198 protein-coding genes, 3 tRNA genes and 1 pseudogene (2 of these 202 running past the window's edge) are annotated in these 224785 nt (G+C 69.0%); 92 read left to right on the forward strand and 110 right to left on the reverse strand.

Going from position 1 to position 224785, the window contains the following annotated elements; translation table 11 throughout:
* The 3 genes in view from tolB to ybgF are tightly spaced (at most 18 nt apart) and all read left to right on the forward strand, a layout consistent with a single transcriptional unit that may run on beyond the window.
* On the forward strand, positions 1–891 hold the 3' portion of the coding sequence (gene tolB, locus KF708C_RS06550) for a Tol-Pal system beta propeller repeat protein TolB (protein WP_052166008.1). Its footprint begins 405 nt before the window's first position; the window shows 891 of its 1296 coding nt (coding positions 406–1296); the start codon falls outside the window, past its left edge; the stop codon is at positions 889–891.
* 16 nt (positions 892–907) lie between these two features.
* A complete protein-coding gene (gene pal / locus KF708C_RS06555; RefSeq protein ID WP_029044163.1) occupies positions 908–1420 on the forward strand; it encodes a peptidoglycan-associated lipoprotein Pal in 513 nt (170 codons plus the stop codon).
* 18 nt (positions 1421–1438) lie between these two features.
* Complete coding sequence (gene ybgF / locus KF708C_RS06560) at positions 1439–2197, forward strand: tol-pal system protein YbgF (RefSeq protein WP_029044162.1); 759 nt, start codon at positions 1439–1441, stop codon at positions 2195–2197.
* Positions 2198–2288: 91 nt separating this feature from the next.
* Here the strand turns inward: ybgF and KF708C_RS06565 are convergent, their stop codons facing one another.
* From KF708C_RS06565 to leuC, 3 genes are all read right to left on the reverse strand, one after another.
* The gene (locus tag KF708C_RS06565) at positions 2289–3635 is read right to left on the reverse strand and encodes an MFS transporter (protein WP_020205611.1); all 1347 of its coding nucleotides are present in this window, start codon (positions 3633–3635) and stop codon (positions 2289–2291) included.
* Between the two features lie 64 nt (positions 3636–3699).
* Entirely contained in the window at positions 3700–4356 is a 657-nt protein-coding gene (gene leuD / locus KF708C_RS06570; RefSeq protein ID WP_059411254.1) for a 3-isopropylmalate dehydratase small subunit, read from the reverse strand.
* Positions 4357–4369: 13 nt separating this feature from the next.
* Positions 4370–5782 carry a 3-isopropylmalate dehydratase large subunit gene (gene leuC / locus KF708C_RS06575; RefSeq protein ID WP_059411255.1) on the reverse strand — a complete coding sequence of 471 codons (1413 nt, stop codon included), beginning with the start codon at positions 5780–5782 and terminating at the stop codon, positions 4370–4372.
* A 221-nt stretch (positions 5783–6003) separates the two neighbouring features.
* On the opposite strand from leuC, the gene KF708C_RS06580 reads away from it, so the two are divergent.
* From KF708C_RS06580 to mgtA, 5 genes and pseudogenes are all read left to right on the forward strand, one after another.
* On the forward strand, positions 6004–6882 hold the full coding sequence (locus KF708C_RS06580; protein WP_059411256.1) for a LysR family transcriptional regulator: 879 nt from the start codon (positions 6004–6006) through the stop codon (positions 6880–6882).
* A gap of 109 nt (positions 6883–6991) precedes the next feature.
* Positions 6992–7675: a 7-cyano-7-deazaguanine synthase QueC gene (gene queC / locus KF708C_RS06585; RefSeq protein ID WP_020205607.1), complete on the forward strand. Its 684-nt coding sequence runs from the start codon at positions 6992–6994 to the stop codon at positions 7673–7675.
* A 143-nt stretch (positions 7676–7818) separates the two neighbouring features.
* The gene (locus KF708C_RS06590) at positions 7819–8934 is read left to right on the forward strand and encodes a YeeE/YedE family protein (protein WP_020205606.1); all 1116 of its coding nucleotides are present in this window, start codon (positions 7819–7821) and stop codon (positions 8932–8934) included.
* A gap of 71 nt (positions 8935–9005) precedes the next feature.
* Positions 9006–9081 (forward strand) — tRNA-Lys (locus KF708C_RS06595).
* A 425-nt stretch (positions 9082–9506) separates the two neighbouring features.
* A pseudogene (gene mgtA / locus KF708C_RS06600) lies at positions 9507–12014 on the forward strand (magnesium-translocating P-type ATPase); the annotation flags it as partial.
* On the opposite strand, the gene KF708C_RS06605 reads toward mgtA, so the two are convergent.
* The 5 genes from KF708C_RS06605 to KF708C_RS06625 all read right to left on the reverse strand — a co-directional run bounded on the left by KF708C_RS06605 (position 11967) and on the right by KF708C_RS06625 (position 16041).
* On the reverse strand, positions 11967–13334 hold the full coding sequence (locus tag KF708C_RS06605) for an MFS transporter (protein WP_231586394.1): 1368 nt from the start codon (positions 13332–13334) through the stop codon (positions 11967–11969). The pseudogene mgtA and the gene KF708C_RS06605 overlap by 48 nt on opposite strands.
* Before the next feature lie 138 nt (positions 13335–13472).
* On the reverse strand, positions 13473–14549 hold the full coding sequence (gene arsB / locus KF708C_RS06610; RefSeq protein WP_059411258.1) for an ACR3 family arsenite efflux transporter: 1077 nt from the start codon (positions 14547–14549) through the stop codon (positions 13473–13475).
* Positions 14550–14552: 3 nt separating this feature from the next.
* Positions 14553–15047, reverse strand: a complete 495-nt coding sequence (locus tag KF708C_RS06615; RefSeq protein WP_059411259.1) for an arsenate reductase ArsC — start codon at positions 15045–15047, stop codon at positions 14553–14555.
* A 164-nt stretch (positions 15048–15211) separates the two neighbouring features.
* Entirely contained in the window at positions 15212–15709 is a 498-nt protein-coding gene (locus KF708C_RS06620) for an ArsI/CadI family heavy metal resistance metalloenzyme (RefSeq protein WP_059411260.1), read from the reverse strand.
* Positions 15706–16041, reverse strand: a complete 336-nt coding sequence (locus tag KF708C_RS06625) for an ArsR/SmtB family transcription factor (RefSeq protein ID WP_059411261.1) — start codon at positions 16039–16041, stop codon at positions 15706–15708. The genes KF708C_RS06620 and KF708C_RS06625 overlap by 4 nt, the downstream gene beginning before the upstream one ends.
* A gap of 145 nt (positions 16042–16186) precedes the next feature.
* Between KF708C_RS06625 and KF708C_RS06630 the strand changes: the two genes are divergently transcribed.
* Positions 16187–16552: an ArsR/SmtB family transcription factor gene (locus KF708C_RS06630; RefSeq protein WP_020206785.1), complete on the forward strand. Its 366-nt coding sequence runs from the start codon at positions 16187–16189 to the stop codon at positions 16550–16552.
* A gap of 86 nt (positions 16553–16638) precedes the next feature.
* On the opposite strand, the gene KF708C_RS06635 is transcribed toward KF708C_RS06630, so the two are convergent.
* From KF708C_RS06635 to KF708C_RS06655, 5 genes are all read right to left on the reverse strand, one after another.
* On the reverse strand, positions 16639–17004 hold the full coding sequence (locus tag KF708C_RS06635) for a copper-binding protein (RefSeq protein WP_059411262.1): 366 nt from the start codon (positions 17002–17004) through the stop codon (positions 16639–16641).
* The gene (locus KF708C_RS06640) at positions 17001–20204 is read right to left on the reverse strand and encodes an efflux RND transporter permease subunit (protein WP_059411263.1); all 3204 of its coding nucleotides are present in this window, start codon (positions 20202–20204) and stop codon (positions 17001–17003) included. Before KF708C_RS06640 ends, KF708C_RS06635 begins: the two co-directional genes overlap by 4 nt.
* A complete protein-coding gene (locus tag KF708C_RS06645) occupies positions 20201–21748 on the reverse strand; it encodes an efflux RND transporter periplasmic adaptor subunit (RefSeq protein ID WP_059411264.1) in 1548 nt (515 codons plus the stop codon). The genes KF708C_RS06640 and KF708C_RS06645 overlap by 4 nt, the downstream gene beginning before the upstream one ends.
* Complete coding sequence (locus tag KF708C_RS06650) at positions 21745–23043, reverse strand: TolC family protein (RefSeq protein WP_059411265.1); 1299 nt, start codon at positions 23041–23043, stop codon at positions 21745–21747. Before KF708C_RS06650 ends, KF708C_RS06645 begins: the two co-directional genes overlap by 4 nt.
* A gap of 69 nt (positions 23044–23112) precedes the next feature.
* Positions 23113–23547 carry a hypothetical protein gene (locus KF708C_RS06655; protein ID WP_059411266.1) on the reverse strand — a complete coding sequence of 145 codons (435 nt, stop codon included), beginning with the start codon at positions 23545–23547 and terminating at the stop codon, positions 23113–23115.
* 361 nt (positions 23548–23908) lie between these two features.
* Here KF708C_RS06655 and KF708C_RS06660 point away from each other — a divergent pair, with 361 nt between their 5' ends.
* Positions 23909–25930, forward strand: a complete 2022-nt coding sequence (locus KF708C_RS06660; RefSeq protein WP_156173752.1) for a lactonase family protein — start codon at positions 23909–23911, stop codon at positions 25928–25930.
* A 17-nt stretch (positions 25931–25947) separates the two neighbouring features.
* Here KF708C_RS06660 and KF708C_RS06665 read toward each other — a convergent pair whose 3' ends face one another.
* The 4 genes from KF708C_RS06665 to KF708C_RS06680 are packed head-to-tail and all read right to left on the reverse strand — an operon-like array spanning position 25948 to position 30835.
* On the reverse strand, positions 25948–27534 hold the full coding sequence (locus KF708C_RS06665) for a TolC family protein (RefSeq protein WP_059411268.1): 1587 nt from the start codon (positions 27532–27534) through the stop codon (positions 25948–25950).
* Positions 27521–29548 carry an FUSC family protein gene (locus KF708C_RS06670; RefSeq protein ID WP_059411269.1) on the reverse strand — a complete coding sequence of 676 codons (2028 nt, stop codon included), beginning with the start codon at positions 29546–29548 and terminating at the stop codon, positions 27521–27523. Before KF708C_RS06670 ends, KF708C_RS06665 begins: the two co-directional genes overlap by 14 nt.
* Positions 29529–30578, reverse strand: a complete 1050-nt coding sequence (mdtN, locus tag KF708C_RS06675) for a multidrug transporter subunit MdtN (protein WP_059411270.1) — start codon at positions 30576–30578, stop codon at positions 29529–29531. Before mdtN ends, KF708C_RS06670 begins: the two co-directional genes overlap by 20 nt.
* A complete protein-coding gene (locus tag KF708C_RS06680; protein WP_059411271.1) occupies positions 30575–30835 on the reverse strand; it encodes a YtcA family lipoprotein in 261 nt (86 codons plus the stop codon). Before KF708C_RS06680 ends, mdtN begins: the two co-directional genes overlap by 4 nt.
* Before the next feature lie 499 nt (positions 30836–31334).
* Between KF708C_RS06680 and KF708C_RS06685 the strand changes: the two genes are divergently transcribed.
* Together KF708C_RS06685 and KF708C_RS06690 are read left to right on the forward strand one after the other, a co-directional pair.
* Entirely contained in the window at positions 31335–32018 is a 684-nt protein-coding gene (locus KF708C_RS06685) for a MarC family NAAT transporter (RefSeq protein WP_082079459.1), read from the forward strand.
* Positions 32019–32028: 10 nt separating this feature from the next.
* Entirely contained in the window at positions 32029–33126 is a 1098-nt protein-coding gene (locus KF708C_RS06690; protein ID WP_059411272.1) for a linear amide C-N hydrolase, read from the forward strand.
* 66 nt (positions 33127–33192) lie between these two features.
* Here the strand turns inward: KF708C_RS06690 and KF708C_RS06695 are convergent, their stop codons facing one another.
* The 5 genes from KF708C_RS06695 to KF708C_RS06715 form a co-directional block, all read right to left on the reverse strand.
* On the reverse strand, positions 33193–35064 hold the full coding sequence (locus tag KF708C_RS06695; protein WP_059411376.1) for a S9 family peptidase: 1872 nt from the start codon (positions 35062–35064) through the stop codon (positions 33193–33195).
* A 40-nt stretch (positions 35065–35104) separates the two neighbouring features.
* Positions 35105–36280, reverse strand: a complete 1176-nt coding sequence (locus KF708C_RS06700) for an AI-2E family transporter (protein WP_059411273.1) — start codon at positions 36278–36280, stop codon at positions 35105–35107.
* Positions 36281–36459: 179 nt separating this feature from the next.
* Positions 36460–36999 carry a DUF3318 domain-containing protein gene (locus KF708C_RS06705; protein ID WP_059411274.1) on the reverse strand — a complete coding sequence of 180 codons (540 nt, stop codon included), beginning with the start codon at positions 36997–36999 and terminating at the stop codon, positions 36460–36462.
* Positions 36996–37376 carry a phage holin family protein gene (locus KF708C_RS06710; RefSeq protein WP_020204615.1) on the reverse strand — a complete coding sequence of 127 codons (381 nt, stop codon included), beginning with the start codon at positions 37374–37376 and terminating at the stop codon, positions 36996–36998. Before KF708C_RS06710 ends, KF708C_RS06705 begins: the two co-directional genes overlap by 4 nt.
* 195 nt (positions 37377–37571) lie before the next feature.
* The gene (locus tag KF708C_RS06715; protein WP_369796917.1) at positions 37572–37889 is read right to left on the reverse strand and encodes a DUF883 family protein; all 318 of its coding nucleotides are present in this window, start codon (positions 37887–37889) and stop codon (positions 37572–37574) included.
* Positions 37890–38119: 230 nt separating this feature from the next.
* Here KF708C_RS06715 and KF708C_RS06720 point away from each other — a divergent pair, with 230 nt between their 5' ends.
* A complete protein-coding gene (locus KF708C_RS06720; protein ID WP_020204613.1) occupies positions 38120–38758 on the forward strand; it encodes a peroxiredoxin in 639 nt (212 codons plus the stop codon).
* Between the two features lie 169 nt (positions 38759–38927).
* Here the strand turns inward: KF708C_RS06720 and KF708C_RS06725 are convergent, their stop codons facing one another.
* Positions 38928–40121: an acyl-CoA dehydrogenase gene (locus tag KF708C_RS06725; RefSeq protein ID WP_020204612.1), complete on the reverse strand. Its 1194-nt coding sequence runs from the start codon at positions 40119–40121 to the stop codon at positions 38928–38930.
* Positions 40122–40470: 349 nt separating this feature from the next.
* On the opposite strand from KF708C_RS06725, the gene KF708C_RS06730 reads away from it, so the two are divergent.
* Positions 40471–41274 (forward strand): IclR family transcriptional regulator, encoded by an 804-nt coding sequence (locus tag KF708C_RS06730; RefSeq protein ID WP_059411377.1) that lies wholly within the window; start codon positions 40471–40473, stop codon positions 41272–41274.
* A 7-nt stretch (positions 41275–41281) separates the two neighbouring features.
* On the opposite strand, the gene kynA is transcribed toward KF708C_RS06730, so the two are convergent.
* From kynA to kynB, 3 genes are read right to left on the reverse strand one after another with little or no spacing between them, the layout of a single operon-like run.
* Complete coding sequence (gene kynA / locus KF708C_RS06735; RefSeq protein ID WP_059411275.1) at positions 41282–42199, reverse strand: tryptophan 2,3-dioxygenase; 918 nt, start codon at positions 42197–42199, stop codon at positions 41282–41284.
* A gap of 13 nt (positions 42200–42212) precedes the next feature.
* A complete protein-coding gene (gene kynU / locus KF708C_RS06740) occupies positions 42213–43469 on the reverse strand; it encodes a kynureninase (RefSeq protein ID WP_059411276.1) in 1257 nt (418 codons plus the stop codon).
* Between the two features lie 42 nt (positions 43470–43511).
* Positions 43512–44174 (reverse strand): arylformamidase, encoded by a 663-nt coding sequence (gene kynB / locus KF708C_RS06745; RefSeq protein ID WP_059411277.1) that lies wholly within the window; start codon positions 44172–44174, stop codon positions 43512–43514.
* A gap of 171 nt (positions 44175–44345) precedes the next feature.
* Between kynB and KF708C_RS06750 the strand changes: the two genes are divergently transcribed.
* Entirely contained in the window at positions 44346–44828 is a 483-nt protein-coding gene (locus KF708C_RS06750) for an Lrp/AsnC family transcriptional regulator (RefSeq protein ID WP_020204607.1), read from the forward strand.
* Here KF708C_RS06750 and KF708C_RS06755 read toward each other — a convergent pair.
* Together KF708C_RS06755 and KF708C_RS06760 are read right to left on the reverse strand one after the other, a co-directional pair.
* Complete coding sequence (locus KF708C_RS06755; protein WP_059411278.1) at positions 44806–45345, reverse strand: MarR family winged helix-turn-helix transcriptional regulator; 540 nt, start codon at positions 45343–45345, stop codon at positions 44806–44808. The two genes, KF708C_RS06750 and KF708C_RS06755, sit on opposite strands and share 23 nt — an antisense overlap.
* Before the next feature lie 17 nt (positions 45346–45362).
* A complete protein-coding gene (locus tag KF708C_RS06760) occupies positions 45363–45917 on the reverse strand; it encodes a flavin reductase family protein (RefSeq protein WP_020204605.1) in 555 nt (184 codons plus the stop codon).
* Positions 45918–46315: 398 nt separating this feature from the next.
* On the opposite strand from KF708C_RS06760, the gene msrA reads away from it, so the two are divergent.
* Complete coding sequence (gene msrA / locus KF708C_RS06765; protein WP_020204604.1) at positions 46316–46870, forward strand: peptide-methionine (S)-S-oxide reductase MsrA; 555 nt, start codon at positions 46316–46318, stop codon at positions 46868–46870.
* A gap of 13 nt (positions 46871–46883) precedes the next feature.
* On the opposite strand, the gene KF708C_RS06770 is transcribed toward msrA, so the two are convergent.
* From KF708C_RS06770 to KF708C_RS06790, 5 genes are all read right to left on the reverse strand, one after another.
* On the reverse strand, positions 46884–47927 hold the full coding sequence (locus KF708C_RS06770) for a DUF72 domain-containing protein (protein ID WP_059411279.1): 1044 nt from the start codon (positions 47925–47927) through the stop codon (positions 46884–46886).
* A gap of 8 nt (positions 47928–47935) precedes the next feature.
* Positions 47936–49168 (reverse strand): SAM-dependent methyltransferase, encoded by a 1233-nt coding sequence (locus KF708C_RS06775; RefSeq protein WP_020204602.1) that lies wholly within the window; start codon positions 49166–49168, stop codon positions 47936–47938.
* Positions 49169–49382: 214 nt separating this feature from the next.
* A complete protein-coding gene (gene pdxH, locus KF708C_RS06780) occupies positions 49383–50021 on the reverse strand; it encodes a pyridoxamine 5'-phosphate oxidase (RefSeq protein ID WP_020204601.1) in 639 nt (212 codons plus the stop codon).
* A gap of 131 nt (positions 50022–50152) precedes the next feature.
* Entirely contained in the window at positions 50153–51346 is a 1194-nt protein-coding gene (locus tag KF708C_RS06785) for an MFS transporter (RefSeq protein WP_059411280.1), read from the reverse strand.
* A gap of 270 nt (positions 51347–51616) precedes the next feature.
* Complete coding sequence (locus KF708C_RS06790; RefSeq protein WP_059411281.1) at positions 51617–53812, reverse strand: AsmA family protein; 2196 nt, start codon at positions 53810–53812, stop codon at positions 51617–51619.
* A 215-nt stretch (positions 53813–54027) separates the two neighbouring features.
* Between KF708C_RS06790 and tcdA the strand changes: the two genes are divergently transcribed.
* Positions 54028–54936 (forward strand): tRNA cyclic N6-threonylcarbamoyladenosine(37) synthase TcdA, encoded by a 909-nt coding sequence (gene tcdA / locus KF708C_RS06795; RefSeq protein ID WP_082079460.1) that lies wholly within the window; start codon positions 54028–54030, stop codon positions 54934–54936.
* A gap of 14 nt (positions 54937–54950) precedes the next feature.
* On the opposite strand, the gene KF708C_RS06800 is transcribed toward tcdA, so the two are convergent.
* Positions 54951–55529, reverse strand: a complete 579-nt coding sequence (locus tag KF708C_RS06800; RefSeq protein WP_059411282.1) for an AAA family ATPase — start codon at positions 55527–55529, stop codon at positions 54951–54953.
* 180 nt (positions 55530–55709) lie between these two features.
* Here KF708C_RS06800 and KF708C_RS06805 point away from each other — a divergent pair, with 180 nt between their 5' ends.
* On the forward strand, positions 55710–56162 hold the full coding sequence (locus KF708C_RS06805) for a bacteriohemerythrin (RefSeq protein ID WP_059411283.1): 453 nt from the start codon (positions 55710–55712) through the stop codon (positions 56160–56162).
* Between the two features lie 21 nt (positions 56163–56183).
* Here the strand turns inward: KF708C_RS06805 and KF708C_RS06810 are convergent, their stop codons facing one another.
* Both KF708C_RS06810 and trxA read right to left on the reverse strand, forming a co-directional pair.
* Positions 56184–56570 carry a cupin domain-containing protein gene (locus tag KF708C_RS06810; RefSeq protein ID WP_020204595.1) on the reverse strand — a complete coding sequence of 129 codons (387 nt, stop codon included), beginning with the start codon at positions 56568–56570 and terminating at the stop codon, positions 56184–56186.
* Between the two features lie 34 nt (positions 56571–56604).
* A complete protein-coding gene (trxA, locus tag KF708C_RS06815; RefSeq protein WP_059411284.1) occupies positions 56605–57453 on the reverse strand; it encodes a thioredoxin in 849 nt (282 codons plus the stop codon).
* A gap of 219 nt (positions 57454–57672) precedes the next feature.
* Here trxA and KF708C_RS06820 point away from each other — a divergent pair, with 219 nt between their 5' ends.
* Positions 57673–59388, forward strand: coding sequence for a long-chain fatty acid--CoA ligase (locus tag KF708C_RS06820; RefSeq protein ID WP_020204593.1), 1716 nt, complete (start codon positions 57673–57675; stop codon positions 59386–59388).
* A gap of 38 nt (positions 59389–59426) precedes the next feature.
* Here the strand turns inward: KF708C_RS06820 and KF708C_RS06825 are convergent, their stop codons facing one another.
* Together KF708C_RS06825 and KF708C_RS06830 are read right to left on the reverse strand one after the other, a co-directional pair.
* A complete protein-coding gene (locus KF708C_RS06825) occupies positions 59427–60227 on the reverse strand; it encodes an ankyrin repeat domain-containing protein (RefSeq protein ID WP_082079461.1) in 801 nt (266 codons plus the stop codon).
* A gap of 26 nt (positions 60228–60253) precedes the next feature.
* Complete coding sequence (locus KF708C_RS06830) at positions 60254–60958, reverse strand: gamma-glutamylcyclotransferase (RefSeq protein WP_059411285.1); 705 nt, start codon at positions 60956–60958, stop codon at positions 60254–60256.
* Positions 60959–61166: 208 nt separating this feature from the next.
* On the opposite strand from KF708C_RS06830, the gene KF708C_RS06835 reads away from it, so the two are divergent.
* Positions 61167–61487: a hypothetical protein gene (locus KF708C_RS06835; RefSeq protein ID WP_059411286.1), complete on the forward strand. Its 321-nt coding sequence runs from the start codon at positions 61167–61169 to the stop codon at positions 61485–61487.
* 74 nt (positions 61488–61561) lie between these two features.
* On the opposite strand, the gene KF708C_RS06840 is transcribed toward KF708C_RS06835, so the two are convergent.
* From KF708C_RS06840 to KF708C_RS06870, 7 genes are all read right to left on the reverse strand, one after another.
* A complete protein-coding gene (locus tag KF708C_RS06840; protein WP_020204589.1) occupies positions 61562–61909 on the reverse strand; it encodes an FKBP-type peptidyl-prolyl cis-trans isomerase in 348 nt (115 codons plus the stop codon).
* Between the two features lie 144 nt (positions 61910–62053).
* A complete protein-coding gene (locus KF708C_RS06845; RefSeq protein WP_020204588.1) occupies positions 62054–62602 on the reverse strand; it encodes a YaeQ family protein in 549 nt (182 codons plus the stop codon).
* A gap of 233 nt (positions 62603–62835) precedes the next feature.
* Complete coding sequence (locus tag KF708C_RS06850; protein WP_020204586.1) at positions 62836–63147, reverse strand: hypothetical protein; 312 nt, start codon at positions 63145–63147, stop codon at positions 62836–62838.
* Positions 63148–63336: 189 nt separating this feature from the next.
* Positions 63337–63933 carry a YceI family protein gene (locus KF708C_RS06855; RefSeq protein ID WP_020204585.1) on the reverse strand — a complete coding sequence of 199 codons (597 nt, stop codon included), beginning with the start codon at positions 63931–63933 and terminating at the stop codon, positions 63337–63339.
* A 45-nt stretch (positions 63934–63978) separates the two neighbouring features.
* Positions 63979–64362, reverse strand: a complete 384-nt coding sequence (locus KF708C_RS06860) for an MAPEG family protein (protein WP_059411287.1) — start codon at positions 64360–64362, stop codon at positions 63979–63981.
* Between the two features lie 64 nt (positions 64363–64426).
* Positions 64427–64645, reverse strand: a complete 219-nt coding sequence (locus KF708C_RS06865) for an RNA-binding S4 domain-containing protein (RefSeq protein ID WP_006159028.1) — start codon at positions 64643–64645, stop codon at positions 64427–64429.
* 4 nt (positions 64646–64649) lie between these two features.
* On the reverse strand, positions 64650–66425 hold the full coding sequence (locus KF708C_RS06870) for a glutamine--tRNA ligase/YqeY domain fusion protein (protein ID WP_020204583.1): 1776 nt from the start codon (positions 66423–66425) through the stop codon (positions 64650–64652).
* Between the two features lie 319 nt (positions 66426–66744).
* Between KF708C_RS06870 and KF708C_RS06875 the strand changes: the two genes are divergently transcribed.
* Entirely contained in the window at positions 66745–68184 is a 1440-nt protein-coding gene (locus KF708C_RS06875) for a CoA transferase (RefSeq protein ID WP_059411288.1), read from the forward strand.
* Here the strand turns inward: KF708C_RS06875 and KF708C_RS06880 are convergent.
* The 5 genes from KF708C_RS06880 to KF708C_RS06900 form a co-directional block, all read right to left on the reverse strand.
* Complete coding sequence (locus KF708C_RS06880; RefSeq protein WP_020206902.1) at positions 68181–68804, reverse strand: FMN-binding negative transcriptional regulator; 624 nt, start codon at positions 68802–68804, stop codon at positions 68181–68183. The genes KF708C_RS06875 and KF708C_RS06880 overlap by 4 nt on opposite strands.
* A 25-nt stretch (positions 68805–68829) precedes the next feature.
* The gene (locus KF708C_RS06885; protein WP_020206903.1) at positions 68830–69447 is read right to left on the reverse strand and encodes a pyridoxamine 5'-phosphate oxidase family protein; all 618 of its coding nucleotides are present in this window, start codon (positions 69445–69447) and stop codon (positions 68830–68832) included.
* 123 nt (positions 69448–69570) lie between these two features.
* Positions 69571–70431: a PhzF family phenazine biosynthesis protein gene (locus tag KF708C_RS06890; protein WP_059411289.1), complete on the reverse strand. Its 861-nt coding sequence runs from the start codon at positions 70429–70431 to the stop codon at positions 69571–69573.
* A gap of 276 nt (positions 70432–70707) precedes the next feature.
* Positions 70708–72333: a gamma-glutamyltransferase gene (gene ggt / locus KF708C_RS06895; RefSeq protein ID WP_020206905.1), complete on the reverse strand. Its 1626-nt coding sequence runs from the start codon at positions 72331–72333 to the stop codon at positions 70708–70710.
* Between the two features lie 61 nt (positions 72334–72394).
* A complete protein-coding gene (locus KF708C_RS06900) occupies positions 72395–73372 on the reverse strand; it encodes a Bug family tripartite tricarboxylate transporter substrate binding protein (protein WP_020206906.1) in 978 nt (325 codons plus the stop codon).
* 197 nt (positions 73373–73569) lie between these two features.
* On the opposite strand from KF708C_RS06900, the gene KF708C_RS06905 reads away from it, so the two are divergent.
* Positions 73570–74472: a LysR family transcriptional regulator gene (locus tag KF708C_RS06905; protein WP_059411290.1), complete on the forward strand. Its 903-nt coding sequence runs from the start codon at positions 73570–73572 to the stop codon at positions 74470–74472.
* 69 nt (positions 74473–74541) lie between these two features.
* Here the strand turns inward: KF708C_RS06905 and KF708C_RS06910 are convergent, their stop codons facing one another.
* Entirely contained in the window at positions 74542–76044 is a 1503-nt protein-coding gene (locus KF708C_RS06910; protein ID WP_059411291.1) for a tripartite tricarboxylate transporter permease, read from the reverse strand.
* Positions 76045–76056: 12 nt separating this feature from the next.
* The gene (locus KF708C_RS06915) at positions 76057–76518 is read right to left on the reverse strand and encodes a tripartite tricarboxylate transporter TctB family protein (RefSeq protein WP_029044352.1); all 462 of its coding nucleotides are present in this window, start codon (positions 76516–76518) and stop codon (positions 76057–76059) included.
* A gap of 338 nt (positions 76519–76856) precedes the next feature.
* On the opposite strand from KF708C_RS06915, the gene KF708C_RS06920 reads away from it, so the two are divergent.
* Positions 76857–78599 (forward strand): potassium/proton antiporter, encoded by a 1743-nt coding sequence (locus tag KF708C_RS06920; RefSeq protein WP_059411292.1) that lies wholly within the window; start codon positions 76857–76859, stop codon positions 78597–78599.
* A 41-nt stretch (positions 78600–78640) separates the two neighbouring features.
* Here KF708C_RS06920 and KF708C_RS06925 read toward each other — a convergent pair whose 3' ends face one another.
* From KF708C_RS06925 to KF708C_RS06935, 3 genes are all read right to left on the reverse strand, one after another.
* Entirely contained in the window at positions 78641–79660 is a 1020-nt protein-coding gene (locus KF708C_RS06925; protein WP_370552790.1) for a tripartite tricarboxylate transporter substrate binding protein, read from the reverse strand.
* A 28-nt stretch (positions 79661–79688) separates the two neighbouring features.
* Entirely contained in the window at positions 79689–80144 is a 456-nt protein-coding gene (locus KF708C_RS06930) for a DUF2214 family protein (RefSeq protein ID WP_020206515.1), read from the reverse strand.
* A gap of 90 nt (positions 80145–80234) precedes the next feature.
* Complete coding sequence (locus tag KF708C_RS06935; RefSeq protein WP_020206516.1) at positions 80235–81455, reverse strand: CaiB/BaiF CoA transferase family protein; 1221 nt, start codon at positions 81453–81455, stop codon at positions 80235–80237.
* Between the two features lie 340 nt (positions 81456–81795).
* On the opposite strand from KF708C_RS06935, the gene alaS reads away from it, so the two are divergent.
* A complete protein-coding gene (gene alaS / locus KF708C_RS06940) occupies positions 81796–84420 on the forward strand; it encodes an alanine--tRNA ligase (protein WP_059411293.1) in 2625 nt (874 codons plus the stop codon).
* A 177-nt stretch (positions 84421–84597) separates the two neighbouring features.
* Here alaS and KF708C_RS06945 read toward each other — a convergent pair whose 3' ends face one another.
* The 3 genes from KF708C_RS06945 to KF708C_RS06955 form a co-directional block, all read right to left on the reverse strand.
* On the reverse strand, positions 84598–85356 hold the full coding sequence (locus tag KF708C_RS06945) for a slipin family protein (protein WP_029044354.1): 759 nt from the start codon (positions 85354–85356) through the stop codon (positions 84598–84600).
* 2 nt (positions 85357–85358) lie between these two features.
* Entirely contained in the window at positions 85359–86840 is a 1482-nt protein-coding gene (locus KF708C_RS06950) for an NfeD family protein (protein ID WP_059411294.1), read from the reverse strand.
* Between the two features lie 133 nt (positions 86841–86973).
* Positions 86974–87837, reverse strand: a complete 864-nt coding sequence (locus tag KF708C_RS06955) for a LysR substrate-binding domain-containing protein (RefSeq protein WP_020206520.1) — start codon at positions 87835–87837, stop codon at positions 86974–86976.
* A gap of 229 nt (positions 87838–88066) precedes the next feature.
* Between KF708C_RS06955 and KF708C_RS06960 the strand changes: the two genes are divergently transcribed.
* The 6 genes from KF708C_RS06960 to KF708C_RS06985 all read left to right on the forward strand — a co-directional run bounded on the left by KF708C_RS06960 (position 88067) and on the right by KF708C_RS06985 (position 92496).
* A complete protein-coding gene (locus KF708C_RS06960) occupies positions 88067–89281 on the forward strand; it encodes a YbfB/YjiJ family MFS transporter (RefSeq protein WP_059411295.1) in 1215 nt (404 codons plus the stop codon).
* A gap of 116 nt (positions 89282–89397) precedes the next feature.
* The gene (locus KF708C_RS06965; RefSeq protein ID WP_059411381.1) at positions 89398–90171 is read left to right on the forward strand and encodes a class II aldolase/adducin family protein; all 774 of its coding nucleotides are present in this window, start codon (positions 89398–89400) and stop codon (positions 90169–90171) included.
* 60 nt (positions 90172–90231) lie between these two features.
* Positions 90232–90420, forward strand: a complete 189-nt coding sequence (locus KF708C_RS06970; RefSeq protein WP_020206523.1) for a 4-oxalocrotonate tautomerase — start codon at positions 90232–90234, stop codon at positions 90418–90420.
* A 72-nt stretch (positions 90421–90492) separates the two neighbouring features.
* Positions 90493–91524, forward strand: coding sequence for a threonine aldolase family protein (locus KF708C_RS06975; RefSeq protein ID WP_020206524.1), 1032 nt, complete (start codon positions 90493–90495; stop codon positions 91522–91524).
* A 131-nt stretch (positions 91525–91655) separates the two neighbouring features.
* The gene (locus KF708C_RS06980) at positions 91656–92243 is read left to right on the forward strand and encodes an NUDIX hydrolase (RefSeq protein WP_020206525.1); all 588 of its coding nucleotides are present in this window, start codon (positions 91656–91658) and stop codon (positions 92241–92243) included.
* Between the two features lie 25 nt (positions 92244–92268).
* Entirely contained in the window at positions 92269–92496 is a 228-nt protein-coding gene (locus tag KF708C_RS06985) for a sulfurtransferase TusA family protein (protein ID WP_011297045.1), read from the forward strand.
* A gap of 960 nt (positions 92497–93456) precedes the next feature.
* On the opposite strand, the gene galU is transcribed toward KF708C_RS06985, so the two are convergent.
* Both galU and KF708C_RS06995 read right to left on the reverse strand, forming a co-directional pair.
* Positions 93457–94326, reverse strand: a complete 870-nt coding sequence (gene galU / locus KF708C_RS06990) for a UTP--glucose-1-phosphate uridylyltransferase GalU (RefSeq protein ID WP_059411296.1) — start codon at positions 94324–94326, stop codon at positions 93457–93459.
* Between the two features lie 53 nt (positions 94327–94379).
* Positions 94380–97247, reverse strand: coding sequence for a valine--tRNA ligase (locus KF708C_RS06995; protein WP_059411297.1), 2868 nt, complete (start codon positions 97245–97247; stop codon positions 94380–94382).
* Positions 97248–97637: 390 nt separating this feature from the next.
* On the opposite strand from KF708C_RS06995, the gene KF708C_RS07000 reads away from it, so the two are divergent.
* Positions 97638–99992, forward strand: coding sequence for a UvrD-helicase domain-containing protein (locus KF708C_RS07000; protein ID WP_020200897.1), 2355 nt, complete (start codon positions 97638–97640; stop codon positions 99990–99992).
* A gap of 10 nt (positions 99993–100002) precedes the next feature.
* On the opposite strand, the gene KF708C_RS07005 is transcribed toward KF708C_RS07000, so the two are convergent.
* The 4 genes from KF708C_RS07005 to KF708C_RS07020 form a co-directional block, all read right to left on the reverse strand.
* Positions 100003–100803, reverse strand: coding sequence for a BPSS1780 family membrane protein (locus KF708C_RS07005; RefSeq protein ID WP_020200896.1), 801 nt, complete (start codon positions 100801–100803; stop codon positions 100003–100005).
* Between the two features lie 5 nt (positions 100804–100808).
* Positions 100809–101792: a homoserine kinase gene (locus KF708C_RS07010; RefSeq protein ID WP_020200895.1), complete on the reverse strand. Its 984-nt coding sequence runs from the start codon at positions 101790–101792 to the stop codon at positions 100809–100811.
* 237 nt (positions 101793–102029) lie between these two features.
* A complete protein-coding gene (locus KF708C_RS07015; protein ID WP_029043170.1) occupies positions 102030–102458 on the reverse strand; it encodes a DUF2782 domain-containing protein in 429 nt (142 codons plus the stop codon).
* A 200-nt stretch (positions 102459–102658) separates the two neighbouring features.
* Positions 102659–103597, reverse strand: a complete 939-nt coding sequence (locus KF708C_RS07020) for a TIGR00730 family Rossman fold protein (protein ID WP_081651299.1) — start codon at positions 103595–103597, stop codon at positions 102659–102661.
* Between the two features lie 4 nt (positions 103598–103601).
* Here KF708C_RS07020 and polA point away from each other — a divergent pair, with 4 nt between their 5' ends.
* From polA to KF708C_RS07040, 4 genes are all read left to right on the forward strand, one after another.
* Positions 103602–106415, forward strand: coding sequence for a DNA polymerase I (polA, locus tag KF708C_RS07025; protein WP_059411298.1), 2814 nt, complete (start codon positions 103602–103604; stop codon positions 106413–106415).
* Between the two features lie 177 nt (positions 106416–106592).
* Positions 106593–107921 (forward strand): NAD(P)/FAD-dependent oxidoreductase, encoded by a 1329-nt coding sequence (locus KF708C_RS07030; RefSeq protein ID WP_029043167.1) that lies wholly within the window; start codon positions 106593–106595, stop codon positions 107919–107921.
* A gap of 100 nt (positions 107922–108021) precedes the next feature.
* Complete coding sequence (locus KF708C_RS07035) at positions 108022–108894, forward strand: dienelactone hydrolase family protein (protein ID WP_020200890.1); 873 nt, start codon at positions 108022–108024, stop codon at positions 108892–108894.
* A 205-nt stretch (positions 108895–109099) separates the two neighbouring features.
* Positions 109100–109882, forward strand: coding sequence for a ZIP family metal transporter (locus KF708C_RS07040; RefSeq protein WP_369796860.1), 783 nt, complete (start codon positions 109100–109102; stop codon positions 109880–109882).
* A gap of 24 nt (positions 109883–109906) precedes the next feature.
* Here KF708C_RS07040 and KF708C_RS07045 read toward each other — a convergent pair whose 3' ends face one another.
* The 3 genes from KF708C_RS07045 to KF708C_RS07055 all read right to left on the reverse strand — a co-directional run bounded on the left by KF708C_RS07045 (position 109907) and on the right by KF708C_RS07055 (position 113131).
* Entirely contained in the window at positions 109907–110764 is an 858-nt protein-coding gene (locus KF708C_RS07045) for a sulfurtransferase (protein WP_059411299.1), read from the reverse strand.
* 69 nt (positions 110765–110833) lie between these two features.
* On the reverse strand, positions 110834–111763 hold the full coding sequence (locus KF708C_RS07050) for a DMT family transporter (protein WP_059411300.1): 930 nt from the start codon (positions 111761–111763) through the stop codon (positions 110834–110836).
* A gap of 264 nt (positions 111764–112027) precedes the next feature.
* Positions 112028–113131: an aromatic ring-hydroxylating oxygenase subunit alpha gene (locus tag KF708C_RS07055; RefSeq protein ID WP_020200886.1), complete on the reverse strand. Its 1104-nt coding sequence runs from the start codon at positions 113129–113131 to the stop codon at positions 112028–112030.
* A 354-nt stretch (positions 113132–113485) separates the two neighbouring features.
* Between KF708C_RS07055 and KF708C_RS07060 the strand changes: the two genes are divergently transcribed.
* The 4 genes from KF708C_RS07060 to folE2 all read left to right on the forward strand — a co-directional run bounded on the left by KF708C_RS07060 (position 113486) and on the right by folE2 (position 117762).
* Positions 113486–113788 carry an exodeoxyribonuclease VII small subunit gene (locus KF708C_RS07060; RefSeq protein ID WP_020423639.1) on the forward strand — a complete coding sequence of 101 codons (303 nt, stop codon included), beginning with the start codon at positions 113486–113488 and terminating at the stop codon, positions 113786–113788.
* Complete coding sequence (locus KF708C_RS07065) at positions 113785–114705, forward strand: polyprenyl synthetase family protein (protein ID WP_059411301.1); 921 nt, start codon at positions 113785–113787, stop codon at positions 114703–114705. Before KF708C_RS07060 ends, KF708C_RS07065 begins: the two co-directional genes overlap by 4 nt.
* Positions 114706–114762: 57 nt before the next feature.
* Positions 114763–116673 carry a 1-deoxy-D-xylulose-5-phosphate synthase gene (gene dxs / locus KF708C_RS07070; RefSeq protein ID WP_020200883.1) on the forward strand — a complete coding sequence of 637 codons (1911 nt, stop codon included), beginning with the start codon at positions 114763–114765 and terminating at the stop codon, positions 116671–116673.
* 285 nt (positions 116674–116958) lie between these two features.
* The gene (gene folE2 / locus KF708C_RS07075) at positions 116959–117762 is read left to right on the forward strand and encodes a GTP cyclohydrolase FolE2 (RefSeq protein WP_020200882.1); all 804 of its coding nucleotides are present in this window, start codon (positions 116959–116961) and stop codon (positions 117760–117762) included.
* Positions 117763–117814: 52 nt separating this feature from the next.
* Here the strand turns inward: folE2 and tsaD are convergent, their stop codons facing one another.
* Positions 117815–118843, reverse strand: coding sequence for a tRNA (adenosine(37)-N6)-threonylcarbamoyltransferase complex transferase subunit TsaD (gene tsaD / locus KF708C_RS07080; protein ID WP_059411302.1), 1029 nt, complete (start codon positions 118841–118843; stop codon positions 117815–117817).
* A 185-nt stretch (positions 118844–119028) separates the two neighbouring features.
* On the opposite strand from tsaD, the gene KF708C_RS07085 reads away from it, so the two are divergent.
* The 4 genes from KF708C_RS07085 to dnaG all read left to right on the forward strand — a co-directional run bounded on the left by KF708C_RS07085 (position 119029) and on the right by dnaG (position 123295).
* Positions 119029–120303 carry an NAD(P)/FAD-dependent oxidoreductase gene (locus KF708C_RS07085; protein ID WP_059411303.1) on the forward strand — a complete coding sequence of 425 codons (1275 nt, stop codon included), beginning with the start codon at positions 119029–119031 and terminating at the stop codon, positions 120301–120303.
* Positions 120304–120436: 133 nt separating this feature from the next.
* Complete coding sequence (gene rpsU, locus KF708C_RS07090) at positions 120437–120649, forward strand: 30S ribosomal protein S21 (protein ID WP_017226050.1); 213 nt, start codon at positions 120437–120439, stop codon at positions 120647–120649.
* 106 nt (positions 120650–120755) lie between these two features.
* Positions 120756–121205, forward strand: a complete 450-nt coding sequence (locus KF708C_RS07095; RefSeq protein WP_020200878.1) for a GatB/YqeY domain-containing protein — start codon at positions 120756–120758, stop codon at positions 121203–121205.
* A gap of 275 nt (positions 121206–121480) precedes the next feature.
* Positions 121481–123295, forward strand: a complete 1815-nt coding sequence (dnaG, locus tag KF708C_RS07100) for a DNA primase (RefSeq protein WP_059411304.1) — start codon at positions 121481–121483, stop codon at positions 123293–123295.
* Positions 123296–123404: 109 nt separating this feature from the next.
* Here dnaG and KF708C_RS36635 read toward each other — a convergent pair whose 3' ends face one another.
* Entirely contained in the window at positions 123405–123770 is a 366-nt protein-coding gene (locus tag KF708C_RS36635; protein WP_029043164.1) for a hypothetical protein, read from the reverse strand.
* Between KF708C_RS36635 and rpoD the strand changes: the two genes are divergently transcribed.
* Together rpoD and KF708C_RS07115 are read left to right on the forward strand one after the other, a co-directional pair.
* On the forward strand, positions 123769–126072 hold the full coding sequence (rpoD, locus tag KF708C_RS07110; protein WP_231401529.1) for an RNA polymerase sigma factor RpoD: 2304 nt from the start codon (positions 123769–123771) through the stop codon (positions 126070–126072). The genes KF708C_RS36635 and rpoD overlap by 2 nt on opposite strands.
* A gap of 35 nt (positions 126073–126107) precedes the next feature.
* Positions 126108–126186, forward strand: a tRNA-Ile gene (locus tag KF708C_RS07115).
* Between the two features lie 284 nt (positions 126187–126470).
* On the opposite strand, the gene KF708C_RS07120 is transcribed toward KF708C_RS07115, so the two are convergent.
* The gene (locus KF708C_RS07120; RefSeq protein ID WP_059411305.1) at positions 126471–126938 is read right to left on the reverse strand and encodes a hypothetical protein; all 468 of its coding nucleotides are present in this window, start codon (positions 126936–126938) and stop codon (positions 126471–126473) included.
* 78 nt (positions 126939–127016) lie between these two features.
* On the reverse strand, positions 127017–127925 hold the full coding sequence (locus tag KF708C_RS07125; protein ID WP_059411306.1) for a LysR family transcriptional regulator: 909 nt from the start codon (positions 127923–127925) through the stop codon (positions 127017–127019).
* Positions 127926–128034: 109 nt separating this feature from the next.
* Between KF708C_RS07125 and KF708C_RS07130 the strand changes: the two genes are divergently transcribed.
* Positions 128035–128901 (forward strand): NmrA family NAD(P)-binding protein, encoded by an 867-nt coding sequence (locus KF708C_RS07130; RefSeq protein ID WP_059411307.1) that lies wholly within the window; start codon positions 128035–128037, stop codon positions 128899–128901.
* A gap of 439 nt (positions 128902–129340) precedes the next feature.
* A complete protein-coding gene (locus KF708C_RS07135; RefSeq protein WP_020200850.1) occupies positions 129341–130912 on the forward strand; it encodes a DEAD/DEAH box helicase in 1572 nt (523 codons plus the stop codon).
* A 126-nt stretch (positions 130913–131038) separates the two neighbouring features.
* On the opposite strand, the gene gluQRS is transcribed toward KF708C_RS07135, so the two are convergent.
* Complete coding sequence (gluQRS, locus tag KF708C_RS07140; protein ID WP_059411308.1) at positions 131039–131950, reverse strand: tRNA glutamyl-Q(34) synthetase GluQRS; 912 nt, start codon at positions 131948–131950, stop codon at positions 131039–131041.
* A gap of 28 nt (positions 131951–131978) precedes the next feature.
* On the reverse strand, positions 131979–132902 hold the full coding sequence (locus KF708C_RS07145) for a LysR family transcriptional regulator (RefSeq protein ID WP_020200848.1): 924 nt from the start codon (positions 132900–132902) through the stop codon (positions 131979–131981).
* A gap of 150 nt (positions 132903–133052) precedes the next feature.
* Between KF708C_RS07145 and KF708C_RS07150 the strand changes: the two genes are divergently transcribed.
* Both KF708C_RS07150 and KF708C_RS07155 read left to right on the forward strand, forming a co-directional pair.
* Positions 133053–133751 (forward strand): pirin family protein, encoded by a 699-nt coding sequence (locus tag KF708C_RS07150; RefSeq protein WP_020200847.1) that lies wholly within the window; start codon positions 133053–133055, stop codon positions 133749–133751.
* Between the two features lie 202 nt (positions 133752–133953).
* Positions 133954–134946, forward strand: coding sequence for a CobD/CbiB family protein (locus tag KF708C_RS07155; protein ID WP_020200846.1), 993 nt, complete (start codon positions 133954–133956; stop codon positions 134944–134946).
* Between the two features lie 27 nt (positions 134947–134973).
* On the opposite strand, the gene KF708C_RS07160 is transcribed toward KF708C_RS07155, so the two are convergent.
* From KF708C_RS07160 to KF708C_RS07170, 3 genes are read right to left on the reverse strand one after another with little or no spacing between them, the layout of a single operon-like run.
* On the reverse strand, positions 134974–135282 hold the full coding sequence (locus KF708C_RS07160; protein WP_059411309.1) for a putative signal transducing protein: 309 nt from the start codon (positions 135280–135282) through the stop codon (positions 134974–134976).
* A 46-nt stretch (positions 135283–135328) separates the two neighbouring features.
* The gene (gene rsgA, locus KF708C_RS07165) at positions 135329–136321 is read right to left on the reverse strand and encodes a ribosome small subunit-dependent GTPase A (RefSeq protein ID WP_020200844.1); all 993 of its coding nucleotides are present in this window, start codon (positions 136319–136321) and stop codon (positions 135329–135331) included.
* Positions 136318–137565, reverse strand: coding sequence for a M48 family metallopeptidase (locus tag KF708C_RS07170; RefSeq protein ID WP_059411310.1), 1248 nt, complete (start codon positions 137563–137565; stop codon positions 136318–136320). The genes rsgA and KF708C_RS07170 overlap by 4 nt, the downstream gene beginning before the upstream one ends.
* A 158-nt stretch (positions 137566–137723) precedes the next feature.
* Between KF708C_RS07170 and orn the strand changes: the two genes are divergently transcribed.
* Positions 137724–138377 (forward strand): oligoribonuclease, encoded by a 654-nt coding sequence (gene orn / locus KF708C_RS07175; protein ID WP_059411311.1) that lies wholly within the window; start codon positions 137724–137726, stop codon positions 138375–138377.
* Positions 138378–138482: 105 nt separating this feature from the next.
* The gene (locus tag KF708C_RS07180) at positions 138483–139364 is read left to right on the forward strand and encodes an AEC family transporter (protein ID WP_020200841.1); all 882 of its coding nucleotides are present in this window, start codon (positions 138483–138485) and stop codon (positions 139362–139364) included.
* A 60-nt stretch (positions 139365–139424) separates the two neighbouring features.
* On the opposite strand, the gene mog is transcribed toward KF708C_RS07180, so the two are convergent.
* Both mog and yjgA read right to left on the reverse strand, forming a co-directional pair.
* Positions 139425–140069, reverse strand: a complete 645-nt coding sequence (gene mog, locus KF708C_RS07185; RefSeq protein ID WP_059411312.1) for a molybdopterin adenylyltransferase — start codon at positions 140067–140069, stop codon at positions 139425–139427.
* A 28-nt stretch (positions 140070–140097) separates the two neighbouring features.
* Positions 140098–140733 carry a ribosome biogenesis factor YjgA gene (gene yjgA / locus KF708C_RS07190; RefSeq protein ID WP_020200839.1) on the reverse strand — a complete coding sequence of 212 codons (636 nt, stop codon included), beginning with the start codon at positions 140731–140733 and terminating at the stop codon, positions 140098–140100.
* 57 nt (positions 140734–140790) lie between these two features.
* On the opposite strand from yjgA, the gene pmbA reads away from it, so the two are divergent.
* On the forward strand, positions 140791–142158 hold the full coding sequence (pmbA, locus tag KF708C_RS07195) for a metalloprotease PmbA (RefSeq protein ID WP_020200838.1): 1368 nt from the start codon (positions 140791–140793) through the stop codon (positions 142156–142158).
* A 91-nt stretch (positions 142159–142249) separates the two neighbouring features.
* Here pmbA and KF708C_RS07200 read toward each other — a convergent pair whose 3' ends face one another.
* The 3 genes from KF708C_RS07200 to KF708C_RS07210 all read right to left on the reverse strand — a co-directional run bounded on the left by KF708C_RS07200 (position 142250) and on the right by KF708C_RS07210 (position 144437).
* On the reverse strand, positions 142250–142750 hold the full coding sequence (locus KF708C_RS07200; protein WP_059411314.1) for a dihydrofolate reductase: 501 nt from the start codon (positions 142748–142750) through the stop codon (positions 142250–142252).
* Complete coding sequence (locus KF708C_RS07205; protein WP_059411315.1) at positions 142747–143541, reverse strand: thymidylate synthase; 795 nt, start codon at positions 143539–143541, stop codon at positions 142747–142749. The genes KF708C_RS07200 and KF708C_RS07205 overlap by 4 nt, the downstream gene beginning before the upstream one ends.
* Positions 143542–143738: 197 nt before the next feature.
* Positions 143739–144437, reverse strand: coding sequence for a TerC family protein (locus tag KF708C_RS07210; RefSeq protein ID WP_059411316.1), 699 nt, complete (start codon positions 144435–144437; stop codon positions 143739–143741).
* A gap of 540 nt (positions 144438–144977) precedes the next feature.
* On the opposite strand from KF708C_RS07210, the gene egtD reads away from it, so the two are divergent.
* Positions 144978–146057 carry an L-histidine N(alpha)-methyltransferase gene (gene egtD, locus KF708C_RS07215; protein WP_059411317.1) on the forward strand — a complete coding sequence of 360 codons (1080 nt, stop codon included), beginning with the start codon at positions 144978–144980 and terminating at the stop codon, positions 146055–146057.
* Positions 146058–146197: 140 nt separating this feature from the next.
* Positions 146198–147457 (forward strand): SUMF1/EgtB/PvdO family nonheme iron enzyme, encoded by a 1260-nt coding sequence (locus KF708C_RS07220; RefSeq protein ID WP_059411318.1) that lies wholly within the window; start codon positions 146198–146200, stop codon positions 147455–147457.
* Between the two features lie 123 nt (positions 147458–147580).
* Here KF708C_RS07220 and KF708C_RS07225 read toward each other — a convergent pair whose 3' ends face one another.
* The gene (locus tag KF708C_RS07225) at positions 147581–149533 is read right to left on the reverse strand and encodes a DEAD/DEAH box helicase (RefSeq protein WP_059411319.1); all 1953 of its coding nucleotides are present in this window, start codon (positions 149531–149533) and stop codon (positions 147581–147583) included.
* Positions 149534–150471: 938 nt separating this feature from the next.
* Here KF708C_RS07225 and KF708C_RS07230 point away from each other — a divergent pair.
* Positions 150472–150546, forward strand: a tRNA-Arg gene (locus KF708C_RS07230).
* A 59-nt stretch (positions 150547–150605) separates the two neighbouring features.
* On the opposite strand, the gene KF708C_RS07235 is transcribed toward KF708C_RS07230, so the two are convergent.
* Positions 150606–150938, reverse strand: a complete 333-nt coding sequence (locus KF708C_RS07235) for a DMT family transporter (RefSeq protein ID WP_059411320.1) — start codon at positions 150936–150938, stop codon at positions 150606–150608.
* 267 nt (positions 150939–151205) lie between these two features.
* Here KF708C_RS07235 and KF708C_RS07240 point away from each other — a divergent pair, with 267 nt between their 5' ends.
* The gene (locus KF708C_RS07240; protein WP_059411321.1) at positions 151206–151700 is read left to right on the forward strand and encodes a hypothetical protein; all 495 of its coding nucleotides are present in this window, start codon (positions 151206–151208) and stop codon (positions 151698–151700) included.
* Between the two features lie 4 nt (positions 151701–151704).
* Here KF708C_RS07240 and KF708C_RS07245 read toward each other — a convergent pair whose 3' ends face one another.
* A complete protein-coding gene (locus KF708C_RS07245; RefSeq protein ID WP_059411322.1) occupies positions 151705–152898 on the reverse strand; it encodes a benzoate/H(+) symporter BenE family transporter in 1194 nt (397 codons plus the stop codon).
* Positions 152899–153129: 231 nt separating this feature from the next.
* Positions 153130–154029 carry an amino acid ABC transporter substrate-binding protein gene (locus KF708C_RS07250; protein WP_059411382.1) on the reverse strand — a complete coding sequence of 300 codons (900 nt, stop codon included), beginning with the start codon at positions 154027–154029 and terminating at the stop codon, positions 153130–153132.
* Positions 154030–154781: 752 nt separating this feature from the next.
* Between KF708C_RS07250 and KF708C_RS07255 the strand changes: the two genes are divergently transcribed.
* Positions 154782–156698, forward strand: a complete 1917-nt coding sequence (locus tag KF708C_RS07255; RefSeq protein ID WP_059411383.1) for an ATP-binding cassette domain-containing protein — start codon at positions 154782–154784, stop codon at positions 156696–156698.
* Between the two features lie 16 nt (positions 156699–156714).
* On the opposite strand, the gene KF708C_RS36875 is transcribed toward KF708C_RS07255, so the two are convergent.
* Together KF708C_RS36875 and KF708C_RS07260 are read right to left on the reverse strand one after the other, a co-directional pair.
* Complete coding sequence (locus tag KF708C_RS36875) at positions 156715–156849, reverse strand: hypothetical protein (protein WP_020200824.1); 135 nt, start codon at positions 156847–156849, stop codon at positions 156715–156717.
* Positions 156849–158084, reverse strand: a complete 1236-nt coding sequence (locus KF708C_RS07260) for an MFS transporter (protein WP_059411323.1) — start codon at positions 158082–158084, stop codon at positions 156849–156851. Before KF708C_RS07260 ends, KF708C_RS36875 begins: the two co-directional genes overlap by 1 nt.
* 315 nt (positions 158085–158399) lie before the next feature.
* Between KF708C_RS07260 and KF708C_RS07265 the strand changes: the two genes are divergently transcribed.
* From KF708C_RS07265 to KF708C_RS07285, 5 genes are all read left to right on the forward strand, one after another.
* Positions 158400–160391 (forward strand): DNA topoisomerase IV subunit B, encoded by a 1992-nt coding sequence (locus tag KF708C_RS07265; protein ID WP_020200822.1) that lies wholly within the window; start codon positions 158400–158402, stop codon positions 160389–160391.
* A gap of 39 nt (positions 160392–160430) precedes the next feature.
* Positions 160431–161231 carry a lytic transglycosylase domain-containing protein gene (locus tag KF708C_RS07270; protein WP_059411324.1) on the forward strand — a complete coding sequence of 267 codons (801 nt, stop codon included), beginning with the start codon at positions 160431–160433 and terminating at the stop codon, positions 161229–161231.
* A gap of 87 nt (positions 161232–161318) precedes the next feature.
* Positions 161319–163667 carry a DNA topoisomerase IV subunit A gene (parC, locus tag KF708C_RS07275; RefSeq protein WP_059411325.1) on the forward strand — a complete coding sequence of 783 codons (2349 nt, stop codon included), beginning with the start codon at positions 161319–161321 and terminating at the stop codon, positions 163665–163667.
* Between the two features lie 225 nt (positions 163668–163892).
* On the forward strand, positions 163893–164558 hold the full coding sequence (locus KF708C_RS07280) for a chromate transporter (protein ID WP_059411326.1): 666 nt from the start codon (positions 163893–163895) through the stop codon (positions 164556–164558).
* Positions 164555–165088 (forward strand): chromate transporter, encoded by a 534-nt coding sequence (locus tag KF708C_RS07285; RefSeq protein ID WP_020200818.1) that lies wholly within the window; start codon positions 164555–164557, stop codon positions 165086–165088. The genes KF708C_RS07280 and KF708C_RS07285 overlap by 4 nt, the downstream gene beginning before the upstream one ends.
* A gap of 43 nt (positions 165089–165131) precedes the next feature.
* Here the strand turns inward: KF708C_RS07285 and KF708C_RS07290 are convergent, their stop codons facing one another.
* On the reverse strand, positions 165132–166964 hold the full coding sequence (locus KF708C_RS07290; protein WP_020200817.1) for an ABC transporter ATP-binding protein: 1833 nt from the start codon (positions 166962–166964) through the stop codon (positions 165132–165134).
* 364 nt (positions 166965–167328) lie between these two features.
* Between KF708C_RS07290 and hutU the strand changes: the two genes are divergently transcribed.
* The 5 genes from hutU to hutG all read left to right on the forward strand — a co-directional run bounded on the left by hutU (position 167329) and on the right by hutG (position 174415).
* Positions 167329–169014 carry a urocanate hydratase gene (gene hutU, locus KF708C_RS07295; protein WP_020200816.1) on the forward strand — a complete coding sequence of 562 codons (1686 nt, stop codon included), beginning with the start codon at positions 167329–167331 and terminating at the stop codon, positions 169012–169014.
* A gap of 2 nt (positions 169015–169016) precedes the next feature.
* Positions 169017–170555 carry a histidine ammonia-lyase gene (gene hutH, locus KF708C_RS07300; protein WP_059411327.1) on the forward strand — a complete coding sequence of 513 codons (1539 nt, stop codon included), beginning with the start codon at positions 169017–169019 and terminating at the stop codon, positions 170553–170555.
* A 119-nt stretch (positions 170556–170674) separates the two neighbouring features.
* Positions 170675–172072, forward strand: coding sequence for an amino acid permease (locus KF708C_RS07305; RefSeq protein WP_059411384.1), 1398 nt, complete (start codon positions 170675–170677; stop codon positions 172070–172072).
* Between the two features lie 76 nt (positions 172073–172148).
* Entirely contained in the window at positions 172149–173456 is a 1308-nt protein-coding gene (locus tag KF708C_RS07310; protein WP_020200813.1) for an MFS transporter, read from the forward strand.
* On the forward strand, positions 173453–174415 hold the full coding sequence (hutG, locus tag KF708C_RS07315; protein WP_059411328.1) for a formimidoylglutamase: 963 nt from the start codon (positions 173453–173455) through the stop codon (positions 174413–174415). Before KF708C_RS07310 ends, hutG begins: the two co-directional genes overlap by 4 nt.
* Before the next feature lie 69 nt (positions 174416–174484).
* Here the strand turns inward: hutG and KF708C_RS07320 are convergent, their stop codons facing one another.
* Positions 174485–176161, reverse strand: a complete 1677-nt coding sequence (locus tag KF708C_RS07320; protein ID WP_029043147.1) for an L-lactate permease — start codon at positions 176159–176161, stop codon at positions 174485–174487.
* A gap of 475 nt (positions 176162–176636) precedes the next feature.
* Here KF708C_RS07320 and KF708C_RS07325 point away from each other — a divergent pair, with 475 nt between their 5' ends.
* Positions 176637–177308 carry a LysE family translocator gene (locus tag KF708C_RS07325; RefSeq protein ID WP_059411329.1) on the forward strand — a complete coding sequence of 224 codons (672 nt, stop codon included), beginning with the start codon at positions 176637–176639 and terminating at the stop codon, positions 177306–177308.
* A 27-nt stretch (positions 177309–177335) separates the two neighbouring features.
* On the opposite strand, the gene KF708C_RS07330 is transcribed toward KF708C_RS07325, so the two are convergent.
* The 8 genes from KF708C_RS07330 to KF708C_RS07365 all read right to left on the reverse strand — a co-directional run bounded on the left by KF708C_RS07330 (position 177336) and on the right by KF708C_RS07365 (position 183344).
* Positions 177336–177980, reverse strand: a complete 645-nt coding sequence (locus KF708C_RS07330) for a glutathione S-transferase family protein (RefSeq protein ID WP_029043146.1) — start codon at positions 177978–177980, stop codon at positions 177336–177338.
* Between the two features lie 116 nt (positions 177981–178096).
* A complete protein-coding gene (locus KF708C_RS07335; RefSeq protein ID WP_020200808.1) occupies positions 178097–179284 on the reverse strand; it encodes an aminotransferase-like domain-containing protein in 1188 nt (395 codons plus the stop codon).
* 42 nt (positions 179285–179326) lie between these two features.
* The gene (locus tag KF708C_RS07340) at positions 179327–179656 is read right to left on the reverse strand and encodes a DHCW motif cupin fold protein (RefSeq protein ID WP_020200807.1); all 330 of its coding nucleotides are present in this window, start codon (positions 179654–179656) and stop codon (positions 179327–179329) included.
* Positions 179657–179734: 78 nt separating this feature from the next.
* Entirely contained in the window at positions 179735–180190 is a 456-nt protein-coding gene (locus KF708C_RS07345) for a RidA family protein (RefSeq protein ID WP_020200806.1), read from the reverse strand.
* A gap of 11 nt (positions 180191–180201) precedes the next feature.
* Positions 180202–181206 carry a DMT family transporter gene (locus KF708C_RS07350; protein WP_059411330.1) on the reverse strand — a complete coding sequence of 335 codons (1005 nt, stop codon included), beginning with the start codon at positions 181204–181206 and terminating at the stop codon, positions 180202–180204.
* Positions 181207–181215: 9 nt separating this feature from the next.
* Positions 181216–181869 carry a LysE family translocator gene (locus tag KF708C_RS07355; RefSeq protein ID WP_020200804.1) on the reverse strand — a complete coding sequence of 218 codons (654 nt, stop codon included), beginning with the start codon at positions 181867–181869 and terminating at the stop codon, positions 181216–181218.
* Positions 181866–182585: an alanyl-tRNA editing protein gene (locus KF708C_RS07360; protein ID WP_059411331.1), complete on the reverse strand. Its 720-nt coding sequence runs from the start codon at positions 182583–182585 to the stop codon at positions 181866–181868. Before KF708C_RS07360 ends, KF708C_RS07355 begins: the two co-directional genes overlap by 4 nt.
* Positions 182586–182660: 75 nt before the next feature.
* Positions 182661–183344: a VOC family protein gene (locus KF708C_RS07365; RefSeq protein WP_029043145.1), complete on the reverse strand. Its 684-nt coding sequence runs from the start codon at positions 183342–183344 to the stop codon at positions 182661–182663.
* 201 nt (positions 183345–183545) lie between these two features.
* Here KF708C_RS07365 and KF708C_RS07370 point away from each other — a divergent pair, with 201 nt between their 5' ends.
* The 11 genes from KF708C_RS07370 to KF708C_RS34410 all read left to right on the forward strand — a co-directional run bounded on the left by KF708C_RS07370 (position 183546) and on the right by KF708C_RS34410 (position 195167).
* The gene (locus KF708C_RS07370; RefSeq protein ID WP_370552796.1) at positions 183546–184946 is read left to right on the forward strand and encodes an aminotransferase-like domain-containing protein; all 1401 of its coding nucleotides are present in this window, start codon (positions 183546–183548) and stop codon (positions 184944–184946) included.
* 125 nt (positions 184947–185071) lie between these two features.
* A complete protein-coding gene (htpG, locus tag KF708C_RS07375) occupies positions 185072–186985 on the forward strand; it encodes a molecular chaperone HtpG (RefSeq protein WP_059411332.1) in 1914 nt (637 codons plus the stop codon).
* Positions 186986–187043: 58 nt separating this feature from the next.
* Positions 187044–187571 (forward strand): DNA-deoxyinosine glycosylase, encoded by a 528-nt coding sequence (locus tag KF708C_RS34395; RefSeq protein ID WP_082079462.1) that lies wholly within the window; start codon positions 187044–187046, stop codon positions 187569–187571.
* 240 nt (positions 187572–187811) lie between these two features.
* Positions 187812–188474 (forward strand): hypothetical protein, encoded by a 663-nt coding sequence (locus KF708C_RS35515; RefSeq protein WP_156173755.1) that lies wholly within the window; start codon positions 187812–187814, stop codon positions 188472–188474.
* A 592-nt stretch (positions 188475–189066) separates the two neighbouring features.
* A complete protein-coding gene (locus tag KF708C_RS35520) occupies positions 189067–190059 on the forward strand; it encodes a hypothetical protein (protein ID WP_156173756.1) in 993 nt (330 codons plus the stop codon).
* A gap of 77 nt (positions 190060–190136) precedes the next feature.
* On the forward strand, positions 190137–190643 hold the full coding sequence (locus KF708C_RS34405; protein WP_197090322.1) for a tyrosine-type recombinase/integrase: 507 nt from the start codon (positions 190137–190139) through the stop codon (positions 190641–190643).
* A 100-nt stretch (positions 190644–190743) separates the two neighbouring features.
* Positions 190744–191949: a hypothetical protein gene (locus KF708C_RS35525; protein ID WP_156173757.1), complete on the forward strand. Its 1206-nt coding sequence runs from the start codon at positions 190744–190746 to the stop codon at positions 191947–191949.
* 109 nt (positions 191950–192058) lie between these two features.
* Positions 192059–192691, forward strand: coding sequence for a hypothetical protein (locus KF708C_RS35530; protein WP_156173758.1), 633 nt, complete (start codon positions 192059–192061; stop codon positions 192689–192691).
* Positions 192692–193514: 823 nt separating this feature from the next.
* Entirely contained in the window at positions 193515–194387 is an 873-nt protein-coding gene (locus tag KF708C_RS35535; protein WP_156173759.1) for a hypothetical protein, read from the forward strand.
* Between the two features lie 188 nt (positions 194388–194575).
* The gene (locus KF708C_RS07390; protein WP_197090323.1) at positions 194576–194719 is read left to right on the forward strand and encodes a hypothetical protein; all 144 of its coding nucleotides are present in this window, start codon (positions 194576–194578) and stop codon (positions 194717–194719) included.
* Positions 194720–194723: 4 nt separating this feature from the next.
* Positions 194724–195167 (forward strand): DNA-deoxyinosine glycosylase, encoded by a 444-nt coding sequence (locus KF708C_RS34410; protein WP_082079464.1) that lies wholly within the window; start codon positions 194724–194726, stop codon positions 195165–195167.
* A gap of 126 nt (positions 195168–195293) precedes the next feature.
* On the opposite strand, the gene KF708C_RS34415 is transcribed toward KF708C_RS34410, so the two are convergent.
* The 3 genes from KF708C_RS34415 to KF708C_RS07395 all read right to left on the reverse strand — a co-directional run bounded on the left by KF708C_RS34415 (position 195294) and on the right by KF708C_RS07395 (position 196660).
* The gene (locus KF708C_RS34415; protein ID WP_082079465.1) at positions 195294–195665 is read right to left on the reverse strand and encodes a type II toxin-antitoxin system VapC family toxin; all 372 of its coding nucleotides are present in this window, start codon (positions 195663–195665) and stop codon (positions 195294–195296) included.
* On the reverse strand, positions 195662–195859 hold the full coding sequence (locus KF708C_RS34420; protein ID WP_081651297.1) for a type II toxin-antitoxin system VapB family antitoxin: 198 nt from the start codon (positions 195857–195859) through the stop codon (positions 195662–195664). The genes KF708C_RS34415 and KF708C_RS34420 overlap by 4 nt, the downstream gene beginning before the upstream one ends.
* A gap of 126 nt (positions 195860–195985) precedes the next feature.
* Positions 195986–196660 (reverse strand): TetR/AcrR family transcriptional regulator, encoded by a 675-nt coding sequence (locus KF708C_RS07395; protein ID WP_231586397.1) that lies wholly within the window; start codon positions 196658–196660, stop codon positions 195986–195988.
* Positions 196661–196733: 73 nt separating this feature from the next.
* Between KF708C_RS07395 and KF708C_RS07400 the strand changes: the two genes are divergently transcribed.
* Positions 196734–198869, forward strand: a complete 2136-nt coding sequence (locus tag KF708C_RS07400) for an alpha/beta hydrolase fold domain-containing protein (protein ID WP_059411337.1) — start codon at positions 196734–196736, stop codon at positions 198867–198869.
* A 271-nt stretch (positions 198870–199140) separates the two neighbouring features.
* Here the strand turns inward: KF708C_RS07400 and KF708C_RS07405 are convergent, their stop codons facing one another.
* On the reverse strand, positions 199141–200262 hold the full coding sequence (locus KF708C_RS07405; RefSeq protein ID WP_197090325.1) for a lactonase family protein: 1122 nt from the start codon (positions 200260–200262) through the stop codon (positions 199141–199143).
* Positions 200263–200462: 200 nt separating this feature from the next.
* On the opposite strand from KF708C_RS07405, the gene KF708C_RS07410 reads away from it, so the two are divergent.
* From KF708C_RS07410 to KF708C_RS07425, 4 genes are all read left to right on the forward strand, one after another.
* Positions 200463–201743, forward strand: a complete 1281-nt coding sequence (locus tag KF708C_RS07410) for an MFS transporter (protein ID WP_043365159.1) — start codon at positions 200463–200465, stop codon at positions 201741–201743.
* An 89-nt stretch (positions 201744–201832) separates the two neighbouring features.
* Positions 201833–202747: a GntR family transcriptional regulator gene (locus KF708C_RS07415; RefSeq protein WP_059411338.1), complete on the forward strand. Its 915-nt coding sequence runs from the start codon at positions 201833–201835 to the stop codon at positions 202745–202747.
* Between the two features lie 110 nt (positions 202748–202857).
* The gene (locus KF708C_RS07420) at positions 202858–203922 is read left to right on the forward strand and encodes an Ldh family oxidoreductase (RefSeq protein WP_059411339.1); all 1065 of its coding nucleotides are present in this window, start codon (positions 202858–202860) and stop codon (positions 203920–203922) included.
* A gap of 251 nt (positions 203923–204173) precedes the next feature.
* Positions 204174–205745 (forward strand): lyase family protein, encoded by a 1572-nt coding sequence (locus KF708C_RS07425; RefSeq protein ID WP_082079466.1) that lies wholly within the window; start codon positions 204174–204176, stop codon positions 205743–205745.
* Between the two features lie 49 nt (positions 205746–205794).
* On the opposite strand, the gene KF708C_RS07430 is transcribed toward KF708C_RS07425, so the two are convergent.
* Complete coding sequence (locus KF708C_RS07430) at positions 205795–206490, reverse strand: mobilization protein (protein ID WP_020200791.1); 696 nt, start codon at positions 206488–206490, stop codon at positions 205795–205797.
* A gap of 360 nt (positions 206491–206850) precedes the next feature.
* Here KF708C_RS07430 and KF708C_RS07435 point away from each other — a divergent pair, with 360 nt between their 5' ends.
* The 3 genes from KF708C_RS07435 to KF708C_RS07445 all read left to right on the forward strand — a co-directional run bounded on the left by KF708C_RS07435 (position 206851) and on the right by KF708C_RS07445 (position 210310).
* Positions 206851–208395 carry a methyl-accepting chemotaxis protein gene (locus KF708C_RS07435; protein ID WP_020200790.1) on the forward strand — a complete coding sequence of 515 codons (1545 nt, stop codon included), beginning with the start codon at positions 206851–206853 and terminating at the stop codon, positions 208393–208395.
* A gap of 128 nt (positions 208396–208523) precedes the next feature.
* Positions 208524–209279, forward strand: coding sequence for a tetratricopeptide repeat protein (locus KF708C_RS07440; protein ID WP_059411340.1), 756 nt, complete (start codon positions 208524–208526; stop codon positions 209277–209279).
* A gap of 128 nt (positions 209280–209407) precedes the next feature.
* Complete coding sequence (locus KF708C_RS07445; RefSeq protein WP_059411341.1) at positions 209408–210310, forward strand: spermidine synthase; 903 nt, start codon at positions 209408–209410, stop codon at positions 210308–210310.
* Positions 210311–210347: 37 nt separating this feature from the next.
* Here the strand turns inward: KF708C_RS07445 and KF708C_RS07450 are convergent, their stop codons facing one another.
* Complete coding sequence (locus KF708C_RS07450) at positions 210348–211985, reverse strand: ABC transporter substrate-binding protein (protein WP_059411342.1); 1638 nt, start codon at positions 211983–211985, stop codon at positions 210348–210350.
* A gap of 259 nt (positions 211986–212244) precedes the next feature.
* Between KF708C_RS07450 and trmB the strand changes: the two genes are divergently transcribed.
* Positions 212245–212916: a tRNA (guanine(46)-N(7))-methyltransferase TrmB gene (gene trmB / locus KF708C_RS07455; protein ID WP_197090326.1), complete on the forward strand. Its 672-nt coding sequence runs from the start codon at positions 212245–212247 to the stop codon at positions 212914–212916.
* Positions 212917–212985: 69 nt separating this feature from the next.
* On the opposite strand, the gene KF708C_RS07460 is transcribed toward trmB, so the two are convergent.
* From KF708C_RS07460 to KF708C_RS07485, 7 genes are all read right to left on the reverse strand, one after another.
* A complete protein-coding gene (locus KF708C_RS07460) occupies positions 212986–214188 on the reverse strand; it encodes a DUF2863 family protein (protein ID WP_029043139.1) in 1203 nt (400 codons plus the stop codon).
* Positions 214189–214356: 168 nt separating this feature from the next.
* Entirely contained in the window at positions 214357–214506 is a 150-nt protein-coding gene (locus tag KF708C_RS36365; RefSeq protein WP_020200784.1) for a hypothetical protein, read from the reverse strand.
* Positions 214507–214749: 243 nt separating this feature from the next.
* On the reverse strand, positions 214750–217455 hold the full coding sequence (gene acnA / locus KF708C_RS07465) for an aconitate hydratase AcnA (protein ID WP_059411343.1): 2706 nt from the start codon (positions 217453–217455) through the stop codon (positions 214750–214752).
* A 266-nt stretch (positions 217456–217721) separates the two neighbouring features.
* Positions 217722–219173, reverse strand: a complete 1452-nt coding sequence (locus tag KF708C_RS07470) for a bifunctional 2-methylcitrate dehydratase/aconitate hydratase (RefSeq protein WP_059411344.1) — start codon at positions 219171–219173, stop codon at positions 217722–217724.
* A gap of 113 nt (positions 219174–219286) precedes the next feature.
* Positions 219287–219841: a hypothetical protein gene (locus KF708C_RS07475; RefSeq protein ID WP_020200781.1), complete on the reverse strand. Its 555-nt coding sequence runs from the start codon at positions 219839–219841 to the stop codon at positions 219287–219289.
* Positions 219842–220143: 302 nt separating this feature from the next.
* Positions 220144–221124: an HpcH/HpaI aldolase/citrate lyase family protein gene (locus KF708C_RS07480; protein ID WP_059411345.1), complete on the reverse strand. Its 981-nt coding sequence runs from the start codon at positions 221122–221124 to the stop codon at positions 220144–220146.
* Between the two features lie 134 nt (positions 221125–221258).
* Positions 221259–222242, reverse strand: a complete 984-nt coding sequence (locus tag KF708C_RS07485) for a malate dehydrogenase (protein WP_059411346.1) — start codon at positions 222240–222242, stop codon at positions 221259–221261.
* Positions 222243–222582: 340 nt separating this feature from the next.
* On the opposite strand from KF708C_RS07485, the gene KF708C_RS07490 reads away from it, so the two are divergent.
* From KF708C_RS07490 to sdhA, 4 genes are all read left to right on the forward strand, one after another.
* Entirely contained in the window at positions 222583–223404 is an 822-nt protein-coding gene (locus tag KF708C_RS07490; protein ID WP_029043136.1) for a GntR family transcriptional regulator, read from the forward strand.
* 262 nt (positions 223405–223666) lie between these two features.
* Positions 223667–224077, forward strand: coding sequence for a succinate dehydrogenase, cytochrome b556 subunit (gene sdhC / locus KF708C_RS07495; protein WP_029043135.1), 411 nt, complete (start codon positions 223667–223669; stop codon positions 224075–224077).
* Positions 224078–224088: 11 nt separating this feature from the next.
* Positions 224089–224454 carry a succinate dehydrogenase, hydrophobic membrane anchor protein gene (gene sdhD, locus KF708C_RS07500; RefSeq protein WP_020200776.1) on the forward strand — a complete coding sequence of 122 codons (366 nt, stop codon included), beginning with the start codon at positions 224089–224091 and terminating at the stop codon, positions 224452–224454.
* 3 nt (positions 224455–224457) lie between these two features.
* Positions 224458–224785 carry the 5' portion of a succinate dehydrogenase flavoprotein subunit gene (sdhA, locus tag KF708C_RS07505; RefSeq protein ID WP_029043134.1) on the forward strand. It continues 1451 nt past the right edge of the window, so only the first 328 of its 1779 coding nucleotides appear in the window; the start codon lies at positions 224458–224460; its stop codon lies off the right edge, out of view.

Here is a 224785-nt window from a genome sequence, read left to right on the forward strand (position 1 = left end):
ACGGTCAGCGCCGGCCAGCTGCGCGTCACCGCCCACAAGATCGCCGACTACATCTACGAGAAGCTGCTCGGCGAGCGCGGCGTGTTCGCCACGCGCCTGTCCTACGTGGCGCGCGTGGGCGGGCGCTACCAGCTGCTGATCTCGGATTCGGACGGCCAGAACTCGCAGGTCGCGCTGACCAGCAACGAGCCGATCATCTCGCCGTCGTGGTCGCCGGACGGCACCAAGGTCGCCTACGTCTCGTTCGAGGCCAGGAAGCCGGTGGTCTACGTGCATGACCTGGCCTCCGGGCGCCGCACGCTGGTGTCCAACCAGAAGGGCAACAACAGCGCGCCGTCGTGGTCGCCCGACGGCCAGCGCCTGGCGGTGGCGCTGTCGCGCGACGGCAATACCCAGATCTACCAGGTCAACGCCGACGGCTCCGGCCTCAAGCGCCTGACCCGCAGCAGCGCCATCGACACCGAGCCGCAGTACGCGCCGGACGGCCGCGGCATCTATTTCACCAGCGACCGCGGCGGCGCGCCGCAGATCTACCGCATGCCCGCGGGCGGCGAGGACGCCGGCGCGGCCCAGCGCGTGACCTTCAAGGGCAGCTACAACGTCAGCCCGCGCATCTCGCCGGACGGCAAGCAGCTGGCCTACATCACGCGCAGCGGCGGCTTCAAGCTGCAACTGATGGATCTGGGCAGCGGCGATGTCACCGCGCTGACCGACACCGCCAACGACGAGGCCCCCAGCTTCGCCGCCAACGGCAAGTACATTCTTTACGCCACCCGGGTGGGAGGTCGCTCGGTGCTGGCGGCGGTATCCACTGACGGGCGCACCCGGCAGGTTCTGTCCCTCCAGTCCGGCGAGGTTCGCGAGCCGTCCTGGGGTCCATTCATGCAATAACGAGGAGTATCAAGCCATGACCCAAATGATGACCAAGACCCTTGCCGTCGCCGCCCTGCTGGCGCTCGGCGCCTGCAGCTCCGGCGTCAAGCTGGACGACACCGCCAACGCCGGCGCCGGCAAGGGCGGCACGGCGACGGACGCCCGCGCCGTGGCGCCGGTGGACGTCTCGCGCGATCCGCTCAACGACCCGAACAGCCCGCTGGCCAAGCGCAGCGTGTACTTCGACTTCGACAGCTACAGCGTCAAGTCGGACTACCAGGGCCTGCTGTCGGAGCACGCCAAGTACCTGGCCAGCAACAAGGGCCGCCGCATCCTGATCCAGGGCAACACCGACGAACGCGGCACCAGCGAGTACAACCTGGCGCTGGGCCAGAAGCGCGCCGAGGCCGTGCGCCGCTCGCTGTCCTCGCTGGGCGTGCCCGACACCCAGATGGAAGCCGTCAGCCTGGGCAAGGAAAAGCCCAAGGCCACCGGCCATGACGAAGCCGCCTGGGCGGAGAACCGCCGCGCGGACATCACGTACTAATCTGCGCACAGGCACCTCATGAACGCACGCGTCTCCAAACTGGTATTGCTCACTGCGATGTCCTGCGCCGGCCTGCTGCCGGTCGCGCAGGCACGGGCCGGCGTATTCGACGATGACGAGGCGCGCCGCGCCATCGTCACCATGCGCGATCAGTTCAACGGCTTCCAGGCAACCGCATCGCAGCGCATCGACCAGAACAGCCGCGCCCAGCTGGACATGCAGAACCAGCTCGAAGGCCTGCGCCAGGAAGTGGCGCGGCTGCGCGGCCAGAACGAGATGCTGCAGAACGAGGTGGCCACGCTGCAGAAGCAGCAGAAGGACTACTACGCGGACCTCGATGCGCGCCTGAAGAAATTCGAGCCGCAGCAGGTCACCGTGGACGGCCGCGAGGGCTTGTCGCAGCCTGGCGAGAAGACCGAGTACGACGCCGCGCTCAAGCAGTTCCAGACCGGCGACTTCAAGGGCGCCGGCGGCGTCTTCTCGGGCTTCATCAAGAAGTACCCGCAGAGCCCGTACGTGCCGCTGGCGCAGTTCTGGCTCGGCAACTCGCTGTACGCGCAGCGCGACTACCGTGGCTCCACCACGGTGCTGCAGAACATGGTGCAGGCGTACCCGGACCACCCCAAGGTGCCCGATGCGCTGATCGCCATCGCCAACAACCAGCTCGAGTCCGGCCAGAAGGCCGCGGCCCGCAAGACCCTGGAGCAGGTGGTGTCGAAATACCCCGGCACCGAGGGCGCGCAGGCGGCCAGCAACCGGCTCAAGACGCTGAAGTAAGCGGGCGCGAAACGACGAAAGGCCGCCAGTGGCGACACTGGCGGCCTTTTTCTTTTGCCCGCGGCACGCCTTGCGCGCGCGGGCGCCGCGCTTATTCCGGCAGGTCCTGGCCCTTGGTTTCCGGCAGGAACCAGGGCAGCACCATGCCCAGCACGTAGACCGAGCCGAAGATCAGCGCGGCCTGCGCCACGCCGCCGAACGACTTAATCAGCGTGCCCGACAGGATCGGGAAGAACCACGCGATCAGGCGCGCCGAGTTGAACACGAAGCTGACCGAGGTGGAGCGCACCGAGGCGGTGAACAGCTCGGCCGGGTAGATCGCCAGCCAGGCGAACGCGCAGCCCAGCGTGAAGAAGCCGTTGATGGGCGCGACGATCTGCATCTGCTGCACGGTGCCGACCCAGGCGTAGGCCATGACCGTGGTCAGCAGCGAGCCGGCGAACGTGAGGAACAGGAACCAGCGCCGGCCCATCGCGTCGATGAGGAAGCCCGAGGCCACGTAGGCCACGATCGCGCCGATGGTGTAGGTGATGTTGACCGAGGAGATCCAGCGCTGCGGGTTCTCGACGTGGGCGGCGGCGGCCAGCGCCCCGGTGTAGACCGGCAGCCAGCTCGAGACGGCCCACCAGCCGACGATGGTGACGATCGACAGCGCCGTGGTCAGCGCGATGCGGCGCGCGGCTTCGGGCTCGCGGAAGATCTGGGTCAGCGTGAAGGGGCGCTTGCCCGCGTCGCCGGCCTGCGCGGCGCTGCCCTCGGTGGCGCCCCAGCGCTTGTTGCGCACGGCCTCGATCCACTTCTCCGACTCGTCCACGCCGCGGCGCATGTAGAGCACGAAGAACGCCGGCAGCGCGCCGACCACGAACATCACGCGCCAGTTGTCGGCGCCGAACGGGTTGAACTCGCCCAGGAAGTACCAGATCACCGCGGCGATCAGCGTGCCCCAGCCGAAGCCCGACTGCAGGAAGCCCGCGCCCTTGGAGCGCGCCTCGCGCGGCCAGGTCTCGGCCACCAGCGCGATGCCGGTGCTCCATTCGCTGCCCATCGCCAGGCCCGTCACGAAGCGCAACGCGCTCAACTGCCAGACGTCCTGGACCAGCGCGGTGAAGCCGGTCAGCACCGCGTACAGGAAGACCGACCACATCATCATGCGCTTGCGGCCGACGTAGTCCGCCATGGTGCCGCCGATCAGCCCGCCGATGCCCCAGCCCAGCAGCGTGATGCCGATGACCACGCCGCTGTAGATGGAGCGCGAGCCCAGTTGCTCGGGCGTGAGCACCGACTGCATCAGCGAGGGCAGGATCACGATCAGCGCCAGCGCCTCGTAGCCGTCGAAGATCCAGCCCATGAAGGCGCCGTTGAGCGTGCGCCAGTGCTTGGCCGTGAGGTTGGCGCGCCACGAGACGCGCGGCGCGGTGAGGGTGGTGTCGGTCTGCATGGGGATCTCCTGCAATCGTTGTAGTTTGGATGTCGAAGTGGGATGTCTCGGGGGACGGGATGCTTCAGGGCGGCGCGCCGGCGCCGCCCGCGAGCCACGGCTCCAGCGCCAGCCGCTCGCGCTCGAAGGTCCCGATCGCGGCGGCGTGGCGCAGGGTGTCGCCGATCTCGTCCAGGCCGTCGAGCAGCATGGCCTTGTTGAACGGGTTGATGTCGAACGCATGGGCGGTGCCGTCCGGCTCGCGCACGGCCTGCGACGGCAGGTCGATGGCGAGGCGGTAGCCGGGGCGCGCCTGCACGGCGGCGAACAGCGCGTCCACCGCCGCCTCGGGCAGCACGATCGGCAACAGCCCGTTCTTGAGGCAGTTGCCGCGGAAGATCTCGGCGAAGCTCGGCGCCACCAGCGCGCGGATGCCCCATTCGGCCAGCGCCCACACCGCGTGCTCGCGGCTGGACCCGCAGCCGAAGTTGGCGCGCCCCAGCAGGATGCCGGCGCCCTGGTAGCGTGGCTGGTTCAGCGCGAAGCCGGGCACCGGGCGGCGCCGCGCGCAGTCGTCGCCGGGCTCGGCCGCGTCGAGGTAGCGCCATTCGTCGAACAGGTACGGCCCGAAGCCGGTGCGCCCGATCATTTTCATGTACTGCTTGGGCAGGATCGCGTCGGTGTCGACGCTGGGGCGGTCCACGGGGACGACGAGCGCGTCGAGGAAGGTGAAGGGCTGCATGGGTGCGGCGGGCCTAGCGGAAAGTGGAAACGTCGACGAAATGGCCGGCGATGGCGGCGGCCGCGGCCATCGCCGGGCTGACCAGATGGGTGCGGCCGCCGCGTCCCTGGCGGCCTTCGAAATTGCGGTTCGAGGTCGAGGCGCAGCGCTCGCCGGGGCTGAGGCGGTCTGCGTTCATGCCCAGGCACATCGAGCAGCCCGGCTCGCGCCATTCGAAGCCGGCGGCGCGGAACACCGCGTCGAGTCCCTCCTGCTCGGCCTGGCGCTTGACCAGCCCCGAGCCCGGCACCACCAGCGCCTGCACGATGCGCCCGGCCACCCTGCGGCCGCGCACCACCTGGGCCGCGGCGCGCAGGTCCTCGATGCGCGCGTTGGTGCACGAGCCGATGAACACCTTGTCCAGCGCGATGTCGCGGATCGCCGTGCCGGGCGCCAGGTCCATGTAGGCCAGCGCGTTGCGCAGGCCGGCGCGCCGCACCGGATCGGCCTCGCGCTCGGGGTCGGGCACCGCGCCGTCGACCGCGCAGGTCATGCCGGGCGTGGTGCCCCACGTGACCTGGGGCCGGATCCCGGCCGCGTCGAGCGTCACCTCGCGGTCGAAGGCCGCGCAGGGGTCGCTGGCGAGCGTGCGCCAGTAGGCCTCGGCCGCGTCCCACTGCGCGCCCCTGGGCGCGTGCGGGCGCCCGCGCAGGTATTGCAGCGTGGTGTCGTCGACGGCCACCATGCCGCAGCGCGCGCCGGCCTCGATGGTCAGGTTGCACAGCGTCATGCGGGCTTCCATGCTCATCGCCCGCACCGCGCTGCCGCAGAATTCCAGCGCGTAGCCGGTGCCGAAGTCGGTGCCGAAGCGGCCGATGAAGGCCAGCGCCGCATCCTTGGCGGTGACGCCGGCGCCGAGCTCGCCCTCGATCGCCACGCGCATGGTTTTCATGCGCGGCAGGCGCAGGCACTGCGTGGCCAGCACGTGCTCGATGTCGGAGGTGCCGACGCCGAAGGCCAGCACCGCGAAGGCGCCGTGCGTGCTGGTGTGCGAATCGCCGCAGATCAGCGTGGTGCCGGGCAGCGTCATGCCCTGCTCGGGCGCGACCACGTGCAGGATGCCCTGGCGGGCGTCGTTGAGCGGGTATTCGGTCAGGCCGAACGCGCGGCAATTGGCCTGCAGCGCCTGCACCTGCGCGCGCGCCACGGGGTCGGCGATGGCGGCGATGCCCTGGCTGCGGTCCGTGGTCGGCACGTTGTGGTCCGACATGGCCAGCACCGACGCGGGGCGGCGCGGCGCGCGCCCGGCCAGGCGCAGCCCGTCGAAGGCCTGCGGGCTGGTGACTTCGTTGACGAGATGGCGGTCGATGTAGAGCAGCGTGGTGCCGTCGTCGTTTTCGCGGACGGCATGGCGGCGCCAGAGTTTTTCGAACAAGGTCTGAGGCATCGCGGATCGGCAAGTGAGCATTGGGCGGACGCAGCCCCGCAGGCCTGTGCTAGGATCTGCGGCCAGGTCGCCCGACATGACACGGGCCCAGCGCAGGCAGGCTTCGTGCGGCGGTCGAGGAGGGCATGCTAGCGTCCGCGCCGGCGCGCCGCTATTTCTTTTTCGACAATTCAGCCATCGCGGCATGAGATGGCTGGCCCGCATCCGCCACGGAGGATCCCATGCGCTTCGACGTCGAATCCCTGCGGGTCTTCGCCGCGGTGGTGGAGCAGGGCAGCATCGCGGCCGCGGCTCAGGCCACCCACATCGTCGCCTCGGCGGTCAGCCGCCGCATCTCCGACCTGGAAAGCGACGCCGGCACGCCGCTGTTCGAGCGCCACAGCCGCGGCGTGCGGCCCACGCCGGCCGGCCAGACGCTGTACCGCCACGCGCGGCGCATCTTCGAGCAGTTCCAGCAGGCCGAGGGCGAGCTCGACGAATACACCAAGGGCGTGCGCGGCCACGTGCGCATGTCGGTCAATTTCACGGCGATGGTGCACCACCTGCCGCAGGCGCTGCACCGCTTCCTGTCGGCCAACAGCGCCATCAAGATCGACCTGATCGAGAAGACCAGCGACGTGATCGTGCGCATGGTGGAAAGCGGCACGGTGGACTTCGGCATCTGCGCGCTGACCACGCCGCCGGAGCGCCTGTCGACGCTGCCGTACCGCGTCGACCGGCTGTTCTTCATCGTGCCCGAGCACCACCGCTACGCCGGCCGCGCGAGCCTGCGCTTCGAGGAAGTGCTGGACGAGGACTTCGTCGGCATGCAGGACGGCGCGTCGATCCACACGCTGTGCCAGCGCGCCGCCTCCGCCTGCGGCCGGCGCCTGAAGCTGCGCATCCAGGTGACCAATTTCGAGGCGGTGCGCAACATGGTGGCGGTCGGCCTGGGCATCGGGCTGCTGCCCGAGGTCGGCATCCCGGAGCGCATGCCGGGGCTGGTGAAGGTCGCGCTGGACGAGCCCTGGGCCGAGCGCGAGCTGAAGATCGTGTTCCGCGACTTCGACGAACTGCCGGCGGCGGCCAGGCTGCTGATCGGGCAGCTGGCCTCGCCCTGACGCGCGCCGCCTGCCCGCATCGGCGGTCTTCCGCCATGCTCGCGCTAAAATGCGGGATTCGCCCCGATTTTCCGCGCGCCGCCGCCAGGCGCCGCGCCCCCCCGCCATCATGAAAAAACGCGCTATCGTCCTGCTCTCCGGCGGCCTGGACTCCGCCACCGTCCTGGCCATGGCCAACGCACAGGGCTTCGAGACCTATGCCCTGTCGATGCGCTACGGCCAGCGCCACTCCTCCGAGCTGGACGCGGCCAGGCGCGTGGCCGCCGCGCTCGGCGCCGCGCGCCACGAGATCATCGACCTGGACCTGCGCCGCTTCGGCGGCTCGGCGCTGACCGACGACAGCCTCGACGTGCCCACCGACGGCGCCGTGGGCGGCATCCCTGTCACCTACGTGCCGGCGCGCAACACCATCATGCTGTCGCTCGCGCTGGGCTGGGCCGAGGCCGTGGGCGGGCGCGACCTGTTCTTCGGCGCCAACGCGGTCGACTACTCCGGCTACCCGGACTGCCGCCCCGAGTACGTCTCGGCCTACGAGACGCTGGCCAACCTCGCCACCAAGGCCGGCGTGGAAGGCGAGCGCATCCGCGTGCACGCGCCCATCATCGACATGACCAAGGGCGAGATCATCCGCGCCGGCGTCCGGCTCGGCGTGGACTACGGCATGACCGTGTCGTGCTACCAGGCCGACGACGACGGCCGCGCCTGCGGCGTGTGCGATTCCTGCCGCATCCGCCGCGCCGGCTTCGAGGCCGCCGGCGTGCCCGATCCGACCCGCTACCAGGGCGCGGCCTGAAGGCGACCTGAAGGCGGCCTGAAGGCAACCCGAAGGCGGCCGGCAGCGCCGCGCCGCCGCGCGCGGCGCCCGCCGGCACCGCTTTGCTTTCCTTACCCGATCCGACCCGTTTCCACCGTTGCGCTTCCCCCCGCCGGACATCCATGCCCGAAATCGACCTCGCCGCGCTCAGCCGCATCGTGCTGGCCAGCACCTTCCTCCTGACCTTCCTGTTCGGCGCGGTACTGCAGCGCACGCACTTCTGCACGATGGGCGCGGTGTCCGACGTCGTCAACATGGGCGACTGGAACCGCATGCGCATGTGGGGGCTGGCCATCGGCGTGGCCATGATCGGCACCGCCGCGCTGGCCGCCGCCGGCCTCATCGATCCCACCAAGACCATCTACGCCGCCAGCAAGCTGGGCTGGCTCTCCGCGCTGGTCGGCGGGCTGATGTTCGGCTTCGGCATGGTGCTGGCCTCGGGCTGCGGCAGCAAGACACTGGTGCGCATCGGCGCGGGCAACCTGAAATCGCTGGTGGTGTTCGTGTTCCTCGGCCTGTCGGCCTACATGACGCTGCGCGGCCTGTTCGGCGTGATCCGCGTCAACACCGTCGACACGGTAGCGCTCACGCTGCCCACCACGCAGGACCTGCCGTCCGTGCTCGCGCATGCCAGCGGCATCGCGCGGCCCGCGCTGCAGCTCGGCCTGGCGCTGGTGCTGGGCGGCGCGCTGGTGGCCTGGGCGCTGGCCGGGCGCGGCTTTCGCACCTTCGACAACCTGCTCGGCGGCTTCGCCGTGGGCCTCGTCATCGTGGCGATGTGGTACGTGTCGGGCCACCTCGGCTACGTCGCCGAAGACCCCAACACGCTCGAAGAACTGTTCGTCGGCACCAACAGCGGCCGCATGGAAAGCCTGAGCTTCGTCGCGCCGTATGCCTACACGCTCGACTGGCTGATGATGTTCAGCGACAAGAGCAAGGTGCTGACCATCGGCATCGTCAGCGTGTTCGGCGTGGTGGCCGGGGCCGCCGCCTGCGCGCTGGCCACGCGCACGTTCCGCTGGGAAGGCTTCGGCAATGCCGAGGACGTCGGCAACCACATGGTGGGCGGCATCCTGATGGGCGCCGGCGGCGTGACCGCGCTGGGCTGCACCATCGGGCAGGGTCTGTCGGGCGTGTCGACGCTGGCGATCGGCTCGTTCATCGCGCTGGCCGGCATCCTGGCCGGCGCCGTGCTGGGTTTCCGCTACCAGATATGGCGCCTTGAGCGCATGGCCTAGCACAGCCGCCGGGCGCCCGAAGGTTGACATTGAAGCCATGATCTCCCTATAATCGCGGCTTCTGTTTTTCCGGGTCGTTAGCTCAGTCGGTAGAGCAGCGGACTTTTAATCCGTTGGTCGCGTGTTCGAGTCACGCACGACCCACCAGCGATTCAGGCACCTAGCCCACTCCACGGAGTGGGCTTTTTGCTATCTGCGGTTCGTGCAGGCGTCATCAAGGTTGTCATGGGATGATCTTGTTGCCCGTGCATAGTGGCGAAACGGCTATTGGCTGGTAAGGACTGCGGGCTGGTTCTTGCATGGCCACGTCGCTTGGCGAGACGCCGGCATGCGTGGCGCCCAGGCATCGCAGGCGCCGGCCCGGAATGCGCTTGCCGGATGCGCCACGCGGGCAATACCTGTGCGCTCAGGCGTGAGCGGCAGCGGGAACGGTGAAAGGGGTCATGAGCATGATGGCGCGGACAATCGAACGTCTTGGCCGGCGGCTTCGCCTGCTGCCCCGCAAGCCGGGCGCGCACGAGCCGCGCGGCGCGAGGCCGCCGGGCCCGCCGGGGGCGGCCACCTCCGGCGGCATGCACGAGGCGCTGCTGCGCGCGGCCCGCACGCCGCTTGCCGAGCTGCTGCGGCAACTGGCCGCCAGCCCGGACGGGCTGAGCGAGGCCGAGGCCGCGCAGCGCCTGCAGCGCTGCGGCCCCAACCAGGCCGAGCGCGAGCGCTCCCGCCCGGCGGCGGTCGATCTTCTGCTCAAGTTGTTCAATCCGCTCAACGTGCTGCTGCTGACGCTGGCGGTGGTATCGGCCAGCATCCGCAACTACGACGCCTCGGCGGTGATTGCCGTGATGGTGCTGCTGAGCGTGGGCCTGGCCACCGTCCAGGAGCGCCGTTCCGGGCGCGCCGCGGCGGCGCTGCGCGCGATGGTGCATACCACTGCGGCGACGCAGCGCCGGGCAACCCCGGCCGATCCTCCCGCCACGCGCGAATTGCCGATCGGCGAGCTGGTGCCGGGCGACATCGTCCACCTGGCCGCGGGCGACCTCGTGCCCGCGGATGCCAGGGTGCTGGCATCGAAGGACCTCTTCGTCAACCAGGCGCCCCTGACCGGGGAGTCGCTGCCGGTGGAGAAATTCGCCCGCGACGGCGCCAGCGGCACCGACCCGTGCGCGCTGGAGAACATCGTGCTGATGGGCACGGCGGTGGTCAGCGGCAGCGCGAGCGTGGTGGTGGTGTTCACGGGGCCGCGTGCCATGTTCGGCGGCATCGCCCGCTCGCTTGCCGAGGAGGCGCCGGCCACGGTGTTCGAGCAGGGCCTGCAGCGCTTTGCGCGGATGATGATCGTTCTCATCGCGATACTGGCGCCGCTGGTGTTCCTGATCAACGGGCTGACCAAGGGCGACTGGCTGGAGGCGCTGCTGTTCGCGGTGGCGGTGGCCGTGGGGCTGACCCCGGAGATGCTGCCGATGCTGGTGACCGTCAACCTGGCCAAGGGCGCGCTGGTCATGTCCGGGCGCAAGGTGATCGTGAAACACTTGAGCGCGATCCAGAACCTGGGCGCGATGGACGTGCTGTGCACCGACAAGACCGGCACCTTGACGCAGGACCGCATCATCCTGAAGAAGCACGTGGACCTGGCCGGGCAGGAAACCGCGCGCGTGCTCGAGTTCGCCTACCTGAACAGCTTCCACCAGTCCGGCCTGCACAACCTGCTGGACAAGGCGGTCCTGCTCCATGAGGAAGTGGGGGAGGCGCTGCGCAAGGCCGGCGAGTACCGCAAGATCGACGAGGTGCCGTTCGATTTCGAGCGGCGCCGCATGTCGGTCGTGGTGGAGGGGCCGCAGGGCAGGCTGCTGGTGTGCAAGGGCGCGGTGGAGGAGGTCTACGCCGCCTGCGCCAGCGCCGAGCTCGCGGGCGAGGCGGTGGCGCTGGACGACTCGCACCGCCACGCGCTGATGGCGGTGTGCAACGCGCTCAATGCCGACGGCTTCCGCGTCATCGCGATCGCCTACAAGGCCTTGCCGCCGGCGCCGGACACGCATCCGTACTCGGTGGCGGACGAAGCCGGGCTGATCCTGCTCGGCTACATCGCGTTCATCGATCCGCCGAAGGAAAGCGCGGCGCCCGCGCTGGAAGCGCTGCGTCGTGGCGGCGTCGAGGTCAAGGTCCTGACCGGCGACAGTCCGGTGATCGCGTGCAAGATCTGCCGCGAGGTGGGCCTCGACGTCGGGCGGCCGGTGCTCGGCGCCGAACTCGACGGCATGTCGCCGCAGGCGCTCGGCGAGCTGGCCGAGCGCACGGTGCTGTTCGCCAAGCTGACGCCGGCCCACAAGGCGGCCGTCGTCAAGGCCCTGCGGGCGCGCGGCCGGGTGGTCGGCGTGCTTGGCGACGGCATCAACGACGCCCCGGCGCTGAAGGCCGCGGACGTCGGCATCTCGGTGGACACCGGCGCGGACATCGCCAAGGAGTCGGCCAGCATCATCCTGCTGGAAAAGAGCCTGATGGTGCTGCACGACGGCGTCATCGAGGGCCGCAAGGTCTTCGTCAACCTGCTCAAGTACCTGCGCATGGGCGCGAGCTCCAACTTCGGCAACATGTTCAGCGTGCTCGGCGCGAGCGCGTGGCTGCCATTCCTGCCGATGGCGCCGATCCAGGTCCTGACCAACAACCTGCTCTACGACTTCTCGCAGACCGCGCTGCCCACCGACAACGTCGACGAGGCCGCCATCAGCCGTCCGCGCCGCTGGGAGATCGGCAAGCTGGGCCGCTATATCCTCTGCATCGGCCCGATCAGCTCGCTGTTCGACTACATCACCTTCGCCGCGCTCTACTGGGTGCTGGGAGCCAGCACGCCCGCGCAGCAGAACCTGTTCCAGACCGGCTGGTTCCTCGAGTCGCTGCTGTCCCAGACCCTGATCGTCCACGTCATCCGCACGCGGCGGATTCCCTTCCTGCAAAGCCGGGGCAGCCCCGCGCTGATCGCCACTACGCTCGCCATCTGCGTGGCCGGCGTCTGGCTGCCCTATTCGCCGCTGGCGCCGTCACTGGGACTGGTGCCGCCGCCGGGCGTGTTCTGGGGGCTGCTGGTACCGATCCTCTGCGGCTACTGCTTCCTCACCTATGCCCTGCGCGGCTGGCTGGTCCAGCGGCTTTCCATCGACTGATCCCGGCCGGCCTGGACGATGCCGGCGGGCGTGCGCGGACGACAGCGGCACCGCGTCGGCGGCGGGCACTTCGACCTGCCGGATGGCCATCAGCATGGCGATCGCCGCGACGCCGAGGCCCGACGTCAGCCACAGCGCATTGACGCCGAAAGCATCCAGGCACATGCCGAACAGCCACGGCGCGAGCGCCTGCGCGACGCGGGCCGGCACCATCAGGACGCCTTGCCTGTATCCATACCCGCCGGGGCCGAAGATCACCAGCGGCAGCGTGCCCTTGGCGATCGTCAGGATGCCGTTGCCCGCGCCATGCAGTACGCCGAACAGCGCCGCCGCCGGGGCGCCGATCACGCCGAACGCGAGCGCGCCGACGGGGTGGAGCGCGGCGGCGATGCGCGCGGAGAGCAGCGGATGGACCTTGCGCAGCAGGCCGAACTCCAGCAGCCGCGCCGCCACCTGCGCCGGGCCGATCAGCGCGCCGACCATGACGGCGGTGGCCAGCGTCGCGCCGCCGGCCTGCAGCACGCGCGGCAGGTGGGCCGCCATCGCCGTGCTGGTGAACCACGTCGCGGCGAACACGAAGGCCAGCGACATGGAGGCCAGCCGCTGCGCGGGCGTCTCGCGGGGCGCCGGGGGTGCGCTGGCGCCGGCATTGCCCGGCGCCGTAGCGGCGGCGCCGGCGGCCATGCCGCGCGGCAGGCTCAGGTTCAGGGCCAGCCCCAGCGTCAGGTGAAGGGCCGCCCAGGCGAAGCAGGCGCCGCGCCAGCCGATATGCGACTCCATGAACGTCGACAGCGGCCAGCCGACCGTGCTGGCGAACCCGGCGATCAGCGTCACGCCGGTGATGGCATTGCGCGAGCGATTGCCGTAGACGGCGACCAGCGTGGCGAATGCCGCCTCGTACAGGCCGGCGCCCATGCCGATGCCGAGCACCAGCCACGCCGCGAACAGCCCGGTTGCCCCGTGGGTGAGGCCCAGTCCGGCCAGCCCGATGGCGAACACGATGCTGGTGGCCGCCAGCACCGGCCGGCCGCCCGCGCGGTCGATCATCCTGCCGGCGGACGGCCCGAGCAGCGCCGAGACAATGAGCGCCGCGCTGAACGCGGCGAAGATCGTCGGCGTCGACACGCCGAGATCGTGCGCCATCGGCGTGGCGAGCATGGCCGGCAGATAGTACGTCGACCCCCACGCCAGCGTCTGTGCAATTCCCAGCCTGGCGATCATGCCGCCACCCGGCTCCCTGGCCATACCGTTCCTTGGATGATGATTCGACTTCGCCGCGGTCGGTGTCGCCGACGCGGGCGTCCTGCTCATGGCTCATGGCGCATGGCCGCCGCGGCGAGTGCCGGCGCCGCTTCGGCAGACCGTGACGGACATGATGTTCTCTCAGTTGGCCCTGGCCTCGTACCATGCCTGCGAGCGGTTGACGATGCCGACGACGAGCAGCATCACGGGCACCTCGATCAGCACGCCGACCACGGTCGCCAGCGCGGCGCCCGACTGGAAGCCGAAGAGGCTGATCGCGGTGGCCACGGCGAGCTCGAAGAAGTTGCTCGCGCCGATCAGGCTGGACGGGCCCGCCACGCAATGCGCGACGCCGAGCCTGCGGTTCAGCAGGTAGGCCAGCCCCGAGTTGAAGAAGACCTGGATGAGGATGGGTACCGCCAGCAGCGCGATCACGAGCGGCTGCTCGATGATTGCCCGGCCCTGGAACGCGAACAGCAGCACCAGCGTCAGCAGCAGCGCGGCAATGGAGTAGGGCCCCAGGCGCTGCGCGACCCGCTGGAAATGCGCCGCGCCGCGGGTCAGCAGCAGCTTGCGCAGCAGTTGTGAGATGACGACCGGCACGACGATGTACAGCCCGACCGAGGTCAGCAGCGTGTCCCACGGCACCGTGATCGACGACAGGCCGAGCAGCAGCGCGACCACCGGGGCGAATGCGACGACCATGATGGCATCGTTCAACGCCACCTGCGACAGCGTGAAATAGGGGTCGCCCTTGCACAACTGGCTCCAGACGAAGACCATCGCCGTGCAAGGCGCGGCCGCCAGCAGAATGAGGCCGGCCACGTAGCTGTCGAGCTGGTCCGCCGGAAGCAGCGGCGCGAACAGGTGGCGGACGAAGATCCAGCCCAGCAGGGCCATCGAGAACGGCTTGACCGCCCAGTTGATGAACAAGGTCACGCCGATGCCCCGCCAGTGCGACCTGACCTGGCCGAGCGCGCCGAAATCGATCTTCAGCAGCATGGGAACGATCATGACCCAGATCAGGAATCCCACGGGAAGGTTGACCTGGGCGTACTCCATGCGCCCGATGGCATGGAAGACCTCCGGCAGGGCCTGCCCCAGCGCGATGCCGACGACGATGCAAAGCGCAACCCAGACGGTCAGGTAGCGCTCGAAGAAGCCGATGGCCGGTTTGGCCGAAACCGGCCCGGTGGCGGCGACGTGCGGACTGCTCATGGTTCAGCTCCCCGCGAGACGCTGCAGGGTCTCCTGCAGTTCGGCATCGCTCATCTCGTCGATCGGCAGCAGCAGCAACTGCAGCATCCGGTAGGCGATGGCCTGCCGGGTCAGCTCGAAGGCGAGCCGCTTCTTGTCGTCTCCGCCTTCGGTGTTCGACGGATCGGGGTAGCCCCAGTGCACCTTGACCGGGCCGCCCGGCCAGTACGGGCACGCCTCCTCGGCCGCACTGTCGCAGACCGTAATGACGATGCGCATCCGGGGCGCGTCTGCCGCGACGAACTCGTCCCAGTTCTTGCTGCGGAAGTTGCCCGTGTCGACGCCGGCATTGCGCAGCACCTCGATCGCGAACGGGTTGATGCGGCCGCTGGGCGAGCTGCCGGCGCTGTAGGCATGCACGTCCCGGCCGAACTGCCTTGCCAGGTGATTGAGCATGCCTTCGCTCAGAACGCTGCGGGCGGAGTTGTGGGTACAGAGAATCAGGACGTTTGTGGTCATGGCAGGGGCGAGAGTGAGCGCGGTGCGGCCGGCGGCGGTCAGCTTTTGCCGATGTCGCGTGCGGCCTTCCGCGGCGCGCCCGCAGCGAGCTGCGGAATCGGAGGGGACAGGAACAGTTCGATGCGGCGCTTGGGCGCGATGGCCGCATCGTTGATGGCAGGCCCCTAACAGCAGGACCGATTGCCGGCGGCGACGGCAATGCCGACAGGCTTGCCTCCGGGCGCGCGCGGCGCGCAGCACGACGAATTTTCCTGGCCCTGTTCCCGGCCCTGTTCCTTCGGGCGGGACTCGCCGTAGACCGGCACGTCGCCGAGCGTGTGGAAGTGCTCCCAGGCGATGCCTTGCGGGTCCGTGACCCAGTACTTCTCGCTGCGCGCGTAGCAGCAGGTGGTCTCGCCTTCGTCGAGCAGCGCCATGTCGGCGGCCTCGGCCTGCTTCTTCAGTGCCGCCAGTTCGCCCGCGTCGTCGGTCTGGAAGCCGAGATGGTCCAGCCCGGGCTTGGCGCCCCGCGCCGAGATCGCGAAGTTCACGCGCGGGTCCTCGAGCATCCATTTCGCGTAGTCGTCCTTCACCACGCTGGGTTCCGCCGCGAACAGCGCCGAGTAGTAGCGGATGCTGGCGGGCAGGTCTGCCACGCTGACGTGGACGTGAAAGCGCTTCATAATTGCAACTCCGGGGCAACGGCACAGTTGGACAGGGGGGAGCACGGATTGCCGCCGCAGCAGTTTTCCGTGAGGTAGCCAAGCAAGGCGTTCATGGTCTCGAAGCGAGCCATGTAGATGATGGAGCGTCCGTCCTGCCGGCTGGACAGGAGGCCTGCCCGGTGCAGTTCCTTGAGATGAAAGGACAGCGAGGAGGCGGGTATCTCCATCAGTTCGGCAATGCGGCCCGCCGCGAGCCCTTCGTGCCCCGCCTGGACCAGCAGGCGGAACACGGACAGGCGGATTGCGTGGGCGAGCGCGCCAAGCGCTTCGAGGGCATGAGTCGATTCCATGTTTCGAATATATTCGAAACATGGAAATTTAGCAACGGACATCGCGAAGATGTGCGGCAAGGCACGGGACGGGCGCGAAATGCGCTTATCGGTATGATGCGACCGGTACCTCCTTGTATCCAAAGCCTCCACGGTTCCAGGAATGATGAAGATAGAAACCGCCGTAGCCGCGCTGGCCGCGCTGGCCCAGGATTCCCGCCTCAAGATCTTCCGCCTGCTCGTGCAGGCCGGCCACGACGGCGTCAATGCCGGCCGGATCGGCCAGGAACTGGGCGTGCCGCCGGCGACGTTGTCCTTCCACCTGAAGGAACTGGTCCATGCCGGACTGATCAAGAGCACCCAGGACGGCCGGTTCGTCATCTACCGCGCGCAATTCGACCAGATGAACGAGCTGATCGGTTTCCTGGTCGAGCACTGCTGCGAGGGGCATCCGGAGGATTGCGGGTTCACGGCCGCGGGGTGCGGTCCCGCCCGCGCGAAGTCCGCGCAGAAGAAGACGTCCCCTGCCTAGCCGGGGCCGCTGCCGGCGCGATGATGAGCAGCGTCACTTTCGCCGGCATACGCATGCCGCCCCGGGCGGCATGCGATCCGGCGCGCCTACTTCCGCTGCATGTCCACGACGGTCGGCCTGCCGTCGACCTTGTCGAAGACGACCGCGACCGCATCGCCCTCCTTGAAGTCTTTCAGCGCGGCGCGGTCCCTGGCCGGGAATGCCATCGTCATGGCGGGCATGCCGAGGTTCTCGATGGGGCCGTGCTTGAGCGTGACCTTGCCTGACTGCAGGTCGATCTTCCTGATTTCCGCCGCCACCGGGCGCGGCGCCTGCCGCGCTCCGGCAGCCGCCGCAGCGGGGGAAGAAGGGGAAGATGGCTTCATGGCCATGCCATCCATCGATGCCGCGGCGAACGCGGCGGGCGCGGTGGCGAGCGCAACAACGAGCGGGACAATCCTGACGTGCTTCATGACGTTTCCTCTTGAGGTGAAGGGTGGGTGGGGCGTGGCGCGGACGATACGGACGATACGGACGATGTGGGCGCAGCCGCTGCCTGGCGCCTGCGGATCAGCAGGTACAAGGCCGGCACGACGAACAGGGAGAGCAGCGGGGCGGTGACCATGCCGCCGACCATCGGCGCGGCGATGCGCTGCATGACTTCCGATCCGGTGCCGTGCGACCACATGATCGGAATCAGGCCGGCGAGGATGACCGCGACGGTCATCGCCTTGGGGCGGACCCGCAGCACGGCGCCTTCCTGGATGGCATCGAGCAGCGCGGGCAGGCTTGCCTCGCCCTGGTCCACGCGCCCGGCCCAGGCCTGCTTCAGGTAGAGCAGCATGATGACGCCGAACTCGGCCGCGACGCCGGCCAGCGCGATGAAGCCGACGACCCCGGCCACCGACAGGTTGTAGCCCAGCAGGTAGAGCAGCCAGAAGCCGCCGATGAGCGCCAGCGGCAGCGTGCCCATGATGAGCAGGGCCTCGTCCAGCCGGCCGAACACCAGGTAGAGCAGCACGAAGATGATGAGCAGCGTGAAGGGCACCACCACCTTCAGCTTCGCGGTGGCGCGCTCCAGGTACTCGAACTGTCCCGACCAGCTGACGGAATAGCCCGCCGGCATCGGCACCGCCTTGGCCACCGCCGCCTGCATGTCGCGCACGGCCGAGCGCAGGTCGCGCCCGCGGATGTCCACGTACACCCAGCCGGACAGGCGGGCATTCTCGCTGCGCAGCATGGGCGGCCCCTGCACGACCTGGATGCGCGCCACGTCGGACAGCGTGATCTGCTGGCCCCGGTCGGTGACGATGGGCAGGCCGCGCAGCTGTTCCACCGAGTCGCGGTAGTCCCGCGGGTAGCGCACGCTGATGGGAAAGCGCGCCAGCCCGTCGACCACTTCGCCCACGTTGTCGCCGCCGACCCCCGACGACACGATGCTCTGCACATCCTCGATGTTGAGCCCGTAGCGCGCCGCGGCCACGCGGTCGATATCCACGTCGACGTAGCGGCCGCCGGCGAGCCGTTCGGCCAGCGCGGAAGTGACGCCCGGCACCGTCTTGACGGCCGCTTCGATCCGCGAGGCGAGCCGGTCGATTTCCTTCAGGTCGGTGCCCGCCACCTTGATGCCGACCGGACTCTTGATGCCCGTGGCGAGCATGTCGATCCGGTTGCGGATCGGCGGCACCCAGATGTTGGACAGGCCCGGCACTTTGACGATGCGGTCGAGTTCCTCCACGATCTTGTCGGTGGTCATGCCGGGGCGCCACTGGTCGCGGGGCCGGAACCGGATGGTGGTCTCGAACATCTCGATCGGCGCCGGGTCGGTCGCCGTATCGGCGCGCCCGGCCTTGCCGAACACGGTGGCCACTTCCGGCACGGTCTTGATGAGCCGGTCGGTCTGTTGCAGCAGCTGCGCCGCCTTGCCGGCGGACAGCCCGGGCAGGGCCGAGGGCATGTACAGCAGGTCGCCTTCGTCGAGCGGCGGCATGAATTCGCCGCCGATGCGCATGACCGGCCAGGCGGTGGCGGCCAGCAGCAGCGCGGCGATCGCCACGGTGGTCCCGGGACGGGCCAGCACCCTCGCCAGCACGGGCCGGTACGCGCGGATCAGCCACCGGCTCAGCGGGTTGGCCTGTTCCGACGGAATCCTGCCGCGGATCAGGTAGCCCATCAGGACCGGCACCAGCGTCACGGACAGCCCCGCCGCCGCGGCCATTGCGTAGGTCTTGGTGAAGGCCAGCGGCGAGAACAGCCGGCCCTCCTGCGCCTCCAGCGTGAAGACCGGAATGAACGACAGCGTGATGATGAGCAGCGAGAAGAACAGTGCCGGCCCGACCTCGGCGGCCGACTCGCCGATCACGTTCCAGCGTTCCTGCCCGGCCAGGCTGCCCCCGGGATGCTTCGCGTGCCAGTGCTCCAGATGCTTGTGCGCGTTCTCGATCATGACGACGGCGGCATCGATCATGGCGCCCACCGCGATGGCGATGCCGCCCAGGGACATGATGTTGGCGTTGACCCCCTGGTAGCGCATCACCAGGAATGCGGCCAGCACGCCCAGCGGCAGCGACACGATGGCCACCAGCGCGGAGCGCAGGTGGAACAGGAAGGCCAGGCAGACGATGGCGACGACGATGAACTCCTCGATCAGCTTGTGCGTCAGGTTCTCCACCGCGCGGTTGATGAGGGCCGAGCGGTCGTAGGTGGGCACGATCTCGACGCCCGCCGGCAGGCTCTTTTGCAGCGTGGCGAGCTTCGCCTTTACCGCCTCGATGGTTTCCAGCGCGTTCTTGCCCGAGCGCATCACGATCACGCCGCCGGCCACCTCGCCCTGGCCGTCCAGTTCGGCGATGCCGCGCCGCATCTCGGGGCCGAGCTGGACGGTGGCGACATCTCCCAGCCGCACCGGGATGCCGGCGGCGCTCGTCGCAAGCGGTATCTGCCGGAAATCGTCGAGCGTCTTCAGGTAGCCGGTGGCCCGCACCATGTATTCCGCCTCGCCCAGTTCCAGCACCGAGCCCCCGCTCTCCTGGTTGGCGCCCTTGAGCGCCGCCAGCACCCTGGACAGCGGCAGGTTGTAGGCGCGCAGGCGGTCCGGCATCGGCACGACCTGGAACTGCCTGACCATCCCGCCGAGGGAGGCGACCTCGGCGACATTCGGCAGCGATTTCAGCTCGAAGCGCAGGAACCAGTCCTGCAGCGCGCGCAGCTGGCCCAGGTCGTGCCGGCCGGTCTTGTCCACCAGCGCGTACTCGTAGATCCAGCCGACGCCGGTGGCGTCCGGGCCCAGCGCCGGCCTGGCCGCGGCCGGCAGGCGCGCCTGCACCTGGTTCAGGTATTCCAGCACGCGGGACCGCGCCCAGTACAGGTCGGTGCCGTCCTCGAACAGCACGTAGACGAAGGAGTCGCCGAAGAACGAGTAGCCGCGCACGGTCTTGGCGCCCGGCACCGACAGCATGGTGGTGGTCAGCGCGTAGGTGACCTGGTTCTCCACGATCTGCGGCGCCTGCCCGGGAAACGGTGTGCGGATGATGACCTGCACGTCCGACAGGTCCGGCAAGGCGTCGAGCGGCGTGCTGCGCACCGCCCACAGCCCCCATGCGCTCAGCATGGCCGTCGCCAGCAGGACCAGGAAGCGGTTGCGGATGGATGCCAGGATGAGGCGGGCGATCATGGCTTGGCTCCCCGCGCGGCGGCGGCCGGCTCGACCGACGACAGGACCGCCTCGCCGTCGTCATTCAGGTGGAAGCGGAAGCGCACGCGATCGCCCGGCTTGAGCCCCTTGGGCAGGCCGGCGGGCGGCGCGGCAAAATCCATCGTCATGGCGCCCCACTGCGCCGATGGAATGGCGCCGTGCGAGATGGTCAGGCTGTCGCCGCCGTTCACGGCCTCGATGCGTCCCGCTCCCTCGTGCTCGGCCGCCGGCGCGGCCGGGGCAGTGGCCGGAGTCGGGGCCGGGGCCGCGCTCATGCGCCCGGTGGTGCCGCGCAGGCTGGCCTCCGAATCGATGAGGAACTGCCCGGACGTGACGATTTTCTGGCCGGCTTTGAGACCGTCCAGCACCTCCACCATGCCCGCGGACTCGCGTCCGGTCCTGATGTCGGCAGCCACGAAACCGCCGCTGCCGGCATCCACCATGACGATGGCGCGCTGGCCGGTGCGGATGACGGATTCGGCGGGGATCAGCAGCGCGTCCTGGTCCTGGCCGCCGTCGAAGCGGACGTTCGCGAACATGCCCGGCAGCAGGCGCCGGCCCTTGTTGGGCAGGATGATGCGGACCTTGATGGTCCGTGTTGCCTGATCGACGTCGGGCAGCATGGCATCGACCTTGCCGGCGAGCGGCCCGGCCTCCCCGGCGGCGTGCACCTGGACGGCCTGCCCCGCGGCAATGCTGCGCGCTTGCGCTTCCGGCACCTCGGCGATCACCCAGACCTGGCCAAGGTCGGCCAGGCGGAACAGCGTCATGCCGGGCGCGACGGTCATGCCGTCGCGGACGGCGACCTCGGTCACGAGGCCATCGACCGGACTGGCGATGCCGAGGTCGGGCTGGACCTTGCCGGACGCTTCGACGGCGGCGATCTGGCTCGCCGTCATGCCGGCCTGGCGCATGCGCGCCCTGGCCGCGCCGCGCAGGTCGGGCTGGCCGGCCGCCGCCGCGCGGGACACCGCGAGAAACTCTTCCTGGGCGGCCACCCAGTCCGGCGAGTACAGCGTGACCAGCGCCTGGCCCCGCCGGACGGGATCGAATGCCGCGCGCACCGCGACATGCTGGACAAAGGCGGCCGTGCGCGCCTGGACCACCTGGATGCTGCGCTCGTCGACGGCGATGTTGCCGGGCGCCTCGAGCACCGCGCCCAGGCGGCCGGCCCTGACCTCGGCCGTGCGGATGCCCAGGTTCTGGGCGACCCGGCCATCCACCGTCACGCCGCTGCCGCCGTCACCGTCACCGCCGCCATTTCCGTCGGCGTAGACGGGGACCAGCGGCATGTCCATGAAGGGCGACTTGCCCGGCTTGTCGAAACGCTGGCCTGGCACCATCGGATCGTGCCAGTACAGGACCTGCTTGCCGGTCTTCGGGTCGGTGCCGCCCGCCGCGCCGGCCGGGGCGGACGCCTGCGCCAGTTGCGCGCCCCGCGTGACGCCGAAGCGATAGGCGCCATAGACCGCGGTGCCGGCGAGAACCAGGCAGGCCGCTGCTGCAATACGCTTGCTGTTCATTTGACGTCCTTCGTGGCGGGTTCGGTTTGCGCGGTGGGCAGGGGAACGAGGAAGGCCAGGTCGGCCCACAGCTTCGCCGTCCTGGCTTCGAGCGCCAGCCGCTCCAGCGTCGCGTCGATGGCGCGGTGGTTCGCCTCGGCCACCGCCAGCAGCGTTCCGGTGCCGGCCCGGTAGGCGGTCAGGGCCGCGTCCGCCTGGGCTTGCGCCAGCGGCAGCAGGCTCTCGTCGTAGCGCTCGAGCCGGCCGAGATTGCGCTGCAACTCGGCGAGCCTGGCGCCGACCAGCGCCTGGAGATTGCGCCGGACGACTTCCGACCTGGCGCGCGCGTCCGTCGCCTGCGCCAGCCGGGCGGCGATTTCGCGGTCCTGGCGGTTGCCCTGGTCCCACGGCATCGGGAAGCTGACGTTGAGCGAGGCCATGTTGGAAAAGGCGGAGCCGCGCTGGCTGTAGGTCAGCTCGACGGTGATGTCGGGCTTGCTGGCTTGCGTGGCGGTCCGGATCTCGGTCTCCGCCAGGGCAATGTCGCGCCGGGCGGCCTCCACCTCCGGCACGGCGTCGAACTCGCCTTGCGCGAGCTGCCGCACCGGCTGCGGCACGTCCAGGCGCGGCCGCCCGGCGAGCGGCCGGCTGGCCTGCGGCCCGATCCAGCGCTCCAGGGCCTGCGTGCTGGTGGCCACGGCAGCCTGGTTTTCGTCCAGCCGGTCCTGCAGTTTCTGGATCTCCAGCTCCGCCGTCAGCACGTCCGCGCGCGTGCCGCGTCCGCTGCGATAGGCCGCGGCGGCGGCCTCGCGCGCCAGTCCGAGCGGATGGCCGTGATGGCCGAGCAGCACGCCGGTCTGCTCGGCGTACCAGCGGTCCAGCCACGCGGACACCGCATTGCGCTGCACGTTGGCGAGGCTGACCGCGCGCTGCGCCTCGGCGGAGGACGCCTCCGCCTCGAAGCGCGCGGCCCTGGCGCGGCGCTTGTCCGCGCGCGTGAATTCCTGCGCCACGCCGATGGACCGCTGGGTCATGAAGTCCCGGCTCAGCGAGAACTTGTCGGGGCCGCTGACGGGAACGTTGTCGAGCCCGAGCTTGAGCACCGGGTCGGGCAGCTGGCCGGCGGCGACCGCCATCTGAATGGCCGCCTCGACGGCGCCGCGCGAGGATTCGGCATCGCCGGCGCGCGCGGTGGCGAGCGCGACGGCTTCCGCCAGGGACAGCGGGGGAGGGGATTGCGGAGCCGCGGCATGCGACACCGCCATGAACGCGGACGCGCAGAGCAGCGCCAGCGTCTGACGACGAGGAAAAAGCATATAGCCTCCGGAAGCGACGACAGCTACCCCTGCAAAGGGGATAGCAACGAATCGGCGTCGTTCAGGAGGCTAGGTTTGAGAGCTGCAGTGGAGAATGTTGAGCGCGGGCGGCGGGGCGCGCGCCGCCGCGTCGGCATGAAGCACGACGCGGGAGTCCGCCACCATCACGGGTGTCGGCACGATGACGTTGAGCAGAACCGGCAGGAAGACCGGAAGCTGGGGCGACACGTGGTCGGCGGATTTGGAATCGGCCTGGCAGTGCGCCAGACAGAGCGCGCTCTGATCGCCTGCCTGCTCGCCGTCGGCGCTGGCGGACATCCGGGCCATCTGGTCCATCCCGGCCATCTCGGCGCAGGATTCCGTCAGGGCCGCCTCGGCGTTGCCGCCCGTCACCTGATAGCGGCTGCCGGCACAGGCGTAAGCCGCCGCCGCCAGTTGAACTGTCAGGAAGACGACGAGCAGGAAGCCGGCGAAGAGTGGATGCCGGCGGGCCGAGGAATGCAAAAGGCGCTTTTCAGGTGAATGGCAATCGCAAGAATACTGCTTTCTGCCTGAAATGCAATCGAGCGGCTTGGCCTGGGTCAAAAGGCCGCGGCTTCGCCGGCCATCGATCGCGGATGGGCATGGACGATGCCGGCGGGCGTGGCGCTTTACCGCATATTCACCGCACATTCACCACATATCGCGTGCCCAGACCGGACATCGCGGAACTTGATAGCTCCGAAGGGGTATTGAGCAGGGCGGGAGCCCGCTGCTACAGTCGCCCGCGCATACCCTTCGCGCCCGGGCCGCATCCGCAGTCCGAACCAGACCCTGGCACGCCGGCGGCGTGCGCTTGCCAACAAATAAAAACGGGTCAGGTCACATGTTCCACGGTCTTCATGCCGGCGCGCGGTCTCGCGTGGCCGGCCTGCTCTCGCTTGTCTTCGCCGCGGGTTTGCTGTCCGCGTGCGGCAGCGACGATGCGCCATCTTCTCCCCCCGCCGCGCAGGCGCCCGCCAGCCGCCTCATCGTCGACACCGGCACGGCCGCGCCCGCGCAGGGCGGCACGCTGACCCTGAAGGCCACGCTGCTCGGCGCCGACGGGCTCGAGGTCAAGGGCGCCAGGTTCGCGTGGTCGTCTTCCAGCGAAGCGGTCGCGGTGGTCGTCTCGGCCTCCGATCAGGCGCCGGCGGCGGCCAGCATGATGCAGCCGGTCGGCGCCTATGCGTCGGTGCGCATGCTGGCGCCGGGCGAGGTCGACATCCTCGCCACGGCGACGCTGCCCGACGGCAGCCAGGCCACCAGCACCACGCACCTCACGGTGCAGCCGCCTGCGGCGAAGTCCTACACGCTGACGCTGTCGCCGGCGTTGCTGACCGTGACGGCGGGCGGCGCCGCGCAGCCGGTGGCTGTCGCCGTGCGGCGCTCCGATGGCGTCGACGGCGCGGCGGACCTGGCCAACTGGTCGTGGACCAGCGACGACGCGACCTTCGTCGTGACGGCGGCCGCGGACGGGCATGCCGCCCAGGTGGCCAGCCCCGCATCGGCCGTCGCCGCCGGCGCGGCCACGCTGACGGCTTGCGCGGACGCGCCGGCCGGCGCCCGGCTGTGCGCGAATGCGGCGCTGGCGCGCGCCGCCGCGCCGCCGCCGCCGACCTATACCCTGGGCGGCACGCTTGCCGGGCTGGCTGCGGGCAAGAGCCTGCAACTGGCCGACAGCAACGGCGATACGCTGGTCGTCAATGCCAACGGTTCGTTCTCGCTGCCGACGCCGCGGACGGCGGCATCGGCCTACGCGGTGACCGTGTCCGGCCAGCCGGCCGGCCAGACCTGCACGGTATCGAACGGGTCCGGCACGATGGCGGGCGCCAACGTGACCAGCATCGCGATCGCCTGCGTGCAGGCCCAGTTCGTGGTGGTCGCCAACCGCGATGACAGCGCGCTGTCGGTCTACCGGACCGAGCCGGCGAGCGGGGCGCTCACGGCGGTGCCCGGCAGTCCCTTTGCCGCGGCCGGGCAGGTCCGCGACATCGCGTTCCTGCCTTCCGGGCTGGTCGGATACACCATCGCCACCGATACCGCGTCCGTCGTCGGCTTTCGGCTGGACCCGGCGAGCGGCGCCCTTTCCGTTATCCCGGGCGCGACGGCAACGGTGCCCTTCGGTGCGCCGGGGACGATTGCCGTCCATCCGAGCGGGAAGTGGGTTCATGTCGGCGGGCCGGGCGTGGTAAGCAGTTTCGCGATCGACGCCGCGACGTTCGTCCCTTCGATGATCAGTGCCATCCCGGCACCGACTTCCCCAGGCGCGACGACCGGATTCGCGATCTCCCAGGATGGCATATCCCTGTACGCAATCAATGCCGTGCAGGACAGCGTGTGGCAGATCGGCGTCAATGCGGGTACCGGCTCGCTTGAAAGTCTTTCGATAGCGGCACCGGCCGGCTCGCAGCCCAATGGCGCCGTGCTGTCCGGCAACGGCGCATTTCTGTACATGCCCTACACCTTGAGCAACCTGGTCGGCGTCGCGAGCATTTCGTCAGGCACGGGCGCGCCGCTGTTCACGAGCATATTTACGACGGAGGCATCGCCAACCGACATCGCGCTCACGCCTTCGGGGGAATTCACCTACGTCCTCGGCAGCGCCAGCAACAGCATCGCGGCCTATCGCCTCGACGGCGTGACCGGCCTGCCTGTCGCGGCCCTGGGGACCACGCCGGTCGGCAGCAACGGGCAGCGGCTGCGCATCGATCCGAACGGACGATTTCTCTATACGCCGGCATTCAACGGTGCCGTCTATGGTTTCCGGATCGATGCGCTCACCGGCGCGCTGACCGCGGTGCCGGGCAGCCCGTTTGCGGCCGGCAACGGCAACACCGCCATCGCCATCGTGCAACCCTTGCCATAAGCGCGGCAGGCGCGGCCTCAGCCGTGCCGTCCGCGCGAGGGCGGGAACACGAGGCGGCCGTCCGCGCCGGACTCGTCGCGCAGGGTGCCGATGGCGCCCGTGGCCAGCGCCAGCGTGGCCGCCGCGGACAAGGCGCCGCTGTAGCTGTCGACGGCGGCATTGCGGGCCAGCAGCAACTGGTTCTGCGCCAGCGTGGCGTCGGTGATCGTGCCCACGCCCTTGCGGTAGGCGGCGAAAGCCGCGTCGTAGGTGGTCTGCGCGGCCGCGGCCAGCGCGCTGGCCGCTTCGTGCGCGGCGAGGCTGGTCTCCAGCGCGTTCTGGCTCATGACGATCTGCCGGACCGCGTCTTCCTTCGCGCGTGTCAGCCTGGTCGAGGCGTTCTCGGCGTTGTTGCGCGCCTGCGCCAGCACGGCGGAGCGCAGCCCGCCGTCGTAGAGCGGGATGGTGATGCCGAGGAAGACGCTGCCGCCGTAGCGGCTGCCGTTGAGGTTCACGGTCGGCGCCTGCTGGCCGACCGCGGGCAGGGCGCTGATCGCGGTCCCACCGGACGCGTAGGAGGTGACGGCGGAGACGAAGACCTTGGGCAGGAACTCCGCCTCGGCCGCGCGGACCTTGGCCTGGTTGGCCTTTTCCGCGGCGTAGGCGCCGAGGATGTCGGGCCGGCTGGCGATGGCGGTGTCGACGATCTCCTCGATCGAGCGGCGCAGCGCGGGCGACAGCGGCCGCACCGGCAGCTCGGCGATCCGCGGCCTGGCCAGCGGCGAGATGCCGATGGCCGAGACCAGGCCCAGGTAGGCGTTGCTTTGCGCGCCCTGCGCCTGCACCAGGGCCAGCCTGGCCTGGGCGCGGTTCTGGGTGGCCTGGGCCACTTCGACCACGGTGCCGATGCCCTGCTGGCGGCGTGCCTGCGCGGCCGCGAGGACGGCGTCCGCGTTGTCCTGCGCCTGCTGCGCCGTGCCGGCGCGCGAGCGGGCGGCCTGGTACAGGTAGAAGGCCACGCTGACGTCGTGGATCACCTGCTGGTGGACCGCGGAGAAGGCGATGTTCGCCGCCACCGAGGTCTGCTCCACCGCTTCGACCAGGCTGGCGCGCTCGCCGAAATCGAACAGCAGCCATTGCAGCGACAGCGCCGAGATCGTGCCGTGCGCCGAGGCGTCGGCCGAGGCCTGCCCGAGCAGCGTCGAGGTGGAGCCGTGGCCGCTCTGGTAGCCGCCCATCGCGGTGGCGGAAATCTGCGGGAGATAGGCGCTCCTGGCGATGCCGGTCGCCAGCGCCGCGTTGCGCGCGTCGTTCCAGGCGATGCGGGTGAGCGGGTTGGCGGATTCCGCCATGTCGATCAGCTCGGCGAGCGTGTAGGCGTGCGCGGCATCGAGGTCCGGCGGCAGCGGCAGCGCCGCCAGCGCGCTGTTGGCGGGCAGGACATAGACGGGCGGCGCGGCGGCCTGCCGCGGCGGGGCCGGCACGATTTCCCCGCTGGCGGTGGTTTCCGGTTGCCACGGGCGGTCCGGCCGCGCGGGCGCCAGCTCCAGGGACGAGGTGGCGCAGCCGGCCGCGAGCGCGGCGGCCAGCATGGAAAGGGCCGCCCGCGGGCTAGGTGGGTGCATGGCGTGGGGATTCCTTGGCGGCGCTGCGCGGCGCGGCGCGGCCGCTTTCGGCCAGCCGCCTGTCGATGAGCGTGAGCAGGGCCGCGCGCGCGTCGGGCACATCGGGTGCGTCGGGCGCGTCCGGCGCCGCGGTGGCGTCACCGGCCGCGGCGCCGCTCGCGCGGCGCAGCCGGCGCGCGATCTCCGGATCGCCCGGCGACGTCTCCGCCAGCACGAACAGCGGGCCGGCCATCGCGCCGAACCTGTCGAGGACCTGGTGCCGCTGCTCGAGCCACGCCGGCGCCGGGCCGATCGACGCGGGCTCGTAGCGGGCCAGGGAAAGGTCTTCGTGGATGGTGCCTTGCAGCGCCAGCGCGGCCGCGGCCTGCTGGCGCCGCGTGTCGGCATGCCGGGTCGCGGCCAGCTGTTCCCACAGCGCGGCGAGGTCCGCCAGCGCGGCGTCGATGCGGCCGGCGATGCTGATCGGCCAGACCCGCGTGAAGACGAGGTAGACCACGAGGTTGCCCAGCATCACGCCGATGATGCGGTCGCGCGCGATGGTCAGGTCGAAGCCCGGCGCGGCGCCCTGCAGCACGCACAGGAAGAACGCGAAGGCGACCTGGAAGCCGGCGTAGGCGATGCGCGGCGAGCCTTGCCCGATCCACGCCGACACCAGCGTGCCGGCGAACACCAGCGCCATCAGCGCGCCGACCGAGGTGAGCGCGGGGACCGCGAACACCAGCGCGGCGGTGCCGAGCAGCGCGCCGGCCGCGCAGCCGGCCAGCCGCAGCGTGAGTTTCTCCACGGTCTCGGCGGCGGTGCCCAGCGATACCAGGTAGCAGGTGATGAAGCAGGTGTGGATGCCGGGCCAGTCGAGCTGCATGTAGAGCAGATAGCAGAACGTGGCGGCGGCCGTGGTCTTCAGTGCGTAGCGGACGTGGTCGGGATTCGAGAAGGCGTCGGGCAGGAAGAAGGCGGACGCATGCGTCTGGTCTGCTGCCTTGTTCGTGGCCTTGCCCGCCGCATTGCCCGCCGCATTGCCCGCCGCGTCGCTGTCCGGCGCCGGGGTTTCGGCGTAGCCATTGATGGCCGCCACCAGGTTCGCCGCCGCCGTTTCCGCCGCGGCCGGGAGCCTTTCCGCCGGCGGTGGCGCCAGTGCGATGTCGACCGGATAGCCGCCCTGCCCGAGCAGGCGCGCCATCTCGTCCAGGGTGTCGGCAATCGGCGCCGCGAACGATGCCGGCAGGTGCTCGCACGGTTCGCGGGTGACGGCATCGGTCGCCAGCAGGATCGCGGTGGTGGAGGCCGCGGCGTGGCGCAGCGCGGCCAGCTCGGCGGGCGGCAACGTGCCTTCCAGCCTGGCCAGCGAGAGCCAGCCGGCCACCGGCTGCACCGCTTCGCGCAGGCAGGCGTCGAGCGCGTCGCGGCCGGCCCGCGGCGCGCGCAGGCTGCCCGCGGCCACGCGCAGGCACTGCGCCAGCCGGCCGCAGGCCAGGCGCCGCGGCGAGCGGCCCAGCACCAGGTTGACCGCCACGTTGACGCCGATGGGAATCGCCACCATCAGCCAGGCGTAGAGCAGGCCGCGCGTGGCCGCCTCGCCGGTGGGCACGATGCCGAGCTCGTCGAGCGCGAAGCCGACGATCATGGCCACGATGGCGCCGATCGGGCGCAGCTTGCTGGCCGAGGTCAGGAACAGCAGGCCGGCCGACAGCAGCACGATGCAGGCCACCCGCAGCCCCGGGCTGTCGACGCTGAAGACCGCGACCAGCATCACCAGCCCGATCACGAAGCTGAGCAGCACCAGCGCGGCGACGCTCATCAGGATGCTGCTGGCGCGGTCGGGCCGGGTGATGAAGAACACCACATAGGCCGAGATCGCGGCCTCCGGCGTGCGGTAGATGCACGTCACCAGCACCACCAGCGTGCAGGTCAGCGCGATGCGCGCGGCCGCCTGCGCGCGTCCCGGCGCGGGCGCGAGCAGCCGGGCGAGGTCGCCCGGGCGCAGCCGCGCGCCGTCAGCGGCAGGCCGCGCCATGCCGGATCTCGACGGTGGCGCTCGCGCCGACCCGGGCGAGCGCCTCGGGCGCTTCTTCCAGGCGGATGCGCACCGGGAAGCGCTGCGCCACGCGCACCCAGTTCACCGAGGCCTGCACGTAGGGCAGCGAGCGCGGCAGGTTGACGCGGTCGGTGTCGACGACGCCGGCGCCGATGCCCGTCACGGTGCCGCGGATGGCGCGGTTGCGGTCGATCATCGAGTAGACCGTGGCGCAATCGCCGGCCTTGATCCCGGCCAGCACGGTTTCGCGGAAGTTGGCCACCGCGAACCATTCGCCGGTATGGATCAGCACGAAGAGGGACTGGTTGGGCACCACCACTTCGCCGGACAGGACCGTCAGCCCGGTGACGCGGCCGTCGTGCGGGGCGCGCACCAGCGTGTCGTCGAGCGCGCGCCGCGCGATGGCCAGCGCGGCCTGGCGCGCGTGCATGGCCGCCACCGCGCCCGCTTCGTCGCCCACCGCCTGGGCCGTGGCGGAGCGCTGCACCTTGGCCTGCTTGAGCGAGATCGCCGCGTCGCGCTGCGTGACCTGGGCCTGGTCCAGCTGCTGGGCCGGCACGTAGCCGTCCGCTTCGAGCGGGCGCAGGCGCTCCACCGTGCGCGCGGTCAGGGCGTAGTTCTGCGCGGCGCGCGCGGCCTGCTCGGCGGCGATCGACGCCGCCGCCTGCTCGCTGGCGATGCTCCTGCGCCGGGTGCCGAGCGCGGCCTGCGCCAGCTCCAGGTCCGCCTGCGCCTGGGCGACGGCCAGCCGGTAGGGCTCGGGGTCGATCTGGAACAGCGGCGCGCCCTTGGCGACCTGCTGGTTCTCCGTGACCCACAGCCGGGCGATCCTGCCGCCGACCGGCGAGGCCACGTGGACCACGTCGGCGTCGAGCGTGGCGTCGTCGGAGGACGGGAAGCGCGCGATGCGGTGATAGGCGTAGAAGGCCATGCCGATGCCCAGCACGACGATGGCCGCGGCGATCAGGCGGCCGCGGATGGCGGGTTGGCGCGCGCCGGCCAGCTTCATGGAAATTGTCCCGTTCCGAGCAACCAGGCGAGCACGGCGACCGTCACGCCGATTGCGGTGTTGACCAGCAGTTGGCAAGGCACGATCTGCGCCCATCCGGTGGCGACGAACACCCGGTGCGCAATCACCGCGCCGAGCGCGCCGATCAGCGCGCTCAGCAGCCAGAGCGGGAAGTAGGCGCCGAACAGGTCGAACGCGGGCGCGCCGCCGAACGCGCAGCCCTGCAGCGAGGCGCACGGCGCGGCCAGCGCCGGCATGCGGCGGCGGCCGCGAGTCCATTGCCCGAAGGGCGTGAGTGCGCTGCTTTCTGTCTGAAACATCGTCAGTTCAATGATCGGTTTCAAGGATCGGCCAGCTCGCTTCCATGCCGCTGCGTCGGAAACAATGCAGGCAATATAGCAGCACGGAATGCGCCTTGTCCAAGAGTTGCGGCGGCGGTGCCGCGCGGGGAAATCCGCGGCGCTGCCGGCGGGGTGCTGGCGGGTGTCGGCGGGGTGCTGGCCGCAGCGGCTGGCGGCCGGCGCGGGCCGGCCGGCCCGCTGGCGACGGCCGCGATTCGTACTATGCGCATGCGCATTGGATTTAACCGGATGATTCAGATCGGATAGCCATAAAGTCCGATAAGCCATCGCGTAAAAGTTTTTTCGATAATTCCGTAATTTCAATTTTTTACGCGATAAAGAATTGAACTGGACTATCATGAACCAATTCGTTCTGGCGAACGATCCGCATCGCTGACTTCGGGAGTGGCTCCCTATGAGCGCAGAGATTCTCCAGTTGTTCAGGCTGGTGGGCATCGGCTTGACGCTGATGCTTCCGCTGGCCAATCCGCTGGCATCCATGTCGCTGCTGCTGGCGCTGGGCGCGCATATGCCGGACGCCAGGCGCAAGCGCCAGATCCGGCTCGGCGCCTGCTACGTGACGTCGATCATGCTGGTGGCCTATTACTCCGGCACGTGGATCATGCGCACGTTCGACATATCGATTCCAGGCATGCGCATCGCCGGCGGCCTGATCGTTTCCTTTCTCGGCTTCAAGATGCTTTTTCCATCGGTCCCGGTAACGGAAATTCCGGAAACCGGCAAGAAAAAGGTCGAGCAAAGCCTGGAGAATTCCGCCGATATCGCCTTCGTGCCGCTGGCGTTTCCGGGGACCGCCGGGCCCGGTTCCATCGCGATCGTTATCAGCCTCGCCTCCAAGCTCAGCGGCAAGCAGGACGCATATGCCGATTGGGTCCTGGCGGCGGCGCCGGTGATCGTCGCGGTGCTGCTGGGCCTGCTGTTCTGGATCTGCCTGCGCTCGTCCACGCAGCTCGTGCGCTTTCTCGGCAATGGCAGCGTCGAGGCCATCTCGCGCGTGATGGGGTTCCTGCTGGTCTGCATGGGCGTGCAGTTCGTGATCGACGGCACGCTGGAAGTCATCGCCGCTTCGGCGCATTGAGGAGAACGTCATGTTGCGGCATTTTCGGAAGTTCCGGCTCGCGGCACTGGGCGCGATCGCCATCGCGCTGACCGCATTGGGCGTCTCGCTCGCCTACGGCTGCACGCGCGTGCTGTATGTCGGCGCGGAGGGCCAGGTGATCACCGGACGCTCGATGGACTGGTCCGAGGACATGGGCTCCAATCTCTGGGTGTTTCCCGCCGGCATCGGGCGCGACGGCGCCGCCGGGCCGCGCTCGCCGCGCTGGACGTCGAAATACGGCAGCGTGGTCGTGTCGGGTTATGAGATCGGCAGCGTCGACGGCATGAACGAGCGCGGGCTGGTCGCCAATGCGCTGTATCTCGCCGAGACCGACTACGGCAGGCCCGACGCGCGCCGCGCGGGAATCGCCATCAGCCTGTGGGCGCAGTATGCGCTCGACAATTTCGCCACCGTCGCCGAAGCGGTCGGCGTGCTTGGCCAGAATCCCTTCCAGGTCATCGCGCCGCCGCTGCCCAACGGCAAGCCGCTGACGATCCATCTTTCACTGTCGGACGCGCAGGGCGATTCGGCCATTCTCGAGTATCTCGGCGGCAAGCTCGTCATCCACCACGGCAAGGCGTTCAAGGTCATGACGAACTCGCCGGCCTACAGCGAGCAGCTTGCGCTCGACACTTACTGGAAGGGCGTCGGCGGCCTGACGTTCCTGCCCGGCACCAATCGCGCCGCGGACCGCTTCGTGCGCGCGTCGTTCCTGCTCGACGCGATTCCGAAGCAGCTCGATCCGAACTACATCGCCGGCGTGCCGAACCGATCGTACGCGTTCCAGGCCGTGGCCGGCGTGATGAGCGTGATGCGTTCGGTGAGCGTGCCGCTCGGCATCAGCACGCCGGACCAGCCCAACCTGTCCTCGACCATCTGGCGCACCGTGTCGGACCAGAAGAACCTGGTCTACTACTTCGACTCGGCCACGCGCCCGGACACGTTCTGGGTGTCGCTGGACAAGCTGAACCTGAAAGCCGGCGCGCCGGTGCTGAAGCTGGCGATGGACAGGGGGCAGGTCTATGCGGGAGAGGTGTCGGCGTCGTTCGTGCCGGCGCCGCCGTTCACGTTCATGCCGGCGCCCTGACGCGCGGCGGATGAAAAAAGGCGTGGCGGTCGCCCGCCACGCCTTCCTGCGCGCCCGCGCGCCAGATCAGGCCCGGACGTCGGCCCCGGCGAGGTGCCTGGCCAGGAACGCTTCCATCGCCTCGTAGAAGTCGAAGCGGTTTTCCTCGTTGTGGAAGCCGTGCCCTTCGTTTTCCTTGAGCAGGTAGGCCACGTCCACGCCGCGCTTGCGCAGCGCCTCCACGATCTGGTCGCTCTCGGCCTGCTTGACGCGCGGGTCGTTGGCGCCCTGGGCCACCAGCAGCGGCGTGCGGATGCGGTCGGCGAAGAACACCGGCGAGGCATCGTGCATGGCCTTGCGGTCGTTCTCGTCGTTGGGGTTGCCGATCATCTCGTAGAGCATGTCGAGCATCGGCTTCCAGTAGGCGGGAATGGTCTCGAGCAGCGTGAACAGGTTCGACACGCCCACGTAGTCGATGGCCGCGGCGTAGCGCTCGGGCGTGAAGGCCACGCCCGCGAGCACCGCATAGCCGCCATAGCTGCCGCCGTAGATGGCCACGCGGCGCGGATCGGCGATGCCCTGCGCGACGAGCCAGTCGACGCCGTCGTCGATGTCGTTCTGCATGGTCCGGCCCCATTGCTTGAAGCTGGCTTCCCAGAACTTGCGCCCGTAGCCGGTGGAGCCGCGGAAGTTGACCTGCAGCACGGCATAGCCGCGGTTGGCCAGCAACTGCACTTCGGGGTTGAAGCCCCATACGTCGCGCGTCCACGGGCCGCCGTGCGGGTTGACCACCAGCGGCAGGTTCCGCGCCTCGGCGCCCGGCGGCAGCGTCAGGTAGCCGTGCAGTTGCAGGCCGTCGCGCGAGGTGAAGCCGACCGGCTGCATCGGCGCCATGTCGGCCTCGTCGAGCCACGGCAGGATCTGGCCCAGCGACACCAGCTTGCCGGTGTTGCTGTCGTACAGGTAGCGCGTGCCGGTGGTGCGGTCGCTCGACGCGGACACGATCATGCGGGTCTCGTCGCGCGTGATGCTGGTGACGTGGTGCTCGTAGCCGGGCAGCTGGCGCTCGAGGTCGGCGTGGATCCGCTCGCTGCGCGCGTCGAAGAAATGGCGGCGCGTCTTCCAGTCGGTGTACCAGGCGGCGGTGAGCACGCGGCGGTGGCGCGAGTAGCCGAGGCCGCCGACGTCGACCTCGCCGTGCTCGAACACCAGCTTGCCTTCCTGCGCGGTGTGCGGGTCGAACTCGAAGATGGCGAGCTTGTCGCGGCCGCGGTTCGACTGCACGTAGAGCTGCGCGTCGTCGAAGGTGAAGAACAGCGGCGCGACCGTCTCGCGGAAATCCGTGGTGAGGATGGGGCGGAACGGCTCGTCCTCGGTGTCGCGGTAGAGCAGGGTGGTGTTGACGCCGTCGCTGGCGGTGGCCACGCGCAGGCGCCCGGCGTGGTCGGTGCCCCAGCTCATCACGTTGCCGGGATTCTCGGCGATCTGCACGGACTCGCCGGTCGCGACGTCCACGCGCAGCACGTCGAAGACCTGCGGGTCGCGCTTGTTGTGGGACAGCAGGATGTGGCGGTCGTCGTCCTCGAGGTCGTCCACGATCTCCGCGCGCACGCCGGGATACGGCGTCAGGTCGACCGGCTCGCCGCCGTCGACCGGCACCGACAGCACGTGGAAGTTCTCGTCGCCGCCGAAGTCCTTGATGTAGAGGATGTGGGCGTTGCCCTTCCAGGTGTGGAGGGGCAGGTCGCGCTCGGTCTCGGCGGTCAGCGGGCGCGCTTCGCCGAGCAGGTTGCCGTCGGCGTCGATGGCCTGCACGAAGACGTTCTGGCGGCCCTGGTGGCGCGCCAGGAAGGAAAGATGGCGCCCGTCCGGCGAGATCGAGAACTGGGAGCGGTCCGGCTTGCGGAACAGCTCGCGCACCGTGTAGTGCCTGGGTGTCTTTGCGTTGCTCTGGTTCAAGGCTGGCTCCTGGATGGGTTCGGGGTGGCCCGCGGCGCGCTCACTCGGCGCGTTGCGCCGCGGGCACGCGGTCGCGCGGGGCGGCCGGGGCGGATGGCGCTGATGGCGCGGCGGCCGCATCGGGCGCGGGCGGCGGTGGCTGGTCCTGGTCTTCCTGGTCCTGCGTGGCCTCGCGGCGTTCGATTTCCTCGCGCGTGGAGGTGGACAGGTCCCAGCTGGCGATGAACAGCGCGGCGATCAGCGGGCCGATGACGAAGCCGTTCAGGCCGAACAGCGCCATGCCGCCCAGCGTGGAGATCAGCACCACCCAGTCGGGCATGCGGGTGTCCTTGCCGACCAGGATCGGGCGCAGCACATTGTCCACCGTGCCGATCACCAGCACGCAGAAGCCGATCAGGACCGCGCCCTTGCCGACCTCGCCGGTGAGCAGGAAGTAGATCGCCACCGGCCCCCAGATCAGCGCCGCGCCGACCGCCGGCAGCAGCGAGAGGAAGGCCATCAGCACGCCCCACAGCAGCGAGCCCTGGATGCCGAGGAACCAGAAGATCAGCCCGCCGAGCGCGCCCTGCACGGCGGCCACCACGATGTTGCCCTTGACGGTGGCGCGCGCCACCGTGGTGAACTTGCGCAGCAGGTGCTGCTTGTGCGGCTCGCTCAGCGGAATGGCCTGCACGATGCGGCGCGAGATCTCCGCGCCGTCGCGCAGCAGGAAGAACAGCAGGTACAGCATCACGCCGAAGCTGACCACGAACTGGAACGTGTTCTGGCCGATGCTCAGCGCCTGCGTGGCGATCAGCTGGCTGCCCTGCGCGGCGCCGGCGGTGAGCTTGGCCTGCACGCCGGCGATGTCGGCCATGCCGAAGCGGTCCAGCACCCGGTTCACGGACGGCGGCAGCGCGTGCACGGCCTGCTGGAAGTAGGCGCCGAAGTTGAGCTGCCCGGTCTTGATCTGCTGGTAGACCGTGCTGACCTCCTGGGCCAGCGCGCCGGTCACGAAGATCAGCGGCAGCACCACGATCAGCAGGCACAGCGTCAGCGTGGCCAGCGCGGCGAGGTTGCGGCGCCCGCCCATGCGGCGCGTGAGCCAGTTGTTGGGCGGCGTGAAGATGATGGCGAGGATGGCGCCCCAGAACACGGCGCCGAAGAACGGCCACAGCACGAAGCAGAATGCGATCGAGACTGCGGCCAGCAGCAGGTAGAACGCCTTCTGCTGCATGTCTGCTGGTTGGGTCATGGCGCTGTCACCTTGCGTGGAAAATCCCCCGGGGGGCACGGGATTATCCCGTCCCGGCATGACAACTCGCCGGGGACGCCGGTCCGGGCGCGCCGACCGGCAGGCCGGTGGTGGCCGGGGCCGGGGCGGGTGGCTATCGGTTATCGGCGGCGGGCTGCGGACTAGCGTACCAGCGGATCGCGAAAGCCGGTGTCGGCGGCGCCGGGGGCGCCGGCCGGCCGGGTGTCGCCGGCGGTACCTTTCTGCCAGGTATCGTAGGCCCAGTAGCCGGCCGCGGCGAGGCCGCCGAGCTTGGCCAGCTTCCAGCCCCAGCGCAGCACCGGGGTCTTGCGCAGCAGGGGCAGCGCCAGGGAAATCGTGGAACTGAGGACCGGGTAGTCGCGCGCCAGGCCCAGCAGCTTGAGCAAGGAGGCGGGCTGCGCCACGCGCGGCAGCCAGTTGCCGAGGCGGCCGAAGCGCGCCGCGCTGCCGCGCACCTGGTGCAGCGCCTGGGCGCAGTCATAGCGCTCCAGCGCGGCGCGCGTGATCAGCAGTTCCTTGCGGATCGCCAGCGGCAGGCGCACTTCGCGCGAATAGCGCACCGGGCGCGGATGCGCGCGCGGCTGGCCGGCGTCGCGGGCCGCGGCGGTGTCGGCGCGCTCGTTGGCGCGCTCATCGGCGCGTTCGGCCGGTGCGTCGCTGGGGTTGGACGGCGTGCTCATCGGCGCAGGATCTCCCGGTCTTTGTCGATCTCGGCCAGGGTGGCCTCGAACAGGGGCGGGGCATGCCGCACGAGGTGGCGCGCCAGCGCCAGGCAGACCGCGCACGCGGCGAGGTAGAACAGGACCAGCGCGCCCAGCGCCTGCCAGCGGTAGGTGTCCCAGAACACGATGGCGATCAGCACGGTCAGCGTGACCAGGGACAGGCCGAAGAACACCAGCCCGAAGCAGGCCAGCAAGGCCATCTTCATCAGGCGCGATCGTTCTTCCGCGAGTTCGACGCTGGCGAGTTCGAGGCGCGTCTGCACCATCGCCACCAGCGATCCTGCCAGGCTGCGCAGGGCGTCCATGAACTTGGGAGAGGAGGTCGGGTCGCTCATGCAATTCCGGCAAGGGCGTGCAGCACGGGGCTGCACCGGTTGCGGACGGGAGCCGGGCCGGCGGAACATGCCGCCGGAGGGCGTTTGCTCCGCATGTTGCCGCGCGCTGCGCAATGCGTGGGCGCAATACGGCTAACGCGGGGCACTCGTTCCTGGCGCCGGGCCATCAGGCCCGGCGGGTCGCATGGTTCAGGATTACTTGCGGTTGAGCAGCAGGCCGACCAGCAGGCCGACGCCGGCCGCCACGCCGACGGCGCGCCACGGGTGATCGTGCACGTAGTCGTCGGTGGCGCGCGCGGCCGCCTTGCTCTTGGTGACGACGGCGTCCTGGAGGTCCTGCGCCTTTTCCTTGGCCTGCTTCAGCAGGCCCATGCCGCGCTCGCGCAGTTCGGCAGCTTTCTCGCCGGTGGTCGAGGCCGCTTGCTTAAGCAGTTCTTCGGCATCGGACAAAACGGTCTTGACATCGCTCATCAGTTTCTCCTGTTTGCGGGCGGTGGTTTCGGATTGTGACATTTTGCCTTCCTCGCACGGTGTCGGGCAGCCTTCTCGCCCTCTTTCTTAGCATATGCGGGGAGCCGCCGTGGTTTCAACACCACGGGTCCGACAAGTTATGTAGGACGCTGACTTGAGACAAAAGTCCTTAAGATGAAAAGGTGATTTTGTAGTGACTTTATATTTGTTTGGGTTGGATCGCAATCGGACTAAACTGGTTCAACCCCAATTTCTCGCGGAAGGAGACAGAGATGGCACTACGTCTAGGCGATATTGCGCCGGATTTCGAGCAGGACTCCAGCGACGGCCCGATCCGCTTCCATGAATGGCTGGGCGACAGCTGGGGCGTGCTGTTCTCGCATCCGGCGGACTTCACGCCGGTCTGCACCACCGAGCTGGGGCTGACCGCCAAGCTCAAGGGCGATTTCGCCAAGCGCAACGTCAAGGTCATCGCGCTGTCGGTCGACCCGGTCGAATCGCATCGCGAGTGGATCAAGGACATCAACGAAACGCAGGGCACCACGGTCAACTTCCCCATCATCGCCGATGGCGACCGCAAGGTCTCGCAGCTCTACGACATGATCCATCCCAACGCGAACGAGACCCTGACGGTGCGTTCGCTGTTCGTGATCGACCCGAAGAAGAAGGTGCGCCTCATCATCACCTACCCGGCCAGCACCGGGCGCAATTTCAACGAGATCCTGCGCGTGATCGACTCGCTGCAGCTCACCGACAACCACAGCGTCGCCACGCCGGGCAACTGGCAGGACGGCGAGGACGTGGTGATCGTGCCTTCGCTGAAGGACGAGGAAGTGATCAAGCAGAAATTCCCGAAGGGCTACAAGGCCGTGCGGCCTTACCTTCGCCTGACGCCGCAGCCCAATCGCTAGGGGCCCGGCGGCAGGCCGGCCGGGCGCGTGGCGCCGGCCGGCGTGTCACGGTGTTGTAACACGATGGGCTCGCCCGTCGTCTCTCCTTGGTAGTGTGCTTGGCCCGGCTTCGCAGCCGGGCCTTTTTGCTTCTTGCCCTTGGATTTCGGAGGCGGGGCGGGCGCAGGCTTCAGTAGAAGGCCTGGATGCCGGTCTGGGCGCGGCCCAGGATCAGCGCGTGGATGTCGTGGGTGCCTTCGTAGGTGTTGACCACTTCGAGGTTGACCACGTGGCGGATCACGCCGAACTCGTCCGAGATGCCGTTGCCGCCGAGCATGTCGCGCGCCACGCGGGCGATGTCGAGCGACTTGCCGCACGAATTGCGCTTCATGATCGAGGTGATTTCCACCGCGGCGGTGCCTTCGTCCTTCATGCGGCCCAGGCGCAGGCAGCCTTGCAGGCCCAGCGTGATCTCGGTCTGCATGTCGGCCAGCTTCTTCTGCACGAGCTGGTTGGCGGCCAGCGGGCGGCCGAACTGCTGGCGGTCCAGCGTGTACTGGCGCGCGGTGTGCCAGCAGAACTCGGCGGCGCCCAGCGCCCCCCAGGCGATGCCGTAGCGGGCCGAGTTCAGGCAGGTGAACGGACCCTTGAGGCCGGACACGCCGGGCATCAGGTTGTCTTCCGGCACGAACACCTGGTCCATGACGATCTCGCCGGTGATCGAGGTGCGCAGGCCGACCTTGCCGTGGATCGCGGGCGCCGACAGGCCCTTCCAGCCCTTTTCCAGGATGAAGCCGCGGATGGCTTCCTTGCCGTCGTCGCCGGCCAGCTTGCCCCACACCACGAACACGTCGGCGATCGGCGAGTTGGTGATCCACATCTTGGCGCCGCTCAGTTCATAGCCGCCCGCCACCTTCCTGGCGCGCGTGACCATCGAGCCCGGGTCCGAGCCGTGGTTCGGCTCGGTCAGGCCGAAGCAGCCGATCCACTCGCCGGTGGCGAGCTTGGGCAGGTACTTCTGCTTCTGCGCTTCGCTGCCGAATTCGTAGATCGGCACCATCACCAGCGAGGACTGCACGCTCATCATCGAGCGGTAGCCCGAATCCACCCGTTCCACTTCGCGCGCGATCAGGCCGTAGGACACGTAGTTCAGTCCCGGGCCGCCGTATTGCTCGGGAATGGTCGGGCCCAGCAGGCCGAGCTCGCCCATTTCGCGGAAGATCTCGACGTCGGTCTTCTCGTTGCGGAACGATTGCAGCACGCGCGGCGCGAGCTTGTCCTGGCAATAGGCCTGGGCGGCGTCGCGCACCATGCGCTCGTCGTCGCTCAGTTGCTGGTCCAGCAGCAGCGGGTCGGCCCAGTTGAATTCGGCGTTGGCAGCCATGTAGGTCTCCTTCGGTAGTGCAGTGCGTTGTGCGGGTTCGTGCAGGGGTTTGCGGGCGCCGGCGGGATGGCGCGGCGGATCGGGCCGGGCGGTCTCGCGGGTGGCCTGGGGTCAGCAGGCCTCAACAAAAGCATCGGCGCATTCCGCGGTCTGCGGTGACTTTCGTGACTTTCGCCGCGACTTTGTAGTTCCGCATTGCGGAACTTTGTTCCGATGATGTAGTATAGCGCAATGCGCGGTCCGTGCAATAGCCGGAATCGGCATGACCGTGGCGGCCCCTTCCGTTGCGGCCGCGGCACCTTCCCATTCCACCAGCCGGAGCGCTCTCTTGGCCACCGAACCGCAAGCCTTGCCCGCCACGCAGCAGGCGGATGCCGCCGGCCTCGCGCCGCGCGAGAGCGATCCCAACTTCGTCGCCGCGCTGGCGCGCGGCCTGGAGCTGCTGCGCTGTTTCCGCACCGGCGAAGCGATGCTGGGCAACCAGGACTTCGTGCGCCGCACCGGTTTTCCCAAGGCGACCGTGAGCCGGCTGGCCGGCACGCTGGTGCAGCTCGGCTACCTGCGCTACGACGACAGCCTGGGCAAGTACGCGCTCGACGCCGGCGTGCTGGCGCTCGGTTATGCGTACCTGTCGGCGTCCGGCGTGGTGGCGCTGGCGCGGCCGCACATGCTGGCGTTCGCGCAGTCCTACGGGGTCTCGGTCTCGCTCGGCAAGCGCGAGCGCATGGAGGTGATCTACCTGGAGTCGATCCGCAACGATGCCGGCGTGATGCTCGGGCTGGGCGTGGGCTCGCGCCTGTCGCTGGTGTCGAGCTCGATGGGGCGCGCCTACCTGGCGGCGCTGCCGGCGGCGCGGCGCGAGCGCGTGCTGGCGGAATTCGCGCAGGCCTTCCCCGAGCAATGGAAGACGCAGGAAGGGCCGACGCGCGCGGCACTGGCGCAGGCCGCCGGGCAGGGCTACGCGGCCTCGTTCCGCGACTGGCACCCGGCCATCCACGCCTGCGCGGTGGCGTTCCGGCCGGTGGGGGAGAAGGAGCTGCACATGCTGAGCTGCAGCGCCTCCTACGGTTCCGTGGAAGAGGCCGTGTTCCACGACAAGCTGGCGCCGGCCCTGCGCGCGCTGGCCGCGCGGCTGTCGGACCCGGCGCCCTGAGCGCGCGTCAGAGGTCGGTGCGCAGCTTCCACAGCTCGGGGAACAGCACCACGTCGAGCATCTTGCGCAGGTAGCTCACGCCCTCGGTGCCGCCGGTGCCGCGCTTGAAGCCGATCACGCGCTCCACCGTGGTGACATGGCGGAAGCGCCATTGGCGGAACGCATCTTCCAGGTCGACGAACTTCTCGCCCAGCTCGTACAGTTCCCAGTGCGCGCCGGGCTGGCGGTAGACCTCCAGCCACGCCGCCTCCACCGAGGCGTTCTCGCCGGCCGGGCGGGTCCAGTCGCGCTCGATGCAGCCCGCGTCGATGGCGAAGCCGCGCCGCGCCATCAGGCGGATCGCCTCGTCGTACAGCGACGGCGTGCGCAGCGCCGCCTCCACCAGCGCGAGGTGCTCGGGCCGGTGCGCATGCGGGCGCAGCATGGCGGCGTTCTTGTTGCCGAGGATGAACTCGATCTCGCGGTACTGGTAGGACTGGAAACCCGACGACATGCCGAGATACGGGCGCATCGCCGAGTATTCCGGCGGCGTCATGGTGGCCAGCACGTTCCACGCCTGCACCAGCTGCTCCATGATGCGCGACACGCGCGTGAGCATCTTGAAGGCCGGCGGCAACTGGTCGGTGCGCACGCACTCGCGCGCCGCGCGCAGCTCGTGCAGCGCCAGCTTCATCCACAGCTCGCTGGTCTGGTGCTGCACGATGAACAGCATCTCGTTGTGCTCGGGCGAGAGCGGATGCTGGGCGGTGAGGATCTGGTCCAGCGCCAGGTAGTCGCCGTAGCTCATGTCCCCGGCGAAGTCCATCTGCGCATCGTGCCAGGCGGCCTCGCCGCCCGCCGCCGCGGCATTCGTGGCGTTCGTGGCGTTGGCGGCGTTCGTGGCATCGCCAGGCCCCGACATCGGGCATCCCTTGTTGGCGCTCATGTCGCTCTCCTCCTCAAGTCACCAGGCCGCGCGCCTGGTGACGGGCTTCCTTGTAGCTGCCGCTGTCGAGCACGTCGCGCAGCACCTCCACCGCGTCCCACACGTCGGCGAAGCCGATGTACAGCGGCGTGAAGCCGAAGCGCGCGATGCGCGGCTCGCGGTAGTCGCCGATCACGCCGCGCTCGATCAGCGCCTGCACCAGCGCGAAGCCGTCGGGATGGGCGAAGCTGACGTGGCTGCCGCGGCGCGCGTGCGCGCGCGGCGTGGCCAGCTCGAGCGGATGGTGGCCGCAGCGCTGCTCGACCAGCGCGATGAACAGGTCGGTCAGCAGCAGCGACTTGGCGCGCAGCGCCTGCATGTCGGTCCGGGCGAAGAGATCCAGGCCACATTCGACCATCGCCAGCGAAGTCACCGGCTGGGTGCCGCACAGAAAGCGGCCCACGCCCGCGCGCGGGCGGTAGCCCGGCTCCATCGCGAACGGCGCGGCGTGGCCCCACCAGCCCGACAGCGGCTGCCAGAACGCATCGCGCAGCGCCGGCGCGACCCACAGGAAGGCCGGCGAGCCGGGGCCGCCGTTGAGGTATTTGTAGGTGCAGCCCACCGCGTAGTCCGCGCCCGACGCCGTCAGCGTCACCGGCACCGCGCCGGCCGAATGGGCCAGGTCCCACACCGTGAGCGCGCCGCGCGCGTGCGCCATCGCGGTCACGGCGGCCATGTCCAGCATCTCGCCGCTCTTGTAGTTCACGTGGGTCAGCATCAGCACCGCGGTGTCGGCGCCGACCGCGGCGTCGATCTCCTGCGGCGCGTCGACCAGGCGCAGCGAATAGCCTTGCTGCAGCAGGTCGGCCAGGCCCTGCGCGATGTACAGATCGGTGGGGAAGTTGCTGGCTTCCGAGACGATGACCTTGCGCCGCGGGTCGCGCGCCTGCTGCACGCGCAGCGCCGCGGCCAGGACCTTGAACAGGTTGATCGAGGTGGTGTCCGTCACCACCACTTCGTCTTCGCCGGCGCCGATCAGCGGCGCGAGCTTGTTGCCCAGGCGCTGCGGCAGGTCGAACCAGCCGGCGGTGTTCCAGCTGCGGATCAGGCCATGCCCCCATTCCTCGCTCACCACCTCGGCGGCACGCGCGGCGGCGCTGCGCGGGCGCGCGCCCAGCGAGTTGCCGTCGAGATAGATCACGCCTTCGGGCAGCGCGAACTGGTCGCGCAGCGGGCGCAGCGGGTCCTGCCGGTCGAGTGCGAGGCATTGCTCGCGGCTTGGTGCGGTCATGGGAGCTTCCTGGAGAAAAAACGGATTCGGTGGGCCTGCGCGTCAGGCCAGGCTGCGCAGCACGGCGCGCACCGGGCTGGCGTCGAGCCCGGCCAGGCGCAGCGGCAGCGCGATCAGTTCGTAGTCGCCGGCGGCGACGGCGTCGAGCACCAGCCCTTCGAGGATGGCCAGCCGGTGCCGGCGCACCATGCGGTGCGCCTCCATCGTCTTGGATTCCTGCGGGTCCAGCGAGGGCGTGTCGATGCCGACCAGCATCACGCCGTGGGCGGCCAGCAGCGCGATGGTCGCGGGCGCCACCGCGCAGAACGCCGGGTCCCACCGCGCCAGCGGCGCGGCCTGGTAGGTGCGCAGCAGCACGCGCGGCGGCGTGCCGGCCAGCGCGTGTTCGACGTGGCGCGGCTCGACCAGCGGCGCGGCGCCCAGGCAATGGATCACGCGGCACGGGCCGAGGTAGGGCGCGAGGTCGACCGCGCCGATGGGCGCGCCGTCGGCGGCGTAGTGCAGCGGCGCGTCGGCATGCGCGCCGGTGTGCGGCGACAACGTGATGCGGCCCACGTTGACCGGGCAGTGCGCGTCCATCTGCCACGCGCGCTCCTGCCGGAACGGCGTGTCGCCGGGCCACACGGGGGTGTCGGGCGACAGCGGCGGGCTGATGTCCCAGAGCTGGCGCTCGGGCGTGGCGGTGGCGGCGGGGCGGTTCGTCATTGGCGGGGCGGGCGAGTGGCGCCGGGGTCCGGCGTTCCTTGGCTCGGCGAGGAGCGGATGACGGCATGATAGTCAATATCCCAGGCAAGAGGCTTGCTAAATACCCCGGGTATCGACCTCGGATTCGCATAGAATTTCACCGAATACGAGAATGTGGAAAGAATCTGCGAAATGAACCTGGACCCTACCGATCTGCGCATCCTGGCCTGCCTCCAGGAGAACGGGCGCATCAGCAACCAGGACCTGGCCGACCGCGTGGCGCTGTCGCCGTCGGCGTGCCTGCGCCGCGTGCGGCTGCTGGAGGAAAGCGGCGTGATCGGCGGCTACCGCGCGTGGTTCGACGCCGAGCAGCTCGGGCTGGAGATCGAGGCCATCGTGCAGGTGTCGATGCGGCACGACGTGGAGGGCTGGCACGATACCTTCAACGCGGCGGTGCAGGCGTGGCCCGAGGTGGTGTCGGCCTACATCATCACCGGCGACAGCAACTACATCCTCAAGGTGCAGGCGCGCAACCTCAAGCACTACTCGGATTTCATCGTCAACCGGCTGTACCGCACGCCGGGCGTGATGGACATCCGCTCCAACATCGTGCTGCAGAAGATCAAGACCGACGGTTCGCCGCTGGCGGTGATCAAGGGCGCGCCGGGCGCTTGAGCGTTGCCTGCGCGCCGCGTGCGCGTTGTCTGGGCGCCGCCTCGCGCGGCGCGTGCAGCGCGATCAGGCGGCGCAGCGCGTCCTTGAGCTGGTCGGCCTGCGCCGGGCCGAAATCGTCGAGCATCCGGCGCTCGTGCCGCGCCGCCTGCGCGAGCAGGGCGCGCGCGCAGGCCCGGCCGCGCGCGGTGATGGAAACCAGCGCGTGGCGGCGGTCGCGCGCGCCGTTGCGGCGCGCGACCAGCCCGCCGGCCTCCATGCGGCCGATCAGCTTGGTCAGGGTGGGCTGCTTGGCGAGGGTGAGATCGGCCAGCGCGCCGATGGTGCATTCGGGCCGGTCGGCCAGCGCGGCCAGCACGCGCCATGCGGGGATCGAGAGGCCGGCGGCCTCCACCTGCCGGTGGAACTCGTCCGCCATCAGGTGGCTCGCGCGCGCCAGCAGGTAGGGCAGGTAGCCGTCGACGAAGGCGCCCGCCGGCGGTGGCGGCGGTGGCGGCGGAGATGGCTGCGGTTGCGTCATGGCGCGCGCCCGGCGCCTCAGTCGGCGAGCGGGCGGGTGGTGCCGAAACGGCCGTCGTGGAACACCAGCGGGCCGCCGGCGAGGCCGTGCACGCCGCAGCGCTCGACCTCGCCCACGAAGATCACGTGGTCGCCTTCGTCGTAGCGGCTGCGGTTGTGGCATTCGAACCAGGCCAGCGCATCGGCCAGGATCGGCAGGCCGGTCTCGGACAGGCGGTAGTCCACGCCGGCGAAGCGGTCGCCCTTGAGCGTGGCGAAGCGCTGGCACAGGTCCAGCTGCGAGTCCGACAGCACATTGATGATGTAGTGCGAGCCGTCGCGGAACATCGGCAGGCTGTTGGCGCGCGTGGCCATGCTCCACAGCACCAGCGGCGGATCGAGCGAGACCGAGTTGAACGAACTGGCGGTGATGCCGACGAACGGCGCGCCCGGCGGCGAGCCGGGGCCCGCGCGCGTGGTGATGACCGTCACGCCGGTGGCGAACTGGGACAGCGTGCGCCGGAAGTGCAGCGTGTCGAAATCGGGAGAGGCAGCCTTGCCGACGGTGCGCGGCGTGGCTTCAGGCATGCCCATAGCGCGGGCTCCACTTGAATCCATGAAATTTCATATATTATTTGCGCCGGCGACGAGAAGCACAAGTACAAGCTAAGGCGTCCGGCGCGGCGCATCGGTGGGCTGGCGCACCAAGGCGGCGGCGTGCCCCCGGACCCGGCGCCCTGCCGGCCGGACAGGCCGTGGGGATTGTAGCGGAGTCCCAATCCCGACCCGCCAGTGTGGCGTTGTCCGGGCCGGCGCCGCTGCCTAGCCGGGAACACGGACACATGACGGGAAACGCATGACCGCGGCCACGCTCCGCATGCGTCCCGGCGGGGACGGCCTGCCGCCATGCCGCCGCGGGCGCGCCGGGGCGGCATGAGATGCGCCGAACGAGTATGCTAGTTGAATCCACCGTCGGAGCCGGAGAGAACAAGATGGAAAAAGAGTTGGAAAGCGAGCGCGAGGTCGCCACCCTGGGCGGCGGCTGCTTCTGGTGTCTGGAAGCGGTCTACCAGCAGGTCAGGGGCGTGCGGGCGGTGGAATCGGGCTATACCGGCGGCCACGTGAACCATCCGACTTACGAGCAGGTCTGCGACGGCGACACCGGCCACGCCGAAGTGGTGCGCGTGACGTTCGACCCCTCGGTGATCAAGTACCGCGAGATCCTGGAGATCTTCTTCGCCATCCACGACCCGACCACGCTCAACCGGCAGGGCAACGACGTCGGCCCGCAGTACCGCTCGGTGATCTTCACCCATTCGGAGCCGCAGCGCGCGACGGCCGAGTACGTGATGCGCGAAGTGACCGCGCAAAAGCTGTATGACGCCCCGCTGGTGACGCAGATCGAGCCGGGCCAGCCGTACTGGCGCGCCGAGGAAGGCCACCAGAACTACTACCAGACCCATCCGACCCAGGGCTATTGCTCGTTCGTGATCTCGCCCAAGCTGGCCAAGTTCCGGCAGAAGTTCGCGCACCTGCTGGTGCGCTGATCCGCCGGCGCGCTCAGTCGCGCGCCAGCCGCTCGGCGATGGCCTCGGCCAGCCGCACGCAGCTCAGCGGCGCGCAGCCCTCGGCCTTGTTGCTCACGATCACGTAGGCGGGCTGGCCCGCGCGCAGCGTGCGGACCACCTGTTCGGCGATCACCGCGCGCGTGTGCGGGTCCTCGTCCAGCAGTCGGTCGAACGGCGCGTAGCGCGATTCGGCCTGCTCGTAGGCGAAGCCCGCATGCAGCATCCAGCGCAGCACCAGCGGCCCCGGCATGCCTTCGTCCATCAGTGCCTGCGCCGGCAACTGGCGCTCGGCCGGCGGCATGCGCTCGCGCGCCGACAGGCAGAAGCGCACGCCATGCGCGCGCAGCAGCTTGATGAAGCGCGGCGTGAGCAGGGATGCGTCGCGCAGCTCCACCGCGTAGCACGCATGCGGATTGGCGCCGGCATCGAGCGCGGGCAGCGCGCCGAGGAAGGCGTCGAGCCGCGCCAGGAAGCCGGCGCCGTCCGCGGCCATCGCGCCCAGCGGCGAAAGCTGGAACAGCAGCGGGCCGCATTTCTCGCCGAGCCCCGCGGTGGCCGGGCCGATGAAGTCGCGCGCGGCGATCTCCGCGTTCAGGAAGCTGGCGTTGGCCAGCCGGCCCGCGCCCTCGGCGGTGCGCAGCCACGGATCGCAGATGCTGGCGGGCGCCTTGGTCAGGAAGCGGAAATGCGCGGGCACCTGGGCCGCGTAGGCAACGTAGTCGGCCAGCGGGATCGGCGCGTAGAAGCCGCGGTCGATGCCGGCTGCGCGCAGCAGCGGATGCTGCGAATAGGCGGCCAGGCCCTTGCGCGAGAGCAGGCTGTCGCTGTATTCGCCCTGGTAGACCAGGCCGTTCCAGCCGCCGTAGGACCACGACGAGGTACCGAGATGCAGGCCGGCGGGAAGGCGTTCGGCCAGCGCGAGGAGGGCGGGATCGGGCGGCGGCGCCTGCACGCTTTTTCCGCGTGCGGGGCGCGCCGCCGGCGCGGCGGCCGGCACGGGTGTTTCCGGCAGGCCGCCGAACAGGTCTTCAGTCAAGCGGGTTTTCAGTCCAGCGGTTTGTCGTAGATGTAGCGGCGCGACCAGGGCAGGCTCTGCGAGGGCAGGCCGGCCTTGTGGCAGACCACCTGGTAGATCGACATCTGGTCGGTATCGAAGGCGTGCGCGCAGCCCGCCAGGTAGACGCGCCAGATGCGGTATTTCTTCTCGCCCACCATCGCGCGGATGGTATCACCCTGCGCCTCGAAGTTGTCCGCCCAGTGGTGCAGCGTGCGGTTGTAGTGGTTGCGCATCAGCTCCACGTCGGTGGCTTCCAGGCCGCCGCGCTGGAGCGTGTTGAGCACCATGCCGATGTGCGGCAGCTCGCCCTGCGGGAACACGTAGCGGTCCATGAATTCGGAGCCGTCCATCGGCGTGGCGCCGCTCTCGGGATCGGGCGAGGTGATGCCGTGGTTCATGGCGAAGCCGTCGTCGGCCAGCAGCTCGCGCATGCGCTTGAAGTAGCCGGGCAGGTTGTCCTTGCCGACGTGCTCGAACATGCCGACGCTGGTGATGCGGTCGAACGTGCCGGCGGTGTCGCGGTAGTCCTGCAGGCGGATCTCGATGCGGTCCGACAAGCCCGCCTGCCTGACGCGCTCGGTGGCCAGGTCGAACTGGTTCTGCGACAGCGTGATGCCCACGCAGCGCGCGCCGAACTTCTGCGCCGCGCGCAGCACCAGCGCGCCCCAGCCGCAGCCGATGTCGAGCAGGGTCTGGCCGGGCTGCAGGCGGATCTTGGTCAGGATGTGGTCGATCTTCTTGCGCTGCGCGGTGGCGAGGTCCTCGTCGCCGTTTTCGAAGTAGGCGCAGGAATAGACCATCGCCGGATCGAGCCAGAGCGCGTAGAACGCGTTGGAGACGTCGTAGTGGTACTGGATCGAGGCCTTGTCGGCGGCCTTGGTGTGGGCGAAGTGCTGCGCCACGCGGGCCAGCGCGCCGCCGGCCTGCGCGCTGGCGGCGGCGGAGAAGCGGTAGGCCACGGCGATGATGTCGCTGAGCTTGCCGTCCAGGTCGATCTTCTCCTGCACGTAGGCTTCGCCGAGGTTGTCGAGGCTCGGCGTGAGCAGCAGCGGCAGCGCGCCCGCCTCGCGGACCGTCAGCGTGACCGCGGGCTGCTCGAAACGGCCGAGCGGATACTCGTTGCCGTTCCATAATCGCAGCTTGACCGGGAGGTTGGCTCGCTCGCGCAGATCGGCGATCCAGTGATCCAGTTGCTTGTCCAGTGCTTGCTTGAAAAACATGCGGCCTCCCAAATTGGCGGTTGCGGCACACTCCTCGAACCTCAGCAGCGGGCAGGCTGGGCCTGCACACGATGGCGTCTTCCTCGCGGAAGTGCCGATGACTCACTTTACGACAATTCCCAATTTTGTGCAGTGCGCGGCCCCGATGCGCGCGGGGCCGCGGCCGCCTGGCCGCCCGGACAATTCAGCCGCTATTCAGCCGCCGTTCAACGGCTCACGGCGACAGCCGCACGATCTGCCACGCGCCGTCCGCCTGCAGCCGGTAGGCGATGCGGTCGTGCAGGCGCGACGGCCGGCCCTGCCAGAATTCGATGCGCGACGGCACCAGGCGATAGCCGCCCCAGTGGGCCGGCCGCGGCGGGTTGTCGCCGAACCTGGCACGGAAATCCGCCTCGCGCTGCTCCAGCACCGCGCGGTCCGCGACCTCGCGGCTCTGCTCCGACGCCCACGCGCCCAGGCGCGAGCCGAGCGGGCGCGAGGCGTAATAGGCATCGCTCTCGGCATCGCTGACCTTTTCCACGGTGCCTTCCACGCGCACCTGGCGCTCGAGCTGCACCCAGTGGAACAGCAGCGCCGCGCGCGGGTTGCCGGCCATGTCCAGGCCCTTGCGGCTTTCGTAGTTGGTGAAGAAGGTGAAGCCGCTGGCGTCCATGCCCTTGAGCAGCACGATGCGCGCGGACGGCTGGCCGTCGGTGTCGACGGTGGCCAGCGTCATCGCGTTGGGCTCGGGCAGCTTGGCATGGATGGCTTCGTCGAACCAGCGCTGGAACTGGCTGATGGGATCGGTCGCCACGTCGGACTCGGAGAGCGAGCCGAGCACGTAGGTGCGGCGGAGGTCGGCAAGTTGGGTCATGTCGGATCAGGTATCAAGTCTGCGTGCCGCGCCGGGCAGGCCTGCCCGGCACCGGCGGCGCGCCTGATTCGAGTATAGCGAAAGCGCACCCGGCCGCATTTGCGCACGCGCAAGCCCTCGCGTTGCCATCGTCAGGCCGCTGGCGGCGGCAGCTTGCGCGCATGCCCGCGCGAGTAGTAGCCGGCCACGCCCATCGCGCCCGCCATCGACAGGAAGATCGGCAGCATGCCGAGCGCGGTGCCGACCACGCCGAAGGTCAGCGGCCACACCACCTGGCTGGTGTTGAGCACGGCCGAGCGCAGCCCCAGCGCCTCGCCGGCGCGCCCGCTCGGCGAGGCCGCGTGCAGGATGTTCATCACGTTGGGCTGCGCGCTGCCCAGCGCCAGCCCGAGCAGGAACGCCAGGCAGCACATCAGCCAGAACTGCGCGACGAAGGGATAGAGCAGGTAGGCCACCGCGCCGAGCAGCAGCGCGCCGCGGATCACCTTCCACTCCGACAGCCGGCGCGACACCAGCGGCATCGCCACGCGGATGGCGAAGGTGGCGATGGCGAACGCGCCCAGCACCCAGCCGATCGACGACGGCGACAGCCCCACGCGCGTGCCCTGGATCGGGATCAGGAAGGCATGCAGGTCCCACGCGGCCGACAGCACCGCGCTGGCGATGAACACCGCGCGCAGCTCGGGGTGCGCCAGCAGGCCCAGCGTGGAACTGCGGCTGCCGTCGACGATGGCGTTGCGCGCGGCCCGGGCGCCGCGCGCGGGCAGGCGGTGGCGCACCAGCTGCAGGCCGGCCAGCCCCGCCGCGGCCACCGCCACCAGCGTGAAGAAGGCCGGGCGGAAGCCCGCGTGCTCGATCATGTAGCCCATCACCACCGGCCCCAGCGTGCCGGAGAACGACAGCCCGAGCGCGTGCAGCGTGTAGTTGCGCAGCCGCGTGCCGTCGCTGGAGATCTGGCCGATCAGCAGCTGCATGGCCACCTGCACCAGCATGAAGCCCACGCCGATCAGCGCGCACGAAAGATAAAGCGCCGCGATGCCCGGCCACAGCGCCGGCAGCAGCGTGCCCGCGAGTACCATCAGCGAGCCGGCCATGAGCGGCTTGCGCGGGCCGATCTCGTCGATGCGCTTGCCGGCATGGATGGCCAGCAGCATCGGCAGCAGCGCATAGAGCGACATCAGGATGCCGAGCGTGACGGTGGAGGCCTTGAGGGACAGCGCGAACAGCGACACCACCACGCGGCTGGCATTGAAGGCCACGTGGTTGCACACCGTGAGCGCGATCAGGCAGCTGATCGGCGGAACGGTGGCGTGTAGCGGCGTCATGCGCGGGCGGGGGCTTTGGGGGAATCCGGGAGAAAAACAAGTGCGGCCGAAACCGCACCCTGAGAAGGACGCCACGATCACTCGCAGAGGTCCGCAATGCGCCATCTATTGAAGACTTCGTTGTAAATGGCCGTTTAATTATGCGAGCGGCGTGTGCGATAGACAACGGTTCTCTGCACCAGTGTGGCGAAAGTGTTGCGAAATTGCGTCGATGCGTGCGCGGGTGTCGCGCACGGGCAACGGTGGCGCCACCGCGATGGTGCGCGGCGGTCAGCCGCCTTGGTGCAGCGAGGCGTCGGGCGCCGGCCGCGCCGGCGCGGCGGCAGCGCCCGCGCCCTCGCCCAATGGCACGGAACCGGCGGCGCCGCTGGCCGGCTCGCGGTAGGCCTGGCCCGGCGGCGGCGCCAGCGGGCGCTTGCGCACCTGCGCCAGCAGCTTGCCGCACTGCGACTCCTCGCCGCCGCCGGAGAGATCGATCAGCGGCAGCACCGCGGCGCCGACCGGCGCCACCAGCGCCAGCGCCACCGCGCCGCCCGCGCGCAGGGCCAGCACGCCGATGTCGGGGCTGACCGTGGGCTTCTTGAGCGTGCCGCCCACGTAGAGCGGCGAGCGCAGCGAGAAGATGCGCAGGCCCTTCGAGTCCGGCCGGATGGTCAGCGCGAGCCGTTCGCTGGCCAGGTCGACCGCGCCGGTGGTGTCGATCACGGCGTCCTGCGTGTCGAGCACGAAGGTGCGCGCGCGCGCCAGGCCGTTGGTGAAGCTGACGTCGCTCACGCCGCAGTTGATCCGCACCGGCTTGTCGCCGAACAGCTTCGAGATCACCACGCTGCCCACGTTCAGGCCCATCGCCTCCAGGACGAACTTGCTCACCGTGCCGTTTTCCACCAGCAGCTTGGCTTCGCCGTTGGCGCTGCCGAGCAGGGCCGCCACCGAGTTGCCGGTGGCGCTGAGCCGCGCGGCGCCGTTGAGCTCGCCGATGCTGGCGCGCATCGACTCGAATTTCGGGAACAGCTGCTTGAGCTTGAGATGGCGCGCCTTCATGTCGATGGTGGCGGCCAGCGGCGCGCGCTTGCCGTTGAGCTGCAGCGTCGACACCAGGTTGCCGCCGGCGATGCCGAAGTCGAGCGGGTCCAGCGTGAGCAGGCCGTCGTCGAGCTTGAGGTGGGTGACGAGATCGGTGATCGGCAGGTCGGCGGTGCGCACGATGCGCTTGCCGGTGAACTTCACGTCCGCGTCGATGCTGTCCCAGCGCTCGGTGCGGAACGGCGCCACCGGCAGCGCCTTGTCGGCGGGCTGGCGCACGGCGCTGTCCGCGGCCGCGCCGCCGGGCCTGGCGTCGGCGCCGATCAGCGGCGCCAGGTCCTCGAAGCGCAGCTGGCTCGATTCCAGCTCGCCCGACAGCAGCGGACGCGGCTGGCGCTGGGCGTAGCTGAGCGTGCCGCTCAGGTCGCTGCCGCCCACGCGCCCGCTGAACTTGTTGTAGCGGTACGTCGAGGCGCCCTTGCGCAGCGTGGCCACCAGCCGCCCGCGCGTCTCGTAGGGCGGCGTGCTGGGCAGCACGATGCCGGTGAGCGCGTACAGCCGGGCCATGTTGTCGCCGGACAATTGCAGGTTGACGTCGAGCGCGCCGAGATGGGCCGGGTTGGTGAGCGTGCCTTCCACCACCGCGCGCGTGTTGCCGACGCGCGCATCGGCCTGCACCGGGAACGGCACGTTGGCGTCGCGCAGGCTCAGCACCGTGCCGGCCTTGCCGCTGGCGCTGATGGTGGCGTCGTGGTAGCGGCCGGTGGCCTTCCAGCGCAGGCCGTAGCGCTGGCTGGCGGGCGCTGCCGCCGTGGCGCCGGCGGTGCCCGGGGCCGCCGCGCCGGTGAGCGCGCCGTCGCGGGCCTTGTCGTAGAGCGGGCTGTCGCCGATGGTGTCCAGGCGCGCCTGCATGTCGAGCTTCAGCACCTGGTCGGACAGGCTCAGGTCGCCCTGCGCCAGCGCCACCTCGCCGATGTCGAGCCGCCACTCGGACGGCTGCTTGCTGGCCGGCGTGGCGAAGGTCCAGTTGTTGCGCTGGTCGGCCAGGCGTTCCAGCCACACGGCCGGGCTGTCGACCACGATGGTGGAGATCGAGATCTGGCGCGACAGCAGCGGCAGCGGGCGCAGCACGAAGATCAGCTCGCGCACGGTGGCGAAGTTCGGCTCGCGCGCCCAGTCCGGGTTGCCGATCGTGATGTCGGCGGCCGACAGCCGCGGCCACGGCACCCAGGTGTGCCAGCCGGTCTCGCCCTGCGCGCTGCGCCAGGTCAGCGTGAGGTCGCCGTTGACGGCGAAAGGCCGGCCGATGGCCTCGGACACGCGCTGGTTGAGCCACGGCTTGAGGCGGTTCCAGTCGAAGGTCAGGACGACCACGACCACGATGGCCACCAGCGCCAGCGGCGTCAGTACACTCCAGAGAACGGCCTTGCGGCGCACGGGCATGGGATTGTCGTCCTGGTCGGGCGGGTGGCCGCGGCGCCGGCCCCGGGGGTGGGGCGATGCGGCGGCCGGACCACTGTTGTCAGGTATTGTATAGTTGCGCGCCGCGTTCTCCTGTCGGCGCCAGGCTGACAGGGTGACGCAGGCGGCGCCTGGACGGCCAGTCCGCCCGCGTTCGCCCGCCGGCGGCCCTCCTTCAGCAAGCCTCGATCCTATCCATGAGCCACCTCGTCCCGGAAACCTCCCCGGCCCCTTTCGCCTCCCCGGAACTGGCGCAGCTGCCGTCGGCGCTGACGCACGAGAGCCCGGCCGACGACGACTACCACCGCCGCTTCGGCGGCGTGGCGCGGCTGTACGGCGCGGCCGGGCTGGCGCGGCTGGAGGCGGCCAGCGTATGCGTGGTCGGCATCGGCGGCGTGGGCAGTTGGGCGGCCGAGGCGCTGGCGCGCAACGCGGTCGGCCGCGTCACGCTGATCGACCTCGACCACATCGCGCTGTCCAACACCAACCGCCAGATCCACGCGCTGGGCGATGCCTACGGCCGCGCCAAGGTGCAGGCGATGGCCGAGCGCATGGTGCAGATCAACCCGCGCTGCCGCGTGACCGAGGTGGACGACTTCGTTACCGAGGACAACGTCGCCGAGCTGCTCGGCGGGCACGACTACATCATCGACGCGATCGACTCGGTCAAGGTCAAGGTCGCCATGCTGGGCTGGGCGCGCCGCACCGGGCGGCGCATCATCACCTGCGGCGGCGCCGGCGGCCAGCTCGACCCGACCCGCATCCGCGTGGTCGATTTCTCGCGCACGGTGCAGGACCCGCTGCTGGCCAAGGTGCGCTCCCGCCTGCGCCAGGACTGGGGCTGGCCGCGCAATCCCAAGCGCAAGTTCGGCATCGACGCGGTCTTCTCCGACGAGCCGCTGCGCTATCCCGAACCCGAGCAGCAGGCCTGCGAGATCGACGAAGCCCCGGCCGACGCGCCCGCGATCGCGCCCGCCGGCCCGCAGGGCCTGGCCTGCGCCGGCTTCGGCTCGTCGGTGGCGGTCACGGCGGTGTTCGGCATGGTCGCCGCCGCCAGCGTGCTGGGCGCGCTCACCGCGCTGACCGAGCCCGCCGCCCCCGAGTGAGCCGCGCGCCCGCGCTAGGCGGCCAGCGCCGCCAGCAGGGCCGCTAGCTCGGCCTCGCCCGGCGCGGTGTTGTCGAAATAGCGCAGCTCGGGGTGCTGCTCCGGCGCCGGCATGAAGCGCCGCGCGCGGTAGTCCTCCCAGTGCGCGAGCTTGTAGGCATCGTTGGGGTTGCCGCGCCGCACGATGCGCGCGTGCGCCTCGTCCTCGGGCAGGTGGACCCACACCGTGCGCACCTGGGTGCCGGCGGGCACGCGCAGCCATGCCGGATCGTGCAGCCGGTGGTCGCGCACCTCGCGCGACAGCGGCCCGACCACGATCACGCTGATGCCCAGCGCGAGGTTCTCGCGCGCGGTGTCGAGCAGGCCGTGGTATTCGGCGTCGCGCAGGTACTTGAGGTAGGTGGGGCTGTCGCGGTCGTTGGGGTCGCCGGTCAGCGCGCCCATCGCGGCGGCGCTGTAGCTGCCGTACAGGGTGTCCTTGTCGAGCAGGCAGAACGGCTCGCCGGTGGCCTGCATGAGCGGGCCGATCAGGCGGTGGGCCAGGGTGGTCTTGCCGGTGCCGGCATGGCCGCAGAAGAAGAGCAGTCGGGGCATGGGAAGGCGGGGCGGAGCCCGCGGCGGTGGAAAGCCAGCCGCCAGCATAACCCGCGCGCCGGTTTGTCCTGGATCAGTCCGCGCCGCGGCGGATTCGGTATGCTCTCGGCTGGGGCCGGACTTCGCGCCGCGGGCGCGGGGCCGGCCAGCCGATTCCTTCGTTGCCTCGCTTCTCCAGACATGACCGATCACGCCACGGATGTCCCCGCGCCGAGCCGCGCCGCCCTTGCGCCCGAGCTGCTGCTCGGCGAGCCGGTGACCGACGCCACCCATGAAGAATTCGTGCAATTGCTCGATGCCGCCGCGCGCGCCGCGGACGACGGTTTCCTGGCCGCGCTGGACGAGTGGATCGAGCACACGCGCCATCATTTCGGCCAGGAAGAAACGTGGATGGAAGCGATGAACTTCGGCCCGCAGCACTGCCACCGCGGCGAGCACCAGCAGGTGCTGGCGGTGGCCGACGCGGTGCGCGTCAAGGTCGCCGAGGGCGACGTGACGCTGGGCCGGCGGCTGGTGTCCGAACTGCCCGGCTGGTTCGACCAGCACGTGAGGTCGATGGACGCGATGATGGTCGGCTACATGCGCGAGCACGGCTTCACGCTGATCGAGGCGCCCGACGGGCAGGCCGCCTGAAGACGGCCGCGCGGCGGCGCTTCAGCCGCCGCCGGCGGCCGCGCGGTCGAGCACCACGAAGTGTTTGCGCACCGTTTCCAGCACCTCGAACAGGCCGGTGAAGCCGGCCGGGATCACGCAGGCGTCGCCGGGCCCGAACTCGCGCGCGTTGCCCGCGTCGTCGCTGATGCGGATGCGTCCGCTGATGACGTGGAAGAATTCCTCCTTGCCCGCCGGGAAGGCGATGCGCCACGCGCCCGGCTCGCAGCCCCACACCCCGCAGTCGAAATCGCCCTGGCCGGCGCTGTAGTGCGTCCAGGTGGTGCGCTCGGGATTGCCCGCCACGAGCCGGTCCGGGCGCGGACGGTCGTGGCTGGGGGCGGGGTCAGCGCGGAAATCGGCCAGGCGGGGCAGGGCGGCAGCGGTCACGGCTAGGGCGGGCAGGAAGGTCGGGCCCGCCAGTTTAATTCAGCACCGAGGCCAGTTGCCGGCGCCAGCGCGACACCGCCTCGGGCTGGTCGCCGCCCATGAGCGCGAACACCGACAGCATGGTGACGCGCCCGATGTCCTCCTCGAAGCCGCGGTCGGCCCGCACGATGGCCAGCAGCTGTTCCAGCGCCGGCTCGTACTGCCGGTGCGCGATCAGCGCGCGGGCCAGGTCCAGGCGCGTGCGCAGGTCGCCGGGCGCGGCCGCCACGCGCGCGGCCAGGGTGGCCGTGTCGGGCAGCTCGGCCACGCCGCGCATGGCTTCGAGCCGGGTGCGCAGCGCCGCGAAGCCGTCTTCCTGCGACGCGCCGCGCGACAGCATGCCGAACTCGGTTTCGGCCTGTTCCAGCGCGTCGCCGTCGAGCAGGAAGCCGATGTACTCGAGCCGCGCCGCGTCGAAGCCCGGATCGAAGGCCAGCGCCGCCTGGAACGCCGCCCGCGCGGCTTCGCGGTCGCCGGCGGCGAGCGCGTCGCGCGCGGCGCGCAGGGCGGTCTGGCCCGGGTCCGGCATCACGCGCGCGAGGAACTCGCGCAGGCCCGACTCCGGCAGCACGCCGGTGAACTGGTCCACCGCCTGGCCGTCCACGAAGGCCACCACATGCGGGATGCTGCGCACGCCGAAGTGCGCGGCGAGGTCCTGGTTCTCGTCCACGTTGACCTTGGCCAGCCGCCACTTGCCGCCGGCCTCCGCTTCGAGCTTCTCCAGCATCGGTCCCAGCGTCTTGCACGGGCCGCACCAGGGCGCCCAGAAATCCACCAGCACCGGGATGTGACGCGATGTCTCGATCACGTCCGCCTCGAAATTCTGCAGGGTTACGTCGCTCATGACTTGATCTCGCTAGAAGGGAAGCCCCGCGCATGCCGGGGCCATACGCGGGCTAGTTGGGGGCGGATGCCGCCGATTGCAACAGCGTGGCGCGCAAAGGCGGGCGGGCAAGGTGGATAGACAAGGGTAAGCGATGGATTGAAAATAGAACGGTCGTTCGGTTATATTGCTTGACTGGTATCCAAGATCAGGTCGGACAGACCGCACAGGAGACGTTCCATGCAGACCCACCAGCCCGCGCGCCCGCATTTCCAGTTCTGGCCCAAGCGCGTTCCTACCGAGATCGTGTCGCCGGAGACCTCGCTCTGGTACAACCTGGTGGTTTCCGCGCACCGCTACGCCGACAAGGCGGCCATCCGCTATTTCGGCAACGCCATCACCTTCCGCCAGCTCGAGGCGCAGGCCAGCGCGGTGGCCGGCTGGCTGCAGCAGGAAGCCGGCGTGAAGAAGGGCGACCGGGTGCTGCTCTACATGCAGAACTGCCCGCAGTTCATCATCGGCTACTACGCCATCCTGCGCGCCGACGCCGTGGTGGTGCCGGTCAACCCGATGAACCGCACCGAGGAATTCAAGCATTACATCAGCGACGCGCAGGCGCGCGTGGCGATCTGCAGCGCCGATCTCGCCGCCGGCGCCGAACAGGCCAGCGCCGAGTTGCCCGAGGCGCAGCGCCTGCGGCACATGCTGGTCACGCAGTACGGCGACGCGCTGCCGGCCAGCTACGAGAACCCCGAGGACGCGCCGCCGGCCTGGCTCACCGCCGAGCACCCGCTGCCGGCCGGCGCCACGCCGTGGTCGCGGGTCCTCGCCGCGCAGCGGGTGCCGGCGCCGCACACCGCCGGCCCCGACGACATGGCGGTGATGCCGTACACCTCGGGCACCACCGGCTTTCCCAAGGGCTGCATCCACACCCACCGCACGGTCATGCACAACGTGATCGGCGGCAGCACCTGGAGCGGCAGCGGCGCGGAATCGACCATCCTGTCGGTGCTGCCGCTGTTCCACGTCACCGGCATGCAGTACGGCATGAACGGCCCGATCTACAGCGGCGCCACCGTGGTGATGCTGCCGCGCTGGGACCGCGAGGTGGCGGGGCGCCTGATCTCGCGCTACAAGGTCACGCACTGGACCAACATCCCGACGATGGTGATCGACTTCCTCGGCAGCCCCAACCTGGCCCAGTTCGACCTGTCGAGCCTGCGCTACATCGGCGGCGGCGGCGCGGCCATGCCGCAGGCGGTGGCCGAGCGGCTGCACCAGCAGTTCGGCCTGAACTACCTGGAAGGCTACGGCCTGTCGGAGACGATGGCGCCGACCCACGGCAACCCGAGCGACCGCCCCAAGCTGCAATGCCTGGGCGTGCCCACCTTCAACACCGACGCGCGCGTGATCGACCCGGTCACGCTGGCCGAGCTGCCGCCCAACGAAACCGGCGAGATCATCGTGTGCGGCCCGCAGGTGTTCAAGGGCTACTGGGGCAAGCCGGACGCCACGCGCGACGCCTTCATCGAGTTCGAGGGCAAGACCTTCTTCCGCACCGGCGACCTCGGGCGCATGGACGAGGAGGGCTACTACTTCCTGACCGACCGCCTCAAGCGCATGATCAACGCCTCCGGCTTCAAGGTGTGGCCGGCCGAGGTGGAGAACCTGCTGTACAAGCATCCGGCCGTGCAGGAAGCGTGCATCATCGGCACGCGCGACGCCTACCGCGGCGAGACCGTCAAGGCGGTGGTGGTGCTCAAGACCGATGCCCGCGGCAAGACCACGCCCGAGGACATCATCGAATGGGCCAGGGAGAACATGGCGGCCTACAAGTACCCGCGCGTGGTGGAGTTCGTCGACGCGCTGCCCAAGTCGGGCACCGGCAAGGTGATGTGGCGCCAGCTGCAGGAAAGCGAGAACGCGCGCGACGATGCGGCCAGGCCGGCGGCCTGATGCTTGCCGCCTGACGCCCGCCGCGCGCGGGGCGGCCTTCAGTGCCCGCGCGCGCGCACCAGCATCTTCACCATCGTCTTGTAGCTGCGCTCGCGCGCGTGCCGCGTCGGGCTGGTGCCGTCGCGGTCCGCCAGGTTGGCGTCCGCGCCGGCGTCGAGCAGCAGTTGCACGGTGTCTTCGTAGCGCGCGCTGCCGTCGCCCATGACGATGGTTTCCAGCAGCGCGGTCCAGCCCTGCCGGTTGACGTGGTCGACCGGCACGCCGGCCTTGAGCAGCACTTTCACCACCTCGGTATTGCCGTGCTGGCTGGCCAGGATCAGCGCCGTGCTGTCGTTGCTGTCTGTGCTGGCGAGGTCGGCGCCGTGCGCCAGCGAAAGCTGCACCACCTCGAGCTGCCCGGTGGCGGCGGCCAGCAGGAAGGGGCTGTTGGCGTCGATGTCCTTGCGGTTGACGTTGGCGCCGGCCGCCACCAGGGTCTTGGCGACCTCGGTGTGGCGGCTGTCCACCGCCACCAGCAAGGCGCTGCGGCCGCGCTCGTCGGTGGCCTGCGCGGAGGCGCCGGCGGCAAGCAGGCGCTTGACCAGTTCGAGGTCGCCCTGCATGGCCGCGGCGATCAGGTTGCGATCGAGCGCGCCCACGCCCTCGCGCGGGCCGGACGCCGCGGTGCCCGCGGGTGCCTGCGAGCGGGACGCGGCATGGGACGCCGCGCCGCCGGCGGGGCGCGCCGCCAGGCTCGATCCGCCCGGGCCGGCCAGCAGCGCGCCGCCCATCAGCAGCCCGGTCAGCCCCAGCACTTCGGCCAGTACCAGTCGGCGGGGGCGGGCGGCGGGGCGCGGCATCGGGTGGATTCCTGGATAGGTCCGGATCAGGCGGCCGTGCCGGCGGCAGGCCCGCTTGCGGCATCGGTGTCCTGCAACTGGCGCCACAGCCGGCCGAGATAGGGATCGTCGACGCCGCTGGTGGCCAGCCCGAGCAGGGTCTGCTGCAGGTATTCGCGCGCCGGGCCGTACAGGCCGGCGGCGTGGCGCAGGCAGGCCACCACGCGCTCGTCGGGCAGGCGCCCGGCGTAGGCTTCGTGGCCGCGGTTCATGACGAAGGCCAGCGCCGGCTGCGGCGCGCTGCCGGCCAGTTTCACGTTGAGCCAGCGCGGGTGGTAGGCGCCGGTCAGCATCTCGCGGCGCCACAGCAGGCGGAATTCCTGCTCGATCATGTCATGGGGGATGCGGAACGCCACGCCGTGGCACGAGCCGCCGCGGTCGAGCCCCAGCACCAGGCCGGGGCTGTCCCAGGTGCCGCGGTTGATGCGCGAGTACAGGTAGAAGCCGCGGTGGTAGCCGTGCACGGTGGCCAGCTGGCGGTCGGTGTGCACCACCATCGGGTTCCAGATCAGCGAGCCGTAGCCGAACACCCACACATCGCCGGCCAGCGCGGGCGTGTCCGGGCGCTGGTCCAGCGTGGCGCGCAGGGAGCCTTCGAATGCGGCTTCCGGGAGTAGCGAGGAAGCCACCGGCGTGCTGCAAAGAGAAGCACGCAGCCGATCCGTTTCGAGATCTTGTCGGGTGATGGCCATGCCTGCAAGCATAATCCAAAGCTGCGTTTCAGGCGGCAAGGAAACCACATGGCAGGCAGAAATCGCCGCAACGCTCAACTGGCTGTGTGCGGCAGACAACGGTCGGCATGGCGGCGGGGCCGGCGAAATCGCACGGACTTGACCGCGCACGGTGGCGGCGGCGCCGGACAAGTCCTTACAATACCGCATCAACCCAGGAGAACAGGCTATGGCGCGCACGCTCACGGTGGCCTTCGGCACCGGCAAGGAATTCGGCTTCACCATCGGCGACGCCGAACTGGCCGCCGTCACCGAGGAGGCTGGCTGGCGCTGGTTCGACCGCGAATACGCCGAGCTCGACTGCCAGGCTTCCAGCCCGGTGGGCAAGGTGCTGGTGATCGACAAGATCCTCAACGTGGCCAAGTTCTCGGGCGAGCAGCGCTTCGCCGACGACGCCGCCTGGGCCCAGGACTACGCGCGCCACGCCGCGCGCCTGCTCGACCGCGACAAGGTGCGTGTCGACGTGGGCAACGCCGCTATCAGCTTCTGACCGCGGCCGGCGCCCGGAAGCAAAAAGGGACGCCCGCGGGCGTCCCTTTTTTACTGCGCGGCGTTGGCCGGCGCTCAGACCGCCAGCAGTTCCACCTCGAACAGCAGCGTGGCGTTCGGCGGGATCACGCCGCCGGCGCCGCGCGCGCCGTAGCCGAGCTCGGCCGGGATGACCAGGCGGCGCGTGCCGCCGACCTTCATGCCCTGCACGCCTTCGTCCCAGCCGCGGATGACGTGGCCGGCACCCAGCGGGAACACGAAGGGGTCGTTGCGGTCCTTGCTCGAGTCGAACTTGCGGCCGGCCTGGCCGTTGTCGTAGAGCCAGCCGGTGTAGTGCACCGTGACATGCTTGCCGGCGGTGGCTTCGGCGCCTTCGCCGGTGACGGTGTCTTCGTATTGCAGGCCGGAGGGAGTCGTATTCATGATTGGCTTCCTTGTAGTGTCTCAGGGAGTGTCACGGTACCGGGGCCGCCCGCGCGTGGCTGGCGGTCCCGGGCGAACGGGGTACTGCGCGATGGTGCTGGTGGTGCGTGCTGGTGGTGCTGGCGATGCCGGCGCCGCGCGGGCTCAGCCCGCCGCGCGCTGCAGGACGTCGAGGGTGATGCGCACGTTGTGGTCGTCGTCGCTGACCCAGATCTCGCCGTCCTGGATCGTCACCGACAGCCGCATGGCGCGCTGGGCCAGCGCGGCGAGCGCGTCCACCGCTTCGGCCGGCACATTGTAGATGGTCACGTTGCGCAGCTTGCCGGCCTTGCCCGCCATGCCCTTCCACCATTCGCGCGCGCTTGCGCCATTGTAGGTGAACACGGTCACGCGGCGCGCGCGCGCCGCGGCGCGCTTGAGGCGGGACTCGTCGGGCTGGCCCAGCTCGATCCAGTGCTCGATCTCGTCGGTCAGGGTCTTTTCCCACAGGTCCGGCTCGTCGGGCTCGTCCAGGCCGCGAGTGAAGGTGAGCGCTTCGCTGGCTTCGCAGGCGAAGGCCAGCAGGCGCACCATCATGCGCGCGTCGTTTTCCGACGGGTGCTTGGCGATGGTCAGCGCGTGGCTGCCGTAATACGGCCGGTCCATGTCGGACACGGAAAGCTCGGCCTTGTAGATGGTGGATTTGAGAGCCATGTGAGGTTGCTGCGCAATGGGGTGGTGCAGGGGTGGTGCACGGGCGCCGCGCACCGGGGCCGCACGGCGTGGCGCGCAAGGCGAAAGGCCGCATGATACGTGAATCCGCGGGCGCGCCGCTCAGGCCGCTCCCACGGCGCGCGCGGCGATGCCGGGCGCGATCGCCGTGCCGCCGGCCCCGATCGCGCAGCGCCGGGGCGCGCTCGCGGCGTTTTGCCTCAAACGGGCTTGCCTCAGCGGGTCTTGCGGTATTCGCCGAGGTAGAAACGCAGCAGCGCCGCGGCCAGCTGCAGGCACAGGAAGGCCGCCGCGACCACCATCGCATGGCCGGCCGGGGTGTCGATCTGCCCGGACATGGCCAGCCCCGCCAGCCAGCTTGCCACCGCCAGCGTCAGCAGCGGCGCCAGCAGCGCGCGCCGGCCGTAGGTGCGCAGCGCCCACGCTGGAAAGCGGCGCAGGAAGGCCGCGGGAATGCTGCACACCAGGCAGGCGCCCGCCGCGGCCAGCGAGGCCGCCACCACGTCGCCGACGTCGATCATCGTCATCTTGTCAATCGTCCCCGTTCAGGCAAGGGCCGGGAAGCCAGGAGGAAAGGGCCGGCCGAAAAACCGCAAACCGCTGATTTTACAGAAGAAAGCGGGCGCCAAGGTGTCCCTTGGCCGACATCCGGCGACATCCGGCGATGTTGCGCGGCGAGCGGCGCGGCGCGAATGGCGCGCCTGTCACCCGGCGGATCACTCGGCCGGCTTGCCGGGCGAGGCCTCCACCGAGATCGAGAGCGTCACGGCGTCGCCGACGTCGGGCAGGAAGCGCGTCATGCCGAACGCGCTGCGCGAGATCACGGCGCGGAAGTCGCCGCCGCACACGTGGCGCCTGATGCCGAACAGCGAGATCTCGCCGCAGCTGAAGCGCTGCGCCTCGAGCCGCACCGGCTGGGTGACGCCGTGCAGCGTCAGCTCGCCCTCCACCGCCGCCAGGCGCTCGCCGTCGCGGATGAAGCGGCTGGCGCGCAGCCGCACCACGGGGAAGTTCTGCGCGTCGAGGAACTGCGCCGACTGCAGGATGCCGTCGAGCGTGCGGTTGCCCGAGTCGACCGAATCGGCATTGACCGTGAAGTCGATGCCGCCGGCGCCGGTGGCTTCGTCGTAGCTGATGCGGCCGTCGATCTTGCCGAAGCGCCCGCGCACGGAGGTGCGCTCGAAGTGGCTGGCGGCGAAGTAGACCGCGGTGTGGGTGGGATCGACCGCGTAGTCGGCGGGGGCGGCCTGCGCCGCGCAGGGCAGCGCGGCCAGCAGGCACAGCGCGCGCGTGAAGGCGGGAAGCTTCGGCATGGCGCGGGCCTCTTCTCTGGTGAACCGGCCGGTTGCCGGGCGGCGCTAGTGGACGAACACCGGCAGCAGGAAGATGCCGATCACCGAGAGGAAGCCCACGGTCCAGCACAGCGTGCGCAGCGTGGCGCGGTCCGCCAGGTAACACACAGTGTAGAGCACGCGCGCGGCGATGAAGACCAGCGCCAGTTCGTCGATGCGCGCCGCCGGCGCATGCAGGTAGGTGGCCGACAGCACCGCCGCGGCAAAGAACGGAAAGGCCTCGAAGTGGTTGCGGTGCGCCAGGTCGGCGCGGCGCGCGCGTCCGGCCTGCCGCTCCAGCCAGCCGCGCGGGTCGTGGTTGTCGAAGCCGCGCCCGCCGGCCTTGGCGATGGCCACCGTCGTCGCGGGCAGGATGCCCGCCAGCAGTACGCACCAGAATGCGATTGGCATCGTATTTCCTCAGTCGTCATGTCCCGCGCGGGGGCCCGCCAGGCAAGCCCCCGCGCGGCGCGCTTCAGGCGGCCACCACGCGGATCTTCACGCCGGCCACGCTGACCACCTGGCCGGCGCGGATCTTGGCGGTCTTGCGCGATTCCACGGCGCCGTCGACCGAGACTTCGCCGGCCGCCACCAGGGCCTTGCCGGCGCCGCCGCTGTCGCACACGCCGGCCACCTTGAGCAGGTCGTTGAGGGCGATGTGCTCGCCCTCGAGCGGGAAGGTGATGGTCTGCATGCGCTTATTTGCCCCAGCTGTCCTTGAGCCCGACGATGCGGTTGAAGACCGGCTTGCCCGGCTTCGAATCGACGCGGTCGGCCACGAAATAGCCGTGGCGCTCGAACTGGAAGCGGTCCTCCGCGGCGGCCTGCTGCAGGCCCGGCTCCAGATAGGCTGTGACCACCTTCTTGGAGTCCGGGTTCAGCGCATCGAGGAAATTCTTGCCGCCGGCATCCGGGTTGGGGTCGCTGAACAGGCGGTCGTACAGGCGCACCTCGGCCTCGTAGGCGTGCGCCGCGCTGACCCAGTGGATGTTGCCCTTGACCTTGACACTGTCCGCGCCCGGCGTGCCGCTCTTGGTGTCCGGCAGGTAGTTCGCGTGCACGGCGACGATCTTGCCGTCGGCGTCGCGGTCCACGCCCGTGCATTCGATCACGTAGCCGTAGCGCAGCCGCACCTTGCTGCCCGGGTTGCCGTCCTTCGGCGCGAACAGGCGGAAATAGCCCTTGGGCGGCGCTTCGCTGAAGTCGTCGCGCTCGATCCACAGCTCGCGCGAGAGCGGGAACACGCGGCGGCCCAGCTCGGGCTGCTTCGGGTGCACCGGGGCCGAGCATTCCTCGTTCTGGCCTTCGGGGTAGTTGTCGAGGATTAGCCGGAGCGGGTCCAGCACGCCCACGCTGCGCGGCGCGCGCGCGTCGAGGTCGTCGCGCACGGCGCCTTCGAGCGTGCTCATGTCGATCCAGCTGTCGGACTTGGCCACGCCGATGCGCTCGCAGAACGTCTGGATCGATTCCGGCGTGTAGCCGCGCCGGCGCACGCCCACGATGGTCGGCATGCGCGGGTCGTCCCAGCCGTCCACGCGCTGCTCGTTGACCAGCTGCAGCAGGCGGCGCTTGCTGGTGATGGCGTAGGTCAGGTTCAGGCGCGCGAACTCGTACTGGTGCGGCAGCGGGTCGCGGAACACGCCGCATTCGCGCAGCTGGGCCAGCACCCAGTCGTAGAGCGGGCGGTTGTTCTCGAACTCCAGCGTGCACAGCGAGTGGGTGATGTTCTCCAGCGCGTCCGAGATGCAGTGCGTGAAGTCGTACATCGGGTAGATGCACCACTTGTCGCCCGTGCGGTGGTGATGGGCGTGGCGGATGCGGTAGATCACCGGGTCGCGCATCACGATGTTGGGCGCGCTCATGTCGATCTTGGCGCGCAGCACGTGCTCGCCGTCGGCGTATTTGCCGTCGCGCATGTCGCGGAACAGCTGCAGGTTCTCCGCCGCGGCGCGGTCGCGGTACGGCGAAGGCGTGCCCGGGCGCGAGAAGTCGCCGCGGCTGGCGGCGATCTGCTCGGCGCTCTGGCTGTCGACGTAGGCCACGCCGCGCTCGATCAGCTTCTCGGCGAACGCGTAGAGCCGGTCGAAGTAGTCGCTGGCGTAGTACAGGTGCGGCTGCTTGCTGCCGTCGGCGCCGGTGGCGTCCCAGCTGAAGCCGAGCCAGTGCACCGCGTCGATGATGGAATCGACGTATTCGGTGTCTTCCTTGACCGGGTTGGTGTCGTCGAAGCGCAGATGGCAGCGGCCGCCGTAGTCGCGCGCCAGGCCGAAGTTCACGCAGATGCTCTTGGCGTGGCCGATGTGCAGGTAGCCGTTGGGCTCCGGCGGGAAGCGGGTGATGACGGTGGGCAACGGCTGGCCCTGCGCATCCTGGCGGCCGGCATAGGTGCCGGCGTTGTTGTCCTGGTCGATGATGCTGCGCAGGAAATTGGATGCGGCGGGGGTGCTGTCGTTGGCTTTGGGGTCGTGGCTCATGGTTGCGCCGGAGGGCGGTTACGTCAGCAGGCGCGGGCCGCGCGCCGGGAAGCGGCGCGCGGCCCGCCGCGCTGCTCGATTGCATGGCGGAATGCCGGGTCGCGTGATTTTACCGTGCCTGCGCGGCGCATCGTGGAAACCCGGCGCGCGGATGGGGGGCGGTGGCCGGAGCGCGTGGCAAAAGACGGCAAAAGACCCCAAAACGGGGCCTCCGGGAGACCTCGAACCGGCCCTAAAACGTCCCCAAGACGTCCCCAAGACGTCCGGCTCGGCCTAGCATGGAGTCAACGCCATCCACTTTTCCGGGAGCCTTGCCGCCATGCCCGCCTCGACCGTCACTCCAGCCGCCCGCCCGACCCCGCAGGAAGCCGTGGCCGGGCTCTGGCAGGCCGCCGGGCTGCCGCCCGCCGCGCCGGATGCGCTGCGGCTTGCCGGCGCCGATCCGGTGCTGCCTTCCTCGTTCGCCGTGGGCACCGCGGCGCAGGCGGCCATCGGCGCCGCGGCGCTGGCCGCGGCGGCCTTGTGGCAGTTGCGCGGCGGCGGCGCGCAGCAGGTCGCGGTGGACATGCGCCATGCCGCGGCCGAGTTCCGCAGCGAGCGCTACCTGCGCGTGAACGGCGCGCCGGCGCCGGAATTCCGCGACCGGACCGGCGGCCTCTACCGCTGCGGCGACGGCGGCTGGGTGCGCCTGCACACCAATTTCCCGCATCATCGCGACGGCGTGCTGCGCCTGCTCGGCTGCGGCCCCGACCCGGCCGCGGTCGGGTCGGCGCTGTCGAAATGGGAGGCCGAGGCGTTCGAGACCGCCGCCGCCGAGGCCGGCCTCGTGGTGGCGGCCCTGCGCAGCTTCGAGGCCTGGGACCGCCATCCGCAGGGGCAGGCCCTGCGCGGGCTGCCGCCGCTCGTGCTCGAGCGCATCGGCGAGGCGCCGCCGCAGCCCTTGCCGGCTTTCCCGGCGGAGAGCGCCCGGCCGCTGGCCGGCGTGCGCGTGCTGGACTTCACCCGCATCATCGCCGGCCCGGTGGCCGGGCGTACGCTGGCCGCGCACGGCGCCGACGTGCTGCTGGTCACGGCGGCGCACCTGCCGTTCATCGCGCCGCTGGTGATCGACACCGGGCGCGGCAAGCGTTCCTGCCAGCTCGACCTGCGCGACCCCGACGACAAGCGCGCCCTGCACAAGCTGCTGCATGGCGCCGACGTGCTGGTGCAGGGCTACCGCCCGCAAGGGCTGGCCGAACTCGGCGTGGGGCCGGAAGCCGCCGCGCGCGCGCGGCCCGGCATCGTCTATGCCACGCTGAGCGCCTACGGCCACGTGGGGCCGTGGGCCGGCCGGCGCGGCTTCGACTCGCTGGTGCAGACCGCGACCGGCTTCAACCATGCCGAGGCGCAGGCGGCCGGCAGCGCGGAACCGCTGCCGCTGCCGGCCCAGGCGCTGGACCACGCCGCCGGCTACCTGCTGGCGCTCGGCGTGATGGCCGCGCTATACCGCCGCGCCACCGAGGGCGGCAGCTGGCACGTGCGCGTGTCGCTGGCGCAGACCGGCCAGTGGCTGCGCGGCCTGGGCCGCGTCGAGGGCGGGCTGCGCCAGCCGGAGCAGCGCTTCGAGGACGTGCGGGACCTGCTGGAGACCATGCCGTCCGGGTTTGGCGAACTGACGGTGGTGTCGCACGCGGCGCGGCTGTCGCAGACGCCCGCGCGCTGGGCGCTGCCTTCGGTGCCGCTCGGCACGCACGCGCCCGCGTGGCTGCCGCGCGCCTAGCCCTGCGCGCCGGTCATGCGCGCCATCCACTGCGCCATGTCGCGCTCGAGCGGCGTGCCGGCGCGCTGCGCGGCCAGGATGCGCTCGCGGTCGGCGGCGGGCCGGTTCTGGCTGAGCTTGAACTTGGCCTCCACGCGCGTCGGCACGATGCGCAGGCCGACGATGGCGCCCAGCATCTTCTGCTGGAAGTCCTCCGGCAGGCCGCGCCACTGCGCGGCGTAGTCCGGCTCGTGCTGCGCGATCAGGCGCTTGAGCAGCGCGTCCTTGTCGGCGGCGTCGTGGAGCGTGGTGACTTCCGCGTAGACGTGCACCGCCACGTAGTTCCAGGTCGGCACCGACAGCTTCTGGTCGTACAGCGCGGGCGAGACGTAGCCGTGCGGGCCCTGGAACACCAGCAGCGCGCGCGGGGTCTGCTCCAGCCAGCGCCAGTGCGGATTGGCGCGCGCCATGTGTGCCTCGATGCGCCAGGTGTCGCCGGTGCGCTCGGCCACCACCGGCAGGTGGGTGGCGAAGGGGACGCCGTCGGCGTCGTTGCCGGCCAGGGTGGCGAACGGGTAGCCGCGCATGACGTCGTCGATGGCGTCGGCTTCGGTGCTGGCAAAGTGAGAAGGCAGGTACATGTGGGCGTGACCGGAGTGTGAGTCGTCAATACAGGGTTTGCCGCATGCGGGCGGGCTGGGCCGCGTCATAGGCGGTGCCGTCGATGGCGTCGCGCGTCAGCGTGGCGAGGATGGTGCCGTTGCTCGGCAGGCGGTCGCGCGCCACCTGCGTCTCGGGCGCCCACAGCTTCGAGCGCACCAGCGCGCGGGCGCACTGGAAGAACACCGATTCGATGGCGATCACCAGCACCGTGGCCGGCGCCTTGCCGTCGACCACGCAGCGCGCGATCAGCGCCGGGTCCACCGAGATGGTGGCGGTGCCCGCCACGCGGATGGTCTCGTTGACGCCGGGGATCACGAACAGCAGGCCCACGCGCGGATCGGCCACGATGTTGCGCAGGCTGTCGATGCGGTTGTTGCCGCGGCGGTCCGGCAGCAGCAGGGTGCGCTCGTCGAGCACCTGCACGAAGCCCGGCGCGTCGCCGCGCGGCGAGCACTCGGCGTATTTGCCGCCCACGGTGGACAGCAGGCACAGCGGCGCGGCCTCGATGAAGGCGCGGTAGTGCGGATGCAGATAGTCGACTTCCTTGGCGAGCGAGGCTTCGCCGGCGTCGCCGTAGCGGGCCTCCAGCTCGGCCAGCGTGGTGATGGCGTAGGGATTCATGGCTCGGGCGCCGGGCGGCGCGCGCGGGGTTCTTTTGCGAGGAAACCTGACTGTACCGCAATCCGGCGCCGTCCAGGCCTGGCCGGCGCGCGGCGGCCGCGCCGGATGCCGCGGCGTCACATGCTAGAGCGTCACCGTGCCGCGGCCCAACTCGATCACGCGCCCGCCCACGCGGATGGCCCGCGCGGCCGTGACCTCGAGGTGCAGCGCGCACGGCCGGCCCACGGCCTCGCCCTGGTCGATGCGGTAGCTGGCCGGCAGCGCGCGGCCGCTGGCGATGAGCCAGCCGCCCAGGTTGGCGCAGGCCGAGCCGGTGCCCGGGTCTTCCGCCACGCCGCCGCCCTGCTTGGTGAAGAAGTAGCGCGACACCACGCGCCCGGGCTGGGCGGGGTCGAAGGCGAACACATAGGCGGTCTTGCGGCCCAGGCTGCTCTGCGGCCATGCCTCGAGCCGGCTGCTGTCGGGCTGGGTGCGGTGCACGGCGTCCACGCTGCGCAGCGGCACCAGCAACTGGTCGGCGCCGGTATCGACCCACATCGGCGGCGCCAGCAGGTCCGCCTCGCCCAGGCCGAGCAGGCCGGCCATCTGCGCGTCCGGCAGCCCGGCCGGCGCGGTGCGCGGCGCGCCGGCGTGCGGCGCGGTGAAGGTCCAGACGTCGCCCTGCGCCGTGACCGGCACCACCCCGGCCTTGAATTCGAGCGAGAACGCATCGCCGGCGCCGGCCAGCTCGCGCACCACGTGCGCGGTGCCGAGCGTGGGATGGCCGGCGAAGCGCATCTCGTAGCCGGGCGTGAAGATGCGCACCTGGGCGGCGGCCTGCGCCGAGGGCAGGATGAAGGTGGTCTCGGACAGGTTGAACTGCAGCGCGAGCGCCTGCATGGTGGCGTCGTCGAGGCCGCGCGCGTCTTCGAACACGCACAGCGGGTTGCCGCCGAAGGTCGATTCGGCGAACACGTTGAGCAGGCGGTAGGCGTAGGTGGTCATGTATTTTCCGGAGGAGGGCGCCGGGCCGTGGATGGCGGACGTCACAGTCTACGGCGCCGGCGCGCGCGCGCCATGCACAGTCGTGCCGAAGCCGGGCAGGCCAGTTGCGGACACTTCTACGCTGGCGCGCAGGAAAGCGTCCCGTTGACGGGAGCCGGGTCGCCGACGTATCGCCGGTTGCCAAAGGTTTGCTCCCCTCTCCCACGACGTGGGAGAGGGGAGCAAACAGGCGGCAAGTGTGCTGTTGCAGGATGCTCCAACACTACCCGCGCAACCTCAGAACCCCACAGCCTGTCCGTCGCGCCGGCTGTCGCTGGCGGCCACGTAGCCGTGGTCGGCGTCGTCCGACAGGCGCCAGATGAACTGGCCGGAGCCGAAGTCCATGTACGGGTCGTCGACCGACTTGAGCTGATGGCCACGCGCCTTGAGGCCGGCGACCACGGCCGGGTCCATGCTGGCTTCCACGTCGAGCGTGAAATCGCGGTTGACCTTCCAGCGCGGCGCGCAGCAGGCGGCCTGCGGCTGCTGGTTGTAGTCCACCATGCGCACCACGGTCTGCAGGTGGCCCTGCGGCTGCATGTCGCCGCCCATCACGCCGAAGCTCATGACCGGCTGGCCGCCCCTGGTCAGGAAGGCCGGGATGATGGTGTGGAACGGGCGCTTGCCGCCGGCCACCACGTTGGCGGATTTCGGGTCCATCGAGAAGCCCACGCCGCGGTTCTGCAGGCTGATGCCGGTGCCGGGCACCACCACGCCGGAGCCGAAGCCCATGTAGTTCGACTGGATGAACGAGATCATCATGCCGTTCTCGTCGGCGGCGCTCAGGTAGATGGTGCCGCCCACCTTGGGCATGCCGAAGTCGAAATGCGTGGCGCGCTGCATGTCGATCAGCTTCGCGCGCGACTTGAGGTAGGCGTCGTCGAGCATCTGCTCGGGCGTGACTTCCATGCTGCGCGGGTCGGCCACGTAGCGGTAGAGGTCGGCGAAGGCCAGCTTCATCGCCTCGATCTGCAGGTGCTGCGACTCGACCGAATCCACCGGCAGCGCGGCCAGGTCGAACTGGTCGAGGATGCCCAGCGCCATCAGCGCGGCGATGCCCTGGCCGTTGGGCGGGATCTCGTGCATCTCGTAGCCGCGGTAGGACTTGCTGATCGGCTTGACCCAGTCGGGCTTGTAGTCGCGCAGGTCGGCGGCGGTCATGGCGCCGCCGCACTCCTTGCTGAAGGCGGCGATGCGCTCGGCGATCTCGCCTTCGTAGTAGGCGCGGCCCTTGGTGGCGCCGATCTTGCGCAGCGTGTCGGCGGCGGCCTTGAGCGTGAACTTCTCGCCCACGGCGGGCGCGCGGCCGTTGGGCATGAAGGCCTCGGCGTAGCCGGGCTGGTCTTTCAGCTCGGGCACCGCGGCGGCCCACTTGTGCGCCACCACCGGCGGCACGGCGTAGCCGCGCTCGGCGATCTCGATGGCGGGCTCCATCAGGTCGGCGAACGGCAGCTTGCCGAAGCGCTCGTGCAGCGCGGCCCAGCCGGCGATCACGCCCGGCACGGTGACGGCGTCCCAGCCGCGCACCGGGCGCTTGGCGATGCCGTTGGCGTCCACGCCGTACTTGTTCTTGAAGTAGTCGGGGTTCCACGCCGCCGGCGCCACGCCGGAGGCGTTCAGGCCGTGCAGCTCCTTGCCGTCCCACAGGATGGCGAAGGCGTCGCTGCCCAGCCCGCACGAGACCGGCTCGACGATGGTGATGGCCGCCGCCGCGGCGATGGCCGCGTCTACCGCGTTGCCGCCCTTGAGCAGCATGCGCAGGCCGGCCTGCGCCGCCAGCGGGTGCGAGGTGGACACCACGTTGCGCGCGAACAGCGGGATGCGCACGGAGGGATAGGGGTTGGTCCAGTTGAAATTCTGCATGGCTTGTCTCGGTTGCTCGCGTGGCGCGCATGGGCGCGCCGCCGCTTCTTGTGCGTCTTTCTTATTCGACGGTGATCTTGCGGTCCTTGATGAGCTTACCCCAGCGCGCGCTGTCCTTCCTGACCATCGCGGCGAACTGCGCCGGCGTGCCGCCGACCGGCTCGGCGCCCAGCTTGGCCAGGCGGTCCTTGACGTCCTGCGCCTGGATGGCCTTGTTGAACTCGGCATTGAGGCGGTTCACGAGGTCGGCCGGCATGCCCTTCGGGCCATAGATGCCGAACCACGTGTCGGACTCGAAGCCGGGCAGGCCGGATTCGCTGGCGGTGGGGATCTCCGGCGCCAGCGGCGAGCGCTTCAGGCTGGTCACGGCCAGCGCCTTGAGCTTGCCGTCCTTCACGTGCGGCAGGCCCGAGACGATGCTGTCGAACAGCACCTGCACCTTGTTGGAGATCAGGTCCGGCACCGCCAGCGCGGTGCCGCGGTACGGAATGTGGGTGATGAACACGCCGGCCTGCGCCTTGAAGGCCTCGGCGGTCAGGTGCACCACGGTGCCGTTGCCGCTCGAAGCGTAGTTCAGCTCGCCGGGATGCTTCTTGGCGTAGTCGATCAGTTCCTTGACGTTCTTCACCGGCAGGGCGTTCGGCACCACCAGCACGTTGGTGGCGATGGCCACCTCGCCGATCGGCGTGAAGTCGGTCTCGGTGTTGTAGGGCAGGTGGGTGTTGATGTACGGCCCGATCGAGTGCGTGCTGGTGGTGGCGATCAGCAGCGTGTAGCCGTCCGCCGGCGCCTTGGCCGCCATGTCGGAGCCGATCGCGCCGCCCGCGCCGGGACGGTTGTCCACCACGATCTGCTGGCCGATGTTGCTGCCCACCTTCTGCGCGATCGCGCGCGCCAGCAGGTCGGTGGCGCCGCTGGCCGGGAACGGCACGATCAGGCGGATCGGCTTGTTCGGGAACGTGTCGGCGAAGGCCGGGACGGCGCCCAGCGCCAGGCTCGTGGCCAGGCTCGTGCCCAGCAGGCGCAGCCAGTGTTTCATGATGATCTCCGGATCGGGAAGGCAGGCGATGCGGCTCGCGGCGGGGCCGCGCGCGCTACACCGCCGATGTGGCGGTGATGTGTCGCTTCATTATTCCGTGCGCCCCATCGTAATGAAAGCTAATATTTCTTTCTTGTGTCTCAAGATTTTCTTAAGTATCAGCGTGGCGGGAAAGCCTCCTGCCGAGGTCCCATTCCATGAGCACCATCCGTTTCCTGCGTACCTTCGTCGCCGTGGCCGAGCACGGCTCCTTCGCCGCCGCCGCCGAGCAGGTCGCGCTCACGCAGGCCGCCGTCAGCCTGCAGATGCGCGCGCTGGAGATGGAGCTGCGGCGCGAGCTGTTCGACCGCGGCGGCCGGGTGGTGGTGCTCAACGCCGGCGGGCGCGAGCTGCTGCCGCAGGCGCGCCGCATGCTGGCGCTCTACGGCGAGATGCGGCTGCCGCCCGAGGCGCCCGACGCGATGGCCGGCGCGGTGGCGGTGGGCGCCGTGGTCTCCGTGATGGGCGGCCTGTCGCACGTGGTGGCGCGCATGAAGCGCGCCTACCCCGCGCTGGACGTGCGCCTGGTGGGCGCCAAGTCGATCGACCTGGCCGCGCAGGTGGAAGCCGGCGAGCTCGACGCCGCCATGCTGGTGGAAGGCGCCGGCCGCCTGCCCGGCACGCTGGTGTGGACGCCGCTCTACCGCGAGCCGCTGGTGGCCATCGCCGGCCTCGGCATGCCCGGCGCCAGCGCGCGCGAAGCGCTCGCGGCCAACCCCTTCCTGCGCTTCGACCGCGGCCAGCGCACCGGCATGCTGGTCGAGCGCGCGCTGCGCCGCGCCCATCTGCGCGTCAACGAATTCCTCGAGCTGAATTCGATCGAGGCGCTGGTCGAGCTGGTGCGCCAGGAAGTCGGCGTGACCGTGGTGCCGCTGCTGCGGCGCGCGCGCTGGCGCGACGACGAAGTCCTGCGCATCCTGCCGCTGGAAGCCGGCGGCGCGCCGGTGCTGCGCACCGTCGGCATGCTGGAGCGGCGCGACCACGCGCGCCGGCATGTCACGGCGGTGGTGCGCGAGGCGTGCATGGCGTCGTTCGGCGGCGAGGCGGGGGCCCGGCCATGAAAAAAGGGTGCCTCGCGGCACCCTTTCGAAGGTCTTGCGGTTGCGGCGGTCCGCCGCGCCGTTGCCGGCTTATTCTTCCTGGAACGCTTCCTCGCGCTTGTTCTTGATCGACGGCAGCGCCACGATCAGCACCAGCACGGCGGCGGCGATCAGCAGGCCCAGCGACAGCGGGCGCGTCACGAACACGGTGAAGTCGCCGCGCGACAGCAGCAGGGAGCGGCGGAAGTTCTCTTCCATCATCGGCCCCAGCACGAAGCCCAGCAGCAGCGGCGCCGGCTCGCACTTGAGCTTGATGAACAGGTAGCCGATCACGCCGAAGGCCGCGGTCTGGAACACGTCGAAGGTGGTGTTCTGGACCGAGTACACGCCGATGCAGCAGAACGTCAGGATGGCCGGGAACAGGTAGCGGTAGGGCACCTTGAGCAGCTTCACCCAGATGCCGATCATCGGCAGGTTCAGGATGATGAGCATGAAGTTGCCGATCCACATCGAGGCGATCAGGCCCCAGAACAGCGCCGGATTGCTGGTCATGACCTGCGGGCCGGGCTGGATGTTGTGGATGGTCATGGCGCCCACCATCAGCGCCATCACGGCGTTGGGCGGGATGCCCAGCGTCAGCAGCGGGATGAAGGAAGTCTGCGCGGCGGCGTTGTTGGCCGACTCGGGGCCGGCCACGCCTTCGATGGCGCCCTTGCCGAACTCGTGCGAGAACTTGGAGGTCTTCTTCTCGAGCGAGTAGGCCGCGAACGAGGCCAGCGCCGCGCCGCCGCCGGGCAGGATGCCCAGCGCCGAGCCCAGCGCGGTGCCGCGCAGCACCGCCGGGATCATGCGCTTGAAGTCGGCCTTGGTCGGGAACAGGTTGGTGATGTGGTCGGTGAAGGTCTCGCGGTTTTCCTTCTGCTCGAGGTTGGCGATGATCTCCGCGAAGCCGAACACGCCCATCGCCACCGAGACGAAGTTCAGGCCGTCGGTGAGTTCGGGCACGTCGAACGAGAAGCGCGCCGCGCCCGAGTTGACGTCGGTGCCGACCAGGCCGAGCAGCAGGCCCAGCACGATCATGGCGATGGCCTTGACCAGCGAGCCCGAAGCCAGCACCACGGCGCCGATCAGGCCCAGCACCATCAGCGAGAAGTACTCGGCGGGACCGAACTTGAAGGCCAGTTCCGACAGCGGGGCGGCGAACGCCGCCAGGATCAGGGTGGCCACGCAGCCGGCGAAGAACGAGCCCAGGCCGGCGGTGGCCAGCGCCACCCCCGCTCGCCCTCGCCGCGCCATCTGGTAGCCGTCGATGGTGGTCACCACCGACGACGATTCACCGGGCAGGTTGACCAGGATGGCGGTGGTGGAGCCGCCGTACTGCGCGCCGTAGTAGATGCCGGCGAGCATGATGAGCGCGGCCACCGGGGGCAGCGTGTAGGTCACCGGCAGCAGCATGGCGATGGTGGCCAGCGGCCCCAGGCCCGGCAGCACGCCGATCAGGGTGCCCAGCACGCAGCCGAGGAAGGCGTAGGCGAGGTTTTGCAGGGTCAGGGCGGTCGAGAAGCCCAGGCCCAGGTTGGCGATTAGTTCCATATGGCCGTCTCCTTAACCTGCCAAGAATGCCGGCCACACCGGCATCTGAAGATTGATGCCGTAGACGAAGGCGCCCACGCTGATCAGCACCAGCACGATGGCGTTGAGCACCGCGCCCTTCCAGCTGAATTCATGGCTGGCCATCGAGGACACCAGCACCAGCACGAGTACCGACAGCACCATGCCGAGCGGCTTGAGCAGCAGGCCGAACAGCACCACCGAACCCAGGATCCACAGCAGCGTCTTGATGTCCCAGCGGGCCAGCTGGTCCTCTTCCGTCTTGGAAGACAGCGAGCTCCACAGCACCAGCGCGCCCAGCAGGGCGAGCACGACGCCGAGCCAGAACGGGAAGTATCCCGGTCCCATCTTTGCCGCGGTCCCCATGGAATAGCCGCGTGCGACCCAGGAAAAGCCGAATCCGACCAGGATGAACATCAGGCCGGAGGCAAAGTCCTTTTGGCTACGTATGCGCAAAATGATTCTCCTCGATATATCTGCTTGGAATCCGGGCGGCTGGCGCATGCTGCGTCGCACAAAAACGATGGGCGAAAGCCGGGCTGCCACAGGCAGGGAGGAAAGTAAGGGGAATACCTTTCAGTTACCTTTCGGATGTCTTGTGAAATGGTCAATCTGCGGGTATCTCCCTAGGAGACATATGAAGGGGCGCCGGCGGGCCTCGCGTCGGGCCTTGCGCGGGGCCGCGCGGTAGGGCCATCGGGGCGCTGCGCTATCATCGTCCGCTGCCCCTGCCGTGGCGCGCCCGTCCGTGGCGTGTGGGCAATGCGGCACCGCACTAAAAAAGGAAAGCCGCTTTGGAAAGCATCGACCATGTCATCCTGATCGGCGCCGTCGTGATGTCCCTGGGCATTGTGGTGGGCGCCTTCTCGGCGCGCCTCGGCGTGCCGTTCCTGCTGGTCTTCCTGTCGGTGGGCATGCTGGCCGGCGTCGACGGCCCGGGCGGCATCCGCTTTTCCAATACCTGGCTGAGTTTCCTGGTCGGCAACCTGGCGCTGGCGGTGATCCTGCTCGACGGCGGCCTGCGCACGCGGCTGGCCACGTTCCGCGTGGCGCTCCGGCCGTCGCTGTCGCTGGCCACCGTGGGCGTGCTGGTGACCACCGGCACGGTGGGACTGTTCGCGGCCTGGATGCTGGAGATCGACTGGAAGCTGGGCCTGCTGCTGGGCGCCATCGTCGGCTCCACCGACGCCGCCGCGGTGTTCTCGCTGCTCAATACCAGCGGCATCCGCCTCAAGGAGCGCGTGGCCAGCGTGCTGGAGATCGAGTCGGGCATCAACGACCCGATGGCGATCTTCCTGACCCTCACGCTGATCGAATGGATCGGCGCGCCGGCCGGGCTGAGCGCGGGCGCGCTGGCGTGGCGGCTGGTGGTGCAGTTCGGCGTGGGCGGCCTGCTGGGCGCGGGGCTGGGCTACTGCCTGGCCAACGTGATGGAGCGCATCCGCGTGGCCGAGGGCCTGCAGGCCATCCTGCTGTGCTCGGGCGGGGCGATGGTGTTCGCCATCGTGCAGAGCGCCGGCGGCAGCGGCTTCCTGGCGGTCTACCTGACCGGCATCCTGGTCGGCAACCGCGACCGCGCGGTCAGCGCCGACACCATGCGCGCGATGGACGGCATGGCGTGGCTGTCGCAGTCGGCGATGTTCCTGCTGCTGGGCCTGCTGGTGGCGCCGCACCGGATCTGGGAAGTGGCCGGGCCGGCCGCGGCGGTGGCGGTGTTCCTGATGCTGGTGGCGCGCCCGGCCGCGGTCTGGCTGGCGCTGCTGCCGTTCCGCTTCAGCGCGCGCGAGAAGGGCTTCGTGGCGTGGATGGGCCTGCGCGGCGCGGTGCCGATCGTGCTGGCGCTGTTCCCGCTGCTGCAAGGTTTGCCCGAATCGGGCCTGCTGTTCCGGGTGGCCTTCGCGGTGGTGCTGGCCAGCCTGCTGCTCCAGGGCACCACGGTGAAGTTCGCGGCGCGCCTGGCCCGCGTGCTGCGGCCGGCCTACCCCGAGCCGCTGGCGCGCGCGCGCCTGCACGGCACGCATGCGCCGGCGCTCGAAGTGATGCAGTTCGCGGTGCAGGCCGGCTCGCCGGCCGAGCACCTGCGCGCCGACCAGCTCGAACTGCCGCCGCGCTGCCGCCTGCTCACGGTGGTGCGCGAACGGGCGCTGGCGGCGCCGGAGCAGACCGTGCTGCGCGCCGGCGACGCGGTTTCCATCCTGGCGCCGGGCACCAGCGTGCCGACGCTGGCGCTGCTGTTCCACAAGCCGGCCCCGGCGCCGGCCTGGGGCAAGGCCAGCCACGATTTCCTGCTGAGCGGCGAGGCCATGCTGCGCGACGTGGCGGGACTGTACGGCACGCGCGACCTGACCGCCGCGCAGGCGGCCATGACGCTGGAGGCCGCCATGCAGGCGGCGTTCACGTCGCCGCCGGTGGAGGGGGATACGGTGGAGATCGGCGGCCTGGCGCTGACCGTGACGCGCATGGACGGCCCGCGCATCATCCAGGTCGGGCTGCTGCTGCCGCGCGCGGCGCGCGGCGCGGTGGCGCAGCAGGACTGAGCGCGCCGCCCGGGCGCGTTCAATCCACCTTCAGTCCACGCTCAGTCGACCTTGGCGCCGGACGCCTTGACGATCTGCGCGTACTTCCTGAGCTCGCGCTGCACCAGCGCGCCGAACTGCTCCGGCGTGCCCGGCGCCGGCTGCGCGCCGATGCGCGCCAGGCGGGCCTTCATGTCGTCGGTCTTGAGGATGGCCACGATGTCGTGGTTGAGCCGCTCGACGATCTCGCGCGGCGTATTGGCCGGCGCGAACACGCCGAACCACGTGGAGATGTCGAAGCCTTCCAGCCCCAGGCCCTTGCCGGCCTCGGCAATGGTCGGCAGCTCCGGGAAGGCGGCCGCGCGCGCCGCGGTGGTCACGGCGAACGCTTTGAGCTTGCCGGCCTTGATGTTGGCCGCGGCCGAGGCGAGGTTGTCGAAGATCATGTCGGTCTGGCCGGACAGCACCGACAACTGCGCCGGCGCGGCGCCGTTGTACGGGATATGGACCATGCTGACCCGGGCCATGCTCTTGAACAGCTCGCCCGACAGGTGGCCCGCGCTGCCGTTGCCGCCCGAGGCGTAGTCGAGCTTGCCCGGATTCCTGCGCGCGTATTCGACCAGCTCGCGCAGGCTGGTGATGTGCAGGGCGGCGGCCTTGCCGGGGTGCATCACCAGCACGTTGGGCACGTCGGCCACCAGCGTGACGGGGCTGAAGTCCTTGACCGGGTCGTACGGCATCCTGGCGAACAGCGTCGGGTTGATGGCATGCGTGGCCACCGCGCCCATCACGATGGTGTAGCCGTCGGCCGGCTGCCGGGCGACGTAGTCGGCGCCGAGGTTGCCGCCGGCGCCGGGACGGTTCTCCACCACCACGGGCTGGCCCAGGCTGTCCTTGAGCTTGTCGCCGATGGCGCGCGCCACGGTGTCGAGCGGACCGCCCGCCGGGTAGGGCACGACGAACTTGAGCGGCTTGGCGGGATAGGCCGGCGCGGCCGCGGCCGGCATCGCGCCCGGGATGGCGAGGGCGCCGGCGGCCAGCAGCGCCGCGGCGCATCGTTGCTTGAACAGGGAAAAGCGCATGGGTTGGCGTGGTACGGAGGAAAGTGGCTTACCGCATGCCGATGCCGCGCGCCATCATGACCGCGCACAGCGGCAGCAGGATCAGCAGGTGCGCCTCGATCATGACCCAGCGGCGCGCCGTCTTCAGGTCCGCCGCGTCGGGCACGAAGTCCGGCTGCGCACCGGCCTGCAGGCGCCAGCGGCGGATGGCGAAGGTGGGCGGCAGCGAGCACAGCGCGATCACCACGAACACCGTCATCTTGGCGTGGAACCACGGGTTGTGCAGGTAGAACTGCACGCCCTTGGCCCCGAAGAACAGGCGCAGCAGGCCGCTGGCCAGCACCGCCACGGCGGACAGGAAATAGACCAGGTCGTAGATCGACAGCCGCCGCAGCGTGGCCGGCGTGATGCCGGGGCGCAGCACCACCGCCTCGGCGGTCATCAGCGCGATCAGCAGGAAGATGAAGGTGAAGTGCAGGAAGGCCAGCAGGGCGTCGGTCAGCATCCAAACTCCTCTCGTGGGTGGGCAGGCGCCGGCCGGCGGCGCGCGCGGGTCAGGTCTCTTGCGCGTGCTTGCTTGCCGCGGCCCGCCGCATCACAGCACGCCCTTCGCGCGCAGCGCGGCGATCTGCTCCGCGCCGTAGCCGAGCATGTCCGCCAGCACGGCGTCGGTGTGCTCGCCCAGCAGCGGCGGGTGGCGCACGGCCTCGGGCGGGGTGGCGCTCATCTTGATCGGGCTGCCGACCAGCTTGACCTCGCCGGCGCTCGGGTGCGGCAGGTCCACGCGCAGGCCGCGCGCCTTGACCTGGGCATCCTCGAACACGTCGTCCAGGGTGTTGATCGGGCCGCACGGCACGCCGGCGGCTTCCAGGTCCAGGATCCACTGCGCGCGCGTGCGCGGCCTGACCATCTCGGCCAGGATCGGCACCAGCACGTCGCGCTGGGCCACGCGCTGCGGGTTGGTGGCGAAGCGCGCGTCGTCGGCCAGTTCGGGCCGCCCGCCCGCGGTGACGAACTTGCGGAACTGGCCGTCGTTGCCCACCGCCACGATGATCCAGCCGTCGGCGGCCTGGAAGGTCTGGTAGGGGACGATGTTCGGGTGGGCATTGCCCCAGCGCCTGGGCGCCACGCCGCTGGCCAGGTAGTTGGTGTTCATGTTGGCCAGCATGGCGACCTGCACGTCGAGCAGGGCCATGTCGATGTACTGGCCCTCTCCGGTGCGCTCGCGGTGCGCCAGCGCCGCCAGCACGGCGATGGTGGCGTACTGGCCGGTCATCAGGTCGGAGATGGCCACGCCGGCCTTCTGCGGGCCGCCGCCGGGCAGGTCGTCGCGCTCGCCGGTCAGGCTCATGAAGCCGCCCATGCCCTGGATGATGAAGTCGTAGCCGGGGCGCGCCGCGTAGGGGCCGGTCTGGCCGAAGCCGGTCACGGAGCAGTAGATCAGGTCGGGCTTGACCGCCTTGAGCGACGCGTAGTCCAGGCCGTACTTCCTGAGCTGGCCGACCTTGTAGTTCTCCAGCACCACGTCGCTCTGCGCGGCCAGCGCGCGCACCACGTCCTGGCCTTCCGGCGTGCTGATGTCGCAGGTCACGGAGCGCTTGTTGCGGTTGGCGGCCAGATAGTAGGCGGCTTCGGCGGTGTCGCGGCCGTCGGCGTCCTGCAGCCAGGGCGGGCCCCAGGTGCGGGTGTCGTCGCCGGCGCCGGGGCGCTCGATCTTGATCACGTCGGCGCCGAAGTCGGCAAGGTTCTGGGCGCACCACGGCCCGGCGAGAACGCGGGTCAGGTCGAGGACGCGGAGGTGGCTTAAGGCTCCCATTGGGTTGGATGCGGTTCCGGAAGGGGTGGGCAGGAGAAGGCCGGGCGGCCCCCGCCGCCGGGTTCCCGCGGGCAGCGGGGGCGGCGTTCGAGGGCAATCTCGGGGCAACCGGGAGCGGCGGGCAGCCGGCCCCGGGGCGGCCGGCCGGGACAGCCAGCACTTTACCACCGGCACGCCGCCGGAGGCACATCGCGGCGCGCCGCGCCGCGCCCGGGGCCGCCCGCTCCGCGAAAGCCCCGGCGCCGCGCCGCGGGGGCAGGCTTCCCCGTATAATCAATGGTTTGCAAATCCACACTGACCGACAGCGACCTGCCACGCCGCGGGACGCCCTGCCCAGAACATGAAAGTCTCCGACATCCGCAGCAAGTTCCTGCAGTACTTCGAATCGAAGGGCCATACCGTGGTCCGCTCGTCCAGCCTGGTGCCGGGGAACGATCCGACGCTGCTGTTCACCAACTCCGGCATGGTGCAGTTCAAGGACGTGTTCCTCGGCACCGACAAGCGCCCGTACACGCGCGCCACGTCGTCGCAGCGCTCGGTGCGCGCCGGCGGCAAGCACAACGACCTGGAGAACGTGGGCTACACCGCGCGCCACCACACGTTCTTCGAGATGCTCGGCAACTTCTCGTTCGGCGACTATTTCAAGCGTGAAGCCATCCAGTACGCGTGGGAGCTGCTGACCAAGGTCTACCACCTGCCGGCCGAGAAGCTGTGGGTCACGGTGTACGCGGAAGACGACGAAGCCTACGACATCTGGTCCAGGGAAGTGGGCGTGCCGGCCGAGCGCATCGTGCGCATCGGCGACAACAAGGGCGCGCGCTACGCCTCGGACAACTTCTGGCAGATGGCCGACACCGGCCCGTGCGGCCCGTGCTCGGAAATCTTCTACGACCACGGCCCGGAAGTGTGGGGCGGCCCGCCGGGATCGCCCGAGGAAGACGGCGACCGCTACATCGAGATCTGGAACCTGGTGTTCATGCAGTTCAACCGCGACGAGCAGGGCAACATGCCGCGCCTGCCCAAGCCCTGCGTCGACACCGGCATGGGCCTGGAGCGCATCGCCGCGGTGCTGCAGCACGTGCACAGCAACTATGAGATCGACCTGTTCCAGGCGCTCATCAAGGCCGCCGCGCGCGAGACCGGCACCAGCGACCTGAACAACAACTCGCTCAAGGTCATCGCCGACCACATCCGCGCCTGCTCGTTCCTGATCGTCGACGGCGTGATCCCCGGCAACGAAGGCCGCGGCTACGTGCTGCGCCGCATCGTGCGCCGCGCCATCCGCCACGGCTACAAGCTGGGCCGCAAGACCCCGTTCTTCCACAAGCTGGTGCCGGACCTGGTGGCGCAGATGGGCCAGGCCTACCCCGAGCTGGCCGATGCCGAGTCGCGCGTGACCGAGGTGCTCAAGGCTGAGGAAGAGCGCTTCTTCGAGACCATCGAGAACGGCATGGCCATCCTCGACGCCGCGCTGGCCGACGTGAAGGCCAAGGGCGGCACCGTGCTCGACGGCGAACTCGCGTTCAAGCTGCACGACACCTTCGGCTTCCCGCTCGACCTGACGCAGGACGTGTGCCGCGAGCAGGAACTGACGGTGGACGAAGCCGCCTTCGACGCGGCCATGAACCGCCAGCGCGAGCAGGCCCGCGCCGCCGGCAAGTTCAAGATGGCCGCCGGCCTCGAATACCACGGCGACAAGACCACCTTCCACGGCTACGAGAAGCTGGGCGTGGACGGCGCGAAGATCACCGCGCTGTACGTGGACGGCGCCGCCGTCGACACCATGCAGCCCGGCCAGACCGGCGTGGTGGTGCTCGACAACACCCCGTTCTACGCCGAGTCCGGCGGCCAGGCCGGCGACCAGGGCGAACTGCGCGCCGGCGCGGCCGTGTTCAGCGTGGCCGACACCACCAAGGTGCAGGCCGACGTGTTCGGCCACCAGGGCACGCTGGCCGGCGGCGCGCTCAAGGTCGGCGACAGCGTGAGCGCGCAGGTCGACGCGGCGCGCCGCGCGCGCACCATGCGCAACCACTCGGCCACCCACCTGATGCACAAGGCGCTGCGCGAGGTGCTGGGCACCCACGTGCAGCAGAAGGGCTCGCTGGTGGATGCCGACAAGACCCGCTTCGACTTCTCGCACAACGCGCCGATGAGCGACGAGCAGATCCGCCGCGTCGAGGAGATCGTCAACGCCGAGATCCTGCAGAACGCCGCCACCGGCGCCGAGGTCATGCCGTTCGACGATGCCGTCAAGAGCGGCGCGATGGCGCTGTTCGGCGAGAAGTACGCCGACGACGTGCGCGTGTTGTCGATCGGCAGCTCGAAGGAGCTGTGCGGCGGCACCCATGTGGCGCGCACCGGCGACATCGGCCTGTTCAAGATCGTGATGGAAGGCGGCGTGGCCGCCGGCATCCGCCGCGTCGAAGCCATCACCGGCGACAACGCGCTGCACTACCTGCAGGCGCTCGACGCCAAGCTCAACGAAGCCGCCGCCGCGCTCAAGGCCCAGCCGTCCGAGCTGGTGCCGCGCATCGGCCAGGTGCAGGAGCAGGTGCGCGCGCTGGAGAAGGAACTCGAGCGCCTCAAGAGCAAGCTGGCCGCCTCGCAGGGCGACGAGCTGGCCGCGCAGGCCATCGACGTCAAGGGCATCAAGGTGCTGGCCGCCCAGCTCGACGGCGCCGACGTCAAGACGCTGCGCGAGACGATGGACAAGCTCAAGGACAAGCTCGGCAGCGCGGCCATCGTGCTGGGCGCCGTGGCCGACGGCAAGGTCAGCCTGATCGCCGGCGTGACGGCGGACGCGACCGGCCGCGTCAAGGCCGGCGAACTGGTCAACTTCGTCGCCCAGCAGGTCGGCGGCAAGGGCGGCGGCCGTCCCGACATGGCGCAGGCCGGCGGCACCGAGCCGGCCAACCTGCCCAAGGCGCTGGCCGGCGTGGGCGAGTGGGTGGCGGCGAAGGTCTGAGGTTCCAAAGGCGCTGATCGTCCGATCGGCTCGCTCCCCTCTCCCGCTTGCGGGAGAGGGGCCGGGGGAGAGGGCGGGAGCTTGCGAATGCCGCCGTGCCGGAAAAAACCGTCGGCTCCGTTCATTGCTTCGGGCAGTTCCCCAAAGGCGCTTCGGCGCCTTTTTTCATGTCCCTTGCTACGTTTCCCGGCTGAGTTTGCCCATCAGCGTCAGGATGTCGATTGGCAGCGGAAACACGATGGTCGAGCTCTTGTCGCCGGCGATCTGCGTGAGCGTCTGCAGGTAGCGCAACTGCATCGCCTGCGGCTCGCGCGCCAGCATCTGCGCGGCTTCGAGCAGCTTGACCGAGGCCTGCAGCTCGCCCTCGGCGTGGATCACCTTGGCGCGCCGCTCGCGCTCGGCCTCGGCCTGGCGCGCGATGGCGCGGATCATGGTCTCGTTGAGGTCGACGTGCTTGATCTCCACGTTCGAGACCTTGATGCCCCAGCTGTCGGTCTGGGCGTCGAGCGCTTTCTGGATGTCGATGTTGAGCTGCTCGCGCTCGGCCAGCATCTCGTCAAGCTCGTGCTTGCCCAGCACCGAGCGCAGCGTGGTCTGCGCGAGCTGGCTGGTGGCCTCGAGGAAGTTGGCCACCTGGATGATGGCGCGCTCGGGGTCGATCACGCGGAAGTACACCACCGCGTTGACCTTGACCGAGACGTTGTCGCGCGAGATCACGTCCTGCGGCGGCACGTCCATCACCACCGTGCGCAGGTCCACGCGCACCATCTGCTGCACGGCCGGGATCAGGATCACCAGCCCGGGGCCTTTCACCTTCCAGAAGCGCCCGAGCATGAACACTACGCCGCGCTCGTATTCGCGCAGCACGCGGATCGACGAGACGATGAGCAGGGCGATGAGGAAGACCAGACCGCCCGCGCTGAATCCGAATGCCATGATCATGCTCCTCGAGTGGATGGGTGGATGGTGACCGGCGCGTTGGCCGCATCTTGGACGGGACCTTCGGCCGCATCCTCGGCGGCATCGAGCGCGCGCACTTCCAGCAGCAGCCCGTGGCGCCCGATCACGCGCACGCGCTGGCCGGGCGCGAGCGGCAGCGCGCCGTGCACGCGCCAGCGCTCGCCGCGCACCTCGGCCCAGCCGTCCTGGCGCGCGCCGTCGCGCAGCTCCAGCATCACGCCGGGCAGGCCGAGCATGGCGTCGCCGCCGCTGACGGTGGGCAGGCGCCGCGCGCGCCACAGCAGCGTCCAGACGGCCAGCAGGAAGGCGGCGCTCGCCAGCGCCAGCGCGCCGATCAGCCACAGCGGGATGCCGAAGCCGGGCACGTCGGTGTCGATCAGCATCACCGCGCCGAACACGAAGGCGATGATGCCGCCCACGCCGAGCGCGCCGAAGGTGGGCAGGAACAGCTCCGCCACCATGCAGCCCACGCCCAGCGCGATCAGGCCCAGCCCGGCGTAGCTGACCGGCAGCATCTGCAGCGCGAACAGCGCCAGCAGCAGGCAGATCGCGCCGGCCACGCCGGGCAGCACCATGCCCGGCGTGGAGAACTCGAAGATCAGGCCGTAGATGCCGATCATCATCAGGATCAGCGCCACGCTCGGCTCGGTGATGACCGCCAGGAAGCGGCTGCGCCAATCCGGCTCCAGCATCTGCACCGGCGCCTGCGCGGTGTGCAGCACGCGCTCCACGCCGGCGGCCTGCACGCGCCGGCCGTCGAGCGCGCGCAGCAGCGCCGGCAGGTCCGGCGCGAGCAGGTCGGCCACGCGCTGGGCCACGGCTTCGCTGGCCGACAGGCTGACCGCCTCGCGCACCGCGCGCTCGCCCCATTCGGCATTGCGCCCGCGCAGTTGCGCCAGGCCGCGGATGTAGGCCGAGGCATCGTGCATCTGCTTGCGCTCCATCGTGTCCTGCGGCGGGGCGCCGGCGGGCGCCGAGGCGGGCGTGGCTTCCGGCTTCTGCGCGCCGCCCGGGCTGCCCGGGCCGCCAATGCCGATCTGCACCGGGCTGGCCGCGCCCAGGTTGGTGCCCGGCGCCATCGCGGCGATGTGGCTGGCGTAGAGGATGTAGGTGCCGGCGCTGGCCGCGCGCGCGCCGCCCGGGTAGACGTAGCCGGCCACCGGCACCGGCGAGGCCAGGATGGCCTGGATGATCTCGCGCATCGACAGGTCCAGCCCGCCGGGCGTGTCCATTTCCAGCACGATCAGTTGCGCGCCGCCGTCGCGGGCATGCGCCATGCCGCGCACGATGAAGCTGGCGCTGGCCGGGCCGACCGCGCCCTTGAGCGGGATCACCACGACCGGCGCGGCCGGCGCTGCCGGCGGAGCCGCCGGGGCAGCAAAGGCGATGGCGGCGAGGACAGTGGCAAAGACGGCAGCCAGGCCGGGCCGGCTGGCGGCGGCAAGCCATCGCAAGAGCATCGGAGCACGCATCATGGCAAGGGCGCCGGCACAGTGAGTGCAAGCGCGGCGCCACTTCCAGTGTAGGCGAACGGCCACATCCTGCCGGGAACACCGCGCTGGTCCGCGCCGGCCGGCGGCCCGCGGGTGGCGTTCAGGCCGCCGCGGCCAGCCGGACCCGCTCGGCCAGCGCCGTCAGCGCCGTGTTCGCCATCGCCGGATGCCAGGCCAGCAGGGTGTCGGCCTTGCCCGCCGCGCCCATCGGATGCAGGCTGATGCGGGGCAGGTCGCGGTACAGGGCAAGTACCGAGCGCGGCACGATGGCCACGCCGATGCCGGCCGCCGCGCAGGCGATGATGGCGTGATAGGAGCCCAGCTCCAGCACCCGGCGCGGCGGGCTGTCGCCGGCGGCCAGCCAGGTCTCCAGCCGCATGCGGTAATGGCAGCCCGGCTCGAAGGCCAGCATGGTGCGGCTTTCCAGGTCGGCCGCGCCGCGGATGGGCGGGTGGTGCTCGCGCGCGACCAGCACCAGTTCCTCGCGGAAGGCCGGCAGCGACGCCAGCGCGGGATCGTCGAGCGGCTCCGCCACGAAGGCGCAGTCCACCTCGAAGCGGCCCAGCGCCTGCAGCGCCTGGCGCGTGGGCAGCGTCACCAGCTCGAGCTGCACCTCGGGCCAGGTCTGGTGGTACGCGGCCAGCAGCGCGGGCAGGCGGCTGGCCGCCGTGCTTTCCATCGAGGCGATGCGCAGGCGTCCCTGCGGCTTGGCGGGCAGCACGGCCTGGCGCGCTTCCTCGGCCAGGTCCAGCACGCGCCGCGCGTAGTCGAACAGGGTCTGCCCGGCCGGCGTCAGCACCATGCGCTTGCCGTCGCGCAGGAACAGCGCCACGCCGAGCGAGTCCTCGAGCTGGCGGATGCGGGTGGTGACGTTGGACTGCACGCGGTGCAGGCGCGCCGCGGCGCGCGTGACGCCGCCTTCCTCGACCACGGAGCGGAAGATTTCCAGGGATGCCAGGTCCATTGCGATGCCTTTGCCAGGGTTGCCGCCGGCGTGCCGCGTGCCTTGCCGGCCAGCGCCGCCGGTCCACGCCATCTTCCATCTCGCCGGAAGATTGTTGTGTTCTCGATTATTCATTTTTCAGCGGCGTCCCGGCAGCGTAGCATGCGGCGATGGATTCCACATTCCCGACCCGCGGCGCCCGCGCGCCCGGCTTTCGCCTCGTCTTCCGCTCCCCGCGAGGCGCCGGCTGATGGGCAGCGCCGACCACCCGCTCGACGCCGCGCTGGCGCCCGCGCGCGCGCAGCCCGGCACCTGGACCGTGGCGCTGGCCGGGCTGGCCGCGCTGGGCGTGGCGATGGGCATCGGCCGCTTTGCCTTCACGCCGCTGCTGCCGATGATGCTGCATGACGGCAGCGTCACGCTGGGCGAGGGCGGCTGGCTGGCCACGCTGAACTACCTCGGTTATTTCGCCGGCGCCGCGGCCTGCCTGTTCATGCGCCCGGAGCCGGCGCGCATGGTCCGGCTGGGGCTGGCCGCCACCGTGCTGCTGACGCTCGGCATGGCCGCGCCCGGCGGCATGGCGGCGTGGGGCCTGTGGCGCGCCGCCGCCGGCGTGGCCAGCGCGCTGGTGATGGTCTACGGCACGGCGTGGTGCATGCACCGGCTGGCCGAGCTGGGCCGCGCGCCGCTGGGCGGCCTGATCTTCTGCGGCCCGGGCATCGGCATCGTCTTCACCGGAGTGTCGGCGTTCGGCATGGTCGGCGCCGGCTGGCGGGCCGGCTGGGCCTGGCTGGCCTTCGGCGTGCTGGGCGCCGCTTTGGTCGCGGCGGTCTGGCAGGTGTTCCGGCCCGCGCCGCGCACCGCCACCGGTTCAGCCACGGCGGCAGCGGCGGCCACGGCCGCCATGCCGCGGCTCGACCGCGCGGCATGGCTGCTGACGCTGGCCTACGGCCTGGCCGGCTTCGGCTACATCATCACCGCCACCTTCCTGCCGGTGATCGCGCGCCAGGCCATGCCCGGCTCGGTCTGGGCCGACCTGTTCTGGCCCATCTTCGGCGCCGGCGTGACGATCGGCGCCCTGGCCGCGTCGCGCGTGGGCGCCGAGCGCGACAACCGCAAGCTGCTGGCCTTCACCTACGCCATGCAGGCCGCGGGTGTGGCGATCGCGGTGGCGTGGCCCACGGTGGCGGGTTTCGCGCTGAGCAGCCTGCTGGCGGGGCTGCCGTTCAACGCGCTGGTGGCGTTCGCCATGCGCGAGGCCCGGCGGCTGTGGGGCGGGCAGGCGCAGCGCCTGATGGGGCTGATGACGGCCAGCTACGGGCTGGGCCAGATCGTCGGGCCGCCGCTGGCCACCGCGCTGGTGGCGCGCACCGGCGGCTTTGCCGCCTCGCTGTGCTGCGCCGCCGCGGCGCTGCTGCTGGGCGGCGCGATGTTCGCCTGGATGGCGCGCGCGCCGGCGCGCTAGCCGCGCGCGGGGCCGCGCCTGACGGCGCCACGGGCTTGCGCTACAGTATCGCCTTCGCTGCGCCGCACCGCCGCCCGCACGGGCGCGTCGCGCGCGTGGCGCAGGAGCCGATCCCCATGTCATTCGCCTTGCAGCCCGCCCGCGCCGCGGGCGCCACCCAGCCCGCCACGCCGCTCGAGGCGCGCCTGCGCGCCGACCTGGCGGCGGCCTACCGCCTGTGCGCGCTGCAGGGCTGGGACGACCTGATCTACACGCATATCTCCGCCGCCGTGCCGGGCGAGCCGGACCACTTCCTGATCAATCCATTCGGCTTCGCCTTCGACGAGATCCGCGCCAGCGACCTGGTCAAGATCAACGGCCGCGGCGAGGTGGTGGGCGCCAGCGCGCACCCGGTCAACGTCACCGGCTTCGCGCTGCATGGCGCGGTGCACGCGGCGCGGCCCGACGCGGTGTGCGTGATGCACCTGCACAACACCGCCGGCGTGGCGGTGTCGGCCCAGGCGCGCGGCCTGCTGGCGCTGTCGCAGCACGCCATGCGCTTCCACGGCCGGCTGGCCTACCACGACTACGAGGGACTGGCCTTCTCGCCGGCCGAGGGCGCTCGCCTGACCGCTTCGCTCGGCCGGCAGCCGGCCATGCTGCTGCGCAACCACGGCACCCTGACGGTGGGCCGCACCGTGGCCGAGGCCTACGTGCTGATGGCCACGCTGATCAAGGCCTGCGAGATCCAGATCGCCGCCCAGGCCGGCGGCGAGGTCGTGCAGCCGGCGCCCGCGGTGGCCGCGCATGCCGCCGCGCAGCTCGACGACGGCGGCGCGCTGGAAGGCGAGCTGGAATGGCCGTCGCTGCTGCGCAAACTCGATAGAATCGATGCTTCTTACCGCGACTGACGCGCCCCCGCGCGCCGCTCCCGGCCTCATCAAGACCCCCGGAACACAGGAACCCACGCCATGCCGACTTACCACGTAGAACTCTTCGAAGGCCGCTCGATCGAGCAAAAGCGCAAGCTGGTCGAGGAAGTCACCCGCGTCACCTGCGAAACGCTGGGCTGCTCGGCCTCGGCGGTGGACATCGTCATCACCGAGGTCAAGCGCGAGAACTGGGCCACCGGCGGCGAACTGTGGGCCGACAAGAAGTAGGCGCCGGCCGGCCCCCGCGGCGCCCGCCGCGCTGATACCGCACGCATTCCACCCGTCACGGATTCCCCTTTCATGCAGCATTTCGCCTCCGACAACTACGCCGGCTTCTGTCCGGAATCGCTCAAGTATTTCCTCGAAGCCAACGGCAGCGGCCACGAGCAGGCCTATGGCGACGACTCCTGGACCCAGAAGGTCTGCGACCGCATCCGCGACCTGTTCCAGACCGATTGCGAAGTCTTCTTCGTCTTCAACGGCACCGCGGCGAACTCGCTGGCGCTGTCGGCGCTGTGCCAGTCCTACCACTCGGTGATTTGCCACGAGCTGGCGCACATCGAGACCGACGAATGCGGCGGCCCGGAATTCTTCTCCAACGGCTCCAAGCTGCTGACCGCGCCGGGCCCCAACGGCAAGCTCACGCCGGACGCGGTGGAGGCGCTGGTCACGCGCCGCTCCGACATCCACTATCCCAAGCCCAAGGTGGTGTCGCTGACGCAGTCGACCGAGGTCGGCACGGTGTACACGGTGGAGGAGGTGCGCGCCATCGCCGCCATCGCCAAGCGCCGCCAGTTGCGCGTGCACATGGACGGCGCGCGCTTCGCCAACGCAGTGGCCTCGCTGGGCGTGCATCCGTCCGAGATCACCTGGCGCGCCGGCGTCGACGTGCTGTGCTTCGGCGGCACCAAGAACGGCCTGCCGGTGGGCGAGGCGGTGGTGTTCTTCGACCGCAAGCTGGCCGAGGACTTCGCCTACCGCGTCAAGCAGGCCGGCCAGCTGGCCTCCAAGATGCGCTTCATCTCGGCGCCGTGGCTGGGCCTGCTGGAGAACGACGTGTGGCTGGCCAACGCGCGCCACGCCAACGCGATGGCGCAGCTGCTGCACGAGCGCATCGCCACCATCCCGGGCGTGCGCATCATGTTCCCGACCGAGTCCAACGCGGTCTTCGCCGAGCTGCCGCTGACGGCCATCGAGGCGCTGCGCGCCAAGGGCTGGCGCTTCTACACCTTTATCGGCGCGGGCGGCTGCCGCTTCATGTGCGCGTGGGACCTGCAGCCGGAAACCGTGGAGGCGCTGGCCGCCGACATGCGCGTGGCCTGCGCCGCCTGAGCATCGCCCGAACGCGCCCGGGTGCGGTCCCGGGCGCGGCGCCGGCAGGCAAGCAGGCGGCAACACCGGCATCGTGGCAAGCCGACGGGCCGGCAGACAGACAACAAGGCCGAAAGACAAGGAGCTCCACAATGTCCTACTACCGATACTGCCCCCAATGCGGCTCGCCGCTGGAAGTGCTGCCGCATTCCGGCCGCGAGCGCGATGCCTGCGTCCAGCCCGACTGCGGCTTCGTCCACTGGAACAACCCGCTGCCGGTGCTGGCCGCGGTGGTGGAGTACGAAGGCAAGCTGCTGCTGGCGCGCAACGCCGCCTGGCCCGAGAAGATGTTCGCCCTGGTGACGGGTTTCCTCGAACGCGACGAAACGCCCGAGCAGGGCGTGGCGCGCGAGCTCAAGGAGGAGACCAACCTGGACGCGCACGCGGTGTCGCTGATCGGCGTGTACGAGTTCATGCGCAAGAACGAGCTGATCATCGCCTACCACGTGCAGGCCAGCGGCACCGTCTCGCTGTCGGAAGAACTGGCCGACTACAAGCTGGTCGCGCCCGGCGACATGCGCATCTGGTCCGCCGGCACCGGCTTCGCGGTGGCCGACTGGCTGGCCTCGCGCGGCTACCCGGTGCGCTTCTTCGACCGCAACACCGGCGAGGACATCCCCGATCCGCGCCGCCGCGATGCGTTCGACCTGACCGGCGCTTCGCTACAATACAGGCCATAAATACCCAGAACCAAGGAAGAGCGGAATGGAGTTCCAGAAAGAAGTGGACGCGCGGGGCCTGAACTGCCCGCTGCCGATCCTGCGTACCAAGAAGGCGCTGGCCGACATGGCCAGCGGCGATGTGCTCAAGGTGCTGGCCACCGATCCGGGGGCGACGCGTGATTTTCAGGCGTTCGCCAAGCAGACGGGCAATGAGTTGCTGTCGCATCAGGAGGTGGATAAGGTGTTTGTTTTTTATATGCGGAGGCGGTGAGGGATTTGGGTTTGGGGGGGCTTTAAAGTCAAAGGCTTAACTTCAAAATCAAAGGCTTAAAGTCAACATCAAAGTCAAAGGCTTTCGCTCCTCCGGAGCGACTTACTTTCTTTTGTCCGAAAAGAAAGTAAGCCAAGAAAGCGGACTGCCTGGCCGGCAGGGGCAGAAACGTTGGGGTTTCTAGTGTTTCTGGTTTCGTGGTGGGGTCTGTAGTTCTGCCGGGATTCTGCCGGTACCGGTTTTGGTGGCCACGTTCTCTCGGGTGGTGTTCGATTCGTGGTGGCGCTGCATGATGGCGTAGGCCCAGGCCCTTCGGGCTGCTGCCGCGACCGGGGCGGATGGGTGCGATGTCTCGATCGGTACTGGATTCGTGGTGGGCGCGGTGGCCCCGGCTTGAAACGTACCCGCTTGAGAGATGCTGACACGAGAGCGCTCAACGCTGATCGAAACCTCACACACCCGCGCTGGGTCCACCACGCCCACCACGAAACCAGTGGCGGTGCTACGCCGTGACCGCCAGCACCGGTAACGGCAGATGCCCGAACCAGCAGTGCGCTCGCCATCATAGGTCTGACCCCGAAACCACTGCCGCCAGCTAGATCGTGGCCAGCCGAACCGGTAACGGCAGAATCCCGGCAGAACTACAGGCCCCACGACGAAACCACCAACAAGAGAAATCCCAACGTTTCTGCCCCTGCCGGCCAGGCAGCCCGCTTTCTTTGCCTACTTTCTTTTCGGGGAAAAGAAAGTAGGTCGCTCCGGGGGAGCGAAAGCCTTTGACTTTGATGTTGACTTTAAGCCTTTGAAGTTAAAGCCCTTGAAGTCAAAGCCCCCAAAACCAAACAGCCTAACCTCACCCTTCACCCAGCAAACCAAAAAACAAAAAAAAGCCCCGCAAAGCAGCCAAAAAACCGGCCACCCTGCAGGGCTTCCCTTATCCAGCAAAACCACCTACAACAATCACCCCCGCGTACGCAGGTAAGTACCGAATTCGTCCATCACCTCCGGGTGCTTGAGCGCGAACTCCACGGTGGCCTTGAGGTAGCCGAGCTTGCTGCCGCAGTCGTAGCGCACGCCCTTGTAGCGGTAGGCCAGCACCTGTTCCTGGCCGAGCAGCGAGCCGATCGCGTCGGTGAGCTGGTACTCGCCGCCGGCGCCCGGCTTGAGGCTGCGGATGTGGTCGAAGATGCGCGGCGTCAGGATGTAGCGGCCGACCACGCCGAGGTTGGAAGGGGCATCCTCGGGCGCGGGCTTTTCGACGATGCCCGAGACCTTGATCACGCCTTCGTCCCATTCGCGGCCGTCGACCACGCCGTAGGAGCGGCTCTGCTCGGGCGCGATTTCTTCCACGCCCAGCACGGAGCAGTTGTAGTGGCCGTACAGGTCCGTCATCTGCTTCATCACGGGCGGGTCGCCGTCGAGCAGGTCGTCGGCCAGCATGACCGCGAACGGTGCGTCGCCGACCAGCTTTTCGGCGCACAGCACGGCGTGGCCGAGCCCGAGCGCCTCGGGCTGGCGCACGTAGAAGAATTCCACGTGCGACGGCTTGATCGAGCGCACCAGCGACAGCAGCGCCTGCTTGTTCTTGGCTTCCAGCTCGGCCTCGAGCTCGTAGGCCTTGTCGAAATGGTCCTCGATGGCGCGCTTGGAGCGCCCGGTCACGAAGATCATTTCGGTGATGCCGGCGGCCATCGCTTCTTCCACCGCGTACTGGATCAGGGGCTTGTCGACCACCGGCAGCATTTCCTTGGGGCTGGCCTTGGTAGCGGGCAAGAAGCGGGTGCCGAGACCGGCTACGGGGAAGACAGCCTTGGTGACACGGGTTTCCATAACAGGTATTCCTTATCGTTTCGGTGTAGACAACCCTGCTGGTGACGCAAAGCTCATGCCGGCAGACGCCCCAGTTGATCCTGGAGCTTGCCCAGTGTCTGTTCGAAATCGGACAGACGCTGGGTTTCCTGCGCGACCACGGCCGGCGGTGCCTTGGCGACGAAGCTTTCGTTGGAAAGCTTGCCGCGGCACTTGCCGATCTCGGCGCTGAGGCGCTCTATTTCCTTGGACAGGCGCGCGCGCTCGGCGGCCACGTCGATCTCGATCTTCAGCAGCAGGCGATTACCGCCGACGATGGCCACCGGCGCGCCGGCGCCTTCCGTCATCAGGGCGTTCTCGTCTTCGAATACCTTCACCTCGGAAAGTTTCGCCAGCGCCTGCACATAGGCCTGGGCCGAGGCCAGGAAGGCGCTGTCGCCCTGCGCGTAGAGCGGGATGCGCTGGGCCGGCGAGATGTTCATCTCGCCGCGCAGGTTGCGGCAGGCGTCGACCACCGCCTTGAGCTGCGCGGTCCATTGCTCGGCGGCCTCGTCGATCTTGGCCACGGCCGGCAGCGGGTAGGCCTGCAGCGCCAGCGTCTCGCTGCCGTCGCCCCTGGCGCGGCCGGCGAGCGGGGCCACCTTCTGCCACAGTTCCTCGGTGATGAAGGGGATGATCGGATGGGCCAGGCGCAGCACCGTCTCCAGCACGCGCAGCAGCGTGCGGCGCGTGGCGCGCTGCTGCGCCGGCGTGCCGTTCTGGATCTGCACCTTGGCCAGTTCGAGGTACCAGTCGCAGTATTCGTCCCACACGAACTTGTAGATGGCGCTGGCGATATTGTCGAAGCGGTATTCGGCGAAGCCCTTTTCCACTTCGCCCTCCACGCGCTGCAGCAGCGACACGATCCAGCGGTCGGCCTGGGAGAAGTCCAGGTAGCCGTCCGGGCCGCAGTCGTTGTTGCACGGGCCCATGCCGCAGTCATGGCCTTCGGTGTTCATCAGCACGAAGCGGGTGGCGTTCCACAGCTTGTTGCAGAAGTTGCGGTAGCCTTCGCAGCGGCCGGTGTCGAAATTGATGTTGCGGCCCAGCGTGGCCAGCGAGGCGAAGGTGAAGCGCAGCGCGTCCGCGCCGAAGGCGGGAATGCCGTCGGGGAATTCCTTGCGGGTCTTCTTCTCGATCTTGGGCGCGTCCTTGGGGCGGCGCAGGCCGGTGGTGCGCTTCTTGAGCAGCGGCTCGAGCTCGATGCCGTCGATCAGGTCCACCGGGTCGAGCGTGTTGCCCTCGGACTTGCTCATCTTCTTGCCTTCCGAGTCGCGCACCAGGCCGTGCACATAAACGGTGTGGAAAGGCACCTTGCCGGTGAAGTGCTTGGTCATCATGACCATGCGCGCCACCCAGAAGAAGATGATGTCGTAGCCGGTGACAAGTGCCGACGACGGCAGGAAATGCTGCAGTTCGGGCGTCTCGGCGGGCCAGCCGAGCGACGAGAACGGGACCAGCGCGGACGAGAACCAGGTGTCGAGCACGTCGTCCTCGCGGCGCAGCGCGCCGGTGCTGCCGGCGGCCGCGGCCTGCGCGCGCGCGTCTTCCTCGGTGCGCGCGACGAAGCACTTGCCGCTGTCGTCGTACCAGGCCGGGATCTGGTGGCCCCACCAGAGCTGGCGCGAGATGCACCAGTCCTGGATGTTCTCCAGCCACTGGTTGTAGGTGCTGTTCCAGTTCTCCGGGATCAGCTTGATCTCGCCGCCGCGCACGGCCTCGAGCGCCACCTCGGCGATCGAGCGGCCCGGGTAGAAGGTGCCTTCGGGCGCCGGCTTGCTCATGGCGACGAACCACTGGTCGGTCAGCATCGGCTCGATGGCGCTGCCGGTGCGCTCGCTGCGCGGCGTCATCAGCTTGTGCTTCCTGACCTCGGCCAGCAGGCCCTGCGCGTCGAGGTCGTCGACGATGCGCTTGCGCGCGTCGAAGCGGTCCAGCCCGGCGTAGGCCGCCGGCGCGTCGGCGACGATCCTGGCGTCGAGCGTGAGGATGGACAGCTGCGGCAGGCCGTGGCGCTGGCCCACCGCGTAGTCGTTGAAGTCGTGGCCCGGCGTGACCTTGACCACGCCGGTGCCGAACTCGCGGTCGACGTAGTCGTCGGCGATGACCGGGATGTCGCGGCCGGTCAGCGGCAGGCGCACCGACTTGCCGATCAGGTGCGCATAGCGCTCGTCTTCCGGGTGCACCATCACGGCGACGTCGCCCAGCATGGTTTCCGGGCGGGTGGTGGCCACGGTCAGGTGGGTCAGGCCGCGCACGCCGTCGGCTTCGGTGAGCGGATAGCGGATATGCCACATCGAGCCTTCTTCCTCGACGTTCTCCACTTCCAGGTCGGACACCGCGGTGCCCAGCACCGGGTCCCAGTTGACCAGGCGCTTGCCGCGGTAGATCAGGCCCTGCTCGTACAGGCGCACGAACACTTCGGTGACCGCCTTCGACATCTCCGGCGACATCGTGAAATATTCGTGGCTCCAGTCGATCGAGGCGCCCATGCGGCGGATCTGGCGCGTGATGGTCGAGCCGGACTCTTCCTTCCAGGCCCACACCTTCTCGGTGAACTTCTCGCGGCCGAGCTCGTGGCGCGAGACGCCCTGGGACTCGAGCTGGCGCTCCACCACGATCTGGGTGGCGATGCCGGCGTGGTCGGTGCCGGGCACCCACAGCGTGTTGGCGCCGGACATGCGCGCGTGGCGGGCCAGGCCGTCCATGATGGTCTGGTTGAAGGCATGGCCCATGTGCAGCGTGCCGGTCACATTGGGCGGCGGCAGCTGGATGCAGAAATCGGGGCGGTCCGAGTCTAGGGTCGGCTTCGCGATGCCGCGCTTCTCCCACTCTGGGCCCCACTTGGCCTCAATGGCGGCGGGTTCGAAGCTCTTGGCAAGGGACTGGTCTTGGGCGGTCATGCTCGGGGTGTCGATGATTGCGTCGGATTCTGCGGCCCAGGCGGGCGGGGCAAACGCGCCGGGGAAAACGTCAAATTATAGGGGAGGCGGGATGCCTGCGCGGGAAAAGACCCCGCGCAGGCCGGTTCCGCGCCGTCCCCGGGGCGAGCCGGGACGCCGATCCGGGCGCGATCCGCGGGCACCGGGCCATGATGCCTGCGCAATCCGGGCGCCATTTTGCCGCCGTCCGCGCGCGCCGGGTGGATTTCCGGATACTTCCTGCGAGGGGATCACATGGCCCGGCGGCCATGTCTGCGGCCCCGCGCGGGCCGGCGCCGGACCACGCCGGGCCGTGGGCACGGGCGATGGAGGCGCCCCGGTATAATTCCCGGCATTCCACAAGGCCTCCCGATGTCCGATCTGCTTGCCAATCTCAACGCCGAACAACTTGCCGCCGTCACCCTGCCTGACGAACCGGCACTGATCCTGGCGGGCGCGGGCAGCGGCAAGACCCGCGTGCTGACCACGCGCATCGCCTGGCTGATCCAGAACGGGCGCGTGTCGCCGGCCGGCCTGCTGGCGGTGACGTTCACCAACAAGGCCGCCAAGGAGATGACCGCGCGGCTCACCGCGATGCTGCCGATCAACACGCGCGGCATGTGGATCGGCACCTTCCACGGCCTGTGCAACCGCATGCTGCGCGCGCATTTCCGCGACGCCGGGCTGCCGCAGACCTTCGCCATCCTCGACAGCCAGGACCAGCTCTCGGCGCTCAAGCGCCTGCTCAAGTCGCTCAACGTGGACGACGAGAAGTACCCGCCCAAGAGCCTGCAGTACTTCATCAACAACGCCAAGGAGCAGGGCCTGCGCCCGGCCGACGTGGAGGCCAACGACGACTTCAACCGCCGCTTCGTCGACCTCTACGCCGCCTACGACCAGCAGTGCCAGCGCGAAGGCGTGGTCGACTTCGCCGAGCTGCTGCTGCGCTGCTACGAGCTGCTGCGCTACCACGACGCCATCCGCCAGCATTACCAGCACCGCTTCCGCCACGTCCTGGTGGACGAGTTCCAGGACACCAACGTGCTGCAGTACCGCTGGCTCAAGCTGCTGGCCGGCTTCGGCACGCCCAACCCGGCCGCGGTGTTCGCGGTCGGCGACGACGACCAGAGCATCTATGCGTTCCGCGGCGCCAACGTCGGCAACATGCGCGACTTCGAGCATGAATTCCGCGTGCGCCACATGATCAAGCTCGAGCAGAACTACCGCTCGCACGGCCACATCCTCGATTCGGCCAACCACCTGATCGCGCACAACGCGCGCCGCCTGGGCAAGAACCTGCGCACCGACGCCGGCCACGGCGAGCCGGTGCGGGTGTTCCAGGCGGGCTCGGACGGCCAGGAAGCAGCCTGGATGGTGGAGGAGATCCGCGACCTGGTGGCGCAGGGCATGAGCCGCGCGGAGATCGCCATCCTCTACCGCAGCAACGCGCAGTCGCGCGTGATCGAGCACGCGCTGTTCTCGTCGGGCATCCCGTACCGCGTGTACGGCGGCCTGCGCTTCTTCGAGCGCGCCGAAGTCAAGCACGCGCTGGCCTACCTGCAACTGCTGGAGAACCCGCGCAACGACGCCGCCTTCGGGCGCGTGGTGAACTTCCCCGCGCGCGGCATCGGCGCGCGCTCGCTGGAGGCGCTGCAGGACGCCGCGCGCCAGTACGACTGCTCGCTGGCCGAGGCGGTGGCCTACGTGCCCGGCAAGGCCGGCAGCACGCTCGGCGCCTTCGTGCGGCTGATCGAGAAGATGCACGCCGAGACGCGCCGCCTGACGCTGCCGGAGACGGTCGAGTACGTGACCAACACCAGCGGCCTGATCGAGTATTACCGCGGCGAGAAGGAAGGCCAGGACCGCATCGAGAACCTGCAGGAACTGGTGACGGCGGCGCAGGCCTTCGTGATGGAGGAAGGCTACGGCCTGGACGCGCTGGCCAGCGCGATCCCGGTCGGGCGCGACGGCGCGCCGGCAGCGCCGGCGCTGGCCGACGGCGACCAGGCGCAGCAGGTGCTGGACCCCGAGGCGCTGCCGGTGGTGATGACGCCGCTGGTGGCCTTCCTGACCCACGCCTCGCTCGAGGCCGGCGACAACCAGGCGCAGGCCGGCCAGGACGCGGTGCAGATGATGACCGTGCACGCGGCCAAGGGGCTGGAGTTCAACGCGGTGTTCATCACCGGGCTGGAGGAGGGCCTGTTCCCGCACGAGAACAGCGCCAACGAGGCCGACGGGCTGGAGGAAGAGCGCCGCCTGATGTACGTGGCCATCACGCGCGCGCGCGAGCGGCTCTACCTGTCGTTCGCGCAGAGCCGCGTGCTGCACGGGCAGATGCGCTATCACGTGCGCTCGCGCTTCTTCGAGGAGCTGCCCGAGGAAGCGCTCAAGTGGCTGCAGCCGCAGGCGCCGTCCTACGGCGCGCAGCGGCGCCAGCAGAGCGAAAGCGGCTGGGGCCGCGACTGGTTCAAGAAGCCCGAGGACGTGCCCTACTCGGGCACCAAGCCCACCGGCGGCATGGATACCGGCAACGGCTACGCCGACGCCAAGCGCGAGGCCGGCTCCGGCCTGCGCATCGGCCAGAGCGTGTTCCACAACAAGTTCGGCGAGGGTGTCATCAAGGCGCTCGAGGGCGACGGCGCCGATGCGCGCGCCAACATCGAGTTCAAGCGCCACGGCGCCAAGTGGCTGGCGCTGTCGGTGGCGAAGCTGGATCCGATCGACTGAAGGCGCGCCGTCATGCCGCGGTGTCGAGGCTGCCGGCCGGGTTTTCCGGTACCACGTTGAAGCAGCCGCGGTAGGTCGCGTAGAACGAGCAGTACATGATCGCCAGCATCAGCAGCGAGTACGGCGTGACCAGGAACGAGAGCAGGGTCTCGGCGCCGAGCGCGCCGAACAGCGCCTCGAGGAAGAACGGAATCGCCACCAGCAGCACCGCGAACACCACCGCGTAGGCCAGGAAGGCGCCGCGGTTGCGCCAGCACGCGGTCCAGCTGAAGAACAGCGCCTTGACCGGCGGCACGTTGTGCCAAGCGGTCAGCAGCGGGGCGAACCAGAACATCATGGCGATCGGTGTGTACAGCGCGGCGCCGATCATCAGCGCGAAATAGAGCTGGCGCACGGCGTCGGGCGAGGGCGCTTCCTCCTTGAGCAGGATCGGCACCAGCGTGCTGATGTCCACCAGGCTGCCGGCGATCAGGCTCAGCACGAACACCAGCGCGGCGTAGATGCCGCCGAGCACCAGCAGGTTGCGGCTGGCCAGCTTGCCGTTGGCGCGGAATCCCGCCAGCAGCACGGTGGGCAGCACCCGCTTGTTCTGGATCACCTCGCGGCAGGCGGTCATGATGCCGACCGACAGCCCGGGGGTGATCACCAGCAGCGCGATGATGCCGATCAGCGGCACGAACACGGCCAGTTGCGCGGCGATCAGGTAGATGAACAGCAGCATCAGGAAGGCGAGCGGGTTCTTGCGGAACAGCCAGACGCCCTGGCGGAACCAGACATAACCTTCCTTGGCGGAAACTTCCAGTAATTGCATGATGCTCAGGTCCAGGGCAGCGCGGCGGCTTCGATGCGCCGGCGCAGGATGCGTTCGAAATGGGTCGGGTCGTGCGGCTGCAGCATGTCGGCCTCGCGCGGGAGGTAGAAGTCCCACAGGCGCGAGACCCAGAAACGCAGCGCGCCGGCGCGCAGCATGTCGCGCCAGCGTGCCGCCTCGACCGCACCCAGCGGCCTTACCGCATGATAGGCCCGCAGCAGCGCGCGGGCGCGCGTGTCGTCGAGCGCGCCGCTGGCCAGGTCGATGCACCAGTCGTTGACGGTGACGGCCAGGTCGAACAGCCACTTGTCGTTGCCGGCGAAGTAGAAGTCGAAGAAGCCGCCGAGCTTGTCGTGGCCGTGCCCGTCGGTCTCGAACAGGGCGTTGTCGCGGAACAGGTCGCAGTGGCAGGGGCCGCCCGGCAGCGCGGCGTAGTCGGCGCCGTGGAAGAAGGCGGCCTGGTGCGCCAGTTCCTGCTGCAGCAGCGCGCGCTGGCCGGCATCGAGGAACGGCAGGATCTCGGCCTCGGTCTGCTGCCACCACGGCAGGCTGCGCAGGTTGGGCTGCTGGCGCGGATAGCTCTGGCCGGCCAGGTGCATGCGCGCGAGCATGTCGCCGACCTCGGCGCAGTGCCCGGCCGCGGGCGCGAGCTGCGAGCTGCCCGGCAGGCGCGTGACGATGGTGGCCGGCTTGCCCTTGAGCGCGCGCAGGATCTCGCCGTCGCGGCCCGGCACCGGCGCCGGCACGCGGATGCCGTGCCCGGCCAGGTGGGCCATCAGGTGCAGGTAATACGGCAGCTGCGCGAAGGTCAGCCGCTCGAAGATGGTCAGCACGTACTCGTGCGTGCCATCCTCCCGCTCCGTGGTCAGGAAGAAATTGCTGTTCTCGATGCCCGAGGCGATGCCGCGCAATTCGCGCATTTCGCCCAGGTCGTAGTCAAGGAGCCAACTGGCGATCTCGTCCGGCGAGACCGTGGTGAATACGGCCATACTCTTTGTGTGAATCGAAACGGATGGCGGCGCGCGCAAACGCTTGCGCATCGCCGCGGCGTGGATGCCGGATGTTGCCGGCGCGGCCCCGCCGCGCTGGCCTGGCGGGGTCGTGGGAAATCGGAAAAGCGGTAGCCGGACGCGTCTCCGGGCGCAAGCGCCCGCGGCCGCATGCCGGCGTCATGGCCCGGAGGCCCCGCGCACGGGCCGGATTGCGCCATCCGGCCCGCGCATGGCTCAGAACTGCAGCACGTTGACCGACGGCACGCGGTTCATTTCGCGGTCGCGGATCTTCGGCGAGCTGTCCTCCGGCTTGCTCATCTGGTACTTGGTGCCGACCCCGGACTTGACCTCGATGTCCGTGGCCTGGCCTTTGTTGCGGTACTCCCGGATCTGCGTGCCGTCCGGCTCGTTGAGCTGGAAGCTCGGCTCGCGCGGCTGGTTGAGCTGCGTCTTGGCCGGCGGGGCGATCGGGCTGTTGTTGATCTCGTTGAGCTCTTGCTGGGTCAGCGCGCCGCCGACCTGTTCGGTGCCTTGTTGCGCCAGCGCCGCGAACGGCACGCCGAGCGCCAGCAGGACGGCGGCGGCCAGCATCCGGGCGGATGCCGGGAACGGCTGCTCCGGCGCGCCCGCGCTCGCGGCGGCCAGGAGGGAGGGGGAGGTCATTCAGGGCTCCTGTGCGATCCAGCAATCGGGCATGCTGCATCGCGAATGGCGCTGCAGCCCGGCGGCGCCGGGCTTTGGCAGTGGATCAGGCTTCCATTCTAGCAATTCCTGCCCGCGCCGGGCTCCCGCGGTGATCCGCCGGGCACCCGGGGGCGCGCGCCGGCCTGCCCGTGGCACGGCCGGCGGCATGACAGGCGGCACTACAGGTAGAACATCTCCTCCTTGGGCGGGATCGGGTTGTCGCCGCCGCGCTGCTCGTAGTATTCATATACCGCTTCGAGCACTTCATGCGGCTCGTCGACGATCTTCATCAGGTCGAGGTCGTGCTCGGCGATCAGGCCCATCGGCAGCAGCGTGAAGCGGAACCAGTCGAGCAGGCCCTTCCAGAAGCGGCTGCCGAACAGCACCACCGGCACCGCGCGCGACTTGCCGGTCTGCACCAGGGTCAGCACCTCGGCGAGTTCGTCGAGCGTGCCGAAGCCGCCCGGCATCACGATGAAGGCGTCCGAGTTCTTGACGAAAGTGACCTTGCGCGTGAAGAAGTGGCGAAAGCGCATGGCGATGTCCTGGTACGGATTGCCCTGCTGTTCGTGCGGCAGCTCGATGTTCAGGCCGACGCTGGCCGACTTGCCGGCGTGGGCGCCCTTGTTGGCGGCCTCCATGATGCCGGGGCCGCCGCCCGAGATCACGGCGAAGCCGGCGTCCGAGAACAGGCGCGCGATCTCGATGGTGCGCTGGTAGTACGGCGAATCCTCGCGCAGGCGCGCGCTGCCGTAGATCGACACCGCCGGGCGGATCTCCGAGAGGTACTCGGTCGCCTCGATGAACTCTGCCATAATCGTGAACATTTGCCACGAAGCGCGTGCTTTCTTTGCGGTGGCGCGGTCTTCGTCGGCCAGCGCGCGCAGGCTGGGAATCATCTTGCGCGGGTTGGCGCGGATGCCGGCGGCGGGGGACGTATCTCCGGGGCCCTCGGCAGCGGCGCTGACCGTCACGTTCACATCCATATCGGCCGCGGTGGTCATGCTGCCCTGCGCGGCCTGCTTGAGTGCCGCGGCCGGTTCGGCGGCGCCTGCCGCGTCCGAGCGGGGAGCGGCGTTCGCACCGCCTGCGGCGGCACCAGTCAATTTTGAGTCCATGGGAATGTCGGATAGTCCAAAAACACTCTTGCTCGTCGATGGGTCGAGCTATTTGTATCGCGCGTATCACGCCCTGCCGGACCTGAGGAACGCGGAGGGGCTGCCCACAGGGGCAATCTACGGCATGATCAATATGCTGCGCAAGCTGCGCAACGATTTTCCGGCAGAGTATAGCGCCTGCGTGTTCGACGCCAAGGGCAAGACCTTCCGCGACGATCTCTACCCCGCCTACAAGGAGCATCGCCCCTCGATGCCCGAGGATCTGGCCAGGCAGATCGAGCCGATCCACGACGCGGTGCGCGCGCTGGGCTGGCCCATCGTGGTGGTGGACGGCGTGGAGGCCGACGACGTGATCGGCACGCTGGCGCGCCAGGCCACCGCCGAGGGCATGCGCACGGTGGTCTCCACCGGCGACAAGGACCTCGCGCAACTGGTGGACGAGCATGTCACGCTGGTCAACACCATGAGCGGCGAGGTGCTCGACCCGCCCGGCGTGGTGGCCAAGTTCGGCGTGCCGCCGCAGCGCATCGTCGACTATCTCTCGCTGATCGGCGACGCGGTGGACAACGTGCCCGGCGTGCCCAAGGTGGGGCCCAAGACCGCGGTCAAGTGGCTGACCGAATACGGCACGCTCGACGACATCATGGCCAATGCCGCCGGCATCAAGGGCGTGGTCGGCGAGAACCTGCGCAACACGCTGGCGTGGCTGCCCAGGGCGCGCGAGCTGGTGACGGTCAAGACCGACTGCGACCTGACGGCCGCGCTGGGCGATTTCCACCATCTCAAGGACGCCGGCGAGGACAGGGAGAAGCTGGTCGAGTTCTTCTCGCGCTATGGCTTCAAGACCTGGCTGCGCGAAGCCACCGGCGAGAGCCTGCCCGATCCGCGCGCCCAGGCGCGCGCGCGCGCCGGCGAGCCGCTGCCGCAGGGTAGCGCGCAGGGGAATGGCCCGGCCGCCGGCCCGGCCCAGGGCGGGCTGTTCGATGCCGCGCCGGCGCAGATCCGCTACGAAGCCATCACCACCGAGGCCGAGCTGGAAGCATTCATGCGCCGCGTGGAAGCCGCGCCGCTGGTGGCCATCGACACCGAGACCACTTCGCTCGACCCGATGCAGGCGCAGATGGTCGGCATCTCGATGTCGATCGAGCCGGGCGAGGCGGTCTATATCCCGGTGGCCCACGCCGGCCCCGACGTGGTGGGCCTGGAAGGGCGCGGCCAGTTGTCGCGCGAGTTCGTGCTCGGGCGCATGCGCGCGTGGCTCGAAGACCCGTCGCGCGCCAAGCTCGGCCAGCATCTCAAGTACGACGTGCACGTGTTCGCCAACCACGGCGTGGCGCTGCGCGGCGTCGCGCACGACACCATGCTGCAGAGCTACGTGCTGGCCTCGCACCGCAACCACGGCATGGACAGCCTGGCCGAGCGCCTGCTCGGCCTCAAGACCATCACCTACGAGGAAGTGTGCGGCAAGGGCGTGAACCAGATCTGCTTCGACCAGATCGACATCGCGCGCGCCACCGAGTACGCCGCCGAGGATGCCGACGTCACGCTGCGCCTGCACCGCAACATGTACCCGCAGCTCGAGGCGCTGGACAAGCTGCTCTACGTCTACGAGAAGATCGAGATGCCGGTCTCGGTGGTGCTGCAGAAGATCGAGCGCAACGGCGTGCTGATCGACGCCGGGCGCCTGGCCGCGCAGAGCGCGCAGCTCGGCCAGCGCATGCTGGAGCTCGAGCAGGCCGCCTACGACGCGGCCGGCCAGCCGTTCAACCTCGGCTCGCCCAAGCAGATCGGCGAGATCCTGTTCGGCCAGATGAAGCTGCCGGTGGTCAAGAAGACCGCCAGCGGCGCGCCCTCCACCGACGAAGAGGTGCTGCAGAAGCTGGCCGAGGACTATCCGCTGCCCAAGCTGCTGCTGGACTACCGCGGCCTGTCCAAGCTCAAGTCCACCTATACCGACAAGCTGCCCAAGATGGTCAACGCGGCCACCGGGCGCGTGCACACCAGCTACGGGCAGGCTACCGCGGTGACGGGGCGCCTGGCCTCGACCGATCCCAACCTGCAGAACATCCCGGTGCGCACCGAGGAAGGCCGCCGCATCCGCGAGGCGTTCATCGCCGGCCCCGGCAACGTGATCGTCTCGGCCGACTACTCGCAGATCGAGCTGCGCATCATGGCCCATATCTCGGGCGACGAGAACCTGACGCGCGCGTTCGCCGAAGGCGCGGACGTGCACCGCGCCACCGCCGCGGAAATCTTCGGCGTGGACCCGGCCGCGGTCAGCAGCGAGCAGCGCCGCTACGCCAAGGTCATCAACTTCGGCCTGATCTACGGCATGAGCGCGTTCGGCCTGGCCAGCAACCTCGGCATCGAGCGCGAGGCCGCGCGGCACTACATCGACCGCTATTTCATGCGCTATCCGGGCGTGGCGCACTACATGGAAGAGACGCGCCAGACCGCGCGCGAGCAGGGTTTCGTCGAGACCGTGTTCGGCCGCCGCCTGTGGCTGCCGGACATCAACGGCGGCAACGGCCCGCGCCGCCAGGGCGCCGAGCGCGCGGCCATCAACGCGCCGATGCAGGGCACCGCGGCCGACCTCATCAAGCTGTCGATGATCGCCGTGCAGGACTGGCTCGAGGCGGACCGGCTCGGCACGCGCCAGATCATGCAGGTGCACGACGAACTGGTGCTGGAAGTCCCCGAGGCGGAGCTGGCGCTGGTCAAGGTCAGGCTGCCGGAGCTGATGTGCAACGTGGCGAAGCTGCGCGTGCCGCTGGTGGCCGAAGTGGGCAGCGGCAGCAACTGGGAAGAAGCGCACTGAGCGCCGGGCCCGCCCACGCGCGCCGCCGTGCCTGCATCCGGTTTCGATTGAAGCGACCGCTGAATCGGTGAATGGCGGCTTGCCAGTCCTGCTGCCGTGCAGCAGACTGGCGCCAAGGCCCGGCCGGTCCGCGCGCGCCGGCCGGGCAACAAGCCTATCGACGACACTGGGTAGATCATGAGTACAGAGGCAAGGGCGCATCGCATCATCGTGGTCGGCGGTGGCGCGGGCGGGCTGGAACTGGTCACGCGGCTGGGCGATAAGCTCGGCAAGAGCGGGGCCGCGCAGGTGGTGCTGGTGGACCGCTCGCCGACCCACATCTGGAAGCCGCTGCTGCATGAAGTCGCCGCCGGCAGCATGGACCCCAACACCCACCAGCTCGAATACGTGGCGCAGGCGCGCTGGCACGACTTCGAGTTCCAGCAGGGCGAGCTGACCGGCATCGACCGCGCCCGCAAGACCATCTCGGTGGCCGCCTGCGTCGACCTCGACGGCATGGAGCTGCTGCCCGCGCGCGAGCTGCCCTACGACACGCTGGTGCTGGCGATCGGCTGCGTCACGCATTTCTTCGGCGTGCCGGGCGCCGCCGCCAACGCCATCGCGCTCGACACCGTGGCGCAGGCCGAACGCTTCCGCCGCCGCCTGATCGCGGCCTGCGTGCGCGCGCAGAACGGCGGCGGGCGCGTCGGCGCGGACGGGCGGCCGTGCGTGGACGTGGCCATCATCGGCGCCGGCGCCACTGGCGTGGAACTGTCGGCGGAGCTGCGCAACACCGCGCACGTGCTGAGCGCCTACGGCCTGCACCAGCTCGACCCGCGCCGCGACGTGCGCATCCACGTGATCGAGGCCGGCCCGCGCATCCTGCCGGCGCTGTCCGAGCGCGTCTCCACCGAGACCACCAAGCTGCTGCACAAGCTCGGCATCGACGTCTTCACCGCCGAGCGCGTCACCGAGGTCACCACGGACGCGGTGCTGACCGCCAGCGGCAAGCGCATCGACGCCGACCTGACGGTGTGGGCGGCCGGCATCACCGCGCCGCCGGTGCTGGCCACGCTCGGCCTGCCGGTCAGCCGCATGGGGCAGATCGTGGTGGGGCCCACGCTGCAGAGCGAGACCGATCCGGACATCTTCGCCTTCGGCGACTGCGCCAGTTGCCCGTGGCCGGAGAAGCAGGGCACGGTGCCGCCGCGCGCCCAGGCCGCGCACCAGCAGGCCACCTTCCTCTACGGCGCGCTGTGCGCGCGCCTGGCCGGCAAGCCGCTGCCGGCGTTCCAGTTCAAGGACCTGGGCTCGCTGGTGTCGCTCGGGCATTTCAGCGCGGTGGGCAGCCTGATGGGCGGGCTGATCGGCGGCTCGATGTTCATCGAGGGGCTGATGGCGCGCGTGATGTACACCTCGCTGTACCGCATGCACGTGCTGGCGCTGCACGGCGCCGTGCGCATGGCGCTCGATACCGTGACCCACTGGCTGCGCAGCAAGACCAGCCCGCGCGTGAAGCTGCACTGAGGGTTGAGAGCAGGGTGGGGCAGGGCGCGCGGCTCCGGCGTGCGCGGTACGCCATGTTTGCTTAGAATCGGTCTCCCCAACCCGCCAAGCAGGAGACCTCATGCTGAAGCCTGAAGTGGAAAGCCTCGTACCCGGACAGTCCTTCGACCGCCGGGCGTTCGTCAAGACCGCGCTGGGCTCGGCATTCGCCGCCGCTGTCCTGCCGGTGTCGGCGCAGACCATCAAGACCGACTTCGCCGGGCTCACCGCCGGCGAAGTCACCATCGCCTCAAGCGGCTTCAACATGCCGGCCTACCGCGCCCAGCCCGAAGGCAAGACCAACCTGCCGGTGGTGCTGGTGGTGAGCGAGATTTTCGGCGTGCACGAGCATATCGCCGACATCTGCCGGCGCTTCGCCAAGCTGGGCTACCTGGCCATCGCGCCCGAGCTGTTCGCGCGCCAGGGCGACCCGAACAGCTTCGGCACCTTGCAGGAATTGCAGACCCAGTTGATCGCCAAGGTGCCGGACGCGCAGGTGCTGGGCGACCTCGACGCCGCCGCGGCGTGGGCCTTCGCCAATGGCGGCGACGCCGGCCGGCTGGCCATCACCGGCTTTTGCTGGGGCGGGCGCGTCGCCTGGCTGTACGCCGCGCGCAACCGGCAGCTCAAGGCCGCCGTGGCCTGGTACGGCCAGCTCGTGGGCGAGCCCAGCGCGCTCAAGCCGCGCAACCCGGTCGACGTGGCCGGCGAGCTCAAGGTGCCGGTGCTGGGCCTGTACGGCGCCAAGGACACCGGCATCACGCAGGAGCACGTGGCGCGGATGAAGGCGGCGCTGGCCGCCGCGGACAATGCCAACGCCCGCGCGTCCGTGTTTGTGGTGTATCCGGATGCCGGCCATGCGTTCAACGCCGACTACCGGCCGAGCTACGTCGCCGCCGACGCCAAGGACGGCTGGCAGCGCTGCCTGGCGTGGTTCAGGCAGCACGGCGTGTAATCGCATGTAATTGCGCGTAATCACGCGCAGGGGTGGCCGGCGGACGCGGCATTTGCAAAGTCGGCGCCAATCTACGTACAATGCGGGCTTCGTTTCTTGCAACACTGTTGCGTTTGAGGCCGGTGCCGCTCCCCGTGGGGCGCATCGCCGGTCCCGGGAGCCCATCATCGATTCCACCCTTGCCTACATCCTGCTGGCCGCCACCATCTCCGGGGTGGGCAGTATCTTCGGAGCGGCGCTGCTGTCGCTGACGGTGGCCTCGCGCGTGGTGGAGCGCATGGTGAGCTTCTCGGTCGGGGTGCTGCTGGCCACCGCGCTGCTGCATTCGCTGCCGGAGGCGTTCGAGTCGGGCGCCGATCCGCGCGCGCTGTTCGGCACGCTGCTGGCCGGCCTGCTGGGCTTCTTCCTGCTGGAAAAGATCGCGCTGCTGCGCCACTCGCACCACCACGAGGGCGACGGGCACCACCACCACCACGGCCACGACCGCGAGGAAGCCGGGCGCAGCGGCCTGACCATCCTGGTCGGCGACACCTTCCACAATTTCGCCGACGGCATCGTGATCGCCGCTGCCTTCCTGGCCGATCCGCACATCGGCCTGGTCACGGCGCTGGCCATCGCCGCGCACGAGATCCCGCAGGAAGTGGGCGACTTCATCGTGCTGCTCAATGCGGGCTTCTCGAAGGTGCGCGCGTTCGCCTTCAACCTGCTGTCGAGCCTGGCGGCCATCGCCGGCGGGCTGGTCGGGTACTACCTGCTCGACCAGATGAGCGGCTGGATTCCCTACGTGCTGGTGATCGCCTCGAGCAGCTTCGTCTACATCGCCGTGAGCGACCTGATGCCGCAGATGCAGCGCAAGCCGCGCTGGCGCGAGTCGATCATCCAGATGGTGCTGGTGGCGGCCGGGATCGGCGCCATCTTCTTCATCACCAACGGCGTGCATGAAGGCCACGGCCACGGCCGCGCGCACGCGGCGGCGGCCGGCAAGTAAGCCGCGCGGGCCGCGCGCGGGGCGCTAGGCGCCGCTGGCCACCGGCCGCGCCGGGTCGGCGCACCATTCGCTCCAGGAGCCCGGATACAGGGCGGCGCCGCGCAGGCCCGCCACTTCCAGCGCCAGCAGGTTGTGGCAGGCGGTCACGCCGGAGCCGCACTGCATGATGGCCGCGCTGGCCGGGGTGGCGCCCAGCACCTGGGCGAATTCCTCGCGCAGCGTGGCCGCCGGCTTGAAGCTGCCGTCGGCCCGCAGGTTGTCCTTGAAGAAGCGGTTGGCCGCGCCGGGAATGTGCCCGCCGACCGGATCCAGCGTCTCGTTCTCGCCGCGGAAGCGGTCGGGCGCGCGCGCGTCCACCACCAGCCGGCGCGGCGCGTCCAGGTTGGCGAGCACCAGGTCCGCATCCACCGTGGCCGCCAGCGAGGCCTTGCGCGTGAAGTCGCCGGGCGTCTCCGGCTCGGGCGCGGTGCCCGCTTCCAGCGGCAGGCCGGCCGCCACCCACGCATTCCTGCCGCCGTCCAGCACCGCCACGGCCTCGTGGCCCAGCCAGCGCAGCAGCCACCACAGGCGCGCCGCGAACATGCCGCCCTGGGCATCGTAGGCCACCACCTGGCTGCCGGTGCCGACGCCGAGCGCGCGCAGGCGCGCGGCCAGCGTGTCGGGGTCGGGCAGCGGGTGGCGGCCGTTGCTGCCGGTCTTGGCGCCGGACAGCTCGTTGTCCAGGTGCAGGTAGAACGCGCCCGGCAGGTGGCCGGCGTGGTAAGCCTCGCGGCCGGCGGCCGGGTTTGCCAGGTCGAAGGTGCAGTCGATCACGACGCCGTGGCGGCCGCTGCCTTCGCGCAGCGCGCGCAGGTCCTGGCAGGAAATCAGGGTGGTGAACATGGAATGGCCTCTGGTTGGAAATGCACAGGGGCGCGCCCGCGCGCGGGGCATGGCGCGCCACGGTCGATGCTACACCTCGGGATGGACTTCCGCCTCGGGCGAGCGCAGCGGCGTGGCGCTGGTGGGCTGCCTGCCGGCGGTGTCCTCGCGCGCGCGCGTCAGCGTGGTGGCGATGCCGCTGGCGATGATCAGCGCCATGCCCAGCCACGACAGCCAGTTGAGCTTGTCGCTCCAGACCAGCATGCCCCACAGGCTCGAGAACACGATGCCCGCGTATTGCAGGTTGGCCGTGAGCAGCGTGTTGCCGCGCTTGTAGGCGCGCGTCATGGCGGTCTGCCCCAGCGTGGCGAGGATGCCGATGCCCAGCAGCAGCGCCGCGCCGTGCCAGCTATGGGGGCGGACGCCGCCGATCAGCATCCAGCCCAGGCCCACCACCATGCCCACCGCCGAGAAATAGAACACGATGCGGCCTTCCGGCTCGCCCAGCTGCCCGAGCTGGCGCACCTCCACGTAGGCCAGCGCGGTGAAGATGCCCGAGATCAGCCCGATCAGGCCGCCGGTGAGCTGGTCCTTGCCGACCGACGGCTGCAGCAGGCACAGCACGCCGGCGAACGACATCAGGATGGCGCCGATCAGCTTGCGGTCCGCGCCGGCCCCGCGCGTGCCGGCCAGCGCCGCGCCGGCGCCCAGGATCAGCGCGATCCACACCGGCGACATGTAGTTCAGCGTCATCGCGGTGGCCAGCGGCAGCAGCGTGATCGAGGTGAACCACAGCAGCAGCGCGGTCACGCCGAACAGGCTGCGCTTGATGTGCATGACCATGTGCGGCGTGCGCACCGAGACGCCCGAGCCCGCCAGCACCACCCACATGATGGCCACGCTGACCGCGCTGCGGTAGAACACGATCTCGCCGGTGGTGTACAGCTCGGATGCCAGCTTGACGCCCACCCCCATCAGAGAAAAGGCGAAGGCGGCGAACAGCATCCAGAGCGATTGCATGGCGGGGCGACAGGGAAGGAATGGACAGCGCACGGGCCCGGCCGGCCCCGGGGCGGGGCGGCCATGCCCGCGAAAGGCTTCGCGGCGGCGAATGGCCCGCGCGGCGCGGCGAGACGCCGGGCGCAGCCGGGCGCACGCGGGAAGCGGAGATTGTAGCAGCGCGAGTGCACTGCAACAAAGGCAAAACGGACCGCCTGGGCGGTCCGTTCCGTTGGTTTTGCGCATCAGGCCGCAGTCGCGGCCGTCAGGTCCCCGGTCCGCAATTCACCCGGTGAAGGACATGGCGCGGCGATACCATTCGTGGAAATGCTGCATGCCGTCTTCCATCGGCGACTGGTAGGGGCCGGTTTCGCTGACGCCGCGCTTGAGCAGGGCGCGCCGGCCGGCATCCATGCGCTCGGCGATCTCGTCGTCCTCGATGCAGGTTTCCATGTAGGCGGCGCGCTCCGCCTCGACGAACTCGCGCTCGAACAGCACGATTTCCTCGGGGTAGTAGAACTCCACCACGTTGCGGGTCTTGTCCGGACCGAGCGGATGCAGCGTGGACACCACCAGCACGTTCGGATACCACTCCACCATGATGTTGGGGTAGTAGGTCAGCCAGACCGCGCCGTACTTGGGCAGCTGGCCGTTGTTGAAGCGCAGCACCGCGTCGTGCCATTTCTGGTACGTCGGGCTGCCGGGCCGCTTCAGGCCGGCGTGCAGGCCCACGGTCTGGACGCTGTGCCAGTCGCCGAACTCCCAGCTCAGGTCGTCGCACGAGACGAAGCTGCCCAGGCCGGGGTGGAACGGCACGACGTGGTAGTCCTCCAGATAGACCTCGATGAAGGTCTTCCAGTTGTAGTTGCACTCGTGGATCTCGACGTGGTCGAGCATGTAGCCGTCGAAGTTCAGGTCCTGGGCCACGCCCAGGCGCGCAAGGTCGGCGCGCACGTCGCGCTCGCCCTCGAACAGCAGCCCGTTCCAGTTCTGCAGCGGCGAGCGGTTCAGGTGCACGCACGGCTGCTTGTCGAAGTGCGGCGCGCCGAGCAGGTCGCCCTTCAGGTCGTAGGTCCAGCGGTGCAGCGGGCAGACGATGTTCTGCGCGTTGCCGCGGCCGTTGAGCATGATGGCCTGCCGGTGGCGGCAGACGTTGGACAGGAGCTCGATCCCGTCCGCGTTGCGCACCAGGATGCGGCCTTCTTCCTCGGCCGCGAGCGCCTGGTAGTCGCCCGTTTCGGGGACCATCAGTTCATGGCCGACGTAGCCCGGGCCCTTCTTGAACAGCAGTTCCAGTTCTTGTTGATGCAGCGCCTCGTCGAAGTAGACGTTGACGGGCAGTTGCGAATCAGCCGGCACCAGTTTCAGCGCGGTGCTGAGATTGGACATTATCCCCACTCCCTATGACAGGCGAAAGCAGTGAACAACCCAACCATCGAAAAGAAATCGATTTGGGAAAGACAGTCAGCGGCGCCCGGACCTGCTTCCCGGCCCCGGCGTGAGATGGCGCTGACGAACCGCGGATTGTACCCGAGCCAAAAAGTTAAGGGACTGATTATTTTGCCTTTTTAGCGAAAAAGTCGACCCGGGTCGTCATGGAGGTGCCGTTCCGGGCGCATTCGGAAAGACGACCCAAGCGCACAAGTCACTTTCCGGCAACGCTGCCGCGCGAGCGTGAGCATGGATGCGGCCAATCTCGCGCTTTGGCGTAAAATCCCAGCTTCCCCAGATTCATTGCCCGCAATGCCAAAGACTACGAGCTCCCCGGCCCAGCCCGGAACGGCCTCGGCCGACCAGCGGTCCGCCACCGCGACGCCAGCATCCTACGAGGCCGCCCTGGCCGAACTGGAGGCGCTGGTGGCCAGCATGGAAGGCGGCGCGCTGCCGCTGGAAGATTCGCTGGCGGCGTACAAGCGCGGCGCGGAACTGGTGAAGTACTGCCAGCAGACGCTGGAGCGCGTGGAACAGCAGGTCAAGGTGCTGGATGGCGACGTGCTCAAGAGCGCGCCCGCCGAAGCCGCCGCGGTGCCGGGAGAGCAGGAATGAGCGAATCCAGGCAGAATCCCGACGCGGGCGATTTCGCCGGCTGGATGCGCGCCCGTGGCGCCCGCACCGAACAGGCCCTCGAAGCCGAGCTGCCGGCCGTCGATGCCGTGCCGGCCAGGCTGCACGACGCGATGCGGTATGCTGTGCTCGGCGGCGGCAAGCGCGTGCGGCCGCTGCTGGTGCATGCCGCCGGCGAAGTGGCCGGCGCGGCACCCGAGGCCTGCGATGCGGCGGCCTGCGCGGTGGAGATGATCCACGCGTACTCGCTGGTGCATGACGACATGCCGTGCATGGACGACGACGACCTGCGCCGCGGCCGTCCCACCGTGCACAAGGCTTATGATGAAGCGACGGCGCTGCTGGTGGGCGACGCGCTGCAGACCCAGGCGTTCATGGTGCTGGCCGAATCGGCCTCGCTGGCCTCGCTCGATGCCGCCGCGCGCATGCGCCTGGTGGCGGAGCTGGCCCGGGCCTCGGGCTCGGTCGGCATGGCCGGCGGGCAGGCCATCGACCTGCAGCACGTCGGCCTGGCCATGTCGCTCGACGAACTCGAGGCGATGCACCGCATGAAGACCGGTGCCCTGCTGCGCGCCAGCGTGCGCATGGGCGCCTGCTGCGGCAGCGTGGACGAGGCCGGCCTGGCCGCGCTCGACCGCTATGCCGCGGCGGTCGGGCTGGCGTTCCAGGTGGTGGACGATATCCTCGACGTGACCGCGGATACCGCCACGCTGGGCAAGACCGCCGGCAAGGACGCCGCCAACGACAAGCCGACCTACGTCTCGCTGATGGGCCTCGAGCCCGCCCGCGAGCTGGCCGCGAAACTGCGCGCCACGGCGCACGAGGCGCTGGCGGTGTTCGGCGCGCGCGCCAAACGCCTGGGCGAACTGGCCGATCTGATCGTGCTGCGCTCGAACTGAAATGATAAGTAGAAAACCGACAACCGGGCACAAGAATCCGGCCGCCGAACGGACATCATGACCTACGCACTGCTTAAAACCATAGACGACCCCGCCGCCCTTCGCAGGCTGGACCGGCGCCAGCTCCAGACGCTGGCCGACGAACTCCGCGCCTACGTGCTCGAATCCGTGTCCCAGACCGGCGGCCACCTGTCGTCCAACCTCGGCACGGTCGAGCTGACCATCGCCCTGCACTATGTGTTCGATACCCCGGAAGACCGCGTGGTATGGGACGTGGGCCACCAGAGCTACCCGCACAAGATCCTGACCGGGCGGCGCGACCGCATGCACTCGCTGCGCCAGTGGGGCGGCATCTCGGGCTTCCCGCGCCGCGCCGAAAGCGAATACGACACCTTCGGCACCGCGCACTCGTCCACCTCGATCTCGGCCGCGCTCGGCATGGCGCTGGGCGCGCGCACGCAGGGCGAGCAGCGCGTGTCGATCGCCGTGATCGGCGACGGCGCGATGACCGCCGGCATGGCCTTCGAGGCCATGAACAACGCCGGCGTCTACAAGGACCTGCCGCTGCTGGTGGTGCTCAACGACAACGACATGTCGATCTCGCCCCCGGTCGGCATGCTCAACCGCCACCTCGCGCGCCTGATGAGCGGCCAGTTCTACGCCTCGACCAAGAAGCACATCGAGCGCGTGCTGTCGGTGGCGCCGCCGGTGCTGGAATTCGCCAAGCGCTTCGAGGAACATGCCAAGGGCATGATGGTGCCGGCCACCATGTTCGAGGAGTTCGGCTTCAACTACATCGGCCCGATCGACGGGCACGACCTCGAATCGCTGGTGCCGACGCTGCAGAACATCCGCAAGCGCGCGCTCGAAGGCGGCGGCCCGCAGTTCCTGCACGTGGTCACCAAGAAGGGCCAGGGCTACAAGCTGGCCGAGGCCGACCCGATCCTGTACCACGGCCCGGGCAAGTTCAACCCGGCCGAAGGAATCCGCCCGTCGGCCAAGCCCGCGCGCAAGACCTACACCCAGGTCTTCGGCGACTGGCTGTGCGACATGGCCGCGGCCGACCCGCGCCTGGTGGGCGTGACGCCGGCCATGCGCGAAGGCTCGGGCATGGTGGAGTTCGAGAAGCGCTTCCCGGACCGCTACTACGACGTGGGCATCGCCGAGCAGCACGCGGTGACGTTCGCCGGCGGCCTGGCCTGCGAGGGCCTCAAGCCGGTGGTGGCGATCTATTCCACGTTCCTGCAGCGCGGCTACGACCAGCTGATCCACGACGTGGCGCTGCAGAACCTGCCGGTGGTGTTCGCGCTCGACCGCGCCGGCCTGGTCGGCGCCGACGGCGCCACCCACGCGGGCGCCTACGACATCGCCTTCCTGCGCTGCATCCCCAACATGATGGTGATGGCGCCGGCCGACGAGAACGAATGCCGCCAGTTGCTGACCACCGCGTTCCAGCAGGACTGCCCGACCGCCGTGCGCTATCCGCGCGGCGCCGGCGCCGGCGTGGCGACCGAGGCGGCGCTGACCGCGCTGCCGGTGGGCAAGGGCGAGATGCGCCGCGCCAGCGGCGCGCGCGCCGGCCAGCGCGTGGCCATCCTGGCGTTCGGCTCGATGCTGCACCCGGCGCTGGCCGCGGCCGAGGCGCTCGACGCCTCGGTGGCCAACATGCGCTTCATCAAGCCGCTCGACGTTGAGCTGGTCAAGAAGCTGGCGCACGAGCACGACTACCTGGTCACGGTCGAGGAAGGCAGCGTGATGGGCGGCGCCGGCAGCGCGGTGCTCGAGGCGCTGGCCGCCGCCGGCCTCGCCGTGCCGGTGCTGCAGCTCGGGCTGCCCGACCGCTTCATCGACCACGGCGATCCCGCCTTCCTGCTTTCGCAGTGCGGGCTCGACGCGCCGGGCATCGAGCAGTCGGTGCGCGAGCGCTTCAAGCTGGCCCAGGCCACGGTCGCCACGCGCGCGGCCTGACCTGCGCGCCACGCATGCCCGCCGCCGGCGGGCATGCGGTGTTCCCCGCGATGCCGCCCGCGCGGCCCGCCTTTCTCCCGCCTCCCGCCTTCCCGGCATCCCGCGCTTGGTGTGCGGGTATCGCCGCCCTCCCGGCAGCCCCGGGCGATTTCCCTTAAAATCCGAAGTTCTGTGTTCGCAGCTGCGGGAGGCATCGGTTGCCGTCGCCCGCGGTTTCACACTCGTTGCGCGGCAGTGTTGTCTGCGAAAAATGCCGCGACCGTAGAGGAAACCTAGGAATCCGGTATGAATGACATCAATCCCGCCTTCGTGATGCCCGACGTGCAGTCGAGCCTCGACACCCGCCAGATCCCCATTCAGCGGGTCGGCGTGAAGGGCGTGCGCTATCCGCTGTCGCTGAAGACCCCGGCCGGCGTGCAGGCCACCGTGGGCACCTTCAACCTCGACGTGCACCTGCCGGCGGACCAGAAGGGCACGCACATGTCGCGTTTCGTGGCGCTGCTCGAGGAAGAGCGCGAGCCGCTCGAGCTCGCCGGCTTTCGCCGCCTGCTCGACAAGATGCTGCTCAAGCTCGAAGCCGAGGCCGGCCGCATCGAAGTCACCTTCCCGTATTTCATCAACAAGGTCGCGCCGGTGTCGGGCGTGCAGTCGCTGATGGACTACGAGGTTACGCTGGTCGGCGAAGTGCGCGGCGGCGCGGCCAAGGTGTTTCTCAAGGCGCTGGTGCCCGTCACCAGCCTGTGCCCGTGCTCGAAGAAGATCTCGCAGTACGGCGCGCACAACCAGCGCTCGCACATCACCATGAACGTCGAGCTGGCGGGCGACCTGCCGGTGGAGGCACTGGTGCGCATGGCCGAGGAAGAAGCCTCGTGCGAGCTGTGGGGCCTGCTCAAGCGGCCGGACGAGAAGTTCGTCACCGAGCGCGCCTACGAAAACCCGAAGTTCGTCGAGGACCTGGTGCGCGACATCGCCATGCGCCTCAACGCGGACGAGCGCATCGTGGCCTACGTGCTCGAGGCGGAGAACTTCGAGTCCATCCACAATCACAGCGCCTACGCCGTGATCGAGCGCGACAAGCGCGTCGCCTGATCCGGGCTGCCGCCGCCGGCCTTGCGCCGGCGGCGCGCCCGGGTGCCTGCGGCTACGCCGGCAGGCGGATGTCCGACAGATCCCAGCGCGGCGTCACGCCGTAGCCGTAGTCGTGCCGCGCCAGCTCCGGCGCGGCCTGCAGGCGCATCGCGCCGGCGAAGGCGATCATCGCGCCGTTGTCGGTGCAGAACGCCAGGTCGGGGTAGTGCACCTCGATCTTCTTCTGCGCGGCGAGCTGGTCGAGCCGCTCGCGCAACTGCCGGTTGGCGCCCACGCCGCCGGCCACCACCAGCCTGCGGTGCCCGGTCTGCTTGAGCGCGGCCATCGACTTGGCGGCCAGCACGTCGACGATGGCGTCCACGAACGCGCGCGCGAGGTTGGCGCGGTCCTGCTCGCAGACGTTGCCCATCTTGCGGGTTTGCGTCAGCACCGCGGTCTTGAGGCCGGCGAACGAAAAATCCAGGTTGCCCGAATGCAGCATCGGCCGTGGCAGCGCGTAGGCGCCGGGCGTGCCGAACTCGGCCAGGCGCGAGACTTCCGGCCCTCCCGGATAGCTCAGGCCGAGCAGCTTGGCGGTCTTGTCGAACGCCTCGCCGGCGGCGTCGTCGAGGGTCTCGCCGAGCAGCGCGTAATCGCCGATGCCGCGCACTTCCATCAACTGCGTGTGGCCGCCGGAGACCAGCAGCGCGACGAACGGGAACGGCGGCGGATCGCGCGTGAGCAGCGGCGACAGCAGATGGCCTTCGAGGTGATGCACGCCGAGCATCGGCACGTCGAGGGCAAAGCCGAGCGCGTTGGCGACCGAGGCGCCGACCAGCAGCGCGCCGGCCAGGCCGGGGCCCTGCGTGAACGCGATCGCGTTGATGTCGGCGCGGGTGCGGCCGGCCTCGCCGAGGACCTGCCGCAGCAGCGGCAGCACGCGGCGGATATGGTCGCGCGAGGCGAGCTCGGGCACCACGCCGCCGTAGTCGCGGTGCATGGCGATCTGCGAATGGAGCGCGTGCGCGAGCAGGCCGGCCGTGGTGTCGTAGAGGGCCAGGCCGGTTTCGTCGCAGGAGGATTCGATGCCGAGGACAAGCATGGGAACAGGCAGCGCCGGCCCGGAAGCGGGCCGGCAAATCAATCGGTTGGCGCCGGCGCGCGGGCCGTCCGGCCGGCGCGCTGGCGCAAGGCCAGCAGGGTAGCACAGCGGCGCCGGCCCCGCCTTCCGCGGCCTTTCGCCGCCTTTTCGCTACAATCGCCGCTTCTTCAGCAGGCAGGACGGACATGAGCAGCAGGCACACCACGGGAGCCGCGCCGGGCGGCGCGCGCGCCGCGCGCTTCGACGTGGCGGTGCTCGGCGCCGGCGCCGCGGGCATGATGTGCGCCGCGGTGGCGGGCCAGGGCGGCGCCAGCGTGGTGCTGGTCGACCATGCCACGCGGCTGGCGGAGAAGATCCGCATCTCCGGCGGCGGCCGCTGCAACTTCACCAACCTGCAGGCCGGGCCGGCCAACTACCTGTCCGCCAACCCGCACTTCTGCCGCTCGGCGCTGGCGCGCTACACGCCGCAGGACTTCCTCGGCCTGATGCGGCGCCACGAGATCGACTGGCACGAAAAGCACCGCGGCCAGCTGTTCTGCAACGACAGCGCCGAGCAGGTCATCGAGATGCTGCGCGCCGAGTGCGGCGCCGGCAACGTGGCCTGGCGCACCGGCTGCGGCGTGGAGGAAGTGCGCCGCGAAGGCGACGACTTCCTGCTGGCGACCACGCAGGGGCCGATCCGCGCCGGCGCGCTGGTGGTGGCCACCGGCGGCCTGTCGATCCCCAAGATCGGCGCCACCGACCTCGGCTACCGCATCGCCCGCCAGTTCGGCCTGGGCATGGTCGAGACGCGCCCCGCGCTGGTGCCGCTGACCTTCGACGGCCAGGGCTGGGCGCCGTTCGCGCCGCTGGCCGGGGTCTCGATGGAGGTCGACATCGCCACTGGCAGCGGCAAGGCCGCCGGCGCCTTCCGCGAAGACCTGCTGTGGACCCATCGCGGGCTGTCCGGCCCCGCCGTATTGCAGATTTCCAGCTTCTGGCGCCCCGGCACGCCCATCGCCATCGACCTGTTCGACGGCGCCGACGCCAGCGACTGGCTGCTCGAGCACAAAGGCACCAGCCGCAGGCACCTGGCCAACCTGCTGGCCGAGCGCCTGCCGGCGCGGCTGGCCGATGCCTGGTGCGCGGCGGCGGGCCTGAACGGCGCCCAGCCGCTGCACGACATGCCCGACAAGGCCCTGCGCCGGCTCGGCGCGGCGCTCAACCGCTGGGAACTGGTGCCGTCCGGCACCGAGGGCTACCGCAAGGCCGAGGTCACGCTGGGCGGGGTGGACACGCGGGCATTGTCGTCGGCCACCATGATGGCGCGCGCGGTGCCGAACCTCTATTTCATCGGCGAAGTGGTCGACGTGACCGGCTGGCTGGGCGGCTACAACTTCCAGTGGGCCTGGGCGTCCGGCGTGGCCGCGGGCCGCTCTGTGGCGGAAATGGCACGCGCGTCCGCGCCGGCGGCGCCATAGCCCCGATAGGGGGATTTCCTGCAATGCGGGCTTGACAAAAGCTGTGATAGACTTGGCGTTTTCGTAAAACCCTCGCAAGACCGCTCAACCGCTGCGTTCATCCGCGGCACTGCCACTGCTACTTATTTCAGCAATGACTACCATCCGCCTTAAAGACAATGAGCCGTTTGAAGTCGCCATGCGTCGTTTCAAGCGCACCATCGAAAAGAACGGCTTGATCACCGAGTTGCGGGCTCGCGAGTTCTACGAAAAACCGACGGCCGAGCGCAAGCGCAAGAAGGCCGCTGCCGAGAAGCGCCACTACAAGCGCATCCGCAGCCAGATGCTGCCGAAGAAGCTGTACTGAACGCTGCTTCGTTCTTCGCATCAGAACCCGCTGTGGGCAAGGCTCCGGCGGGTTTTTGCATTGGCGCCCGCGTGGCGCCCCGCATCACTATTTCTGGAAGATAGCCATGTCCCTCAAAGCCCGTATCAGCGAAGACATGAAGGCCGCCATGCGCGCCCGCGAGTCCGAGCGCCTCGGCACCATCCGCCTGCTGCTGGCAGCCATCAAGCAACGGGAAGTGGACGAGCGCATCGAGCTCGACGACGCCGCCGTGCAGGCCGTGATCGACAAGCTGATCAAGCAGCGCAAGGACTCCATCAGCCAGTTCCAGCAGGCCGGCCGCACCGACCTCGCCGACAAGGAAAGCGCGGAAGTGGAAGTGCTCAAGGTCTACATGCCGGCAGCCCTGTCCGACGCCGAAGTGGCGGCCGAGGTGCAGAAGGCCGTGGCCGAGAGCGGCGCGGCGGGCCCGCAGGACATGGGCAAGGTCATGGCCGTGCTCAAGCCCCGCCTGGCCGGGCGCGCCGACATGACCGCGGTGTCCGGCCTGGTCAAGGCCGCGCTGGCGCCGCGCTGAGCGTACGCCGGCGCCTGCCGGTGATTGTCGGTGATTGCCGGTGACGGGTGGCATGGGTTTCGCGGGCGGCCTTTGCGCCGCCCGCCGGCATGAAAGTCTGTCTTGCGCTGCTTTCGCCGGACATCCCTCACCGGAACTGCCTGCAATCCGTTGCGTCTGCACTACAATGTATTGTTAGGGACCGGGAAAGCGCAGTTCCGGTCACGCCTTCCAACACGATCATATCGCCGCCGCCCGCCCCCGACGGGCGTTCCGGCACGAGGACGACAAGCCGGGTGATTCCGCAATCCTTCATTCAGGACCTGCTCAACCGTGTCGACATTGTCGATGTGGTGGGCAAATACGTGCAGTTGAAGAAGGGCGGCGCCAACTTCATGGGGCTGTGCCCCTTCCACAACGAGAAGTCACCGTCCTTCACCGTGTCGCCGACCAAGCAGTTTTACCACTGCTTCGGGTGCGGCGCGCATGGTTCCGCCATCGGCTTCCTGATGGAGTATTCCGGGCAGTCCTACCCCGACGCCGTGCGCGAGCTGGCGCAGTCGGTCGGCCTGTCGGTGCCCGAGGAGCGCGACCGCCTGCCGCCGGCCCAGCGCGCCGAGCAGCAGGCGCGCTCGCTGGCGCTGTCCGAGGCCATGACGCGCGCCACCGATTTCTACCGCAAGCAGCTGCGCGGCGCCCCGCAGGCGGTCCAGTACCTCAAGGGCCGCGGGCTGACCGGCGAGATCGCGGCGAATTTCGGGCTCGGCTACGCGCCCGACGACTGGCAGGGCCTGGAAGCCGTGTTCGGCAGCTACCGCGACGACGCCATCGCCGGCCCGCTGGTGGAAGCCGGCCTGCTGATCGAAAGCAGCGACAAGCGCGACGCCGACGGCAAGCCGCGCCGCTACGACCGCTTCCGCGACCGCATCATGTTCCCCATCCGCAGCACCAAGGGCCAGGTCATCGGCTTCGGCGGGCGGGTGATGGGGCAGGGCGAGCCCAAGTACCTGAATTCGCCCGAAACGCCGCTGTTCAGCAAGGGCACCGAGCTGTACGGCCTGTTCGAGGCCCGCCACGCGATCCGGGAAACCGGCTACGTTCTGGTGGTCGAAGGTTATATGGACGTGGTGGCGCTGGCCCAGCTCGGCTTTGCCAACGCGGTGGCCACGCTCGGCACCGCGTGCACGGCGGTGCACGTGCAGAAGCTGCTGCGCCAGACCGACGCCGTGGTGTTCTCGTTCGACGGCGACGCCGCCGGGCGCCGCGCCGCGCGGCGCGCGCTGGAAGCGTGCCTGCCCTATATCGCGGACAACAAGACCATCCGCTTCCTGTTCCTGCCCGCCGAGCACGACCCGGACAGCTACGTGCGCGAGCAGGGCACCGATGCCTTCGCCGCGCAGGTGCGCGATGCGATGCCGCTGTCGCGCTTCTTGCTGCAGGTGGTGGCCGAAGGCCAGGACCTGCGCCAGCCCGAAGGCCGCGCGCGCGCCCAGTACGAGGCCAAGCCGCTGCTGCAGGCCATGCCGGCCGGCGGGCTGCGGCTGCAGATCGTGCGCGAGCTGGCGGACGCCACCGGCACCACGCCGGCCGAGATCGAGGCGGTCTGCGGCCTGGTCAGCGACCCGGCGCGGGTGGGCCGCTTCGCCCAGCCGCGGCCGCGCGCCAAGCGCCAGGCGCCGACCGGGCTGGAGCAGCGCGTGCTGCAGCTGCTGATGTGCTATCCGCAGTTGTCGGCCCGGCTCGACGCCGACAGCCGCGTGCTGCTGCTCGAGGACGAGCAGGCCGGCGCCGAGGTCCTGACGCACCTGGTGTCCGCCTGCGACGAACTGCGGGGCGAGGTGAACTTCGCCGCGTTCAGCGAGCACCTGGCGCAGTCGCCCCACGCCGAGGTCTACGCCAATGTGCGGGCCGCGGTACTGCGCGAGGAGATCGAGGAAGAGCCGGCGGGGCAGGAATTCGAGGCGGCCATCGCCAAGCTGCTGGCCGAGCCGCTGCGGCGCGAGCTCGACGGCCTGCAGGCGGCGGTGATCGCCGGCACGGCCGACGAGGCCGCCAAGAGCCGCATGCGCTGGCTGGTCAGCGAGATCAACCGCCGCCGGCAGCTGGGCTGAAGGCTGGCCCGGCGCGCGGCGCGAGGTGCGCCGCAGCGGGCATGGCGGTGGATTTGTGAAGCAGAGATGGAGGCTTGGCCCGGCGGTATTGAGCTTAAGCCTTGATTTTTCAGGTGAAAACCTCACCTGTTGGGAAGCCGGCTAGCTGCAACGTGCTACAATAGCCGGTTTGGATAGCGAAATCTTTCTCTCCAGTTCTGGTGAAAGTGAGCGTGCCAATGGCAAAGGCCAAAGCAACCGAAAAGGTTTCCACTAAAGCTCCCCAAGCGGGGAGCGGCAAGGCGTCCGTGAAATCAACGGCGGCTGCGAAGTCAGCCGCGTCAGTCAGGACGCCCGCCCAGCCTGTGCCAGCTAAGACCGCTCGGAGCGCCAAGGCGCCCGCAGCGAGCACTTCCTCCGGAACCCGTCTATCCGAAAATTTGAGGCCCTCGACTTCGGCACGCGAGAGCGGCAATAGCGCCAATGCAAGCGGCATGCACGCCGCATCTGTACCAGTGAAAGGCAAGAGTATCACCGTGGCGAAACAGCAGATTACCGAAGTCGAGAGCAAGCGAACGGCAGCGACCAGCGCCAAGACCGGAACGGCCAGGACGGCCGCCGCCGCGTCGGAGGCCAAGGCGCCCGCCACCACTTCCGCCCCCGTTGCATCCGAGCGTCCCGCCGCTCCGGCAGTCAAGCCGGAGCCGAAGAAGCGTGGCCGCAAGCCCAAGGCCGGCATGCAGCACGACGACAGCACCACAGACGACGTGACTGAAGAGCTTTACGAAGACGATATGCCCGCGGCAGCACCCGTTGCCACCGCGGCGCCCAAGACCGAAAAGCAGAAAGCCCGTGACCGCAAGGCCAAGGAAAAGGCCCTGCTCAAGGAATTCGCCTCGACCCAGCAGGGCACCGAGGAAGAACTGGAAGCGCGCCGCCAGAAGCTCAAGGCGCTGATCAAGCTGGGCAAGTCGCGTGGTTATCTGACCTACGCGGAAATCAACGATCACCTGCCGGACGACATGGTCGATTCGGAGACGATCGACACCCTGGTCGCCACGCTCAACGACATCGGCATCGCCGTCTACGAACAGGCGCCCGACGCGGAAACCCTGCTGCTCAACGACAACGCACCGTCGGCCACCAGCGAGGAAGAAGCCGAGGAAGAAGCCGAGGCCGCGCTGTCCACGGTGGACTCCGAGTTCGGCCGCACCACCGACCCCGTGCGCATGTACATGCGCGAAATGGGCACGGTGGAACTGCTCACGCGCGAAGGCGAAATCGAGATCGCCAAGCGCATCGAAGCCGGCCTGAAGGACATGGTCATGGCGATCTCGGCTTGCCCGGTCACCATCTCCGAGATCCTGGCCCTGGCCGAGCGCGTCGCCAGCGACGAGATCAAGATCGACGAATTCGTCGACGGCCTGATCGACCCCAACGCCGAAGACGTGCCCGCCGCCGCCAGCGCGCCGGTCGCGGCGGCCGCGGCCGACGATGAGGACGTGGAATCGGACGACGACGAGGAATCCGACGAAGACGAGGACGACGATGCCGGCGGCCTGGCCGCCTCGGCCCGCCAGCTCGAAGAACTGAAGCAGGCCGCGCTGGAGAAATTCCGCGTGATCGCCGAGCAGTTCGACAAGATGCGCCGCTCGTTCGAGAAGGAAGGCTACAAGTCCAAGGCCTACGTCAAGGCCCAGGAAGCCATCCAGGCCGAACTGATGAGCATCCGCTTCACCGCGCGCAACGTCGAGCGCCTGTGCGACACGCTGCGCGGCCAGGTGGACGAAGTGCGCAAGCTCGAGCGCTCCATCCTCAAGATCGTGGTCGACAAGTGCGGCATGCCGCGCGCGGACTTCGTCGCCCGTTTCCCGGGCAACGAGACCAACCTCGACTGGATCCAGACCATCATCGACGACGGCAAGGGCTACAGCACCATCGTCGAGCGCAACGTGCCGGCCGTGCACGAACTGCAGCAGAAGCTGATCGACCTGCAGGCGCGCGTGGTGCTGCCGCTCAAGGAACTGAAGGACGTCAACCGCAAGATGTCCGAAGGCGAGAAGCGCGCCCGCGAAGCCAAGCGTGAAATGACCGAGGCCAACCTGCGCCTCGTGATCTCGATCGCCAAGAAGTACACCAACCGCGGCCTGCAGTTCCTCGACCTGATCCAGGAAGGCAACATCGGCCTGATGAAGGCGGTGGACAAGTTCGAATACCGTCGCGGCTACAAGTTCTCCACGTACGCCACGTGGTGGATCCGCCAGGCCATCACCCGTTCGATCGCCGATCAGGCGCGCACCATCCGCATCCCGGTGCACATGATCGAGACGATCAACAAGATGAACCGCATCTCGCGCCAGATCCTGCAGGAAACCGGCAACGAGCCGGATCCGGCAACGCTGGCCGAGAAGATGGAGATGCCGGAAGACAAGATCCGCAAGATCATGAAGATCGCCAAGGAACCGATCTCCATGGAAACGCCGATCGGCGACGACGACGACTCCCACCTGGGCGACTTCATCGAAGACACCAACACGCTGGCCCCGGCCGAGGCGGCGCTGCACGGCTCCATGCGCGACGTCGTCAAGGACGTGCTGGACTCGCTCACGCCGCGCGAAGCCAAGGTGCTGCGTATGCGCTTCGGCATCGAAATGAGCACGGACCACACGCTGGAAGAAGTCGGCAAGCAGTTCGACGTCACCCGCGAACGGATCCGCCAGATCGAAGCCAAGGCACTGCGCAAGCTGCGCCACCCGAGCCGCTCCGACAAGCTCAAGAGTTTCCTCGAAGGTAGCTGACCGGAGCGCGCCCAGCGCGCCGGTCTGACTTTCCAGGGCCTCTAGCTCATGCCTGGTTAGAGCAGCGGACTCATAATCCGTTGGTGCCGTGTTCGACTCACGGGAGGCCCACCAATGTGCCAAAGGGTTTGCGGGGTAATGCCTGCAAACCCTTTGTCTTTTGTGTTTGCCATGCAGGCAAATTTCCCTGGCGGCGCGGCACGACAGGCCCGGGGATGCAAGCACTGCACGGGCAACGGCATGCCGCGCCGGATGGCGACCTGAATTCAAGAAGGCGCTCGCCGTAGCCGGCCCAGATGGTCGCCCGCACGTTCACAACAGAAAGCGGTTGCTCCCTCGCTCGCTCTCCGAGCCGTGGCGGAGAAGCCGGGGCTCGGCAAGCACGGCAAGCCCCCCGCCTACAACCTCTGCGCCGCCGCCAGCCCGATGATCTTCTCCCAGCGCAGCGCTTCCTTGCGGCTTGCCATCGGTATGTCCCAGCGGGCTTGCGCATTGTGCTCCAGCGCCAGGCCCAGCATCCACGTGCCGCCGTTGTCCGCTGCCGCGGCGCCGGCGATGTCCGCGAACAGGAATTTCGCCTGCTGGCCGCCGAGGTCGAGGTAGCCGCGCTTGTTGTCGGCTTCGATGCGCAGGCTGCCCCACGATCCGGCCACGGCCACGATGCGTTCGCCGTCGACTTTCCTGCCGTGGATGGCGCGGTAGCGGCGCAGCAGGCCGGCGGCCAGCGCGGCCAGCAGCGCCGCGCCGGCGGCGACGGCCGCGGCGCCGGCGAGCGGGCCGGACAGGGCGGCCACGGTGGCGTAGAGGCGGACCGCGCCGTAGATGAGGGCGCCGATCAGGGCGAGGCCGGCGAGGATGAATGGCACGTCGTTAGTCCTTCTGGAGCGGCGGGGGTGGAAGCCGGGACGTCGATTATGCCGCCGCCGCTTGGCGCGCGCAGCGCGCTAGCGCTCGCACAATGACGCCACGAAGTCGATGAAGGCCCGCGCCTTGGCCGGCAGGTGGTGCCGCGACGGGTAGAGCGCGTACAGCGGGAAGCGCTCGTCGGGCCAGTCGGCCAGCACCGGCACGAGCCGGCCTTCGGCCAGCAGGCTTTCGGCGCCGAGCTGGAGGATCTGCGCGATGCCGTGCCCGGCCATGCACACGCTGTGCATGGTGCCGACGTCGTTGACGGTCAGCCGGCCTTTGGCCTGGATCAGGATGCGCTCGTCGCCGCGATGGAATTCCCACTGGAAGGGCCGGCCGGTCTCGGGGTCGCGGAAGTGGATGCACGCATGGGCGCCGCTTTCGAGGTCGGCCGGCGTGGCGGGCGCGCCGTGCCGCTTGAGGTAGGACGGCGCCGCCACGGTCAGCACGGGGATGTCGAGCAGCTTGCGCGCCACCAGCGTGGAGGCGCGCGGAAAGCCGAAGCGGAAGGCGAGGTCGAAGCCGTCGCCGATCATGTCGCCGAGGTTGTCGCGCGTGACTAGGTCGAGCGTGAGGTCGGGATGGCCTTCGACGAACGCGCCCAGGCGCGGGGCGATCACCAGCCGCGAGAAGAGCGGGTCGATGTTGACGCGCAGCCGGCCGCGCACGGCGCTCACGCCCTTTGCCGCGGAGGCGGTGGTTTCTTCGAGCTGCGCCAGCAGCGGCAGCATTTCCTCGTAGAAGCGGCGGCCGTCGTCGGTCAGGGTGACGGAGCGCGTGGTGCGGTCGAACAGGCGGATGCCGAGTCGCGCCTCGAGCCGCGCGATGGCGCGGCTGACGCCGGACTGCGTCATGTCCAGCGTCTCGGAGGCGCGCGCGAAGCCGCCGTTGTCGACCACCGCCAGCAGCACGCCGATGCCGTCCAGGATGCGCTCGTCGAAGCTCATCGATGCTCCGCAGTCATCAATCAAGTGCCGGTCATGTTATCGCGAAATCCCGCGCCGCCGACCACAATCCAGTCACCGCGGCAGGCGCCGCAACCGACCGGAGATGACGATGTTTGCTGTGACTGGGATTACCGGACAAGTGGGTGGCGTGCTGGCGCGCGCGCTGTTGTCCGCGGGCAGGGACGTGCGCGCGGTGGTGCGTTCGGAGCACAAGGGTGCCGAGTGGGCCGCGCAGGGCTGCGAGGTGGCGCTGGCGGACATGGGCGACGCGCAGGCGCTGCGGGGCGCGTTCAGTGGCGCCGAGGGCGTGTTCGTGCTGCTGCCGCCGGTGTTCGATCCGTCGCCGGACTTGTCGGAGTCGCGCCGCGTGGTGGCGGCGCTGCGCGAAGCGCTGCTGGCCGCCCGCCCGCCGCGCGTGGTGTGCCTGTCGACCATCGGCGCGCAGGCGAGAGAGCCCAACCTGCTGCAGCAGCTTTCCCATATGGAGCGCGAGCTGGGCACGCTGCCGGTGCCGGTGGCGTTCCTGCGCGCGGGCTGGTTCATGGAGAACGCGCAGTGGGACATCGAGCCGGCGCGCGCGAGCGGCGTGATGGCCAGCTTCCTGCAGCCGCTGGACCGGCCGGTGCCGATGGTGGCGACCGCCGACGTCGGCCGCGTCGCGGCGGAGCTGCTGCAGCAGACCTGGGAGGGCACGCGCGTGGTGGAGCTGGAAGGCCCGCGCCGCGTCACGCCGCTGGAGCAGGCCGCCGCGCTGGCGGCGGTGCTGGGCCGCGAGGTGCGGGCGCAGGTGGTGCCGCGCGACACCTGGGAAGCCCTGTTCCGCGCGCAAGGCATGAACAATCCCCTGCCGCGCATGCAGATGCTCGACGGCTTCAATGCCGGCTGGATCCGCTTCGAAGCCGCCGAGGCGGATACGCGCAAGGGCACGGTGCCGTTGCAGACGGTGCTCGCGTCGCTGGTGGAGCGCGCGCAATAAGCGTGCGGCATGCCGACGCCGGTAAGCGGCAAGCGCGCGATGGGGCCGATGGGGCGCGGATGGCGGCGCCTGCGTGTCGCCATCGGGCGCTTCAGCGCGCGCGGCACGGCTTCGCTCTTCTGCGCCGCGCGCTGTACCGCGCCCGCGCCGGGCTGCCTGGCCCGCTGACACGCGCCTGAAATCCGCCTTGCCTAGACTGCCTGATACGCCACACCCGCACTACCCATCCGAGGGGCTCTGGTGCTACAATCTAAGTCTTTGATTTACATGAGCTATTGATCTCGCGGGAGAATTCCCCCGCGAAAGGCACTGGCAGCGCGGCAAGCGGCGGCGATGATGTCGTCCGGCCGGGCCCCGAATCCATGCGCAGATCTACCCCGCTCGGTTCAAGACGCGTGTCCGTTGGCGCCGGGTTCGCCTATTGCAAGACACGGAAACCATGACGACTACGACCACCGAGACCGCCGGCCAGACCACCTCAGCCGACCAGACCACCCCAGAGATCACCTTCGACAGCTTCGGGCTCGACGCGCGCATCCTGCGCGCGCTGACCGAGCAGGGCTATACCAAGCCCACGCCGATCCAGGCGCAGGCGATTCCCGTGGTGCTGCTGGGCAAGGACGTGATGGGCGCGGCCCAGACCGGCACCGGCAAGACCGCCGGCTTCGCGCTGCCGATCATCCAGCGCCTGCTGCCGCTGTCGAGCGCCAGCGCGTCGCCGGCGCGCCACCCGGTGCGCGCGCTGATGCTGACGCCCACGCGCGAGCTGGCCGACCAGGTCTACGACAACGTGGCCCGCTACGCCAAGCACACCGACCTGCGCAGCACGGTGGTGTTCGGCGGCGTCGACATGAACCCGCAGACCGAGGCTCTGCGCCGCGGCGTGGAAATCCTGGTGGCCACCCCGGGCCGCCTGCTCGACCACGTGCAGCAGAAGTCGGTGAACCTGTCGCAGGTGCAGATGCTGGTGCTCGACGAGGCCGACCGCATGCTCGACATGGGCTTCCTGCCCGACCTGCAGCGCATCATCAACCTGCTGCCGGCGCAGCGCCAGACGCTGCTGTTCTCGGCCACCTTCTCCGCCGAGATCAAGCGCCTGGCGTCGAGCTACCTGCGCCAGCCGGTCACGATCGAAGTGGCGCGCAGCAACTCGGCCAACGAGAACGTGCGCCAGTCCGTGTTCCAGGTCGAGGACGGCTACAAGCAGGCCGCCGTGGTGCACCTGCTGAAGAAGCGCGCCGGCGAAGGCCTGTCGCGCCAGTGCATCGTCTTCGTCAACAGCAAGATCGGCTGCTCGCGGCTGGCCCGCCACCTGGAGCGCGAAGGCATCAACGCCGCCGCCATCCACGGCGACAAGACCCAGACCGAGCGCATGCAGACGCTCGAAGGCTTCAAGCAGGGCACCATCGACGCGCTGGTCGCCACCGACGTGGCGGCGCGCGGTCTGGACATCCCCGACATGCCGTGCGTGATCAACTTCGACCTGCCGTTCAGCGCCGAGGACTACGTGCACCGCATCGGCCGCACCGGCCGCGCCGGCGCCAGCGGCGACGCGCTGTCGATCTACGTGCCCAGCGACGAGCGCCTGCTGGTGGACATCGAGAAGCTGCTCAAGCGCAGCATCCCGCGCGGCACGCTCGACGGTTTCGATCCCACCGGCTCCCGTGCCCGCGCTGACGAAGGTGAGCGCCGCCGCGGCCGTCCCGATGGGCGTGCCGATGGCCGCACCGACAGCCGCACCGACGCGCGTGCCGATGGGCGCGCCGACGTGCGCCGCCCCCGCAACGGCGACGACGGGGAGCCGCGTCCGCGCCGGCACGACCCGGCCAGCTCGCGCAATGCGTTCCGTCCGTCCGACGACCCGTTCTTCTCGCGGCCCTACGAGCCGAGTGGCGGCGCCGCCGCGCAGCCCGAGGCGGTGGACAACAATGCCGCCGCGTTCGGCCGCGGCCGTCCCGCGCCGAAGCGCCCGCTCGCGGCCCTGCTGGGCGGCGTGCCGCGCAAGTCCTGATCCGCCGGGGTGCGCCGCGCCCACGCGAGCCGCATCTGGCCTGACACGGCCGGTCTGACACAACCGGCGAGCACATCCAGCAAGCACATCCGGCGAGGCCCGCGCGCAGCGGGCCGCCGGCCAGTCTCAGTCGTTCCGGCGCAGCCGTCCGAGCAGCGCCTGCCATCCGGCCGTCGCCTCGGCCAGCCAGCTTTCCACCGCATCCGCTCCGCTCGCCAGGCCCAGGTGCGCGCCCGCCGCGCGCAGCGCGTCCAGCGGCGCCATCGCGTCGACGGGCTCGGCGCCGCTTTGCTTGCTGAGTTTTTCCCCGTCGGCGTTGGTCACCACCGGCACGTGCAGGTATGACGGCGTGGGCAGCCCGAGCAGATGCTGCAGGTGGATCTGGCGCGGCGTGGAGTCGAGCAGGTCCGCGCCGCGCACGACGTGCGTGATGCCCTGCTGCCCGTCGTCCACCACCACGGCAAGCTGATAGGCCCACAGGCCGTCGGCGCGGCGCAGCACGAAATCGCCGACCTCGGTGGCGAGGTCCTGGCATTGCCGTCCCTGCCAGCGGTCGTCGAAGCAGATCACGGCGGCGTCGCCGTCGGGCACCCGCACGCGCCACGCGCGCGGCGGCTTGCCGTGCAGGCCGTCGCGGCAGGTGCCGGGATAACCGAGCGTCTGGTGGCGTTCGCGCGCGTGCAGCAGCGAGTCGGCGATCTCCTTGCGCGAGCAGCCGCACGGGTAGGTGTGGTGGCCGGCGTCGAGCCGGCGCAGCGCCTCGGCATACAGCATCTCGCGGCGGCTCTGCCACTGCGGCGGCTCGTCGGCATGCAGGCCGAGGCGCGCCAGCGTGTCCAGGATCTGCCGGTCGGCGCCGCGCACGCAGCGCGGGTAGTCGATGTCTTCGATGCGCACCAGCCAGCGGCCGCGGTGCGAGCGCGCGTCGAGCCAGCTGGCCAGCGCCGTGACCAGCGAGCCCATGTGCAGCGGGCCGGTGGGCGAGGGCGCAAAGCGGCCGCGGTAGCCGGGCGCCGGGTCCGGAGCTTGGAACGTCATCGGGGTGCGGGCGGAAGGGCGGCGGCGGTCAGTCGGGTTGTCCCGGCAGCTGCTGCAGCAGTGCCTGCGCCAGGCGCGGGTCCTCCAGCTTGCTGGCCCACCATTGCAGCGCCTTGCCGCGCGTGCTGGTGCGCCAGGCCACCTTGAAGTTGCCGGGCGCGCGCACCTCGAGCGTCTCGCGCGCCTGCAGCACGCCGCTTTCGATGAAGGGCTGCGCCATCGGCGCCGGCAGCCAGCCGCAGCCCAGGCCGCGGATCTGCGCCTCGAGCTTGTCGCGCATGGTGGGCACCACCAGCACGTCCTGCCCGGCCAGCACGCCGTGCGTGCGCGCGGGCAGGTTGCGCGAGGTGTCGCCCACCGCCACGATGCGGTGCTTGGCGATCTGGATGGTGGTGAGCGGGCCGGCCTCGCTGGCCAGCGGGTGATGCGCGGCCACGGCGAAGACGAAGGGCATGGTGCCCAGCGGCCGCACCTGGAAGCCCTGCGTGCTGGGCGCGTCGTAGGCGCCGCCGATGACCACGTCGGCGCGGTTGCTGACCAGCGCGTCCCAGGCGCCGCCCAGCACTTCCTTGGCGAAGCGCAGCCGGGTGGCGGTGTTCTCGGCGTAGAAATCCTGGATCACCGGCAGCAGCGCGCGGAAGTTGATGAGGTCGTCCACCACGATGGTCAGCGTGGCTTCCCAGCCGGTGGCCAGGCGCTTGACGCGGCGCGCGAGGTCGTCGGCGGCGTGCAGCAGGTGGCGGCCTTCGTCGAGCAGGGCGCGCCCGGCCGGGGTCAGCTCGGCGCGGTGGCGGCGGCGGTCGAACAGCAGCACGTCGAGGTCTTCCTCGAGCTTGCGCACCACGTAGGTCAGCGCCGAGGGCACCTTGCCCATCTCGTGGGCGGCCGCGGCGAAGCTGCCCTTGCGCTCGATGGCGTCCAGGACTTCCAGGGATTCTAGTGAGAGAGCCATGTTCAGAAATTCTGAATGAATGCTACTAAGATCGTCCTGCCCAATATACTCCTGCCGCCATAAACTGCCTAGCATCGAAACGTAATGCAAGGCAGGAACTCGGTCTTTGTGAGTTTTCCCGCCGATGTGGCCTCAAGGAGGGCCGTCAAAATGATTGAAATCAGAAAGGCGGGCGAACGCGGATATGCCGACCACGGCTGGCTCCAGTCTTACCACAGCTTCTCCTTCGCGGACTACTACGACCCGCAGCACGTCCAGTTCGGACCGCTGCGCGTGATCAACGAGGACCGCGTCGCGCCGGGCATGGGCTTCGGCACGCACGGCCACCGCGACATGGAGATCATCAGCTACGTGCTGGAAGGCGAACTGGCCCACAAGGACAGCATGGGCAACGGCAGCGTGATCCGCCCGGGCGACGTGCAGCGCATGAGCGCCGGCACCGGCGTGCGGCACTCGGAGTACAACCACGCGGCGCACGACACCACGCATTTCCTGCAGATCTGGGTGCTGCCGGAGCAGGCCAACCTGCAGCCCGGCTACGAGGAAAAGCACTTCGAGGCCGCCGACAAGCGCGGCCGCCTGCGCCTGGTGGGCAGCCGCGACGGCGCCGACGGCTCGGTGGTGGTCCACCAGGACATGCGCCTCTATGCCGGCCTGTTCGACGGCGACGAGTCCGCCACGCTGGCGCTGGCGCCGCAGCGGCGCGCCTATGTGCACGTGGCGCGCGGCCGCGTCACGGTCAACGGCCGCGCGCTCGAGGCCGGCGACGCCGCCAGGATCGAAGGCGAGGACGCCGTGAGCCTGTCCGGCGGCAGCGGCGCCGAGGTGCTGGTGTTCGACCTGCCCTGAGGCCCGGCGCGCGCCTCGCGCCTGTCGCGCGCCTCGCGCAACAGGCGCGCCCGGCAAGCCCCGCAGCCCGCCATCGTCGCGGCGGCCGCGCGGGGCTTTGTCTTGGCGGGTTTGCCGTGTGCTATCTTCTCGCTATAGATAAGCGCCCGGGCCGGCACATGCCGCTCCGGGCGCGCCCAGGCCTACGACCCCCAGACCAGAGATGACTTTTGTATCCGTTCTCCTCGCGCTGATCGCCGAGCAGTTCCGTGCCCTGGGCCGCAACAATCCGATCTACGACATCGTGCGCGTGCTTGCCGAGCGCGCCGAGCATGCCTTCGACACCGGCCGCCCGCGCGATGCCGCGCTGGCCTGGTGCACCGTGGTGCTGCCGCTCACGCTGGCGGTGGTGATCGTGCATTACCTGCTGGCGTCCATCAGCGTGGCGCTGACGCTGGCATGGAACGTCCTGCTGCTCTACCTCACGCTGGGCTTTCGCCAGTTCAGCCACTTCTTCACCGACATCCACGAGGCCCTGAACCGCGACGACCTGCCGCGCGCGCGCGCGCTGCTGCACCAGTGGACCGGGCTCGACACCGTGGAGATGCCCGTCACCGAGATCGTGCGCCACACGCTGGAAGCCGCCATCGTGGCGGTGCACCGGCATGTGTTCGGCGTGTTCTTCTGGTTCCTGGTGCCGATCGGCCCGGGTGGCGTGGTGCTGTACCGCATCGCCGAATACCTGGCGCGCCACTGGAACCTGCCTTCCACCGAGCGCAGCCCGGCGCTCGGGCGCTTCGCCGCGCGCGCGTTCTACCTGCTGGACTGGGTGCCGTCGCGGCTGACCGCGGTGGGCTTTGCCATCGTCGGCAATTTCGAGGACGCGGTCTACGCCTGGCGCAACCACGCGCGCAAGTGGAACGATGCCGTCAACGGCATCCTGCTGGCCAGCGGCGGCGGCGCGCTCGGCGTGCGCCTCGGCGTGCCGCTGGCGGAAGAGGATTCCGCCGTGGTGCTGCGCATCAGCATGGCCGGCCCGGCGGTGGACTACGCCCCCGGCATGGAGGACGACAGCGAGCCCGAGCCGGCCGCGCCCGAGTTCGGCGCCGAGCCGGGCGTGCGCACGCTGCAGTCGGCCATCGGCCTGGTGTGGCGCGCGGTGGTGCTGTGGATGCTGCTGCTGGCGATGCTGTCGCTGGCGCTCTGGGTGGGCTGAGCCAGCTGTCCGCGCCGCCCGAGTTGCTCAGGGCTGGCGCGCCGCGCCGCATTGCCAGCACGAGCCGAACTGCGCCTCGTGCCATTCCCCGCAGGACGCGCAGCGCCAGCGCGGCCCCGGCGCGGGGTTGTCGGCCGCGCGCAATACCGCCCACGCCTGGGTTTCCATCTCGTCGTCGACCAGCCAGACCTGCGGCGCGCTTTCGCGAAACGGGATGTCGCCCATCGCGCCGGCCAGCCAGGTGTTGCGCAGGTCGGCGCGGATGCCGGCGGCTTCCAGCAGGTTCCGGCAATGCGCCGCGTGCACGAGCGAAGGGGTCGAGAGCAGTAGTTTCATGGCAGCCGGGCGTGCCCGCGCGGGCACCCGGCTACGTTACCACGGCTTACCACGGTTTTTGCTGGCGGGATTCGTGCAGCAACTGCGTGTAGAGCTGGTGGCGGCGCTCGGAGATCTCGCCGGCCTCGATGGCCGCCAGCACGCCGCAGCCCGGCTCGTTGACGTGATGGCAGTTGTAGAAGCGGCATTCGGTCAGGCGCGCGCGGAACTCGGGGAAGGCGCGCTCGAGCATGCCTTCGCTGAGGTGGTGCAGGCCGAATTCCTGGAAGCCCGGCGAGTCGATCAGGCAGCCGCTTTCGCGCTCGCCGGCGTGCTCACCCTCGCCGAGGTTGGCCGGCAGGTGGTACAGCCGCGTGAAGGTGGTGGTGTGCTTGCCCGAATCGAGCTTGGCCGAGATCTCGCGCGTCTGCGCTTCCACGCCCGGGATCAGCAGGTTCAGCAGCGACGACTTGCCCATGCCCGACTGGCCGATCAGGATGCTGGCGCGCTGCGCCAGGCGCGGGCGCAACTGCGCCAGCGCGTCGTCCGGGGCGCCGTGCACGGACAGGAACAGGACCTCGTAGCCGAGCGCCTGGTAGGGCGCCAGGCGCGCGCGTGCCTCGTCCAGGCGCGCGCTCAGGTCGACCTTGTTGAGCACGATCAGCGGCTTGATCGCCATCGCCTCGGCCGACACCAGCGCGCGGCCGAGCAGGTCTTCCGAGAAACCGGGCTCGGTCGCCAGCACGATCACCACCTGGTCGATGTTGGCGGCCAGCAGCTTGGACTTGAACTGGTCCGAGCGGTGCAGCAGGTTCTTGCGCGGCTTGACGCCGGCGATCACGCACTGGTCCGCCGAGGCGTACTCGACCGCGACGCGGTCGCCCACCGCGCACTCGCTGCGCTTGCCGCGCGGAAACGCGTGCAGGCGGCTGCCGTCGTCGAACTCGATCACGTAGTGGCGGCCGTGCGCGGCGACCACCAGCGCGTCGGCCGTGGCCGCGCCATTGCCTTTGCCGGCGCTCGCGGCGCGCTGCGGGCCCGTCCTGCCGGCGCGGCTCATGCGTGCGCCAGCAGGCGGTCGATCCGCTGTGCCGCGGGCGGATGCGAGTAGTAGAAGGCGCTGTAGAGCGGATCGGGCGTCAGGGTCGAGGCATTGTCCTTGTACAGCTTGACCAGCGCCGACACCAGGCGGCCGGCATCGGTCTGCCCGGCGGCGAAGGCGTCCGCCTCGAACTCGTGGCGGCGCGAGGTCTGGCTGGCCAGCGGCCCGAGCAGGAAGGTGAACACCGGCAGGGTCAGGAAGAACAGCACCAGCGCCAGCGCATGGTTGCTGGCGCCGAGGTTGGGCAGCACGCCCAGGCCGGTGTAGAACCACGTGCGCCCGGCCAGCCAGCCCAGCAACGCGAGGAAGGCCAGGCTCAGCGCGAAGCTGACCAGCATGCCCTTGAGGATGTGGCGGCGCTTGAAGTGGCCGAGCTCGTGCGCCAGCACCGCTTCGATCTCGTCGTCGGCGAGGCGCTCCATCAGCGTGTCGAAGAAGACGATGCGCTTGGCCGCGCCGAAGCCGGTGAAATAGGCGTTGCCGTGGGCGCTGCGCTTGCTGCCGTCCATCACGAACAGGCCGCGGCTGCGGAAGCCGCACTTCTGCAGCAGGCGCGTGATGCGCGCTTCCAGCGTGGCGTTGGCCAGCGGCTCGAAGCGGTTGAACAGCGGCATGATGACCGACGGCGCGATCATCTGCACGAAGATCGTGAAGGCCATCCAGGTGAGCCACGTCCATGCCCACCAGAACTGGCCCATATGCTCCATCAGCCACAGCACCGCGAGCAGCAGGGGCAGGCCCAGCGCGATGCCGACGCCGGCCATCTTGAGCATGTCCACGACGTACAACCGCCACGTCATGCGGTTGAAGCCGAAGCGCTGCTCGATGACGAACTGCCCGTAGAGCGAGAAGGGCAGGTCGACCAGGCCGCCGAGCACGGCCACGCTGGCGATCAGCGCGACGCCGTAGCGGTAGCCGGGCCCGAAGGCGTCGAGCCAGAACAGGTTGAGCCACTGCAGCCCGCCCAGCATGGTCAGCACGATCAGCAGCGCGGCGCCGGCCAGCACCTCGAGCATCGACAGCCGGGTGCGCGCGATGGTGTAGTCGGCCGCCTTCTGGTGCGAGTCCAGCGTGATGGTGTCGGCGAAGCGGCCGGGCACCGCGTGGCGGTGCCGCGCCACATGGCGCACCTGGCGCGCGGCCAGCCAGAGCTTGGTCAGCACCATCAGCATCAGTGCGGCGAGGAACAGATACGTGAACATCGGGCGGGGCCTTGTCGTGTGAAGCGTTGCGCGCCGCGCCGCAGAGCGGCCGCGGCGGCGGATATGCGAGAATTATAAGTTGTTCGTGCCTGCCGCCCCGTGTTCCTCGTCCGGGGCCGGGCGCGCCCTTTCCCGCCCCTCCTTCGATAGCAGTCCAGATGACCAGCCAAAACACCCACGCCGGCGCCGGCGCCAAATCCGTCAAGAGCGAAAACAACCTGATCTGGCTCGACATGGAGATGACCGGCCTGCTGCCGGACCAGGACCGCATCATCGAGGTCGCGCTCGTCGTGACCGACTCGGAGCTCAACATCCTGGCCGAAGGCCCGGTGCTGGTGATCCACCAGGAAGACGCCGTGCTCGACGGCATGGACAACTGGAACAAGGGCACCCACGGCCGCTCCGGCCTGATCGACAAGGTCAAGGCCTCGACCCTGACCGAAGCGCAGGCCGAGGCCGAGCTGCTGGCCTTCGTCAAGCGTTGGGTGCCGGCCGGCAAGTCGCCCATGTGCGGCAACTCGATCTGCCAGGACCGCCGCTTCATGGCGCGCTACATGCCCAAGCTGGAGGCGTTCTTCCACTATCGCAACCTCGACGTGTCGACGCTCAAGGAATTGTGCAAGCGCTGGGAGCCGGCCATCCACAAGGGCTTCGTCAAGCGCCAGCTGCACACGGCGCTGGCCGACATCCTGGAGTCGGTGGAGGAGCTGCGCTACTACCGCACGCACTTCATCCGCCATCCGGCCGCCGCTGACGCTGCCGCCGCCGACACGCCGGCAGCCCCCGCCGCCCCGGCGGCGCCCGCGGCCTGACGCGCGGGCACGCCTGACACGCCGGCTCCATGCCACGCACGAGGCGCCCCGCGGGGCGCCTCGTTCCATTACCGCGGTCCCCCGCAGCCTACTCATCGCCCAGCCATGTTCGCGCGCATCGTCTCGATCATCACCCCCGTCATCCTGATCATCCTGGTGGGCTGGCTGTACGGGCGCCGCGCGCATCCCGACATGGCGGGCATCAACCGCGCCACGCTCGACGTGATCGCGCCGCTGCTGGTGGTGTCGGCCTTCGTCAGCAAGGACTTCGTGCTGGCCGACCAGCTCGCGCTGCTCGGCTGCGCGGTGGCGGTGGTGCTGGGCTCGGGCCTGCTGGCGTGGCTGGCCGCGCGCGCGATGCGGGTGGACCCGCGCACCTTCGTGCCGCCGATGATGTTCAACAACTCCGGCAACATGGGCCTGCCGCTGTCGGTGTTCGCGTTCGGGCCGGTGGGGCTGGCGCCGGCGGTGGCGCTGTTCGCGGCGTCCAACCTGATGCACTTCACCATCGGCATGAAGATCGTCAACCGCCACGCGCGGATCGCGCAGATCGCGCGCAACCCGATGGTGCTGGCCACCGTGGCCGGCGTGGGGCTGTCGCTGGCGCGGCCGTGGTTCGCGCTGCCAGAGCCGGTGCTGGAGTCGGTCAAGCTGCTGGGCGACGCCACCGTGCCGCTGATGCTGTTCGCGCTGGGCGTGCGCATGAAGGACGTGAGCCTGCGCAACTGGAGCATGGGCGTGATCGGCGCCGCGGTGTGCCCGCTCACGGGCATCGCCTGCGCGCTGCTGCTGGTGCAGGTGGTGCCGCTGAGCCAGCTGCAGCGCGGGCTGCTGTTCGTGTTCGCCTCGCTGCCGCCGGCGGTGCTCAATTTCCTGGTGGCGGACCATTTCCGCCAGGAGCCCGACCAGGTGGCCTCGATCGTGCTGCTCGGCAATATCGGCGCGGTGGTGTTCGTGCCGCTGGGGCTTTACCTCGGCCTGCGCTGAGGCCGGGGTAGTGTCGCTTCAGACCGCGCGCTTCAGGCCGCGCGCATCGGGCCGCGTGTATCAGGCCGTGGGTTTGGCGCGCACGGCGTTCTTGGGGCGCCATGACGGCGCCACCGCCGCATCGGTCTCGATGTACGGCCCGCCGATCAGGTCCACGCAATAAGGGATCGCGGCAAAGATGCCCTGCACGATGGTCTTGCCGTCCTCGCCGCGCAGGCCTTCGAGCGTCTCGCGGATGGCGCGCGGCTGGCCCGGCAGGTTGACGATCAGCGCGGCGCGGCTGGCGGTCTCGCGGATCACCGCCACCTGGCGCGAGAGGATCGCGGTCGGCACGAAATGCAGGCTGATCTGGCGCATCTGCTCGCCGAAGCCCGGCATTTCCTTGGTGCCCACCGCCAGCGTGGCCTCCGGCGTGACGTCGCGGCGCGACGGGCCGGTGCCGCCGGTGGTCAGCACCAGGTCGCAGCCGGCCACGTCGACCAGCTCGATGAGCGTGCGCGAGATCAGCGGCTGCTCGTCCGGGATCAGCCGCTCGACGGTCTGCCAGGGCGAGGTCAGGGCGCGCCCGAACCAGTCGCGCAGCGCCGGGATGCCTTCGTCCTGGTAGGTGCCGGCCGAGGCGCGGTCGGAGATCGAGACCAGGCCGACCAGCAGCTCGTCCGGATGCTTGCGGGCAATGGGATGGGTGGTCGCGGGCTGGGTCATGTCGGCTCCGGGGTGGTCGGTTGCGGCATCAGTCGTCGTTGGCGTCGGCGGCGTCGTGGGCGCCGGCGTCGGCCGCCTCGTCCTCGCCGGCGGCGGCGCGGGTGCCGTCCAGCACATTCTTGACGGCCTGGAACAGCTCGCGGAAATAGCGCGGCGGCTTGTTCATCTCGCGTTCCTTGCGGGCATTGCGGATGATGTTGCGCAGCGCCTGCACGTCGGTGGCGGGGTGCTCGGCGAGGAATTTCGTCAGCGCGGCGTCGTCGGCCAGCAGCAGCTCGCGCCAGCGCTCGACCAGGTGCAGCCGGGCCGTCTCGGCCTTGCTGGCGCCCTTGAAGGCCTCCAGCACGCGCTGGATGGCTTCCACCTCGGCGTCGTCGAGCTTGCGCATGACCTTGCCGACGAACTGCATCTGGCGGCGCTTGCCTTCGTGGTTGGTGATGCGGCGCGCGTCGCGGATGGCGTCGGCCAGCGCTTCGGGCATGGGCACGCGCGCCAGGCGGTCGCGGGGCAGCGCTTCGAGCTCAACGCCGAGGTCCTGCAGGGCGAGCATGTCGCGTTTTTTCTGCGACTTGCTCTTGGGCAGGTCGTCTTCGTCCGGTTCGGGGGCGAACTGGCCGGGGAAGCCGGAGGCATTCCGGGGGGAGGTGCGGGAGTTTCGCGTCATGGGGAGCATTTTATCTTGCTATGATTCTTGTTTGGACTTTTGATGACCGCGCCCACAATGGATCAATCCGCAGACCAGACCGCCCATTTCACCTATACCCAGGCCCAGCTCAGCGCGATGGCCGCCGATGTGCTGCGGGTGGCACGCGAGCTGGGGGCTACCGACGCGGCCACCGAGATCTCCGAAGGCAGCGGATTGTCGGTCACCGTGCGCAAGGGCGCGGTCGAGACCATCGAGCAGAACCGCGACAAGGTGGTCGGCGTCACGGTGATGATCGGCAAGCGGCGCGGCAATGCCAGCACCTCGGATTTCTCGCCGGCGGCGCTGCGCGCCACCGCCGAGGCCGCCTACAACATCGCCCGCTTCACGGCCGAGGACGATTGCGCCGGGCTGGCCGAGGAAGAGCTGCTCGAGCGCAACCCGCGCGACCTCGACCTGTTCCACCCGTGGGACATCGACGCGGCGCAGGCCATCGAACTGGCGTGCCGGGCCGAGGCGGCCGCGTTCGCGGTCTCGCCGCGCATCCGCAACAGCGACGGCGCCAGCGTGTCGGCGCAGCATTCGCAGTTCGTGCTGGCCACCTCGCGCGGCTTCATGGGCGGCTACCCGTACTCGCGCCACTTCATCTCGTGCGCGCCCATCGCCGGCACCGGCAGCGGCATGCAGCGCGACGACTGGTACTCGTCCAAGCGCGCGCCCGGCGCGCTGGCCGCGCCCGAGGACATCGGCCGCTACGCCGCCGAGCGCGCGCTGGCCCGCCTGAACTCGCGCAAGCTCTCCACGCGCCGCTGCCCGGTGCTGTTCGAGGCGCCGCTGGCCGCCGGCCTGCTCGGCGCCTTCGTGCAGGCGGTGTCGGGCGGCGCGCTGTACCGCAAGTCCACCTTCCTCCACGACACGCTCGGCAAGGCCGTGTTCGCCCCGCACATCCACATCCACGAGCAGCCGCACCTGCCCGGCGCGATGGGCAGCGCGCCGTTCGACGAGGAAGGCGTGCGCACCCACGCGCGCGACGTGGTGCGCGGCGGCGTGGTGGAAGGCTATTTCCTGTCCACCTATTCGGCGCGCAAGCTGGGCATGAAGACCACCGGCAACGCCGGCGGCTCGCACAACCTGACGCTGTCGAGCAAGCTGACCACGCCCGCGGACGATTTCGCCGGCATGCTGCGCAAGCTCGGCACCGGCCTGCTGGTCACGGAGCTGATGGGGCAGGGCGTGAACTACGTCACCGGCGACTACTCGCGCGGCGCCTCGGGCTACTGGGTGGAAAACGGCGTGATCCAGTTCCCGGTGGAGGAGATCACGATCGCCGGCAGCATGGCCGAGATGTTCAGGCAGATCGTCGCCGTCGGCGCCGACGCGCTGGTGCGCGGCACCAAGGAAACCGGCTCGATCCTGATCGAGCAGATGACCATCGCCGGCAACTGAGCCGGGGTGCTTCAAACGACCGCGCGGCGGCCTGTTGCCAGGGCCGCCGCGCGGTTTTTTCGTTTCCGGCTGCCGGTTTCCTGTTGGTTTCCTATTCTTCGCCGGACGGCGGGCGCTCGTAGGTCACGAACGCGTAGTCGAAGCCGTTGGCCTCGGAGCGGTGCGTCTCGCGGCTGGTGGCCAGCCACCGGCGCGGGTCGATCGGCGGGAAGTGCGCGTCGCCCTCGACGTCCGCGTCGATCTCCGTCACCACCAGCCGGTCGGCGCTGGGCAGGGCCTCGGCGTACAACTGCGCGCCGCCGATCAGGAACACCTGCGCGGCGCCTACGCACAGCCGCTGGGCTTCTTCGAGCGAGCCCGCCACGTCGCAGCCGTCGATGCGCAGGTCGCGGTTGCGGCTCACCACGATGTTGCGGCGGCCCGGCAGCGGCCTGCCGATCGACTCCCACGTCTTGCGGCCCATGATGATGGGCGCGCCCATCGTGGCGCGCTTGAAGTGCGCGAGATCCTCGGGCAGGCGCCACGGCAGCGCGTTGTCGCGGCCGATCACGTTGTTGCGGGCCTTGGCCACGATCAGCGTCAGTAGCGTCATACGGCCACCGGCGCCTTGATGGCCGGGTGCGACTCGTAGCCGTCCAGCGCGAAGTCCTCGTACTTGTAGCCGAAGATGCTGTCGGGCTTGCGCAGGATCTTCAGCCGCGGCAGCGCCATCGGCGCGCGCGCGAGCTGGGTGCGCACCTGCTCGGCGTGGTTGCTGTAGATATGGCAGTCGCCGCCGGTCCAGACGAAGTCGCCCACGTCCAGCCCGGTCTGCTGCGCGATCATGTGCGTCAGCAGCGCGTAGCTGGCGATGTTGAACGGCACGCCGAGGAAGATGTCGGCGCTGCGCTGGTAGAGCTGGCACGACAGGCGGCCCTCGGCCACGTAGAACTGGAAGAACGCGTGGCACGGCGGCAGCTTCATCTGCGGGATCTCGCCCACGTTCCAGGCCGACACGATCAGCCGGCGCGAATCGGGGTTGCTGCGGATCTGCGCGATCAGGTCGCTGATCTGGTCGACGTGGCGGCCGTCCGGCGTGGGCCACGCGCGCCACTGCGAGCCGTAGACCGGGCCCAGTTCGCCGTTCTCGTCGGCCCACTCGTCCCAGATGCTGACGCCGTTGTCCTTCAGGTACTTGATGTTGGTCGAGCCCTGCAGGAACCACAGCAGCTCGTGGACGATCGACTTGATGTGCAGCTTCTTGGTGGTCACCACCGGAAAGCCTTCGCGCAGGTCGAAGCGCATCTGGTAGCCGAACACGGAGCGCGTGCCGGTGCCGGTGCGGTCGGCCTTTTCGGTGCCATGCTCTTGCACATGGCGCATGAAGTCGAGGTACTGTTTCATCGGCGCGGGTGTTGGGGAAAGTGATGCGGCAGCGGCATTCCGCGTGGAACGGCCATCCGCGCGGCGGGACGCGCGCGGCAGCCGGAGGGTTGGCATTTTATCGCAAAGCAAAAAAACGGGCCGCCTCGTGGCGGCCCGTTCCCCGTCCGTGTCGTCCGGCGCCGCCCGGTGTCACCCGGGGTGGCGCGCGCGCGCCGTCACTGGTGCGCCGTCTCGGGCGCGCGGCGCTTCTGCTTGAGGTAGCCCGCGCCCAGCACGCCGCCGATGATCAGCACGAACAGGCCGTAGTAGACCACCGCGTTGGCGTCGAAGAAGGCCTTGACCAGCGGTTCGCTGACGATCATCTTGACCGCGGTGAAGGCCAGCACGCCGGCGCCCGCGTAGATGATCGCGGGGAAGCGGCTCATCAGCTTGAGCACCAGGCTCGAGCCCCACACCACGATCGGGATGCTGATCAGCAGGCCCAGCACCACCAGCAGGAAGCTGCCGTGCGCGGCGCCGGCCACGGCCAGCACGTTGTCCACGCCCATCACCGCGTCGGCGATGATGATGGTCTTCATGGCGCCCACCAGCGTGGTGGCGCCGGCGCCGTGTTCGTCGCCGGCGCCGTCGTCGGACAGCAGCCGGTAGGCGATCCACACCAGGGCCAGGCCGCCGATCAGCAGCAGGCCGGGAATCTTGAGCAGCCAGACCACGCCGATGGTCATCGCCGAGCGCACCACCACCGCGCCGACGGTCCCCCAGATGATGGCCTTCTTCTGCAGGTGGGACGGCAGGTTGCGCGCCGCCAGCGCGATCACGATGGCGTTGTCGCCCGCGAGCACCAGGTCAATGACGACGATGGACAGCAGCGCCGTCAGGAACTGCATCGTGAACAGATCGGTGAACCATTCCATGAACTCTCCTCGAAAAACGAATAGCCGTAAGCAAAGGTTGCGCTTGCGCAGGGTTCGCCTGGAGACATGAAGTTCGGGAGCTTTGGGGGCGCCTTTGCAAACCATGAAACCAGGTTGCAAAGGTCTTGCTCGACCGCCATTGTGCATCGATTTGCGTTGGCGGTCAGCACAACCGGAGGCTGTCGGGGACAGGTCTCGGAATGACGATTGTGCTAAGGGCTGGGCCCCGGAGCTACTCCCCTTTGAGGGACGTGCCGCCGTGGGGTTGCCCCCTTGGCGATACGCTGACGCGGATTATAAACGAAGCCCGGATGGCCGTGCGGCAAATAAATATGCACGCCGGCGCACATGCGGGCGCGGCGGCCCGCGGCCCGGGCATTTTTACGCCGCCGGCCGCGGTTTGCGTCCTATCCTAGAAGACCGGCATCGGCCGATGCGCCCCAGACGTCACCGGAGGCGCGTTCCATGCCGGTCCCGCGCATGCCGTGACGTGCGGGCCGGGGGTTTTACGCATCGCCCACAGACCAATAAGGAAACGTTATGCCGGCTGTCCCGACCCCGCTGCATCCACGACACGATCACCCCCAGGCCAAGCGCACCCCCAACGCATCCTTGAGACCCAACGGCAGCCAGGCCGCCGCCCACGGCATCGCCCTGTCCAATCCGGTGCCGCGCCTGGACTTCATCCAGCAGTACCACGAAGACAACGGCGCGCTGCGCGGCGAGATCACGCGCGGCCTGCTGGCCGAGGCCGCCAGCATCAGCCCCAAGTTCTTCTACGACGTGCTCGGCTCGCGCCTGTTCGAGGCCATCACCGACCTGCCCGAGTATTACCCGACCCGCACCGAAGCCGCGGTCTTTGCCGCCTTCGCGCCGGCGATGGCGGCGCGCGCCGGCAGCGGCAGCGTGCTGATCGACCTCGGCGCCGGCAACTGCCAGAAGGCGGCGCGGCTGTTCGGCAGTCTGCAGCCTTCGCAGTACGTCGCGCTCGACATCTCGGTGGAGTTCCTGCGCGGCACCCTGTTCTGCCTGCAGCAGCAGCATCCGCAGATTCCCATGCTGGGCCTGGGCGCCGACCTGTGCGCGCCGCTGGACCTGCCGCCCGAGGTCAGGCACGGGCGCCGGCTGTTCTTCTACCCCGGCTCCAGCATCGGCAACTTCGCGCCGGCCCAGGCGCGGGCCCTGCTGCAGCGGCTGCACGCGGCCGCGGGCCGCGGCGACGGCGTGCTGATCGGCGTGGACCTGCTCAAGGACGAGCCCGCGCTGGTGGCCGCCTACGACGACGCGCTGGGCGTGACCGCCGCGTTCAACCGCAACGTGCTGCGCAACCTGAACCGCATCGTCGGCAGCGACTTCGCGCTCGAGGACTGGCGCCATGCCGCCAGCTTCGACCGCGCGGGCTCGCGCATCCAGATGCACCTGCGCGCCGAGCGCGACGTCACGGTGCGCTGGGCCGAAGGCAGCCGCGCGTTCCGCGCGGGCGAGGCGATCCACACCGAGGATTCCTACAAGTACCACCCGCATGGTTTCGCCGAGCTGCTGCGGGACGCCGGCTTCCACGATCCGGTCTGGTGGACCGACCCGCGCGGCTGGTTCGCGGTGTTCCACGCGCGCGCCTGAGCCGCGCCGGGTACCGGGCGCGCGGGTGTCATAATGCCCGCGTCCCCCTCCGGCAGCGGAGCGGCGCGCCGGGCAGGCGCGCGCCGCCTGCGCGGAGGTCGTGCAACCGTGGCTGATCCCACACACCGGCAGGGTTTGCGATGAGCGGCTTTTCCATGCTTCCCGATCTGCATTTCAACGGCGGCAAGACGGCCTGGGCCGACGCCCGCCGGCTGCCGCGCGAAGGCCTGGCGCAGGCGCTGGTGGATGCGCGCAGCCGCACGCTGGCCTGGCTCGCCGCCTTCGGCCAGACCCGCCGGGGCTGGGAGGTGCCGCGCGAGGCGTTCGCCGATCCGCCGTTGTGGACCCTGGGCCATGTTGCCTGGCATGCCGAATGGTGGTGCCTGCGCGACGTGCGCGTGCGCGAGCACGGCGGGCTGCCGCTGCAGGTGGCCGGCGCGCCCTCGCTGCTGGACGGCGCCGATGCGTGGTTCGATCCCGAGCGCATCGGCCCCGAGGCGCGCTGGGAAGCCGCGCTGCCCGACGTGGCGGTGGTCAAGCGCTATGCCGCCGACGTGCTCGATGCCGCGCTGCGCCGCCTGGCGGTGCTGCCCGACGACAGCGACGCCACGCTCTACGCCTGGCGCCGCGCGCTGTTCCACGAAGACCGCCAGGGCGAGGCCATCGCCGCCTTGCTGCAGGCGCTCGGCGTGGCGCCGGTGGAACCCGCGGTGGCGCTGCCTTCGCTGTCGGTGCCGCACGGCGGCACGCTGCAGTTTCCCGGCGGGCGCTTCGTGCAGGGCTGGGCCGAGCCGGACGGCTTCGCGCTGCCAGACGAACTGCCGCCGCAGTCCACCTACGTGCCCGCCTTCGAGATGGACGCCGCGCCGGTCAGCAACGCGCAGTTTCTCGAGTTCGTCGAGGATGCCGGCTACGAGCGCGCCCAGTGGTGGACGCCGGCGGGCCGCCGCTGGCTGATGGCGCAGGAGCGCTCGGCGCCACGCTACTGGGCGCGCCACCCGGAATCGCGGACCTGGATGGCGCTGCGCTTCGGCAGCCTGCGCACACTCAACCCGGACGAGGCGGTGCGCCACGTCAGCCTGTTCGAGGCGCAGGCGTGGTGTGCCTGGGCCGGCCGGCGCCTGCCGCAGGAGTCGGAGTGGGAACTGGCCGCCGTGCAGAACCGCGGCGGGCTGCGCTGGGGCATGGTGCGCGAGTGGACGGCCACGCCCTATGAGCCCTACGCCGGGTTCGAGGCTGGCCCCGGCGACGCGGATTTCGCCGCCAGCTTCGCCACGCACCAGGCGGTGCGCGGCGCCTCGTTCGCCAGCCCGGCGCGGCAGCATCACGCGCGCGCGCGGCTGGCGCTGCTGCCCGAGGACGATCTCGCCTTCGTCGGTTTCCGTAGCTGCCCGATCTAGATCCTCCGGCGCGGCGTGCAAAAGAAAACGGCACCCGCGGGTGCCGTTTTCTTTTGCGGGAAGGGGGCCGCGTGCAAGCGACCGGCCCCTCCTGCGATCAGCGCGCTAAATCAGCGCTCGGAATCAACGCTCAAAACGCGAACGGCCGCCGTTGCCGCTGCGCTGGCCGCCGAAGCCGCCGCGGTTGCCATCGCGGTTGCCGTCGCCGAAGCTGCGCGCCGCGCCCTCGCGGTTGCCGAAGCCGCGGCTTTCGCCGCCGCGGTAGCCGCCGCCGTTGCCGGCCGGGGCGCCGCCGCCGAAGCTGCGCGGGGCCGCGCCGTCACGGTTGCCGAAGCCACGGTTGTCGCCGCCGCGGTAGCCGCCTTCGTTGTTGCCGAAGCTGCGCTGGCCGCCATTGCCGCCGCCGTTGCCACCATTGCCGCCGGTGTTGCCGTTGCTCTGGCCACGGTAGCCGAAGCCGCCGCGGTCGCCGAAGCCGCGGTTGCCGTCGCGGTCGCCGAACGGGCGGTCGCCGGCCGGACGCGGCGCGCCGTCGCGGTTGCCGTAGCCGCGGCTTTCGCCGCCGCCGAACTTGCGGTCGCCGAAGGTGCGGTTGTCGCCGCCACGGTAGCCGCCGCCGTTGCTGTTGCCACGGTAGCCGCCGCGGTCACCGCCCGGCTTGCCGCCGAAGCCGGTGCGCGGCTTGGGCGAGCGGCGCGGCTCCAGGCCTTCGATCACCGAGGCGTCGATGCGGTTGTTGGTGAAGCGCTCGATGCGCTTCCACTGGAACATGTCGCCGTGGTTCACCAGGTTGATGGCGACGCCCGAGCGGCCCGCGCGGCCGGTGCGGCCGATGCGGTGCACGTAGTCCTCGGCCTGCTTGGGCAGGTCGAAGTTGACCACGTGGGTGATGTCCGGCACGTCGATGCCGCGCGCGGCCACGTCGGTGGCCACCAGGATGCGCAGGTTGCCGCGGCGCAGCGAGGTGAGCGTGCGGTTGCGCGCGCCCTGGGTCATGTCGCCGTGCAGCGCGCCGGCCGCGAAGCCGGTGTCCGACAGGCGCTCGGCCAGCGAATCGGCGTCGCGCTTGGTGGCGGTGAAGACGATCGCCTGCTTGAGGCTGACGTCGCGCAGCAGGTGGTCGAGCAGCTTTTCCTTGTGCGACATGTCGTCGGTGAAGTGCAGGCGCTGTTCGATATTGCTCTGGTCGGCGCGCACGGCGGCGATCTCGATGCGCTGCGGGTCGCGCAGCTGGCGCGAGGCGAGCTGGGCGATGCGGCCGTCCAGCGTGGCCGAGAACATCAGCGTCTGGCGGCTGGCCGGGGTGGCGGCGACGATGGCGTCGATGTCATCGGCAAAGCCCATGTCGAGCATGCGGTCGGCTTCGTCGAACACCAGCATGTCCAGCGCGGACAGGTCGATGCGGCCGGCTTCGATGTGGTCGAGCAGGCGGCCCGGCGTGGCCACCAGGATGTCCGGCATCTTCGACAGCGCGGCGAGCTGCTTCGGGTAGGGCATGCCGCCCAGGATGCTGGCGCAGACGATGCGGCGCAGGTGGCGGCCGTACTTGGCGGCGGCCTCGGTCACTTGCAGCGCCAGTTCGCGCGTGGGCGTGAGCACCAGCAGCGCGGGCTGCGCCGGCGACGGGCGCGGACGCTTGCCCTTCATGCGCTTGATGGGCTCGTCGGCGCGCGGGCGGTTCGGGCTGGGCTTGACGCTGATGCGCTGGATCGCCGGCAGCATGAAGGCGCCGGTCTTGCCCGAGCCGGTCTGGCTGGAAACCAGCAGGTCGCGGCCGGCCAGGAAGGCGGGAATCGCCTGCGACTGGACCGGGGTCGGGACGGTGTAGTTCAGTTCGGCCAGGGCGCGCAGGATGGCTTCATCCAGGCCGAGCTTGGCGAAACCGTTGTCGGCGGCGATCGCGGGCGCAGCGGCTGCGGCGGGCGCGGCTGCCGGATTGAGCATGGCGTCGATCTTGTCGAGCGGGCTTTGTTCCTGGACGGCGGGCGTGGCGATGGCGGCGACGGCTGCGGTTTCGGTCGATGCGTCGGCGGCGGAGGCAAAATCGTGCTCCGCACGAATGTCGTGCTGGGTCATGTCGTGGTTTTACGTATATGCATGGCACCCCATGCCGAACGAGCGGACAGGGGCGGGCGCAGTGCAAAGTCTTAAAAAAGGCTTCGGCGCCAATCGGTGAGGCCGTTACGACAGACACAGCTGACAGTACGGCGGCAGGCAGGGCGGCATCGGCACAAGGCCGGGCGCGCAATCCCTGGCAGGCAAACAGCTTCAGATAAGCTGTTCAACAGGATCGGAGACGAGGCGACGTCGGTGAGAAATGCGTTCTGTCGGGTATCACCACTTGGCCATTCGGAACAGGCCAGCCGGCGGACCGGGGAGCAGAGCTTGAGAGGGGGGCGTATCGCCTGCCGGATGGTGCGGCGGGCTGGTTGCACAACTCACAGTGCGAACTCACGGCGCGGATTATAGCAGAAAGAAAAGTAGTTTGTTGCGCTGCGATAGGAATCGTCCCTGTGGACGGCGCGCGCCGGGTGCGCCGCGTGGCACTTCCCGCCGGAGTACGGCCGCGCACGCCGGGAAGTTGCATCCGCCGGTCGCCTGCCTATACTGAATCCGTCGGGCACACCGAAGCCCGGCAAGGTAGCGGACTCGAGCATACCGCTGACCTTCCGCGGCGCTTGCTTTAAGCGCTGCTCGCCGCTGGTATCGCGGCAGTCGGCGTCACTGCCAGTATTCCTTCGCCTCTCCGGGTGGTCCGGAGGGACGTCCGCGTCATGGGCGGAATCATGGGGATCCTGCGTGCACGACTGTTTGCCGGGATAACGCCGATGTGACCAGGAAGGTCCGGACCGTCCGCAACCGGCCCGCCAGCAGACTGGCGGGCTTTTTCGTTTCCGGGCGCGCATTTCGCCACGCCGCGCCCGTCTTGCGCCGTGCGGTTTTTGATATACTCCGGGCCTGCTCCCGGAGCGGCGCCGTCCAGGCGCCGCGCTTGCTTCCGCGGGGTCTATCCGCTCGCCGTAGTTCAATGGATAGAACGAGCGCCTCCTAAGCGCTAGATACAGGTTCGATTCCTGTCGGCGGGACCAGCGCAACGCTGGTTCTACGCGGTCCGCGGGGATGCCACCGATTCAAGCCCGCGCGCCGCTCAATGCGCCCCCGTCTTCGAAAACAACTGGATCACCGCCACCCCCGCCACGATCAGGCCGATGCCGAGCCATGCGGCGAGGTCGGGGATCTGCCGGTACAGCACGCTGGCGATCAGCGTGACCATCACGATGCCGGCGCCGCACCAGATGGCGTAGGCGATGCCGACCGGCACGGTCTTCATGACCTGCATCAGCAGGACGAAGGCGGCGACGTAGCCGGCCACCACCAGCAGGCTGGGCCACAGGCGGGTGAAGTTCTCGGAGGCCTTGAGGCTGCTGGTGGCAATGACTTCGGCCATGATGGCGAGGGCCAGGAGGGCGTAGCTGTTCATCGGTCGGGTTTCCTGCATTGGCTGCACGCCGGGTGCGTATTTTCCCACACGCGCGGCGCGCGCCGGCCGGCGGCAGGGCGAGGGCCGGTGCGCGTGCCGGGTTTTTGATACCCCTCTTATGGGTGGTTGTTTGACGATGACTTGCGGCCTTCAATCGCTGATAAAGCCCCTTAGAGGGTCTGCAGGATCGCGGTAGTGCCCGACCAGCCGGCAGCATGACAAAGCCGGCGGCGGGCGAGTTGTTGGGAAGTCTCTAGGGGGAGCGCCATGAAAGGCGACGAGGAGTTGCAGACCGTCTGGCCGCAAGGGGATGGCGTGGCGGCGGGGCAGGCGGTCTGGCAGAACACGATCGCGGCGGCGGATGTCGCGCTGGAGGAAGCGTCCCGCATCCAGCGCGGCGTGCAGCACAACCTGCGCCTGCAGCAGGAGGTCCGCGCGCTGCGCGAGGAGCTGCGCAAGGCGCATACCGAGCTGGACCGCTACCGCGGCATGCATGCGCGCGTGGTGGTGGGCATGCGGCAGCTCGAGGAGGACAACGCCGGCGAGGTCAGCCGGCTGCGCGCCGAGAGCGAGATGCTGATGGTGCGCCACCGGGTCTACAAGCTGCTGGCCGAGCACTACGCGCTGACCGCGCTGCGTTTCGATCCCACCGTCTTCGCCGAGCACCGCGACCGCGTGCTGCAGCACATTCTCTTCCAGCGCCGCAAGGGCGCGCCGCTGTCGGGCATCGGCGCCGCCGACATCGGTTTCCTGCTGTTGTAACGACTCAGCCGCCCGCGGGCGCCGCGCGCGGGCGCAGCACCACCAGCGCCAGCATGCCGCCCACCACGCCCCAGAAGGCCGAGCCCACCCCGGCCAGGGTCATGCCGGAGGCGGTGATCATGAAGGTCAGCAGGGCCGCGTCGCGTTCGGCCGGGGTCTGCATGGCCGTGGTCAGCCCGCTGGCGATGGAGCCGAGCAGGGCGAAGGCGGCCACCGCCACCACCAGCGCCTTGGGAAAGGCGGCGAACAGCGCCGCGATGCTGGCGGCCAGCAGCCCCGCCACCAGGTAGCCGATGCCGCAGACCACGGCCGCCGTGTAGCGGCGGTTGCGGTCGGGGTCGGCCTGCGCGCCGGTGCAGATCGCCGCGGTGATCGCGGCGAGGTTGATGCCGTGCGAGCCGAACGGCGCCAGCAGCGCGGAGGCGATGCCGGTCACGGTGATCAGCGGCGATGCCGCCACGTGATAGCCGTCCGCGCGCAGCACCGCCAGCCCCGGCACGTTCTGCGAGGCCAGCGCGACGATGAACAGCGGCACGGCGATGCTGACGAAGGCCGGCAGCGAGAACGCGGGCGTGGTCCATACCGGCGTGGCCAGCGCGAAGTTGAAGGACTCGAAATGCAGCTGGCCCAGCGCGCCGGCCAGCGCCACGCCGCCGGCCAGCACGCCCGGCACCGCGTAGCGCGGCCACCAGCGCTTGCCGAGCAGGTAGAGCGCGAACATCACCAGCAGCAGCACGGTCTGCTGCTGGGCCTGCACGAAGACGTCGACGCTGATGCGGAACAGGATGCCGGCCAGCAGCGCGGAGGCGATGCTGGCCGGCAGCGCGCGCATGAGCTTGTCGAACCAGCCGGTCAGGCCCGCCGCGGTCATCAGCAGCGCCGCCATCAGGAAGGCGCCGATGGCCTCGGGGTAGGGCACGCCGGGCAGGCTGGCGATCAGCAGCGCGGCGCCGGGCGTGGACCACGCGATGACGACGGGCACGCGCGTGAGCAGCGACAGCCCGATGGTGGTCACGCCCATGCCGACCGACAGCGCCCAGATCCACGAGGCGACCTGCGCGTCCGACAGGTGCGCGGCCTGGCCGGCCTGGATCATCAGCACCAGCGAGCTGGTGTAGCCGGTCAGCATGGCGATCAGGCCGGCGACCAGGGCGGAGATGGAAAGATCGGAGAACTTCAGCGGGGCGATAGTTGGCATGGGCAGCAATGCCGCCGGCGCGCGCCGAGGTCGGTGAACCTCCGCGTGGCGCGGCAGCAACAGGAAAGCGGACCGGGAAGGCCTGGAAACAGCCGGAAATAGCTGGAAACAGCCGGAAGCAGCCGGGGAAACCAGCGTCCGGGCCGCCATCTTCGCACGAGTCCCGCCTTTTGGGTCCGCGGCGCGGCGCCGGCGCTACGTGACGCCACACGGCGCGGCGCGGCGGGCCGTCTAGTCGGCCACCTTGTCGCTCGGGAACTTGAACGAGTCGCGCAGCAGGTAGCTCATCGGTATGTCCAGGTTGACCCCCTGCGGCGGGATCGGCGACTGAAACCATTTCTTGTAGAGCTTCTGCGTGTCCTGCGAATAGATCGAGTCGACCATCGCCTTGTCCACCAGGCGCTTGAACTCGGCGTCGTGGCGCGACAGCATGATGGCGTACGGCTCGATCGTCAGCAGTTCGTTGGTGACGGTATAGCTGGCCGGGTTCCTGGCGTTGGCGCGCAGGCCGTAGAGCAGCACGTCGTCCATGACGAAGGCGTCGGCCTTGCCCTGCTCGACCATGCCGAAGGCCTCGGCGTGGTCCTTGGCTTCCACCACCTTCAGCTGCATCGCGCCCGAGCCGTTGATCTGGCGGATCACCACCAGCGAGGTGGTGCCGGTGGTGGAGACCAGGGTCTTGCCGCGCAGGTCGGCAAGCTTGCGGATGCCGGAGTCGGTCCTGACCAGCATGCGGATGCCGGCGATGTAGTGCGGGATGGTGAAGGCCACCTGCTCGCGCCGCTCGCGCGTGTTGGTGGTCGAGCCGCATTCGAGGTCGGCCTTGCCGTCGACGATGGCGGCGATGCGGTTGGCCGGCGTGACCGGCACGTATTCCACCTTCAGGCCCGGCATCTTCAGCGCGGTGCGCAGCGAGTCGGCCACGCGCAGGCAGAGGTCGATGGCGTAGCCGTAGGGCTTGCCGTCGGCCACGAACGAGAACGGCACCGAGCTTTCGCGGTGCGCCAGGCGCAGCACGCCGGTCTGCTGGATGCGCTGCAGCACCGGCGAGGCGGAGGACTGGGCCGCCGCGGGGCGCGCGCCCCCGGCCAGGCACAGCGTCAGGAAAAGAACGGGCAGGAGAGGCAGCATGCGGCCCCGGGCCGGCGCGCGCGCCGGCCGGGCGTCGCGCGGTTGCTGCGAACGCGGATGGATCATGGTATTCCCCGTGCAAAAAAGCTACTGGAACCAGCTTTCGCTGGAAGAAGCACTGGTTGGCGTTGGGTCGCCCGCACCGGTTCTATGCCGGTTCTTCTCTGTGTTGCTGCCGTCTGTTGCTGCCGTCTGTTGCTGCCGTCGTGCCGCGGCTTGCGTGACCGGCGGCCATTGTTTCATGGCCGCATGCGGATCGACAATACGCGCCGCGCGGAGTGTTGCGCGGCGAGCAACAGCGCACCAAAACGGGGTCCGGAAGCGGCTGCCGGCGCCGCGGCGCACCCGCGGCGAACCTTGCCCGCGGACCCCGCACGCGGACGCCGCACATGCCCCGGGCTTTCCCTTGGCGGGGCTTTCCCTTACGGATTTGTCCGACTGGAGCGCCGGGAGGGGCCTTGCTATCCTGCATTCGTGCCTTGCGAGCAGGGCACCGAGGAGAGACTCTTGGGCCCGCGCCAGCGCGGGCCCTTCTTTTTTGCGCGCGCGTTTTTTGCGCGCGCGCCGGCGGGCATCCCCGGGGCCGCCCGCCGGCGCATGCCACCGGGCGCGCCGCCGCGCTGGTCTACAATGCCGGCTACCCGGCAGGCCGGCGCCCGCGCCCGCGCGCCCGGCAGCGCCGCCAGTCACCCCGGCGCGCCCGCGCCGGCACGCCTGCCTCCCCCTCTGTCTTTCTTTTCGTATTGCTGCTCATGGCCCTGTTTTCGATTTCCGACGCCCAGCTCGCCTTCGGGCATGTGGCCTTGCTCGACCATGCCGACTTCTCGCTCGAAGCCGGCGAGCGCGTCGGCCTGATCGGCCGCAACGGCTCGGGCAAGTCCTCGCTGCTCAAGATCGTGGCCGGCCTGTCGGCGCCGGACGACGGCCTGATCGCGCGCCAGAGCGGCGTGACCTCGGCCTATGTGCCGCAGGAGCCGCAGTTCGCGCCGGGCCAGCACGTCTTCGACGCGGTTTCGCAAGGCCTGGGCCAGGTCCACGACCTGCTGGCCGCCTACGAGGCGGCGCTGGCCGCGCTCGACGACCACCACGACGAAGCCGCGCTGGCCGAGCTGCACCGCCTGCAGTCGGAGGTCGACGCCGCTGGCGCCTGGCAGGTGCGCACGCGCGTGGAAACCACGCTGGCGCAGCTCGGCCTGCAGGCCGACGTGCGCGTCGATTCGCTCTCGGGCGGCATGCAGAAGCGCGTGGCGCTGGCGCAGGCGCTGGTGGCCGAGCCCGACATCCTGCTGCTCGACGAGCCCACCAACCACCTCGACGTGGAAGCCATCCGCTGGCTCGAAGACCTGCTGCTGGCGTTCCGCGGCAGCGTGCTGCTGATCACCCACGACCGCGCCTTCCTCGACCGCGTGGCCACCCGCATCGTCGAGCTCGACCGCGGCCGGCTGGTGTCCTTCCCCGGCAACTTCGCCGCCTACCAGACGCGCAAGGCCGAGCAGCTGGCCGCCGAGCAGGTCGAGCAGGCCAAGTTCGACAAGCTGCTGGCGCAGGAGGAAGTGTGGATCCGCAAGGGCGTGGAGGCGCGCCGCACGCGCAGCGTGGCGCGCATCCAGCGCCTGGTGACGATGCGCAGCGAGCGCGCCTCGCGGCGCGACGTGCAGGGCAACGTCAAGCTGGAGGTGTCGCAGGGCGAGCGCTCCGGCAAGATCGTGGCGGAACTGACCGACGTCAGCAAGGCCTTCGGCGACAAGGTGGTGGTGCGCGATTTCACCGGCACCATCATGCGCGGCGACAAGGTCGGCCTGATCGGCCCCAACGGCGCCGGCAAGACCACGCTGCTGCGCCTGATCCTGGGCGAGCTGGCGCCGGACAGCGGCACCGTCAAGAACGGCAGCAACATGCAGGTGGCCTATTTCGACCAGATGCGCGCCCAGCTCGACCTGGAGCGCTCGCTGGCCGACACCATCAGCCCGGGCAGCGACTGGGTCGAGATCAACGGCCAGCGCAAGCACGTGATGAGCTACCTGGGCGACTTCCTGTTCGCGCCCGAGCGCGCGCGCTCGCCGGTCAAGTCGCTGTCCGGCGGCGAGCGCAACCGCCTGCTGCTGGCGCGCCTGTTCGCGCGTCCGGCCAACGTGCTGGTGCTCGACGAGCCCACCAACGACCTCGACATCGACACGCTGGAGCTGCTCGAGGAACTGCTGCAGGACTACAGCGGCACCGTGTTCCTGGTGTCGCACGACCGCGCCTTCCTCGACAACGTGGTGACGTCGACCATCGCCGCCGAGGGCGACGGCCGCTGGCGCGAGTACGTGGGCGGCTATTCCGACTGGCAGGTGCAGTCGAAGCGCAGCGCCGCCATGCAGGAAGCGCAGTCCGGCGAGCGCAAGCCCGCCGAGGCGGCCAGGCCGCGCGAGGCGCGCGCCCCGGCGCGCGTCAAGCTGTCGTACAAGGAGCAGCGCGAGCTGGACGGCCTGCCCGAGCGCATCGCCGCGCTCGAGGCCGAGCAGAAGACCGTGGCCGGGCAGCTCGCGGACGGCGCGCTCTACGCCAGCGATCCGGCTAAGGCGGCGCTGCTCGGCACCCGCCACGACGAGATCGAGATGGAGCTGCTCACGGCGCTGGAGCGCTGGGAAGTGCTGGAAGCCAAGACCAAGGGCGAGGCGCAGTAGGCGCCGCGCGCGGCCCTCAGCCGCACCACGCCAGCACCATATTGGTCAGGTCCACCATGAAGCCCGGCCGCAGGTAGGCCAGGAAGGCCAGCGCCAGCACCGCGGCGGCCGCCGCGAAGCCGGTTGCGCGCAGGACGGCCGCGCGTGCCATCACGCCGCCGCCGCCCGCGGGCGCGCGATGGCGTGCTCGCGGATCGGCAGGTTGACCAGCGCGGCCATCACGCCCAGCCCGATGGCGATCAGCCACACCGTGTCGTAGCTGCCGGTGCGGTCGTAGAGGAAGCCGCCCAGCCACGCGCCCAGGAAGCTGCCGATCTGGTGCGAGAAGAACACCACGCCGGACAGCATCGACAGATACTGCACGCCGAACACCTGGGCGATGATGCCGTTGGTCAGCGGCACCGTGGACAGCCACAGGAAGCCCATCAGCGCGGCGAACACCCAGGTGCTGGCGGTGGTGAGCGGCAGCAGCAGGTAGGCGGCGATCACCACCGAGCGCGCGATGTAGATGGCCGACAGCAGGTAGCGCTTGGGCATGCGCTGGCCCAGCGCGCCCGCGCTGTAGGTGCCGAACACGTTGAACAGACCGATCAGCGCCAGCGCCACGGTGGCGATCTTCGGGTCGGCCAGGCCGCGGTCCTTGAGGTAGGGCGCCAGGTGCACGCCGATGAACACCACCTGGAAGCCGCACACGAAGTAGCCCAGCGTCAGCAGCTGGAAGTTGCGGTTGCCGAAGGCCTCGCGCACGGCCTGGTCGATGGTCTGCTGGAAGCCGCCGGCATGCGCCGCGGCGCGCGGCTCGCGCAGGCTGAAGGCCAGCGGCAGCATCAGGCAGGCCAGCACCGCCAGCACGAACAGCGCGTTCTGCCAGCCGGCGGCGGAGATCAGCGTCTGCTCGACCGGGATCATCAGGAACTGCCCGAACGAGCCCGCGGCGGCGGCGATGCCCATCGCCCAGACGCGCTTCTCGGCGCTGGCCACGCGCCCGATCACGCCGTACACCACGCTGTAGGTGGTGCCCGACTGGGCGAGGCCGATCAGCACGCCGGCGCCCGACGCGAACGCGGTGCCCGAGCCGGCCAGCGCCATCACCAGCAGGCCGGCCAGGTAGAGCGCCACGCCGGCCAGCATGATGCGCAGCGCGCCGAACTTGTCGGCCAGCGCGCCGGTGAACGGCTGGCTCAGGCCCCACATCAGGTTCTGCAGCGCCAGCGCGAAGGCGAAGGTCTCGCGGCCCCAGCCGTGGGCCTGGGTGATCGGCAGGTTGAACAGCCCGAAGCCGTGCCGGATGCCCATCGACAGCGTGACCAGCAGGCCGCCGCAGATCAGCACGGTAGTGAGGGAAAGGGGTTGCCGCCGCGCGGCGTCCTGCGTGGTGTGCTGCATCTTGGCGTGCGTCTCCTGGCGCGGTGTGTTGTTCTGGTCTGGTCCCGCCGGCGCGCCTGGCCTCGTCCCGGGCCGCTGGCTGCACCGAAGCGGTGCGGGCAAGTTTAACCCGCATCCGCGCCTCGCGCCGGGGCCCGCGCCGGCCGTTAATGTGCTCTATCTGTCACGATGGCGGGTGGCGCGCAGGCAATGCGAATGGCGGCGAGAGCGCCGCGCGCTTCCATTACAATGCAGGCTGCCCGGCCACCCTGGCTGGCGCGCGGCAACCGCCGCCGCGCCGGGCCTGGCCGAGAATCCCACTAAGCAAGCGACTCCATGGCGAGCAAAACCAGTCAGTACAGCGAATCTTCCATCCGGGTCCTCAAGGGCCTGGAGCCGGTCAAGCAACGGCCCGGCATGTACACCCGTACCGACAACCCCCTGCACATCGTGCAGGAGGTGATCGACAACGCCTCGGACGAAGCCCTCGGCGGGCATGGCTCCGAAATCATGGTGACGCTGCACCGCGACGGCAGCGTCAGCGTGGAGGACGACGGCCGCGGCATCCCGGTGGGCATCCATCCGGAAGAGAAGGTGCCGGTGGTGGAGATCGTCTTCACGCGGCTGCACGCGGGCGGCAAGTTCGACAAGGGCAAGGGCGGCGCCTACGCGTTCTCGGGCGGCCTGCACGGCGTGGGCGTGTCGGTCACCAACGCGCTGTCCACGCGCCTGGACGTGGCGGTCTGGCGCGACGGCAGCCATGCCACGCTGACCTTCTCCGGCGGCGACGTCACCGTGCCGCTGGCCACGCGCAAGCTCGAGCGCGGCGAGAAGAAGAACGGCACGCGCGTGCAGGTGTGGCCGGACGCCAAGTATTTCGACTCCGCCACCATTCCGCTGGCCGAGCTGCAGCGCCTGCTGCGCAGCAAGGCCGTGCTGCTGCCGGGCGTGAAGGTCACGCTGCTCAACGAGAAGAACGGCGAGCGCCAGACCTGGCAGTACGACCAGGGCCTCAAGGGCTACCTGGTGGAAGCGCTGGCGCAGGGCAGCGGCGCCGAGCTGGTGGTGCCGATGTTCGAAGGCGAGCATTTCGCCGACCCCGACGCCAACCCGGCCGAAGAAGGCTTCGCCGAAGGCGAGGGCGCCTCGTGGGTGGTGGCCTGGACCGAGGACGGCGCGCCGGTGCGCGAGTCCTACGTCAACCTGATTCCCACGCCGGCCGGCGGCACGCACGAGTCTGGCCTGCGCGAAGGCCTGTTCCAGGCCGTCAAGAGCTTCATCGAGATGCACGCGCTGCAGCCCAAGGGCGTCAAGCTGATGAGCGAGGACGTGTTCGCGCGCGCCTCGTTCGTGCTGTCGGCCAAGGTGCTGGACCCGCAGTTCCAGGGCCAGATCAAGGAGCGCCTGAACAGCCGCGACGCGGTGCGCCTGGTGTCCACCTTCAGCCGTCCCGCGCTGGAGCTGTGGCTCAACCACCATGTCGAGTACGGCAAGAAGCTGGCCGAGCTGGTGATCCGCCAGGCGCAGGCGCGCACGCGCGCCGCGCAGAAGGTGGAGAAGAAGAAGGGCTCGGGCGTGGCCGTGCTGCCCGGCAAGCTGACCGACTGCGAATCCACCGACGTCACCCGCAACGAGCTGTTCCTGGTCGAGGGCGACTCCGCCGGCGGCTCGGCCAAGATGGGGCGCGACAAGGAATTCCAGGCCATCCTGCCGCTGCGCGGCAAGGTGCTCAACACCTGGGAGACCGAGCGCGACCGCCTGTTCGCCAACAACGAGGTGCACGACATCGCGGTGGCGATCGGCGTGGACCCGCACGGCCCCGGCGACGAGCCCGACCTGTCCAACCTGCGCTATGGCAAGATCTGCATCCTGTCCGACGCGGACGTGGACGGCGCGCACATCCAGGTGCTGCTGCTGACGCTGTTCTTCCGCCACTTCCCCAGGCTGATCGACAACGGCAACGTGTGCGTGGCGCGTCCGCCGCTGTACCGCGTGGACGCGCCGGCGCGCGGCAAGAAGCCGGCGCAGAAGCTCTACGCGCTCGACGACGGCGAGCTGCTGGCGATCCAGGACAAGCTGCTCAAGGACGGCGTCAAGGAAAACACCTGGCAGATCTCCCGCTTCAAGGGCCTGGGCGAGATGAACGCCGAGCAACTGTGGGAAACCACCATGAACCCGGACACGCGCCGCCTGCTGCCGGTGGCGCTGGGCAACTTCGACCTGCCGCAGACCGTGGGCGTGATGAACATGCTGATGGGCAAGGGCGAGGCGGCGCAGCGGCGCACCTGGCTCGAGGAGCGCGGCAACGAGGTGGTGGCCGACATCTGACGCGGCCCGTTCGAGACCAGCAAGACGCGAGGAAAGCCGATGGCGAAGACAAGCAGACCTGACCACAGCGCATGGCGGCGATGGCTCGCCGCCGGCCTGCTGCTGGCCGGCCTGGCGTGCGCCCCGGCGGCCAACGCGGCGCTGTACGGCTACATCGACGACGACGGCGTGGCGCATTTCTCCGACGAGAAGCTCGACGAGCGCTACACGCTGTTCATGAAGAACGGCGGCGAGCTGCGCAGCCCGTCGCTGGGCCGCGCGGGCGCGGCCGACACCGCCGGCGCGGCCGGCGCGCTCGACCTGGAGACGCACAAGCTCTACCGCTACGTCGTCAACCACCCGAACATCGCCACGGTCGAGCCCATCATCCGCCAGGTGGCGCAGGCGCAGAACGTGGACCCGGCGCTGGTCAAGGCGGTGATGGCGGTGGAGTCGGGCTTCAATCCCGGCGCGGTCTCGCCCAAGGGCGCGATCGGGCTGATGCAGGTGATCCCCGACACCGGCGCGCGCTTCGGCGTGGCCGCCGACGCGCGCCGCACGGTGGAGCAGAAGCTGGCCGACCCGCGCATCAACATCTCGGCCGGCGTGCGCTACCTGCGCTGGCTGATGGAGCTGTTCCCCGGCAACCTGGAACTGGTGCTGGCCGCGTACAACGCGGGCGAGGGCGCGGTGCAGCGCTACAACAACGCGATCCCGCCGTTTCCGGAGACCCGGCAATATGTCAGCACGGTGCTGCAGTTCTACCGTTTCTACCGGCCGGGCGGCATGCCGCCCGCCGTGGCCGGCGGCGGCGTGAGCCGCGTGAAGATGGTGATAGGCGGGCGCCGCAACATGCCCTGACCGCCGCACGCACAACCCGAACGATCGCGCACAACATGCAACCGGCACGCCACGCAGCAGACAGGCGCGCCGTCTTCTTGCCAATCCATGGAACAACAAGACTCTCTGTTTGACCCAGGTGCGCCCGATGGCGGCGCCGACTCGCTGACGCTGGCGCACTACGCCGAGCGCGCCTACCTCGACTACGCCATCAGCGTGGTCAAGGGGCGCGCGCTGCCGGAAGTGGCCGACGGCCAGAAGCCGGTGCAGCGCCGCATCCTGTTCGCCATGCACGAGATGGGCCTGCGCGCCGACGCCAAGCCGGTCAAGTCCGCGCGCGTGGTGGGCGACGTGCTCGGCAAGTACCATCCGCACGGCGACCAGTCCGCCTACGACGCGCTGGTGCGCCTGGCGCAGGACTTCTCGCTGCGCTACCCGCTGATCGACGGCCAGGGCAACTTCGGCTCGCGCGACGGCGACGGCGCTGCGGCCATGCGCTACACCGAGGCGCGCCTCACGCCGATCGCGCGCCTGCTGCTCGACGAGATCGACCAGGGCACGGTGGATTTCATCCCCAACTACGATGGCTCGATGGAGGAGCCCAGGCTGATGCCCGCGCGGCTGCCGCTGGTGCTGCTCAACGGCGCCTCGGGCATTGCCGTGGGCATGGCCACCGAGGTGCCGCCGCACAACCTGCGCGAGGTCGCCGCGGCCACCGTGGCGATGATCCGCAACCCCGACATCACGCTGGCCGAGCTGCTGGCGCTGATGCCCGGGCCCGACTATCCGGGCGGCGGCCAGATCATCTCGCCGGCGGCGGACATCGCGCAGATCTACGAAAGCGGGCGCGGCAGCCTCAAGGTGCGCGCGCGCTGGATCATCGAGGACATGGCGCGCGGCCAGTGGCAACTGGTGGTGACCGAACTGCCGCCGAGCACCTCGGCGCAGAAGGTGCTCGAGGAAATCGAGGAGATCACCAACCCCAAGGTGCGCGCCGGAAAGAAGTCGCTCACGCCCGAGCAGCTGCAGCTCAAGCAGGGCATGCTGGCCGTGCTCGACGCGGTGCGCGACGAGTCCGGCAAGGACGCGCCGGTGCGGCTGGTGTTCGAGCCCAAGAGCAAGAACATCGAGCAGCAGGAATTCATCCAGACGCTGCTCGCGCACACCAGCCTGGAGTCGGGCGCGTCGATCAACCTGGTGATGATCGGCACCGACGGCCGGCCGCGCCAGAAGGGCCTGCCGGAGATCCTGCGCGAGTGGATCGCGTTCCGCTTCGACACCGTCACGCGCCGCACGCGCCACCGCCTGGGCAAGGTCGAGGACCGCATCCACATCCTCGAAGGCCGCATGCTGGTGCTGCTCAACATCGACGAGGTGATCCGCATCATCCGCGAGAGCGACGAGCCCAAGCCGGCGCTGATGCAGGCCTTCGGCCTGTCCGACCGCCAGGCCGAGGACATCCTGGAAATCCGCCTGCGCCAGCTGGCCCGGCTCGAAGCGCTGCGCATCGAGAAGGAGCTGCAGGAGCTGCGCGAGGAACAGGCCGACCTCGACGTGCTGCTCAAGTCCGAGACCATGATGCGCCGGCGCATCATCAAGGAGATCGAGACCGACGCCAGGCAGTTCAGCCCCGAGGACAAGGACCCGCGCCGCACGCTGATCCAGGAAGAGCGCCGCGCCGCGGCCGAGGTGCGCGTGGTGGACGAGCCCGTCACCGTGGTGATGTCGCAGAAGGGCTGGGTGCGCACGCGCCAGGGCCACGGCCACGACGCGCAGCAGTTCACCTTCAAGGCCGGCGACGCGCTGTACGGCACCTTCGAGTGCCGCACCGTCGACGTGATGCTGGTGTTCGGCACCAACGGCCGCGTCTACACCGTGCCGGTGGCCGGCCTGCCCGGCGGACGCGGCGACGGCGTGCCCGTGACCACGCTGATCGAGCTGCAGGCGGGCACGCAGATCGCCCACAGCTTCGCCGGCGGGCTCGACCAGCGCATGCTGCTCGCCACGCGCGGCGGCAACGGCTTCCAGACCAGGGTCGGCGACATGGTCAGCCGCCAGAAGGGCGGCCGCGCCTACCTCACGCTGGACGAGGGCGACGCGCCGCTGGAGCCGGCGCCGCTCGGCGAGGAAGCCACGCACGTGGCCTGCCTGTCCGCCAACGGCCGCCTGCTGCTGGTGGCGCTCGACGAGATCAAGTCGCTCTCGGCCGGCGGCCGCGGCGTGATCCTGATGGAGCTTGAGCCCAAGGAAACGCTGCAGCAGGCCATCGCCGTGGGCGCGCCGGGGCTGGTGCTGTCCGGCGCCGGGCGCGGCGGCAAGCCGGCCTCGCAGAAGCTGGCCGGGCAGAACCTGATGCAGTACATCGGCAAGCGCGCCCGCAAGGGCCGCGTGCTCGAGGCCAGGCTCAAGGACCCGCGCATCGACCCGGTGAAGGTCGAGCCGCCCGCCGGCGGCTGAGCGCCGGCCCGTTGCATGTAGTTCCCGCAGTTCCCGCAGTTCCCGCAGTTCCTGCAGTTCCCCTCTCCCGCTCGCGGGAGAGGGGCAGGGGGAGAGGGCCGGCGGCGCCACGAAGTCCGCGTCCGAGCGGTCCGCCAGCGCCCGGCCTTCTCCCCCGGCCCCGCGCCCGTTGCCTGGGCGCGGGGAGAACCCTCCGATTCTCCGCTTTGCTGCCTGGTCCGAGACATGCCAGTTCCCCCGCCCCCGCGCGCCGCCCTCGCGCCGCTTCCCACGCCCCGCCACCTGTTCATCGAGTTCGCCCGCATGGGCCTGTCCGGCTTCGGCGGCGTGCTGCCGTTCGTGCGGCGCGCGGTGGTGGAGCGCAACCGCTGGCTCGACGACCGCGAGTTCGTCGAGCTGCTCAGCATGGGGCAGGTGCTGCCCGGCCCCAACGTGATCAACGTGGCGCTGATGATGGGCCTGCGCTTCGCCGGCCTGCGCGGCGCGCTGGCCGCGTTCGCCGGGCTGGTGATGGTGCCGATGGTGGTGGTGCTGTCGGCCATGCTGCTGTACGAGCACTACCGCGACGTGGCTGCGGTGCAGCGCATGCTGGCCGGCATGACGGCGGTCTCCGCCGGGCTGATGCTGTCCACCGGCTTCAGGCTGGCGCAGAGCCAGTCGCCGACCGTGCGCGGCCTGCTGGTCGGCGTCGCGGCGTTCGCCGCCATCGGCCTGCTGCGCTGGCCGCTGGTGCCGGTGATGGCGGTGCTGGTGCCGCTCGGCCTGCTGCTCGAATGGCGCGCCGAGGGGCAGGCGCTGCGGCTGGCGGCCGAGGCCGCCGCGCCGCAGGCGCCGCCCGCGCCGGCGCAGCCGCCCGGAACCGACGGCGCCGCCGGGGAGCCGCGCGCATGAACCACCATCCCACCGTGCTCGGCAGCTTCTTCACCCACTTCCTGCTGCTGTCCTTCCTGTCGATCGGCGGCGCCGCCACCACCATCCCCGACATGCACCGCTTCCTGGTGGAGGCGCACGGCTGGATGAGCGACGCGCAGTTCTCCGCCATGTATGCGATTTCCCAGGCCTCGCCCGGGCCCAACGTGCTGTTCGTGGCGCTGTTCGGCTGGCAGATCGGCGGGCCGGCCGGCGCCATCGCCGGCATGATCGCCATCTGCGGGCCGTCCAGCCTGATCGCGCTGGGCTTCGAGTATTTCGCCGGGCGCGCGCCGCAGGCGCGCTGGCCGGGCCTGATCCGGCGCGGCCTGGCCACGCTGACCATCGGCCTGCTGTGCTCGTCGGGCTGGGTGCTGGCGGCCAGCGTGGACCACCGCTGGAGCGCGGTGGCGGTGACGCTGCTGACCATCTTCCTGATGCTCAAGACGCGCGTGCACCCGCTGATGCTGGTGGCGCTGGGCGCGGGCGCGGGGCTGCTCGGGCTGGTCTAGCGGGCTGGTTCGGCGCGGTGTCCGGTGTCCGGCGCCGGGCGCGCTATGCCACGCCGACGAAACCGCCGGTCTGGTGCGCCCACAGCCGCGCGTACAGGCCGCCGCGCGCCAGCAGCTCGGCATGCGTGCCGCTTTCGGCGATGCGGCCGTCGTCCAGCACCACCAGCCGGTCCATGCGCGCGATGGTGGAGAGCCGGTGCGCGATGGCGATCACGGTCTTGCCGCGCATCAGCGTCTCCAGGTTCTCCTGGATGGCCGCCTCCACCTCCGAGTCGAGCGCCGAGGTGGCTTCGTCGAGAATCAGGATGGGCGCGTTCTTGAGCAGCACGCGCGCCACCGCGATGCGCTGGCGCTGCCCGCCCGAGAGCTTGACGCCGCGCTCGCCGACCTGCGCGTCGAGCCCGGTGGCGCCGCCGGCGTCGCGCAGCAGCGGGATGAAGTCGGCCGCGTGGGCGTCGGCGGCGGCGGCCATCAGCTCGGCCTCGCTGGCGCCGGGGCGGCCGTAGAGCAGGTTGTCGCGGATCGAGCGGTGCAGCAGCGAGGTGTCCTGCGTGACCATGCCGATCTGCGCGCGCAGGCTTTCCTGGGTGACGCCGGCGATGTCCTGGCCGTCGATCAGGATGCGGCCGCGCTCGACGTCGTAGAGCCGCAGCAGCAGGTTGACCAGCGTCGACTTGCCGGCGCCGGATGGCCCCACCAAACCGATCTTCTCGCCCGGCCGCACGGTCAGGTCGAGTCCCTCGATCACGCCCGAGCCCTTGCCGTAGTGGAAGCCCACGCCCTCGAAGCGCACCTCGCCGCGCGTCACGCGCAGCGGCGGCGCGCCCGCGCGGTCGGCCACCTTGCGCGGCACCGCGATGGTCTGCATGCCGTCCTGCACCTGGCCGACGTTCTCGAAGATGCCGTTGACCACCCACATGATCCAGCCCGACATGTTGACGATGCGGATCACCAGCCCGGCCGACAGCGCGATCGCGCCCACGCTGACGTGGCCCTCGCTCCATAGCCACAGCGCCAGCCCGGTGGTGGCGGCGATCAGCGCGCCGTTGAGCGCGGTCACGGTGAAGTCCATCGCGCTGACCATGCGGCCCGAGCTGCGCGCCTTGTCGGTCAGGTCGGCCATCGCCTCGCGCGCGTAGTCCTCCTCCAGGCGCGTGTGGGCGAACAGCTTGAGCGTGGCGATGTTGGTGTAGCCGTCGACGATGCGCCCCATCAGGCGCGAGCGCGCGCCGGTGGCGGCCACCGAGCGCGCCTTCACGCGCGGCGTGAAGTAGCGCATCGCGGCCACGTAGCCGACGATCCACAGCAGCAGCGGCAGCATCAGGCGCCAGTCGGCCTCGGCGAACAGGTAGAGCGAGCTGGCGGCGTAGATCAGCACGTGCCAGATCGCGTCCACCGCCTGCACCGCCGAGTCGCGCAGCGAGAAGCCGGTCTGCATGATGCGCTGGGCGATGCGCCCGGCGAAGTCGTTCTGGAAGAACCACATGCTCTGCTTGAGCACGTAGCGGTGGTTCTGCCAGCGCACCAGGTTGCCCAGGCTGGGGTTGATGACCTGGTGCACGAGGATGTCGTGCAGGCCGTTGAAGAGCGGGCGCAGCAGCAGCGCCACCACCGCCATCCAGGCCAGCTCGCCGGCATGGAGGCGGAAGAACGCCGGCCCGGGCGTCGCCTGCGCCAGGTCCACCAGCCGGCCGAGGAAGCCGAACAGCGCCACCTCGATCAGCGCGCCGCCCAGCCCCACCGCCAGCAGCAGGGCGAAGACCGGCCACACCTCGCGCAGGTAATAGGCGTAGAAGCGCCAGATCCGGCCCGGCGGCTCGGTGTCGGGCAGGCCGCGAAACGGGTCGATCATTCGTTCCATCAAGCGCAGCAGCATGGATCTCCTGGGGTCTGGGGGAGGGCGTCCGGCCGCGGTGGCGCGACCGCGGCCGGGCGGCACGGACTGCCATGATACCCAGATCGGACGCCGCCGCCGGGCCGCCGCCGGCGCCCGGCATGACGCCTTCCGGGCACATGCGGACCGCGCCGCCCGGCATGGCTCGCGGTCTCCCGGGCGCCGCCCGCGCCGCTTTCCGTGCCGCTCCCCGCACATATCCGGCCTGCTTGCCCGCCGTCAGCCCGCCATATCCGGGAAATCACCAATACATCTATGCTTGTATATACAACACTATACACCCACGACATGGCCGCACGGTGAGCGTGCCGGCCGCATTCCAGCGTCAATCCCAAGGAGTTCCCCCGTGAGCGACAGCCTCCGTTTCCGCGATGTAGAGATCCGCGCCCCGCGCGGCAGCCAACTGAATGCCAGGAGCTGGCAGACCGAGGCGCCGCTGCGCATGTTGATGAACAACCTCGACCCGGAAGTGGCGGAGAACCCGAAGGAGCTGGTGGTGTACGGCGGCATCGGCCGCGCCGCGCGCAACTGGGACTGCTACGACCAGATCGTCGCCACGCTCAAGACGCTGGGCGACGACGAGACCCTGCTGGTGCAGTCGGGCAAGCCGGTCGGCGTGTTCAGGACCCATGCCAACGCCCCGCGCGTGCTGATCGCCAACTCCAACCTGGTGCCGCACTGGGCCACCTGGGAGCACTTCAACGAGCTCGATGCCAAGGGCCTCGCCATGTACGGCCAGATGACCGCCGGCTCGTGGATCTACATCGGCAGCCAGGGCATCGTGCAGGGCACCTACGAGACCTTCGTCGAGGCCGGGCGCCAGCACTACGGCGGCAGCCTCAAGGGCCGCTGGGTGCTGACCGCGGGCCTGGGCGGCATGGGCGGCGCGCAGCCGCTGGCCGCCACGCTGGCCGGCGCGTGCTCGCTCAACATCGAATGCCAGCAGGCCAGCATCGACTTCCGCCTGCGCACGCGCTACGTGGACGAGCAGGCCGCCGACCTCGACGACGCGCTGGCGCGCATCGCCCGCTACACGGCCGAGGGCAAGGCCATCTCCATCGCGCTGTGCGCCAACGCCGCCGAGGTGCTGCCCGAGCTGGCGCGCCGCGGCGTGCGCCCGGACATGGTCACCGACCAGACCAGCGCCCACGACCCGCTCAACGGCTACCTGCCGGCCGGCTGGACCTGGGGCCAGTACCGCGACCGCGCGCGCACCGACCCGGCCGGCACCGTCAAGGCCGCCAAGCAGTCGATGGCGCGCCACGTGCGGGCCATGCTGGACTTCCAGAAGATGGGCGTGCCCACCTTCGACTACGGCAACAACATCCGCCAGATGGCCAAGGAAGAGGGCGTGGCCAATGCCTTCGACTTCCCCGGCTTCGTGCCGGCCTACATCCGCCCGCTGTTCTGCCGCGGCGTGGGCCCGTTCCGCTGGGCCGCGCTGTCGGGCGACCCGCAGGACATCTACAAGACCGACGCCAAGGTCAAGGCGCTGATCCCCGACGACGCGCACCTGCACCGCTGGCTCGACATGGCGCGCGAGCGCATCAGCTTCCAGGGCCTGCCGGCGCGCATCTGCTGGGTCGGCCTCGGCCAGCGCGCCCGGCTCGGCCTGGCCTTCAACGAGATGGTGCGCAGCGGCGAGCTGTCGGCGCCGGTGGTGATCGGCCGCGACCATCTCGATTCCGGCTCGGTGGCCAGCCCCAACCGCGAGACCGAAAGCATGCGCGACGGCTCCGACGCGGTGTCCGACTGGCCGCTGCTCAACGCGCTGCTCAACACCGCCAGCGGCGCCACCTGGGTGTCGCTGCACCACGGCGGCGGCGTGGGCATGGGCTTCTCGCAGCATGCCGGCGTGGTGATCGTGTGCGACGGCACCGACGAGGCCGCCGCGCGCATCGCGCGCGTGCTGCACAACGACCCGGCCACCGGCGTGATGCGCCATGCCGACGCGGGCTACGAGATCGCCATCGCGTGCGCGCGCGAGCAGGGCCTGAACCTGCCGATGATCACCGGCGGCAAGGAGGCCTGAGCATGAGCGCAACCGACCTGACCCTCAAGCCCGGCCAGTTGAGCCTGGCCCAGTTGCGCGCCGCCTACCGGCAGCCGCTGCGCCTGCGCCTCGACGACAGCGCGGGCGCCGCCATCGACGCCAGCGTGGCCTGCGTCGAGTCCATCGTCGCGCAGGGCCGCACCGCCTACGGCATCAACACCGGCTTCGGCCTGCTGGCGCAGACCCGCATCGCCAGCGCAGACCTGGAGAACCTGCAGCGCTCGCTGGTGCTGTCGCACGCCGCCGGCGTGGGCGAGCCGCTCGACGACGCGATGGTGCGCCTGATCATGCTGCTCAAGGTCAACAGCCTGGCGCGCGGTTTCTCCGGCATCCGCCGCGAGGTGATCGAGGCGCTGGTCGCGCTGGTCAACGCCGAGGTCTATCCGCACATCCCGCTCAAGGGCTCGGTCGGCGCCTCGGGCGACCTCGCGCCGCTCGCGCACATGTCGCTGGTGCTGCTGGGCGAGAGCCAGGCGCGCCACCGCGGCCAGTGGCTGCCGGCGCGCCAGGCGCTGGAAGTGGCCGGCCTGCGTCCGCTGACGCTGGCGGCCAAGGAAGGGCTGGCGCTGCTCAACGGCACGCAGGTCTCGACCGCCTACGCGCTGCGCGGCCTGTTCGAGGCCGAGGACCTGTTCGGCGCCGCGCTGGTGTGCGGCGGCCTGAGCGTGGAGGCCATGCTCGGCTCGCGCGCGCCGTTCGACGCGCGCGTGCATGCCGTGCGCGGCCAGCGCGGCCAGATCGACGCGGCCGCGGCCTACCGCGCGCTGCTCGGCGAGAGCAGCGAACTGGCGCGCTCGCACGCGGACTGCGACAAGGTGCAGGACCCGTACTCGCTGCGCTGCCAGCCGCAGGTGATGGGCGCCTGCCTGACGCAGTTGCGCCAGGCCGCCGAGGTGCTGGCGGCGGAAGCCAACGCGGTGTCCGACAACCCGCTGGTGTTCGCCGCCGAAGGCGACGTCATCTCGGGCGGCAACTTCCACGCCGAGCCGGTGGCGATGGCCGCCGACAACATCGCCCTGGCCATCGCCGAGACCGGCTCGCTGTCCGAGCGCCGCATCTCGCTGATGATGGACCGCCACATGTCGCAGCTGCCGCCGTTCCTGGTGGCCAACGGCGGCGTCAACTCCGGCTTCATGATCGCGCAGGTCACCGCCGCCGCGCTGGCCAGCGACAACAAGGCGCTCGCGCATCCGCACAGCGTCGACAGCCTGCCGACCTCGGCCAACCAGGAAGACCACGTGTCGATGGCGCCCAACGCCGGCAAGCGGCTGTGGGCGATGGCCGAGAACGTGCGCGGCATCCTCGCGGTGGAATGGCTGGGCGCGTGCCAGGGCCTGGACTTCCGCGAAGGGCTCAAGAGCTCGCCGCCGCTGGAGCAGGCGCGCGCGCTGCTGCGCGCCGAGGTGCCGTACTACGAGAAGGACCGCTTCTTCGCGCCCGACATCGAGGCGGCCAGCCGCCTGCTGGCCGCGGGCGGGTTGAACGCGCTGCTGCCGGCGGGGCTGCTGCCCAGCCTGTGACGCCGCGCGCGTCAGGGCGCGCCATGCCATGACGCCCGGGGCGGCGCGCGCGGATGCCCGCCCGCGCCGCCCGCAAACGGGCGCGACAGAACAATGACCCGGAGACAGAACAGATGCAGATGCAACAGCAGCCGCAAGGCCTGCAGCGCAGCCTGGGCGCGCGCCACATCCGCTTCATGGCGCTCGGTTCGGCGATCGGCACCGGACTTTTCTACGGCTCGGCCTCGGCCATCCAGGCGGCCGGCCCGGCCGTGCTGCTGGCCTACCTGATCGGCGGCGCCGCGGTCTACATGGTGATGCGCGCGCTCGGCGAGATGGCGGTGCGCAACCCGGTGTCCGGCTCGTTCGGCCAGTACGCCAACACGGCGCTGGGGCCGCTGGCGGGCTTCCTGCTCGGCTGGACCTACACCTTCGAGATGGTCATCGTCTGCCTGGCCGACGTGACCGCGTTCGGCATCTACATGGGGTTCTGGTTCCCGGACGTGCCGCGCTGGATCTGGGTGCTCGGCATCGTGTTCCTGATCGGCGGCCTCAACCTGCTCAGCGTCAAGGTCTTCGGCGAGCTGGAGTTCTGGCTGTCGCTGCTCAAGGTCGGCGCCATCGTCGCCATGATCGGCGGCGGCGTGGCCATCATGCTGTTCGGCCTCGGCATGGCCGGTGGCGGCGCTGCCACCGGCATCCACAACCTGTGGGCGCACGGCGGCTTCATGCCCAACGGCGTGGCTGGCGTGATCGCTTCGTTCGCGGTGGTGATGTTCGCCTTCGGCGGCATCGAGATCATCGGCATCACCGCCGGCGAGGCGCGCGACCCCGAGCGCGTGATTCCGCGCGCGATCAACGCGGTGCCGCTGCGCATCCTGCTGTTCTACGTGCTCACGCTGGGCGTGCTGATGTCGCTCTATCCGTGGCACCGCGTCGGCAGCGAGGGCAGCCCCTTCGTGCAGATCTTCAGCCGCCTGGGCATCGGCTCGGCCGCGGCGGTGCTCAACGTGGTGGTGATCTCGGCGGCGGTGTCGGCCATCAACAGCGACATCTTCGGCGCCGGCCGCATGCTGTACGGCATGGCCGTGCTGCGCCACGCGCCGCGCGCGTTCGCCCGCGTCTCGCGCAACGGCGTGCCGTGGATGACGGTGGTGGTGATGGCGCTGGCGCTGCTGGCCGGCGTGGTGCTGAACTACGTGATGCCCGAGGACGTGTTCGTGCTGATCGCCTCCATCGCCACCTTCGCCACGGTCTGGGTGTGGCTGATGATCCTGCTGTCGCAGTTCGTCATGCGCCGGCGCATGAGCCGCGCCGAGGCGGCCGCGCTCAAGTTCCCGGTGCCGTTCTGGCCGCTGGCGCCGCTCGCGGCGATCGGCTTCATGCTGTTCGTCTTCGGCGTGCTCGGCTGGTTTCCGCAGACCCGCGCCGCGCTCGCGGTGGGCGCGGTCTGGCTCGCGCTGCTGGTGGCGGCGTGGTGGCTGTGGGTGCGGCCGCGCCGCGATCCGCACGGCGAGCCCGCGCTGGCGCCGGACTGACCTCGCGCCATCTCCCCGACGCCCCCCGGCGCCTCGCCGCGCGGGCGCCATGATTACATCGTTCCAGGCAGACATCATGCTCATCGACAACACCGCCCCCGGCGCCGCGGCCCTGCAAGGCGCCGCGCCCGCGCCGCTGTCCCGCTTCAAGGCCATCGCCGCCATCACCATCGGCAACGGCCTGGAGTTCTACGACTTCGTGGTCTACAGCTTCTTCGCCACGCTGATCGGCCGCCTGTATTTCCCGGTGGCCGACGCCACCGGCCAGTTGCTGCTGTCCTTCGCCACCTTCGGCGTGGGTTTCCTGATGCGCCCGCTCGGCGGCCTGCTGATCGGCATGTACGCCGACCGCGCGGGCCGCAAGCCGGCGGTGGCGCTGACGCTGTGGCTGATGGGCCTGAGCGCGGTGATCTTCGTGGTCACGCCGACCTACGCCCAGATCGGCATCGCCGCGCCGGTGCTGATCCTGCTCGCGCGGCTGGTGCAGGGCTTCGCCATCGGCGGCGAGATGGGCGCGTCCACCGCGCTGCTGCTGGAGTACGCCGACGACCGCTCGCGCGGCTTCTACACGAGCTGGCAGCCGTTCAGCCAGGGGCTGGCGGCGCTGCTCGGCGCGCTGGTCGGGCTGCTGCTTAGCAACGTGCTCGCGCCCGCGGAGCTGGAGGCGTGGGGCTGGCGGGTGGCCTTCGCCATCGGCATCCTGGTGATCCCGGTGGGGCTGGTGATCCGCCGCCGCCTGGAGGAGACCGCGCCCGCGGCCCATGCGTCGGAGCACGCCTCGTCCATGCAGCTGCTGCGCGAGCACGGCCGCGCGTTGGCGGCCAGCGTGCTGCTGATGATCGGCGTGGCCTCGTCGACCTACATCGTGGTCTACTACCTCAGCAACTACGCGGTGTCGCAATTGCACATGCCGCTGTCGCTGGGCATCTGGGCGGCCTGCGTGGCGGCTGGCGTGCAGGTGGTGCTGTCGCCGTTCGCGGGCCGGCTGGCCGACCGCTTCGGCCGCCGCCCGGTGGTGCTGTGGTCGCGCGTGGCGCTGCTGGCGATGATCTATCCCGCCTTCGTGCTGATCAACGCCGAGCCGGGCCTGGCGCGCCTGCTGGTGGTGGTGGGCTGCCTGTCGGTGCCGATGTCGCTGACCTCGCCGGCCTCGATGGTGCTGGTCAGCGAGGTGCTGCCGCAGCGCCTGCGCGCCACCGGGCTGTCGATCGCGTATTGCGTCGCCATCGCCATCTTCGGCGGCTTCGCGCAGTTCTTCTCGACCGAGCTGATCCACCTCACCGCCAACCCGAACGCGCCGGCCTTCTACGTGATCGGCTGCGGGCTGGTCTCGCTGGCCGGGCTGGCGATGGTGCCGGAAACGCTGGGCCGCCGCCTGTCATGAGCGGGATGGCCTTGCCGCATTGCGCGCACCATTGCGCGCACGCCGTCTGGCGCGGGCGCACCGACGGCAACGAGCGCGGCGACACGCGGCGGCTGTTCGACGTGGTGCGCACGGGCACCGCGCGCGTGCCGGGCGCGCCGGTGCTGCTGGGCTTCTGCTGCGACGCCGGCGTGCTGCGCAACCAGGGCCGCGCCGGCGCCGCGGGCGGCCCGCACGAGATCCGCCGCGCGCTGGCCGGCGCGCCGGCGCACGGCCTCGAAGCCTTCCACGATGGCGGCGACGTCATCTGCGCCGACGGCGACCTCGAAGCCGCGCAGCAGGCGCTGGCCCGCGCCGTGGCCGCGGAACTGGCGCGCGGCGCCTTCACGCTGGTGCTCGGCGGCGGCCACGAGATCGCCTGGGGCACGTGGCAGGGCCTGCGCGCGCATCTCGACGCGCGCGGCGACAACGGCCGCGTGCTGGTGCTCAACCTCGATGCGCATTTCGACCTGCGCACGGCCCGCCCCGGCAGCTCCGGCACGCCGTTCGACCAGATCGCCGAAGCCTGCCGCGCGCGCGGCCAGCGCTTCGAATACAGTTGCCTGGGCGTGAGCCGGCTCGGCAATACCGCGGCGCTGTTCGCGCATGCCGACGCGCTCGGCGTGCATTACGTGGAAGACGTGCTGATGCAGGAGCGGCACCTCGACGCGCGGCTGGAAGCACTGCGCGCGCGCATCGACGCGGTGGATCACGTCTATCTGACGATCGACCTCGACGTGCTGCCCGCGGCGGTGATGCCGGCGGTGTCGGCGCCCGCGGCCTATGGCGTGCCGCTGCCGGTGGTGGAGGCGGTGGTGGAACTGGTGCGCGCCAGCGGCAAGCTGCGCGTGGCCGACCTCGCCGAATTCAATCCGCTGTACGACCGCGATGGCTGCGGCGCGCGGGCGGCGGCGCGGCTGGCGTACCGGCTGCTGGCCTGATCGTTTGGATTTTCTTGCTTCCCTCTCCCGCGCGCGGGAGAGGGAAGGCCGCCATCGGCGGCCGGTCCGTCAGCGGATCACCATCTGCGTGAACGGATGCACATACGCCTGCAGCGTGATGAACAGGCCGACCAGGATCGCCAGCGAGATCGAGTGGAAGAACACGTAGCGCAGGATCTCGCCCTCATGGCCGTACCACTTGGTGGCGGTGGACGCCACCACGATGGACTGCGCGTCGATCATCTTGCCCATCACGCCGCCCGAGCTGTTGGCCGAGGCCATCAGGATCGGCGACAGGCCCAACTGTTCCGCCGTGGTCTTCTGCAGGCCGCCGAACAGCACGTTGGAGGCGGTGTCGGAGCCGGTCAGCGCCACGCCCAGCCAGCCCAGCATGGTGCCGAACAGCGGGTAGAGCACGCCGGTGTGGGCGAAGGCCAGGCCCATCGTGGCGTCCAGGCCCGAGTAGCGGGTCAGGTAGCCGATGCCGAACATCGCGCAGATGGTCAGCAGCGAGTACTTCACCAGCTTGATGGTTTCCCAGTATTCCTTGATCAGGCGCGGCACCGAGTAGCCCATCAGCAGGCCGCCCAGCAGCGCCGAGGCCAGGATGCCGGTGCCGGCCATCGACAGCACGTTGAAGGCGAACACCGCGCCTTCGGCGGTGGGCTTGGGCACCACCGGCGGCACCTTGAGCACGGCCTTGTCGAGGCCGGGGATGGGGAAGCGCCACTGCCAGATGCCGTCCATCAGCTTCTTGAATTCCGGGATGCCCCAGACGAACACGAACACCGTCAGGATCACCCACGGCACCCATGCCTTGACCACCGAGATGCCGGCGGAGGCGGCGTTGGCGCGCGCTTCGGCGGCCACCGCTTCGGGGTCGTCGACCTTGGAGTCGTCGTGGCGGCCCAGGATGCGCGTGGAGGTCCAGGTCTCCTTCGGCTTCCAGACTTTCAGGAACAGCGTCAGCGAGCCCATCGACACCAGCGCGGCGATCACGTCCACCAGCCACGGGCCGTGGAAGTTCGACACCAGGAACTGCGGCACCGCGAACGACACGCCGGCCACCAGAATGGCGGGCCAGATCGCCAGCATGCCGCGGAAGCCGGCGAAGGCCCAGATCAGCCAGAACGGCACCAGCACCGAGAAGAACGGCAACTGGCGGCCGACCATCGCCGAGAGCTGCAGCAGGTCGAGGCCCGTGACCGAGGCCAGGCCGATCAGCGGCGCGCCCAGCGCGCCGTAGGCCACCGGCGCGGTATTGGCGATCAGCGCCAGGCCCGAGGCGGCCAGCGGCGAGAAGCCGAGGCCGATCAGGATGGCGCCGGTCACCGCCACCGGCGTGCCGAAGCCGGCCGCGCCCTCGAAGAACGCGCCGAAGCTGAACGCCACCAGCAGCAGTTGCAGGCGGCGGTCCTCGGTGATGCCGGAGATCGAGTTCTGCAGCACCCGGAACGAGCCGTTGAGCGTGGTCAGGCGGTGCAGGAAGATGATGTTGAGGACGATCCAGCCGATCGGGAACAGGCCCGAGACGATGCCCAGGCCGGCCGCCTTGCCGGCCATCGCGGCCGGCATGCCGAACACGGCGGAGGCGATGACCACGCCCACCACCAGCGCCAGCCCGGCGGCCAGGTGGGCCTGCAGGTGAAAGAACGCCAGTGCTGCCAGCAGCACGGCCACGGGTACCCCTGCGGCAAGCGTGGACAACGCCATGCTGCCTAGCGGGTCATAGATTTGACTCCACATGTCTGCATCCTCCTCGGGTTGGGCGGCAGGTTTTCTTTGCTTCGGCTCCGGCCTGCCATGTCTCAGCGGTTTATCGGCTGTTTTCTTTTCTCGGCTGCTTCTTCGTCCGTTCAGCGGCTCTTGCGGTGCTCGTGACGCTGGTCGCGCTGGCCGCGTTGGCCGCTTTTCCCGGTTTCCTGCCCCGGACCACGCGGGCCGCCTGTGGGACAAACTTCGGATTCTAAGGAGGGGTTCCCGCCGCGCCGCCCTAAATCGGATCATCACCCCCATGAACCGGATTCACGGATCAGGGTTTGCCTGGGGGCAGGGCGGGGCACGCCGCGCACCCCCGGGAGGTTACTCCAAACGTGCCGATCCGCAAATGCATGCCGGCGCGGGCCGGCGGTGGCAGAATGCGCTGATGTCCGCCAGTATCCGCCAGTGTCCGCCAGTGTCCGCCGCCGGCGGCGCCGCGCGATCCCGAAGGAGCCTTGCCATGCCGTTCGCCATGCCGCTTGCCATCTCCCACGCCATCCCGGGCGGAGCCCTGTTCGCCGCCTTCGTGCTGGCCAGCCTGGTGCTGGCGGTCACGCCCGGGCCCGCCGTGATCTACATCGTCACGCGCACGCTGTCGCAGGGCCGCCGCAGCGGGCTGGCCTCGGTGGCCGCCGTGGCGCTGGGCAATCTGGTCAACGCGCTGGCGGCGGCGCTGGGGCTGGCGGCGCTGTTCGCGGTGTCGGCGCTGGCGTTCGCGGTGGTCAAGTACGCCGGCGCGGCCTACCTGGTCTACCTCGGCGTGCGGGCCCTGCGCGCGCGCTCGGCGGCGGACGCCGGCGGGGCGGTGCCGGCGGCCAGCCTCGGCAAGGTGTTCCGCGACGGCATGGTGGTGGCCATGCTGAACCCGAAGACCACGCTGTTCTTCGCCGCCTTTCTGCCGCAGTTCATGGACGCGGCCGCGCCCGCGCTGCCGCAGAGCATGGTGCTGGGCGCCACGTTCGTGCTGGTCGCGTCCTTTACCGATTGCTGCTACGTGCTGGCCGCGGCGGCGCTGCTGCCGCTGCTGGGGCGCGCCCGCGGCGCCAGCGCGGCGGGCCGCTACGTCACGGGCGGGGCGCTGATCGGGCTGGGCGTGCTGGCGGCGGTGTCGGGCGGACACCGCGCCAGGTAGAAGACCGGGAAGATGGCGGCTGGCCGCTCAGGCCAGCGGCAGCACGAGGATGCCGGACGCGGCCGGACGCGCGCGCATGGCGGCCACCCAGCGCTCCAGATGGGGGCGCGGCTGGCGCTGCGCCGGCATGCCCAGCCAGCGGTGGGCCGAGCAGGCCAGCGGGATGTCGGCCATCGTGAAGCGGTCGCCGCAGATGAATTCGCGGTCGGCCAGCGCTTCGTCGAGCCGGGCCGCGAGCGGCTCGGTGCGCGCCAGCGAATGCGCGATCAGGGCCTGGTCGCGCTCGCCTTCCGGCACCCGCACGAGCTGGCGGAAGGCATCCACCATCGCGGGGCTGAAGGTATTGGTCTGCCAGTCCATCCAGCGGTCGGCCAGCGCGCGCGCCTTGACGTTGCCGGGCCACAGGGTGTCTTCGCCGTCATGCGCGCACAGGTAGCGCACGATGGCATTGGACTCCCACAGCACGAAGGGCTCGCCGCCCACGTCGGTGCCGCGGAAATCCTCGATCACCGGGATCTGGCGGTTGGGGTTGAGGCGCACGTAGGCCTCGGTGTCGAGGTCGCCCTCGCGGATGCCGATGTCGATGCGCTCGTGGTCCAGGTGCAGCTCGCGCGCGCACCAGACCACTTTCTGCACGTTGATCGATGAGAGTCGACCCCAGATACGCAGCACGAACACGTCTCCCTTGGCTGTGCCAGGCCCGTGCGAACGGGCGATGGCCGCTATCTTGCCATGAAGCCCGCCGCGCAGGTATCAGCCAGGAGGCCGAGCCGCGCGGCGTGCGGCGTTCAGGCTGCCCTGGCCTGCGGCGCCTGCTTGGCGATGGCCTCGCGGAACAGCGTGCCGAGGATGGCCACGCCCTGCTCGATGCGCTCCGGCGCCACCGTCACGAAGGCCAGGCGCAGCGCGTTGCGGCGCGGGTTGCTGGCGTAGAACGGCGCGCCCGGCACGTAGGCCACGTTGCGCTTGACCGCTTCCTGCAGGATCTCCATGCTGTCCAGCCCTTCGGGCAGCTCCATCCAGATGAACATGCCGCCTTCCGGCGCGTTCCAGCTCACGCCCTCGGGCATGTGGCGCGCGAGCGAGTCCAGCATGGCCTGGCATTGCGCGGCGTAGAGCGTGCGGATGGTGGGGATGTGCGAATCCAGCAGGCCGTCGCGCACCACCTCGAACGCCAGGCGCTGCGTGAAGCTCGGCGTGTGCAGGTCCGAGGCCTGCTTGGCCTGGCACAGCTTGAAGTGCAGGTCGGGCGGGGCGATCACGTAGCCCAGGCGCAGGCCGGGGGCCAGGATCTTGGAGAACGAGCCCATGTAGATCACGCCGTCCGGGTTCATCGAAAGCAGGCTCGGCAGCTGGTCGCCGCGGTAGCTCAGTTCGCCGTAGGGATCGTCCTCGACCAGCAGCAGGCCCAGCTCGCGCGCGCGCGCCACCAGCGCCTGGCGGCGCTCCAGCGGCATGCGGCGGCCGGTCGGGTTCTGGAAGTTGGGCAGCGCGTACAGGAAGCGCGCGCCGGCGGTCAGCTCGGGCGTGAGCGCCTCGGGCAGCAGGCTCTTGTCGTCGCCCGGCACCGAGACGAACTCCGGCTCGAACAGCGAGAACGCCTGCAGCGCGCCGAGGTAGCTGGGCGTCTCCACCAGCACCGGGCTGCCCGGGTCGATCATCACCTTGGCGATCAGGTCCAGCGCCTGCTGCGAGCCGGTGGTGATCAGCACGCGCTCCACGCCCACGTTGTGGCGCCTGGCGACGAACTCGCGCAGCGGCATGTAGCCCTCGGTGGCGGCGTACTGCAGCGCGGCCTGCGGGTTGTCGGCGAAGATCCGGGCTACCGCCTGCTCCATCGCCGCTACCGGGAACGTGGCCGGGGAGGGCAGGCCGCCGGCGAAGGAAATGACTTCCGGACGCTCGGTGACTTTCAGGATTTCGCGGATGGCCGAGCTGGTCAGAGCTTGTGCCCGGCGGGAGATGGCCCAGTTCATGATGGTCTCTTGGTATGGGTATGGGAGTCGGGCGCGCCCGACTCAGTCAACGATAAAAAGCCGCGCGCCGGTCGGCGTGGACGAACGGTGCGGCTCGGCCTGGTCGGCGACCTGGTAGCTCGTGCCCGCGCGGAGCACGAACTGCCGGCCGTCTTCCAGCTCGGTATGCAGCTCGCCGTCCAGCACGAACAGGATGTGGCCCTTGGTGCACCAGTGGTCGGCGAGATAACCGGCAGAATACTCCACCATGCGCACTCGGATATCGCCGAACTGGCGGGTGCGCCAGAGGGCTTCGCCGGTCTCGCCCGGGTGGCGGGTCGGGGCGACGGCGGACCAGTCGGTGGTGCCGAACGGCAGGTTGTCGATGCGCATGGGAAAGGCGGGGGTTCGTTTGTCTGTCGTGGCGGGCCGGCCGCGCGGGATGCCGCGCGCCGGCCCGGTGGCCGGGGCTTACTTGACCTCGACGATCAGTTCGATCTCGACGCAGGCGCCGAGCGGGATCTGCGCCACGCCGAAGGCGCTGCGGGCATGCTTGCCGGCGTCGCCGAACACTTCGACGAGGAACTCCGAGGCGCCGTTGGTCACCAGGTGCTGCTCGGTGAATTCCAGCGTGGAGTTGACCAGGCTCATCAGCTTGACGACGCGGGTGACGCGGTTCAGGTCGCCGAGGTGCGCGTGCAGCGTGGCCAGCAGGTCGATGGCGATGGCGCGCGCGGCGGCCTTGCCGTCTTCGGTGGTGAGGTCCTTGCCGAGCTTGCCGGCCCACGGCTTGCCGTCCTTGCGCGCGATGTGGCCGGAAAGGAATACGGTGTTGCCGGTCTGGGCGGCCATCACGTAGGCGGCGGCGGGGGCGCCGGCGCCGGGCAGTTCGATGCCGAGGCGGGCAAGGGTGTCGTAGACGGACATAAGGTCTCCTGTCAGTGGGGTCGTCCCGGAGGGATGGGGTGGAGTTCTTCGGCGGCGGGCGCGGGCACGGGACCAGCGGGGGCGCTGCGCACGGCGGTACGGCGGCCCGCGGCAACCACGCCGATCACCGCCACCGCGAAGGCGAGGGTGGCGGCGTCGAGCGGCTCGGCCAGCATCAGGGCGCCGCCCGCCAGCGTGAGGAACGGCTGCAGCAATTGTATCTGGCCCACGCGCGCCACGCCGCCTTTTGCGAGCCCGGCGTACCAGAACAGGAAGCCGACGAACATCGAGAACACCGACACATAGCCCACGCCGAGCCACGCGCGCGGCGAGGCGGCGGCGATCTGCCCGGCATGCGCGAGCGCCAGCCAGGCCACCAGCGGCAGCAGCGCCGGCATCGACACCGCCAGCGCCCAACTGATGGTCTCCTGCCCGCCCAGCTCGCGCGACAGCTTGCCGCCTTCGGCATAGCCCAGCGCGCCGAGCACCATCGCGGCGAACAGCAGCCAGTCGGCGTGCTGGAGCCCGCCGGCGCCCTGCCACAGCGCGAAGGCCACCACCAGCGCGCTGCCCGCCGCGGCCGACAGCCAGAAGCCCGCCGACGGGCGCTCGCGCCCGAACCACGCGGCGAACACGGCGGTGGCCAGCGGCAGCAGGCCGGTGATGATGGCGCCGTGCCCGGCCGGCACCTCGCGCATGGCCAGCGAGGAAAACAGCGGAAAGCCCACCACCACGCCGAGCGCGGTCACGGCCAGCCGCCACCACTGGCTGCCGCGCGGGCGGCGCGCGGCGGCGAAGGCCCCGCGCTGCCACAGCAGCAACAGCGCCAGCACGCCGGCCACCACGGCGCGGCCCAGCGCGACCAGGGTGGCATCGAGCTCCGCCACCGCCATGCGGGTAAACGGCAGCGTCTGGCTGAACACGGCCACGCCGACGAAGCCCAGCAGCATGCCGCCGCCGTGGCCGGCGTGCGGGGCCGCGCCGGGGCGGGGCAGGGAGGCGGATCGGGTCGTCATCGCGATACCTCAGTGAGACATGGGGCCGCCGGACCGCGCGATCCACAGCGCGGTCAGCGCCAGCGCCAGCCCCATCGCGCGGTTGAACCAGCGGATGCGGTCGCCAACCTGCAGCCAGTGCCGCAGGCCGGCGCCGAGCGCGCCGTACACGCCGTTGCTGACGAAGCCGAACACGGCGAACACCGCGCACATCAGCAGCACCCGGCGCAGCGGCGACTGCGCGCCGGCCATGTAGGAGGCGGCCGTGGCCAGCGCCAGCATCCACGCCTTGATGTTGGCGTATTGCAGGATCACCGACTGCCACACCGACAGCGGGCGCAGCACCTGCTTGTCGGCCAGCGCGGCGCTGCGCGCCAGCCGCAGCGCCAGCCACAGCAGGTACAGCACGCCCGCCGCGCGCACCAGCAGCCCCAGCGCCGGGCTGGCCAGCACCAGCGCGCCCACGCCGGCGGCGCACAGCGCCACGATGCTGGCAAAGCCGAAGGCCACGCCCACGCAGTGCGGCAGCGTGGCACGCAGGCCGAAGTTGGCGCCGGTGACGGCGGCGATGGTGGTGTTGGGGCCGGGCGTGAAGGCGCCCACCGCCAGCAGCGTGAGCAGCGCGGCGAACTGCGCCATCGACAGCCCGGCCAGCAAGTCCGGGCCCGCGAGCGCGCCCGTCATGCCGCGAACTGCACCACCACGCGGCGGTTGGTGCGGCTCTTCTTTTCGATCTTGGTCACGACCACCGCGCCGATCTCGCCGGTGGCGGCCACGTGCGTGCCGCCGCACGGCTGGCGGTCCACGCCGGGAATCTCGATGATGCGGATGGCGCCGCTGCCGGCCGGCGGCGCCGCGCCCACGGTGCGCACCAGTTCCGGCTGGGCGGCCAGCTCCGCGGGCGTGATGAGGTCGATGCGCACGCGGCTGTCGGCGCCGATCAGCGCGTTGAGCCGCTCGGTCAGATCGCCCTTGTCGAGCGTCGATTCGGGCAGGTCGAAGTCGATGCGCGCCGAGTCCGGCGAGATGCCGCAGCCGGTCACGGGCACCGGGATCAGCGAGCCCAGCAGGTGCAGGCAGGTATGCAGGCGCATCAGGCGGTGGCGGCGCTCCCAGTCGATGGCGACGGCGACGATGTCGCCCGGCTCGGGCAGCGCCGAGCCCGGCGCCGGCACGTGCAGGATGCGGCTGCGGTCCGGCGAGTAGATGGTCTCCAGCAGCGCGACGGTGGCGCCGTTGGCCAGCCGGAGCGTGCCGGTGTCCCCCGCCTGGCCGCCGCTGCGGGCATAGCACACGGTCTGGTCGAGCTCGATGCCCTCGGCGTGCACGGCCACCACGGTGGCGGTGCAGTTGCCGAGATAGGCGTCGTCGTCGAAGCGTTTGCGGGTGGTGGGGGGCATGGCTCAAATCTCCTGCGGTCGTTGTTCTTGTGGTGAATGCGGTACTGCCGGTACTGCCGGTGTTGCCGCCGGTGCTCAGCGCAGCGTGCGCACGCCGTCCGGCGTCTCGATCTCGGCGCTCAGCTCGGCTTTGTCGCCGGGCTCCAGCGCGATCAGCGCGCCGCCGCCCAGCCATTGCAGCGCGCGCCCGAGCCGCGCCGCCTGCGGATGGCGCCCGCGCAGCGCGCGCAGGGCCAGGCCCTGGCCGGGCAGCCGCGCGGACGGATGGAGCGGCACGTCCCACTGGATCAGCGTGGGCAGCACGCCGTCGCCGGCCACGGCCGGGCCGTCCTCGTCGGCGGGCCAGCCGGGCAGGCTGCCGTCCTCGGGCACCGTGATGCGCCAGCGCAGGTCGCCGCGTGTCATCGGGATCACCGGGGCGATGCGCGCCGGGTACTGCGACTGCCACAGCGACAGGTCGGCCGGGCGCGCCACGCGCGCCGCCCAGTTCAGCAGGAACGGGCCCCCGCGCAGGCGCGCCTGGACCGCCTCGCCGTCCAGGCCGAACCAGCGCGGGCGCGCCGGCGCCGGCGCCGCGGGGTCGATGGCGATGATTTCCAGGTAGATCCCGCCGAACAGGCCGAGCAGGCGGTTGTGCGTGCCCATGCCGGGATGGGCGCCACCCGGCTGCGCCGGCACGCCCAGCGCCTCGGCGACATGCTGCGCGCCCGCCTCGAGCGTGGCGGCGGCGATCACGAGATGGTCGAGAGCTAGCGTCATTGTGTGTTGATGGTAGTGAAGGTTGTCGGTACAGTACCTATACAGTTATGCAGATCATTCACAGTACAGTGGCGGGAGCACGACATGAACAGCGACGACCTGGCCGCGCCGGGCCTCAAGGATAAGGCAGGCGCCGCCGCCGGGGGCGTGACGGCCGAGGCGCCGCGCCCGCTGCGCCTGGTGCCGCCGCCGACCGAGCGCATGCCCAGCCCGGTGCCGTCGGCGCAGATGACGCTGGTGGAGCAGTTGACCGAGTGGGCGCGGCTGCGCATCGACGAGCGCATCTTCCGCGCCGGCATGCGCATGCCCTCGATCCGCCAGCTGGCGCAGGACAAGGGCATTTCCCGCTTCACCGTGGTGGAAGCCTACGAGCGGCTGGTGGCGCTGGGCTATCTGGAGTCGCGCCGCGGCTCCGGCTTCTACGTGCGCGAGCGCACCCCGCAGGCGCCGGCGGTGGCGCCGGTGGCCACCGGCTCGCGCAATATCGACGTGACCTGGCTGCTGCGCAGCATGTATCACTCGAGCGAGCCGCACAAGTCGCCCGGCCAGGGTTTCCTGCCCAACGACTGGCTCGACGGCGAGCTGGTCGCCAGCGCGCTGCGCGGGCTGGGCCGCCAGCCGGGCAGCCATTTCCTGGTCAGCGGCACGCCGCAGGGCTTCCTGCCGCTGCGCCAGCAGTTGCGCAACCGCCTGGCCGAGCTGGAGATCGGCGCCGCGCCCGAGCAGATCGTGCTGACCTCGGGCATCACCCAGGCGCTCGACCTGATCGCCCGGCTCTACCTGCGCGCCGGCGACGCGGTGCTGGTGGGCGACCCGGCCTGGTTCGTGATGTTCGGCCGTTTCGCCGCGCAGGGCGCGCAGCTGATCGGCATGCCCTACACCGCCGAAGGCCCGGACCTGGAGGCGCTGGAGCGCATCCTGCAGGCGCGCCGGCCGCGCCTGATGGTGATCAACTCGGTGCTGCACAACCCGACCGGCACCTCGCTGTCGGCGGCCAAGGCCTTTCAACTGCTGCGGCTGGCCGAGCAGTACGACCTGCTGATCGTCGAGGACGACATCTACTGCGACCTGTGCCCGCCCGGCCATGCGGCCACGCGGCTGGCCAGCCTGGACCAGCTGCGCCGCGTGATCTACCTCGGCAGTTTTTCCAAGACGCTGGCCGCCAACCTGCGCGTGGGCTTCATCGCCGCGCACCCGGAGACCGCCGCCAGCCTGACCGACAGCAAGCTGCTGGCCGGCCTGGCCTCGCCGGAAATCAACGAGCGTGTGCTCTACAAGGTGCTTACCGAAGGCCACTACCGCAAGCACGTGGAGCGCGTGCGCGCGCGCCTGGACCGCGCTCGCGACGACACCCGCCGCACGCTGGAACGCATGGGCCTGGCGCTGTTCCCGGGCCAGCACGCCGGCATGTACCTGTGGGCCGACACCGGGCGCGACACCAACGCCATCGCCACCGCCGGGCACGAGGAAGGCTACCTGTTCGCGCCCGGCAGCCTGTTCTCGCCGTCGCAGATGCCCTCGGGCTGGATGCGCTTCAACGTCGCCAGCAGCCAGGACGCGGGCATGCTGGCCTTCCTGGCGCGCCAGCTCGAGCGCCGCTAGCCGCACTTGAAATCCGGGCCCCGCGCCCCTATGTTCCGGGACACCGCCCCGGCGCCAGCGCGCCGCGGCCAGGGAACCGGATTCCCGTTCCAGCCAAGTCAGCCAAGTTAGCCAAGAGGAGAACCATGACCGCACCGCACGAGACGATGAGCTTCCAGGCGGAAGTGAAGCAATTGCTGCACCTGATGATCCACTCGCTGTACAGCAACAAGGAAATCTTCCTGCGCGAGCTGATCTCCAATGCTTCGGACGCCACCGACAAGCTGCGCTTCGAGGCGATCGCCAACCCGGCCCTGCTCGAGAACGACGCCGACCTCGCCATCCGCATCGAGGCGGACGCCAAGGCCCGCACGCTGAAGATCACCGACAACGGCATCGGCATGAGCCGCGACGAGGCTATCCGCAACCTCGGCACCATCGCCCGCTCGGGCACCAAGGAATTCTTCCAGCAGCTCTCCGGCGACCAGCAGAAGGACGCCGCGCTGATCGGCCAGTTCGGCGTGGGCTTCTACTCGGCCTTCATCGTCGCCGACAAGGTCACGGTGGAAACGCGCCGCGCCGGCCTGCCCGCGAGCGAGGCGGTGCGCTGGGAAAGCGCCGGCGACGGCGAGTTCAGCGTGGACGCCATCGACCGCGCCGAGCGCGGCTCCACCATCACGCTGCACCTGCGCGAAGGCGAGGACGATTTCCTCTCCGCGTGGAAGCTCAAGGGCATCATCCAGAAATACTCGGACCACATCTCGCTGCCGATCCGCATGCCCAAGGAAGTGTGGGACGCCGACACCAGCGCGTACAAGGAAACCGGCGAGTGGGAGAGCGTCAACCAGGCCAGCGCGCTGTGGACGCGCTCCAAGTCCGACATCACCGACGAGCAGTACACCGCGTTCTACCAGCACATCTCGCACGACAACCAGGCCCCGCTGGCGTGGACCCACAACCGCGTCGAAGGCCGCAGCGAATACACCCAGCTGCTGTACGTGCCGGCGCGCGCGCCGTTCGACATGTTCGACCGCAACCACAAGGGCGGCCTCAAGCTCTACGTCAAGCGCGTGTTCATCATGGACGAGGCCGAGCAGCTGCTGCCGTCCTACCTGCGCTTCGTCAAGGGCGTGGTGGATTCGGCCGACCTGCCGCTCAACGTGTCGCGCGAACTGCTGCAGGAAAGCCGCGACGTCAAGGCCATCCGCGAAGGCTGCACCAAGCGCGTGCTGTCGATGCTGGAGACGCTGGCCGACAGCGACGACGAAGCCGAACGCGTCAAGTACGCCACCTTCTGGGAGCAGTTCGGCCAGGTGCTCAAGGAAGGCCTGGGCGAGGACGCCGGCAACCTCGAGCGCATCGCCAAATTGCTGCGCTTCGCCTCCACGCACCAGGACAGCGCCGAGCAGAGCGTCGCGCTGGCCGCCTACGTGGGCCGCATGAAGGAAGGCCAGGACAAGATCTACTACGTCACGGCCGATAGCTGGGCCGCGGCCAAGTCCAGCCCGCACCTCGAAGTGTTCCGCAAGAAGAGCATCGAAGTGCTGCTGCTGACCGACCGCGTGGACGAATGGATGCTGTCCTTCCTGCGCGAGTTCGACGGCAAGGAACTGGTGTCGGTCGCGCGCGGCGACCTCGAGCTCGGCGCGCTGGCCGACGCCGACGAAAAGGCCGAGCAGGAGAAGGCCGAAGGCGACTGGAAGGAAGTGCTCGAACGCGCCAAGGCCGTGCTCGACGGCAAGGCCAAGGACGTGCGCGTGACGCTGCGCCTGACCGAATCGGCTTCGTGCCTGGTCTCCGACGAAGGCGACATGAGCGGCTACCTGCAGCGCCTGCTCAAGCAGGCCGGCCAGAAGGCGCCCGACGCCCAGCCCATCCTGGAGCTGAACCCGGACCACGCGCTGGTGCGCAAGCTGCGCGCGCTGGCCGAGGCCGGCCCCGCCGACGAAGCCTTCGGCGACCGCGTCCACGTGCTGTTCGACCAGGCCCTGCTGGCCGAAGGCGGCACGCTGGAAGATCCGTCGGCCTACGTGCGCCGCATCAACAAGCTGCTGGCCTGACGGTCGGTCCCGGCCGCCCTCCCTTGCCGCGCGGGGGAGGGCGGCGTCTGCATCCGCGATGACAGCACTCCCGCAACAGACAACGGCGCTCAAGCGCTGCTTCCCGCCCGTGGTCGACGCCGGCACGCGCGTGCTGATCCTGGGCAGCCTGCCGGGCGAGGCGTCGCTGGCGCAGGGGCAGTATTATGCGCATCGGCAGAATGCATTTTGGCGGTTGGTCGGCGACGTCCTCGGTGAGAATCTGGTTCACATGGGTTACGCCGCGCGATTGCAAACGCTTCTGGTGCATCACGTTGGTCTATGGGACGTCGTAGCTGAGGCCAAGCGGGAAGGCAGCTTGGACAGCAACATACGCGATCATGCTGGAAATGACCTAGTGGGTTTGGTCGAGTCGCTACCAAAGCTGAACGTAGTCGCGTTCAATGGCGGTACGGCAGAGCGTATTGGTTTGAAGGCCCTCGGGCAGCGTGGTGGCAACCATCGCGTCGTCAGGCTTCCTTCGAGTAGTCCTGCCCATACTATGCCGTATTCGGAAAAACTGCGTGCTTGGCAGGAGCTGCGGATATGGTTGGCAAAGGCTCGTTGACGTTTCGGTGCCAACACATTCGATTTTTGTTAACTACTGTATGGCGCGAGTTGTCACCGGCCCACGCTTTCCGATCATCGCAGGGACGGTCCAGGAGATGCGGCCGCAGGGCATCTAGGCTCACTGGTATGTACGGAACTGCTGGCCGAGACTGGGCGGTGTCCCTGGCGGCTTCCTAGGTAATCCAGGAAGCGTCTGACTATCTTGAAACGCTGAGGAACTAAGACTGGAGACCCATCGATGCTAGATAAGAGAGTAGCTCTAACGAGTGCAGACTTTCTTGAAAAGACCAGCGAACAACTTAAGTTCCTCATTAAATCGGCAAAGGCGTACGACGAAGGGGATCATTCGGAGGCGGTCCGCATGGCGACGTCTCTTCGCGTCCTGTTGAATAGTAGCGGTAAAGACAATATTTCATTGCTTCGCCATCTCAAAGGAACGGACTGGCGGTTCATTGATACCGGCTTCACTTATTCCGCGAGCAATCTGATGACTCATACGGGTCTTGTATCGCTCCAAGCGTCGGAAGCCCAAGCCCGGTTTATTCCACTCATTACGTCAGGTCTTTCAACACCGCGCGCGATCCGAACTCCCTATCCGGATTGGTGGCGACAGTCTGTGGTGATACGAGACAAGGATGGGAACAAGTTCACTCGCTGGCATCTCGTCGATTGGGTAGCAAATCAAGATGGTGGCGCGCATGTCGATGCATCGCTTGCAGATAGCTACTACAAGCTCAAGCGCTTAGATGGGACTGGTTGGCGTACATCGATAGGGGATATAGATGTTCCCGTGATGGGTGTGATAGATGCGAGCATCCGACAGATCTCCCATGAATGCATTAGGACGTTTGAGCGAAAATTGCCAACTATCGTGCCCACAGGGCTATACGGCATCGCATGATTGATCTCGTGGCGAATGTTGATCCGTATCGCTAAACGTCACTCAAGAACCGTTACCGCAGTCATCCTTACCGGTGATTCGATCAATGCCAGTAGAAAATCTTTTTACGGAAACGGTCTCGCCCGAAGCTCTGCGTGTGCGATCCGAAGCCGTGTTGTGGATGCGCAAGCAGATGGCGCAGCGTGGCTTGACATTGGCTGACCTAATGGCGGCAGGCTGTTTCGCCGCTCAGAGTTGTAGGGCCGACGAGAAAAGATCGACGGCGCGGTATCGAAGTGCTGATGGACAGAGTTGGGAGGGTAAGGGCGCATGCCGGATTGGCTCCGGCGAGTGCTCAATGCTGGACAGAGTATCGAGTATTTCGGAATGAGCTAGCGCTGCAGCGCAGTGGCGAAAATTTACGAAATACAATTGGTCTTGAGAGGCATCGAAGAACCCGGAAGGATGCGAGTACTCGTGTCGAAAATTCGGCGCCTAGAAGGGATTCATACATGCTGCGATTCCATATTTCCCCGATACGAAAGACACCTAAAAAGTTCTTGCGATGACATCGATAGGCTTCATTCCTCGAAAACGTCTCCGATGGATTCCTGTGTCAGAGAGACTGGCTCACGAGTATTGCTATTTCTTGCATGATGCCTGCGTCGGGATGCTGGGAGAGTATGAGAAAGCGCAGGCACATTTCGTACGCTTCGATTTCGTCAGCAAAACAGAATCTGCCCATTTCGAGGAAGTTGCACAAGCAGAGGATGCTGTGGCCGGGCTACGAGCAATTGGCCGTCTTGAGGAGGCGCGCAGAGTGGCTTTGAACTCCATCACCATGGCCATGGTGTCCGACTGCATGCACCATGTCTTCGAGGCTTTGCATTGCATGGAAAAACGGAAGTTTGTCGTCGCCCTTAATTTGCTTCGCAAACCACTTCTCGACAGCCTGGTATTTCTTTCGTGGATGTTGGGGGACGAAGAGGACTTCTACCGAGTCTTTGCCGAGCAATCTCCGATGGGGCTGACAGGAAAGGCCGTCGGAAACCGTAGGGCCGAGATACTTGCCCTCGCCTTATCCAAGACCGAGGTCGAGGATACGATCTCGGCTGAATGGCTAGACGCGGTGCTTTTTGACTCCGCTAACCAGAGTGGGCTTTATTGGCTACTTCAACGAGCTGTTCACCTCATCACGGCACAAAGGATCGAGCTTCGCACTGAGCCGGAAAACTTCAATTTCATTTTTAAACCGCACACTGATGACGATGTGTACATCGGGGTCTATGATGCGTTGCCAGGCGTGCTCCTCTATCTAAGCCATGTGGTAGCAAAGTTATTTCAATGCATGCAGCCGTGGGATGATGGGGCAAGAGACGCCTTTACTGTGAGGTCAATCTACGGCTTTCATCTTGTTCGCCGGGATGACATGGGTCTCGAAATCCAGCGCAAGCTTTCCGAACTATCGAAGCACATGATTTGCGATGCGTGCGGTACGCCCGCCAGGCCTACGTACCATAATGTCGGTCGCATCTTGTTGAACGAATCGTTTAGATGTGCTTCGTGTCGTCGGGTTACACCATTCCCTTTCGCTTGGCTGTTTTAGCCGCAAGGCTTGCTCGCGATTGTAACGAACGCCACCTGGAGTCGTTCCTAGAGCTTCGGCCCAATCCGAGGTGCCAGATGCGAGAGGGTAAGGCCAAGGTCCTGTCCGAAGCTGAGTTCAAACGAGCCCTCAACACGGCAAAGAAATACGCGCACGCCAAACGCAATGTCGCGCTGCTCTATTGTTCGTTCGGTTTCGGCCTGCGTGCGAAAGAGATGGCGGCACTAAAGATCAAGCATGTCCTCGGGCCAGATGGTGCACTACTTGAAGACATCAACCTAGATGGCTCGATGACCAAGGGACGAAAGCAGCGATACGTTTTCCTGACCAACCAACGTGTTGCCGCTGCGATCCGCGAATACATCGATGAGCGGCGTGAACGGGACGGAATCTTGTTCAACTATGAGTCGCCGTTGTTCCGGTCGCAGAAGGGAAGTGCGTTTTCGCCGAACACGTTGCAGCAGCTCTTCCGCCACGTATACGCACAATCACGTTTGCGGGGCGCGTCCAGCCACTCGGGTCGCCGGACATTCGCCACAGTGAAAACTACACTACTGTCTCGCACATTGGTGGATTACCGGTAGCGTTGCTACAGGGATATTAGTGGCAATTTTATCAGCTATGATTGCCCGTGGGTCGTGACGGGTTTGCTTCGGACAGATAGGCAGTCTCAGAAATCATAAGATGACAAAGATCGGAAATCTCTTCCTTAGCTCGCCAGGCGCCAGCGAAAATTCCTCCAGTGCGCTTGCCTGTAAGCTTACGCATCCGTTCTCGAAAAGCTTCGAATGGGCTTGTCCTGACTCAAGATGGCATGTTGCAATCGATGCCGGAGGTGGTCATGTCAGCGCCCGGAATGCGGATAAGATGGCTTTCGAGGACGTAAAGCATCATGGAATGGCCGCTATCATGCGCGCGCTCGATTTGGCAGCCATACAAGAGAACCTAGTTTCCTCCGTTAAAGAACTGGGAGACTACTCCATTTGTAGATTCTACGAAAATGAAGCGCCGGTAGTGAGATTGACTTCAGTCGCACGTCAGGCAATATCGATTCAGTTGCATATTGAGCAGCGCGATGCCGATGGAAATTTGATACCGCAGCCGATACCGCCTGTGCCGGTTTGGAATAGAGCATTTCGATATTACAGATTGTCGCAGCTTGCAACGGATATCTACGAAGCGTATCGAAATCTATATCTTGCGTTTGAAGCGCTGGCAGAACATATATTTCCTCGCATGCCAAAGGAGCGAGAAGGTGATTGGATTAGGCGTGCCTTCGAGGGTGCTCATGACAAGTATAGTCTTGCAGGACTAGTGCCTGAAAATTGCAGGAACCCAGGAGACTATTTGTTTGGAACACTCTATAAACATGTGCGATGCAATCTCTTTCATTCGCAGAGCGCTGACTCAATACTTCCATATTACCAAGTCGACGCGACAGCTGTTCAGCACGCCTATGAAGCATTGCTTAGGGTATGGAGACACATTTCCGCGCACGCACTTGGGACTTCGAGTGGCGGAGGAGTTGTCACACATCAAGGCTTCCGGCACATGATGTCCAATGCGTTGGGTGCCAATGTGAAAGGTATTGTGACTCAAGTGGAGTTGCCTACGCGCAATGAGGGAGCCGCTTCTATTCCGATTGCTGTCCAAGCACTGGATGAGTGTATCTATATTGGGGAGGTATCTGCGGGAATGGTGGCAGTTACCGCAAGTCAGCGGAGCCCTGCTAGTCTCCCAAAAATTCGCTGCGCAGGGATCATGACCGAAACTTCGGCGCAGCTCTTTTGCGAAATTCCTGATGGTTTGGAAGTCGGTGATGTAGCCTATTTTCAAATGCATTTAGGCTTCAGATTGGTGCAGGGCGGCATGCCAAAGACGGAGTTCTAGTATGTTAAGCGGACTAAGATGTCCGCCTCGTAGTGGTCGGGTTTTGTGGCGGAATTGCAGAGCTTTGGAAAGCGATCTATAGATTTATTCCAGCTCAGGGATTTTTATTGTGGAAGCGAAGAAGACCGATCTGAGTAAGCTGAGCCTAGAGGACTTGCGATTGGAATGGGAGGCCATTCGGAGGGGGACGCCTCTTGGGACACTTTTTGTGATAGTGTCAAAAATTGTTGCGGTAATTGTATTTGTCATTGGTGTTCCAATCGGAGTCAAGAAAATTTTCTTTGAGGGCTCTGATGTTGCCTCGCGTGGACCAGGCAATATTTCAGCAACCGCTGGTACTCCTTCGCCTGCTTCCGGAGCTGAGTCAGACAAGGCGGCGGTGAGTTCGGAAATTAAGAAAAGAGATGAATCGATTTCATTGCAAGCTGAAAAAATAAAAGATCTTCAAGGGAAAGTGGATACCCTTGCAGAGCAGCTAAATAGGCGTCCAGATGGATACCGATGTATGATCTATGATGGCGATTTAAACAAGTTGCGTGTAAAGAAGGATGAGGTCGAGCAGTATATTCAAACGCTTCTTCGGCCGCCGCAAACAAGGGAGCAAGCCGCTGCAGGGGTCTACTACACAGTTGAGGAGCTGGATGTCTTCGCAAAGCAAGCTGCCGAATATAGGAAGCAGGCCAGCGATATCCAAGAGCAGATAAAGGGTGTTGAATCTAATAGAGCACAATGCAAGTCGTAATCTGCTATAAGGATCTCGGGTGTGAGTGAGGCGTAGTGACCCTCTGAAGTTCTAGGATATCTTTGGCGGGTGGTCGTCTGTATAACAAGAACGGGGTGAGTGTTTGAAATGATTGGCCAGTCAAGCGGCGTCGCATCGGTAGTAAGTGGATTTCTAGCGTGGATAGTCCGTGAGCACTGCATGCGAAATCCAGAGGCCGTCCAAAGGCCAGGGACAGATGGAGCCTGGGGCGCCGACCCTAGCGGATGCGGGCCGGATGTTCTCTGCATACGGGGTTGATTTCAGTGTGGCGGAGCTGCGGTACATCGCACGCCATCCGGAAGCTCGGCGTCTGGCATGAAATGTCGAGGCTGGCCGGGCCTATATAGAGTTTGAAGAAGCGAATGGGTTTGTGGCGGAGACGGCATTTGTTCCACCCTCGCCGGAGTCCATTAAAGATGCAGTGGGTCCAGTGATTGCGACCGTAGTCTGTTTGATTCTGGTGCTCATGGCGTTGCTTACTGGCAACTACAAGCTGACCGGTATTCTTGGTGCCGTAACTGCCGTATCGCTAATGGTTGCGTTACTTGAGTTCGCAGATATGCGAAACCGTCATCGTGCGCGTAGGGCGATCGAGCTTTGTGTCAGCGAGCCGCACGGGTTGAGTGTTTAGGTCACTTCAAGCCGGCGATCCTTCGAGACCATGCTTATAAAAAAGGGGGGGCAGACCTCAAAGCCGGTTTGATGCTGATGGACTATGCATCCCTCCCTGCGAAGTCTAGAATTCTGACGCCCTTGTAGGTTTTCCATCAGAATTGATGACCTCAGATAAATCATCTCGTCTATGCTGCAGAAATTCTTCGCCTATCTGAATATCGACAATCCTATAGTGGCTTGGGAAGTCGCCATTGGGCGGCTACGATCGGTAGGTGACAAAGGCCCCGATGATCATCCCGATCTCATCAGTATTTTTTTGGCCAGTAAGTTGCGCGATTCGTTTGTCCTCAATCGTCCAAGATGGTTCAAGCGTGAACTGGCACTGGAGAAGGCTCGCATCGAGCACCATCCGCATGCAGTATCCAGACTTCGTGGCGTGTACATGTTCACCTCCAAGGAGGACGCGCTGCGTGCCGTCGCTGAATGGCGTATTCCTGGCTGGAGATCAGACTACATATCCGAAGTCAATTTTTCGGCAGAACAACTAACCATCGTGGACACGGAATGGATCACCGAAGACCTTTTCTCTCCTGATACAGGCTGGATGGATAGCTACTGGTCGGGTAAGGCGAAGCGTAAAGATCCTCTCATGGAGGTTCTGGGAATTGGTATCGGTCAGATTCAAAATCGAGCTTTGCGCGAGCAGGCCTATCACGCGGCTGTGCAGAACTGGCCGGGGTCGAAGGATATGCTGCAAAGGGCGATCTACGGATTCTGTGAAGCCCAGATGGACGCGATTGCCCAGATTCGCGCCACTATGACATCCGTGGGAGACCAGCTTGTCTTGGACCATTGGATATATATGGACGATTTCCGAGGGGTAAATGATCAACTACGGAAGGTCATACTAGCTGCCCAAGCGCGTGGCGACTTCCCCACCGCCCCTCCTGCAACAGAGCAGTACACTCCTGATTTAACGGACAAGCGAATGGAGATCGCCATACCGGATCTCCAACGACTGCTGCAGGAGGCTGGCTGCTATAGCAAATCAGATGTCTGAATACTTGTTGGGGCTACGGTTGCTCGGGACAGCGCAAGTTGCTTTGCGACCGGGACAGACCGAACAGATCACGATTCGGTTTCGGTGCTAAGTCAGTGCTCTCTCGGAAATAGCAACGTCGTAGCGCGGGCGTAGCCGTGCCGTCTATCGTTCGGCTCGCGGAATTGGCCGAGATTTTCGACTGTGGCATGGAGGAACTGCTGACCGACGCCTCAAATCGGGAGGTTGACCAAGTCCGGAAGATCCTGGAGTTGCTTGAAGGCTTGTCGGACGAGAAGCGCGAGATGCTGATGGGCGTGATCCGCCAACTGGTCTCCGGGCTCTCGAAATAGTAAGATGCCCGGCTCGCGGTCAGGGTGTCAAATTGACCAAAAACCCAATCAGTTCTGGCGTCTGGTCGGCGATATTACGGGCGAGGATCTCGTCGCGATGGGATACGCCGAGCGACTGCAAACGCTGCTGGCCCACAACATTGGCTTATGGGATGTGGTGGCGGAAGCGAAGCGCGATGGGAGCCTGGACAGCAACATCCGTGATCATGCCGGCAATGATCTTGCGGGTTTGATCGAATCGCTACCGAATCTGACAGTGATTGCGTTCAATGGCGGTACCGCTGAACGTATTGGATTGAAGGCCCTTGGGCGGGCCGCCGGCGGTCATCACCTTGTCAGGTTGCCTTCCAGTAGCCCGGCTCATACCCTGCCCTACGCGGAAAAATTGCGTGCCTGGCAGGCGTTGCGAAGGTGGCTAGGGGACTGGGCCGACGCCAATAGTGACTGACTCTTGCCGCATTCGCTTCTGGAGCGGGCTGTCGGCCGCCAATAACTGGCTGACCACGGAAGCGCGAGGTCGGTCTGAAGAACATCGGCCTTGGTCGAATGCCGAAACTCCGTAGCCGACCCTCGGCTAATGCTCAAGCATCGCGCCCAAGTCGAGTTCGTCGGCAACTTTCTTTAATCGCTTGTCGCGAGTCCAGATGGTGACGCCGGGATGCAGACGTGCGGATGCCAGCAGTGATATATCGACATATCCGATCCCACGATTGAATAACCCTTCTCGTTCGATCAAATAGAACGTCTCTTCCGGCGTTGCAGTCGGTGCCCGGGGCAGATCGAGTAAAGCACCGAGCACAACGTCTCGGTTGCGTAGACTGCCCAGCGATATCTCTCCAATCACGAATGAATGAACCAGGACACGCTCCTCGGCAAGCAAACTAACCAGCAAAGGGTCGGACGCGCTAATGTGGTCTATCCAGACTGACGTGTCGACAAGGATCATTCGACGTCCTGCCGGCGACGCGGCGCCCCCTGTATGCCGGGTTGACTACCACCAAGGTTCGCGAGCCGCCTCCCGGCCTCACGTTGGATCAATGCTTTGAGAGCTTCACGCACCAGCGCCGACTTTTCCTCCAAACCCGTATAGGCCTGAGCCTTGGCGATCAATTCGTCATCGAGAGCGATGGTAGTACGCATGGACGGCTCCACAAGTTGGCGCACCTATAATAGCATCGTTTGATGCCTTTTTTCGTGCCAGTGCGTCGGTTGAAGCCAACTGTGGGCACTCCGTGGCCGCCTGCGTCATGTCAGGCTCCATGCGCGTTACTCCGATGCGCTCCGGGAAACCAGTTCCAGGGTTGTAGCCGAGGGTTCCACTTTGGCAACGGCTTCGAGGGTGTCGATGACGTTCGACAAGCTATGTGCGGGCTCCCAGAATCGGTTGGTCGCCTTCGTATCTGTGGCGGCTTCCCAGGTGGCCCAGATTGCACTTCCGTAGATGCCCAGCAGCGACAGTCGCTGATGCAGCACCGATTCGGGTAGATGTGGCAGAAGTGCCGCCAAGTGCTCCAGGCATCGACGGTAGCCGATATTCCACTGGTCGCCGACGACGTCGCGCAGCAACTCCCGATCGGTGAGCTGCACATTCGCAATCATGCGGATGTAGGTGTACTGGCCGGTCTGCTTCCCCAGTTCCAGCAGCGGGATGGCCAACGCTTCGATCATCGATCGGACCGTGATCGTATCTGCCTCTTCCATTTCGTCGAGCATGGCCTGCCGACGCTCATCTATGAGCTTGGCGCCATCGAGTACGAGCTCTTTCAACAGATCTCTCTTCGTGCCGAAGTGATAGTGAATGGCGGCCCCATTGCGCTGGCCGGCGGCTGAGACGATGTCCTGCACCGTAACGCCCTCCACGCCTCGCTGCGCGAAGAGCCGCTGCGCGGCGTGCTTGATCTTGTCCCTGGTTTCGTTTCCGTCCGATCTGAGGGTTTTCACCAATGCTTTCTCCATCTAAGCGAACTATATTAATTAAAACAAATTGCTTAACTAAACACAACGGAGACAACTCATGCGGGTGGTGATTGTAGGCGCAGGTATAGGTGGGCTTTGTGCTGCATTGGCCCTACGGCATCATGGGGTCGAGGCAATTGTCGTTGAGCAGGCCGACCGGCTCACGGAGGTAGGCGCGGGTATTCAAATTGCCAGCAACGGCGCTCTGTTACTCCGCGAACTCGGTGTGGAGCGTCATCTTGCGGAGGTTGCCACTCAGCCTGACGCATTCGACTACCGGGATCTGATGACCGGAAGGCGGCTGTACTACGCGCCGCTGGGCGCCGAGGCGGCGCGGCGTTACGGCGCACCAATGTACAACGTTCATAGAGCTGACCTGATCGAACTTCTGGCGCGTAGCCTTCCACAGGATACCGTCCGCCTGGGAGTCAAGATTGCCCGGATTGGTCAGACCGGGGATCTTGCTTGGGTCGAAGACATAAATGGCGTCCGCCACGAGGGCGATGTCGTTGTCGGCGCCGACGGAATTCACTCTGTGGTCAGAGCGGCATTGCGTGGGCCGGAGCAGACGCAGTTTGCCAACATCCTGATGTGGCGTGCATTGATTCCTGCCGCCCGGCTCGAAGGACTCTCGCTCCCCGTGCGCGGCAATAACTGGTTCGGCCCGGGTCGCACAGTAATCTCATACTGGGTTCGAAAGGATCTTTACAGCGTGCTGGCCTCGGTGCCCGCACATGAGGTCCATCGGGAAAGCTGGTCTACCAGTGGCGACGTGGAAGAACTCCGCCGGTCTTTTGAGGGCGCCGAACCCACTGTGCAGGCGCTACTCAAGCAAGTGGATTCCAGCTTCATCACCGGAATGTACTATCGCGACCCGATTGAAAGCTGGACATCCGGACGAATAACGCTTCTCGGTGACGCCGCGCACGCGATGGTCCCGTTCTTGGCCCAGGGGGCGTGTCAGTCCATCGAGGATGCCTGGACGCTGGCTGCGACGCTGGCAAAATCGGACGGCCTGACGCTGCCTCAGAAGCTCGTTGAATATGAGGGACGCCGCCGGCCTCGGACAACTCGCGTGCAGGCCGGAGCGCGTGCAATCGTGAAGATGGTTCACGAGTCCGATCCTGTGCGGATCAAGGAGCGAAACGGTCGCTGGAAGGGAATGGCTCGAATCGATCCGCTTGCGCAAGCGTCATGGGCTTTTGTCTGGGCGCATGATGAAAGAGAGGCGACCGGCAAGCCGGTGGGAGAGGTCATCGGGCTGGCCAACGCCAGGGAAGGGAAGCGAATGAAGCGTCCCGAGAGTCAGCGTGCGTTCGATATCTGGAAGAGCGCATTTGCCCAGGAAGACGTAGCCCGCGGCCACGATGGCATGCGCGAAGCCTATGATCGAATGCTCGGGAAGAACTTCCCCGTCCCGCGCGAAGTGGCAGCCAGGGAAGTTGACCTTGACGGTGTGCGGGCACTGAACGTGACGGCGGAAGGAGCGAATGTCGACTGCCCGGTAGTGCTGCACTTTCATGGCGGAGCCTATGTACTTGGATCGGCACGGGGTTCGCTGGAGTACGCCAGCCGGTTGGCCGATGCGGTCCGGGGGCAAACGTACTCTGTCGACTATCGTCTGGCACCCGAGCATCCCTATCCCGCGGCGATCGACGACGCCGTGCAGGCCTATCGGGGGCTGCTTGCGTCGGGCGTTTCCGCGAAAAGAATCGTGCTGAGCGGCGAGTCGGCCGGTGGCGGACTCGCGCTGGCATTGGCGATGGCCATCCGCGGCGCCGGCCTTCCTGCGCCGGCCGGCGTCTTTGCCGTGTGTGCGTTCACGGATTTGACGCTCAGCGGCCCCTCCGTGCCGGCGTATTCGGGCTCCGACCCCGCCGCGCACCGGGATAGCCTCGCCTTGCTCGGCGCTTCCTACTTTCAGTCTCATGAGCCGACCGACCCGATGGTGTCACCGCTGTTCGGCAGCCCATCGGGCCTGCCGCCACTATTCTTGGCTGCGGCGAAGGAAGAAGTATTGCTGAGCGATACGACTCGCTTTGCCGAGAAGGCAGCTCAGGAGGATGTCGACATCACGCTGCGGTTGGTGGAAGACTCGGTGCACGTTTTCACCCTGTTTCCGTTCCTCCCCGAAGCCAAGGAAGTTGTCGGCGAATTTGGCGCCTGGGCGCGGCAAGTAACGGCGCGTCCGTAGTTCGGAATATCGGGCGGGCGGTGTGCTTTCACGCACACCGCATACAAGGCCGACGAACCATGACGGCGCTCGGCCTCCGGTGATCTGGATGCTTCGCCAGGGTCGACAATTCACGAACTTCCTCCAGCAAAGCCGTGGGTTACACGCAGCAATCCCTCTGTCTTTGGGAATTGCCTGCGCTCCGGTCTTCGGGGCGCTCGGAAAACAGGTGGACGTATCCGATCTAGAGAGTGGTATGACCGGCCGGCCGGGCCGGCCTGACCGGCCTTTCTCAACGCGCGTCGCCGAACACCACGCACACCGGGCTGCCCGTGTCGATCACGGTCGCTTCCGCCCGCGGCAGCAGCGTGGCGGCGTCCAGCACCCGGCTCACGATGGCGTGGCTGCGTTCGTTGGCGACCAGCAGGCGGCGGCCGTCGGGCGTGAGCGTGATGAAGCGCGGGAACGCGCCGAGCGCCGGCGCGAACGCGACCGGGGCGCTGGCGTTGCCGTGCCCGTCGACCGGCACGCAGGCCACGGAATCGTGGCCGCGATTCGAGACGTAGAGCATGCGGCCCGACGGGTGCATGACGATGCCCGCCACGCGGTTCGGGCCGCTGTAATCGGGCGGCAGCGTCGACACGTGGCCGACGCAGGCGAGGCTGCCCGTCCCGGCATCGAACGACAGCGTGGTGACGGTGGAGTCGAGTTCGTTGGCGACGTAGAGCAGCGCCGCGCCGGGATGGAAGGCGACGTGGCGCGGGCCCGCCGATTCGCGGCTCTGGAAGCGCTGGATGCTGGTATCGGCCGGGCTGGCGCCGAAGCGCACCGCGAACACGGCGTCGAGGCCCTTGTCGGGCACGATGTGCCAGGCGGTGGCGCCACCGCCGTTGGCGAAGCGCGGCGCGTGGTGCGGATGGGCGGTGCCTTGCTCGATGCGGTGCGGCCCCGGCATGCCCGGCATGCCGACGAGCTGCCGCACCGGCCCTAGAGCGCCGTCGTCGCCCACCCCCAGCACGGCCAGCGTGCCGGTCGCGTAGTTCGCGATCACCAGTTCGCGCTCGTCGAGCGACAACTCCAGGTGCACCGGATTGATGCCGCCGCATGGCTGCCGGTTCAGGAAGCGCAGCGTGCCGTCGGCGGCATCGACCGCGAAGCTGCTGACCTCGGCAAAGTCGCCGTGCACGGCGTAAAGCCGGTCCTGCGCGCGGTTCAGGGTCAGGAACGACGGGTTGATCAGGCCTTCGACCACCTGCTTCCGTTGCCACGCGCCCGAGGCGGCATCCACCGCGTAGACGCTCAGGCCCTTGCCCTGCGCGTTGCGGGCCACCGTGGTGCGGCAGCCGACGTAGGCCAGCCAGCCGCGCGCCGCCGCCATGCCGCTCATGTCTTTCGTCATTTCGTTCAAAGCCATCTCCAGTGTTTTCGGCCAGCCGCCGGATGGGTGTGCATCGATGGTATCCGTCGATGCCTCCCCGCCGCGCCTCGAAAATTTTCCATTGACTTTTATGGTCAGAAAACGCATTGTACCGACTTTCATCCCGGCAGCGGGATACGACGCGATCGAGACCGTCCGCAGATGGTCCGGCATGCATATTCGAACAGGAGATAACGGTGGCTTTCAGGCGTGGCTGGGTATTGCTCTTCCTTTTTCTGCTCACGACGATCAATTACATGGATCGCGTGGTACTGTCGGTCGCGGCGAAGCCCATCGCCGCCGAGTTCCATCTTTCCCCGGTAAGCCTCGGCTACCTGTTCTCGTCCTTCATCTGGACCTACACGCTGTTCCTGATCCCGATGGGCCAGTTCGTCGACCGCTTCGGCACGCGGCGCGTGGCGGCGGCCGGCATCGGCATCTGGTCGCTGGCCACCATCCTCACCGGCGCGGCGAGTACCTACGGCCTGCTGCTGGCCTCGCGGCTGGTGATGGGCGCGGGCGAGTCGAGCAGCAACCCCGTGTGCGCGAAGACGGTGCGCCAGTGGATTCCGGCGCGCGAGCGCGGCGCGGCCAATGCCGTGTTCAACGCCGGCTCGTTCGCCGGCCCGGCGTTCTGCCTCGCGCTGATCGGCGTGCTGATCTCGGCCTTCGGCTGGCGCTGGGCGTTCGTGATCTCGGGCTCGATCGGCTTCGTCTGGCTGGCGCTGTGGATGGTCTTCTTCAATACGCCCGAGCGCACCAGGTGGCTGTCGCAGGGCGAGCGCGAGATGATCCTGCGCGAGCGCAACAACGGCGGGCAGGCGCTCGACGAAGGCCAGCCGGACGGCCTGCTGCGCCTGCTGCATTCGCGCACGCTGTGGGGCATCGCGCTGACCGAGGGCTGCAACATCTACGCGCAGTATCTGTTTCTGACCTGGCTGCCGTCCTACCTGCAGAGCACGCGCCACGTCTCGATCACCAGCAGCGGCTGGCTGAGCGGCGCGCCCTATGGCGGCGCGGTGGTGCTGGCGATCCTGGCGGGCTTCCTGAGCGACCGCTACGTCAGGGGCGCGGGCGTGGCCTCGGGCCGCCGCCGCCATGCCATCGCGGTCTCGATGCTGTGCGGCGCGGCGATCCTGCTGGTGCCGCTGGCGACCAGCTTCGCGGCGCTGGTGGCGGTGCTGACGCTGTCGCTGAGCGGCATCGCGGCGACCAACGCGACCAATTTCTCGCTGCTCTCCGACATGCTGCCGAACCAGCGCGACATCGCCAAGGCGATGGGCTTCGTGATCGTCGGCGGCAACGTGTTCGGGCTGCTCGCGCCGATCGTCACGGGCTACGTGATCTCGATGACGGGCAGCTACGACTATGCCTTCGTGATCGCCGGCGTGCTGCTGCTCACCGGCATCGTGCTCACGCTGACCATGACGCACCGGCCGATCGTGGCCCGCGCCGCGGCGAAACTGGCCCAGGCCTGACTTGCTTGCGTTGGTTTAGTCTTTTATGATCATATAATTCAATCCATGAAGCCCCGCAGCGCGCACGCCGCGCGCGGGGCCGCGAATCGATGAGCGGTATCTCACCCACGTCACTGCAAGTGCGCATCGCGCGCGACATCGTCGCGCTGGTGCGCCGCGACATGCGGCCGGTCGGCCATCACTTGGCCGAGACCCAGCTCGCGCGCGAGATCGGCACTTCGCGCTCGCCGATCAACGTCGCGCTGAACTGGCTGGCCGAACTCGGCGTGGTCAAGCACGATCCCAACCGCGGTTTCTTCCTGGCCTGCGATCCGGCCTCGCTGACGGCCGTCGCCGAGCAGCTTTCCTCCTCGCCCGACGAGCCGCTCTACCTGAAGATCGCCGGCGACCGCCTCGCCGGCGCGCTGCCCGACGAGGTCGGGGAGGCCGAGCTGATGCGCCGCTACGACGTGGCGCGCACCACGCTGCGCAAGGCGCTCTCGCGCATCGCGCGCGAGGGCTGGATCGAGCAGGGCGTGGCGCACGGCTGGCGCTTTCTCGGCATGATCGATTCGCCGGAAGCCTACGAGGAGAGCTTCGCCTTTCGCCAGTCGATCGAAGTCACCGGTCTGCTCAGCCAGGCGTTTCGCTACGAGCCGGAGCAGATGGAGGAAATCCGCCGCGAGCAGCAGCGCATCGTCGACGGCGGCTGGCAGTGGATGACCGCCGCCGAACTGTTCGATGCCAACAGCCATTTCCACGAGGCGGTGGCGAAGTGGTCGGGCAACCGCTTCATCTATGACTCGGTGCGCCGCATCAACCAGCTGCGCCGCCTCGCGGAATACAGCCAGACCAGCAACCGCAAGCCGCGCAAGGGCCAGGCCGAGGAGCATCTGGCGATCCTCGACGCCATCGTGCGTTCCGACCTGCTCAGCGCGGCCGGGCTGATGCGCAACCACCTGGATGGCGCGCGCCGGCTCAAGAGCCCCGGCGCGCACGGATTCGACGCCGGCCGCACCGCATAAGCCGCCGCCGGCAGACACTTTCGCGGCGCCCTCGCGTGACGGCGCCGCACGACACATCTGGCGCCCGTCTGGGGCGCCGGAGTTTGACCAAAGGAGTTTTCCAAGTGAGCATGACCGACAACGCTGGGTTCCAGCGCGTGCATCCCGACGCGCTGCGCGATTTCGTCTCCGCCGTCTACCAGACCACCGGCGCGACCGCCGATGACGCCTACGTTGCCGCCGACGCAATGGTGCAGGCCGACCTGTGGGGGCACCAGTCGCACGGCGTGCTGCGCCTCGGCTGGTACTACGCGCGCCTGCGCTCCGGCGCGATGCGCTCGCACACCAGCCTGAGCTTCCCGGTCGACGCCGGCGCGATCGCCGTGATGGACGGCGGCGACAGCATCGGCCCGGTGGTCGCGCGGCACGCGGCGCTCGACGTGATCAAGCGCGCCAAGACGCACGGCATCGGCGCGGTGTCGGTGCGCAACTCGAACCACTTCGGCACCTGCATGTACTTCACGCGCATGGCCGCCGAGCAGGGCTGCATCATGATCGTCACCACCAACGGCGGCCCGAACATGGCGCCGTGGGGCGGCCTGAAGAAGATGATCGGCACCAACCCGTGGTCGGTGGCCGTGCCGGCCGGCCGCCACGCGCCGCTCATCATGGACGTGGCCAACTCGGGCGTGGCGCGCGGCAAGATCTTCCTGGCGCAGACGCGGCATGAGGAAATCCCGCTCGGCTGGGCCATCGACGCGAAGGGCCGTCCGACCACCGATCCGGAAGAGGCGCTCAAGGGCTTCATCCTGCCGATGGCCGGCCACAAGGGGTATGCCATCGGCACGATCGTCGACGTGCTGTCCGGCGTCCTGTCGGGCAGCGGTTTCATGGACGAAGTGCACGGGCCTTACGATCCGGTCAACCGCAGCCGCGCCGGCCACCTGATGATCGCGCTCAACGTCGCCGCGTTCCAGCCGATGGAGGAATTCAACGCGCGCATGGAGCGCTACATCGAGACGCTCAAGGCGGTGCCGCTGGCCGAGGGCGTCGACGAAGTGTTCTATCCGGGCGAGAAGGAAGCGCGTGCCCACGAGAAGCAGGTCGTGGACGGCATCCTGCTGCCGCACGATACCTTCGCCGGACTCGACAAGGTCGCCGGCGAAGCCGGCGTGGCGCTGGTCGCGCGCACCTGAGCGAACCGATTGGCGGCCGCGCCCGAGCGGCCTGTTCGAGGCGCACCGGAACGCAGGTTCCGGTGCGCCTTGTCGCATCTGGCCGGCCGCATGCGAGCCATCGGGGCGCTGGTCGCGCGCGTCGTCGCCGGGCCAGGAGCGCGCAAAGCCGGGCGCGTAGAATCACGGCCAACTGGCACTGCGGGACCGCGAGCGCGGATCAAGACCGGGCAGCCAGAACGACGACCAACCCGATCAGGAAGATCCGCAACATGATGCACCGCAACACGCGCGTTTCCGCGCGCCCATTCCATCTGTTTTCCGCGAAAACCGGCAAGCCCGGGGCCCTGCGCCTGCGCGCCGTCGCCCTGCTGGCGGCGCTGTATGCCACCTGCGCCGGCGCGCAGCAGACGGCCAGGCGCGACGAGTTCTTCTGGCTCGGCGAGATCAACAAGGCGTCGGCGGTCATCAACACGGAGCAGGGCCTGCTCGACAAGGCCGTGGCGCCGCGCGTCGCGGCGGGCGTCGCCAAGGTGATCCAGGACGGCAACCAGCCCGGCGGCAAGCGGCCGTCGAGCGTGATCACGTTCGAGCCGCTGCTGATCCAGGCCGCGGGCGTGGAGGTGACGCTGCTGCACGCGGGCCGCTCGAGCCAGGACATGCACGCCACCTACCGCGCCGCCATCATGCGCGACAACCTGCTGACCCTGGCCGACCAGCTGAACCGCACGGCCACCACCCTGGTGGCGCTGGCGGACAAGCACAGCGCCACCATCGTGCCGAACTACACCAACGGCGTGGCCGCGCAGGCCAACAGCTACGGCCACTACCTGCTGGGATTCGCCGCCGCGCTGGACCGCGACGCGCAGCGCATCCGCGAGACCTACGCGCGCGTGGACCGCTCGCCGATGGGCACCACGGTGCTCAACGGCACGAGCTGGCCGCTGGACCGCCAGCGCATGGCGGGCTACCTCGGCTTCGACGCCATCGTCGAGAACGCCTACGACGCGGCGCAGATCTCGTCGGCGGAGTATCCGGTCGAGGTGGGCGCCATCGTCACCACCATCGCGCTGCAGGCCGGCAATTTCATCGAGGACGTGATGACGCAGTACGCGCAGTCGCGGCCGTGGATCCTGCTGGCCGAGGGCGGCGGCAATACCTACGTGTCGAGCGCGATGCCGCAGAAGCGCAACCCGGGCCTGCTCAACGGCGCGCGCCACGATGCCTCGATGGCGATCACGCTGGCGCTGGGGCCGGTGATCGAGGCGCACAACATCCCGCCGGGCATGCCGGACGCCAAGGAGGTCAAGCCCAACAGCGAGATGGTCGGCAGCGCGGTCAAGGTGCTCAAGGACTGGGACCGCATCCTGGGCGCGCTGGTGATCAGCCCCGAGCGCGCGCTCGACGAGCTCAACAGCGACTGGACCGCCTCGCAGGAACTGGCGGACGTGCTGATGCGCAAGTACAAGGTGCCGTTCCGCGTGGGCCACCACTTTGCCTCGGAAATCGTCGAGTACGCGCGCGCCAGCGACATCCGGCCGAGCGACTTCCCGTACGCGAAGGCCCGCGACATCTACCGCGAGGCCGGCAAGGAATACGACGCCGGCGAGCTGCCGATGAGCGAGGCGGAATTCCGCGCCGCGCTCAACCCGCTGGCCATCGCCAACGCGCGCGCCACCAGCGGCGGCCCGCAGCCGGCGGAGATGAAGCGCATGCTGGCCGCCGCCCGGCAGCGGCTGGCGCAGCAGGATGCGTGGATCCAGGCGCGGCGCGGCAAGATCGACGGCGCGCTGGCGCGGCTGGACGCCGACTTCGCGAAGATGGTCCCGCCGGCGGGCAAGTAGGGCGGCCGGCGGCGCCGCGCGGCATGCCGGCCGGTGGCGCGCCCGATGTCTACAAGGGCAGCCGCTCCATCTCCGCGTAGGCGCGCTGCAGCCACACCTTGACGCGCTGCCGCTCGAGCAGGCCGAGCCCGGTGGCGGAGCGGTCCGGGTGGTTGACCGCGGCCCAGAAGCTGGCGCTGTGCCGGTCGATCTTCTGCATCGTGGCGTCGGGCAGGTGGCGCAGGGTCATCACGCTGGCGCCGAGCGCCTCGGCCCGCTCGCGTTCGCCCGACGCCGCCAGGATCTCGAAGCGGTCGCCGCGGATTTCGTTGAGGACGAGCACCAGCTTGATGCGCCCGCCGAACTGGTCGAGCCACTGCCGCAGCAGGTCGACCGAATCGCGCCCGGCATCCATCACATGCCACCAGGTGAGCGCGAGGCCATGTTCCTCGGCCAGGCCGAGCACGTCCGCGTCGTCGATCCAGTTGGCCAGCGACTGCTGCGTCTGCGCTGCGAGGTCGACCAGGATGCGCCGCTGCGGCGCCTCGATCGCGTGCTCGATGATGGGGTCCAGGCTGTCGTGCCCGTCGAGCACGGCGGGCGCGGCGAAATCGGCATAGAAGCGCAGCAGCGCGCCGTGCGACTTGTCGGTGTCGAAACCCAGGAACGGCATGCCCCGGTCGATGAGATGCTGCGCCAGCAGGCGCGCGACGAGCGACTTGCCGACGCCGCCCTTTTCACCGCCGATGAAGTGGATGTGGCTCATTTCTGCGCTTCCTTTGTGATGGAGAGGGCCTGGCCGGAAGGGCAGTCCCCGGTTTCGCCAAGGTGACTGCGAAACATGACAGTAGCAAGTAGCATGCCGCGCCGCCGCCCGGAGCGGCCCGGCGCAGCGCATCGGGCATCCGCTGTCAATGAAACCTCCCCCCCGGAAAGCAGGGCTACAAGTTGGGTGGCCGGTCCCGATAAGACAGGGAATGGCGGAAGGCAGGATGGCAGGTCGCGGACCCGTGGGACCCGCGGGCAGGAACGATCACCCGCGATGCGTCACGCCGGATGCCGTCAGGCCAGGCCATCCTGCGATGACAAGCCATGCCCCCATCGATCCCACAAGAGGAGGAGTGTCATGCGCAACAACCAGCCGGTGACGCAGCAGGAGTTCGAGTTTCCCGACAACGCCACGCTCATGTCCACCACGGACACGCAGAGCCGCGTGACCTATGCCAACGCCGCGTTCGTCGAGGTCAGCGGCTTCTCGCGGGAGGAGATCCAGGGCCAGCCCCACAACCTGGTGCGCCACCCCGACATGCCGGAAGCCGCCTTTGCCGACATGTGGGCCACGCTCAAGGGCGGCGAGCCCTGGACCGCCCTGGTGAAGAACCGGCGCAAGAACGGCGACCACTACTGGGTGCGGGCCAACGCCACGCCGGTGGTGCGCAACGGGCGGCAGGTCGGCTACATGTCGGTGCGCACCAAGGCCTCGCGCGAGGAGATCGCGGCCACCGAGGCGCTTTATCGCGATCTGCGCGAAGGCAAGGCCGGCAACCGCAAGATCCACAAGGGGCTGGTCGTGCGCACCGGCCTGATGGGCTGGACCTCGCTCGCGCAGGTCATGCCGGTGCGCTGGCGCATCCGCCTGGCGCTGTTCGCGCTGCTGCCGGTCATGGCCGCCTGCGCCTGGGGCGCGGGGCTGGCCGGCGCCATGCTGGGCGGGTTTGCCGGGATGGCCGCGCTGGCGCTGCTGCTGGCTTCGTGGTGCCTCGAAGCGCAGATATCGAGACCGCTCGAAGCGGTCCGGGAGCAGGCCTTGCGGGTTGCCTCGGGCGAGAGCCAGAAGGCGGTCCACATGAATCGCGTCGATGAGATCGGCATGACCTTGCGCACGATCAGCCAGCTTGGCCTGATGTTCCGCTGGCTGGTCGACGACGTCAGCGAGCAGGTGATCAACGTGCAGACCGCCAGCAACGAGATCGCGCGCGGCAACATCGATCTCAGCGCCCGCACCGAGCAGGCGGCGTCGAGCGTGCAGGAAACGGCGTCGTCGATGACCGAGATGACGGCGACGGTGAAGAGCAATGCCGGGACCGCTTCCCAGGCCAACGCGTTGTCAGGCTCGGCCAGCGACGCGGCGTCGAAGGGCGGGCGCGCGGTCTCCGAAGTGATCGCGACCATGAGCGAGATCACGCGGAGCTCGAAGATGATCGCCGACATCATCGGCGTGATCGACGGCATCGCCTTCCAGACCAACATCCTGGCGCTCAACGCGGCGGTGGAGGCGGCGCGCGCGGGCGAGCAGGGCCGCGGCTTCGCCGTGGTGGCGGGCGAGGTGCGCGGCCTGGCGCAGCGCAGCGCCAACGCCGCCAAGGAGATCAAGGGGCTGATCGACGTCAGCGTCCACAACGTCGAGTCCGGCGCCAGGCTGGTGGACGATGCCGGACGCACGATGGAGGACATCGTGGCCCAGGTGAAGCGGGTATCGGACCTGATCGCCGAGATCAGCGCGGCCACCGCCGAGCAGATCAGCGGCATCTCCCAGGTCGGCAGCGCGGTCAGCGACCTCGACCACATCACCCACCAGAACGCGGCCCTGGTCGAGCAGAGCGCGGCGGCGGCCGAGAGCCTGAAGCAGCAGGCGACGCGCCTGGTCGAGGCCGTGAGCGTGTTCCGCTGACGGCGGCGGCGCACGCTCACGGCCTTTGCCGGGCCGTCTTCCGGCCGCGCCGCGCGCATCTGTCACAATCCTGCCTGTGAGCGCCGGCGGCCTGCCCGCCGGCGCGTGCCATACAGGATTGAAGGACGATGCCCTATCTCGGAATTGGTTTCCACGTCATCGTGGCGCTGTATTTTGCCGTCCACGCGGTGCGCACCCAGCAGAACATGTACTGGCTGCTGATCTTGTTCCTGTTCCCCGGGCTGGGCAGCGTGGTGTATTTCTTCGCCATCTACCTGCCGGCGCTGCGCCAGACGCGCGGCGCGCGCGCCGCCACGCGCGCCATCGGGCAACTGGTGGACCCCAACCGCGCCGTGCGCGAGGCGCGCGCCGCGTTCGACCGCGCGCCGACGGTGGATCACCGCATGCGCCTGGGCGCGGCATTGCTGGACGCGGACGAGCCCAAGGAGGCGCTGCAGCACTACGAGGCCGCCGCCAGCGGCCCCTTCGCCAGCGACCCGGCGCTGCTGCTGGGGCTGGCCCGCGCGCAGTTCGCCACCGGCGGCCACGCCGCCGCCGCCGGCACGCTGGAGCGCCTGTTCGAGGCCCAGCCGCAGGCGCGCCAGCAGGCCGATCCGGCCTTGCTGTATGCGCGCGCGCTGGCCGCGGCCGACGCGCCCGGCACGCGCGCCGCGTTCGAGCAGGCGCTGGCCTGCGCCAGCGACGCCGCCGCGCGCTGCCTGTTCGCCGACTGGCTGGGCGCGCGCCCGGACGCGGCCGACCGCGAGCGCGCCCGGGCGCTGTACGCCGACATCGTGCACGACGGCAAGCACTGGCCGCGCCACGCGCGCGAGCACAACCGCGAATGGCTGCAACGCGCGCAGGGCGCGCTCGGCAAGTCCTGACGGCGGCCGTTTGGCGGCCGCTTGGCAGCCGTTTCCGCGCCGTTGCCGATTCCTGATCGTCCGGTGCCGCGTCCCGCCCGGGCGGCGCGCCTGTTCGCATTCCGCATTCCGCATTTCCCTGGACCGACATGACCCTCCTGAAACGCAAATCCATCGAAGCCGTGGCCTCGCGCCGCCCCGCGCGCGGCGAGCGCGCCGAACGTAATGAACGCAATGAACGCAATGAACGCAGCGAGCGCAAGGCGCGCGAGGAAAAGCGCATGACCCCGCGCTTCGCGCCGGTGACGTTCTCCGAGATGGACGGCGTGCGCTACCTGCACTTCGGCACCGAGTGGGTGCAGGGCGCGATGCGCCTGCGCAAGCCCGACGCCATCGAGCTGGAGTACGCCCAGCAGATGATGGCGTGGCTGCTGTTCCTGTCGCCGTCGGCGCCGGACTTCCACGTCGCGCAGCTGGGCCTGGGCGCGGCGGCGCTGACCAAGTTCTGCCACCGCCAGTTCAGCCGCGCGCGCGTCACCGCGGTGGAGCTGAACCCGGCCGTGATCGTGGCCGGGCGCAGCATGTTCGGCCTGCGCGAGGACGACGCGCGCCTGACCGTGCGCGAGCAGGATGCCTGGGACTACGTGATGGACAGCGCCCACACCGCGGCGCTCGACGTGCTGCAGGTCGATCTCTACGACGCCACCGCGCGCGGCCCGGTGCTCGACACCACGGCGTTCTACAAGGCGTGCCGCCGCGTGCTCAAGGCGCCCGGCGTGATGACCATCAACCTGTTCGGCGACCACGACAGCTTCCCCAAGAACATCGTGCGCATCTGCGAGGCCTTCGACGACCGCGTGCTGGTGTTCCCGGAAGTGCACGACGGCAACGTGATCGCGCTGGCCTTCAACGGCCCCGCGATCGACGTGTCGTGGGAAGTGCTGGCGCTGCGCGCGAAGGTGGTCGAGGAAGCGACCGGCCTGCCGGCGCGCGCGTGGGTGAAGGGATTGCGGGCGGCCAACGCCCGCCAGGAAGAGCGGCTGAAGATCTGAACCCCGGCCGCTCCGGCGGGCATCGCCCGCCTGCGGCCTACTGCTTGTGGAAGAACTGCGCCAGCGACCACTCGTCGGTGCGCGCCTCGTACTTCAGGTCCTTGCGCATCGCCCACATCGCCAGCTGGCTGTGCGACGGGATGATGGCATGGTCGGCCAGCGCGAACCGGGCCGCGGCGCGGGCGTTTTCCTCGCGCGCCTTGTCGCTGCTCACGGTGGTGAGCGATTTCTCGATCAGCTGGTCGAGCTGCGCGTTGCCGTACTTGCCCCAGTTCCAGGTGCCGTAGCCGGTCTTGGCGTTGGGCGTGCCGGTGATCGAGCGCAGCGCCACGTCGGCCGCGGCCGAGCCCCAGCCCAGCATCTCGAAGGCGAAGTCGCCCTGGCGCGCGCGCGTGAAGTAGGCCGCCACGGGCAGCGTTTCCACCTTGGTCTGGATGCCGATGCGCGTGAGCATGCTGGCGGTGGCCTGCGCCACGGCGGCGTCGTTCAGGTAGCGGTTGTTGGTGGCGTGCAGCGTGAGGCCGAAGCCGTCCGGGTAGCCGGCCGCGGCCAGCAGCTTTTTGGCGCCTTCGGGATCGTAGGCGTCGGGCTTGGTGCCCGGATGGCCGAAGATCTGCGGCGAGACGATCGACGAGGCCGGCACCGCCAGCCCTTCCATGATGCGGCTGACGATGGCGTCGCGGTTCAGGGCGTGGCTGATCGCGGCGCGCACGCGCGCGTCCTTGAACGGGTTCTTGCCGAGCGGCTTGCCGGCCTTGTCGGTGACGAACGGCGGGTTGTCGCGCGACTGGTCCATCTGCCAGAAGATGGTGCGCCACGAGACCTGCTGCTCGATGCGGAACTTGGGGTTCTGCCTGAGCCTGGCCACGTCGGCCGAGGGCACGCTTTCGATCACGTCCACGTCGCCGGCCAGCAGCGCCGCGCTGCGCGCGCCGTTGTCGGTGAGGATGCGGAAGATGGCGCGGTCCCATTCGGGCTTGGGCCCCCAGTAGTCGGGGTTCTTCGCCATCACGATTTCCTGGCCGCGCGCGAAGCGCACGAACTTGAACGGCCCGGTGCCGATCATGGCCTTGCCGGAGTCGAAGTCGGCCTGGCTCAGCGTGGCCGCCACCTTCTTCGGCATGATCGGCACGCTGTTGAGGTCGTTGGCGAGGTTGGCGTAGTTGGGCACGCTCATGGTCAGGCGCACGGTGAGCGGGTCGGGCGTGTCGATGCGCGCGATCGGCTTGGTGTAGCTGGTAAACGAGCCGGGGCTGTTGACCAGTTTCTCGGGGCGCTCGAGCGAGGCCTTGACGTCCTCGCTGGTAAACGGCGCGCCGTCGTGCCATTTCACGTTGGGGCGCAGCTTGATTTCCCAGGTGATGGCGTTGACCGGCTTCCACGACAGCGCCAGCCCGGGAATGTAGCGGGCGTTCTTGTCCATGAACACCAGCGACTCGAAGATATGCAGCGCGATGGCGTTGTTGGGGCCCGAGTTGTTCCACTGCGGGTCCATCGAGGTCACGTCGGCGGACAGGCCGATGCGCAGGTCCTCGGCCCGGGCCGCGCCGGCGGGCAGCATCAGCAGCGCGGCGGCGCCGAGCACCAGCGCCGTGGCGGCTTGCAGCAGCGCGCGGCGCGGCGTCGGGGCCGCCGGGCGGCGGGCGGGTTGGGGGAGGCGGTGGTTGGCGGTCATGGGATGCGCTCCTAGCACGGGCCGCGCGCTCCGCGCGTGGGCACGGGCGGGCGGCGGCGGGTTCTCAGAAGGGGGTGGCCGGCACGCGGCGCCGCCCGCGGCGAGGCGGCGAGCGGCGAGCGGGCGTGCGGCCGACCCGGCTGCCCGCATTGTGCCGCCAAAACGACATCGGCGTGCGATAGCCGCGGCATGTCCTCATGCTCGCCGCCGGCGCCGCGCCTGTCCACCGGCGCGGCGGCCAGCCGGTAGAATCGCGCCCATGTTCGCCAATTCCCGCACCATCACCTCGGCCCAGGCCGATGTCCACGACCATCTCGCCGCGCGCGTGGCCCGCCACCTCGCCGAGCCGTTCCGCAAGCCGATCGGCGAGCCAAGCCGGCGCGCGCTCGATCTTGCGCTGCAGCAATGGCAGCGCGCCGGGGCCGCACCGCTGATCCTCGACGCCGGCTGCGGCGTGGGCGAGAGCACGCTGCGGCTGGCCACGGCGTTTCCGGACCACTTCGTGATCGGCGTGGACCAGTCCGAGAAGCGGCTGGCCGGCGGCAAGGACTGGTGGGACGGGCCGCTGCCGGCCAACTTCACCTGGGCGCGGGCCGACCTCGTCGACGTCTGGCGCCTGCTGCAGGCCGAACATGTGCCGGTGGCGCGCCATTACGTGCTCTATCCCAATCCGTGGCCCAAGATCGGCCACTTCGGGCGGCGCTGGCAGGGCCACGCGGTGTTCCCGGCGCTGGCCGCCTGCGGCGGCTACCTGGAGTGCCGCAGCAACTGGCAGGTCTACATCGACGAGTTCGCCCAGGCGCTGGCGCTGGTGGGGCGGCCGGCGGCGGTCGAGCCGTGGCGGCCGGCCGAGGCCATCACGCCGTTCGAGCGCAAGTACGCGGCCTCGGGCCACGCGCTGTGGCGCTGCGTGAGCCCGCCGCCGGCCTGACCGGCCCCCGTCAACGAAAACGGCCCGCGCAAGGCGGGCCGTCGGCGAACGAGCGGGGAAGGGGCGCGCTCAGTGGAACAGCGGCTGCTGCGTCGGCGCGTCCTCGGGCAGTTCGGCGTGCACGATCTCGCCCGAGCGGTCGGCGTAGAGCGGCGTGCCGCAGTCTTCGCAATACTCGGGGTCGAACAGCGCGGCGTGGCGGAAGATGTCTTCCACGCCGGCGTTGCGCAGCTCCTCGCAGATCTGCTCGAGCGGGTTGTCCTTGTCGGTGGCGTCGATCTCGCCGGACTCGCGGCCGTAGACCGGCCAGACGATGCCGTAGATCACGTCCTTCTCGCCGCGCATGGTGAAGCCGACGCGGTATTCCTCGACCTCCTCCTCGCCGAAGGCGGCCACCACCGCGGCCATCTGGCCGGCGGGCACGTCGAGCGTGCCGCACAGGTAGTTGACCGCCGCGCGCACGGTGAGCGGGCGGATGCTCTTGTCCGATTCGCGGCAGGACAGGAAGAAGGCGTCCGGCAGCAGCAGCTCGAACTCGCAGCCCGGCAGCAGCAGCGCGATCGACGGCTGCACCTGGGTGCGCCACTGCTCGAGGCACATCGAGCGCTCGGCGTGGTGGTCCTTGGCGTCTTCCTGCCAGCGGAACAGGGCCTGCTCGTGCGGCGCCACCACCACCGCCAGCAGGTAGCGCGGGTCGGCCAGGATCGGCGCGGTTTCCGGCAGGTCGCGCAGGTCGACCTTGGGCGTGGCGCCGGACATCGCCGCCGACACCAGCTTGTAGGTCAGCGCGAAAGTGTCGCTGTGCGTGCGCGGGAGCTGGTCGATGCTGTACAGGTAGGGCGAGAGCGCCATGCGCGTGCCCGCGGCCAGCACGTGCGCCTGCAGGTGCACCGACAGCGTCTGCGCCAGCTCGGGCTTGAGCGCGCCCGAGGGAATGGCGTAGCGCGTGTGGGCGAGGATGGGCGCGGCGATCAGCAGGGCATCGTAGCTGACACCGTCGATGTCGACGGTGGCGGATTCGGCCAGGGTCTCGGCTTGCTCGGCCAGCACGTCGGAGGCGTCGGCGTTGTGCTTGAACAGGTGTTCGAGCGCCGCGTCGAGCGCGGACTGGCTGCCGTTCTTCAGCAGCCGGCCCAGGCGTTGCGAGAGCCGCCGCTCCCAGTACCCGTCCTCCATGCGGCTGCCCGAGGCATCGAGCGCGAGCGCATCGGCCACCAGACGCTCGGCGTCAGGCGAAAGACGTTGGGAAGCCTTGGGGCGAAAACCTGCCATAAGTCGAGATCATCCGTTTTTCGGTAAAACGGTATTCTACTCGCTACGTTGACAAAACATGGCGTGCGCCGCCGCATGGGCGCCGCCGGGCGCGGGCGGGGCAGTGCCGCCCGCGCGCTGGCCGGGCATCCGGCCCGATATGCGCCGGGATGCCGGTCCCGATGCCGCCTATTTCTGCGCGGGCGGCTGCGGGGTTTCGGGCGCGTGGCTTTCCACGCTGTGCTGCTCGCCGCCGATGGAAATGTCGCCGCCGCCCTTGGTGAGCAGGTAGAGCGCCGCGCCGGCGATGACGACGAATGCGATGAAGATCTTTGCCATGTTTGTCTCCGGGATGGGATGCGTGTCGGAAGCCGCCGCGCGCGGTGCTTTCTTGTTGTTGATGGCAGTGTCGCAGCGCAGGCTTGCGTGGAACTTACACAGGCCGGCGGCCGGGCCACCATCCGCCAGGCGGCGCCTGCGGCGCTTTCGGGAACGAAAAAGCCGCTGGCCGCGTACCTCCCGGGGGAGGCGCGGCCAGCGGCTTCGGACCCTGCCGGCAAGCCCCGCGAGGGGGCCGTCCGCTCAGGCGGCCAGCAGCTGGCGCAGCACGAACGGCAGGATGCCGCCGTGGTTGTAGTAGTCGACCTCGATCGGGGTGTCGATGCGCAGCAGCACCGGCACGCGCTGCACGTCGCCGTTGACGCGCTTGATCACCAGCGTGACGTCCTGCTGCGGCTTCAGTTCGCCCTCGATGCCTTCGATGTCGAAGGTCTCGTTGCCGATGATGCCGAGCGTCTGCACGCTGTCGTTGCCCTTGAACTGCAGCGGCAGCACGCCCATGCCGACCAGGTTGGAGCGGTGGATGCGCTCGAAGCTGCGCGTGATCACGGCCTTGACGCCGAGCAGCTGCGTGCCCTTGGCCGCCCAGTCGCGCGACGAGCCGGTGCCGTATTCCTCGCCGCCGAACACCACGGTGGGCGTGCCTTCGGCGATGTACTGCATGGCGGCGTCGTAGATCGACATTTCCTCGCCGGAAGGCTGGTGCAGCGTGACGCCGCCTTCCACGCGCGAGCCGTCGGGCTTGACCGGCAGCATCAGGTTCTTGATGCGCACGTTGGCGAAGGTGCCGCGCATCATGACTTCATGGTTGCCGCGGCGCGAGCCGTAGCTGTTGAAGTCCGCCTTGAGCACGCCGTTGGCCTGCAGGTACTTGCCCGCGGGCGAGGATTCCTTGATCGAGCCGGCCGGCGAGATGTGGTCGGTGGTCACGGAGTCGCCGAATACGCCGAGCGCGCGCGCGTTGCGCACGCTCGCCTGGGTCGCGGCCGGCTCCATGCCGAAGTCCTGGAAGAAGGGCGGCTCGGCGATGTAGGTGGACGCGGGCCAGTCGTAGACCTGGCCCTTGGTGCCCTTGACCTTGGCCCACAGCTTGCTCGGCTTCTTGACCTGCTCGTAGTTGGTGCGGAACACGTCGGCGTTCATGGCGAACTTGAGCAGGGCGTGGATTTCCTCCGAGCTCGGCCAGATGTCGCCCAGGTAGATCTCGCGGCCGCCCTTGCCGGTGCCGACCGGCTCGGTCATCAGGTCGCGCGTGACGTTGCCGGCGATGGCGTAGGCCACCACCAGCGGCGGCGAGGCCAGGAAGTTGGCGCGGATGTTCGGGTGGATGCGCGCCTCGAAGTTGCGGTTGCCGGACAGCACCGCGGCGGCCACGAGGTCGTTCTTGGTGATGGCCTCGTTCAGTTCCGGCGTGAGGTCGCCGGCGTTGCCGATGCAGGTGGTGCAGCCGTAGGCGGTCACGCCGAAGCCCAGCTTTTCCAGGTACGGCAGCAGGCCGGTGGCCTGCAGGTATTCCGTCACCACGCGGCTGCCGGGGGCGAGCGAGGTCTTGATGTGCGGCGCCACCTTGAGGCCGGCCTCCACCGCCTTCTTGGCCAGCAGGCCCGCGGCCAGCAGCACGCTCGGGTTGGAGGTGTTGGTGCAGGAGGTGATGGCGGCGATCAGCACGTCGCCGTTCTTCACGTCGACGCCGTTGCTCGTGGTGTAGGTCTTGTCCAGCTCGGCGATGTCCTTGTTGAAGCCGTTCTCGGCCACCGGCTTGGCGAACAGCGAGGCGAAGGTGGCCTTGACGCTGCCGATCTCGATGCGGTCCTGCGGGCGCTTTGGGCCGGCCAGCGAGGGGGTCACGCTGCCGAGGTCGAGCGTGAGCACCTTGGTGTAGTCGATGTCGCCGGCCTTGGGCACGCCGAACATCTCCTGGGCGCGGAAATAGCCCTCGAACGCGGCGATCTCCTCGGCCGTGCGGCCGGTGCCCTTGAAGTAGTCGATGGTCTTCTCGTCGACCGGGAAGAAACCCATCGTGGCGCCGTACTCGGGCGCCATGTTGCCGATGGTGGCGCGGTCCGGCAGCGCCAGGCTGGCGGTGCCCTCGCCGAAGAACTCGACGAACTTGCCGACCACCTTTTCGCGGCGCAGCATCTCGGTGATGGTGAGCACCAGGTCGGTGGCCGTGACGCCTTCGCGCAGGCGGCCCTTGAGCTCCACGCCGACCACGTCCGGCGTCAGGAAATAGACCGGCTGGCCCAGCATGCCGGCTTCCGCCTCGATGCCGCCCACGCCCCAGCCGACCACGCCGATGCCGTTGATCATGGTGGTGTGGCTGTCGGTGCCGACCAGGGTGTCCGGGTAGTACACGCCGTCCTTCTTGTGCACGCCGCGCGCCAGGTATTCGAGGTTGACCTGGTGCACGATGCCGAAGCCCGGCTGCACCACGCCGAAGGTGTCGAACGCCTGCATGCCCCACTTCATGAACTGGTAGCGCTCGTTGTTGCGCTGGAATTCCAGCTGCATGTTGAGGTCGAGCGCCTTCTTCTCGCGGAAGTGGTCGATCTGCACGGAGTGGTCGACCACCAGGTCCACCGGCACCAGCGGCTCGATCTTCTTGGGGTTCTTGCCCATCTTCTCGGCCACGTTGCGCATGGCGGCCAGGTCGGCCAGCAGCGGCACGCCGGTGAAGTCCTGCAGCACCACGCGCGCCACCACGAACGGGATCTCGTCCACGCGCTCGGCCACCGGCTTCCAGCTGGCGAGCTGCCTGACGTGTTCCTCGGTGACTTTCTTGCCGTCGCAGTTGCGCAGCACCGATTCGAGCACCACGCGGATCGATACCGGCAGGCGTTCGATGGCGACGCCGAGCGCCTTGCCCAGTTGCGGCAGGGAATAGTACTGGCCCTTGAGGCCCGGGCTGATCTTGAATTCTTTCAGAGTCTTATTGAGATTGTGGGGCATTGCCTTACTCCATTCGAAAGATGGTGCGGACTGGCTTGATTCGTAAATCCGTCATTCGTGCTGCGGCCGCCGGCGGGGGCGCCATGCTGATGCCTGCTGCTTTTTTTCTTGCTTCTCTGCTTCCCTGTTTCCCCGATCGTGCCGCCGGCCGTGCTGCCGATTCTATTGCCGGCCACCGCATGCTGTCTTGCGCAGACGAGGCCAGGCCAACGTTTGCACCGCGTCGATTGTAGGGCAAGCCGGCGCCCGGCGCGCGCCCGCGGTGCTCAGATGACGTACAGATCCACGTACTCGTGGACCGGCATCGCCTCCAGGCGCGCCTGGTCCAGCGATACCGCCAGGATGGCCTGCTGCTGGCGCTCCGGGAAGCGGCGCGCGAGGTTGGTCCTGAACTTCTCCACCAGCAGCGGGATGCCCTCTGCGCGGCGGCGCCGGTGGCCGAGCGGGTAGGTCGCCAGCACCTCGGGCAGCACCGTGCCGTCGTTCAGCTCCACGGTCAGCCCGTTGGCGATCGCGCGCTTGTCGGGGTCGTGGTAGTCGGCGGTGAAGGCGGGGTCTTCCACGCAGGCGATCCTGGCGCGCAGCGCGTCGATGCGCGGGTCGGCGGCGATGCGGTCCTCGTAGTCGCCGGCGGTCAGGCGGCCGAACAGCAGCGGCACGGCGACCATGTACTGGATGCAGTGGTCGCGGTCGGCCGGGTTGGCCAGCGGGCCGGTCTTGTCGATGATGCGGATGCAGGCTTCGTGGGTGCGGATGGTGATGCGCCGGATGTCGGCGGCCGTCCTGCCGGCGGCGGCGAGCCGGCCGTGCAGGGTCATGGCCGCCTCCACCGCGGTCTGCGCGTGGAATTCCGCCGGGTAGGCGATCTTGAACAGCACGTTCTCCATCACGTAGGTGCCGTAGGGGCGCTGGAAGCGCAACGGCTGGCCCTTGAACAGCACGTCGTAGAAGCCCCAGCCCCGGGCGGTGAGCACCGAGGGGTAGCCCATCTCGCCGGTGCGGGCCATCAGGGCCAGGCGCACGGCGCGGCTGGTGGCGTCGCCGGCGGCCCAGCTCTTGCGGCTGCCGGTGTTGGGGGCGTGGCGGTAGGTGCGCAGCGACTGGCCGTCGACCCACGCCAGCGAGACCGCGTTGATGATCTCCTCGCGCGCCAGGCCCAGCATGTGCGCGACCACGGCGGTGGAGGCCACCTTGACCAGCACCACGTGGTCCAGGCCGACCTTGTTGAACGAGTTTTCCAGCGCGATGCAGCCCTGGATCTCGTGGGCCTTGATCATGGCCGCGAGCACCTGCTTCATGGCCAGCGGCTTGCGGCCGGCGGCCACGTGGTTGCGCGACAGCCAGTCGGCCGTGGCGAGGATGCCGCCGAGGTTGTCCGACGGGTGGCCCCATTCGGCGGCCAGCCAGGTGTCGTTGAAGTCGAGCCAGCGGATCATGGCGCCGATGCTGAAGGCGGCCTGTACCGGGTCGAGCTGGAACTGGGTGCCCGGCACCCGGGCGCCGTTGGGCACCACCGTGCCCGGCACGATGGGGCCCAGCAGCTTGGTGCAGGCGGGGTAGGACAAGGCTTCCAGGCCGCAGCCGAGGGTGTCGATCAGGCAGTTGCGGGCCGTGTCGAAGGCCAGCGCGCTCTTGATCTGGTAGCCGGTCACGTAGTCGACGATGTCGGCCAGTACCTGATCGGGCTCCGGCCGGACGTTCGCAATAGGTGCAGACATGGGTCCCCTCGGGAATTTGTGCTGCCTGGTGCCTTTTTATGCCTTTCCGATACTGCCGATGACTGATGCTCCGCGATGTCGGTGCGACGCCCGCGCGGCGGCGTCGCGCGGCGTCACTTCTGCGCGGTGGCGGGCTGGCCGGCCTCGGCGGTGGCCGGCGCGGACGGCGGCGCCACCAGCAGCGGCGTGGCCACCGGCGCGCGCAGTGCGCCGGCCTGGGTCGGGGCGGAGCCGCCGGCCAGCATGTCGGCGGTCTGGCATTCGTCGGCCAGGCGCTGGCCGGCGTTCTTGTTGAACAGCATGGCCTTGCTCGGGATCACCACCAGGTCCATGCCGGAGCGGGCGTCGAAATAGCGGTCGGCGCCGGTCACGGTGGACTGGCGCGGCAGGCGGTATTCCTTGCCCTCCCAGTTCACGGCGATGACTTCGTCGCGCAGCATGTTGCCGCTGATGTAGAGGGAGTGGCCCAGTTCGCACTGCCATTTCTCGCCGGCCGGCACGGCCGGGACTTCCTTGGCAGCGACGGTTGCCTTCTTCTTGGGGGCGGCCTTGTGGGCGGGCGCCTTCTTGGCGGGAGCGGCCTTCTTGGCCGGTTCCTGGGCCATCGCAACGCCGGCGGAGGTCAGCGAAAAGGCGCCGATGCAGGCGGCGAGGACGAGATGCTTCATTCTGTGGGTTCCTTCATGGTTGGGTCAAAGGCGGGTGACGGGGGCCAGGGGCCGGCAGCCACATATCCGCCGCTATTCTCTACGATTTGAAAGTCCGGGCGAAGCACACCTTCCATTGGTTACACAATTCCGCCGCCGCACGCGCCTTGCCGTGCACAGCGCGGCGTTGCCGGCGGCCACGCCCGACAGGGCGACGGATTTCTTGGGCTTCGGGGTTGGCCGCGGGGCGGGCTGCTGCTCTGGCATCGCGTCTCCTGTCTGTTGGCGGGGCGGTCGGCGGTCTGGCGGGCGGGCCGCCGCGGTCATGGAAAGAAGCAGTCCAGCACCGTGCCCGGCAGACGCGCGCCGGTGGCGTGGGCGCGCTGCAGCAGCGACCAGTAATAGCGGTAGCTGGCGCGGTCGTGGAGCTGGCCCTGGTGCCGGATCGGCGCCCAGTTGTTTTCGTAGGCGGCCAGCAGGATCTCGCTGGCCGTGCCGATCTCCGCGCCGCTCGGGCGGAAGGCCGCCACGATCGGCCCGATCTGGCTCGGGTGGATGCTCCACTTGCGCAGGTAGCCGAATTCGGCGCGCGCGCGCAGGGCGTCCTCGCCGGCGCGCTCGGGCTGGGCGATGTCGGTGCTGACGTTGTGCGAGGGCACCTTGCCGTAGCGGTGGCAGGCGGCGGAGATCTCCAGCATGGCGCGCCGGATCAGCGGGTGCTCGAACTGCTGCGGCGAGCGCATGGCCTCGCCCGGGATCGCGCCGTGGTGGGCCGAGACGAAATCCATCAGGCCGAAGCTCAGGCATTCGACCTGCACCAGGCGGGCGATGTCGAAGACCTGCTCGAGCGCCGCGTGTGTCTCGATCAGCACATGAATCGGGATGTGGCGGGCAATGCCGGCGGCGCGCGCCACCTGGTTGACGTGGTCGGTCACGCGCGCGACCTCGACCACGTCGGCCACCTTGGGCACGACCACGTAGGCCAGGCGCGCGCCGGCGCTGCCGACCAGGATGTCGACGTCGGCGCGCCAGGCCGGGTGGGCCGGGTCGTGGATGCGCACGCCGACGCGGTTGAAGCGGTTCTGCGGGCCGTTGACGAGGCGCGCGCACAGTTCGGCGTGCTCGCGCTCGAGGCCGACGGCGGCGCCGTCCTCGCAGTCGAGGGTGATGTCGAAGACCGGCCCAAGCTCTTGCTGCAGGGCCAGCGATTTCAGCATCAGCTTCTCATTGCCGGCGTAGTGGTCGCACACCGGCAGTTGGGCCGCAATGGCTTCGCCCTGGAACAAGACCTCGGAGGGGTGCACGTTATGGATTCTTTTCGAGGTGGGAGGGCCGGGCGGCGCGGGCATGAAAAAAGCCGGAGCCCGCGCCGATCCGTGAATCGTTGCGGGGCTCCGGCCTGGTCATCGGCGCTGCCTGGGACTGGATCTGAAGCGGATCAGCCGAGCAGGTGCTGCACGCCGGCCTTTTCTTCTTCCAGTTCCTTCAGGGTGATGTTGATCTTTTCCTGGCTGTAGGCGTCGATCTCCAGACCCTTGACGATCTCGTACTTGCCGTTGGCGGTGGTCACCGGGTAGCCGAACATGGTGTCGGCCGGGATGCCGTACTCGCCGTTCGACGGGATGCCCATCGTGACGATCTTGCCGTTGGTGCCCAGCACCCAGTCGCGCACGTGGTCGATGGCGGCGTTGGCGGCCGAGGCGGCCGACGACAGGCCGCGCGCCTCGATGATGGCGGCGCCGCGCTTGCCGACGGTCGGCAGGAACACGTCGTTGTTCCAGGCGTGGTCGTTGATCAGGTCCTTGACGCTCTGGCCGTCGACGGTGGCGTAGCGGTAGTCGGCGTACATGGTCGGGCTGTGGTTGCCCCACACGAACAGCTTCTCGATCGACGAGACCGGCTTGCCGATCTTGGCGGCGATCTGCGACAGCGCGCGGTTGTGATCGAGGCGCAGCATGGCGGTGAAGCTTTCGCGCGGCAGGTTCGGCGCCGACTTCATGGCGATGTAGGCGTTGGTGTTGGCCGGGTTGCCGACCACCAGCACCTTGATGTCGCGGCTGGCGACTTCGTTCAGCGCCTTGCCCTGCACCGTGAAGATCTGGGCGTTGGCTTCGAGCAGGTCCTTGCGCTCCATGCCCTTGCTGCGCGGGCGGGCGCCGACCAGCAGGGCCACGTTGGCGTCCTTGAAGGCGACCTTGGGATCATCGGTGATCACCACGCCTGCCAGCAGCGGGAACGCGCAGTCTTCCAGTTCCATCACGACGCCCTTGACGGCGGCCTGGGCTTGCGGGAGGTCGAGCAGTTGGAGGATGACCGGCTGGTCTTTGCCCAGCATGTCGCCGTTGGCGATACGGAACAGCAGGGAATAGCCGATCTGGCCAGCGGCGCCGGTCACTGCGACGCGCATTGGGGCTTTAGCCATGAGTACATCTCCAAACGAAAAGAGGGGGAAACTGGACAGTGTCGCGCCGGACGGTGGTCCGGACGTCACCGGGTGCGGGTTCGTCGCCACGGCGGCAGGCGGCAGTCCGCCGGCGCGCTGGGAGCGATGCCGACTGGAGTGAGCCACAACGGGTCATGGGGTGCGACAAGGCGTAAGTCTACTGCGAAGAGGGGTGCCGTATCCAGAGCGGTGCCGGCGTCGAAACCAGCGGGAGTGTAGGCGCCCATATCTGCAATGTCAATTCATATGTCTTATATAAGACATAAGACATTTGATGCCGCGCTGGACGCCCTCCGCCGTTTTGTGGTGAAATTCGGCTATGTCATCCCTGCCCACGCCCCTCGTTGGTACTGCCGTTGCCGCAGCGCAGGATAACGGCGCCGCTACGTCCGGCGCCGGAGCGCAATCGCCCGTCGCGGCGGTTTCGCCCACGTTCAGCCCCCTTTACCAGCAGATCAAGGCGCTCATCACCCAGAGCCTGCAGTCCGGCGAATGGAAGCCGGGGGAGATGATCCCCAGCGAGATGGACCTGGCGGCCCGCTACAAGGTCAGCCAGGGCACCGTGCGCAAGGCCATCGACGAGCTCGCCGCCGAGAACCTGGTGGCGCGCCGCCAGGGCAAGGGCACCTTCGTCACGACCCATCACGAGGATGGCGTCAAGTTCCGTTTCCTGCGTCTCGTGCCCGATGAGGGCGAGCCGCACTATGGCGCGAGCCAGGTGCTGGAGTGCAAGCGCCTGCGCGCCCCGGCCGAGATCGCCCGCCTGCTCGACATCCGCACCGGCGACAGCGTGGTGCAGATCCGCCGCGTGCTGTTCTTCTCCGGCGAGCCCACCGTGCTGGACGAGATCTGGCTGCTGGGCACCAATTTCAAAGGCCTGACCGCGGAGAAGCTGACCGAGTGGAAGGGCCCGATGTACGCATTGTTCGAGGCCGAGTTCGGCACCCGCATGATCCGGGCCTCGGAAAAGATCCGCGCGGTGGCCGCCGATGCCGCCACCGCCGCCCTGCTGTCCGTGGAGGCCGGCACGCCGCTGCTGTCCGTCGAGCGTGTCTCCTTCACCTACGGCGATCGCCCCGTCGAAGTCCGGCGCGGTTTGTATGTCACTACCCGGCACTATTATCAGAACGATTTGAGCTAGCTGCCGAGTGGTTATCCCGGATGATTATTGCTGTCGTCGCGATGATGGCTGCCCGCCGTTGCGCCGAAGCAGGGAAATATTACGCCGTGGCGTAGCCGCGTGCGATTGTCGGGCACGCCATGTTGGTGCGCGATAGCTGAAAATTATTGGTGCGCCGCGCAACAAAGGCGCTAAAATTATGTGGATTTGCTCCAACTGCATTCATTTGCATGCAGGGCATTGAGTAGTTTCGTTTTTTGTTTACCGCAAAATGGGGTCTCGCATGGCTGAAGCCGTCAAACAAGCCAGGCCGGAGTTCCGGAACATCCATGTCACGCAGCTAGCGCGTTACAGGTTGCCCTGGGCCGGCAAGGTGTCCATCCTGCATCGCGCGAGCGGTGCCCTGATGTTCCTCCTCCTTCCTTTCGTGCTCTATCTGTTCGAGCAAAGCGTCACCTCGGAACTGAGCTTCGCAAAGTTCTCGGCGCTTCTGTCCGGCGGCTTCGTCAAGCTGGTTCTGCTGGTCCTGATCTGGGGCTACCTGCACCATTTCTGCGCCGGCATCCGTTTCCTGCTGCTCGACGTGCACGTCGGCGTGACCAAGCCCGCCTCGGCCAAGTCCGCCGTCGCCGTGCTGGTCGTCAGCCTGTTGCTCACCGCGATTTTCGGCCTGAAGCTGTTCGGCCTGTTTTGAGGAGAGTCAAGGTGGCAAATAATAATATCGGTCCCAAGCGTCTTGTCGTCGGTGCGCACTACGGTCTGAAAGACTGGCTCCTGCAGCGCGTCACCGCGGTCATCATGGTGGTCTTCACCGTCGTGCTGGCGATTTCCTTCCTGCTCTCGAACGGCGCTTCCTACGAAGCGTGGGCGGGTCTCTTCTCCAATCAGTGGATGAAGGTCATCACGTTCCTCACCATCCTGTCGCTGCTGTTCCATGCCTGGATCGGCGTGCGCGACATCTGGATGGACTATGTGAAGCCGATGGCCGTGCGCCTCGTGCTGCAAGTTCTTACGATTCTGTGGCTCGTCGGTTGTGCGAGCTACGCTGCTCAGATTCTCTGGAGGGTGTAATAAATGGTCGCAGTCAAGACTGGATTGCCGCGTCGACGTTTCGACGTGGTCATCGTCGGGGCGGGCGGCGCCGGGATGCGCGCATCCCTCCAGCTCGCGGAAGCCGGCCTGAACGTGGCCGTGCTGTCCAAGGTGTTCCCCACGCGCTCGCACACCGTCGCGGCGCAGGGCGGCATCGGCGCCTCGCTCGGCAACATGAGCGAGGACAACTGGCACTATCACTTCTACGACACCATCAAGGGTTCCGATTGGCTGGGCGACCAGGACGCGATCGAATTCATGTGCCGTGAAGCGCCCAAGGTGGTCTACGAGCTCGAACACTTCGGCATGC

The organism is Cupriavidus basilensis (assembly GCF_000876015.1).
GTDB classification, from domain to species: domain Bacteria; phylum Pseudomonadota; class Gammaproteobacteria; order Burkholderiales; family Burkholderiaceae; genus Cupriavidus; species Cupriavidus basilensis_B.

Excerpts from the sequence above, each read along its gene's own strand:
- hutG (WP_059411328.1), top strand. The coding sequence starts at position 173,453 with ATGAGCGGGATGGCCTTGCCGCATTGCGCGCACCATTGCGCGCACGCC.
- KF708C_RS06755 (WP_059411278.1), bottom strand. The coding sequence starts at position 45,345 with ATGACGCAACCGCAGCCATCTCCGCCGCCACCGCCGCCACCGCCGGCG.
- KF708C_RS07020 (WP_081651299.1), bottom strand. The coding sequence starts at position 103,597 with ATGGACTCAAAATTGACTGGTGCCGCCGCAGGCGGTGCGAACGCCGCT.
- KF708C_RS07170 (WP_059411310.1), bottom strand. The coding sequence starts at position 137,565 with ATGTTCACGTATCTGTTCCTCGCCGCACTGATGCTGATGGTGCTGACC.
- KF708C_RS06690 (WP_059411272.1), top strand. The coding sequence starts at position 32,029 with ATGTTGCGGCATTTTCGGAAGTTCCGGCTCGCGGCACTGGGCGCGATC.
- KF708C_RS07320 (WP_029043147.1), bottom strand. The coding sequence starts at position 176,161 with ATGTGGAGTCAAATCTATGACCCGCTAGGCAGCATGGCGTTGTCCACG.
- queC (WP_020205607.1), top strand. The coding sequence starts at position 6,992 with ATGAAAAAACGCGCTATCGTCCTGCTCTCCGGCGGCCTGGACTCCGCC.
- KF708C_RS06825 (WP_082079461.1), bottom strand. The coding sequence starts at position 60,227 with ATGCCGCGCCCCGCCGCCCGCCCCCGCCGACTGGTACTGGCCGAAGTG.
- KF708C_RS07485 (WP_059411346.1), bottom strand. The coding sequence starts at position 222,242 with ATGGCTAAAGCCCCAATGCGCGTCGCAGTGACCGGCGCCGCTGGCCAG.
- KF708C_RS06925 (WP_370552790.1), bottom strand. The coding sequence starts at position 79,660 with ATGCGCTTTTCCCTGTTCAAGCAACGATGCGCCGCGGCGCTGCTGGCC.
- KF708C_RS06705 (WP_059411274.1), bottom strand. The coding sequence starts at position 36,999 with ATGAGCACGCCGTCCAACCCCAGCGACGCACCGGCCGAACGCGCCGAT.
- KF708C_RS07225 (WP_059411319.1), bottom strand. The coding sequence starts at position 149,533 with ATGACCCAGCACGACATTCGTGCGGAGCACGATTTTGCCTCCGCCGCC.
- KF708C_RS06845 (WP_020204588.1), bottom strand. The coding sequence starts at position 62,602 with ATGGCTCTCAAATCCACCATCTACAAGGCCGAGCTTTCCGTGTCCGAC.
- KF708C_RS07135 (WP_020200850.1), top strand. The coding sequence starts at position 129,341 with ATGACGACTACGACCACCGAGACCGCCGGCCAGACCACCTCAGCCGAC.
- KF708C_RS07150 (WP_020200847.1), top strand. The coding sequence starts at position 133,053 with ATGATTGAAATCAGAAAGGCGGGCGAACGCGGATATGCCGACCACGGC.
- KF708C_RS07210 (WP_059411316.1), bottom strand. The coding sequence starts at position 144,437 with ATGGAATGGTTCACCGATCTGTTCACGATGCAGTTCCTGACGGCGCTG.
- KF708C_RS07450 (WP_059411342.1), bottom strand. The coding sequence starts at position 211,985 with ATGACCGCCAACCACCGCCTCCCCCAACCCGCCCGCCGCCCGGCGGCC.
- KF708C_RS06590 (WP_020205606.1), top strand. The coding sequence starts at position 7,819 with ATGCCCGAAATCGACCTCGCCGCGCTCAGCCGCATCGTGCTGGCCAGC.
- yjgA (WP_020200839.1), bottom strand. The coding sequence starts at position 140,733 with ATGACGCGAAACTCCCGCACCTCCCCCCGGAATGCCTCCGGCTTCCCC.
- KF708C_RS07290 (WP_020200817.1), bottom strand. The coding sequence starts at position 166,964 with ATGCTGCTGCGCTTGATGGAACGAATGATCGACCCGTTTCGCGGCCTG.
- KF708C_RS06715 (WP_369796917.1), bottom strand. The coding sequence starts at position 37,889 with ATGTCACAATCCGAAACCACCGCCCGCAAACAGGAGAAACTGATGAGC.
- KF708C_RS06880 (WP_020206902.1), bottom strand. The coding sequence starts at position 68,804 with ATGTACCTGCCTTCTCACTTTGCCAGCACCGAAGCCGACGCCATCGAC.
- KF708C_RS07310 (WP_020200813.1), top strand. The coding sequence starts at position 172,149 with ATGCTCATCGACAACACCGCCCCCGGCGCCGCGGCCCTGCAAGGCGCC.
- KF708C_RS06840 (WP_020204589.1), bottom strand. The coding sequence starts at position 61,909 with ATGAATACGACTCCCTCCGGCCTGCAATACGAAGACACCGTCACCGGC.
- parC (WP_059411325.1), top strand. The coding sequence starts at position 161,319 with ATGGAACAACAAGACTCTCTGTTTGACCCAGGTGCGCCCGATGGCGGC.
- KF708C_RS07060 (WP_020423639.1), top strand. The coding sequence starts at position 113,486 with ATGCCAAAGACTACGAGCTCCCCGGCCCAGCCCGGAACGGCCTCGGCC.
- KF708C_RS07250 (WP_059411382.1), bottom strand. The coding sequence starts at position 154,029 with ATGCTGCCTCTCCTGCCCGTTCTTTTCCTGACGCTGTGCCTGGCCGGG.
- KF708C_RS07050 (WP_059411300.1), bottom strand. The coding sequence starts at position 111,763 with ATGCAATCGCTCTGGATGCTGTTCGCCGCCTTCGCCTTTTCTCTGATG.
- KF708C_RS06980 (WP_020206525.1), top strand. The coding sequence starts at position 91,656 with ATGTCCTACTACCGATACTGCCCCCAATGCGGCTCGCCGCTGGAAGTG.
- KF708C_RS06885 (WP_020206903.1), bottom strand. The coding sequence starts at position 69,447 with ATGAATCCCTACGCCATCACCACGCTGGCCGAGCTGGAGGCCCGCTAC.
- KF708C_RS06665 (WP_059411268.1), bottom strand. The coding sequence starts at position 27,534 with ATGCACCCACCTAGCCCGCGGGCGGCCCTTTCCATGCTGGCCGCCGCG.
- KF708C_RS06910 (WP_059411291.1), bottom strand. The coding sequence starts at position 76,044 with ATGGAACTAATCGCCAACCTGGGCCTGGGCTTCTCGACCGCCCTGACC.
- KF708C_RS06820 (WP_020204593.1), top strand. The coding sequence starts at position 57,673 with ATGCAGACCCACCAGCCCGCGCGCCCGCATTTCCAGTTCTGGCCCAAG.
- KF708C_RS06965 (WP_059411381.1), top strand. The coding sequence starts at position 89,398 with ATGTCATTCGCCTTGCAGCCCGCCCGCGCCGCGGGCGCCACCCAGCCC.
- KF708C_RS07000 (WP_020200897.1), top strand. The coding sequence starts at position 97,638 with ATGTCCGATCTGCTTGCCAATCTCAACGCCGAACAACTTGCCGCCGTC.
- KF708C_RS06995 (WP_059411297.1), bottom strand. The coding sequence starts at position 97,247 with ATGACCGCCCAAGACCAGTCCCTTGCCAAGAGCTTCGAACCCGCCGCC.
- KF708C_RS06700 (WP_059411273.1), bottom strand. The coding sequence starts at position 36,280 with ATGCAGCAGAAGGCGTTCTACCTGCTGCTGGCCGCAGTCTCGATCGCA.
- KF708C_RS06650 (WP_059411265.1), bottom strand. The coding sequence starts at position 23,043 with ATGCTTTTTCCTCGTCGTCAGACGCTGGCGCTGCTCTGCGCGTCCGCG.
- galU (WP_059411296.1), bottom strand. The coding sequence starts at position 94,326 with ATGGAAACCCGTGTCACCAAGGCTGTCTTCCCCGTAGCCGGTCTCGGC.
- KF708C_RS06785 (WP_059411280.1), bottom strand. The coding sequence starts at position 51,346 with ATGACGCCGCTACACGCCACCGTTCCGCCGATCAGCTGCCTGATCGCG.
- KF708C_RS06985 (WP_011297045.1), top strand. The coding sequence starts at position 92,269 with ATGGAGTTCCAGAAAGAAGTGGACGCGCGGGGCCTGAACTGCCCGCTG.
- KF708C_RS06960 (WP_059411295.1), top strand. The coding sequence starts at position 88,067 with ATGGGCAGCGCCGACCACCCGCTCGACGCCGCGCTGGCGCCCGCGCGC.
- KF708C_RS06870 (WP_020204583.1), bottom strand. The coding sequence starts at position 66,425 with ATGAGCCACGACCCCAAAGCCAACGACAGCACCCCCGCCGCATCCAAT.
- ybgF (WP_029044162.1), top strand. The coding sequence starts at position 1,439 with ATGAACGCACGCGTCTCCAAACTGGTATTGCTCACTGCGATGTCCTGC.
- egtD (WP_059411317.1), top strand. The coding sequence starts at position 144,978 with ATGCCGGCTGTCCCGACCCCGCTGCATCCACGACACGATCACCCCCAG.
- htpG (WP_059411332.1), top strand. The coding sequence starts at position 185,072 with ATGACCGCACCGCACGAGACGATGAGCTTCCAGGCGGAAGTGAAGCAA.
- mog (WP_059411312.1), bottom strand. The coding sequence starts at position 140,069 with ATGACCCAGCCCGCGACCACCCATCCCATTGCCCGCAAGCATCCGGAC.
- KF708C_RS06855 (WP_020204585.1), bottom strand. The coding sequence starts at position 63,933 with ATGCCGAAGCTTCCCGCCTTCACGCGCGCGCTGTGCCTGCTGGCCGCG.
- KF708C_RS07405 (WP_197090325.1), bottom strand. The coding sequence starts at position 200,262 with ATGGCTTTGAACGAAATGACGAAAGACATGAGCGGCATGGCGGCGGCG.
- KF708C_RS07440 (WP_059411340.1), top strand. The coding sequence starts at position 208,524 with ATGCCCTATCTCGGAATTGGTTTCCACGTCATCGTGGCGCTGTATTTT.
- KF708C_RS06930 (WP_020206515.1), bottom strand. The coding sequence starts at position 80,144 with ATGCTGACCGACGCCCTGCTGGCCTTCCTGCACTTCACCTTCATCTTC.
- KF708C_RS06720 (WP_020204613.1), top strand. The coding sequence starts at position 38,120 with ATGGCACTACGTCTAGGCGATATTGCGCCGGATTTCGAGCAGGACTCC.
- KF708C_RS06620 (WP_059411260.1), bottom strand. The coding sequence starts at position 15,709 with ATGAAGCGCTTTCACGTCCACGTCAGCGTGGCAGACCTGCCCGCCAGC.
- kynA (WP_059411275.1), bottom strand. The coding sequence starts at position 42,199 with ATGAGCGCCAACAAGGGATGCCCGATGTCGGGGCCTGGCGATGCCACG.
- KF708C_RS07130 (WP_059411307.1), top strand. The coding sequence starts at position 128,035 with ATGTTTGCTGTGACTGGGATTACCGGACAAGTGGGTGGCGTGCTGGCG.
- KF708C_RS07360 (WP_059411331.1), bottom strand. The coding sequence starts at position 182,585 with ATGCCCCCCACCACCCGCAAACGCTTCGACGACGACGCCTATCTCGGC.
- KF708C_RS07400 (WP_059411337.1), top strand. The coding sequence starts at position 196,734 with ATGCGGGTGGTGATTGTAGGCGCAGGTATAGGTGGGCTTTGTGCTGCA.
- KF708C_RS07420 (WP_059411339.1), top strand. The coding sequence starts at position 202,858 with ATGACCGACAACGCTGGGTTCCAGCGCGTGCATCCCGACGCGCTGCGC.
- KF708C_RS35515 (WP_156173755.1), top strand. The coding sequence starts at position 187,812 with ATGCTAGATAAGAGAGTAGCTCTAACGAGTGCAGACTTTCTTGAAAAG.
- dxs (WP_020200883.1), top strand. The coding sequence starts at position 114,763 with ATGACCTACGCACTGCTTAAAACCATAGACGACCCCGCCGCCCTTCGC.
- acnA (WP_059411343.1), bottom strand. The coding sequence starts at position 217,455 with ATGCCCCACAATCTCAATAAGACTCTGAAAGAATTCAAGATCAGCCCG.
- KF708C_RS34415 (WP_082079465.1), bottom strand. The coding sequence starts at position 195,665 with ATGATCCTTGTCGACACGTCAGTCTGGATAGACCACATTAGCGCGTCC.
- KF708C_RS07445 (WP_059411341.1), top strand. The coding sequence starts at position 209,408 with ATGACCCTCCTGAAACGCAAATCCATCGAAGCCGTGGCCTCGCGCCGC.
- KF708C_RS07160 (WP_059411309.1), bottom strand. The coding sequence starts at position 135,282 with ATGAAACTACTGCTCTCGACCCCTTCGCTCGTGCACGCGGCGCATTGC.
- trxA (WP_059411284.1), bottom strand. The coding sequence starts at position 57,453 with ATGAGCGACGTAACCCTGCAGAATTTCGAGGCGGACGTGATCGAGACA.
- KF708C_RS06945 (WP_029044354.1), bottom strand. The coding sequence starts at position 85,356 with ATGGCATTCGGATTCAGCGCGGGCGGTCTGGTCTTCCTCATCGCCCTG.
- KF708C_RS07460 (WP_029043139.1), bottom strand. The coding sequence starts at position 214,188 with ATGGCAGGTTTTCGCCCCAAGGCTTCCCAACGTCTTTCGCCTGACGCC.
- KF708C_RS07085 (WP_059411303.1), top strand. The coding sequence starts at position 119,029 with ATGAGCAGCAGGCACACCACGGGAGCCGCGCCGGGCGGCGCGCGCGCC.
- KF708C_RS06860 (WP_059411287.1), bottom strand. The coding sequence starts at position 64,362 with ATGCCAATCGCATTCTGGTGCGTACTGCTGGCGGGCATCCTGCCCGCG.
- KF708C_RS06865 (WP_006159028.1), bottom strand. The coding sequence starts at position 64,645 with ATGCAGACCATCACCTTCCCGCTCGAGGGCGAGCACATCGCCCTCAAC.
- KF708C_RS07145 (WP_020200848.1), bottom strand. The coding sequence starts at position 132,902 with ATGGCTCTCTCACTAGAATCCCTGGAAGTCCTGGACGCCATCGAGCGC.
- KF708C_RS06970 (WP_020206523.1), top strand. The coding sequence starts at position 90,232 with ATGCCGACTTACCACGTAGAACTCTTCGAAGGCCGCTCGATCGAGCAA.
- gluQRS (WP_059411308.1), bottom strand. The coding sequence starts at position 131,950 with ATGACGTTCCAAGCTCCGGACCCGGCGCCCGGCTACCGCGGCCGCTTT.
- KF708C_RS36365 (WP_020200784.1), bottom strand. The coding sequence starts at position 214,506 with ATGGCAAAGATCTTCATCGCATTCGTCGTCATCGCCGGCGCGGCGCTC.
- KF708C_RS07035 (WP_020200890.1), top strand. The coding sequence starts at position 108,022 with ATGCTGAAGCCTGAAGTGGAAAGCCTCGTACCCGGACAGTCCTTCGAC.
- KF708C_RS06900 (WP_020206906.1), bottom strand. The coding sequence starts at position 73,372 with ATGAAACACTGGCTGCGCCTGCTGGGCACGAGCCTGGCCACGAGCCTG.
- KF708C_RS07345 (WP_020200806.1), bottom strand. The coding sequence starts at position 180,190 with ATGTCCGTCTACGACACCCTTGCCCGCCTCGGCATCGAACTGCCCGGC.
- KF708C_RS07030 (WP_029043167.1), top strand. The coding sequence starts at position 106,593 with ATGAGTACAGAGGCAAGGGCGCATCGCATCATCGTGGTCGGCGGTGGC.
- trmB (WP_197090326.1), top strand. The coding sequence starts at position 212,245 with ATGTTCGCCAATTCCCGCACCATCACCTCGGCCCAGGCCGATGTCCAC.
- KF708C_RS07390 (WP_197090323.1), top strand. The coding sequence starts at position 194,576 with ATGGAGGAACTGCTGACCGACGCCTCAAATCGGGAGGTTGACCAAGTC.
- KF708C_RS07240 (WP_059411321.1), top strand. The coding sequence starts at position 151,206 with ATGAAAGGCGACGAGGAGTTGCAGACCGTCTGGCCGCAAGGGGATGGC.
- KF708C_RS07005 (WP_020200896.1), bottom strand. The coding sequence starts at position 100,803 with ATGCAATTACTGGAAGTTTCCGCCAAGGAAGGTTATGTCTGGTTCCGC.
- leuD (WP_059411254.1), bottom strand. The coding sequence starts at position 4,356 with ATGCAGCCCTTCACCTTCCTCGACGCGCTCGTCGTCCCCGTGGACCGC.
- KF708C_RS07490 (WP_029043136.1), top strand. The coding sequence starts at position 222,583 with ATGTCATCCCTGCCCACGCCCCTCGTTGGTACTGCCGTTGCCGCAGCG.
- KF708C_RS07065 (WP_059411301.1), top strand. The coding sequence starts at position 113,785 with ATGAGCGAATCCAGGCAGAATCCCGACGCGGGCGATTTCGCCGGCTGG.
- KF708C_RS07270 (WP_059411324.1), top strand. The coding sequence starts at position 160,431 with ATGGCGAAGACAAGCAGACCTGACCACAGCGCATGGCGGCGATGGCTC.
- rpoD (WP_231401529.1), top strand. The coding sequence starts at position 123,769 with ATGCACGCCGCATCTGTACCAGTGAAAGGCAAGAGTATCACCGTGGCG.
- arsB (WP_059411258.1), bottom strand. The coding sequence starts at position 14,549 with ATGAGCAGTCCGCACGTCGCCGCCACCGGGCCGGTTTCGGCCAAACCG.
- KF708C_RS34395 (WP_082079462.1), top strand. The coding sequence starts at position 187,044 with ATGACAGCACTCCCGCAACAGACAACGGCGCTCAAGCGCTGCTTCCCG.
- KF708C_RS07265 (WP_020200822.1), top strand. The coding sequence starts at position 158,400 with ATGGCGAGCAAAACCAGTCAGTACAGCGAATCTTCCATCCGGGTCCTC.
- KF708C_RS06800 (WP_059411282.1), bottom strand. The coding sequence starts at position 55,529 with ATGCCCCGACTGCTCTTCTTCTGCGGCCATGCCGGCACCGGCAAGACC.
- KF708C_RS06950 (WP_059411294.1), bottom strand. The coding sequence starts at position 86,840 with ATGCTCTTGCGATGGCTTGCCGCCGCCAGCCGGCCCGGCCTGGCTGCC.
- KF708C_RS35525 (WP_156173757.1), top strand. The coding sequence starts at position 190,744 with ATGACAAAGATCGGAAATCTCTTCCTTAGCTCGCCAGGCGCCAGCGAA.
- KF708C_RS06670 (WP_059411269.1), bottom strand. The coding sequence starts at position 29,548 with ATGGCGCGGCCTGCCGCTGACGGCGCGCGGCTGCGCCCGGGCGACCTC.
- rpsU (WP_017226050.1), top strand. The coding sequence starts at position 120,437 with ATGACTACCATCCGCCTTAAAGACAATGAGCCGTTTGAAGTCGCCATG.
- KF708C_RS06975 (WP_020206524.1), top strand. The coding sequence starts at position 90,493 with ATGCAGCATTTCGCCTCCGACAACTACGCCGGCTTCTGTCCGGAATCG.
- KF708C_RS06955 (WP_020206520.1), bottom strand. The coding sequence starts at position 87,837 with ATGGACCTGGCATCCCTGGAAATCTTCCGCTCCGTGGTCGAGGAAGGC.
- KF708C_RS07095 (WP_020200878.1), top strand. The coding sequence starts at position 120,756 with ATGTCCCTCAAAGCCCGTATCAGCGAAGACATGAAGGCCGCCATGCGC.
- pmbA (WP_020200838.1), top strand. The coding sequence starts at position 140,791 with ATGGATCAATCCGCAGACCAGACCGCCCATTTCACCTATACCCAGGCC.
- KF708C_RS07355 (WP_020200804.1), bottom strand. The coding sequence starts at position 181,869 with ATGACGGGCGCGCTCGCGGGCCCGGACTTGCTGGCCGGGCTGTCGATG.
- KF708C_RS35535 (WP_156173759.1), top strand. The coding sequence starts at position 193,515 with ATGCTGCAGAAATTCTTCGCCTATCTGAATATCGACAATCCTATAGTG.
- kynU (WP_059411276.1), bottom strand. The coding sequence starts at position 43,469 with ATGACCGCACCAAGCCGCGAGCAATGCCTCGCACTCGACCGGCAGGAC.
- KF708C_RS07350 (WP_059411330.1), bottom strand. The coding sequence starts at position 181,206 with ATGACGACCCGATCCGCCTCCCTGCCCCGCCCCGGCGCGGCCCCGCAC.
- KF708C_RS06805 (WP_059411283.1), top strand. The coding sequence starts at position 55,710 with ATGACCGATCACGCCACGGATGTCCCCGCGCCGAGCCGCGCCGCCCTT.
- KF708C_RS07220 (WP_059411318.1), top strand. The coding sequence starts at position 146,198 with ATGAGCGGCTTTTCCATGCTTCCCGATCTGCATTTCAACGGCGGCAAG.
- KF708C_RS07475 (WP_020200781.1), bottom strand. The coding sequence starts at position 219,841 with ATGAAGCATCTCGTCCTCGCCGCCTGCATCGGCGCCTTTTCGCTGACC.
- msrA (WP_020204604.1), top strand. The coding sequence starts at position 46,316 with ATGGAAAAAGAGTTGGAAAGCGAGCGCGAGGTCGCCACCCTGGGCGGC.
- polA (WP_059411298.1), top strand. The coding sequence starts at position 103,602 with ATGTCGGATAGTCCAAAAACACTCTTGCTCGTCGATGGGTCGAGCTAT.
- folE2 (WP_020200882.1), top strand. The coding sequence starts at position 116,959 with ATGAATGACATCAATCCCGCCTTCGTGATGCCCGACGTGCAGTCGAGC.
- KF708C_RS36635 (WP_029043164.1), bottom strand. The coding sequence starts at position 123,770 with ATGCCGCTTGCATTGGCGCTATTGCCGCTCTCGCGTGCCGAAGTCGAG.
- KF708C_RS07325 (WP_059411329.1), top strand. The coding sequence starts at position 176,637 with ATGCCGTTCGCCATGCCGCTTGCCATCTCCCACGCCATCCCGGGCGGA.
- hutH (WP_059411327.1), top strand. The coding sequence starts at position 169,017 with ATGAGCGCAACCGACCTGACCCTCAAGCCCGGCCAGTTGAGCCTGGCC.
- mdtN (WP_059411270.1), bottom strand. The coding sequence starts at position 30,578 with ATGAAGCTGGCCGGCGCGCGCCAACCCGCCATCCGCGGCCGCCTGATC.
- KF708C_RS06725 (WP_020204612.1), bottom strand. The coding sequence starts at position 40,121 with ATGGCTGCCAACGCCGAATTCAACTGGGCCGACCCGCTGCTGCTGGAC.
- KF708C_RS06645 (WP_059411264.1), bottom strand. The coding sequence starts at position 21,748 with ATGAACAGCAAGCGTATTGCAGCAGCGGCCTGCCTGGTTCTCGCCGGC.
- KF708C_RS07010 (WP_020200895.1), bottom strand. The coding sequence starts at position 101,792 with ATGGCCGTATTCACCACGGTCTCGCCGGACGAGATCGCCAGTTGGCTC.
- alaS (WP_059411293.1), top strand. The coding sequence starts at position 81,796 with ATGAAAGTCTCCGACATCCGCAGCAAGTTCCTGCAGTACTTCGAATCG.
- ggt (WP_020206905.1), bottom strand. The coding sequence starts at position 72,333 with ATGCAGAATTTCAACTGGACCAACCCCTATCCCTCCGTGCGCATCCCG.
- KF708C_RS07335 (WP_020200808.1), bottom strand. The coding sequence starts at position 179,284 with ATGAACTGGGCCATCTCCCGCCGGGCACAAGCTCTGACCAGCTCGGCC.
- KF708C_RS06750 (WP_020204607.1), top strand. The coding sequence starts at position 44,346 with ATGAACCTGGACCCTACCGATCTGCGCATCCTGGCCTGCCTCCAGGAG.
- KF708C_RS07245 (WP_059411322.1), bottom strand. The coding sequence starts at position 152,898 with ATGCCAACTATCGCCCCGCTGAAGTTCTCCGATCTTTCCATCTCCGCC.
- KF708C_RS07235 (WP_059411320.1), bottom strand. The coding sequence starts at position 150,938 with ATGAACAGCTACGCCCTCCTGGCCCTCGCCATCATGGCCGAAGTCATT.
- KF708C_RS07425 (WP_082079466.1), top strand. The coding sequence starts at position 204,174 with ATGATGCACCGCAACACGCGCGTTTCCGCGCGCCCATTCCATCTGTTT.
- KF708C_RS07200 (WP_059411314.1), bottom strand. The coding sequence starts at position 142,750 with ATGACGCTACTGACGCTGATCGTGGCCAAGGCCCGCAACAACGTGATC.
- KF708C_RS06630 (WP_020206785.1), top strand. The coding sequence starts at position 16,187 with ATGAAGATAGAAACCGCCGTAGCCGCGCTGGCCGCGCTGGCCCAGGAT.
- KF708C_RS07255 (WP_059411383.1), top strand. The coding sequence starts at position 154,782 with ATGGCCCTGTTTTCGATTTCCGACGCCCAGCTCGCCTTCGGGCATGTG.
- KF708C_RS06660 (WP_156173752.1), top strand. The coding sequence starts at position 23,909 with ATGTTCCACGGTCTTCATGCCGGCGCGCGGTCTCGCGTGGCCGGCCTG.
- KF708C_RS06580 (WP_059411256.1), top strand. The coding sequence starts at position 6,004 with ATGCGCTTCGACGTCGAATCCCTGCGGGTCTTCGCCGCGGTGGTGGAG.
- KF708C_RS07430 (WP_020200791.1), bottom strand. The coding sequence starts at position 206,490 with ATGAGCCACATCCACTTCATCGGCGGTGAAAAGGGCGGCGTCGGCAAG.
- KF708C_RS07470 (WP_059411344.1), bottom strand. The coding sequence starts at position 219,173 with ATGTCTGCACCTATTGCGAACGTCCGGCCGGAGCCCGATCAGGTACTG.
- KF708C_RS34405 (WP_197090322.1), top strand. The coding sequence starts at position 190,137 with ATGCGAGAGGGTAAGGCCAAGGTCCTGTCCGAAGCTGAGTTCAAACGA.
- KF708C_RS07155 (WP_020200846.1), top strand. The coding sequence starts at position 133,954 with ATGACTTTTGTATCCGTTCTCCTCGCGCTGATCGCCGAGCAGTTCCGT.
- KF708C_RS07285 (WP_020200818.1), top strand. The coding sequence starts at position 164,555 with ATGAACCACCATCCCACCGTGCTCGGCAGCTTCTTCACCCACTTCCTG.
- KF708C_RS07015 (WP_029043170.1), bottom strand. The coding sequence starts at position 102,458 with ATGACCTCCCCCTCCCTCCTGGCCGCCGCGAGCGCGGGCGCGCCGGAG.
- KF708C_RS07340 (WP_020200807.1), bottom strand. The coding sequence starts at position 179,656 with ATGCGCATCGACAACCTGCCGTTCGGCACCACCGACTGGTCCGCCGTC.
- KF708C_RS06685 (WP_082079459.1), top strand. The coding sequence starts at position 31,335 with ATGAGCGCAGAGATTCTCCAGTTGTTCAGGCTGGTGGGCATCGGCTTG.
- KF708C_RS06890 (WP_059411289.1), bottom strand. The coding sequence starts at position 70,431 with ATGACCACCTACGCCTACCGCCTGCTCAACGTGTTCGCCGAATCGACC.
- KF708C_RS06835 (WP_059411286.1), top strand. The coding sequence starts at position 61,167 with ATGGCGCGCACGCTCACGGTGGCCTTCGGCACCGGCAAGGAATTCGGC.
- orn (WP_059411311.1), top strand. The coding sequence starts at position 137,724 with ATGACCAGCCAAAACACCCACGCCGGCGCCGGCGCCAAATCCGTCAAG.
- KF708C_RS07365 (WP_029043145.1), bottom strand. The coding sequence starts at position 183,344 with ATGACGCTAGCTCTCGACCATCTCGTGATCGCCGCCGCCACGCTCGAG.
- tcdA (WP_082079460.1), top strand. The coding sequence starts at position 54,028 with ATGAGCCACCTCGTCCCGGAAACCTCCCCGGCCCCTTTCGCCTCCCCG.
- KF708C_RS07125 (WP_059411306.1), bottom strand. The coding sequence starts at position 127,925 with ATGAGCTTCGACGAGCGCATCCTGGACGGCATCGGCGTGCTGCTGGCG.
- KF708C_RS06905 (WP_059411290.1), top strand. The coding sequence starts at position 73,570 with ATGAGCACCATCCGTTTCCTGCGTACCTTCGTCGCCGTGGCCGAGCAC.
- tsaD (WP_059411302.1), bottom strand. The coding sequence starts at position 118,843 with ATGCTTGTCCTCGGCATCGAATCCTCCTGCGACGAAACCGGCCTGGCC.
- KF708C_RS06830 (WP_059411285.1), bottom strand. The coding sequence starts at position 60,958 with ATGGCCATCACCCGACAAGATCTCGAAACGGATCGGCTGCGTGCTTCT.
- kynB (WP_059411277.1), bottom strand. The coding sequence starts at position 44,174 with ATGACGAACCGCCCCGCCGCCACCGCCACGCCCGAGCGCCAGCTCTGG.
- KF708C_RS07180 (WP_020200841.1), top strand. The coding sequence starts at position 138,483 with ATGTTCGCGCGCATCGTCTCGATCATCACCCCCGTCATCCTGATCATC.
- KF708C_RS07205 (WP_059411315.1), bottom strand. The coding sequence starts at position 143,541 with ATGAAACAGTACCTCGACTTCATGCGCCATGTGCAAGAGCATGGCACC.
- KF708C_RS06615 (WP_059411259.1), bottom strand. The coding sequence starts at position 15,047 with ATGACCACAAACGTCCTGATTCTCTGTACCCACAACTCCGCCCGCAGC.
- KF708C_RS06565 (WP_020205611.1), bottom strand. The coding sequence starts at position 3,635 with ATGCAGACCGACACCACCCTCACCGCGCCGCGCGTCTCGTGGCGCGCC.
- KF708C_RS06635 (WP_059411262.1), bottom strand. The coding sequence starts at position 17,004 with ATGAAGCACGTCAGGATTGTCCCGCTCGTTGTTGCGCTCGCCACCGCG.
- KF708C_RS07260 (WP_059411323.1), bottom strand. The coding sequence starts at position 158,084 with ATGCAGCACACCACGCAGGACGCCGCGCGGCGGCAACCCCTTTCCCTC.
- KF708C_RS06935 (WP_020206516.1), bottom strand. The coding sequence starts at position 81,455 with ATGGGAGCCTTAAGCCACCTCCGCGTCCTCGACCTGACCCGCGTTCTC.
- KF708C_RS06875 (WP_059411288.1), top strand. The coding sequence starts at position 66,745 with ATGCCCGCCTCGACCGTCACTCCAGCCGCCCGCCCGACCCCGCAGGAA.
- KF708C_RS34420 (WP_081651297.1), bottom strand. The coding sequence starts at position 195,859 with ATGCGTACTACCATCGCTCTCGATGACGAATTGATCGCCAAGGCTCAG.
- KF708C_RS06850 (WP_020204586.1), bottom strand. The coding sequence starts at position 63,147 with ATGACGATGATCGACGTCGGCGACGTGGTGGCGGCCTCGCTGGCCGCG.
- KF708C_RS06680 (WP_059411271.1), bottom strand. The coding sequence starts at position 30,835 with ATGCCGGCGCTGGCCGCGCCGTGCGCCTCGCTGCAGGGCTGCGCGTTC.
- KF708C_RS07370 (WP_370552796.1), top strand. The coding sequence starts at position 183,546 with ATGCCCAGCCCGGTGCCGTCGGCGCAGATGACGCTGGTGGAGCAGTTG.
- KF708C_RS07055 (WP_020200886.1), bottom strand. The coding sequence starts at position 113,131 with ATGTCCAATCTCAGCACCGCGCTGAAACTGGTGCCGGCTGATTCGCAA.
- rsgA (WP_020200844.1), bottom strand. The coding sequence starts at position 136,321 with ATGAGCCGCGCCGGCAGGACGGGCCCGCAGCGCGCCGCGAGCGCCGGC.
- KF708C_RS06790 (WP_059411281.1), bottom strand. The coding sequence starts at position 53,812 with ATGCCCGTGCGCCGCAAGGCCGTTCTCTGGAGTGTACTGACGCCGCTG.
- pal (WP_029044163.1), top strand. The coding sequence starts at position 908 with ATGACCCAAATGATGACCAAGACCCTTGCCGTCGCCGCCCTGCTGGCG.
- KF708C_RS07415 (WP_059411338.1), top strand. The coding sequence starts at position 201,833 with ATGAGCGGTATCTCACCCACGTCACTGCAAGTGCGCATCGCGCGCGAC.
- sdhC (WP_029043135.1), top strand. The coding sequence starts at position 223,667 with ATGGCTGAAGCCGTCAAACAAGCCAGGCCGGAGTTCCGGAACATCCAT.
- KF708C_RS07045 (WP_059411299.1), bottom strand. The coding sequence starts at position 110,764 with ATGTTCACCACCCTGATTTCCTGCCAGGACCTGCGCGCGCTGCGCGAA.
- KF708C_RS34410 (WP_082079464.1), top strand. The coding sequence starts at position 194,724 with ATGCCCGGCTCGCGGTCAGGGTGTCAAATTGACCAAAAACCCAATCAG.
- KF708C_RS07305 (WP_059411384.1), top strand. The coding sequence starts at position 170,675 with ATGCAACAGCAGCCGCAAGGCCTGCAGCGCAGCCTGGGCGCGCGCCAC.
- KF708C_RS06710 (WP_020204615.1), bottom strand. The coding sequence starts at position 37,376 with ATGAGCGACCCGACCTCCTCTCCCAAGTTCATGGACGCCCTGCGCAGC.
- KF708C_RS06640 (WP_059411263.1), bottom strand. The coding sequence starts at position 20,204 with ATGATCGCCCGCCTCATCCTGGCATCCATCCGCAACCGCTTCCTGGTC.
- KF708C_RS07435 (WP_020200790.1), top strand. The coding sequence starts at position 206,851 with ATGCGCAACAACCAGCCGGTGACGCAGCAGGAGTTCGAGTTTCCCGAC.
- KF708C_RS07280 (WP_059411326.1), top strand. The coding sequence starts at position 163,893 with ATGCCAGTTCCCCCGCCCCCGCGCGCCGCCCTCGCGCCGCTTCCCACG.
- leuC (WP_059411255.1), bottom strand. The coding sequence starts at position 5,782 with ATGCCTCAGACCTTGTTCGAAAAACTCTGGCGCCGCCATGCCGTCCGC.
- KF708C_RS06605 (WP_231586394.1), bottom strand. The coding sequence starts at position 13,334 with ATGGCCAGGGAGCCGGGTGGCGGCATGATCGCCAGGCTGGGAATTGCA.
- KF708C_RS06625 (WP_059411261.1), bottom strand. The coding sequence starts at position 16,041 with ATGGAATCGACTCATGCCCTCGAAGCGCTTGGCGCGCTCGCCCACGCA.
- KF708C_RS36875 (WP_020200824.1), bottom strand. The coding sequence starts at position 156,849 with ATGGCACGCGCGGCCGTCCTGCGCGCAACCGGCTTCGCGGCGGCCGCC.
- KF708C_RS06760 (WP_020204605.1), bottom strand. The coding sequence starts at position 45,917 with ATGGGCATGCCTGAAGCCACGCCGCGCACCGTCGGCAAGGCTGCCTCT.
- pdxH (WP_020204601.1), bottom strand. The coding sequence starts at position 50,021 with ATGACCCAACTTGCCGACCTCCGCCGCACCTACGTGCTCGGCTCGCTC.
- KF708C_RS06775 (WP_020204602.1), bottom strand. The coding sequence starts at position 49,168 with ATGTTTTTCAAGCAAGCACTGGACAAGCAACTGGATCACTGGATCGCC.